Consider the following 229,191-nt stretch of genomic DNA (forward strand, 5'->3'; position numbering starts at 1 on the left):
CAGATTATTCACATGATAAGGGTCAAAGCACGAACAGCCAACCCTTTAACCCAATTTTGCCGTATAGCAACCACTGGCTTAGTGACCAGCAAATGAGTCAAAGGCAAGATGGTTTACGTGTTTTTACCAATTTAACGCTGTCACTTTCGTCCGCATGACGAAAATCCACAAAACTGTTGCAAGCATGCATCTTATAAGCTGAAGCGCATTCAACACCAAGCGGACATATCCACTTTCCAGCTCCCTACCCTTTGCTCATGCTTGCCGGATGCTTCAACGTTTCGAAAGCCTTGATTGCAATCGCCAATCGATCCGCGAGCCTCTTGCGCCATTCCGGGTTACTAATCAGCTTTTCATCCTCGACGTTGGACAGATACCCGATTTCGATCAGAACGGACGGCACATCCGGCGCGCGCAGGACCTGGAAACCGGCGAAACGATGCGGATTATTGATGAGGTTCACCTGCCCTTGCAGGGAATGTATCACCTTCTCGGCAAAACTCAGCGAGAATGTATGCGTTTCACGTCTTGTCAGATCGAGAAGGATATCGGTCACCTCGGGCTGCTCTTCTGGTGCGGCTCCGGCCAGACTATCCGACTTGTTTTCACGCTCAGCCATGGCGCGCGCAACAGAGTCCGATGCCTTATCGGAGATTGTGTAAACTGTTGCGCCGCGAATATCGTGCTGGTTGATCGTATCTGCATGGATGGAAATAAACAGATCCGCCTCATGTTGGCGGGCAATCCGCACCCGTTCGGAAAGGCGCAGAAAAGTATCATCAGAGCGGGTCATCAGAACTTTGATGTTGCTTTCCTGTGCCAGACGATCTCGCAGCTCCTGCCCGAAAGCGAGCGTCAGATCTTTTTCCTTGATACCACTGAGGCTTTCAGCTCCGCTATCGATACCGCCGTGACCAGGATCGATCATAACGGTAAACGGGCGCGCGGCAGACGCATTCCGCGATATAGCCTGAATGGGCTTTTCACCCCGGTCCGTCGAGCTCGTTATTTCCTCGCGGCCTTTCAATTGTTCCGCAAACTCCCGGTCCGAAGTGGCAACGACATCGGCCACCAAGCGGTAACCCGATTCACTTTCATTTTTCAGAATGCGAAGATCCTCGACCTTGAAGGGACCGCGCAATGTCAAGATCAGGCGTGAACGGCCCTTGCCGACGAGTCCATAGCGAACGCGAGATACGAGCCCTCGGGCTTCCAGACTTTTTTCATCGAAACCAAAGCGTGTTTCAGGCAAGTCGACGACAAGGCGATGCGGATTATCGAGAAGCAAGGTCGAAAGTTTTGGTTCCCGATCAAACATGACGACGATGCGCGTTCGCAGATCATCGCCGGCCATACGGAAGGTCAGCGCAGATAGTGGAGAAGTGATGCGATCGGCAGCAAAGACAGATGCGGTTTGGAACAGCGAAATCGACAAAAGAGCAAACAATGCCAGGAGGCACCTTGCACTCGGCAATCGTGTCATAGCGTTTTCAGCGCTTCGAAAATGCATCAGCCGCCACAATCAAGAACAACATCATTGAATGACTGGTATCAATAATCGCGATACCGGCACGCTTGCCCCTGCACCATCTCGCCCGAATACCCATTAAAACACTCGTACAGAACTACAGTTAATGAAGGATTTCCAGCCGTATTTCGACCTTGAATAGGTCCTATACTCAGCTTTCGGCGAAATTGCGATACGAATGTCAATTGATATTCGCACTTGTCATCGTTCAAACGACGCCATAAAAGCTATGAAAGGTTATGGGTGAACTATCAGAATCGTTTGCCGGTTCTCAAAACGAACCGCAAGTAATGATAGTGAAAACAGCGGCATATTCATTCGCCGCCCTCGATAACCGGCACAGAATTCAGCGGAGATGTGGCTCCCCCGCCCTCCGTTTCTATCGGCCGACTGCGCATCTTTACGCGCTGTCGCCAACGCTCGAAAAGAGCAAAGAGGTCGGCCCGGCTTTTCCGGGTCATATATGAGGTCGTTTCGTTCGGAACAGCTATGGGTCAAGCAAGACTGACCATTGCGAACCTGAAGACCGTGATCGCCACGAGGCCGTCGCGCGCGGAGGCAGCAGCTTTTATTCCGACGAACCCAGAATCATCCGGCAGATGCAACGCAGTGAGCACGGCGGCCCTCAGGGTTTTGCCCGGCGTACGCGTTTTGCGTCTTGGCGCCGGCAGGAAAGACAATAATGTCCAACAAAATGCTTATAGATGCCTCCCACCCGGAGGAGACCCGGGTTATCGTTACTCGGGGCAACAAGATTGAAGAATTCGACTTTGAGTCGGAACACAAGAAGCAGCTCAAAGGCAATATCTATCTCGCACGCGTCACCCGCGTCGAACCTTCGCTTCAGGCTGCGTTCGTGGAATATGGCGGCAATCGCCATGGTTTCCTCGCATTCTCGGAAATCCATCCTGACTACTACCAGATTCCGGTAGCAGATCGTCTCGCTCTGCTTGAAGCGGAAGCAAAAGCTGCACGCGCCGAAGACGATGAAGACGAACCACGCGCCAAGAGCGAACGCACCGAACGAAATGATCGTTCGCGTCGCAACCGTCGTCGCGGTCGTCGTGATGGCCAGAACGGTGAAGCGCAAGCCAATGCTTCCGACAAGGAATTCCCAGCGGCTGAGCCTGTTGGCCCGGACTTTGAAAATTACGTGCCGGGCACACCGGCTATTGCCCTCTCGCAGAAAAGCGACGTGATCTCCGAGGCTGTCGAAAACGGCGACGAAGACGAAGTCGAAAATGAAGAGGATATGGTCGAGTCGGTCGGCTCGGAAGATGCTCTTGAAGAGCTTCCAACGCATACTCGCACCAATCGTCGCCAGTACAACATTCAGGAGGTCATCAAGCGTCGCCAGATTATTCTGGTGCAGGTGGTCAAGGAAGAGCGCGGCAACAAGGGCGCAGCTCTCACGACCTATCTCTCGCTTGCCGGACGTTATTCGGTGCTGATGCCAAATACCGCGCGCGGTGGCGGCATTTCGCGCAAGATCACCAATCCGCAGGATCGCAAGCGTCTGAAGGAAATCGTCAAGGAACTCGAAGTGCCGCAGGGCATGGGAGTGATCCTGCGCACAGCCGGTGCAAACCGCACGAAGGCCGAAGTCAAGCGCGACTATGAATACCTGATGCGTCTTTGGGAAAATGTGCGCACGCTGACGCTGCAATCGACCGCTCCTGCCCTCGTATACGAGGAAGGTAGCTTGATCAAGCGGTCGATCCGTGACCTCTACAACAAGGACATCTCGGAAATCCTCGTTTCCGGCGAAAACGGTTACCGCGAGGCCAAAGACTTCATGCGCATGCTCATGCCGAGCCATGCAAAGGTTGTTCAACCGTACCGTGAACAGGTTCCCATCTTTACACGCAACGGGGTTGAAGCACAGCTCGACCGCATGCTGCTGCCGCAGGTCACGCTTAAATCGGGCGGTTATCTGATCATCAATCAGACGGAAGCGCTTGTCGCGATCGACGTCAACTCGGGCCGTTCGACGCGCGAACATTCGATTGAAGACACAGCGCTCCAGACCAATCTGGAAGCTGCCGAAGAGGTTGCGCGCCAGCTACGCCTGCGCGACCTTGCCGGCCTGATCGTCGTCGACTTCATCGACATGGAAGAAAAGCGCAACAATCGCGCCGTCGAAAAGAAGATGAAGGACTGCCTGAAAGATGACCGTGCCCGCATTCAGGTAGGCCGCATCTCGCATTTCGGCCTCCTGGAAATGTCGCGCCAGCGTATCCGTGCATCCGTGCTTGAAAGCACGATGCAGGTCTGCCAGCATTGCGGTGGCACTGGCCATATCCGCTCGGATTCCTCCATGGCGCTGCATATCATTCGTGGCATTGAGGATTATTTGCTGCGTCATTCCGGTTTCGACATTCACGTCCGCACACCGGCTGCATCGGCGCTTTATGTTCTCAATCACAAGCGCCAGCTTCTTGCCGATCTGGAAGGACGCTTCGGTGCAGCGATCAGCATTGACGCCGATGAAAGCGTCGGCCACCAGCATTTCGTCATCGACAAGGGCGCGCCGTCCACGCGGCCTATAACCCAGCCTCCGGTGCAGCCGATGGCCTATATCGAAGACGACATCGAAGATCCGGAAGTCCCGGTTGATGAGGATGAAGCCGAAGAGGAAACGACGGCTGAGGTTCAGGTTCGTGAAGATCGTGGTGATGAAGCTGACCGCAAGCGTCGTCGTCGTCGTCGTCGTCGCGGTGGACGCGATCGCGAAAACCAGGAACAGCCAGCAACGACCGATTCCGAGTCGGACGAAGTTTCCGACGAAGACGATGACGCCGATGAATCTCAGGAAACATCTTCGAATGCTTCATTGAGCGAAGAAGATCGCCGCAAGAAGCGCCGCCGCGGTCGCCGTGGTGGGCGGAAGAATCGTCGTGATGACGAACCCCGTGCGCGTAAGGTTCCCGATCCTGAGTTCGTCGGATATACGCCGGTTCTGCCTGTAAAGGTCGAAGAAGCTGTTGCTGAAGAAGTTGCAGCCGATGTCACTGAAGCGGCTGTTCCCGTCGCCGAAACGGCAGTTGAAGAAAAGCCCGCCAAGCCCGCTCGCAAGACGCGTGCTCGCAAGTCTGCAAAGACTGAAGAAGTGGCTGAGGAAGTGGTTGCCGTTGAGGTAGAGGAAAAGCCTGCCAAACCGGCCCGTAAGACCCGTGCTCGCAAGAAGGTGACTGAAGAGGCACCTGTTGAACCAGTAGCGGTCGCCGATGAGCCGGAAGCGGAAACGGAAAAGCCGAAGCGGCGTACCCGTAGAGCTGCCGCCAAACCGATGGTTGAAGTCGAAGAAGTGGCGGTGGCCGACGCAGAGGTAGCAACTGTTGTCGAACCGCAGAAAAGCGCTGAGCCTGTTGTGACCTCGAGCGAGAGCGAAGAGCAAAAGCCCAAGCGCGCAGGCTGGTGGCAGAAAAAGGGCTTCTTCTAAGCACCGCGTCATGCTTGAAATGAAAAAAACCGGCGGAAACGCCGGTTTTTTGTCTTTTAGAGCGCATCCCGAAAAGTGTGAAACGGTTTTCGGAAAAGATGCGCGTTAAAACAAGTATTTAGAGCGCTGATCTGATTCAATCGGATCGAAACGCGCTCTAACGGAGATCGATGTTTCAGAAGCCGAACAGATTCAGGCTTTCTGTTGTGGCAGCCAGTTTTCCAGCCTGCGGACAGCCTCTTCCATTTCCTCAATCTTTCCAGCATAAGAAAAGCGCATTGTGCGGTGTCCATCCAGCGGGTCGAAATCGCGCCCAGGCGTCGCCGCGATGTTGATTTCAGCAATCATACGGCGAGCAAATTCCATGCTGTCATTGGTGAAACGCGAGACGTCACAATAGGCGTAGAACGCACCGTCCATCGGTGCGGCCAAGCTAAGACCCACGCGCGGAAGGTGATCAAGCAGGATAAGCCGGTTCTGACGATAGCGATCTTTCACCCGCTCCAGTTCCATCGTTGCATGAAAAGCTTCGATGGCAGCACGCTGTGAAAGCTCCGGCGCGGAGATGTAAAGGCTTTGGCTCAGTCGCTCGATGGCACGAATATCGCTCTCGGGCAGCACCATCCAGCCGATACGCCAGCCGGTCATGCAGTAATATTTGGAGAATGAGTTGATGACTGTCACATCGTGGGAAATCTCCAATGCAGTGACATCATCCGTTTCATAGGAAAGCCTGTGATAGATTTCATCCGAAATAACCCGGATGCCCAGATCGCGGGCTGTATTTATAATCGCTTTCAGTTCCGGTTTGTCTATGACCGCGCCGGTGGGATTGGCGGGGCTCGCAAACAATACGCCCTTCAAAGGCTTTTCAGCATGTGCCGCTGCAAGCGCTTCAGCAGTCAGCGATGCCGACGTTCCGTTGCCGGTCGGTATTTCCACGACTTCAAGGCCAAGCGCCGTCAATATATTGCGATAGGCAGGATAGCCTGGACGTGTAATGGCAACCCTGTCGCCCGGATCGAAATAGACCAAGAATGCCAGATTGAAGGCGGCGGATGAACCAGTGGTAACAGCAATTCGCTCTGGCGAGACCGAAACACCGTAGTGGTCGGCATAATGGGAAGCAATCGCCTCTCTCAATTCAATCAGCCCGAGAGCGTCGGTATAACCGATGCGACCGTCTTTCAAAGCACGCTCTGCCGCTTGTCGAACGATCTCGGGCGCCGGGTCGGCAGGCTGTCCCACCGCCATGGAAATGATTGGATGCCCGGCTGCGCGGCGACGGTTAGCCTCCGCCAAAACGTCCATGGCATGGAAGGGCTCGACCGCGCTGCGGCTGGAAAGAGTGACCAACTTTACCTCCAGAAAATTGCGAGTGTCGCTTTCTACACCCGCCGTATAATCGCCGGATTGCTAAAGCAACAGCACCTATCGAGAAAATACGACCAAATCCCGATCTGGAGATTATGCCGCCGCTCCGTCTATCGGTGACTGAATGCAAAGGTTATAAGATTCGCGCCGGTTTCAAGAAGGAAGAACAGCACGATGGGGACGATGACTGCACCTTTCCCAGCCAGAAGATTTTCTTTCCAAGGTTTAGTTCGCCGCTCAGTCGCTACAGTGGCCGCACTGTCCATAGCTGTTACCAGTGCCCTGCCCGCATTCGCTCAATCGCGCGGCGGTGGTGTGCCTATCGTTCGGGATGCGGAGATCGAGGCACTTGTTGCCGATTATGCCGCGCCGATCCTCAAGGTGGCTGGCCTGGGCGGTCGTGGCGTTCGAGTCATTCTGGTCAATTCACAAAGCTTCAACGCCTTCGTCGATGGACGCCGTATTTTCATCAATACAGGCGCGATCATGCAGGCCGAAACACCCAATGAAATCATCGGCGTGATTGCGCACGAATCGGGACATCTTGCGGGCGGACACCAGGAACGCTTGCGTCAACAGCTAAGCCGCGCCCGCAATATGGCGATCATCGGCATGCTGCTTGGTGTAGGAGCTGGCGTTGCAGGTGCTGCAAGCGGCAGCGGCAATGCGGCAGGCGCCGGAGCGGGCATTGCCATGGGCTCAAGCGAAATCGCCATGCGCAGCGTACTCAACTATCAGCGCACTGAAGAAATGACTGCCGATCGCCTTGCCGTGAACTATCTCAATGCCACAGGACAATCGACCAAGGGCATGCTTGATACTTTCGAGCGCTTCGCGTCCGCTCTGTCGCTTACAGGCACTCAGATCGATCAATATCGCATCAGCCACCCGCTTCCGCGCGAGCGAATTTCGAACCTTGAGGAGCTTGCGAGAAAGAGCCCTTATTTCAACAAGACCGATTCTCCAGCCCTGCAGATGCGCCACGACATGGCTCGGGCGAAGATTGCGGCCTATTCCGGCAATATGGGTGCATTGCAGCGCATGTTCCGCAGCAATCCCGGCGGGCTTCCGGCGCGTTATGGCAATGCAATCACGACGTTCCTGAACGGCTCGGCCCGTGCCGCATTGCCGAAATTCGATGCATTGATCAAGGAACAGCCGAAGAACCCGTATTTCCAGGAAATGCGCGGTGAAGTCTTGCTGAAAGCCAACGATGCAGCAGGGGCGGCAAAGGCCTTTCAGAAGGCCGCTTCGCTCGACCCGCGCAAGTCACCGCTGCTGCGTATGAGCTATGGGCGCGCGATGATGTTGACAGGAGCCAAGGCAAACATGCCGACGGCAATCAAGGAAATCAAGGCAGGCATTGCTTCCGATCCAGAGTTTCCCGGCGGCTACGGCTATCTGGCACAGGCTTATGGACAACAAGGCGACATGGCCCTCGCAGACCTCGCCACTGCCGACATGAACTATTATTCGGGCAAGCTTCAACAAGCCCAGATCTTTGCCATTCGTGCACAAAAGCAGATGAAACCCCGTTCACCTGAATGGCTTCGTGCGCAAGACATAATCAATGCCAAGAAAAGCAAGTAGGACAGTCGTTCGCACCTGCTGCCGGCATTCAAGACAGATAGGATTTTTGGAATGAAGAACATAGTTTCCATAACAGTTGCCAGCGGCATCGTGGGTATCGCTGCACTTGCAGTGGGTTACTATGCAGGTACCGCCCGGCAAGTTTCGACTGCTGTAGAAAGCCCTGCTGCTCCCGCGGCAATGAACCAGCAAGCTATTGAGAATGTCGTGCGCAACTATCTCATCCAGAATCCCGAATTGATGCTGGAGGTACAAAGCGCGCTGGAAACCAAGCAGGCGCATGCGGCGCAGGAACAGATCAAGCAGGTACTGGCTGCCAATCGCAGCTCCCTTTTCGATCCCAAGCATGATGCCGTCTTTGGCAATCCCGACGGTGATGTGACAGTCTACGAGTTCTTCGACTACAACTGTGGCTATTGCAAACGGGCCCTGCCCGACATGGAAGCGATCCTGAAAACCGACAAGAACGTGCGGTTTGTCTTGAAGGAATTTCCGATTCTCGGACCAGATTCCGCCAAGGCGCATATTGTGGCGCAGGCTTTCAAAGCGCTGATGCCGGAAAAATATGCTGAATTCCATGAAGTGCTGCTGGGTGCGCAGGAACGTGCGACGGAAGATTCTGCCATCGCCGATGCCGTAAAACTGGGCGCCGATGAAGCGCAGCTACGTGAAAAGATGAAGGACCCGGCAATTACGGGCGCATTCCAACAGACCTATCAGTTGGCACAGCAGCTCAACATTACCGGCACGCCATCCTACATCATCGGAGATGAACTGGTGCCCGGCGCAATCGGCGCTGATGGTTTGGTCGAGAGAATCGCGGCGGCACGCACTGCGGCAAAAAAATAAGCAGTTCCGCGATGGCTTGACTGTTCGCTTTTGTGAAACAGTTTAAGCCATGGCCTCCAATGTTTGTGTTGCGAGCAAAGAAATTGCCGTACTGCCCGCCTATTTTGCAAAGAATAGCGGGAAAAACCGGTTCGGCAAAACATCTGCAATGATTTAGAGGGTTTCGACTTGCGTCCAAGCCCTCTATATGAAATGCGAAGTGTACCGAAATTTCGTGGTAAATGCGTTATCAGTCGCGGACGGATATGGCAAAAACAGTTTTTGTTTTGAACGGCCCCAATCTCAACCTTCTCGGTAAACGAGAACCGGGGATATACGGTGTTGCAACGCTCGAAAATATCGAGGCGGACTGCAAGCGTGAGGCCGAACAACTTGGACTTGATGTCGATTTCCGTCAGTCCAATTACGAAGGTGATCTGGTGACCTGGATTCAGGAGGCTGGCGACAAAAACGCCTATGTCCTCATCAATCCTGCCGCCTACAGCCACACTTCGGTTGCTATTCATGATGCGATCCGCTCGGCCAAGGTAACGGTCGTGGAAGTGCATCTTTCGAACATTCATGCGCGTGAGGCTTTCCGGCATCACTCCTATGTATCCGCAGTCGCCAAAGGCGTTATTTGCGGCTTTGGCGCGGAAGGATATCTGCTCGGTCTGCGCGCGCTTGCGGCAATTGCCAAAGAAGAAGAAAACAACGGGCAAAGCGTTAAAGGGGCCTAATATGTCCAGCAAAAATTCCGTCATCGACAAGGAAACGATCCGCGACTTGGCGGACATTCTCAATGAAACCGACCTGACCGATATCGAAGTGGAACACGGTGATCTGCGTATCCGCGTTTCGCGCAAGGTTACGGTTCAGGCAGCAGCAACCGTTATGCCGGCACCGGTCGTCGCCGCAGCCGCCGCACCAGTTGCTGCTGCTGAACCAACAAAAGCTGAGCTGTCCAAGAACGCCGTTCCGTCGCCAATGGTTGGTACGGCCTATCTTGCTCCGGCTCCAGGCGCTCGCAACTTTATCGAGGTTGGTGCGCAGGTGAAGGAAGGTCAGACCCTTCTCATCATCGAAGCCATGAAGACCATGAACCAGATTCCGGCTCCACGTGCCGGTACGGTCAAGGCCATTCTCATCGAAGACGCTCAGCCGGTTGAATTCGGTGAGCCGCTCGTCATAATCGAATAAGACAGAAGATTACGGCTTATTCAATGAACGGGCAGCAAAGCGCAATGTTTCAAAAGATACTCATAGCCAATCGTGGCGAAATCGCTCTTCGCGTGCTCAGGGCTTGTAAGGAACTGGGCATCAAGACCGTCGCCGTTCACTCCACGGCAGACGCCGACGCGATGCATGTACGGCTGGCGGACGAAAGCGTCTGCATCGGCCCACCGCCATCGCGCGACAGCTATCTGAATATTCATCAGATCGTTGCTGCTTGCGAAATCACCGGTGCCGACGCAATCCATCCGGGTTACGGCTTCCTGTCGGAAAACGCCAAGTTCGCGGAAATTCTTGAAGCGCACGGCATCACCTTCATCGGCCCCACCGCTTCGCATATCCGCATCATGGGCGACAAGATCGAAGCCAAGCGCACTGCAAAGCGCCTCGGCATTCCAGTCGTCCCTGGTTCTGATGGTGGCGTGACGGACGACGTGGAAGCGGCACGCATCGCGAAGGAAATCGGCTACCCGGTCATCATCAAGGCTTCGTCCGGTGGTGGTGGACGCGGTATGAAGGTCGCCCGCAGCGAGGAAGAACTCTCCATCGCTCTTGCAACGGCTCGCTCCGAAGCCGCAGCGGCGTTCGGTGATGACGCAGTCTATATCGAGAAATATCTCGAAAAGCCGCGCCATATCGAAGTTCAGGTCATGGGCGACGGTGCTGGCAACGCCATTCATCTGGGTGAACGTGACTGCTCGTTGCAGCGTCGTCACCAGAAAGTATGGGAAGAAGCCAATTCACCGGCTCTCAATGCTGAGGCACGCGATAAGATCGGCATGGTCTGCGCCAATGCCTGTGCCGAGCTGGGCTATCGCGGTGCGGGAACGATCGAATTCCTTTATGAGGACGGCGAGTTCTATTTCATCGAAATGAACACACGTCTTCAGGTGGAACATCCGATCACGGAAGCCATCACGGGCATCGATCTCGTTCACGAACAGATTCGCGTTGCCGCCGGTCTCGGCCTGTCGGTAAAGCAGAAGGATATCCGGTTCTCCGGCCATGCCATCGAATGCCGTATCAACGCCGAAGACCCGCTGACCTTTGCGCCTTCGCCGGGCCTGATCACGCATTATCATACGCCGGGTGGCCTTGGTATCCGCGTGGATTCGGGCGTCTATTCCGGCTATCGCATTCCGCCTTACTACGACAGCCTCATCGGCAAGCTCATCGTGCATGGTCGCAATCGCGTCGAATGCATGATGCGCCTGCGCCGCGCACTGGACGAGTTCGTGGTCGATGGTGTGAAAACCACCCTTCCGCTTTTCCAGGACCTGATCGCCAATCAGGACATTGCGAACGGCGAATATGACATTCATTGGCTGGAAAAATATCTGGCCAAGAAAACCAAGAGCGAAAGCGCCTGACGAAAGTGACCGCAGGAGTATCCCCGGACGACTATTCAATCGAACCGGAGCTGCTCCTGCGGGCCTATGCCACGGGAGTATTTCCCATGGCCGAAGAAGCCGACGATCCCGAGGTCTTCTGGGTTCGTCCTGAGAAGCGCGGCATTATCCCGCTTGATGGCTTCCACCTGCCGAAAAGCCTCCAGAAGACCATCCGCCAGGGTATTTTTGACATAAGACTTGATAGCGATTTCGACGGCGTGATCGAAGGTTGCGCCAGCGGAACTGGAGAACGCGCGCGCACATGGATCAATGGCCCCATCCGCGAATCCTATAAGAAATTGTTCGAGATTGGACATTGCCACACGGTTGAAGCCTGGAACGACGGCCAACTCGTCGGCGGGCTTTACGGTGTAACACTGGGACGCGCCTTTTTCGGCGAAAGCATGTTCACGCGCAAACGGGATGCGTCGAAGGTTTGCCTCGCCTATTTGGTCCAGCATCTGGTCAGGCAAGGTTTCGTGCTTCTCGATACGCAGTTCACAACGCCGCATCTTGAAAGATTCGGCGCTGTGGAAGTTACACGGAAAAAATATGAGAAACTGCTGGAAAACGCGCTCGAGGGTATCGCACGTTTCTAACCGGATACAACCTAGAGCGGTTCCGGTTTAAATGGAATCGTCGGAACCGCTCTATCTATTTTTTTTCACGCATTATCCGACGCAAAACCGCTTCGCACTTTTGCTGGAAATGCTCTAGTTACGCTGATCTGGCGGTGGTACTTCCGACTTCTGTTTGCAGTCCTTCAGCCAAACGTCATAGATCGGATGTTCGACAGCATTGAGTCCGGGACTATCGGCGAACATCCAGCCGGTGAAAATACGGCGTATCTTGCGATCCAGCGTGATCTCATCGACTTCCACAAAACCATCCGTGCGCGGCGCTTCGTTCTCGGTGCGCGAGTAGCAAACTTTCGGCGTTACCTGAAGGGCACCGAACTGGACAGTTTCATTGATATAGACGTCGAATGTCGTGATGCGTCCGGTGACTTTATCGAGACCTGAGAACTCAGCAACCGGATTGGTGATGCGTTCGGCCATGGCTGCCTGAAAAGTGCTGGTGGTCGCCATGAACGAAATCAGGGCAATTTGAACTGCTCTTTTGATCGAGTTTTTTCCGTTGCCAGCCGCGCCGTGAGATTGCTTCGTCAAAACGGAGATCCGCATCCAAAGGGTTTAAATTAAGCCGGAACAATTCCTAAGCATGAAATGTGACGATTCGTTGCCCTGTCGCAAGCCGCAATGCAGTCGTTGCTGCGAAGCAAGCCGTCTATCCTCAAACCTTTTCCGCTATCGCGTAAAAAGGGCGGGCATATAAGAAATCCGGCGCGAATTAACGCGCCGGACAAAAATCAAAACCGATTATCAATTGCCGGGCGTCCAGGCATCGTACTCGCCAGTCACGCGCGGACGTTCCTCAGGTTCCGTGCCCGGACGAGCGATAGCGCCCTTCGGACGATAAGCCAGCGGAGAACCAGTCAGATTCTGCAGATGCGGTTTCTGCCAGTCACGTGGCTTGTAATCTTCCTTGGAAGGCGGCGTGTCGACGCGATGATGCATCCAGCCATGCCAACCGGGAGGAATAGCGCTTGCTTCCGCATAGCCATTGAAGATTACCCAGCGGCGCGTGCGACCTTCGGAGTCCTTGCCACCCTGGTAATAGATATTGCCGAACTCATCCTCACCGACGCGCTCACCCTTGCGCCACGTATGAAACCGTGTGCCGAGCGTCTGGCCGTTCCACCAGGTGAAAACTTGCGTAATAAATTTCTTCATGACCTATTCCAGATCCATCATTGCCACAGGTGATCGAAATCACCGGGTTTTCTTGCTTATGGCCCTATCGCTCGGCCATGGCAAGGGTCAAGTTGCCGCTGTCACAAGAGTATGAAGAGCCTAAAGCGCTACGCGCTTCAGGCCTTTATATTCTCGCATGTCTTGATCCCCAAACCGGTTCCCACTTTGGGGAGACATGCTTTACATATTCCAGCTTTCCAGCGACTTTTCCATTACCAGCACAGGTTCCTTGCAATTGGGATCGCCCCAATCCTCGTTACGACCGACTTTGGTATAGCCTTTGCGCTCGTAGAAATTTACCGCCTTGGTGTTTCTCTCGATCACTTCAAGCTTCATCGTTCGAACGTCAGGAAAAGCCATCTCGACTTCAGCGAGAAGCATCGTTCCAATACCTTGAACCTGCGTATCAGGACGGACATAAAGCTGATGTAGCAAAGCCTTGCCTTCTTCGGCTTGGCTGGCAAAAGCCATTCCGTCGATGCCGCCCTTACCGTTATCTGCGACAATGAATTCCGAATAAGGCTTTTTCAGATTGGCCTTCAGCACAGCAATGCTGTGCCACTGGGCGGTAACGGCATCCACCATTTCTCGCCCTAGGATGTCATCAAAGGTCGCGTGCCAGGTCGCTATAAGCAGCTCGTTCACTGCCTTAAGATCAGCCTCTGTCGCGCTTCTGACCCACATCACTCTTCGATCCCGAGCTTGGCCTTGACCAGTTCATTGACAGACTGCGGGTTGGCCTTGCCGCCCGTTGCCTTCATGACCTGGCCGACGAACCAGCCAGCCAATGTCGGCTTGGCCTTCGCCTGCTCGACCTTTTCCGGGTTGGCAGCGATGATGTCATCGACAGCCTTTTCGATGGCGCCAGTGTCGGTGACCTGTTTCATGCCACGTTCTTCAACGAGCTTCTTCGGGTCTCCGCCTTCATTCCAGACAATCTCGAAAAGATCCTTGGCGATCTTGCCGGAAATCGTACCATCCTTGATCAGATCGATAACCGCGCCGAGCTGTTCCGGGTTAACCGGCGAATCCTCGATATCCTTACCTGCCTTGTTCAGCGCGCCAAGAAGATCGTTGATGACCCAGTTCGCAGCCGCCTTTCCGTCACGACCGGCAGCAACTGCTTCGTAATAATCAGCAATGGCCTTCTCAGTCACGAGAATCGATGCATCGTAAATCGAGATGCCCTGCTTCTCGACGAGACGCTGCTTCTTGACGTCCGGCAGTTCCGGCAGATCTGCTGCCAGCGCATCCACGAATGCCTGATCGAACTCGAGCGGCAGAAGGTCTGGGTCCGGGAAATAACGATAATCATGCGCTTCTTCCTTGGAGCGCATGGATCGGGTTTCACCCTTTATAGGATCAAACAGGCGCGTTTCCTGATCGATGGAACCACCGTCCTCAAGAATGGCAATCTGGCGACGGGCTTCATACTCTATCGCCTGACCGACAAAGCGGATCGAGTTGACGTTCTTGATTTCGCAACGCGTGCCGAACTCACCGCCCGGACGGCGGACGGAGACGTTTACGTCGGCGCGCATGGAGCCCTCGTCCATGTTGCCGTCGCAAGTGCCGAGATAACGAACAATCGTACGCAGTTTGGTCAGATAGGCGCGGGCTTCATCCGACGAACGCAGATCCGGCTTGGAAACGATTTCCATCAGCGCCACGCCAGAACGGTTCAGGTCGACATAGGACATGGTTGGATGCTGGTCGTGCAGAGACTTGCCCGCGTCCTGTTCCAGATGCAGGCGCTCGATGCCGATCTCCACGTCTTCGAACTGGCCCTTGTTGTCGGGGCCGACCGAAATCATAATCTTGCCTTCGCCAACGATCGGCTGCTTGAACTGCGAAATCTGATAACCCTGTGGCAGATCAGGATAGAAATAGTTCTTGCGGTCGAAAACCGACTTCAGATTGATTTGAGCATTGAGTCCGATACCCGTGCGAACCGCCTGCTTGACGCATTCCAGATTGATCACCGGCAGCATGCCCGGCATAGCCGCATCCACCAGAGAGACATTGGAATTAGGCTCCGCGCCGAACGAAGTGGAGGCACCGGAAAACAGCTTCGATTCTGACGTGACCTGCGCATGGACTTCCATGCCGATGACGACTTCCCAGTCTCCGGTGGCACCGGAGATAAAGCTTTTCGGTTCAGGCGTGCGCGTATCGATAAGTGACATTACTGGCTCGACAATACTGTGATTGGGCTGAAACTGATTGCTTACTGGCTAGAGCAAAGCCCCACCAGATGCAAGCTTTTCAGCCATCCGTTTCCATGATCGCAAAACGAAAAGGCCGCGCGATGCGCGGCCTTTCCGAATTCATGCTTGAAGCGAAGATCAAGCCTCTTCGGACTTATCTTCATCGGCCTTCTTCTTGGGAGCGGCCTTCTTCTTCGCAGCAGCCTTCTTGGCAGGCTTTGCTTCCGAAGCAGCATCTTCGTCTTCAGCCGTCAGCTCTTCCTTCGAGACCTTCTTGTCGGTCACGTTGATATTGGCGAGCAGATGGTCAACGACCTTTTCTTCGAAGATCGGAGCGCGAAGGTTGGCAACAGCATCCGGCGTCTTGCGCAGGAAGTCGTAGATTTCCTTTTCCTGGCCTGGGTAGCGACGGACCTGGTCGTAGACGGCGCGCTGCAGTTCTTCTTCAGAAACTTCAACGCCAGCCTTTTCACCGATTTCGGAGAGAACCAAACCGAGGCGCACGCGGCGCTCAGCAAGCTTGCGATATTCCTCGCGGGCAGCTTCTTCCGTGGTTTCTTCATCTTCGAAGGTACGGCCAGCCTGCTGCAGGTCGAAGTTGATCTGCTGCCAAATGTTGTTGAACTCGGCGTCAACAAGCTTCTGCGGCGTTTCGAACTGGTAATCGCCGTCCAGAGCGTCGAGAATCTGACGCTTTACCTTCTGACGGGTGATCTGGCCGTATTGGCTTTCGATCTGTTCGCGAACGACCTGACGCAGGCGCTCAAGCGATTCGATGCCGAGCTTCTTGGCAGTTTCGTCATCGAGAACGAGTTCGTTCGGCTTGGCAACTTCCTTGACCTTGATATCGAAGGTAGCTTCCTTGCCAGCCAGATGAGCGGCGCCGTATTCAGCAGGGAACGTTACGTTGATAACCTTCTCGTCGCCAGCCTTGACGCCGACGAGCTGCTCTTCGAAGCCCGGAATGAACTGGCCCGAACCAAGAACGAGCTGTGCATCATTATCCGCACCGCCTTCGAAAGGCTCACCGTCGAGCTTGCCCAGATAATCGATCGTGACGCGATCTTCGTTTTCGGCCTTGCCCTTCTTGGTTTCGAAGGTGCGGGTCGACGAAGCGATGCGCTTGACCTGATCGTCAACTTCCTCATCGGAAATATCAACGACTTCACGGGTAACGGCGATCTTCGAGAAATCCTTGACTTCAATTGCCGGCAGAACTTCGTAGTTCAGCGAGAAAACGAAATCAGCCTTACCATCGAGAACCTGTTCGGCCTCTTTTTCGTCTTCCGACAAGATGACTTCAGGCTGCGTAGCAGACTTTTCGTTGCGCTCAGCGAGAATCGAGCGCGACGAATCGCTCAGGATTTCGTTCACGATCTCAGCCATGAAGGACTTGCCATAGGTCTTGCGCAGATGTGCTGTTGGCACTTTGCCTGGACGGAAGCCGTTGATCTTGGCGCGACCGCGCGCGGTATCGAGCCGCTCAGCGAGCTTGGCTTCGAGATCTCCGGCCGGAACCACGACTTTAATCTCGCGCTTCAGCCCTTCATTGAGCGTTTCGGTAACCTGCATGTTCAAACCTTCACTTCTTGTCATTGTCCCGCCGTCACCGGCTTATTTGCCTTGTCGCGGGAGAGAAATTCTTTTGCCTTATGGCAGTTGGTGCGGATAGAGAGCAGCCGCACCAAACCCCACCCATTGATTTCCTTGCACAATATCCACCCGAAAGGCAGTCTTGTGTCCCAGTTTGTGTCACAGTACGTATCGCAAAATTGCGGCGTAAAATCACACGTTGGCGCACCTACTACAATCAGCGCCCAAAAAACACAAGATCGGATTGCCGACTGCTCAACAAACCCTTTACATTATTAGTTCCGGGCGATGGCAATTTTGGGACAAGAAAGCTCCCTATCGAGATGACTATGCGACTTACCGGAATCACGGTACGGTTGCACTCGATTACCTCATGGGGGAGGAATTCGAGGGCATGACATCTGAAGTTTGTATGATGAATAGGCTGGCTGTTGTTCTGGCTGCTGACAGCGCGACTACCGTCTCACGATGGGTCGACGGCAATCGAGAAGAACGGTACTTCAAAGGCGCAAATAAAATCTTTCAGTTGTCGAATAAGCATCCGGTTGGCGTGATGATTTTCGATTCCGCTGACATACTCAATGTGCCATGGGAAACGATTATCAAATCGTTCCGAAGCGAAGCCGCTGGCAAATCCTTCAACACCGTAGAAGATTACGCAAAAGAGCTGTTTAACTACCTCAACGAAAATCAACGTTTCTTTCCTGAAAACAAACAAACCGAGCAAATCATTCGAAGCGCGCAAGGCGTTGCCTGGGGCACGATATCGTCAGTTATTGAAGACGTCGGTCCAGATGATCGGTTTCAGGCGATTGTAGCTGCCTTCACTGAGTCTGATCGCCAATTGGCCAATATTGCCGTTCCAAACGGTCTCGACGATGAAAATATTGATAAGGCGCTTGGCGATACCCGGCATGCAGTTTCCGAGTTCATTGAGGGATATCTAGGTCACTTAGGGATTGCAATTGAAGGTGGCATCGAGGGATTGGCCGACACTTCGATCCGAGAAGTAATAAAGCGACCTCAACAACACCTCAGCTCAACGGGCCTGGTTTTCGCCGGATATGGCGATCACGAATATTTCCCAGCGATGGTCGAGTACAGGCATTACGGAATTGTAAATGGACGACACATTTACGAACGAAATACCTCGGAGAAAATTGATCATGATAAGCCTGCATGGATATCTGCATTCGCTCAGACGTCCATGACCGATACATTCTCCTTGGGCCTGAGTGCCGACGTGTACGAATCGTTGATGGTGGCAGTTGTCGACACGATAACGAATTTTGCTGAGGATGTTGCAGGCCAGAGCGGTGGCCAAATCGCCGCAATTGACGATCTCGCGGGGCTAGTGCAGGCTGCACGTAATCGAATTAGTCAAGCTGTACTTGACAAAGCTAGCAAAGACCATTCTTTGCCACTGCGTAGCGTACTTAGTGTTTTGCCGGTCGATGAGATGGCAGAACTCGCGGAAACGTTAATTACTCTTCAATCGTTAAAGGAGAAGGTTACAAAGCCTTCTGAGACGGTTGGAGGACCAGTTGACGTGGCAATCATTACGAAACACGAAGGCCTAGTCTGGGTTAAGAGGAAACATTTCTTTAATTCAGACATTAATTCGAGATACCAGTTGCGCCAAGCAGCGCTTCATTCGCAATAACCCGTGGAGCAAACAATATGACTTCTCAACCTAATTCACTCCGAAAGGCAGTCGACAGGTCGGAGCAAGCTCAGGAGAAGCTTCCTCCTCGCCGCACTGTGATTGATAAAGAGACTGTGATTTCAGAAAGCCGCCAGCAGTATCGCGGTTTCATTGAAGCGATTAACCGCGCCAGTGATAAAGAAATAGAGCGCGCCCTCAAGATGGCAGCGTTCTGATCTACAACCCCGCTCCGGCGGGGTTTTTTATTGCCCAAGCATGGGAGTCCCGGAGGTTCTACGGATTTCATGCCTTTTCAATGGCTTGCAAAAAAGTGGGGCAGAAAAGCATGCGTTCAAAACATTATGTTTTTTCATACGTCTGCCCCACATTTCGGCAGCCAAGCAACCCAGTTTATGCACCGAATTTCCACAACCGGAAAATGCAGATTGACTAACTTTCAAAATGAGAACATTTTAGGAACATATCCACATTGAGCGGAATATGTTCCTGAGCGCATAGGTGCATGGGGCGGGTTTCGCTTGCCCTGATTTTGGAGTGTGCCTTGCGCCTTCCTGAGACTATAGAGCGTCTTTATTTGGACTTTGACGGCTTTTTTGCGAGCGTCGAACAGCAATGCGACCGGCGTTTACGTGGTCGCCCCATCGGAGTCGTGCCCTTCGAAGGCACCGACCGCACTGCCGTCATTGCCTGTTCGAAAGAGGCGAAGAACTTCGGCGTTAAAAACGTCATGCCGATCAAAGAAGCGAAGCGGTTATGCCCCGACCTTATCCTGGTCCCGCAAAAGCCAGATCTTTACCGGCGCGCTCACAATGCCCTGCTCTGCGAGATCGAGACTGTCATCGCAATCGACACAGCCAAAAGCATTGATGAGCTGACATGCGTTCTCGACGACAGCGGCAAGCGAGACCCGGAGCTATTGGCAGCGCGCATTAAATCGGCGATCTCTGACAACATCGGCCCGTTCATCACCTGCTCAATCGGATTCGCCGCAAACCGCCAGCTTGCAAAGATCGCCTGCAAGGCCGGGAAAGAAGAAACAAAGCGTCGAGGATCCTACGGCAATGGACTGGCCATTTGGTGGCCTGCGATCATGCCGGACCCGCTTTTGCGCGTCGAGCTGGAGGATATACCCGGGGTCGGATCGAATATGGCAAAGCGGCTTTATCGCAATGGCGTGTTTACAACCACCCAGCTCTACGCCTTACAACCGAAACACATGCGGAAGATCTGGAACAGCGTCAACGGTGAGCGACTTTGGTATGCCCTTCACGGCTACGATATCCAGGCGCCAGCACAGCAGCGCGGAATGTTTGGCCATGGTCGCGTTTTGCCACCTGAAGCCCGCTCAATAACGGGCGCTTATGAGATATCCCGGCTACTGCTGACCAAAGCCGCCCGCCGTCTTCGTCGTGAAAATTTCTATGCAGCAGGGTTGTGGCTATGGCTTTCAGTGCGTGACGGAACATGGTTCGGCAAACATTACTTGCCGGTAGTGAATGACGATCAAGCTATTCTGTCGGCGCTGCGCCTGCTCTGGCAACGCGTGCGAGACGACCATCCGCGAGGCATAACCATCTTTCGGGTCGGCGTGACGTTGTATGATCTGTCACCAGCAGGCGAGCGTCAGATGGATATGCTGAATAATGACGATGCCGTGCGCCAGAAATGGGAAAAGGCAAACAACGCCGTCGATACGCTCAACACGAAATATTCCGGAACCATCGTAAGCATGGGCGAATGGAAACCGCCTGCAGGCGGGCACGTGGGCGGCAAGATCAGTTACACCCGCATCCCGTCCGCAGAGGATTTCTGGTAATGGGCAATTGGAAATCCACAATCAAGGTCCGAGATCTGGATGATGAACAGCGACTTGAATTGACCTGCAAAAAGTGCGGTCGCGTGACTTACACAACCAGGCAGATGCTTTGCACGGGCGCTGATCGTTCTCAAAAGTATCTTGATGAGATCGAGGCGAAGGCCAGGTGCAAAGGGCGCGGCTGTCGCGGTCATATGCGTATGGCAATGGTACGCCTGCAGGAAATGAGCGGATTTGTAGGGGGACTTGCATGAGCGAAACAACGAAGACCCTTTGGCTGGACAGCGAAAATTAATGCCCTACCTAAATCCAGACCATCGAAGGAGGATCGAATGTTCGGACCAAAACAGCCCGGCGATTATCCCGACCGTGAAATTGATTGTCAGGAAGCGATTTCGCAGGGCCTCGCTGACCTTGTTGAGCAACAGGTAGCGGCTGGCGCGACGGAAGCTGAAGCCACTGCGGCGCTTTCGGGCGCAAACGTCGTGGGTGTCCGAGAGCTTATTCAGGATGCGGTCGATGCTGGCTGGTCAGAAGAAGAAGCGGCAACAGCCATCCGTGTTGTATCCGAAGGATTACACCACGGAGCAACCGGCACAGATCCGAACGAATAAGCGACGACGAAGGCAAGACACCATCCCGACCGGTAGAAAAGAAAAAGCCCGCCGCGTCGGGTGACGGGCGGGCGCTTGGTCATTCATATTATAGCGGATCGCTGCCGTTTTACCGCGTTAGGGACGCCGCTGCCCAGCCTCCAGACGCTGCAGGATCTCCATCACAACACGGACATCCCCACGCACTGTCGTTAATGTTTCCTGTATTTCCTTCGAATTATCAGCTGCGCTTTTGATCGCCTGGGAGTTTGAGGCTATCTGATAGCTCATGCTTTCCTGGTTACTGGATAGCTTGCGGATATCGGCCTCTATAGTTTGGAACCGCTGATCGTTTTTTCCCTTATCCTCGCGCACTTCGGCTAAGCGCTCTTTATGATAAGCCTCGTGCGAGAGCTTCCACTTTGCGAGATCCTCGATATCGCGGGATCTGTTGACCCAGATCGTTACACCGCCGAGGATGAGGACGGCGATCTGCCCGAGCTGCAGCAGCGTGTTGAAGTTCCACTCAAACTTTCCTTTGCTTGGTAACCGCATCGCACCTTCCCTCACCGTAGCCCCCTTGCCCAGCCGTCATAAAATTCCGCGCATCGATCCGTTCGCGCATTCTGCCTGTCCAGCGCCGCTCGCTCCCTTTTAAGGATGGAGCGGACTTCCGCCCCCTCGATCAACGGCGCATGCGGCTCTTTCTTGCGACAGTCATCGGGATATTCAGGCGGGACAATGCGCGCCTGCGCCTTACCCTGCTGTTCAGCAGCCTCCTGCAGCAGTCGATCACTGGCGCAGGAACTGCAAATCATCGCGATCAAGCAGACAGGCACGGCCCGCCGCTGCCAGCTTTTTCTCATAGTCCGCTATCTCCTGTTCAGATTTTTCGATCTGTGCGGCCTCAGCTGCGCGAGCGTTCCGCAACTGCACCTGGTAGGCTTCAATCACAATCGCGTTGGCTCTGCCCTGCCGTAGCAGCTCGTCGCGTTCCGCCCGCAGCGCCGCCGCCTGAAATTCGGGAACAAGGCCTTTCTTTGCCTGCCCCTCGAAAACAACGCCGAGATAGGGAAGATCTTTGAGAACCGGCACGCCGTTAAAATAGATCGCAGACAGCACGATCCCGACGGCGCAGCCAGCGCCAAACTTGAGATAGTCCAGCAAGCCGAACATCACAGACCCGCCAGACAAAGTTCCAGCTCACCGATGCGCTGAGCGTCACCCAGCTCGCGGCGTTTTTTCAGACCGTCCACGACCTTTCCCCCGGCGCGATTGAAAGCAGTCATCGCGTTGCAAGCGGCACGCCATTGCCGTTCACTCATACGGCGGGCGGCAGTTGATTTGCAGGCCGCACCTGTCCCGATGTTGTAGGAGAGATCCAGCATAGACGCCTGCACGCTGATGGGTGCCTGGTCGAAAGTGCGGATACACTTGCGGAGCGGTTGCCGGAAATCGTTCTCCAGTCGGGTGATGAGCTTTTCGCGGCACTGCCTGTCAGTATAATAGTCGCCTTTCTGCACGCCTTTGGTTTCACCCAGGCACACAGTCCAGACCCTGCCGAGCTTGTCATAATAGGCATGGTTTTCCATACCTTCCCACGGCGCGGTCAGATAAGTCGCCGTCAAAGCAACTAGCCCCAACCCAGACGCCAGAGCCGCCTTTGCGCGTTTACTCGCCATTTCGAAATACCTTCTGAGAAACAAGGCGCATCACAAAGGCTGCGACCACCACAACAAAGGTCAGCAACGCGAACACGCCGGAGGGGATGGGAAAAGTGTCACCAAGGAGCGGCAACACCGCTTCAATGCCGGTCAGAACACCGGCAAGCAGGATCAGGCGGACAGACCACGCCTTTCGCAAGACGTGCCGCCAATCGGGCACAAGCTGCATGACAGCCTCTATTTGACGATGGATATGAGAGAGATCTTCAGCTGCAGGCTGATATTGTCGTAGGCGACATAGCTCCAGCCGATCCAGCAACCACAGATCCTGCCGAAGATATTGAAGCGAGCGCGATACGAGAAAAACAATCGGCCATTCGCGTCTCGATACACACCCTCATAGAATGTGCCGGGTTTCGACCAGTCAAAGCCGCCGCTATCGATCTGATAAACAGTGGTAACGCCTTCGAACCTGAAACCGAAAACATTGGCCGCAAATCCGTAGGCTGGGTTTCGCATGATCCATCGTGTTCGCTGCCACCACAATTTGAAGCCCTTGGCTTGCGGCCAACCTAGCTGATGTTGCGCGCCGTCCAGGTCGTCATCATGCGTGTGAAAAAGCGAGAATGGGTATGGCAGAACCGAAATCCCTGCCAACACCGACCAGAGCGCCAATATCGGTGCGATCAGGATCGCTACCAGCTTGGCAATAAGCAGCAAGATCCCGTAGATCGCCCACTTGATGAAGACGACCGGATAATTCCGGATAATGTATTTCATGATTGCCCCGTTGGAAATTCGAGCGGCGCTAGGCGCGACCTATACCCATGCCCATAGGTGACCCGCCCGTCGTCGAGGTTGCGGGCGCTTGCGGTTTAGGATCAGGCACCGCAGGCGTTTTAGGACTGTTCTCGTTTGTTTTCGACGTGCTGGCAGCAGTCGACTTTTTCTTATCTTTGGATGCCTTGCTGGCGACCGGCTTTAGCTTCGCTTCGATATCGGTCATATATCCCGACTTGCTGATGCGGTGGGTTGCTGTCTCGATAATGAATTCTATGCCGTCAATTTCCGGCCGCACATTCTGGTAGGAAAACGGCGCGCCTGCCCGAATGGTCGGATCGCCAAACACTGTGACAAAGGTTTTGACAGTTTCCGCCTTGAGGCTTTCAGCCTTGGACTTCGCAGCTTTTTTCGCTTCGGCTTCCGTGCTGAAATTTTCCTTCACCGTAAATTCGGCAGTGCCTTCCTCGTCGCTGTCTTCCTCGACCTCGACCGTCTCAGCCTTGGCGCGGTCGCGAACCTTTGCGCGCACTGTTTTGACTTTCTTGCGATAGGCGAAGTTGATGCGACATGTGCCCTGCACAATCTCGAATGGCCCTACAATGATAGGCGTCAAATCCTTTCCGCTCGCAGACTTCCCGCTACCACGCTTCGCAAATATCAGCTTGCCATCCTTGACCGAGAACAAAGCACCGTGAATGCGTGCCAGACGCTCGCAGACATGCATGTCGCTCTCATCCTGCTGTCCGAACCAGTCGTACTTGTGCGAAGCAACTTCATCGTCGATGACGGGCTGTAAACCGTTTTCGGAGGCGATTTGCTGCAGGATCTCCGCGACAGTCTTTTCATCCCAGTGGCGGGAGCGGCTCTGCTTGAACTTGTCGCGGATATTCGCCCCTCGCCCGCGAATATTCATGCCGTAGGGAAGGCAACGGATCTCCGGGTCATCTACCGTGAACGCCCCGAAAGGGAGTATGCCGGTTTCTGCATAGCCAAGCGACACCTCGATCTTGTCACCTTTTTTAGGGATGGCGGCGAACGGGTTGCCATCATTCAGGTCGACATCAATCGAGTCCGAGCCGACACCCTCTTTGTCAGTGACAGTCAGCGAGATAAGCCGTTCATTCACAATGGACGCGACGGCTTTGCCGTTGACTTTTATTTCAAAGGCTGGAGTCTTCATGAAGCACCTAGTGCTGGACTTTGATTAAAAGGGGGAAAAATGAGGAAGCTTTTCGTTTCTACTGCGCTGCTGAGTAGCATCGTTCAAATCGGCGCTGCGACGGCAGATAATAATAGGCCGACACCTCAAGCAGTGACGGCTGCGATGGCAATGGTCAAAATTGTAAGCCAAGACATCAAGAGGGATCCAGAGAATCCAAGGGTTTTGGTGCAAATCAAAAATGACAGCGACCTTGCGTTCAGCTGGATCACTGTATCTTGTCGCATCATGAAAGGTGACAAGTTCCTCGACGTAGCGGAGGCATACATTACAAATGTTCAGCCAGGGGAAACCGCCGGAGAACAGGCAACCTATTCCGCAACACCAGAGAACAATGAAGCTGATCGCGCTATTTGCAGACCAGCGATTGGCTTGTAGGCTAGTCCCATAGTGCAATTAGCGGTTGGTTTTGATCTGTTCGCAAAGCATCGGGAAGATGAATTTTTGTACCAATTGGCAACCGATGCGGCAGCGCCGCCAGCCCTGGGTTAGCTTCCAAAACCCGCTCGACATAGCCGCTTTCGTCGCCATAGACCTTACGGCAGATAGCATCAATCATTTCGCCTTGTATCGTTGTATAAACACGCCCCATGGCATCACCCGAATAGTGACTGAATAACTGAAATCGGCGAAAAGCTGCCACCGCTGTAGCGCTTGAGCTGGATGCGAAAAACATCCATTCGCGGCTGTCCTAGCGCAGTATGATACGATTGGTCTTCACTAATACCTTCGATCACATGCATACCGTAGACATTCCCGGCTAGTGTAATAAGCGGCAATACAGTTCCGGCAACTGCCGCCCCGCGAAGGCCTTCAAGAACAGCCAATCCGCCGAACTCATGTGGGAACAACACTCCTTCAATTGTCGTGCGATCATCGTCGCCGCCTGTCCATTGGAGGCGGTTCAACCCGCCTACAGTGTTGATGTCGGCCCAACGGGTGGAAAGGTCACGCTTCAATCCCCGGTAACCGAACCGAAGGGAATGAAACATGAAAGGCCCTAAGCACATCGGAATTGCCATTACATTCCCCCGTCGGAATATGCTCCGCCAGACGCCGCACGGAATTGAGCCGCGACTGCTTGTGCTGTCTGAGATGCGATCTGCTCCGGAGAAGCACCGGTCTGCACGTTCATATGAACCGTCACCACAGGAGCAGGCTGCGGATTGGTAACCCGCACATCTTGCGTTCCACTCGGCATGGTCTGTACCGGCGTAGCAACTGAAACAGATGGCGTCCCAACCAACGAAACATCAGCCGGCCCCTTTGCACCTGCAATGCCAGCAGTAGGAGATGGCGCGGTCAATGCGTTCCACAGCGCACCGAAACTAAACGGCTGCGACGCATTTTGCGCGGGCTGATTTGGCAGAGGCGCGGCTGGTAACACTTGCCCCGTACCAGTACCTGCTTTGGCCCTTTGTTCGTTGGACTTCTGTACGAAAAATTCCGGGTTTATGTAGCGAGGATCGGACGGACCTTTTGCTTCAAGCCCCTTGTAGAGACCATAGGCCATAAGCCCCCATATGCCACCACGGGCGACCATACCCCCGGTGCCACCGCCAGCACCAAGAATTCGGCTTAACCATCCAGCACCAGCACCACCAGCAGCTGCAGCGCCACCGCCAACCGCTGTAGAAGCGGCACCAGCCGCCGCCGTTCCTGCGATCAGGTTTCGCAGGTTTAGGAGCGGACCGGAAACCGCCAACAAACCACCAGCAATCATAGCCCAGTCAACCATTGAAAGTTTGGCCAGATTATCCGCGAACTCACCAATGCTGTTAGCACCCTTGACGGCATCAATCAGCGTGATAGCAGCGGAAGATACAAGGGCGATCTTCCCAAATGGGGACATAGCTAAACGGGTGATACCGCGCCCCAAAGTCAGCATCGCTGCGCCGGTAGCGGCAATGCCGAGTGCACTTATCACGGTCGCAGAACCAGACATCTTGCTGAGAGCTTCCGAGATATTCCCGGCAGCGCCTAACAGATCCCCTTCCCCAATATCTTTGGCGAAGGCTTTCAGATCTAGACCGATCTTGCGGAAATTGTTCGAGAGCTTAGCCAGATCAATCATGCGCTGATCGACCTGAGTGCCGTCGCCTTCAAAGGCCTTGCCAAACAGAAGATCACCGAGATCATTGATTAGCTGGCGTGTTCCGCCCTCGCCCCCATAACCAAAACCGCTCATCAAGCCCTTGACGGCCATTTCGATCTTATCGATGACGCCCACTCGCTTATCCAGCGTGTCCAGCACATCGCCGATGCCAAGGCTCATATCCTTGATCGTCGGCAACCAGCTGTCACCAACGCCGATGCCATAAGCTTTGATCTTGTTTCCGAGCAACTGCAAGGCGTTCGCGGTCGTTTCAGCGCGAACCATATATTCCTGAAACGCGGATCCGCTGTAATTCGACTCAGTGCCGACCATCGCAAGCTCGCGGCGCAGTTCTTTTGTATCGGCAATGATCGGCATGAGTGCCCGCGCCTCATCACCGAACAAGGCAGAAGCGATGCTGATATGCTGATCTTTCGGTAGCTGCTGGATCCGCTCGATTACGTTCAATGTGGTCTTGAGCGCATCTTTCTGCATGTTCTTCGATACCTTGACGGAATCGAGGCCGAGCTTTGCAAATGCCAAACGCTGCGACTTTGTCGCCTGCTCGCCTTTCGTCAGCGCTCGCCCCATATTGCGGAACGAGGTCGCGGCAACTTCCGCCTCAGCACCTGCCGAAATCATCGACGCACCGAATGCGAGTGTCTGAGTATCGGAAAAGCCGAACATCTTGCCGGTCGCAGCAACCCGCTTGTCAAACTCGACGAGGTCGCGAGCAGCCGAAGCGGTATTGTTCGCAAGGTGATTGATGGCGTCAGCGTGCAAACCGATCTGGTCGACGTTGAAACCAAGCTGGGTCTTGATCTTTGCCAATGCGTCGCCAGTTTCGCCCTGCGACGTATCCCACGCCACGCTGACCTTTGCCGCCATTTCCGAGAACTTTGTCAGTTCCTGCAAGGCAACGCCGGACTGACCGGCAGCAGCATAGATCGAGGCAAGCCCATCGGCAGTTACCGGGAGTTCCTTCGATAGTCCGAGGATCTCGGATCGAACGACGGACAATTGCGCAGGCGTGCCGTCGACGACCTTGCGGACATCGGCGAACGCTTCCTCGAATTTCATGGCAGCACCGACGGTGCCGCCGATGCCTTCACGAACGCCGACATAGCCTGCACCAATGGCGACAAGATTGCGAGCCAGCGCCCCGACGGAAAAGCCGCCGCCCGCCCCCATGATCGCGGACGTGGTTCTGCTGGCGCGACGGTTGAGACCGTCGAGCGCAGCAGCAACACCGCGAGCGGGCCCGGTGATCTGATCGACAAGCGAAACAACAAGCTTGGAACTCAGGACAGCCATTATTTTCTCTTTGCTTTCATCAGATCGACGGCCTCATCACGCCACAGCAAGACTTCCTGCGGCGTCATTTCCATGAATGTCGATATCGGTGTGTAAAGGTTCTGGCTAAGCCAGATGGTCAGGCGTCGCCATCCGAGCTTTCCTCGATCAAGAAAGGGGTGACGATCTTGCTGCACCTCTTATAATCGCCGAGGGAGAATTGCGCGATTTCTGGCTGAGTTGCCCCAGAGAGTTGCGCAATCATCAGTGTCAGCACGGCATTATTGCCGCCGCCATTTGCAACACTTTCAACCGTGATGAGATCCGCGACCTTCGGCTCGCGAATGGTGATTTCATCTGTCTCGACACCAGCAATCTTGTATGTCGTCGAGAGCTTCACTTTTACGGGTTCAGGCATTTTCGATCCTTGTCGAACTGGCGAGCGTTACGCGAGAAGCGCGCTGCGGATGGATTGCGTGCGAGACGTGCCGCCGATGGACACATCAAACGGCGTCATTTCGATCAGGATCGCCCCTTCGACTTCCAGCTTGTAATAGCGAAGCGTGATCGAGAAATCGTTTTCGGCCATGTCACCCGGCTTCCAGGCACCATGATCGTTCTTGATGAGGCGACCGCGAATATAAGCAGTTGCGTTGACGACGGTGCCATCCTCGTGCACGAGCGCACCGGTCACCATGAACTCGCGTTCGGAACCGACCTCTAGGCCGAACAGCGTGATAACCTGCGGATCAAAGCCGGAGAGCTTGAAACTAGCCTCCATCTTTTCATAACCCATCGGGACATCAATCGGCAGCACCATACCGGCGTTGCGCAGTTCCTCGACCTTTTCCGTCGGCACCGGCAGCGTGATTTCGCTTGCCTGCCCGATCTTCGAAACGCGGTCTGCAAAAATGGTGCAGTTCCGCAGGATATAACGCGGCATGTCAGACATGAGCCTAACCCCTTAATAACGTTGAAATGGGAAAATTGGAGCGGGATGGGCTGGCAGTTAGCCAGCCGATCCGGAAGTGATTTCCTGCGCAACCTGGTTGAGCAGCAGCGTATAACTGGCGATGTTGCGATATGCCGTGATACGGATATCAACCATCGGTGCAGGCGGTTCGAACTTCACACCAAGCTTGATGATGCCTTGCGCCATATCGTTGTCGGTGTTCGTGTCCAGCAACCAGCAATCATGACCAGGCAGGATTGCGCCTTCGGCTTCCATCTGCCGGAGGAAAGCGCGCCCACCTTCGACCATGAATTTCAGATTGGCGCGGGAGAACGGCTTGTCGACAAATTCGAGATATGCCTTTTCCAGCGCTTCATTGATCGCGTCAGCAGTACGCCGCACAGAAATGAACTGCCAAAGAAGTTCTGCAGAACAGGTCCAGACACCCCAGAGCCGGAAGCCGGTATTATCGATATTGACGATAGTGTTGACCCGGTTTTCGTTGAGGTAGTTCGACTGGTCGCCATATTCGATGGGGCGATTGACGCCGACAATACCGGAGATCCCAACATTCGAACCGGACCACCAGAAGCCTTGCTCCAGATCCATTTTCGCCTGCTTGGCGGCGAAGATCGGCGAGGATGGGGCCGGAACATTGGCATCAAGTTCCGTGTCGTATTTCAAGACTTTCGGATCGCAAATCGCGATGCGCCCTGAATTGATCAGCCCACGGTACTGCACTGCAGCCTGATCGGTCGTGTCCGGCCCGTCGACATAAGCCACGGCTTTCAGCTTTTCCGCCACACCCATCAGTTCGGCAACAACCGGGTTCATAACAGAACCGATATTGGCGGTTGCGGTTGCGTCCTTGGATCCAGCCTTGCCAGTGATCGTAACCGTCGGTGTGCCAGTAAAACCGTAGCCAGCCTTGCGAACGATGATCGCGGTGATCGCACCTTCAGCAACAACAGCCTCGGCGACTGCACCGGATCCGGTGCCCATGATCGCGACAGCAGTCGTATCGGCATCATAGCCGGTACCGCCTGCTGTCACATTGATAGAAGCGATGCCGTCGGCTGGCGAGGTCTGGGTAAAACCGGGGGCAATGAGCAGTTTAGGCTTATACAAGCCGTCGGAGGATGCGCGCCGGAAGGCATGGACGCCGGTAAAAGCAGTCTGGTCGCCGATCAGGTTCGACCAGGTTTCCGCCGTCGTCTCACCCTCATCAACCCGAACCACAATGATCGGACAGCCGACCTGGTCGAAAATGCTGTCGATGGCGTTTTTCAGCGTACCGGCATTGCCGAGAGTTGCTGCATCCTGCGGGCGCAGGATCTGCACCGGCTTATTCAATGGGAACGCGAGCACGTCCGCATTCGGCGCAGTGCCGATAAGACCGATGACTGCAGTGCGCGCAATACGCACCAGAAGCGGGGTTTCGGCACTTTCGAATACACGCGTGCCATGGTGAAAGGACACAGATGCCATAGCGGCACTCCTTGGATTGAGACCTCAGCGGGTCAGGTTTTCTGGAATTAAATGTTCAGATGAACTCAGAGCGCCGGCTGCGGCCACTCGATAGCATCTAGAACAGCACGGGCAGCGACTTCATCATCCGCCGCATCAATGTCGCGCTTGGCACCGAGGCGGATGCTTTCGATCATAGCCCCGATTTGCTGCCATTGAGCGAAGGCAGCAAGGACGATGTTTGCAACCTCATCAAGTGTTTCAGCCGTAATTCCGACCTCCGATGACAGCATTGTATAATGAGAAGCCTGTGGATTGACCGCCGCTTTGAATGCCTGCGCCTCAGTAACTTTCTGCTGATATGTCATCGCCTGACCCGTGCCGGGTGTGATGTATCGGAGCCGCTCTTGCTCTGCCGCCTGATCAATCGTGGCCCGCAACTCCGTCTTTAAATCATCTAGGTGCGTAGATGACGGCTCGCTTACTATCAACACCCCGTCTACCCATTTTAGATTAGGGTTTGACAACAACTGTTCTCGCTGCTCGACACTCACTTCGAATGCATGGCCGGGGATATTGAAGTTGATGTCCTCTTCGAAAAAACCCGTATGCTTGCCTTGCGCATCACAAGAAGCAAAAATTTTCATGCCGGATCTCCTAAACAATCAAAATCAATTCTCACAGGTGAGCTGGATCCAATTGAACGCACTTGAAATGAAGACGTACTCCTAGATTGGATACCAAGAGATGTCTGCGATGAGAAGGTATCGCCATTGGTTAGAACAACCCGATAATCGGCATTGGAAAAGCTAACCGGCAAATTGATAGTCGTCAGTTCGCTGGAAGGCGTTCTGACGACAGAACCCCATATATGGAGTTTTCCGTTGTCGAGGACCTCCCTGTAGATGCCCGAGCTAAGGGTTAAACCGAGGCCCGCATCGAACATCGGATGCGCACTGAAAACCAGCCAATTGTTGCCATCACATAATAGAATCAACCAAGCTTTTTGCTTGTTTAGAACCACCGTCGATGTCGTTGGCTCGTTTGAAAACTGTATCCGTCCGCCATCTTCGCTTGCGACATTGACCGTGATCGAAGGAGCAACGTTCCGAAGAAACCCGATATAATTGACACCGAACTCTGATGGCTTCGGAAGATTGTAAACAACCGGTCCTTCGGGGCGTGAGAAAAACATACCTCCAGCATCTGCCGGTGTCAGATTTATTGATGCACTGGGGGGGGTGATGATGCGATTGAGCGGGGACAAGCTGTAGTTCGCATCTATTAACTGAAATCGCTCACCATCATAGACGATGTTCAAAATTGCTCCGGCCCGCCAGTCATCTTTTATCGGAGCAACAAAATCCGAGCTGCGGACAATTTGCTTTGCAGCCATGCCATTAACTGAAAGCGTCGTCGCGCCTTGGCACGCATGTGGAACACGCATATTAATCTGCATGCCCACCCTGTAGTCCGTCGGTACCGGATCGAGTGCGACGGTCAAAGCAGTCGCGGACCCTGCTGCGACTGCGTAACGCCACTTGCCGGACTGTACATCCAGCGCGATTTTCTCAACGTATACGCCGCCAATTTTCTCGAATATTCGACCGTCTGGCAGACTAACACCGTGGCCATTGGCTGGAGTAATTATTGCCCAACCGGCAGATGTATATTCTGCAATTTTGCCAGACTGCCCTACCCACGCTCCTGTAGCGCCAACCGGAACTACATATGCGTCACCCAATGCCGGGGAAGCTGGCGGAGCTGCAGTTGTCATAGATACAATCGGCAACCATGGCAGGCGATTGATCCGCTGCAATGCAACCTTGAACGATGGATCGACGACGATAGTTATCGCTGCGATGTTCGAGAAGGCTATTTCTAGCCGGATGGTGCCTTCCACCGTTTGTCCGCTTGAGGGAATAGGTTTGCTGATCGGGGGGTCATAGCGCGCAATGGCAATGAGATCTCCATCCTGATCGATAAGGCCCGCCTCGCGGATTGTGTACGGGCCCTCAGCAGCTTCCAGGAAAATATCGAAATAAGCGACATTCGAAGCTCCAACAACGGTACCGTGACCTGAGATAGCCTTGCGTGCGATCTCATTATACAGGGCAGTTTCACCGCCCGACGGCACAGTCACCCCATCGCCGATTGCAATATGCGTAACGACGACAGCAGTACCGTTGGCAATCGCTGCTGCCTCTTTTGCGCGGCCAAGGTTCGTCATCAATGCGAACGTGTTTTGAGCCATAATCTTAAACCTTGTAGTGAGCAGTCGCCGACAGGAACGCGCAAGGCGCTCCGGCGACATAACTGGTCGCCCTTAGAACGGGCGGTTCAAATGCAAATGGATGGGCGATAGCTGCCAGCCTGGTTCTCGCAAACGCTCCCACATAAAGCGGACCGCGAGCCTGCACGACGGCGCGGGTGGCAAAAACACGAGATTTGGGTTTTGCCGCATCAACTGACGCGATTGCCGATGCCTGTGTTTCCAGATCGAAAACCGGACTGCCGTTGCGATAAAGGATCTCGACACGGAACGTCCCGCGCCTTGAACCATCTTCCCACCATTCAATAATTCGGGTTTCCAGCTCGAATGCCGCAAGCGCCCGCTCGACAGCGCCACGTGTGCCCTTGAGCCGATGGACCATTGGCGAGGCGGCAATGACCCTGCGCTGTTGCTCTTCGGTCCAATCAGCAGACCAGACATCCACCGACACACCCATAGCAAGATATGGCAGCAGAGCTTTCGGGCACGTCGCCGGATTCCAGATCGTCGCAATGACGGTGGGATCAACCGTCGCAATCCGTGCCAGTTCAGCAGCGAGCAATGCGACAGTGAGTGGCGAAGAACGCGCAGGAAGAATGGAACGTGCGAGGTCTGCAACAGCGTCAATTGCTTCAGCTGGCGTCATTGCCACGATCCTTGCGTTTGAACCGTATTGACCGTGATTGTGCCAACTTGTCCGACACCTTTCGAACCCGGTTCGATATCAGCAGCAGGCGAAACAACTTCGACAGTGACATTGTCATCAACAGCCGCGCGACCGCCGATAACCTCACGCTGCACAGCCAACCCGATGCGACGGCGGGAGACTGCATATGCGGTCAGTCGCCTTTTCGCTTCCGCTGCCATAGCCGACACATCGACACCCGGCGCATAGTAAAGAGTGACCTCGATATCGTAGGCCGTGACTGTGGCAGGCTCGATACGAACATTGTCGCCGATAGGCCGCACATCCTTCGGCGTCACCGCCTCGAATGCCCGATCCAACAACGATTGATCGGTAGGGCCGTAGGTGACGGTCGGCAGGATCACCACGAGAATTTCAGGCGCAAGCACCGGATCGCCGGTAGCCCGACCGGAGAACGGGTTTGGGATCAGGCCCATTGAATAGGCGTCTGCATAAAGCCCATTCGTATAGGTCGCCGCATCTTCCTCGGAATAGACCGCGACATCGGCGATATCCCGCTTTCCATCCAGCTCCAGAGCATGAAAGGCATATGCCCCTTCCGGGCCAGCGGTCGAAAACGCTTCAAAGGCGAGCAGGATACGGGCACGGAAAATGTCGTCGAGTTCGACCCACCTCCCCAGAACCGGATCCCATTGCGAATTTTCCGGCTGATCGTTTTCGGCATTGTCGTATACAAGACGTGAGATACCAGCATAGGTCGCTGCGATATGGTCAAGGTCGCCGCCGATGGCGGTTGCCAGAGACAAGGCGCGGATAGCTTCATTGACCCGCTGGCGAAACTTCATTTCCTGATAGCCGCCGCCTTCCGAAAAGGCGATCACCATGGGATCGGTTTCCAGCTTGTCAACATCGTAAGAAACGCCGAACCGCTCCAGCGCTGCAATCAGGTATTCATCGCGTGAGCTTTTGATTTCCTCAAAATCCACCGCGACGACACTTGGAACATCGCCAAGGTCAGCCAGGTTCGGCGCAACAAAGCGGCTCATGACATAGTCCTTGCTATAGTGATGCTCGTGGAAGTCTCGCCTTCGGTCACTGAAAAATCGCCCTTGTGACCGTTCGGGTAATAGACACCCCGTATCTGGAGATCGATGACGCCCTGTTCGTTCAGATCGCCAATGTCTATGCCGGTCACCGCAAAGCGCGGCTCCCATTTCGCAATTGCCATGGCGCAGGCTGAATAGATGCCGAGAATGACGCGGTCATTCATCGGTCTATCGATCAGGCCCATCAGCTCGGAACCAAAATCTCGACGCATCACGCGAGATCCAACTGGTGTTGTCAGGATGACCTCAATCGACTGCCGAACATGGTCAAAGCCCGCCAGCAGTGAACCATCCACGTTCGAAAAGCCGAGCGACGACATGGTCTATTCCTTCACTGGGCGCACGGCCTTTTGCCGGTCGGATGGCTTTTCCAGCTGATGACCGTAGGGAGCCATAAATTGTTTGGCGACCGCATCCGGCATTTCCTGCTCTGCGGTTTTGGCTATGTAGTAGGTTCCGCCGTAAAAGCCGCTTTCCTTCACGATGACTTTCATCGCCTGTTCTCCTTTGGTCAGTCGCACGACCACTTGGTCGCGCCAGAAATGAGACTTGCGCCACAACCCGTCGTGTCGCCGGTTCGCGCCACGGGATCGCCTTCGCAGATGAATTTCGAAGATCCCGACACAATCGGCGTGACGCCGTGACCGGGAATGGGGCAGGAATGTAGATCGCCTTTTCTGGCGATGAGCTTTCCCTCGCAGCTCCACTTGTCGGCTGACGAAATTACGGTGCCGCCATGACTGGAAGTATCACCGAGACGAACGATCAGTGGCATCAGGCGAGATTTCCGTTGGAGGCAGTAAAAGTGATGTTTGCCGCATCAATCGTGACAGTATCATCGCTGATGAAAAAGCGAACACCGCCCTTGACGATCACCGCGTCCGGCCCGTCGTGCGGGCGCGGATTTGCATTCGAGTGCGTCGAGAAATCGATGACAGCGTCAGTCAGGTCACCGCTTTCCGACATAACATCGACCTGCTGTCCGACCGTTGGCGGGATATGGGTCGATATCCCGCCCGCTGCGATTTCCTTCCACGGGATCCAGCCAGTTCGGAAAGGTTGCTCGCCGCCCTCTATTTTGACGCGGGCGACGCCCTTGCCATGGTCGATTTCATCAATCACGCCGGTTCGACGATGATTGGCCAAACGGCGCTCGACCTCGAACAGTCGGCGCTGCAGCTCGACGAGGATATCAGCGAGATTGTCAGCCATCACATTTTCTCGAAATCGATCCGCGCAATGTCTGGTTCTGTCGCCTCCGCTGCCAGCGGAGGCACATCGCAAAGCGCCCTCGCCTCATCCAGCGTGAAACCAAACCGCCGACGTTGCTCTATGGAGTTAAGCTGGGTGACGGCCAAGCCCATCAGTTCTTGCAGTTTCTGCAAATATGGATGCTGTACCGCTTCCATCTGATCGAGCAGTTTCTGCCATACAGAGGTCGCCGCAACAGGCTCGCCGAAAACCGGATCCGGCAACAAATCACAGGTGATGCTTTGCTGATGCGCCGCCATACGGGTGCCGGTTTCGGCATCAGCCGTTCGCCTGCGCTCGACTTTCACGATATCGCGAACAAGCGTCCGCCAAATCTCTGCCCATGGATTGCCGGGATCCATCAAGGCGGCGATTGATTGCCTATCGACAACATCAAGAAACAATTCGAAGGCAGAGTCCGTTGCGGGTATTCCCGGAATGATCGTGCTTTCGCCTGTCTCCTGATTGGTTTCGACCATCGACGCTGCGACGCCGGTTTCAATCAAAAGTTCAGTAAGTCCGTTCTGCCAGAGGCGTCGCGCACCGCTCAGATCTTCCGCCTTCGATCCGTCGGTATAGACCGAAATAAAAGGCTTCTCCTGATCGGTGCGAAGGCTACCGTCCGCGCCGACATCAATAGATCCAATTTCACTGTCGAGAACATTGGAACCGACCGAGGTCGAACCGTTAAGTGCCCCGATTGTCGCGATACGCAGTGCAATTCGACCTATAGACATCAGATCTGCCCCAGCTTCACGACGATGAGATTGCTATATCGATCCGATACTGCGGCTACTTCAAACCAGGGCTTTCCCGCCCTATCATTCGCGCGGACCTTGTCGCCAACCTTCGGATCAGGACCGGAATAGATTGAACGATCCAGAAACAGTTCAGCCTCACCAAGCGACAGGCGAGATCGATACGTCCCGGTAGGACCGGGAGCGCGCGAGTCATCCCCACCGACATGCAGGAGTGCGATAATATCGACCGTTGGCCGATCAGGATCGACCACCTGCTTTTTCATGAAAGACAGGCGAACCGACTCGCCATAGCTACGCGTCATCTTTTGATCGACCATAGCTTCCAGTTTTCGCCAGTTCGCCATGTCGCTTATACCGAAAGACGCACCGCGCCGAAGTCGGAAGGGTTCGCTGCCGCTTCGGTAGCGTGACCGATGAAGGTATTACCGGTCGCTGTCGTCGAGATATTCTTGTCGGCGGCGACGTAATAGACCTTGGCACCCACAGACCAAGCCTGCGCGGAAACCTTCGGCAACCCGAATACACCCCTTGTTGAGATTTCGACTGGATCGCCGGAAGCTGCTGAGAACTGCGCAACGCCAAAGAGATCGCCGACAACAACAAGATCGCCAGACTTCACGTCAGCCGGAGCCGGAACGGTGATGGTATCACCGGGCTGGATATAGTTTTTCATGGGAGTTCTTCCTTATGAAGGATCAGAGCGGAAAGGATGGCGGATCCAATGACCCGCCCTATTTCGATCAGGCCCCGGCGTTCTTGTAGCCAAAGCGATAGTCGGTCGCGCCACAGCCGAAGTCGTGTTCAACCGACATGCTGAAACCTTGACGCCCGAACGGCTCATCCATGCGCACGCGCGGTGCCTCGTAGCCTTCCAGATAACCCCAGCGATAGTTCGAGCCTGCGGAAGGTTCGCCGAACAGATGCCAGGCATTGTCTTTGATCTGGCTCGTTTCAATCAGCTCGAACTTGCCGGAGAAGATATTGACGGTCGAAACCGTTGCGGGAGTGATGGAGGCAAGAAGCTTTTCCGCTTCTGTCAACTTGTCTGGACCGACCAGCATGATACGAGCAGCATTCGACAGCAACGGATTGCCATCCAGGCTCTTTTGCTTGCTCATCGCCTTTCGACCATCACCGACACTGTCGACGGTAATTGCGGAGGGCGTACCGGCAAGGTTCTTGTGATCCGCGTGGAATACCGGCTTTCCGTCAGCGAGGTTTCCATTAAAGGCGCTCGCATAGAAAGTCACTTCCTCAAACAGCGCGACAGATGCACCATAGCTGGTAAGAAGATCAGAGATTGCACCGAGATCATCATTAATCAGCATCTGCCGACTGACATTCAGTGCGATAGCGTAGCTGAACGCCTGCACCTGTTCCTTGCCTTCACCAAACGAGCCGTACTTGATCTCGCCGTTTTCCAGCACCTTTTTCAGGAGTGGGAAATCGCCGACCTTCACTGTGGTGTCGGGACGGAAGTCACGGAAGTTTCGCTGGCGCGCAAATCGGCGGAACGTCGGCTGGGCAAGCGCATAACGCTGTTCCAGAGTCCGGTTGACGGCACCTTCGAAGATTGCCGGGAAATCCGAGGTCGAATGCGAAGCGCGCGTAAACACATCGTCGATGTCACGGGCATTCATCATGCGGCGACCGCGATAATTGACGCTCTCTGCGGCCAGATCCACAAGGCCCATTCCCATATACTGGCGAGCGGCAGCGGACGGACCAGCCTGCGGCGTCGGGGCACCGAGGCCGTATGCCAGCGCCTCGATCTGAGCTGAGCGACGAGTGACCGCCTCATCGTGAACCACATCGACACGCACACGGCTGTCGGTTGGACTCTGGCGCTCATTCGAGACCATGTGATCAAGAAGCAGGCTGCGGAACTGCTCAACCGGCGTGCCAGAGCGAACATGTTCGCGACCGAGATCAGGAAAACCGGAACGGGTAGCCAGATCCTCAATAGTACTGGACCGCTCACGTTCGGCGCGGACGCCTTCATCGACAGCAGCTCGGACCGAAGGATCAACCGTCGGTGCGTTGCGCTGCTCGCTTTCCATGCGGGTTATATCCGCACGGACCTGGTCGGCCTCGGCTAGAATACCCGCATGTTCCTGTTCGATTGCCCGAACCGCATCTTCATCGAGATCATCGGTAATTCGGGCGCGGGCAGCTTCCGCACGGTCAGTGATTTCTTTCAGCTTCGAACGCAGACCCAGCAAGGCAACGTTGGCACCGATCAGGTGCATTCCGTCAGGCTGTACGAAAGCACGATAATCGAGGGATGCTGCATGCGATGGATCTGCGGCGAACAACGCCATAGCCAGACCGACGCAGACAAATGCGGCGACGGTCGCGAAAATGTAAGCACCCTTTTTCATGGTGTGCGTTTCCTTCTATGTACCGGGCAAAACAAGCGCCGTCGCCCTGCAACCCCGGAGAATTGCAGGCGGCAAACTGGAATTTGTTGATTGCTGGATTAAGCGAGGCGGCGGACGGCTTCCGCCATTCTCATCCGGGCCGAGGCCGCAAACGTCGAGACCGGCTTACGGTCGATCATAAGCGGGAACGTATCTGCGTGATTACGCACCTGTGCGCCGGGATCTGCCGGAACCGTCACGAATGAAATTTCGTTCGGCGTCCAGCGCTCGACGAACACCTTTTCGACTTCGCCCTTTTTCTGGGCTTCCTCAATCCGGATCTTGTCGATGGAATAGCCGACCGACACATTTTTGATGATGCCATCGGAGACAAGGCCGAACATGCGGTCGGCGCGCTCGTCGATACCGGCTTTTGGAAACCGGATCTTGGCTTTACCCTCACCGCCGTCAACCCACGCCCGCTCGACAACCGCGACCTGCGAAAAGGTCGACCAGACAGAATGACTATCCAGAACCGGCGCACCTGCATTCATCCGCGACAAGTCGATTGCTTTATCGCTGACAAGCAGGATCTCGTCGAACGGGACAACCGTATCCCAGCCGACATACCGGCGACGGCGAACAGTTGCGCCGGTAGTCCATACCAGATCCAGCGTGCGCGTTTCAGCATCGACACCGGAAGGCAACAGCCGGACTTCCTGCATCTGCATCGGCAGACTGTCCGGCATTTTGCGCAGGTTAAGTTTCGTCATCGTTTTCGTCCTTCTCAGGAGGATCATCAGTATCAACGGGTTGTTGAACCTGACCGGCCTGCGATATGCGGCGCGGGTCGCTGTCGAGGATAATGCCGCGCTTGTCGAGCTTGGCATTGTCCGAATGGATTTCGTCCAGAACGTCATCCGTGTTCTCGCCAGTCTCGGCAATTGCCGATGAGAGCGAGCGGAAACCGGCCCGAACTTCCTTGATCCTGGCGTTCACATCCTTCAGTGGGTCCGCCGAGTAGAAACGCGGCGGCGACCAGTCGACCGCCACTGTCGGTGTGCTGATCTTCCCGGCGAGATAGGCGGCTTCACAGAACCAGTCCCACATCGGCTGCAACAGCATAGGTATGATGATATGCCATTGCAGCATTGAAATCATGCGCCGGAAGCCTTCCAGACCGATCTTGCTCGACGAGTAATTGACCTTGTCGAGCCGCCCCGTCATCAGTGCATAGGGAACGCGCCAGCCAGCTGAGATCGTATGCAGCATCGAAACTTTATAAGGATCGTAGCTGTCGGTGACGGCAGGCTGTGAGAATTTCATATCTCGACCGCCGACCGCATTGTAGAACATACCCGGCGTGAACTTTTCGACACGCTGTCCGTGCACATTGTAAATGCCCGGTGTCGTCGCCTCGCCATCCTTGCCGGTCAGCGGCAACCCTATCGTGTCGTCAATGTCACCGCCTGTCATCACCCCGACAATACAGGATTCAAGGCGCTTTCTGACAAGCTCCGACTGCTCATACTCGGCAAGGTCGAATGTATCGTCCATCGCTGGCGTCCCCCATGGAACGCCCCTGACCTGTGTGCGCTGTTTTTCGAAGACATGCGCAATATCAGCTGCCGGAACCGGCTTCGAAACGATGGTCGATTGCGGATCAAAGAAGCTGTTTCCGGGGTGAGATCCGAACATCCAGTAGGCACGCTTGCGGCCTATCGCATCAAACTCGATACCCTGAATTGCCTTGCCGCCGCCCGACAACACCCCTTCCTTGGTACTATCGAGCAGATCCGATTCAATCACCTGCAACTGGAGCGGGACCGGCAATCCGTCTTCCAGCCTGCGACGGCGGCGACGTACCATGCCGTCACCACTTTCAAACATCTCTCGAACCGTCAGGGCAACAATACCGTTGAAGTCGAGATCACCGTCAGCGTCGCAAACCTTGCTCCATTCCTGGAACAGCTTGATTGCTTCCTTGTTTTTCGAGCGCGGAATGATGCCGTCGCCGATGGCGTGACTGACCAGCTCGGAAACAGCTTTCGCCGCATAGGGATTGTTGCGGACCAGATCCCGCATACGGTCGCGAAGCTTGCGACCGGCGCGAGCGATCTCGGCATCTGCCGATGTCGATTTCGCGCGACGACCTGATTTCAGGCGATTGGTTTCCGCTCCGGAATAGCTGCGCTGGACAATCTCCATTGCAGCCCGGTGACGAACACGGCGCAAGCCCGCCTCCGGCGACACATAGCCGATGGCCTTATCAAGAATGTTCCCGATACCCATTAGTCTAACGCCGCCAGAATGGTACGAGGACCACGCGATTTACGGGCCCGAAGATCCGCAAGCGCCTCCCGCATATCTTTCAAGGAATGATATTCCACCTCACGGCGGGTTCCGCCTGAGTGGAAGATGACTTTCTTCGCGCCGGTAAGAATGGCTTCCTCAAGCGCTGCAATCTGATCGTCTATAGAGGCCACGATTATAACCACTCCGAAGGTGCGATTTGTGGAAGGGATGAAACAGGTTTGATCTCCGGTGGCGTTGACAACTCGCCCTCACGGTGCGCCCAGTTGGCATTCACCATCTGGCGAGCGGCAAAAGCATAAACCGTGCAGTCGAGAGCTTCGTGCCGTCGCCCCGGAACCGGCACAAACTGCCGGACAGTTTGTCCGCGCGAATATTTGACAACCATCTGCTCACCCACGAGTTGCTCAAACCAGACATCTGGCAGAGATTTCGAAAAGCGCATCGAACTGGCACGCGCCAGCCGACCGAAAATGTGGCTCTTGATGCCATCGACACCGACGATGAACAGCTTGCCACCCTTCACGGTCGATTTGGATTTCTCAATCCATGGCCGGTTGCCACCCACGCCCTTGATTGCAAACACGCGCCTGCGGAACCGTGGGAATGCATAACGATAGACAGTTTCCATCGTTTCGCCATCCGAGCTATCGATGCAGGTGGCATCGACCTTGATCTTGCCGCCGAGCGGATGATCCCATTGCGTGCCAAGCGCGACATCCAATTCCGACCAGGTCGTGTGATCCTCGTATCGGCCCCAAATCACCTCATGTCCCAAGGCGTAAGGAATCCCCTCTTTGTCCCAGCCAATGAAGGTGATTTCCAATCGATCATCCTGCACGTCAACGCCAGCGGTGATGATGAGAACCTGAACCGGGATTCCGGTCGTGGCCGTCGCATCGTCATCGTCTGGAGTTTCCGCAACCAGGCTGAAATCTTCGGCGCGGCTTGCAAGCTCGATATCGTCCAGCTCGTCGGTGTTTTCCTTCCAGCCTTGCGCGAGGATCGTGTTGATGAAGGTCTGAAGCTTCGACGGATCATTCTTCGCGCCGACAAACTCTTTCGCCAAACGCCCCCAAGACGCATTCGGTAGCAGCGAAATCAGGGCATTCATCCGAAACCCTGCATGATCTTTGACTTCAGGCTTCAGCGCCCGCCAGCGACCATTCGCAACCATGCCGGGCTTGTGGCGCTCATCGACAACCGAGCCGCACTCCCGGCAAACATAATACGCTTTTTCCGGCTCACCTTCCGGCCATTGAATGTCGGACCACTGGATCTCATGGAAGTGTCCGCACTCAGGGCAAGGCACCTCATAAATTCGCTTGTCAGACTGTTCATAGGATTGCAGTACATGGCTGGTTTCCTCATAAACCGGCGTCGACCCCATAACGATCTTGCGATCCGCAAACGACAGGGTGCGGCGCTCAGCGAGCAGGATCGGCGACCCTTCCTTGGTCGCCGACATGCCGTCTGCCTCATCGATAAACAGGATGCGCACATTATGGCGGCGCAGGTTGCGCGGTGCCTTTGCCGCAATAACTTTCAGAAACCCACCCGGAAAGCGCCGGGAAAGCAGAGTGTTTCTGCCGCCTTCATCAACATCGCCGGTCAACAATCCGTTGAGCGCTGGCGAGGCATCAAAGATCGGCTCGACATCCGAAACCATATAGTCGCGGCAGTCAGCCTCAGTCGGCAGGAGCGAAAGGATCGGCGACGGATCGTTCGAACAGAAACTGGCCATCGCGCTTGTCAGAAGCGTAGTGAAGCCGACACGCACCGGCTTCACCAGTGTCACACGCTCAAGCGCGCTATCGCCGATAGCGTCTGCAATTTCGCGCTGCGGTGGCCAGAGCCTCACCCGACCCGTGAGGGATGAAACTCCCTCCGGCAGATAAACTGTTTGCTCAATCCACTCCGAGAGCTTCAGTTTCGGTGGCGGCGTCAGGGCTTCCCAAACTGCCCGCCGCGTGATCGCCAGAGCCGTCGTCATCGTCCTTTTCACCAAGCTCTGTAAGTGCTGTGCGAATTTCCTCGTCGATCAGGTCGACATCGAAAGTGGTAAGGTGTGGCAGCATCTGGCGGCATCTGGATGGAACCGCCATCATCACGTTTCGCACGCGTCGGGCTATCGAAACCCATTCGTTGCGAACCTCGGCAATTGGGACCAGTTCCTTCCGCATCGCCGCGTTGCGCATTGCTGCCTGGTCGGCTTGCTCGCGTGCCAGTCGGGCACGTTCTGTTGCGAGCGCGTCGACATTGTCACCGCCTCGACCTGCCGCGATCCCGCGCAGATGCTCGCAGTAGAGCTGGACGGACTTCCGCAGGTCGAAGCGATTCCGACCTGTCTTCACGATGATTCCACGCTCGACGTAATCGGATATTGCCCGCTTCGAAACGCCCAGGATCTCTGCGAGATCCGCCGCTGTTATCTCGGCAGCGTTTTCAGGCTGTTCGTCATCCTCAACCGGATCTTGCTCTGGCAAAAGCGGCTGCGCGGCCTGATCGACATGCTTCTTGTGCGATTTGGCAGCAAAGCTGGGGCTGACATTGAACTTTTCTGCTGCCTGCCGGACGGTATGGCCTTCCTCAATGAAGGCTATGACCTGCTGGCGCAGCTCGTCTGAATACCCTTTGGCCATGTGATTCCGATTCCATTCAAAGGGCGGAGGAATCCCCCTGTAAGAATTCGCAGAGACCGAAATCCCGCAGTCGCGCTCACCCGCTCCGGTGATAGGCCCGGAAAAGGACCCAATGGAGGGGGCGGGTCGGGGGCCGGTCGGTCAGGTGCGCCCAACCCTCGATCCGCTCACCGGTCGAGGTGCTCACTCGCACGATCTCATTATGGCAGGAGCTTTTTGAGAGCAGCATCGACGCGCTGCTGCAGCAATGGTGCCGCTGTTCTCTCAAATGCCGATCTCGTCGCGCCCTTGGTCATTTCCACCGGGATGAAAACACCTGACCGGGTATAGGTGATTTTGGTTCCAGACTTGTTCAGCCTATGGAAAGCATGGCCGTAAAACTTTGGAACGTTGACGCGACCGGGGAAGCGTCCGCCTTTCAGAAACGATCCCGCGAATAACTTCCGCTGCCCAAATGGCTTTGCGGAAACGCCTGCACGCAATTCGCGAGGCGAAAGATATTTCAGACGAATATCGCCGCCTCGCGTCACCATTTCGTAAGACAGCTTACTATGACGGGCGTGCCCCGGATCTCCGATAGCCTTGATTATGGTCTTGCGGGCGAGCCCCGTTTGCTTGGTCAGGTTTCGAATAACCTGTGTCTTTGCCCGGTTGCCGACCTGATTGATGATGCGAGGGAGAACGTTCGGAAAGCGCGAATGGAGAACCGCGATCCTCGATCCGAACAGCGAGAGGTGCTTATCGGCCCACTTTGCAGAAATCGTTGCCATGATCGCAATTCCACGTCACTTGCAGGCGCTGCTGCTGAAATAGTCATCCATCGTGCAGAAATGCTTTGCGCATCCACTAAGCGCGAAAGCGACCAGCAGCAGTGCAATCAGGACAAACAGTCGATTGTCGATGGTTCTGATCATTGGACCGGCCTTTCAACAAAACCGTTTATCCTTAGTACAAACGAAAAGAGCGCCAACTGGCGCTCATCGTTCGGAGAAGTCTGGACATAGCTTACGCACTGGCCCTGAATCGATTGCTGCCGTTTTGGCAGTCAGGGCGGGGTCCGAGCGCGACCACCTCAGGAACTAGTCCCCACGTTTTACCGTGTATCGAGGTTCACTATTCATACCGGATCATCCCGTGAGCAGATTACGCTCACAAAGGTTCGAGAATTGCAATAGGCACAGTCATTGCCACTGGCCTGCCCATAATCGAAACCTCAATCACAACGAGACCGTTGCCCTTTGTTCCACCCGAAACCAGTTCTGCACGGCAACCGGCAAAAGGACCATCGGCAACACGCGCCCATTTCACCCCGATAAACTTCCGGTGAAAATGCTCGTAATCATATTTACCATCTTCGGCTTTCGCTTTGAAAAGATATACCTTTTCGGCACTGACCAGAAATGGCGCTTCATATCCACCAAGGATCGAAACGACGTGATCGAAACTCAACAGACCGGCAAGGCATTCGTTCAAAACTGCACAGCGTACCAGCACGTAACCATTCATGACGGGCTGCTGTTTTGCCGGAAGGACTCGATGCTGTCGACGAACCACAGGCCCCATTTTCATGGGGACAAGTACTTCGATATTTTCTTTTTCGAGCGCTTCCCGCACCGAAAGTTCGCGTCCTGACATCACCTGAAGGACCAGCCAAGGAGAATCATCGCCCGCGCGATTCGCTGCCGCTGCCCTCATCCGAGCTACCCTGCCACGCTCTGCAAGCACCTTGTCGATTGCGCAAGCCTGCTCGAATGTCGGCTGTCTCGTGATAGCATCTGCAATCTGCTTTGCGTCAATTGCCATCATTTTCACCCAATCCCCTCAGTGCGATTTCGAAACCGTTCAAACCCTCCGGCCCACCAGCCGGGAAATATACCCACTCGGCATTGCCGGGGTCCGGGAACCATGGCCAGCCCTGCTGACTGTGGAAATCGGCCCATGCCTTCCACTCGTCGCTGCCAATGCGAACCTGTACGAGCAAATCCTTGATCGCCTGCAGGCGCGCTGGAACAAGCGCGCCACGTCCACCAGATGCACGCTCGAAAAGCTCATTCACTGCTGGAAAGCCCTGCTTGGCCTGCTTATCGTGCAGCAGATATTTCTCGGTATAGCGCCCGCTATCGACCAAGCCCTTCTCGATCTGGGTCAGGCCAACAACACGAGTGGGACCGTTCAGCAACAGCTCATAGACCCTTGCACCCCACATTTTGCCCAAAGGCGCTGCCTGCGCAGATCCGGTCTGCTCGACCGCCGCTTTGGCTGGCAGCTTTTCCCAGCGTCTTTCGCGGAGATAAACCGCATAGGAGCAAACCAGCTTCCGACCCGACGCCTTCGCAGCCTCGACGTAGCGCGCAGCCTCGTCGACTGCCGCTTGCCTTTCCTCCGGCGTCAGAGACAGCCACACACGGAAAGCCTCAGGCTCGCTGTCGGATATCGCTGTAGGCCAACCATGGAAACCACGCTTGAACGAACGTTCGACGGATTTCCGGCTTTCCCTTCCATCGTCCTCGCTCTCGCGCGCTCTCTCACCTAATGGTTTATCTAATGGTTCTATTACGGTTTGGGTGACACCGTGACACCCGTCGGCGTCGTCAATGTCACCCGTCGGTGCTTCCGTTGTCACGGGTGACACCGTGACACCCGTGACACCATGACACCCGTCGGCGGCAGGTTTTCCCGCCTGCAAGCTGTCCAATGCACGCATATCGAAATCGTATCGCGTGGCCTGCCCCGGTCGTCCGCCGCCCTCGGCCACGACAATCAGCAACCCTTCATCGACGAAGTCGCGTAGAAGACGCTGCACGGTACGCTCGGAAAGCTCTGTTTCAAGCGCAAGCCGTCCAACTGTAGGCCAGATCCCGCGCCCGTCATCGTCCGCGAAATCTGCCAGACGGATCGCGAGCATCTTGCGGCTCGGAGATCCAAGTTGCGCCTTGAACAGGCGTGACATGACAGCAATGCTCATTGCGCTGCCTCCAGATACTCAGCGGCAGGCAAACGCACCCACTGGTCAGCCATCGCGGCTGCAATGCCCGTGAAAAACCGGCTGCGCTCGCGCCAACGGTCAGGACCTGGCGGAATACGATGCACGCGCGCCTCCCTGCCCTCGACAATGTCGGTAGCGGTCAGCGGTGGAAGGTTGCGCAACCAGAAGCAGGTACGCTTGACCTCACCATGGCCAAATTGCCAAGGCTGTACGCTCTGGGCGGGCGGCGCATAGTTTGTGATGCGCGCCTTGGCATGCTTGTGCATGACAGGGTTTTCGACGCACACGCGGTGAATGGGAGCGTTCCAGAACGTTGAAAACAGTTCCGCCGCTTCATCCAGTTCGCGCCAGATCTGTTCGACCGTCTTGCCGCGCGGGGGCACCGTCAGCCAGCGAACACCGGAGTTGCAAAGCCGCGTGCATGGCGGATGTGCGACAATCAACAGATCCCAGCCATCATGCAGTAGATCCCGCGCATCGCCGACAACATGACGGTTTGTCTTGTCCTCGGCTGGCAGCAGATCGCACGACCACGCATCATGCCCAGCGTCGAGGAATGCATTTCGCACCGTGCCGGAAAACTCACAGGCTACGAGAACGCGCAACGGTTTTATCGTGTCGGAATGTGTCGTCATTGCCCCACCCTCAGCCACACCTCAAAATCGGCGCGCAAATCGCTCCACCGGTCTGCTGCAGCGGCATCGCTATTCAGTTCTTTTCTTGATTTGATCCGAAGGATGGCGCGCAATGCGTCTGCGGCAGTATCAGCCGTCAGTGGCCCCTCGGCGCCGTGCCTTTCTTCCAGATAGATCCGGAATGAAGCCTGATCGCATTTCATGGCAGCTTCCGCCGCGAAGCCCTTCGAAATACGCCGCTTTTGCTGAACCGGCGCGGCCTTACGTGATGCCGCGATTGCGCGGTCGACAAGCCCCAGCAAAAACCCGACCATATCCGGCGCGTTGACCAGAAAATCGACCTCATCCGGCGTTGCACCGGGATGAAAATTCGCGATTTCGATCAATTCGCCATTACGTGTTTTTGCTTCGACAAACGTGGCTTTCTCAGCGCAGCAAAGCTGCCAGCGCGCGCCGTCGAGTGCCCGATATCTATCTTTGATCTTCCGCAGACGGTCGGCATCAGAGGTCATAGCGCCTCCAGCCATTCGATAATGTCGATGCCGCAATTGAGCGCCAGCTGTCGTTCGGCACCCGCCCCCTTGGACGCCCGCCAACCCGGCAGCAAAACTAACGTGTCGGCCTCAAGACAAATGAAGTTACAATATGATGCGAACGCTTGCCGTATCGGAAAAAGCTCCGGTGGTCCCTTATGGGGATATTCGGCAGGGTTATAGACCCGATGCCCCGCCAAGCGGAGAGCGGCGGCAGCGCTGCGAAAAGCCGGATAATTGAAATCCGGCAATCCCGTCATTGGCCCGGAAAGATAGATGATGCGCGGGCTTCCCAATGTGGCGATAAAACAATTGGAGCACATTACGCGGCCTCCACGTCAGCGGCAGGCGCTTCATATCCCCATACATCCCAGCCTGGACGCTTGCGGCGCGCATTCAGTTCCAGCTTTGGGAGATCCGGATAAAATTTCTCAATCTGCTCAGCGAAATACTCAGGCTTGGCGGAATGCTCGCCCTTCTTTTCGGCGTAGACCGTCGGCGGGAGCATTTCCGGCAGCGGGCACGCCACCTCGCCGCGCCTGCCGATGAGCAGAAGCTCATGCCGGTCCCTGCCCCAATAGCCGGTGCCGATATCGACCTTGTCCCAAACCCAGTGATGCACATAGGTGAAGCCGCAAGCCTCCATGACCCGCAGCGAATCCAGCAACATCGGATTTGTCGCCCAAAGGAACAGTACAGCAGGATGACTACCACCGATCAGCTCGACCATCAGGGCGACGATTTCGTCGGTAGGCATCGTCGGATAGTGGTTCTCAGCGCTCTTTTCGCGCCCCGTCACTTCCGAATGAACCTGATATTTCCACGCCGGATCTGCATAATAGACCGGATAGAGCCGATCCAGCTTTGCCGGTGCCGTCGCCTTGCCGCGCTCGGCGGTCAGCGCCATTTCCGTAAGTCTGACAGCGTGGCGCACCTTCTGTTGCTGGGCACGAATGCTCTTGCTTTCGACCTTGATGCGCTTTTCTTCTGCCAGAGCGCCCTCGACCCACGCAATTTGCGCAACATCCGACGGCAGAGCCTTGAGGCGATCAAGCGCCACACCATTGTCAAGCCGGGTGCCCCGCAGCTTGTCGAGCGCCGCCTTGCAAATCTTTTCCCCACGCTCGGCATCGCGTCGGATGCTTCGCTCTGGTTTTCCGGTCAGTTCAGCCGTGGCGGCAACAAAACTCTTACGCTCTGCCCGGTCGACCAAGTGGCCAACTTGTCCGCTTGATTTGCGGTCGCCGCCATGGCCGGTTTCCGGGTATTTTAGGAGATACAATTCCTTGCGCCGGAAAACGAACATGGCGCGATCTGCTGGCGTCAGTTCGGCACGGGCAAGATTCTCGTCGATCTCCCAAAGCTCGGCATCGAGCGCACTTTCCTTTCGCACAAATGCCGGGATTTCCTGCCAGCCAATGGCGAGCGCAGCCGCCAACCGGTGGGCACCAGCCGACAGAATGTAGGGCGAAGCGCCCTTGCGCTTGCTGTCATTTGCCCGAACTGTTATCGGCGTCCGCAAGCCCAGTTCCGTAAAGGACGGCTTCAACGCCTCGACTTTCGCCGGATCCACTTCGCGCAGGCGCTTGCCCGTGTCGATATCGGATATCCGGATCATTTCAGGTAGTAGCGCGTCCATGTCACCGCCCCGCAAGAAACAGAAAGAAGATGAGAAAAGCCGCGACTGGTGACTCAGCAACCAACGCGGCACAAACGATCAGCGCGACCTCGCGCGGCTGGAAACGGGCGATCATGGGCCGATCCGGCGAAGCGGCTCCCTGCCGTGCAACTGGCGAAAATCGTCGCGCAGCTCGGCCAGCTTTTCCCAGCCCATGACCTGCCAGCGTCCATCGACCCGCTTGACGGCAAAACGATTGCCCTTGCGCCGAACCTCAACGCCAAACCCAAGCAGTTCATATTGCGTGGCATCAAAACCGGATCTGACACCGCATTCGAAGCGACGAGGCCCACCGTGCGACGCAATCCATTGTTCGACGAGCGCGGAAACAGCAGTCATTTTCCCGCCTCCAGACGACGCAACACGTCCTCCAGCGCCCGGATCGCCTCCCGCACTTCCTTGGTGATTTCCCGCTTCTCACCGGCGTCAATGCGTCCATCTTCCAGCGCCGTAACGATGGATTTTGAAACATCCATCGTCTCGGACATGACGCGGTGCGCATCCATTTCCGTGAGAGGCGCATTGTCGAGCGCTTTCATTGCCCCTGATGCTGCCGGAACAAGCTCATATCCGAGCAATCCGGCTGCAGCCTTTATGATCGTCGGCGTTTGCGCTCGCCGGTCGACCTCGACCGCGACATCAATCGGCATGAAGCTGTCGGCATGTTCCACGCCGAACGATGCGTACTTGGAAAGCGTCGACACGCCGACACGGGTAAAGGGCACGATGCAGGAAATGCCGCCCGACAGCATGTATGCGCCATCGGTAGCAGACTTGAGGGAACGCTGTTCTTGCTCGGAAATTGTGCGCACGGAAACACCCCTGAAAATTTCAAGGAAAAAAGTTCGTCAAAGGATTCGATGAAGTTGGTCAGCCCAGCCGGTACGACTGAGAAATCAGATTAACCAGGCGGCCCACAGGCTGAGGAAACGACCGATGAAGTCATTACACCGCACTCCCCAGAACAGAGGATGCCGGGGCGCGTCCGGCGTCGTCCTTACGGCGCGCCCCGGCTGTTACGCCCGATGGGAGGTTATCAGGCGATTTCGAAACGTCGGGGAGCACAGCAGAAGTATGAAATGCTGCACCCCCCTCATCACCCGAGCCGGAGAAGTCGGGCGATTGGAAACTGGTTGCAGGAGCGGGATTCGAACCCGCGACCTGTTGGGTATGAACCAACTGAGCTACCGCTGCTCTATCCTGCGACAAAGAAGCTGGAGCGTCCGAGGGCGGCAAGGACGCTCCAGCACCACCCGCAGAGGAACATGCGGGCGATTCGAGAGGCGGGCCAAAAACATCAGGGCGTAGAAAGTGACGGGAGATACCCGTCAGGCGCTCTACTTCCAAAACGCGCTCCGGCGGCACGACAAACCACTGGTTTACCGCTTGAGGCGTAATGCGAAGCGCACGTGCCAATGAGCTGGCACCTTCTGCCCGTTCTTTAGCGGCCTCTAGGGCCTGATGCATTTCGTTTTTGTCAGCCATGCTGATTTTTAAAGCATAGCTTTCATTTAAATGCAAGGAATTCTTAAATGGACGAAATTATCCACATTGAGTCACATCCCATTATGGATGAGACACAACTCGCTCTGAAAATCGGAACGGCTTTGCGGACTGCTAGAAAGCAGCGCGGCCTTGTCATGCGCGACATCGCACAGGCTGCGGGCGTGAGCACAGGTGCCGTGGGCAACTGGGAACGCGGCGCAAATGTTATGTCGATGGAAAACTTGCAGGCCGTGGCGAGCTATCTTGAGATTGACCCCATCGCCCTTAGCAAAGGCGATGTGAAATTCTTATCCGAGACGCAGCCGGTGTCCGATGCTGAAATAATCTCGGATGCTGGCCACATTGACACCGGCCCACTTGATGTCGAGATCCTTGGCGTCGCAGTCGGCGGCGACGACGGTGACTTCACTCTTAATGGAGAAGTCTCTGGATACGCACGTCGCCCAGCGGGGATCGCGCACCTTAGAAAAGTATTTGCACTTCATGTTCTTAGCGACAGCATGGTTCCCCGGTATGAACCTGGAGAACTGCTATATTGCGGCGGACGTGACGCCGTTTCTGGAGACGATGTAGTCATCGAAATGTTTCCAGAGCAAGGCGAAACCGTCGGCAAAGCATACATCAAAAGACTAGTGAAACGCTCGAAAACCGAAATTGTCTGTAAGCAGTACAACCCTGCAAAAGAACTTGTCTTCGATCCATACGCCATCAAGAATATGTGGCGCGTGATACCTACGCGCGAGCTTCTCGGCTATTGATTGCATAAGCTTCTGCATAAATTCGAGCATTTGAACTGACGTAAGTTGGGTTCAGACTAATGTTGCGCCCAGGCAACCCTTCATCCCGGCAACCAGCACAAAATAACTTTAGTCCCAACTGACGAATCGTCGTTTTGGGACCTATGCCAACACGATACAAATCGTGAGGCTTACGCCATCTGATACGCCCGCAATCTGCACACTCGATCTCAATTACCGACGTAGATCCTACGGTTGGCTCCTGCACACAAGACATTCCACAAACCACCCTGTTCTAATTTTGTTCTCACTATTGATTCTTTTTTCCGCCTTGTCGAATCGATTCTAACTTTCATATTTTTAAAGTATTGCTTGCATTTAGTTGAAAGCGGTGCTTTATTTTTGCCATCCGATCTGAACCAGCTCAGACGTCGAAAGGATGGAAACCATGATCCAGTACCAAACCGCACCAATTGCCAAGCCAGCACCTCTCTACACCCAAAGCATCATCGGCAAGCTTGCCGACACAATGCTGGAAATGGCCTTTTCCGGCCAGAACGTCACCCCAGAAACATTGGAAAGCTACGGATTTAGCAAGGACGTTGTCGAGCGTTATGGCGCACGCGCTACCGCCCTCGCCCGTCGCCGCTCAATCCGAAGGATCGAACGCTACATCTAAGTAGCGCCGATCCTTCCAGATCGCGGAGGGTGGCATGGCAGCGCATTTCAGTATCAGCCCACATTTGACGGCAGCGGATTTCGATTGCCCCATTCGGAATACATATCTCGGACAGGCGCATATCGCCGGAACGGGACCGGAAGGGACAACCTGCCGCCAGTGCAAGCACTGGGGAAAGACGAAATCGGTCAAGGACGAACACGGCAACTATGTCGAAAAGTTTGCCCCCCCCCCCAAGCGGAATGGCAAGAAACACATGCTGTTTCCGGGCGAACCGAAAGACGCCTACTGCCTCAAGCCCATCCTCAACAAAGCAAAGCGAGCCATCCCGCATCGCGCGTTGTCGTGCCGATTTTTCGAGCCGAGCGAGAACCCGATGCCCATTCTCACCGGTAAGGATGCGTAACCATGCAGGATAATCACGAGTTTAAAACCGAGACAGGCGGCTTTCACTTGCCGACGGCATACCAGACCGAAGACAGCGACCTGAATTACATGATCGTTCTGTCTACTCTGATTGCGTGCGTCGCCTGCGCAGGCATTCTGGCATCGCGAATTTTCGGCTGATCGACCGAATTTTATGGCCCGTTGGTCAGATCAGGAAGAACGGCAGGCCATAGCGGACGAAACCCGTGATGCCGTTCTCGATACGATCTTCAACCAGTGGCGCGAGATCCGCACCTCCGGAGCGTCTGCCGAGGACGCCTTGGACGGCTTGACCGAGGGCCTGCTGGCAGCGGTCGCATCGCTCATAACCACAGTAACCGTGCCGGAGAGGCGCGAGGCAATGCCGCGATTAGCGGCAAACCGATTGATTCATCAATTCAAAATCACCCGCGAGAGGGGCTTGGATCCGCATGACTAAGATTGTTGCATACAAAGGCTTTGACGCCGAGCTGCGCTGCCGAGGATACCAGTTTGAGCTGAGTAAGAGCTTCCAGCATCAAGGCGGCGTTGTCGCTTGTGAAAGCGGCTTTCATGCCTGCGAATACCCTCTTGATGTCTTTGGATATCATCCTCCAGCGAGCAGCCGTTATGGAGAGGTCGAGCTTTCCGGCGACACTAGCAAGGAAGGTAAAGACACCAAAATCGCAGCAGCCGAAATCACCATCAAAGCCGAGTTGAAAATCCCGGAATTGATCGCAGCCGCAGTGCGCTACATCGTCGACCGGGCCAAACGCATTGATGGTCATCACGCATCTGGCGAACGCGAGCTAATAGAAGTTCAAGGCGACCGAGCGATTGCAACTGTATCAGGACACTGGAGCGCTGCCACCGCATCGGGAGACCGGAGCGCTGCCACCGCAACGGGACGCTGGAGCGCTGCCACTGCAACAGGATACTGGAGCGCTGCCACCGCATCGGGAGACCAGAGCGCTGCCACCGCATCGGGAGACTGGAGCGCTGCCACCGCAACAGGATACCAGAGCGCTGCCACCGCAACGGGAGACCGGAGCGCTGCCACCGCATCGGGAGACCGGAGCGCTGCCACTGCAACAGGATACCGGAGCGCTGCCACTGCAACAGGATACTGGAGCGCTGCCACCGCATCGGGACGCTGGAGCGCTGCCACCGCAACGGGGAGCTGGAGCGCTGCCACCGCATCGGGGATCCAGAGCGCTGCCACCGCATCGGGAGACTGGAGCGCTGCCACCGCATCGGGACGCTGGAGCGCTGCCACCGCAACGGGTTATCAGGGCAAGGTACGCGGCAAGGAAGGCTGTGCGCTGTTCCTCGTCGAACGTAACGACCAGATGGAAATCATCGCGGTATGGGCAGGCGTCGCCGGTCAGAACGATATTAAGCCAGATACGTTTTACATCCTCCAGAACGGCCAACCAGTCGAGACCGAGTAATGGCCCGATCTCGCAAAAAACCTCCAATGACTGCCGAGCGCGTAGAAAATGCGCTCGACATCCTCGCGCGGATCATGGCCGGGGCACCGAAGGGCGAAGCCGTCCTTATGGTCCCACTGTGGAAGCGCCTGGAATCCGAGCTGGAGAAATTGCGAGACGCTGAGGACGTAGTAGCCAAGGCAATCAACCGCTTACAGACCAGAACTCAAGTTTCTCCTTAATGGGATAGCAGCGATGACAGAGAAAAATTGGAAATGGTACGCAGGATCTAATGACGAATATTATGCCGTAGGGCCGTGCGACACGCGTGGGAACGCTATCGATGAGGCTCACGATAATTTCGGCGATGATGTCGGCATTCACGTTATCGAGGCTGTCAAGGGTGAGGTTCGCCTGAGAGACTACATCGGCGCGAACTGTGCAATCGAGGAAGCGGAGGAACGAGCGTATGATTTGCGCAACCCAGACAGCGACGACAACATTTTCGATGTATCAGCAGAGGAAGAAAAAGATCTCGTCGTAATGCTGAAAGCTGCCTGCGATGCATGGCAGATCAAGCATAACCTCCATTTTGAGCCGTGGTGTTTCACCAGCACACGAAACGCCGAGTATATCGCGCCGGAAGTCCAGCCATGACCGACGACAGCAAACACCTTTATGCACACTTTCGCGCAGAGATTCTCTGGATGATACAGCCGATACTGGCGAGCCAGCAAAACGATGAAAGCTATTTCGGGTGCAACCTCATCATTGAGCCGTGCGATCTGGGTGGATGTATCATCGTCGCCATATCGCGCACTGCAATGGCCGTTTTTCGTGATCCAAGCGGATACTGCACAACGGCAATGAGCGCACTTGTTCCAGAGGCCGCTTTTGAACACTGCAAGCCTCATGCCGCAATCCCGATGAGTTATTGCGGGCAGCAATACTCGCCCAGACTTCCAGAGTGGTCGCAAGCTGGCGATGTCGTCATGCACTCGGCAGGCATGTTTGTTGGCACAAAAATGCGCCATCCGGACTGGATGGCTGAGGACGATGAATTCTATCCTTGCCTATACCAAAGAACCGGGGCTGTCGGCTCGCTCGAAGTCGGCATTGACTACAAGGCAGAACCGGGCCGTAGCGTAAGCTGGCGTGCGCCGCTGACCCAAGCAATGGAATTGCCCGCTCGCGAAGAAGACATCATCGGCATTAATCCCGGAGTGATCGGGCTGTTTGAGCGCATGCACAACACGGTTACCGAGAACCGCCAGAACGGCATCCATTTCTACGCGCTGCAAACAACCAACAGCACAACCGGGCACGGACCTATAATCCTCCGGATGCATGACTACCCCGATTTCGTAGGCGTGATGATGCCAATGAGCCTTCCGAAAGACCCACAGCGCGATTTGCCAGAATGGCTGACGACGACATTCCCGGAAACGCAGGGAGGGGTACAATAATGGATCGCCCTATCCTTTTCAGCGCGCCGATGGTTCGCGCCAATCTTGACGAGCGCAAAACGCAGACACGCCGCGTGCTGGACGCATGGTGCGATGAACCGCCAGCGTTTGTCGAAAACGGAATTGTCAGCGCCTACGACGAGAATGATCATCCTTATCGCTGGCCAAAAACTAATGCTATTGGCGACCGCCTCTGGGTACGCGAGGCTTGGTGGATTGCGACACGTTACAGCTATGGGACGACGCCGGGTGGCGACGAAGTACCGCCTGCACCGCTCGCCTACCGCCATTCGGATCCGATCCATTACGCCGCAGACGGCAACCCGCCCAATTGCGCTAACAAGCATTATGGACCTAACGGCTTACGCCCCGGTTCCGGAGCATTTGCCGCCCCTGATCCCTATGCCGTCTGGATTAAAAAGCCGTCCATCCACATGCCGCGTTGGGCTTCGCGCCTGACCCTAATCGTCACCGACGTTCGGGTCCAACGCTTGCAATATATCAGCGAAGCTGACGCGGTTGCGGAAGGTGTTGAACCGCTACACGGCGGCTGGTTTCCCTACGGAATATCCACATCCATGACCACGATTCAAGATGGTCGGGAGGTTCCTGCTCAACATTGCACTTCTGCGCGCGATAGCTTCCGGATGCTCTGGGAGCACATAAACGGAAAGCGTTCATGGGACGCGAACCCGTGGATAATCGCTTATACCTACCACGCCATCAATCGCAATATCGATCAGATTGAGGTGCAGCCATGAGCGTCTATGTCGATGATATGGCCGCAGCGTTCGGCAACATGCTCATGTGCCATATGTGGGCTGACACGGATGAAGAGTTGCTCACGATGGCAGACAAGATCGGCGTGCAACGGAAATGGATACAAGGCCATCCAACACTTTCGTTCGGCAAACATCGGAACGCATCGTGGGTTCACTTTGACATAGCGAAATCCAAGCGCGCGCTAGCAATAAAGCTCGGAGCCCTCGAAACCGACCGCTTCGGGCCACTCGAATATACTGCGAAGCTCCTAATCGCGACCGGCGACCCAAAGCGAGTGGAGATCGGTAACAGGAAGTTGGCAATGGTTGCAGTGTGCCGGGAACGCCGTCAGAAAAATGGAGGGGCACTGTTATGAACAAGCCAAGTGATGTCGACATTCGCAACGCTATCGATTATGCGCTGCGCCGCTGCCCTATTGAAGATACAACCGAGGGCGATGAAGGTGACTTTGTGATGGAAATCACGGATCCAGCAACAGTAACACCGTTCGTCATGTGCCTACTGGAAGAGCTGGGCGTCATTTAAACGATAGTCGGACTAAACGGCAGGGCGATTTTCTTGAGCTCACTCTGCCGCCATTCTAACGATCCGCCCATGCCATACCGGGGACGCTCGATTGTGTGCCCCATCAACAACCGTCGCAGTTCATCATCCAGGTTCGCCTCTTTCATTCGATCCTCAAAAGAATGACGAAAGGAGTAGATCTTATGCTGAGGCGTCGGGAAGAGGCTATTTTCCTTAAAATATTTGTTTAGCGTAGCGGACAGATCATTCTCGCGGTTTCGGTAACGCGGGAATCCTTGCTTGTGCTTGCGGAACACAGCGAGTGCTACGCCGACCAACGGCACAATGCGCTCAGATGAAGTTGTTTTGATCTCGCGCGGATCATCAGGATCGTCACGCGGCTCGATGGCAATATGCGGCACCTTATGCGAAAGCCGGATCGATGACGCAGTCAGGTTTGCCAACTCACTTGGTCGCGCGCCTGTTTCGATTAGCGCCAGCACGATCCCCCGCGCTTCCTCATTCAAGGTCGCCAGATTTCCCGGTTTCATAATCGTTCCGGTAAGCCACTCACGAGGGAACGGCGGGCGGGAACGCTTTTTTCTTGTAGAGAAGTTGAGACGTGCGAACGGGTTCGCCCTGCCTTCCTCGCCGATATAGGTGAAATAGGCGTCGTAAAGCACCCGCATGTTGCCGATGTCGCGATTGCCAGACGAAGCCGAGTGAGTGGATTTCCCCTCTTTGGGCGCGATCCTGGACAACCAGTGACGATATAACTTCATAGCGTCATCACGCGTTATGTCGGTCATCGCCTTATCGCCCTCGACGAGAGCGATAAAATTGTTCACGGCCCGCAGCTTCACCTTTTTCCATTGCGCCTTTTGAACAGCACTCTTGTTCACCAACTCATCCGGCACGATCTCATCGCAATAGATCTCGAATGCATTGCTGACAGTCACATCAGGAACGGGAATACCACCGGCAACGCCTTGCGCCAGCTCTTGCGGCAACCGCTCACTGGCAACGCGTTCCAGGCGCGTGACGATTTCATCAAGTGATGATTGTGCGCTCATCGTTTGAGCAGATCGGTAGGTAAGTCCGAGAGCCTCGACGCGCTTCATCGACGCTTCATATCGAGAGCGAGCCGGATCACGGGGTTCATCGAGCACCATGGAGGCCCAAAGGATATTGTCCGCCTCTTCCATCAAATCCCGCTTGGCGCGGGCGAGAGCGAGATCATCTGTTTTCAGACTGACACGAATCGTTGGCGCACGCTCATCGCGGGGGGCGAGATTGTCCGGCACACGACGGCGGTAATAGTATTTTCCGGACCTCAGAAACAGGAACCTGTCGGCATCTCTTTTGGATGAATTACGCCCCATCAACCCACCATATCGCACCAAAAAAATGAGCTTAAAAACCCAGTTTGTAGCACAATATGTATCACAGTTTGGCGCAAAAATGTAAACCGCCAAATTGCACTTTGGCTGTTTTTCGTTTTATTTCAATTGGTTAGTGATTTGAAAGAGGGTAAATTGTGGTGCGGATAGAGGGACTCGAACCCCCACGGTCTCCCGCCAGAACCTAAATCTGGTGCGTCTACCAATTTCGCCATATCCGCTTCTGAACCGAAGCGCATTCTTTAGAACGCACCGAATTCGTCTCAGATCTTGAACTGCCCTCGAAAGCGCGCGTCTCTATATCATCCAATTTTCCCGGTTCAAAGGAAAAAAGCCGCCTTCCCGGCAGAGAATTACCACGCTCGCTCCGACTACCCTTCCCGTCTCTATATAGCGATCCTGCCGCATCAGCCAACCCCTTTGAAACAGTGCGTGATTGTAGGATCAATAAAGCGGCTCCTGATAGAGCTGCCGTCCGTCTTCCTGCAGCGCTTTGATGACGGGGCCTCCGTTCGGATCAACAGCGACCACGGCGGTGATCCGCCGCTCCCGCTGACTGTCTTCTATCGCGCGTCCCTGCCCCTCGGGCACATAATATCGCTCAATACCGAAATTGAGACGGATATTCGATTGCGGATCATCCGAGATGGAATAGACGGCTTCGCCGCGAATCTGCACCTCACCAGACGCAAGCTCCGAAAACGAGTGGAATGAGGCGCGAGAAAAGCGTGCTATTCCGTTCGAATCGGGTTTCACCGCCACATAAACAGTCCTCGAAGCGGCAGGACGCACGCCCTGAATGTCTTTTCGTGACAGGCTGGAAATCTCGTAACCCAGAACAACATAATCGCCGCGCATCAGGTCGCGCGGATCGAACGGTTCCGTCTGAAGCGTCACTTCCGTGCCTGAACGCAAGACAGAGGCGCGTTTTTCGATACCTGCATAAAGAATACCTGTTTGCAGCAATGCAGTGATGGTTGCCCCGACATAAAGCCATTTGAACCGAATGGTCATGGGTGAACCTCCACGCTGCTTTTCCGTCCGAAACGGTTCTCCATACGTCGCACAAAAGCAGCCAGCAGCAGCACGAGGATGCCCGCAGTCAGGAAGAATCCTGACGTTCCGATCATCGTACCGACCGTCTGAAAGGCCAGATAGAGGACTTCGATCGAGAAAGCGGCATAGGCTATCGAACGCAATCCGCCGTTGTTCCGACCACCAATCGCAATGGCTCCGACCGAAAGCGCCAATATGAAGATGCTATATACTATGTCCCGATCCAGACTTGCGGTAACGCCGGAATAGGAGAACATCTGGTTGAGCTGAAGTGTAACGAGTGACAGCAGCGCGAGAGCCAGGCCGTATGCCGCGAGCGGATGAGCGAAGCGGGTCAGTCTCTCCAGCGTCGCATGGGCAAAACCGTCAGCCAGTATCAGGCCGATTCCCGCAAGCAGCATAAGCACCAATACCGTATTGCTCTCATGCTCGGCATAGACGAGCAAAGCCCAGCCGATGGAGAACATGGCCCATAGATGAGCCGCATGCCGCGAGCGCGTGAAAAGGGCTGCCATAGCGCCAAAGAGCAGAAGCAGCGGGCCGACCCAGCGATAGGTCATATCATCGTAGGACGAGCCATCGAATACATAGGTCGAAAGATAGAAACAGGCGACGCCCGCACCGAAAGCCGCCAATACCGGCGCCCGCAAAAGAAAGGCTGAAATCAGGACGCCGACAGACCAGTAGATTGCGGCGGAATGGATCTCGCCGGACAAATGATACATTTGCCCCACGAGCGCCAGCCCTGCCCCGAACGATGCGGCCCCTACAATATAGAGTACAGCGGGGAACATCTTGTCACCACGAGACTGCCGCCAGGCGCCGCCAAGATAGCTCGCCCATATAAGAACGAATATGAGGCCGATACGCATAAGGCGCGGCATTTCCTGCCAGTTGGCAGCAACCAGCATGATAACGGCTGCACCAAGAAGCAACCCGCCAAGCGTGGCCAGAACGGAACCGAGGCTGAAGACCGAAGCACGTTTTTCAAGATCGGCATTCAGCTTCGATGCTGTTTCTACATCGATCAGACCGTCTCGCTGCCATCTCTCGATCAGGCGTTCAACAGAAATGGAAAGTGACAAATTAGCTCCTGGTCAGTCTGTCAGTTGTGCTGTCGCAACTGTAAGCGGTTGAGAACATATAGGAAACCACGCTGTCGGCAAAGGGTTGGATCAAATCGCTTTGCGGCAATTTTGTGCCCTGCCAGTCTAATCGATTTAACGTGTCGTGCAGAACCCGCAGAGCAGCTATGCAAACTCGGGTCTGCAACCTGCGAAAACAATAGCTTATATCATGGACAACAAACGAGATGAATTGAACAGAACTCCAGTTCCTCAACGATGAAGGAATAGCACGATGAACCTTATCCGCTCTTACAACAACTGGCGCCGTTACCGCGACACCGTCAATGAACTCAGCCAGCTCTCCACCCGTGAGCTGAATGATCTTGGCATCTCCCGCGCGGACATTCCGTTCGTGGCTCGCCAGACCAAGACCCGTTAAAGACCAGGGCTCGCTAATTTAACGAGCCTCGCAGTTTCTCCCGATAGGGGTTTCTCCAAGTCTGGATCCTCCTCCCACCAGACTTGGTTCATCGCAGAGCCATCCTCCTCCCAGGCTTTGCGATAACAAGGCCGGTTCTCCTCCTCCCGATACCGGTCTTACCATAATGGCATCCGTCGCTCCTCCTCCCGCGACGGATGCCATTTCTTTTTGCGGCACGATTCCCGTCCTTAGCGAGCCTTCTCCATTGAAGGCGTTCAACAAAGGCGATAAGGGAATGGCCCATGTCAAACACATCCGATCTTTCTCCCGTTCACGTCGTCGGCGGCGGCCTTGCCGGTTCTGAAGCTGCATGGCAGCTCGCGCAGGCTGGTGTGCCCGTCATATTGCACGAGATGCGCCCTGTGCGCGGCACCGATGCCCATAAGACGGAGAATCTGGCCGAACTTGTCTGCTCCAACTCTTTCCGCTCGGACGACGCCGAGACCAATGCCGTCGGCGTTCTTCATGCCGAGATGCGCCTTGCCGGTTCTCTCATCATGGCTTGCGCCGACGCCCATCAGGTTCCTGCTGGCGGCGCACTGGCTGTCGACCGCGAAGGCTTTTCACAGGCTGTGACCGCAAAGCTCGAAGCCCATCCGCTGATAACCATCGTTCGGGAAGAAGTCACCGGCCTGCCGCCGGAGGAATGGGGAACGAGCATCGTTGCCACCGGGCCTCTGACCGCGCCTTCACTGGCGGAGGCCATTCAAGCGCAAACCGGTGCAGATGCTCTGGCCTTCTTTGATGCCATCGCACCGATCATCCATTTTGATTCGATCAATATGGATGTTTGCTGGTTCCAGTCGCGCTATGACAAGGTTGGTCCGGGCGGCACTGGGAAAGACTATATCAACTGCCCTATGGACAAGGAGCAGTATGAAGCCTTTGTGGCCGCATTGGTCGAAGGCGACAAGACCGACTTCAAGGAATGGGAAGGCACACCCTATTTCGACGGCTGCCTGCCGATCGAGGTGATGGCCGAACGCGGACCGGAAACCTTGCGTCACGGACCGATGAAGCCGATGGGTCTCACCAATGCTCACAATCCGACCGTGAAGGCATATGCCGTTGTGCAGCTCCGTCAGGATAATGCTCTCGGCACGCTTTACAACATGGTTGGCTTCCAGACAAAGCTGAAATACGGCTCCCAGACCGGCATCTTCAAGATGATTCCAGGTCTGGAAAATGCGGAATTCGCCCGTCTCGGTGGCCTTCATCGCAATACCTATCTGAATTCGCCAGTGCTGCTTGATGCTACCCTTCGCTTGAAATCACGCGAAACATTGCGCTTTGCCGGTCAGGTGACAGGCTGTGAAGGCTATGTTGAATCGTCTGCAATCGGATTGCTGGCAGGTCGTTTCACCGCAGCAGAAAAGCTGGGGCAAACACTGACGCCACCTCCGGGAACAACCGCATTCGGCGCCCTGCTTGGCCATATTACGGGTGGACACATTGTTGCCGACGACGAGCCGGGCAAACGTTCGTTCCAGCCGATGAATGTGAATTTCGGTCTGTTCCCGCCCGTCGATGTTCCAAAGCCGGAAGGCAAGCGTCTGCGTGGCAAGGAAAAGACTGTTGCCAAGAAACAGGCGCTTTCCGCACGTGCTCTGGCTGATTGTCGTCAGTGGCTAGGGTTGGGGCTAGGACTAGCTGAGTGATATCGCTATAGGCTTCGTTCGATTGAATTGAAGCCCATCGGCTCTGGCTGCTCAGAAGTTGGCTCTGAACATGAGCCATTGCTTTCGGATGGCAGAAATGTCCGCCACCTTTTCCGCAACCTGCGCGCCCAGGCGCTCGATTGCTCGCAGATAGGCTGGAGCAAGCGCCAAAGGCAGAAACGCCGGAGCGAGGCTCTTCGGCAACTGCGACATGTTCTTCTCGAAAATCGCCAGATGTTCACGCGCGAAAGCCAGCATGATGCTGACGACGCGCTCAACAGCCGCCTTGTCTTCGCCAGCAATCAAGGTCTCGCGAGTCACGCCGACGGCCTGCAACATATCAGCGGGAACATAAAGCTGCCCGCGTCGCCGATGAATGGGCATAAGACGGAGTAAACCGGTCACTGCCTGCGCCACACCGGCATGACCGGTAATTTCTGTCTGTGCCTGAGCAGCATCTCTATCAAGTACAAAGCCAGCTAACTGGATGATAGCCGATGCGGTTTCACCGCAATAGCCCTCCAGATCATTGCGGCTGGGCATGGGATCGTCATAGAGATCGAAAATGCGCGCTTCGCAGTAATTATCGAAGGCGGCTCGCGGCAGCTCATATTTTTCAATGGTGCTGATCAGCGCTGCGGCAACGGGATGCGCTTCGGCACTGCCCCTCGCCTCGCCGTTAATGAGATCGCGCCACCATTGCAGCCGAACTTCTCCGGGTAGCGGTTCGTGAACCAGATCACGGATACGCGCAATCTCTGCATTGAATGCGTATAATGCAGCCAGACCGCCGCGACATTCTTCCGGTGCATAAAGCACTGAAAGATAGCGATCCCGGTCAGCTTCGCGAAGCAATGCCAGGCAATGTGCCTCATTCTCGTTCATAGTGTCAGTCTACAGCAATCAGAGCCGCCGCAACCGCGCGATCTTCGGCCAGAAGCACATTATACGTTCGGACGGCTGCACCCGTGCTCATGGGATCGGAAGAAATACGGTGTTCGCGCAGGATGGCGCGCACATCTTCAGGGATACGGCGCAAATCCATGCCTGTCCCCACCAGCAGAATTTCAATGTCAGATGCCTGCTCTAGGATCATTTCCAGATCAGCTTTGGCCAGGACTGGCGGTGTTGCGGGTTTCCAGCCGTGAATTCCAGAAGGTAGGCAAAGTATGGACCCGCGATGCGACATCTCGGCAAAGCGGAAGCCTCCATCGCCATAGGCATCGATAGGAGCACGGCCCGGAAAATGGGCCTCGCGTATCTCTATCCCTTTAGCCATTCTCAGCTTTCCAAATTCAGCGATTGCGCCAGTTCATCATCCATGGAATCGCCTGCTTGTTCTGATCCGCGCGGCTTGAGTCCGAACTGAACCAGCAATGGAGCGGCGATGAAGATCGACGAATAACTCGCAACGATAATACCGACGCTCAGCGCCAACGCGAAACTGCGGATATCTGCGCCCCCGAAAGCATAAAGCGGGATATGCGCGAGAAAGGTCACAAAGGACGTCAGCAAGGTACGCGACAGTGTCTGGTTGATAGACGCATCAATGATGGCTGGCAGCGGCGCGCTTTTGTAAACTCGAAGATTTTCGCGCACACGGTCGTAAATCACGACCGTGTCGTTGAGTGAATAGCCGATGATCGTCAGGATTGCCGCAACGCTCCACAGATTGAACTCCATGCGAAATACAATGAACATGCCCGCAAGGATGATAACGTCGTGCAAGGTCGAAAGCACCGCACCAAGCGCGAGCTGCCAGCGGAACCGGACCCATACGTAGACGAAGATACCAATCAGCGACAGAATGACTGCCAGAACACCGGCGCGCGAAAGCTGTTCCGAAACCGTCGGTCCAACCACTTCGACCCGCTGGAATGAGTAATCCTGCTCGAATTCACCGCGCAGCTTCACGGCGACGGTTTGTTCGGCATCGTCGCCGACTTCCTGACTGCCGATAATGACAAGAGCGGAGCGTGGTGACTTTGCCGGCAAAACACGCGCGCTATCGATATTGAGCTCGGCAAGCCGCTCGGTAATGTCTTCAAGATTGGCGTCGCCACTGCGGGCCTGCAATTCGACCATTGAGCCGCCACGGAAATCAATGCCGTAATTGAAGCCAATATTGACGAACAGTGCGACTACGATGGCGCAGGCCAGCACAGAGATGCCCAGTGTCACGAACTGCAGACGCATGAACGGGATGTGCGTCACAGTCGGAACCAGCTTCAAACGGCGCTTCGGCACTTCCTTTGGCTTCGCTGTGCGCACCCATTGCGCGATCACCAAGCGGGTGAAGGTGAGCGTCGTGAAGAGCGTCGTACCGATACCCACCGCCACCGTCAGCGCGAAGCCGTGAACCGTTCCCGAACCGAGCAGGAATAGAACGAGCGCTGCAATAAGTGTGGTGAGGTTCGCGTCGATAATGGTCGAGAGAGCGCGATAGAAGCCGGATTCCATAGCCTGAACCACGGAATAGCCTTTGCGACGATCTTCGCGCACACGTTCGTAAATCAGGATGTGAGCGTCAACTGCCAGACCTATGGTCAGCACCAGACCGGCAATACTGGCGAGACTGATCGAAGCGCCGATCAGCGACAGTATCGCCGTCAGGATGATGATATTGACGGCCAGTGCGATCATGGCGATCACACCGAGGATACCGTAGGACAAGACCATGAACAGGCCGACCAGCAGTGCAGCAAGCAGCGCTGCCAGTGCGGCGGCGCTGGCATAGTCTTCGCCCAATGCAGATGCGATCGTGCGCTCTTCCAGGACCGTAACATTCTGCGGCAGCGCGCCGGAACGCAGCACAACCGCCATATTGTTGGCCGCCTGAAGATCGAAGGCGCCTGAAATCTGCAGCTCATTCGTATCGAGCTTCTCATCGACGGCAGGTGCGGAAACGATCTGGTTATCGACGACGATAGCAAAGCTTCCACCGACCAGATGCGATGTTGCTTCGGCAAGGTTCTTGCGACCTGCATCGTCCAAAGTCAGCGTAATGACAGGTTCGGTATCATCGTCCGCAAGTGTCGCCTTGGCATCCGTCACATTGGTGCCAGTCAGGATCGGCTGCTTTTTGACGAGATAGCCAACGGGCGGATCGTCATAGGAATAGATGATTTCACTGTCTGCCGGTGGCGTGCCACGAATGGCATCATCCGGTGACATGGTGCCATCGACAGCACGGAAAGAGAAATCGCCGCGGACGCTCAGAATGTCTTTCAGAAGCTGCGCGTCATAAACACCGGGAACTTCGACCCGAATCTGATTGCGGTTTTCCTCTTCCACAACTGGCTTGCCATAACCAAGCTCTTCGAGACGCTGCCGCATGATATTGGCAGTGCGTTCGAGTTCCCCGCGTCCGGCATTCTGCACTTGCAGGACCAGTCGCGAGCCCCCGGAGAGATCAAGCCCAAGGGCGATCTGCTGCTTCGGCAGAAAATTTGGTAGCTTTGCCAGCGTTTCACGCGAGAAAAAGTTAGGGGATGCGATGACAAAACTCACGAGAACCGCAAGCCAGATCAGGGCAGATTTCCAGCGTGAAAAATAGAGCATAGAGCAGCAATTCCGTATCAGCTTGGATAGAGCATACCGGAGTTCACTTATTGCGAACCGCTCTCCGGCGTCGTAGCACGCAAAACTTATGTAGCGCTTACCGAATAATGCGCAGGCCCCGGTTATTGAAATCTTACCGGGACCTGAAGTGTCGTGAAAAGAATTACTTGTTCTTGTTGTCGGCGACAGGCTCGCCCTTGACGCGAACATCCATCAGCGTGCTGCGCATGACGCGGATGCGAACGCCTTCAGCGATTTCGACTTCAAGTTCGTTGTCATCAACAACCTTCTGAACCTTGCCAACAATGCCGCCGCCAGTGACGACGGTATCGCCGCGACGAACCTGTGTCAGCATTTCCTGGCGCTTCTTCATCTGAGTCCGCTGCGGGCGGATGATAAGGAAGTACATGATCACGAAAATCAGGATGAACGGCAGAATGCTCATCAGCATGTCTGGGCCAAAAGCGCCGCCGCCAGGTGCTTGAGCGAAAGCCGGTGTTACGAACATTAGGAACTCCTCTGAAGTCTCAAAGACAAATTATTAAGGGCATTACAATGGTTGGCGCGCCAAATGCAACCGGCGATGACGCCACCTGCGCCAAGGTCGCACACTTTTCGCCTCCGCTGTGACATGTTAAGCCGTTACCCCTATCATCAGGGGCATGAAATGACGACCGAAGACATACTCAGCCAGAAACTGGACCGTTTGATCGCCGCTCTGGAACGCATCGCGCCGCCGGAAGCTAAAACACCCGATCTTGATGCCACAGACTGTTTCGTCTGGGCTCCCGAACGCCTGACTCTAGATCCGGTCAGCCGCGTGAACCGCGTGGATATCGCACTGATCCGTGGCGTAGATTTGGTACGTGACCAGCTCGTGGACAATACCCGGCGTTTCGCAAAAGGATTTCCAGCAAACAATGTGCTGCTCTGGGGAGCGCGCGGCATGGGAAAATCCTCGCTCGTCAAGGCTACACAGGCAAGCGTGAACGCAGAAATGCCGGATCGCAACCCGCTCAAGCTGATCGAGATTCACCGAGAGGATATCGATAGTCTTCCGACATTGATGAATCTCATCAAGGATACGGACTATCGGTTCATTCTGTTCTGTGACGATCTTTCCTTCGATCACGACGATACGTCCTATAAATCGCTCAAGGCCGCACTTGAAGGCGGCGTTGAAGGCCGACCGGGCAATGTGATCTTCTATGCGACCTCGAACCGCCGCCATCTGATGCCGCGCGACATGATCGACAACGAGCGTTCGACAGCGATCAATCCCTCGGAAGCCATCGAGGAAAAAGTATCGCTTTCGGACCGTTTCGGCCTCTGGCTCGGTTTCCACAAATGCAGCCAGGACGATTATCTTGCCATGGTCGACGGCTACGCGGCCTATTTTAAGCTGGCTTACGATCCAGCTAAAATGCATGCGGAAGCATTGGAGTGGTCCACAACACGCGGAAACCGTTCAGGGCGCGTTGCATGGCAATATATCCAGGATCTCGCAGGTCGCCTCGGGATTGCAATGTAAAAAGACGAAAGCAACCATAAAAGGAAAGGCGGGCTTTGGGCCCGCCTTTTTTCTTTATCGGATCGCTTTTCGATCAGGATTCCAGATACTTGTTAGGATTGACCGGAGCCGAATTCTTGCGCACTTCGAAATGCAGCTTCGGAGATTTCGCGTTGCCGCTCATGCCTGATTTTGCAACTTCTTCGCCGCGACGAACCTTCTGTCCACGCTGAACCAGTATCTGGCTGTTGTGGCCGTAAACGGTGACGAGGCCATTGTCGTGGCGGATCAGAACCGTCTGGCCGAATTCCTTCAGACCATCACCGGCATAGATGACGACGCCATTTTCAGCAGCCTTAACCGATGTTCCTTCTGGAACCATAATGTCGATACCGTCGCTGACCGATGTACCTTCACGCTGGCCGAAGCTTGCGAGAATACGGCCACGCACCGGCCAACGCATCTGCGAAATGCCGGTTGAAGAAGGCGCAGCCGCCTGATCCTTTTCGGCATCTTCGATCACCTTGTTGCTCGCTTGCGGCGGCGTATAAGGCTTCACATCGGCATTGGCGGTCGGCGCAGCCGCTGCCTTGGCCGGGTTTTCCGGTGGCTGCGAAACCGCTGCAACCTGCGTTGCATTGCCTGCCGCGGCAGAAGGAATGACGAGCGCCTGTCCGACACGGATAGCACCATTCGACAGCCCGTTTGCCTTCTTCAACTGTTCGACAGGAACGTTATGCTTCTGCGCGATAGAGAACAGCGAATCGCCGCTCTTCACCGTGTATGTACCGTTCGGCGCTGGCGGCGTCGTTGCATTTGCGCCCGCAGCAGCCATATCGTTTGCCGAAGGCTTCTTGCCGTTGACGGCAGGTGCCTGCGGTACGACTGCGATATTGTTGTCCGTTGGTCGTGGCATGGTTGGGTTCGCCGGAAGCTGTCCGAGAACCTTTTCCTGCGCACCATTCACGGTGTTACGCGTAGATGTTGCCGCGCTGGCGACTTTGGTTTCAGCAGCGTTGACCGTGTTGTTCACACGGTTTGCTGCCATGTCCTGCACCTGCCCAACCTGATTCTGAATGGATGCCGCTGCGACCGGGGCCTGTACCGACTGCCGTGCTGCTGCGACAGGCGCTGCCATCGGCGCCGAAGTCACCGGCGGCAATGAATTGCGCTGAACGGAACCGCTTGAAGCGGGGGCTACGGGAGCCGCGGATGCATAAAGATCGCCTGTCGGCTGCTGTGCGACACGCTGACTGGACGTCGACCCCGTACTGATACCATCAGTGAAGCGCATCGTATCCGCACTGCACCCGGCACCAAAACCGGCAATCAGAACGATCGCGACATTCCGCAGGAGACGTTCAGACGTGTGCTGCAAAATTTGTAAACGCATGTTCAACTCGCCCATACTCGAAACTCAGTAAGGTGATTAAAACGCGTTAATGTTACTCTCTGGTTAAGAACGGCAAATCTTCGAAAAAAGATTCACCAATTAAATACCATAAGCGCACAAAGCAGCCAGTCCGCCCCCGCCGACTATGCTGGAGCGAGCCCGATAACCTTCATTTCGACGAATCGATACGCATGTCGGTCACAGAACGGACGAGACACCTTCGACAAATGGCTGATAGCGGACCGACATCACGTCCTCTTGCTCGAATCGGCTGCCAACCTTGGCTATGCGGGTCATGACCTGCTGGCCATCTCCTGGTCCGATTGGAGCTATCAGCACACCATGCGTTGCCAGAAGATCGACGAAATGCCGTGGCACGTCCTCGAATGCGAGCCAGATCAGAATACGGTCAAAGGGGCCGCCCGGCATTCCATGGCGACCATCGGCATGTTTGACCATGATGTTTTCGCGCTTCAGCGAAACGAATTGCTGGAGGGCGTGATCGCATAGCTTGCGATAGCGCTCGACGGTCGTGACACGTCCGACGAGCGAAGACATTACCGCCGCTGTAAATCCGGAGCCGGTTCCAATCTCTAGCACACGATGACCGGGCTCCAGCTTGAGTGCAGCGATGGCCCGAATCTGGTCGTCGATGCCTTCCATATACTCGCCGCAGTCAAGCGGCGCAGTCCGTGAACTATAGGCAAGATGCGACCATGATGATGCGAGGAAGCTCTGGCGTGGCGTCGCTTCAACGGCTGCAAAAAGACGCGGATCGTCAATTCCATATCCGCGCATTCGCATAACGAAGGATGCAAATCCTTCTCTGTCCGAAAGCCGTGGGCGCTCAGACGTCGCCTGCCTCATGCTTCAACCCCAAGTGCTACGCTCAGTTCCGCCCGAACCTTATGCGCGGTCAGATCGAGGTGCAATGGTGTCACTGAAATGCAATCGGAACGAATGGCCGCAATGTCACTGTCGTCTGCTACCGGAGCCTTGCCGCGTCCGAAATGAAGCCAGAAATACGGGAAGCCGCGTCCGTCGCGGCGCTCATCGAGGCGGGCGTCATGGCTGAGTTTACCCTGAGCCGTGACGCGTGTTCCCTTGACTTCATCCGCGCCGCAATTCGGGAAATTGAGGTTCAGCAGGACGCCTTCCGGCCATCCCGCATCCATCAGCTTGCGGATAAGATCAGGCGCATGCGTTTCCGCTGTTTCCCACGGCACGATGCGGCGGTCGCCTTCATAGTCATATTCCTGCGACAATGCGATGGATCGCACACCGAGCAGCGTGCCTTCCATAGCGCCGGCAACCGTCCCTGAATAGGTGACGTCATCGGCAATATTCGCGCCGGAGTTTACGCCGGACAGTATGAGATCGGGCGCGCCCGGCAAAACGTGGCGAACTCCCATAATGACGCAATCGGTCGGCGTACCGCGCAATGCGAAATGGCGATCATCGATCTGGCGAAGACGGAGCGGTTCCGACAGCGTCAGCGAATGCGCGAGGCCACTCTGATCGGTTTCCGGAGCGACGACCCAGACATCGTCGGAAAGCTTGCGTGCGATCCGCTCCAGAACTGCGAGGCCTTCAGCGTGGATACCATCATCGTTCGTCAGCAGAATTCGCACGTCATCACTCCTTCATTGTGGCTATCGGTAGTTTTGATTCACGCAGCTTTCTCAATCCGCGTGAGGCCGCCCATGTATGGCTGCAATGCTTCAGGAATATGAATGCTGCCATCCTCTTCCTGATAATTTTCCATGACGGCAATCAGGGCGCGACCGACCGCGACCCCCGAGCCGTTCAGCGTATGGACGAAACGGGTCGATTTCTCGCCTTCCGGACGATAACGGGCATTCATGCGACGGCCCTGGAAATCACCACAGACCGAGCAGCTTGAAATTTCGCGATAGGTGTTCTGGCCCGGCAGCCACACTTCAATATCGTAAGTCTTCTGCGCACCGAAACCCATATCGCCGGTGCAAAGCACGACCGTACGGAACGGCAGACCGAGGCGCTTCAGCACTTCTTCGGCACAGGCAGTCATGCGTTCATGCTCTTCGATCGAGCTGTCGGCATCGGTGATCGACACCATTTCCACTTTCAGGAACTGGTGCTGACGCAGCATCCCGCGTGTGTCGCGACCGGCAGAGCCTGCTTCCGAACGGAAACATGGGGTCAGTGCCGTATAGCGCTGGGGAAGCGATTTGGTATCGACGATTTCATCGGCAACCAGATTGGTCAGCGGAACTTCGGCGGTTGGAATCAGCCAGCGGCCGTCCGTGGTGCGGAAGAGGTCTTCCGAGAATTTCGGTAGCTGGCCGGTGCCGTAGACAGCTTCGTCGCGCACCATCAGCGGCGGCATCGTTTCGGTAAAACCGTGCTCCATGGTGTGGAGGTCGAGCATAAACTGACCGAGCGCCCGTTCCAGACGCGCAAGCGGTCCCTTCAAAACCGTAAAACGCGAACCCGCAAGCTTTGCGGCACGCTCGAAATCCATATAGCCGAGCGCTTCGCCCAGCTCGAAATGTTCCTTCGGCTGAAAGGAAAAATTGCGCTGGTTGCCGATGCGACGAACTTCTACATTGTCGCTTTCGTCCTTGCCGAGCGGTACGTCTTCCAGCGGAATATTGGGGATGGTCGACAGCGCGTCGTTCAGTTCCTTGGTCAGGCGACGTTCTTCGTCCTCGGCCCGCGCAAGAAAATCCTTCAACTCGGCAACTTCCGCCTTCAGCTTGTCCGCCGTCGCCGCATCCTTTGCAGCCATAGCCTTGCCGATTTCCTTCGAAGCGGCGTTGCGACGCTCCTGGGCAGCCTGAACCTTGCCGACATACTCGCGGCGTTTTTCATCCAGCGCCATCAATTCGGACGACAGCGACTGAGCCCCGCGCTTGGCGAGCGCTTTGTCGAGGGTTTCAGGGTTTTCGCGAATCCATTTGATGTCGAGCATGGGAAAAGCCGTTTCTTGAAATTGGACAGAAGCGAGGCCGCATAGGATTGCGACCTCATACAATCAGAGTGACAAATCAGGACGATGAAGCGTCGTTCTCGGCGTCAGCGGATTCCTGCGCCTCATCCCGTTTCTTCTCGATCATGCGAGCCACGATGATTGAAATCTCGTAGAGAAGGATCGTCGGCAAGGCAAGGCCGATCTGGCTCGCCGGGTCGGGCGGCGTCAGGACTGCCGCCACGATGAAGGCGATGACGATTGCATATTTGCGCTTGTCCTTCAGGCCAGCCGACGTCACCAGACCGACACGGGCCATCAGGCTCGTGACCACCGGTAGCTGGAAGACCAGACCAAAAGCAAAGATGAGCGTCATGATGAGGCTCAGATATTCCGACACCTTCGGCAGAAGCGATATCTGCACTTCGCCGCCGCCGCCGGTCTGCTGCATTGCGAGGAAAAACCACATCACCATCGGCGTGAAGAAGAAATAGACGAGCGCGCCCCCGGTCAAAAACAGGATCGGCGATGCGATCAGGAATGGCAGGAAGGCCATGCGCTCATGCTTGTAGAGGCCGGGTGCCACAAATTTGTAGATCTGCGCGGCAATGATCGGAAATGCCAGCACAATACCGCCGAACATTGCGACCTTCACCTGTGTGAAGAAGAATTCCTGCGGTGCCGTATAGATCAGTTCTGCTTTCGAACGATCCATGCCTGCCCAGTCGAGCGCCCATTGGTAGGGCACGACGAGCAGGTTGAAGAGCTGTTTGGCGAAAGCGAAACAGAAGATAAATGCCACGAAAAATGCCAGAATTGCCCAAATCAGGCGTCTGCGCAGTTCGATCAGGTGCTCAAGCAGAGGCGCTGCGCTCTGTTCGATTTCGTCCTCGTCGCGTTTCACGCTTTGGTTCCTGTCTTTTTCGTGGTCTTTTTGGCAGGTGCGGCAGCGGTTCTGGCCGTTTCGGCCTTTACCGTTTCCGATTTCGCTGCAACGGGCTTCTTGGGAGCAGGTTTTGCGACAGAAGCTGCCTTTGGCGCGGCCTTCGTTTTAGCTGCGGGGGCTTCGGTCGCTTTGCTCTGTGCCTTGGCTGCCGTCTTGCGCGCCGCCTTTTGGGGTGCTTCGGCTTTTTCCGCCAGCGGCTCCACAGCAGGCGGCACCAGTTTGCCACCAGCATCGACGGGTGTCGTCACTTCAGCGGCCTTTTCAGGAGTCGCCGGAGACATGGAAGACGTGGACTGAAGGCCAGAGCGTAAATCCTCGCCTGCGCTTCGAATCGGATCGAATACCTGCGTAATCTTTGAACGCGGGTCGAGCTTGCGGGTTTCATCAATGATATTCTTGACATCCTCAAGCTCTGCCTCTTTCAAGGCCTCGTCGAACTGCTGCTTGAACTCGTTGGCGGTAGCGCGCATACGCGCGGTTGCCTTGCCGAATGCCCTCAGCATTTTCGGCAAATCCTTGGGACCGACCACTACGATCATCACGATCGCAATAATCAGAAGTTCAGACCAACCGATATCGAACATATTCTTGATACCCCGCGCAATTCGCGCGCGCGTCCCGTCTTTCGGCGGAAAACCGCACTTGTAAATGGCAAAATATGCTGCGCGCGTTTCCGTGCACGCAGCATGCTTTATCCGTTAGATCAGGACTTGGTGGTTTTCTTGACGTCGTTGACAGTTTCGTCAGCCTTGGCGTCGATCGTACGGCCCGAATCCTTGGCTTCATCCTTAGCGTCTTCGTCGGACATGCCCTGCTTGAAGTTCTTGATGCCCTTGGCAACATCACCCATCAGCTCGGGAATCTTGCCGCGGCCAAACAGAAGAAGGACAACCGCCAGAACGATCAGCCAGTGCCAGATGGAAAAGCTACCCATTTCATTCCTCTCATTGCCGCGAATGCGCGGCATGTTCCTGCAATGCCAATTACGATTTAAGCGCTTTCAACAAATCTTTCAAACAGAAGTATGACGGTGAACGGCTTTGCTACAAATAAAATTGGCTCCAAAGACCGGGGTGAGACTATTCACCACGTGGGGCGAGCAAGCCGAGGCTTTCCAGATCTATGTCTTCGAGCGGCTCTTCATCTTCGGTCAGCTCATCCGGGTCTAAATTCGGCGCCGGAACTGCAAAACTTGATGGCATGCGTGCGGATAGAAGCCCTGCCCCACGCAGCTCTTCCAGTCCGGGCAAATCTCGGATTTCCGGAAGGCCGAAATGGTCAAGAAAAGACTCCGTTGTTCCGTAAGTGACCGGACGACCCGGTGTACGGCGGCGGCCGCGCAGCTTGATCCAGCCCGTCTCCATAAGGACGTCAAGTGTGCCCTTTGAGGTTTCGACACCGCGAATGTCTTCCAGCTCGGCGCGCGTGACCGGCTGGTGATAGGCAATGACGGCCAGCACTTCCATCGCGGCGCGAGACAGTTTGCGCTGCTGGACAGCTTCGCGGCTCATGAGAAAGGCGAGATCGGGCGCGGTGCGAAACGCCCATGCACCGCCAACCTGTACAAGATGCACACCGCGCGTTTCATATATTTTCTGCAAATGTTTCAAAACAGGCGCAACCTCCACATTGGCAGGCAGACGTTCCGCCAATGCGCGCTCGGAAACGGGTTCGGAAGATGCGAAAACGATGGCTTCCACAATACGTGCGAGTTCAGCGAGCCCCTGCGTCGAGACGGAAGCTTCTTCATCCATCAGATAATCATCGCTATCAATTTCAGCCAGATTTTGACGTTCCGCTTCAGACATCCTCGTCCTCATCCAATTCGCTGATATCTACCGTCGCCCTGATATAGATCGGCTCGAAAGGAGCGTTTTGCCTGACTTCCAGCTTACCTTCGCGCACCAGCTCGAGACTGGCGGCAAAGGAACTCGCAAGTGCCGAGGCCCTCTCGCGCGGTGAAAGCGCATAGTCGATCAAGAACCGGTCGAGAGAAACCCAGTCTCCAACCGTTCCCATCAAACGCACAAGCGCCACCCGTGCTTCTTTCAGCGACCAGACTGCCCGCCTGGCGATTTGCACCTGCGACACGGCCTGCCGCTGCCGCTGTGAAGCATAGGCGGTGAGAAGGTCGTACAATGTCGCGGAAAACTGGCTGGTCCTGTCCACCATGACCATTTCCGGCATGCCGCGCGCAAAGACATCCCGCCCCAGCCGATTGCGATTGACGAGCTTCGCCGCCGCATCGCGCATGGCTTCAAGCCTCTTCAAACGATAGTGCAGCGAAGCTGCCAATTCTTCGCCTGTTGCTCCGTCGTCACCCTGTTGCTTCGGAATCAGGAGCTTCGACTTGAGATAGGCGAGCCAGGCAGCCATGACGAGATAGTCGGCTGCAAGTTCAAGGCTCAACACGCGTGCCTTTTCCACGAATTCCAGATATTGCTCCGCGAGCGCCAGAACGGAGATACGGGCAAGATCAACGCGCTGGCTCCGTGCAAGATGGAGCAGCAGATCCAGAGGACCTTCAAATCCCTGAACATCGATGAGAAGAGACGGTTCGCTTTCGCTGCGCTCGGGATCACCTTGCCACAGCGCATCCATCGGCACGAGCGTGCCGTCTTTGCCGTCTGCGTCTGCTCCCGATGCCGCCAAACCCGTTTCCCTGCTGATAAGATCGTCGGCGGATCAGCCCGCCGACCGTCTCAGTTTACCAAGTTTTGACGATTACGCTATCAGTTCGAACATGGCGTTGAATTCTGCACGCAGTTCGTCCTCGTCGGAAAGATCGGGATCGCCTGCATAGACTTCGGCCAGATCGGCACGGCGCTTCGCCTTGCCCTCAAGAACCGGCACACGCGCTGCAACCTGCTTCAGTTCGTCCATTACGCCAGCGCAATAAAGAACCATATCGCAACCGGCACCGATGATGCCGTCTGCAATGTCGCCAAGTCCGCCCGAGAGCGCCTTCATGGAAATGTCGTCGCTCATGACGAGACCGTCGAACTGGATGACGTCGCGAATGATCGTGTTGATGACAGTCGGCGACAATGTCGATGGACGCTGCGGGTCGATGCAATCGAACACGACATGCGCCGTCATCGCCATCGGCAGATCGTTGAGCGCCTTGAATGGCACGAAATCATGCGCGACCAGTCCATTCAGTGGAACAGTTACGCGGGCCAATTCCTTGTGCGTGTCGGCAAACGCGCGGCCATGCCCTGGCATATGCTTGACTACGGGCAACAAACCACCAGCAAGCAAGCCCTCCGCAGCAGCTCGCCCCATTTCCGCAACCGCATGCGGGTTCTTGGAATATGCTCGCGCACCAATGACATCATGTGCACCTTCGACTGGCACGTCGAGGACCGGCAGGCAGTCTACATTGACGCCAACCTTCAGCAGATCGAATGCATGCAGGCGAGCATGAAGCCATGCAGCGCGCAGACCAGCTTCGCGATCACGCGCATAGATCGCACCGATTTCCGAGGCCGAAGGATAGTTTGGAACGAGCGGCGGGCGAAGGCGCTGTACGCGGCCACCTTCCTGGTCGATGAAAACAGGTGTCTGGTCCCTGCCCGTCAGGTCGCGCATATGCGCCGTCAGCTCCGAAACCTGTTCCAGACTTTCAACATTGCGCGCAAAAAGAATGAAGCCCCAGGGTCTTTCATCACGAAAGAACGCAATTTCATCCTGAGTAAGTTTCGTTCCCGACACACCTGCAATCCATGCCTTGCACTCTTTCATGCGCTCGTCCTTCAAATCGTCTGGAAATGCTGTACTCAAGTATCCCTGTTTCGGTTTAGCTGAAAAAATCAGGGCTAGTGGTCTGATTCCGACATTTGCATCCCTCGGATATGAGCGCTGAGCAAATGTCGGAATCAAAAAGACCACTAGTAACTTTATGAATCTAGTGGATTTTTCGAATTTGACGTTTGAAACATGATTTATATCGAACAGGTATCAAACGTCAAATTCAATCCACTAGATAGTGGACCATGAAAAAGGGCGACCGAAGCCGCCCTTTCAATATTCAGTGTCTGATAAATCACTGCGTCACGAAGCAGCTACCGCCCGCAGACTTGAGGCGTCCGCAAAGTGCGGATGCATCTTCCTTGGAACCGCCCTGAACGCGGACACGATAGTAGGTGCCCTTGCCCGGAATGTCGGCGCGCTTGATGTCGACGCTACGGCCACCGATCACGCTGCCATACTTCTGCGCCATATTGGCATAAGATTTCTGTGCCAGCTCGGCAGATGGCTGCGAAGCGATCTGGATGAAGTAACCGCCTGCCCCTGCTGCCGATGCAACCTGCGGCGCAGCCGTGGCAGCGGCTGAACTCGCTGCTGCAGGTGCCTGCGTACGCTGCGGAACATTGCCGACGATGTTGACTGGCTGTTCAGCAGGCCGTGACGGCACCACCGGAGCGCGGGCCGGAAGACGGGGAGCTTCCGCAGCAGGCTGAGGCTGTTGTGCCTGAGGAGCCGGTTCAGGTGCTTGCGCGACCGGTTCTGCAGGTGTGTTGCCAGCCGCCAGTGCGCCGATTTCATCACCGCCAGCAGGCGCGGCCGGCTGCGGGGTGTTTGCAGGAGGCAGTTGCGAAGCCGTTTCCTGCGGAGCAGGAGATGGGTGGACGATAGAGCCATCCGGACGAACAATCATGGTTTCCACTTCGCGCGGCTGAACCAACGGCGCATTGTGGTTCGTATTTTGATTCTCGACCGGAGCATTATTCGCCACTGGCTGTTCGTCCGGCGTATTGTCCGCCATGTTCTCGCTGTCATCCGTACCTGAAATGTCCACCGGCTCTTCACCGGAAGTAATCAGGGACTTTTGTTCCGGATTATTCGGCAGGGTACCAGCAACGCGATCATAAACTGCCTTGTCCTGGTTCGGCACCGTTGCGCCGCCCGGATTTTCCGGCTGCATCTTGATCGGCTGATTGTCAGCGCGAATCACAACTGGCTCGCCGGAACCGCTTCCTCCGATGAAATGATAGCCGATCCCGCCAAGAAGCACTGCCACGCCGGCTACACTGGCCAGGATAAGGCCACGGCGGCCACGGACGGGACGATTGCGATAGGCTTCGGCAGCACTGCCAAGATCATCTTCCGGCTGCATCGCAGCACGTTCACCGTAGTCGCCACCCTCAAAGGTCTGCGCACCCTGGGCCGCCCAATGGTTGTAGAAATCGTCTTCATTACCCAATGGGTTGGAGGCTTTTGGCTGCGCTGGTGCCTGTGGCGTTGCCAGCGAGCGACCATATACTCCCGCAGATGCGGCAGCACCAACGCCCATTGCAGCAGCGCCGACAGCGGCACCAAGGCTGGCACCGGAGTTTGGCAGATAGCTTGAAGCGCTTTCACGGAATATATCCTCAAAAGCCCTGTCAGCCTCGCTCTGCGCGTCGGATTTCGCTGAATCATCCGCACCGACCGTGTTGAAGACCTCCGCGAATTCCGCTTCAAGATCAGTCAGACCAGCATTGGGCTCTTCTTCGCCGTAGCTTACTTCAGGCAGATCGAGGGAATGCGTCTGCTCGACCTTCTCTTCGGCCACACTCAATGTTTCGACTTCGGGTGCCGGAGCACTGACGGCAGTCGTATGGGTACTTCCGAACTGCGAGAACGAAGCCGGTGATGATCGGTAATCATCGTCCGAACGCACCGCATGCGCGTAGGCAGCAGTTTCCTCTTCAGTTTCCGTGCTCAGATCGAGATCGTCTTCCGTAAAGAAATCATCTTCGCCGAAGGCATTCTCATCCTGAATTTTGGAAACATCGCCCGACGGTTCAAAACCAAAATCGTCTTCCGAAAGGCTGATCTCAGCCATTTCGGGAAGATCGTCCTCTGTTCCTTCGGCAGCAACTGCAGTGTCTTCAATGTCGAACGAAAAGTCGTCATCGAACGAGAAATCGTCATCATCGTCATGAGAGGACGCTAAGCCTGCAACAGGCGCATAATCAGCCTGCGGTGTTGTCGCGACCGTATCTTGTCCTGAAGCTTCCGAGGAGAAATTGCTCCGCGTGTAATACGGGTACCCCGCAGGAACCGTCTGGGGCGCGTAAGCTTCGACTGGCGCAACTGATGCGGCAGACTGAGGTCCATTGTCATAAGCCTGCTCATCGAGCTGCAAATCGTCGAAATGCAGGTCTGCCAGCTCAGGCTCATCCTGATAAACATGATTCCGCACCGACGCCGCATCATGCTGGACATTTGCCGCTGCTGCAGGCGCAACATGTGAGAAGTACGTCGCGTCGTGAGATACTGGCTGTGGCTCGTCTCCGAAAAGGAGATTCTCCAGCTCGTCCTCAAGCGAAACGGGTGCCGTGACAGCGGCATAGGATTGCTCAGCGGGTTCTACGGCCTGAACATTCCAATCGTGCTCGCGTGCAGGCTGGTAAGCCTCTTCATGCGGCTCTATGGCTGGCTGATAGATCGTCGGATCGTAGTCAGTTTGATCGATATGTACCGGCTCAACGGTTTCCCGGCGGCTGTAGATCGACGATGCAGCGTAACCCTCGTCGTTCGAATCGCGTGCAGCCGAATAATCGTTGTAATCGAATTGCGGTACAGGCTCGCTGCGGTCCGCCTCTTCGAACTCCAATGTTTCGAACGAAGGCGTTGCCAAAGCTGGCGCCTGCTCATCCTCGCTCATCTGAAGATCAAGTTCGTCTTCCAGAGCGGACGCAAGTTCTTCCTCATGTATCAGCGTTTCGCCCGCCGGGTAGGAATCATCGCGCGTGGGCGTTGCTTCGAACTGCGACTGGTCCGTAGGCTGAGAATAATCATTGAAGTCACCGAGCAGCTCGCGCTCCAGATCCAGCGCGGGATCGAAGCCGGGATCTGTCCGGTTATCCTCGAAGTGAGTGGGGCGGCGCTCATTCCAAGCGACGTTATCATCAGCAGGCGTGCCGAAGTCCATGATCCGTGACAATTCCATCAGCGGATCGTCTTCGTGCAACGGACGCTCGCCGTAATTACGGGGATTTGCACTGCTGTCCGTCATAACGTGTTCCTAACTCAAACCCTGGACGTCGCAAGACGTCTCCATACATTGCTTTTTAGCGAGGCAATGTGGGCAAAAGTTGACGGAAGTTTCCTGCGCCAGAAGGAAGACCAATGACTTGCGTTCATTATGGCCTCCCACCTGTTCGACTTGCCAACTTTTGCCTTCAATCAGTCTTTCGACCTGAACAGCTTCGTGACAGCCGAGTGGTCACCGAAAACATCTCGACCCGCATTTCGCGGTCCGCTCACTGCGGTGACCAATCTTCGAGTATAATCCGTCTCAAAGGCTCTCACCTTCAAACTATACTCTAGCGCATTTCCGTTGGAGCGTCCGCACCGATTATCGTCAATCCGGAACGCAGTACATCGGAAACAACCTGTACCAGCCCTAGCCTGGCTAGCGACAAGTCTGGATCGTTAACCTTAATAAAACGTAAGTCCGGGTTCTCTGTGCCTCTATTCCACTGCGAATGGAACGCGCTGGCGAGGTCATAAAGATAGAATGCAAGCCGATGCGGCTCCTGATGAACAGCCGCAGCCTCGATCAGACGCGGATATTCTGCAAGCTTGCGAACGAGTGCAATTTCGCTTTCATCGGTCAGCTTGTTGAAATGCGCAGCCATGCCGACTCGGTCCAGATCGGCAAGCCCAAGTTGATCGGCAGCCTGCCGGAAAACCGAGTGACAACGCGCCGAAGCATATTGCACGTAGAAGATCGGGTTGTCCTTCGACTGCTCGGTCACCTTGGCAAAATCGAAATCCAGCGGCGCGTCGTTCTTCCGGTAAAGCATCATGAAACGAACCGGGTCGCGGCCGACCTCATCCACGACCTCGCGCAGCGTTATGAACTCGCCCGACCGCTTCGACATGCGCACAGGTTCGCCATCACGGAACAGCTTGACGAGCTGGCAGAGCAGCACTGTCAACTTGGCCTTACCGTCGGAAACGGCTCTCGCGACCGCTTCCAGACGCTTGACATAGCCACCGTGGTCGGCGCCCAGCACATAGATCATCTCGTTGAAGCCACGGTCGTATTTGTCCTTGAAATACGCGACGTCGCCAGCAAAATAAGTGAAAGCGCCATCGGACTTCATCAGCGGACGGTCAATATCGTCGCCCACTTCCGTCGAACGGAACAATGTCTGCTCCCGGTCTTCCCAATCTTCCGGAAGCTGGCCCTTTGGAGGCGGAAGCTTGCCCTTATAAACATGGCCCTTGAGCGTCAGATCGTTGATTGCATTGCGAATCGCCCGTGCGTGATCCACATGCAGCTTCCGCTCGGAGAAGAACACATCATGATGCACATTGAGCGCATCGAGATCAGCACGGATCATCGCCATCATGGCGTCGATCGTGCGATCCTTTACGAGAGCGAGCGCTTCGGCTTCCGGTATTTCCAGAAGCTTCTTCCCGAATTCCTTGGCAAGCTCCTGCCCGACCGGAACGAGATAGTCGCCGGGGTAAAGACCAGCCGGAATCTCGCCGATATTCTCGCCTAGCGCTTCGCGATAACGCAGCATCGCGGAACGCGCCAGCACATCAATCTGCGCCCCGGCGTCGTTGATATAGTATTCCTTGACTACCTCGTAGCCTGAGAATTTCAGCAGATTAGCCAGAACATCGCCCACAACCGCACCGCGGCAATGGCCCACATGCATGGGACCGGTCGGGTTTGCCGAAACATACTCGACATTCACCTTCAATCCGGAACCAAGCTTGGAACGACCAAAATCAGTACCCTCATTCAGCATCGCCGAGAGTTCACGCTGCCAATAAGCGGCCTTGAGACGCAGATTGATGAAGCCCGGACCCGCAACATCGACAGTTTCGACATCTTCATCCGAGGCAAGAGCTTCAGCTATCCGAACCGCGAGTTCGCGCGGGTTTTCACCAACAGCCTTGGAGAGCACCATTGCAGCATTGGTTGCGATATCGCCATGGGAAGCATCTCGCGGTGGCTCGACACCGATGCGCGAAAGATCGAGTTCGCCACCGTCTTTCGGTTTCAGATCAATATCTTGCAACGTCTTTTTGATACGTGCGTCGAAATCTGCAAAGATATTCATGGTCTGTCCTGTCAGGCTTACGCCGGGCTTTTAGTCCTGCTTTTCCGGTGTCGGCTCGTTCCAATAAAGTGCGGGATCAGGTCAATTTACCGATAGATGCCGCTTCGTTTGGCCCCGATTAAGCTAAATCGGGTGTGTGGTCAAACAATCGTCGGTGTTCTCGCACGGCATAATTGTCAGTCATCCCGGCGAGATAATCAGCTATCCGCCGTGCTCGCGATGCTTCATCCAGCGTCTCGCAGCCTGATTGCCATTCTGGTGGCATGATCATTGGGTCGGCAAAACAGGCGTCAAAAAGGTCTTGAAGAATCTTGTCGGCGGCGTGCCTGCGCACCACGACGCTGTCGTGGAAATAGAGGTTCTTGAAGAGAAACCGCTTCAGCACTTTTTCGTCGGTGCGCATGGAATCAGAAAACGCCACCAGTGCATGCGACTGACCGTGCACATCTTCCACGCTGTGCGGCTTTGCCGCTGCCAGACGACGTTGGGCCTCTTCGATCACGTCTTCCACCATGATCGTGATCTGCCTGCGCACCAGTTCGTGTCCGGTTCGCACGGGATCAAGGTCGGGATAACGCGTCCGCACGAGATCGAGCAGGCGTTTCGTCAACGGCACCTCGTCAAGCGCATCAAGGCTCAAAAGCCCTGCCCGCAGACCGTCATCGATATCATGGGCGTTATATGCAATATCGTCGGCAATGGCCGCGCACTGCGCTTCCAGACTAGCGAACCGCGTGAGCTCCAGATCATAGCGTTCATTGAAATCGAGAATCGGCAATGGAACAACAACATCGGGATGCGTCGCAAATGCGCCCAACAAAGGCCCGTTGTGCTTGACCAGCCCCTCCAGCGTTTCCCACGAGAGATTAAGCCCGTCGAAATCTGCATATCGATGTTCGAGCTTGGTCACGATCCTGAGCGACTGCGCATTGTGATCGAAGCCACCGAATGGCTTCATACGCTCATTGAGCGCTTCCTCACCGGTATGGCCGAAGGGCGTGTGCCCGAAATCATGGACAAGCGCCACAGCTTCGGCAAGATCTTCATCGAGCCGTAATGCGCGCGCCAGAGCACGGGCAATCTGGGCGACCTCTATCGTATGCGTGAGCCGCGTTCGATAATGATCGCCCTCGTGCGCGATAAAAACCTGCGTCTTATGCTTCAGACGGCGGAAAGCCGTGGAATGGATGATGCGGTCCCTGTCGCGCTGGAATGGCGTGCGTGTCGGGCTCTCCGACTCAGGCACCAGACGGCCGCGACTCTGTGCAGGATCACAGGCATAGGGCGCGCGTTCGCGATAACCAAAGCCTATTCCTTCCAGCGACATTGCGATGCATCCTTCACTGTAATATGATTACGCCAAATTGGTGCGGACCCAGTACAGACATTGACTTCCGCAGTTCGCGTTCATAGCTATCAGCTAACCATGAAGGCAAGTATGCGGCTATCGGAAATCTGGAGAAATCACCCGGTTCATATTCGCAATTGCAAACGGAACAAAGCAGATGACAGGCATTACCGTTTCAGATTCCGCAGCAAAGCGGATCGCCAAGATTCTCGGATCGGAACCGGGAAAGACTGCCCTTCGCGTTTCTGTCGAAGGCGGCGGGTGTTCCGGTTTCTCCTATAAATACGACCTGGTCGATGAGCAGGCCGACGACGATATCATCATCGAGAAGCTTGGTGCCAAGGTTTTGATCGATTCCATCTCCGTTCCTTATCTGGACGGCTCGGAAATCGATTTCGTCGATGATCTGATGGGGCAATCGTTCCAGATCCGGAATCCGAACGCCACTTCGTCCTGCGGCTGCGGAACCAGCTTCGCTATCTGATTGGTGCGCAGAAGTACCAAATTCAAAACCGGCTGCCACACGGCGGCCGGTTTTTTTTAAAGGTTCGGGAGAATAACCAGCCTCAAACCTTTACCGAAGCAACCGTGGCTTCGATGTGATCCACCAAGGCATCCGGCAGGCCGAGACGACCGGCCAGCATATCCAGATACCCGCGCTCAGCCCGGTTATCGGGATCTATCGCAAGGCGCGAAGCGGTATAAAGTTCGACCTTCTGCTCTTCAGTCAGTGCAGCGGAAACCAGACCGTCGATATCGACGGGATCGGCGAGCTCTTTCTCAAGAAAGGCTTCCGCCTCATCGTCAAGACCGGAAATTTTCACTTTCTCCATGATGCGTGCACGCTCGGCATCGTCGATATGGCCGTCGGCTTTTGCAGCGGCAATCATCGCCTGCACGAGCGTCAGCGCAAAACTGTTGCTCATTGCCGGAGATTGCGGGTGGAACGGAGAATCGGCCGGGGGCGGCGGAAGAAGTTCAGGCTCCTTCGCGACCGGCTGTTCTGCCGTCTGCGGTGCCTGACCGGATTTGTAGTTCTTGTAGGCGAGATATCCCAATCCGGCGACTGCAGCGATCCCACCAACGGTCGCCACATTGCCAGCGAGCTTACGCCCGGTCTTCGTGCCGAGAATGGCGGCGGCAATGGCGCCCGTCGCAAGCGGGTTCTTCTTTGCCAGGTCTGTAACCTGCCCGGCCTTATCGCGGACGCTTCCCGACGTACCGGGTACTTGCGATCCCAGAAACTGTTCGAGAAGTTTCTTGGCGTCGAACATTCGAATATCTCCTGTTTGGCTCCTGTTCATGAGCAAATAGGAACGTAAAACGGCCAATACAAACAGTTCAGCATCAAAATATTCGCGAATATTGAAAATACTGGGGTTGAAAAGCTGTGACGCAAGATAGCGTCCTGCTTGCCCTCACCTCCCCGAGCGCATAATCATAGCGATATGAAAATCGCTACGTGGAACATTAACGGCGTCAAGGCCCGCATCGACAACCTCCAGCATTGGCTGAAGGAATCTTCGCCCGATATCGCCTGCCTGCAGGAAATCAAATCGGTCGACGATCAGTTTCCACGTCTGGAGATCGAGGCGCTCGGCTACCACGTGGAAACACACGGTCAAAAGGGCTTCAACGGCGTCGCACTTCTGTCCAAGAAATCGCCGGATGAGGTCAACCGTGGCCTTCCGGGTGATGATAGCGATGAGCAGGCGCGCTTCATCGAAGGCGTCTACTCCACGGACAAGGGCGTTGTCCGCGTCGTTTCGCTTTACCTGCCGAACGGCAATCCCGTGGACACGGAGAAGTTTCCCTACAAGCTTTCGTGGATGCAGCGGCTTGAACTATGGGCAAAAGACCGTCTTGCCTTTGAGGAGCCCCTTGTCCTTGCTGGCGACTATAACGTCATTCCTGAACCCGAGGACGCCAAAAACCCCGGCCAGTGGGTCGGTGACGCGCTCTTCCTGCCGCAATCACGCCAGGCATTCCGCAGACTTGAAAATCTGGGCTTTACCGAGGCTATCCGTGCGTCGACCGACGATAGTGGGATTTATTCGTTCTGGGATTACCAGGCTGGCGCCTGGCAGAAGAACAATGGCATCCGCATCGATCACCTGATGCTATCACCCGAGGCGGCCAATTGTTTCATATCGAGTGATGTGGAAAAGCACGTTCGTGCCTGGGAAAAGCCATCCGATCATGTACCGGTGACGATAACGCTTTCGGTCTGAGGCTAGTTCAAGACGAAGATCAGAAATCGCCTTTGGTGGCATAGTCACTGGAGAGTGCGATCGCATTACGACGATCTGCTTCACCGGCAATCGAGAATGCCTGTTCCTGCATATCGCGTATCCATGGGCAATCCTCGGTCGGGCAGCGTTCGAAAGCCGCCGTCATCATCGCGAGGCCGCGAACGGTCTTGCCTGCCTGAAACAACATATTGCCAAGCATGGCCTGTGCACCGGCATTACCCTTCTTGGCAGCAAGCTGGAACCACCGTGCGGCCTGCACGGAATTGCGTTCTCCGCCGTCGCCGTCGAGCAGCATCTTGCCAAGCTCGAACTGGGCTGCGGAATCACCGAAATTCGAGGCGGCCTGCACATAGAGATTGCGCGCCATGCCCGGATTTGCATTGACCGGCGAACCTGGAATGCCGCGCTTCACATAGCCCGCAAGCGCCACGAGAGCATCGGCCACATAGGAGTCGTTTTCCGATCCCGGCTCCGAGCCTTCGCGAACGATCTTTTCGAAAATCTTGTAGGCTTCGTAATCGTTTTCCGGCACGCCATCGCCATCGGCATACATGCGGGCCAGTTTCCACTTTGCGCCCTGATGGCCACGATCCGCAGCATAGCGCAACGCCTTGATCGCCTCGTCCTTGTGACCGTTCTTGTAGGCAGAGAAGCCGAACTTGAAGAGTTCGAACGGGCTTCTCGACTTTTCAGAATCGTCATTAAGGTCGAAAGCAAAGGCGCTGTTACAGGCAATGGCCAAGCCAAGAGCCATAGCAAGGGCGCTATATGAAAAACTGCGGATACGCATCACAACGCTGGTCTTTCACACTCAGTGGAGGAAACATTCATCACGGACAGAATGCACGCTGTTTTCGTCAAGACTGAGACCCGATCTTGACCGAAAAAAGCCTTACCATCATTGGAACGAAGAAAGGGCGAGCGAACAGGGTTCATCCTGTTCCCAATCCGTTTGCTGTGCAACAACGCGCCCTTCGTCATTCCTGCCTATCCTGTTGGAGTTTACCGGCTCCAGATTTTTTGATGGCTTCTGCCTTTCCATGATCGGTGACGCCTGTTTGTGGCGGGAAATGGGCAAAAAGTACCTTAGCTCTTTTTAGCCTAAAGCAACGGTAAAGACTGTTGCCAATTGACAACAAACTGAAGGTTGTTCTGAACAACAATCTGCTCGTGTTGACGTGAGCGATACGAGCTCGCAGTCTGACATAAAATCTAAGATGCCGGGGGAGTCGGGAAGCCACCTATGAGCAAATACCGTCGCCCTTATAGGCGCCCTTATCGCCCGGCCCGCAAAAGCAATGGCATAAGCTTTCGCAGCATCTTATTGACTATATTACTTTTTTCTTTTCTTGCCGTATTGATCGCTTATCTGCCAATCCAATCGGCTCCTAAAGAATCATTGAACGGACCCGTCTATGTGATTGACGGCGACACTCTGGTCCTCGGCAAGAAACATATACGCCTCAAGGGTATCGACGCGCCGGAGATGCAACAGCAATGCGCCCGCACAGGTCTCCCTTACGATTGCGGCAAGGAAGCTCGCAACATATTGCGGTCCAGAATCGGCAAGTCGTCGATTCGGTGTGAGAACGAAGGGCGAGATCAGTACAATCGCGATCTGGCGCGCTGCTATCTTGGAGAAACCGACCTCAACCGCTGGATGGTCGAGCAGGGCTGGGCCGTCTCCTACGGCGACTATCGGCGCGAGGAAAGAGACGCCCGCAGCAACCGACGCGGCATCTGGGCCGGACAGTTCGAGCAACCGTCTCTATGGCGCAAGGAACATCGCAATGAGGAAACTGCACAACAATCCGACCGCAAACCTCTGCTGGCTGTAATCGGCGATACCTTTACCTATATAAGAGACCGTATTCAGAACTTGATCGAAATGATCCTGCCCCGAAGCTGATAGTATTCATGGAAAAACTAGACGCGCTCAGTCGCTCAATCCGGGCCTGCCGTATCTGTCGCGACACACCTCAGTTTCTGCCGCCCTTGCCCCACGAGCCCAATCCCGTCTGCATTGTCTCGGATACAGCGAAAATTGCCATTTGCGGTCAAGCTCCCGGCATTCGCGTGCACAACACTTCCCTGCCGTTCAACGACCCGTCGGGAGACCGCCTGCGGCAATGGCTCGGCGTGTCACGCGAGGAGTTTTATGATCCGTCGCGTTTTGCCATCGTACCGATGGGTTTTTGCTTTCCCGGCTATGACAAGCATGGCGGCGATCTTCCGCCGCGCCGCGAATGCCGCCAGACCTGGCATGCCCGCGTTTTCGCCACGATGCCGCAGCTAGAATTCATTCTGGTCGTCGGACAATACGCGCTTGCCTATCACCTGCCCGACTATCGGGGACGCAATCTGACTGAAACCGTCAAGAACTGGCAGCATTTCATGGAGACACCCAATCCGGCAGGACGAATCGCACTGCCCTTGCCGCATCCATCCTGGCGCAACAGCGGCTGGCTCAAGCGAAATCCATGGTTCGACGCTGACGTTGTGCCTGTTCTTCAGGCAAAAGTCCGCCACCTGCTCGGCGACGATAAATAATTTTTACTCCTTTCGTTTTCATCAGAAAATTTTTCCTGTAACTTCGGTTCATTGCGAACCATAAGGTATGACGTTTCACCTATTCGCAAAGTTCGGGAAACGATTTCTAAAACCGGGAACGGAAACGCATGGACAGGCTCGACAGGAAAATACTGCGCTTATTGCAGGAAGACGCGACACTTGCGGTGGCAGACGTTGCCAAGAAAGTTGGCCTTTCCACGACGCCTTGCTGGCGCCGCATCCAGAAGCTCGAAGAAGACGGCGTCATCAAGCGCCGTGTCGCCATTCTTGACCCCATTCGCGTCAATGCGCGGGTAACGGTGTTCGTATCGGTGCGCACAAGCTCCCACAGCCACGAATGGTTGAAGCGCTTTTCCGAAGTGGTTCAGGAATTCCCTGAAGTCATCGAATTCTACCGCATGAGCGGTGATGTGGACTATCTGCTTCGCGTGGCTGTGCCGGACATCGGCGCCTATGATGCGTTCTATAAGCGGCTCATCAGCAAGATCGAAATTCGCGACGTGTCTTCTTCTTTTGCCATGGAGCAAATCAAGTACACCACCGAATTGCCACTCGATTACATGGTGCTCGACAAAGATAACAACTGACGCTTTCAAGCTGTTGATTTAAAAGAAAAGCCCGCTATAGAGCGGGCTTTTTTGATTGTGCTGACGACCGTCATTTCGAGCCGGATATTCCAGCCTGTTCGAAGGTGGCCATGCCGCTATGGCACAGCGCCGCCGCCTTGACGATACCGGCTGCGAGCGCTGCACCTGTTCCTTCACCAAGGCGCATTCCCATATCGAGAAGCGGTTGCTTGCCCATCTTCTCCAGAAGCTTGCGATGGCCGGGCTCGGCAGAAACATGGCCGAACAGGCAATGGTCTATGGCTTCCGGATTGGCGGCAAAAAGAACCGCTGCGGCAGCGCTTGCCACAAAGCCATCGACGATGACCGGAATTTTCTCCATGCGTGCTGCCAGAATTGCACCGGCCATGGCCGCAATTTCACGACCGCCGAGACGGCTCAACACTTCCAGCGGGTCCTGCAGATGTGCCTGATGGAAGGCAACAGCCTGGCGCACGGCCGCAAGCTTGCGCTCGAGCAATTCGCCCGTCGAGCCCGTGCCCGGCCCGACCCAGTCTTCCGCCGTGCCACCGAAGAGCGCCAGCGCGATTGCCGCTGCAATCGTGGTATTGCCGATACCCATTTCACCGATGCACAAAAGATCGGTTCCACCGGCAATCGCTTCCATGCCGAAGGCCATGGTCGCAGCGCATGTGCGCTCATCCATTGCTGGCTCTTCCGTAATGTCCCCAGTTGGGTGCTCCAGCGCCAGATCGAAAACCTTCAGCCCAAGATCGTTGGCGATACAGATCTGGTTGATTGCTGCGCCACCGGCGGCGAAATTCTCAACCATCTGTGCCGTCACGCTTGGCGGAAACGGGGTGATATTCTTGGCCGTAACGCCATGATTGCCGGCAAATACCGCGACCAGCGGGCGATTGATCTGCGGCGTGCGCTTGCCGGTCCATGCGGCAAGCCATGCCACGATCTCTTCCATGCGTCCGAGCGAACCGGCAGGCTTGGTCAGTGTGGCCTCACGCTCGCGAACAGCCCTTTCGGCTCCCAGATCGGGACCCGGCAGATTTCGGATCAATTCTCGGAAATCGTCAAAAGGCAGGCCGCTAGCGCTCATAGGTTCAGTCCAATCAATGATGGGAGGTGTAAATTCGTTGGGCTCGTCCTATAAGCACTGACGCGAATTTTCAAATCACCTCTTTGAGTTGAAGCAACATTGAGGCGAATTATCGCGGAATTTCGTTTTGAGAAACAAAGTGGAACAGTCACTTGCAGCGAAATAGTCTCATTGGCGATACAATACGGAGCCTGGGCTTTTTGAGCCGTCTGCCGCTTCCGCAGAGCTGGTTCGAGAATGGCGATGATTCGCTGCCCCGCAATGCCCGTGCATTTCCGCTCGCCGGAGCAGTTTTGGGCCTGCTGGCAGGCGCTGTGCTTTTCATGGCCTATAAAATGAACCTGCCGCCCCTTGCCTGCGCGCTGCTTGCAATTGGCGCCCTGGCGGCGATGACCGGCGCGCTCCATGAAGACGGCTTGGGCGATACCGCCGATGGTTTTTTCGGAGCTTCTTCGCCCGACCGCCGACTGGGCATCATGAAAGATTCCCGTATCGGGACTTTCGCCGCGCTGACGCTGATTGTCTTCGTCGGTTTGAAAGCGGCTCTCCTGATGGCGATCATCGACCGTGCGGGTGCAGGATATGCGGCAATTGCGCTGATAGGCTGCGAAGCGGCAAGCCGCGCTGGCATGCTGGCATTCTGGCACGCCCTGCCCTCTGCACGTCCCGGCGGGCTTTCCGACAGTGTTGGCCGACCGCAATGGGAAACCGTTGTGTGCGGTTTCGGGATCGGGCTGGTCTTTCTTGTCTTTACACTCATACCAGCGGGCGGATTTCTCTCGCTCATCAATGCGCTTGTGCTGGCGACAGTTCTGCTATTCGGCTTTGCCAGACTTTGCATGGCAAAAATCGGCGGACAGACCGGCGATACACTGGGCGCGGCGCAGCAGATCGGTTCGGTTGCCATCCTCGCCGGGCTTGTCATGGCGCTTTGATGCAACCACATTGCATCCATGGACACGACAAGCATCGAATCCCCGTGCATATTGGTTTGCACAATCGATACCGAAACCGGCTTCTGCCTCGGCTGTGCCCGGACGCTGGATGAGATCGCACGCTGGTCCAGCATGAGCGCTGACGAGCGATTGGCCATCTGGGCACTTCTCGCAGACAGGCACGAGATTATTGTAGAAAAGAGAATTGGCTGATGGGGCGCTTTTTCTGGCTCATTATTGCGGCGGTCGCGATTGTTGTCCTGCTGCTGATGTCCAACAATGACAGCGGCTCAACGCTTGGCATGGACAATGACGTGTTCGCCCGCGCAGCCTATCTCGGCATATGGGGTGTCGTGCTTGCTGCCGGTCTGCTCGGCTCCGGCATCAAGTTAACCGACTTTGCGCGTAACATGGCCATGTGGGCCGTGATTATTCTCGGCCTCGTTGCAGGCTACCAGTATCGTTATGAGCTACAGGACGTCGCGAGCCGGGTCACGGCTGGGCTGATCCCCGGAAGCCCTATTTCCGGTCGCAATGCCGATGGCACCCTGACCGTCACGCTTGCAAAGGCTGCGAATGGCCATTTCGAGGTCAACGGACGCGTGAATGGCGAACGCGTTCACTTTCTGGTCGACACCGGCGCGTCCTCGGTCGTCCTGTCCCAGCAGGATGCAGAGCGCGCAGGCATAGACACCGCCTCGCTCAACTATTCCGTTCCGATCATGACCGCCAATGGCACGGCAAGTGCAGCAGTCATCACCATTGCCACCTTGCAGATCGGCGATATTGAACGCCAGAATGTGCGAGCAATGGTGACCAAGGAAGGTCTGATGACCGGGAGCCTGCTCGGCATGAATTTTCTACAAACGCTCGGCGGATTCACTGTTCGCGGCGACCAGCTTATTCTTATAGATTAAGCAGCTTCTGCCGCCGCTTCTGTCACAACGGCATAAGCCTGACGCAGAACGTCACTCGTCGCGCCCAGCTTGGTGGCATCCGTCGAAAGGATCTGTCGCCAGCGCCGTGCACCCGGCTGCCCGGTAAAAAGCCCGACCATATGGCGGCTCACATGCGAAAGCCTGCCGCCTGACGCAATATGGCGATCAGTATAAGCGCACATTTCATCAATAATATCTGCTATCGAGGTATCAGCCTGTTCACCGCCATAAAGGCGCGCATCCACCTCCGCCAGAAGCTCCGGATTATGATAAGCGGCGCGACCGAGCATCACCGCATCGACCTTCCGCAAATGCGTTTCGGCTTCATCAAGCGTGTTGATCCCGCCGTTGATGCCGACGAAAACGTCGCCAAGCCGCTCCTTGAGGCGATAGACGCGATCATAGTCGAGCGGCGGAATCTCGCGGTTTTCCTTGGGCGACAGTCCTTTCAGCCACGCCTTGCGGGCGTGTACCCAAAGCGCATCCGCACCAGCGTCAAGTGTCAGATCGGCCAAAGTATCGAGCGCAGCTTCCACATCCTGATCGTCAACGCCAATACGGCATTTGACGGTAACGGGCACGGAAACGGCTTCCTTCATCGCTGAAACGCAACGCGCCACCACATCCGGGGTCTGCATGAGACAGGCTCCGAATGTACCGGACTGAACGCGATCCGACGGGCAACCGACATTGAGATTGATTTCATCATAGCCGTAATCGGCGCCGATCTTCGCGGCCTCTTTCAGCTTCACCGGATCGGAACCGCCGAGCTGCAGCGCCACAGGATATTCGGCAGCATCGAAACCCAGCAACCGGTCACGCGGGCCGTGGATGATAGCATCCGCAACAACCATTTCGGTGTAGAGCAATGCGTGCCTGGAAAAGAGCCTGTGAAAATACCGGCAATGTCTGTCCGACCAGTCGATCATAGGCGCAACGGCAAAGCGAACATCCGGATAGTTGCGTTTTTTTGATTTTATTTCAGTCATTTATACAACAATCCTGAGAATGCGATTCAATCGCAATCAGCGCCTTCAGTTTCCATTCGAGGTCGGAACTATCCCAAAAGCCACAATTGATCGAAATGATCAAGTTTCGCCACTCTTGCGGTCACCAGCGCCCAATATAGTGACCCAGGAAGAATTTTCATACCCGACACGAAAACTCTGGCCGCTCCAGAGAGTAGAATGCCCTGTCTTCTCCTCAGTTACGCACTATGATTGAGTACGCAAACATTCTCCCGATTCTCATCTGCGCAATTCAAGGAAATTCGGCGTGACCTCCTTTTCCCCTTTCGGCAAATCATTCGATGCGTTTCTTTTCGACATGGACGGCACGATATTGAGCTCCATCGAAGCGACCGAACGCGTGTGGAGTGAATGGGCGATACGCCACGGCATCGATCCGGTCACATTCCTGCCGACCATCCACGGTGTCCGGGCAGTCGAAACCGTCCGCCGCCTTGCTCTGCCGGGCGTGGACCCGATCCGCGAGGCGGAGATTTTGTTTCAGGCCGAAATGGCGGATTTAGACGGTATTGCACCTATCGACGGCGCATATGACTTCCTCAGTTCATTGCCGCAAGACCGTTGGGCAATCGTGACCTCGGCGCCGCTTGAACTTGCTACCCGTCGCGTCGCTGCCGCAGGACTTCCGATGCCGAAGACCATCGTTTCTGCCGAAGATGTAGAGCGCGGCAAACCGAGCCCTGAATGTTTCCAACTCGGCGCAAAGAGGCTTGGTTTCGATCCGCGCAACTGTCTTGTGTTCGAGGATGCGCCAGCCGGTATTGTTGCCGGGGAAACTGCGGGAGCGAACGTAGTCGTGGTGACCGCAACGCACCCGCACTCCCCGAAAACATCGCACCTCAGCATTGAAAGCTATCGCTATCTGCAGCTCGACATTCTGGATGATGGCAAGCTGGCTCTGGAACCGGCCACGCCAATCTCCGTGGGTTAAATAACCCGCCGCCCTTCCCGCCAGACGGTGCGGATGATCGGAACATGATCGGCGATCTGCACCCGAACCAGATCAGCTCGCTTGCCTGCGAGGATCTCGCCGCGATCCTCCAGCCCTACCGCCTGGGCAGGGTTGGCAGAAACCAGTCGAATAGCTTGAGGCAGCGAGATGTTCTCCGCGACATCTGCGAGAAAAAACGCCGATTGCATCATGCTGGCTGGGATATAGTCCGACGATATGATGTCGAGATTCCCGGATTCGGCCAGTTCGCGCGCGGAGACATTTCCAGAATGCGAACCACCGCGCACCACATTCGGCGCTCCCATGAGAACCGACATTCCGGAATCTTTTGAGGCCTTCGCCGCAGTGTGTGTCGTGGGAAATTCGGCAACGCGGATTCCCTGCGCCTTTGCTTCAGCGACATGCTCAGTCGTCGCGTCATCGTGGCTCGCCAGAATAACCCCGCGCTGGTGGCACAATTCGGCAATCGCCTTGCGCGTTGGAGCGGAATATTGCTGGGACTGCCCGATACGCCGCTCGCAATAGAGCCGGAACTCTTCTTCCGAGAATTTGAGCTTGCGGATGAAATAGGTTTTGTAGGTTTCGATATCCGTGAACTGGCGCTGCCCCGGCGCGTGATCCATCAGGGATACCAGCCTGACCAGCGCCTGATTACCGAACTGTTCAAAGGCCGGAAGACAGTCGGGCGCCGAAACCTCGCAGCGCAAATGCAAGAAATGGTCGGCCCGCAACCGGCCCGCATCGCGTCCCTCCGCAATTGCCGACGAAAGCTTGCGCATATCGTCGATACCCGTCTCGGCGTCATCATCAAAGCCTATGCGCAATGCGTCGAAAACGGTGGTGATCCCGGAGGCAGCAATCTGGGCGTCATGCGCCTGGACGGCAGCAATCGGGTTCCAGCGCACCTTCGGGCGCGGAGCATAATGCCCTTCGAGATGATCCGTGTGCAGTTCCACCAGTCCGGGCGTTAGGAAGTCGCCTTCCATGTCGTCGCCGATACTGGACGCACCGGTGGAAATATCGGTGATCTTGCCGTCTACGAGTTTCAGAGATCCGAGAACGACATCGTCGGAGAGTACGATGCGGGCATTGCGCAGAATTGTTTCATTTCCCATTGCCTACGGCCTCCCAACTGCTCGTGAGGCCCGAGCAGACGCCACCTTGCCACCGGTCAGAGGATGCAGCGAATGAATCTCGAAAGGAGCCCCTTTCTCAGGTTCTACGAACAAAGCGAGATTCGCAACCTCTACGGCGTCGTCCAGCAGCGGCGTGAAGAACTCATCTAGCGTCCGCTCCACGCGAGCGCGGTCTTTCTCTTCCACAGGGCCGGTCAAGGTCATGTGAAAGCGGAACTCCTCGAAAACATAAGGATAACCCCAGCGCTCGATGTTGTGCCGCTGTGTCTCGCTAAGACGCTCCGGCCGCCGCTTTGCAATTTCCGCCTCATTGAGCGGCGCGCGAAAGCGGTCGAAGGCAACGACAACATCATTTGCAAGCTGGTTCAACTCGGCAACAGGTTCTTCTGGTACAAGAGCAAAGAACGGTCCTATTGCGTGAAGTTTCAGACGAGGAATGGTAACAGGTGCCGCCGATGAGGCGAAATGCATCAATGCGGAAAGCAGATCATTTTCGGTCTGTTTTTCGTCCAGACGGAACGGAGCCTTCATTGTCGCATGAAAACCATAGCGGCGCGGCTCTTCGGTCAGCTTGGCGATTTCATCGGTTGCAAGCGAGCGAATCGCAGGCATCTTGACCGGCTCGCCACTGAACGCGCTTCGTCCGAGCCAGTTTGCGGCAACCTTCAAAAGCGCATCGTTGGATGGCGGCGTGAAATAAATCGCATAACGCATGTCAAATCCTTAGGCGAGGTTCGCTACACGACGTCAGCGGAACTCCAAGATATCAGGTAATGCATCGCGCTTCTGAAAAGCTATCCCGATTTTGAGGTCGATGCGGTCCGGCGGATGCTTACACAATGAATGTGGCAAGTCGATAAAGACCAGATGACAGTCATCACCAATTACCGACAAACCAATTTTACACGAGCGAAAATTAGTATAGGCGTTAGCCCCATTGGAAGTGAGGAGACTGACATGGGCGGATTTGCGTCTATCGGCGAATGCATGATTGAGCTTTCAGGTAATGAAGGCGATCAATGGCGCATGGGTTTTGCGGGCGATACGCTGAACACTGCGTGGTACATGCGGGCGCTGACGGACAAATCCTTTTCCGTCGAATATGTGACCGCTTTCGGCGAAGACAGCTTCTCCCAGAAGCAACGCGTGTTTCTGACATCGAACGGTATCGGCATTGCTCACAGCCCCGTTATCGACGGGCTTCACCCCGGCCTTTATGCAATCACCCTCAACGGTGCCGAGCGCTCCTTCACCTATTGGCGCAACGACGCCGCCGCCCGGCGTCTCGCCAGTGATCGCGCAGCGCTGGAAAAAAGCCTGAACGGTCGCGACATCATCTATTTTTCGGGCATTTCAATTGCCATTATCCTGCCGGAGCATCGCGACACGTTTTTCGACGTCTTGCGAGAATGCCGCGCCGCCGGTTCGCGAATCGCATTCGATCCGAATTTCCGTCACCAGCTCTGGCCCGACCGGAAAGTTGCGCAGAACATCATCAGCGAAGCGATGCGCATTGCGGATATTGCGCTGCCCACATTCCCCGATGAACAGGCGCTTTTTGGCGACAAGGACGCCGGCGCCTGCGCAGATCGCCTCGCCGCGCTTGGCGTGAAAGAGATCGTCGTGAAGGATGGCACGGAACCTGCACTGGTCGTCACGGGCAATGAAAGCGTATCGGTGCCGTCCGTTGTGGCACAAGCCGTGGACACCACCGGCGCTGGCGACAGCTTCAACGGCGCATATCTTGCCGCGCGATTGAAGGGGCTTGCTCCGGTGGAAGCAGCCCGGAAAGCCCATCTGGTGGCTGCACGTGTCGTTGAGATACGCGGCGCGCTCGCTCCGATGGAAACCGCACGCGCCGCCTTTTCCGACTAAAGCGTGTCGCGCTTTATCATATTCAAACGACACGCTTTAAGCTTTTGTTTTTACGCATGTCTTTATCCCAAAACCGGTTCCCACTTTTGGGAGACATGCTCTAATTATTCTCGCGTAAAGCTGAAATGGCTGGTCTGGGCATAAACCTCGCCTGGACGTAATATTGCCTGCGGGAAATACGGGTACTCCAACGATCCCGGCCAAATCTGCGGCTCCAGGCAGAAGCCTGCGTGTTTTCCGTAGGGCTTGCCCATCAGGCCGATACAATCATTGGCCATGGTGTTGCCTGCATAGAACTGGACGCCCGGCTCTGTCGTCGAAACGTCGAGGCGAATACCGGAACGAGCACCCACGACCGACGCACATGGGCGCAATGGTCCGCGCGCAGCGGTCAGGCAGAAATTGCTGTCATACTGGACCTGACTGCCGTTCTCCTCGAAGCGAATCGGACGAAAATCCCTGAAATCGTAAGGCGTTTCTTTGACCGGCAGAACACGACCGTCCGGAATGAGAGCATCATCGACGGGCATATAGGCGTCGGCCTCGATCTTCAGTTGGTGATCTAGAATATCGCCCTCGCCGCCATCATCGAGATTGAAGTAACTGTGATGAAGCAAATTGCATATGGTCGGCTTATCGGTCACCGCTTCCAGACGGACAATCAGCGTTCCGTCCCCATTGAGCATATATGTGCAGCTCACATTCAGATTACCGGGGAAACCCATCTCGCCGTCCGAAGCGACAGTCGCAAGCGTCACGAAATCCGGACCGTTTCCGGTTATCTTCCAGACGCGGTTGCCCAACCCCTTGCTGCCGCCATGCAGGTTATGACGGCCCTGAAAGTTCGGTTCCACCTCATAGGTTGTTCCATCCAGGTCGAACCGGGCATTGCGAATACGATTGGCCGAACGACCGGCAATAGCGCCCAGATGCGGTGAGTGAGCGGGATAATCGGCAAAGTCGCGATAGCCGATCACAAGAGGAGCCGTATGACCCTCCATCCGCAAATCCTGAATGGCAGCGCCCCAGCTTATGATCTTGGCCGTCAAAGGGCCGTTGGAGATAGTGAGCCGGTGAACCGCCTGCCCGTCCGGTGCATGTCCGAAGATTTCCGAATTCACGTTTGCCCGCCTGTCAATGATGCAACGATGAGATGCGCATGAAGCCGCATCAATGCGCAGGACGCAAGACACATCATGACCAAATGACGATTTTGAACCAATCTTGATTGAACCTGCAAACAAGTATTTTTCACACTATTTTCTTATTCAAGACAGATGTTATCCTCATCTATAAACTACAGAATATTATCGATAAATACTAAATTAGAGGATTTTAAATGAAATCTAACTTTCAGAAAGTCATGCCCTATATTTTTATTGAAGAAGGTGGCTATGTAGACAACCCTTCTGATCCGGGCGGCGCAACCAACATGGGTATCACCATCGCAACCTTGTCTGCATGGGAGGGACGCCAAGTATCTCCCGACGATGTAAAGGAAATGACGCAGGCGACCGCCACTCAAATCTATCATTCGCAATTCTGGAACAAGATCGACGGAGACAATCTGCCTTCCGGGATCGACTACGCCGTATTCGATTTTTCAGTCAATTCAGGACCAGGGCGCGCGGCAAAAATGCTACAAAGCGTTCTGGGTATGCCCGAAGATGGTGTCATTGCAGCGCAGACGGTCGCGGCTGCAAATATGCGATCCGCTGACGAGGTCATCAACGCGTTGTGCGACGCGCGCGCGTCCTGGCTGGAAGGTTTGTCTACAGCATCAACCTTCGGAAAAGGCTGGCTCGCTCGTGTCGAACGGGTGCGTTCCCGTGCCCTGGCGCTCGCCGCCAATCCGCCGGTTACCCAGCCTGCAGAGCCCGTGAGCGAAATTTCGCCCAAGGCCCGACAGAGTGACATGGCCTTCACATCGGCTTTGAAGCACCCGGAAGCTTTGGGGACAATGGGGAGCGTGGCCTCTGGAATCGCGGCAATTGCATCAGGGAATGGCCCGGTGCAGTACGCCTTGGCAATCGTCATGATAGCTTGTGCTGCCGTAGGTCTCTGGTACTTTGTCAGGCGCGTCAGAAACGAGCCATAGGCGCAGTCGCGATAACTCGGTTTTGAGAATATTTCCAAAGTTCGAGTTTGTCTTTATGTTGCGCTTCGCATGTTGCGCGCCTTATATGCGCTTTTGAAAGCTTGGTGGTTATGAAAGTAATATGACTTTCCCTGTCACCGGAAAAACGCTAGACACGCGCAAACAGTCAGATGTGTGCCAACTGTGGCACCGCCATGAATAAAGGAATCGAAACTTGTCCTCTACTTTTGACAAAGTCGCCGACATCATCGCCGAAACTAGTGAAATCGACCGTGATACCATCACGCCAGATAGCCACACCATCGACGATCTGGGTATCGACAGCCTCGACTTCCTCGACATCGTCTTCGCTATCGACAAAGCTTTCGGCATCAAGATTCCGCTTGAGCAGTGGACCCAGGAAGTGAACGAAGGCAAGGCTCCGACCGAAGAATACTTTGTCCTCAAGAACCTCTGCGCAAAAATCGACGAGCTGGTTGCAGCCAAAAAGGGCTGATCCGGCACATAATATGGCGGTATTGAGGGGTGAACAGAAATGTTCGCCCTGATTCCGTTTCTGATAGTGCGAAATTTTCGCTTGTCAGAGCAGTCGCAGTGTCTGAATCAAATAATCGTCAGACCGTGGCGAAAATGATGATTTTCGAGGACGGGAGCGGAGTGTACTTTTGAGCACAATCCCGAAAAATTGTAGACTTTTCGGGTTAGATTATGCGTCTAGGCAAAGTACACGAGCACCGGAAGCGCAGAAAAGAACCATTGCTATTGCTAGTGCTCTTTTTGATTCCGGCATTTGTCCCGCGCCAGTAACCGAGGGATGCAAATATTGGAATCAGACCACTAGCCAAGGCATTGCGACTTTTGGATCGGACACTCAGTATCGACGGACGAACGGGACTCATGCAGAACAATAAAGTCGTCATCACCGGTATCGGCATCATCTCCTCGCTTGGCGAAGGAGTCGATGTGCATTGGAACGCTTTTTCGAAAGCTGCGGGCGAACCGCGCCTCGAGAAGGAAGCCTTTGCGCCCTACACTGTTCATCCACTGGGCGAAGTGGACTGGAGCTTGCAGATTCCAAAGCGCGGCGATCAGCGCCAGATGGAAACCTGGCAGCGTCTTGGTACTTATGCTGCAGGGCTTGCACTTCAGGATGCAGGCATGAAGGATGACGAGGCGCTTTGTGCAACCATGGACATGGTCGTGGGCGCTGGTGGCGGCGAACGTGACATCACGGTCGACATGCAAATTCTGGATGAAGGCCGCACCCGTAACGATCGCGGTGTCATGTTGAACGAGAAGCTCTCGACCGAGCTTCGTCCGACCCTGTTTTTGGCCCAGCTTTCCAACCTGCTCGCAGGCAATATTTCGATCGTGCACAAGGTGACCGGTTCTTCCCGCACCTTCATGGGCGAAGAAGGTTCCGGCCTTTCAGCCGTTGAAACCGCCGCCGCACGCATCCGCACCGGACAGAGCACGCATGCGCTCGTCGGCGGTTCCTATAACTCAGAACATTTCGATATGATTCTCGGTCACGAGCTTGGCGGACTGCTCAAGCACGATGGCTGGGCGCCGCTCTGGCAGCGTGAAGGTTCGGCAGGCGGCGGGATGATTTCCGGCTCCGGTGGCGTGTTCCTTGTTCTGGAAAGTGCTGACCACGCGGCCAAGCGCGGCGCGCGCGCCTATGCGGAAGTGACCGGCATCGAAAGCGCACAGATCCGGCGGGACAGTGCCGATCTCAAGAACACCATCCGCGAACTCATCCTTGCTGCCAATGGCGGCGAAGACCCGTCCTATGTTGTTTCGGGCGCTTCCGGTGCCCATGAAGCGACCAGCGCGGAGAAAGCCACACTGGACGCTCTGTCAACCGCTTATCGCGGCATTTCAGGCCTGACCGGCCATATGCGCGAAGCACAGTTTCCGCTGGCATTGGCACTTGCAGCCATATCCGTCTGGAAAGGCGAGGCTTTCGCGCCGCTGGATGCATCCGAAAAGGACGCCGGTGGCCCAATCAGCGAAGCAATTGTCACCGTAGTTGGCGCTACTCGTGGCGAAGGTGCCGCAAAGCTGGTGAGAGTATAAGATGACGAAATATACAGACCATCTCGGCCGTCCCATTGTTGCCATCACCGGTGCTGGCGTGGTTTCCTCGCTCGGTCAGGGCAAGGAAGACAACTGGGCTGCATTGACCAGCGGGAAATCGGGCATCCATGCCATCACCCGCTTTCCAACCGACAATCTCAATACGCGTTTCTCTGGAACAGTCGATTTCCTACCCGAAAGCGATGTAGGTGCATCGGCGCTATCTGAAGCACTGGCCCGGCTTGCCGGCGAAGAAGCCCTCGCCCAGTCCGGCCTTTCCTCGACCGATTTCGGAGGCCCGCTTTTTCTGGCGGCTCCTCCGGTTGAACTGGACTGGAAAAGCCGGTTTGCACTTGATGCGACTGTGAAGAATGAAGGCCCGGCGAGCTATCAGCTTCTGCTCGAAGCCTGCCGTCGCGCGCGTCAGGACGCCCTCTTCAACACGACCCAGTTCGGCTATATCGCCGAACGCCTGTCGGAAGCTTTCGGCACGCGCGGCCTGCCGATCACGCTGTCGACCGCGTGCGCCTCGGGTGCGACTGCGATCCAGCTCGGTGTCGAAGCCATACGTCGCGGCGAAAGCGATCGGGTTCTTTCCATCGGAACTGACGGGTCCGTGTCTGCTGAAGCGCTGATCCGCTTCTCGCTGCTGTCCGCCCTTTCCACCCAGAATGAAAAGCCCGAAAAGGCGTCAAAGCCTTTCTCCAAGGACCGCGACGGCTTTGCCATGTCGGAAGGGTCCGGTGCGCTGGTGATGGAATCGCTCGAAAGCGCCATTGCACGTGGCGCAAAGGTTCTGGGCATCCTGGCCGGTTGTGGCGAGAAGGCCGATGATTTCCATCGCACGCGTTCGAAGCCCGACGCCTCGCCTGCCATCGGCACAGTGCGCGCCGCGCTTGCCGATGCAGGACTGACCGAAGATCAGATTTCCTATATCAACGCGCACGGCACCTCGACCCCGGAAAACGACAAGATGGAATATCTGGCGCTTTCGTCCGTATTCGGCGAGCGCATCGAATCCATTCCGGTTTCGTCCAACAAATCGATGATCGGTCATACGCTGACCGCTGCGGGCGCTATCGAGGCCGTGTTCTCGCTTCTGACAATCCAGACGGGCACGCTGCCGCCGACCATCAATTACGACATTCCGGACCCGGCTATTCCGCTGGACGTTGTGCCGAATGTGAAACGCCAGGCGGAGGTTTCCGCAGTCCTTTCGAACTCATTCGGCTTCGGCGGACAGAATACGAGCCTTGTTTTGGCGGCAAATCCGAATTAATCGGTCCGGCAAATACGAATTTTCCCATAATCCCGGACGGTTCACCGTTTCCGGGATTATGTCTTGAAAAGGATTACCTCATGCGCGCTTTGCAGCTTCTCGACGATCGTCGCCTTGAAATCACCGATATCGCACCGCCGCCTGCCCCCGGCATTGGCGAGGTAACGGTGAAGATCAAGGCCGTTGCGCTCAACCACATCGACGTTTGGGGTTGGCGAGGCATGGCCTTTGCCAAGCGCAAGATGCCATTGGTGATCGGTGCGGAAGCTTCGGGCGTCGTCGATGCCGTTGGACCCGGTGTTTCCAACCTGCTGCCCGGCCAGCTCGTCTCGATTTACGGTGCGCGCACATGCGGGCTTTGCCGCGCCTGCCGCGAAGGCCGCGACAATCTGTGCGAACATGTCGGCGGCGTGCATGGTTTCCATCTCGATGGTTTTGCCTGCGAGGCGGTCAACCTTCCAGCGCGCCTGCTCGTTCCAGCACCTCCCGGCGTGGACGCCATTGGCGCAGCCGTTGCGCCTGTAACCTTCGGTACCGTCGAACACATGCTGTTCGACAATGCCAAGCTGGAACCGGGCGAAACCGTTCTCGTACAGGCTGGCGGTTCGGGCATCGGCTCGGCTGCAATCCAGCTTGCCAAGAAAATGGGCTGCACCGTCATCACCACAGTCGGTTCTGACGACAAGATCGAGAAGGCCAAGGCCCTTGGTGCCGATCATGTCATCAATTACCGTGAAGACCGCTTCGAGGGCGTGGTGCGCAAGCTCACCAAGAAGAAGGGTGTGGACGTGGTGTTCGAGCATGTTGGCGCGGATACCTGGGCGGGTTCGATGCTCTGCATGAAGCGCGGCGCACGTCTCGTCACCTGTGGTTCGACCTCCGGCGTCTCCACCAACATGAACCTGATGCAGCTCTTCCAGCAACAGCTCAAGATTCTGGGTTCCTTCGGCTGCCGCATGGAAAACATGGCCGATGCGATGCAGAAAATGGCGCGCGGTATCGTGCATCCGGTCATCGATACGGTGGTCGGGTTCAACGATATCGATACCGCGCTGAAGCGCATGGAAGGCCGCGACGTCTTCGGCAAGATCATTCTAGAGATCGATTGAGCCCGTCCCGTCCATGATGTTCAAGCTGAAACTCCTGCTCTTCCGCTGGTCGCGCAAGCTGAAGCAGTTCAACTACTGGCTCTGGGCTCAGGCCGTATTTCTGCTGCTTGGCCTGTTGCGTTTGTTTCCGGCGAAGGCTGCCATCAGCTTTTCGGCTAAGGTGGCCCGTCTCATTGGGCCACTGACGCCACGCCACAAGGTCGCGACCAGCAATCTGCGCAAAGCCTATCCTGAGAAGAGCGACGCCGAGATCGAAGAGATCGCGCGCGACATGTGGGATTCCATGGCGCGTCTTCTGGCAGAATACATTTTCCTCGATGCCATCTTTGACTTCGATCCCCATGCCACAAAGCCGGGGCTCGTCGAAGTGGAAGGCATTCCGATCTTTGAACGCCTACGCGACGAGAAGAAGCCGCATATCTTCTTCACCGCCCATACCGGCAATTTCGAGCTTCTGCCGATTTGCGCCGCCACGTTCGGCCTGAATGTCACCGCCCTGTTTCGTCCGCCGAACAATCCCTATGTCGCCAAAAAGGTTCTGAAGGCCCGCCATACCAATATGGGCCATCTCGTGCCTTCGAAGGCAGGAGCAGCGTGGGCATTGGCAGGTATTCTGGGCGATGGCGGCAATGTCGGCATGCTTGTCGACCAGAAATTCTCGCGTGGCGTACCGTCGACATTCTTCAATCGCCCGGTGAAAACCAATCCGCTGCTGGCCAAACTTGCACGGCAATATGATTGCGATGTCTATCCGGCGCGCTGTATCCGCCTGCCCGGAGGGCGCTACCGTCTCGAACTCCATGAGCGCATGGAACTGCCGCGCGACGATAAGGGCCAGATTGACATCGACGCCACTGCACAATTGCTCAACGATACCGTCGAGACATGGGTCCGCGAATATCCCGGCCAGTGGATGTGGTTCCACAAGCGCTGGGGATAGGATTTTTGCTGCTCATATGATACGGGCAAGCCACGCTGCTCAATCTTTTATTTCTACGCATTATCCGACGCAAAACCGCTTCGCACTTTTGCTGGAAATGCTCTGGGAGACCATCATGCGCCCTATCGCCATCGCCCCGTCCATTCTGTCCGCCGATTTCGCCCGTCTTGGTGAAGAAGTCGACGCCGTGCTGGAAGCCGGCGCCGATTGGGTGCATATCGACGTCATGGACGGGCATTTTGTGCCGAACATCACTTTCGGTCCGCAGGTGGTGAAGGCGATACGCCCGCGCACGAAGGCTTTCTTCGATGCGCATCTGATGATTGCGCCCTGCGACCCATATCTGGAACCGTTTGCCGAAGCTGGCTGCGATCTCATCACAATTCACGCCGAAGCTGGTCCGCACACACATCGTTCGCTGCAATCGATCCGCGCTCTGGGCAAGAAGGCCGGTCTGGCGCTTAACCCGGCAACACCTGCCGAAGCACTGACGAATGTTATCGAAGATGTCGATCTCGTCCTCGTCATGACGGTCAATCCGGGCTTTGGCGGCCAGAAATTCATTGCGCCGATGCTCGACAAAATCAAACGTGTGCGCGAAATGGTCGGCAACCGCCCTATCGACATTGAAGTCGATGGCGGCATTACGCCGGAAACTGCAGGCTCGGTCGTTGCCGCTGGCGCCAACATTCTTGTGGCCGGTTCAGCGGTTTACAAAGGCAATTCTGTCGAATCCTATCGCGCCAATATCGACGCCATTCGAGCAGCGGCTGAAGCCGCCCGCAAAAATTAGACACCCCTCTTTCTACAGGATGCACCCATGATCCCGCGCTATTCCCGGCCTGAAATGGTCGCCATCTGGTCGCCCGAAACGAAGTTTCGCATCTGGTTCGAAATCGAAGCCTATGCCTGCGAAGCGCTTGCGCAACTCGGCGTCATTCCAAAGGAAGCGGCAAAGACCATCTGGGAAAAGGGTAGCGTGGCGAAATTCGACGTCGCCCGTATCGACGAAATCGAGGCCGTCACCAAGCACGACGTCATTGCCTTCCTGACGCATCTGGCCGAGTTCATTGGTCCTGACAGCCGTTTTGTGCATCAAGGCATGACATCCTCGGATGTGCTCGACACCACACTCAACGTCCAGCTTGTCCGCGCTGCTGATCTGTTGCTTACCGATATGGACCGCGTACTGGCAGCGCTCAAGACCCGTGCTTTCGAACACAAGGACACGGTGCGCATCGGCCGCAGCCATGGCATCCACGCCGAACCGACCACGATGGGCCTGACCTTCGCACGCTTCTATGCTGAAATGCAGCGCAACCGCGCCCGCCTTGTCGCAGCACGCGCGGAGATTGCGACGGGCGCCATATCGGGCGCTGTTGGCACCTTCGCCAATATCGACCCGCGCGTCGAGGAATATGTCTGCGCCAAGCTCGGTCTGGAAGCGGAACCGGTTTCCACGCAAGTCATTCCTCGCGACCGTCATGCGATGTTCTTCGCGACGCTCGGCGTCATTGCGTCGTCCATAGAGAATGTCGCGATCGAAATCCGCCACATGCAGCGGACGGAAGTTCTGGAAGCCGAAGAGTTTTTCTCTCCGGGCCAGAAGGGTTCGTCGGCCATGCCGCACAAGCGCAATCCGGTTCTGACCGAAAACCTGACCGGCCTCGCCCGTCTTGTGCGCATGTCTGTCACGCCAGCCATGGAGAATGTCGCTCTCTGGCATGAACGCGATATTTCGCATTCGAGCGTCGAGCGTGCCATTGGCCCGGACACCACCATCACCCTCGATTTCGCGCTCAACCGTCTGGCTGGCGTCGTCGAAAAGCTGGTGATCTACCCGGACAATATGCTCAAGAACATGAACAAGTTCCGCGGTCTCGTGCACTCCCAGCGCGTGCTTCTGGCACTGACGCAGGCAGGTGTATCGCGCGAAGACGCCTACCGTCTCGTGCAGCGCAATGCCATGAAAGTCTGGGAACACGGCGCGGACTTCCTTGAGGAACTGCTGGCAGATCAGGAAGTGCGCGCGGCTCTCTCCGAAGAACAGATCCGCGAGAAATTCGATCTCGGCTACCACACCAAGCATGTAGATACGATTTTCAAGCGCGTCTTTGGTTGAAGTGCGCTGACCACCCCTCCCTCAGCCCTTCGATCCTTCGACAGGCTCAGGATGATACGCCGTTTTCAACGGCTCCTCAGGGTGAGGGAGGAAGCACGGAAACAGGAAAAAGCCCCATGCTTATGAAAACATGGGGCTTTTTTACATTCTGAAAATCGGCTGTTACGCCTTGGTCTTGATCGTGTTGACCACGTTGCCCCACGGGTCAACAAACGTGCTGTTGTTGCCCCCACGCGTGTCTTCCAACTCAACCCAGCCGAGGCCAGTCCGATCCTCGTCACGCTTGCCCGCACCGGCACTCTGCCAGGCATTGGCAGCGATATGGTGGTGGTAACGCCCGGTGGACATGAACACTGCCCGATCACCATAGGTTTGAACAGTTTCGAGACCGAGTTCATTATGCCAGAAGGTTTCGGCTTCATGGGCATTGCCGACGCGCAGATGAACGTGACCAACCACAGTGTTCTGCGGTGCGCCGTCCCATTCCCCACCCTCGCGCTTGATGACATCGAGCAGATTTCCAACATCGAGCGGATCGGTGGTCATGGCGACGCGGTCGCCATTCCATTGCCACTCATTGTTCGGACGGTCTGAATAGATTTCAATGCCATTGCCCTCGGGATCGGTCAGATAGATCGCTTCGCTCACCTTGTGGTCCGATGCGCCGCTGACCGGCAATTGCTTGTCGATGGCGCGGCGCGACCAGCGCGCGAGGTCTCCTCGCGTCGGCAGCAGGAACGCAGTGTGATAAAGGCCGGCGCTGCGCGGATCGTCCGGCCTGGCGGCCGAAAACTGTTCGATTTCCATCAGTTCGCGATCGCCCGCGCCCAATACAATTGATGCGCCGCGACGGGCCATTTCGCGCAAGCCCACGACATCGCGATAGTATTCGGCCAATGTCTCGGCATCGCGTGCCTTGAGGCCAACGCGGGCCACACGCATCGGCGTTGTCATTGCGAATGGAAGCGGAGCAACCGGACGTTCGGTTTCAACTGCCGTTGCTCTCAAATGCTGTGTCATATCGCCCTCCTTCGACGGCATTTCTGCGCGAGCGGCAAGAATATTAGCCATGACAGCAGTCCCGGCAGCGCCGAGGATCTTACGTCTGCTGATTGTCATGTCATCATCTCCGTCGCATTTCAAATCTTGCCCAAACATCGCCATTTGGGGCGTGTTTCACAAGATCGCGATCAGCGAACAGGCTGTTCATCATTCGCATGCCCTCTATGCAATGCTGACACAACAGGACCGCTTGAAGAAGTCACAAAGCCTCTCTAAATGGGAAGTCATGAAAGTCAAAGACGCAGATATCCTCATCATTCCCGGCTATACCAATTCCGGCCCGGACCACTGGCAGACTCGTTGGGAAAGTAAACTCTCGACCGCGCGGCGCGTCCAGCAGGCGGAATGGACCAAGCCTGTTCGCGAAGATTGGATTGGCGAAGTCGTCAAGGCTGCAAATGCTGCGACGAAGCCTATCGTGCTCGTCGCGCATTCGCTCGGCGTCGCAACTGCCGTTCATGCCATGCCGCATATCCAGCATAAGATTGCAGGCGCATTCTTTGTCGCCCCGCCAGATGTCTCGAACAAAGCTATCCGTCCCAAGCACCTGATGACCTTCGGTCCCTATCCGCGTGAACGGCTGCCCTTCCCGACCATCACGGTGGTCAGTCGCAACGATCCCTTCTCCAGCTTCGAAGCTGCGGAAGATGTGGTCAAGGATTGGGGCGCAATGCTGATTGATGCTGGTGAATCCGGGCATATCAACTCGGAATCCGGACATGGACCGTGGCCGGAAGGCTCGATGGTATTCGCAGAATTCATGACGCAGCTACAGGCGCCGAAGCATCATTGATGCTTATTCAGACTGAATGAAAAAGGCGGGTCACAAGCCCGCCTTTTCTTATTCGTATCTTGCGATGGACTTAGAGCGGTTCCGGTTTAAATGGAATCGTCGGAACCGCTCTATCTATTTGTTTTCACGCATTATCCGACGCATCGAAGCGGGATAAGAAATCAGTCCAGTGGACTGATTTCCCCGCGAAGGCGCTTCGCACTTTTGCTGGAAATGCTCTAGTCACGAACCGCTTTCGTCAGTGTTTCCGCTGCAAGCCGGATATAGCCGCCATCATTGCTGAGCGTCAGGAAGCGGAAGCCGAGCGGAATATAACGGCGCGCAAATTCCGGCGAAGGCGAATAGATGCCTGCGATCTTTCCTGCTGCGGCGGCCTTGCGCGCAATATTGCCGATCGGCTCCACAATCGCATCAGAATTGGGATTGGCCTCTCGCCCGTTGCTCCATGCAATGGAGAAATCAGCCGGTCCCACAAAAACACCGTCAATGCCGCGAACATCCAGAATGGCATCCAGCGCATCATAGGCATCGCGCGTTTCGATCATCGCGAAAGCAAGCGTGTCATGATTTGCGGTCGTCAGATAGTCATTGGAGCCAGGCGCCCCATAATCTGCATTTGCCCTGAATACTCCCCATGAGCGCTCGCCCACCGGCGGATACTTCATGGCGGCTGCAAACCTGCGGGCATCCTCGACAGAATTGATCATCGGAGCGATGACGGCCTGCGCGCCGAAATCAAGGGCGCGGCTCGCCATGTCGAAACGGCCGACAGGAATGCGCACAACTGGCGGCTTGCCAGCATTCAGGATCAGGCCAAGCGAGCGCAGAATGCTCGATTCATCATGTCCGCCGTGCTGCATGTCCAGCGTGACGGCGTCGAAGGCGCTGTGTGCGAGAATTTCAACCGTCAGGGGTTCAGGCAGCGACGACCATGCGGAAAGCACAGTTTCACCGGCGCGAAGGCGCGAAGACAACGACATCCGAATTTCCTTCATTTCATAAGTTCAGGGCGGACATACCACCGGTACCTCCGCCCTGATTCATTCATCAATCCTGCTTCACCTGACGAACGGCTTCCTCAAGGAAAGCGAACATCTTTTCGCGGATTGCTTCATCGTTTACGCTAACGCTCGCCGCGTCGAAATCAGCGCGAATTTTGCGGAAAACATCCTCATCACCAGCTTCCTCAAAGTCAGCGGCAACGACTTCCTTGGCATAGGCTTCGGCGTCCGCATCCTTCTTGCCAAGCTGGTCAGCGGCCCAGAGTCCCAGAAGCTTGTTGCGGCGTGCCTCCGCCTTGAAGCGCAGTTCCGCATCAAGCGCGAATTTCTTTTCAAAAGCGTCGCGGCGATCATCCATGCCAGTGGTCATTCATTAAGCTCCCAGACTTCCAAGTTAGAAGAGATCGTCATCCGTTCTCTTGCCTAAAGCTGGCAAGGGGCGCAAGATTATACAAGAGCTAAAGACTACTTTCTTGCGACTCATGCATAAACTTCGATCAGAAACATCGAAAACGGGGGAACGGGCACAAAGCAGGATTGTTAAAAGCCCACAATTGCTATAGGTAGCCCGCGAGAATAGCGGCTTCGAGCCGATCACCATAAATATGGAAATCCGAGAAAAGCCATGAACCGTCGCCGCCGTATTTACGAGGGCAAGGCCAAGATTCTTTATGAAGGCCCTGAACCCGGTACGCTCGTCCAATTTTTCAAAGATGACGCAACCGCTTTCAATGCAAAGAAGCATGAAGTCATCGACGGAAAAGGCGTGCTGAACAACCGCATTTCTGAACATATTTTTACCCAGCTCAACCGCATTGGCATCCCAACGCACTTCATCCGCCGCCTCAACATGCGTGAGCAGTTGATCAAGGAAGTGGAAATCATTCCGCTTGAAGTGGTTGTGCGCAACGTCGCAGCCGGTTCGCTTGCCAAGCGCCTTGGCCTTGAAGAAGGCACCGTCCTGCCGCGCTCGATCATCGAGTTCTACTACAAGGCCGACGCGCTCGACGACCCGATGGTCACCGAAGAGCATATCACGGCCTTCGGTTGGGCAAGCCCGCCGGAAATCGACGATATCATGGCGCTCGCCATCCGCGTCAACGACTTCCTCACCGGCCTGTTCCTCGGCATCGGCATCCAGCTTGTCGACTTCAAGATGGAATGCGGACGTTTGTGGGAAGGCGACATGATGCGCATCGTCGTCGCCGACGAGATCTCGCCGGACTCGGCACGTCTTTGGGACATCACCACCAATGACAAGCTCGACAAGGACCGTTTCCGCCGCGATATGGGCGGACTGGTCGAGGCCTATCAGGAAGTGGCACGCCGTCTCGGCATCATGAACGAGAACGACACGCCTCGCCCAGCCGGCCCCACGCTTGTAAAGTAAAATGATCCGCCCAGCCCGAAAGGGCATGATCCCGAAAAGTGGACACGGTTTTCGGATAGGATCATGCCAGAATAAGCCTTTCGGGCTGTTTCATTCGTTCTAAAATTGCAGGAACTATAGAGTGATCAAGGCACGCGTCACCGTTACACTGAAAAACGGCGTTCTCGACCCGCAGGGCAAGGCCATTGTCGGCGCGCTCGGCAGCCTCGGTTTCGACGGCGTCAACTCGGCCCGTCAGGGCAAGGTTTTCGATCTCGAACTGAATGGCTCCGACAAGAGCAAGGCCGAAGCCGACCTGAAGGCCATGTGCGAAAAGCTGCTCGCCAACACAGTGATCGAAGACTATTCCATCGCCATCGCCTGAGCCCAGTAAAGGAAGCAGACGCCATGAAATCCGCAGTCATTCTCCTTCCCGGTCTCAATCGTGATCGCGACATGATCGCGGCGCTCACCAAGATTACCGGGCAGGCTCCGGTAACCGTCTGGCAGACCGACACCAGCATTCCCGACGATGTGGACCTGATCCTGATTCCGGGCGGCTTCTCCTATGGTGACTATCTGCGTTGCGGCGCAATTGCAGCCCGTATGCCGGTGATGCAGGCCGTTCGCGAGAAGGCCGATAAGGGCGTCATGGTCATGGGCGTTTGCAACGGTTTCCAGATCCTCGTCGAAGCCGGGCTCCTGCCGGGTGCATTGATGCGCAACGCTTCGCTGAAGTTCGTCTGCCGCGAAGTGAAGCTTGAAGTAACCAACGCCAACACGTCGTTCACGCGCGGCTACAAGCCGGGCCAGATCATTCGCTGCCCGGTCGCGCATCATGACGGCAATTATTTCGCCGACGCCGAAACGCTGAAGCGCATCGAAGGTGAAGGCCAGGTTGTGTTCCGCTACGCCGAGGGCACCAATCCGAACGGATCGGTCAACGACATTGCCGGTATCGTCAATGCACGCGGCAATGTGCTGGGCATGATGCCGCATCCGGAAAACCTGATCGAAGCAGCCCACGGCGGTGACGACGGTCGGGCGCTTTTCGCAGGTGCGCTCGGCATCGCGGCGTAAGCTAGCAAATTGATAAACGGAAAAGGCGGCTCCAATCGAGCCGCCTTTTTTGTTGCGCTTGTTTCGCCGCAAAACTGCACTGGCAAAGCAACAGATTTCGTGGCAGCTTGGCTTCGGGAGGGTCCCAACGGCAGAGGAAGCGTCGGGATCGCCCCATATTTGTTTCATGCGCTATCCAAGCAAGAGAGTTCACATTTTTGCTGGAAATGCCTCGCACATTTTAGCGATAACGAATCAGGGGAACTTCATTCATGCAGCTTTATTCACGCCCTCTTTCCCCTTACTCGGCCTTTGTCCGTGGGGTTCTTTACCTGAAGGACCTGCCATTCAAGCCGATGAACCTGCCCTACCCGTTTCCGGCCGATTTCGGCAATGTCACGCCACTCCGCCGCGTACCGGTACTGATTACCAGCTCCGGCGAGACGCTGTTCGAGGGAGCGGTGATCGCCGAATATCTTGAAGACCATTTTCCGGAAGTATCCGTACTGCCCGGCACGCCGCGCGAACGCGCACTCGCACGCCTGTTGGCCCGCGTGACAGAACTGGAAGTGCTTGGACCGGCGATGAAGCTGTTCGTCCTGCTGAGCAAACCAGAACGCGACAATGCCAGCATCGAGCGTCTGTTCGACAAGATGCATACCGGCCTGAAAGTGGTCGAAAGCCGTCTCTCGGACAAGGCCTATGCGGCTGGAGACGAACCAACCCTTGCAGATTGCTGGCTCTTGCCGGTGCGCTTTCTGATGGAGCCGTTGAAGAAGCTCTCGGGCAGAGCAGATTTGCTGGACGAATTCCCGAAATTCGATGCATATGCAGTAAAGGCAAAACAGCACCCGGTTTTTGAGCGCATCTGGAACGAGATGAGCGACGGACTGAAGGCTTTCATGCCGCAACTTGCCTGACATATTCCTCCCGCCCACCTCTCATGCGTGCCTTTTTGAAGGCGCGCACTATCGGAGCCCCCCCTTGAAGACCAAGACTTTCGCTCTTCTGGCCCTCCCGGCCATTGCATTGCTTGCAGCCTGCACTTCCAGCAAGCCCACGGGGCCCATCGCCGTCGACGCCAGCAAGGCGGCACTGCCAACCATGGAGCGCATCGCGCTGGCAGCAAATAGCTGCTGGTTCAAATCCAAGGACAAGGATTTCCGTGGCTATACGCTTGCGCCGGAACTGAATTCCTTTACCGGACGTCCGCGCATTCTGGTCGTTCCTGCCCGTAATCCGGCATCACGTCCGCTGCTCGTCGTGCACGCTCAGGGCAATCCGGCACGCGTCGAGGCCTTCGGACCCATGATGCAGGAAAGCCATGGCGGCCGGATCGCCGCCGACGTCAACCGCTGGGCTTCGGGCCAGAGCGGCTGCCAGTAAAACCAGAGCATGTCGCGGAAAAGTGGAGGCCAGTTTTCCGCGACATGGTTTAACGCAGATGAAATCGCACTTTGCGCGCTTCGCGCTCTGCCTCTTCGCGCTGCAGTCCGATATCGCGCAACTGATCGTCTGTCAGTTCACTCAAGGCGATCCGGCTGCGTCGTAGCATCATTCGATAAGACACCCAGTCTAAAAAGCGGCTTATATATCCGACTTGTGGCCGGGAGGCCGTTGTCAGATTGACCTGCAATCCTTTTGGCAAGTCTGTGATGCTATCTGCCACCGGAACGGGGAGAATTGTATCTATTGTCTCGGTCTGCGGTCTGAAGTAGAACATTGGCTCGGTCCATTTCATTGCCAGTTGGGCCAGTTGGGAGCTGGGAAGCAGTCGAGGCAAACCGTATGTTTGGCTCGATGTCTGCATTGTCACCAAGTAGCGACGAATTGACTCTATAATTGACTTGGCAATAGGTACAATTTATAAGTTGTCACCATGACAAATTGGATTCCAGACCTTGCCGGTAAATCCGGTCCGTTTTACCTGCAGCTTGCCGATGCCATCGAAGAGGCAATCGGGAATGGCGGATTGCCAACGGGCACCAAGTTGCCACCGCAACGCAATCTGGCATTTGACTTGAAGGTAACAATCGGTACAATCGGTCGTGCCTATGCCCTGGCCCATGAGCGTGGCCTTGTGACAGGCGAAGTCGGTCGCGGAACCTATGTCCTGGGCGAAGAACCTGCAGACAACGCGCTCACCGCCTCCGGTATCGCTGGTACAAAGCCCGCCGATGTTCCCTCGGGGAAAATACGTTTCGACACGACTGCTGCTCCGGATGTCGGCCAGCACGAAGTTCTGGCCAAAATCAACGCCGACGTTCACCGGGATTTTCCGCAGGATATTGCGAGCTATTCGCGTTATTTTCCGCAACACTGGCTGGAAGCCGGGCAAAAATGGCTTTCGCGAGCGGACTGGCGGCCGGATCTCGACAACATTGTCGTCACCAATGGTGCACAGGCTGCAAGCATTGCCATCATCACGGCTTTTACGAATCCAGGTGATCGCATCCTGTTCGAAAATCTCACTTATGCGCAGATCAGCCGCTCCGTGCGCCTTCTCGGGCGCCGTACCATTCAGGCAAGTCTCGATGAATATGGTCTGATCCCGGAAGAATTCGAACGCGCCTGTCGCCAGCAGCATCCGACACTCGCCTTTCTGATGCCCACACTGCACAATCCGACACTATCTGTCATGCCGGAAGAACGGCGTCGCGCAATCGCCGACATAGCAAGGCGTTACAATGTCTGGCTGATCGAAGACGATATCTATGGTGTCATGTGCGACAGCCAGATTCCACCCTTGGCAAGTTTTGCGCCTGAACGCACATTCGTCGTCTCTGGCCTGTCGAAAGCCGTTGCGGCTGGGATACGCAGCGGCTGGGTCGCCTGCCCTGCGCATTGTGCTCAACGTGTGAAGGTCACGCACAAGATGGTCACAGGCGGAGCAGCATTCCTGCTCGCCGAAACCGGTGCCCAGCTTGTGTTGTCCGGCGAGGCCGACGCCATTCATGGCAAATGCCGTGCAGAAACCGTTATGCGTGAGGAAATGGCCCGCACAATCTTCAGCGGTTTCGATTTCGTTTCCAAACCCACCATTCCATTTCTCTGGATGGGTTTGCCGGAACCATGGCTTTCGGGAACCTTCAAGGCCGCGGCCTATGAAAGCGGCATTCTGATCGATGACGAGGACGAGTTCAAAGCGGGCCGTGTCGAGCAGGTCTATCACCGGGTTCGCGTTGCCTTTTCCTCGCCCGCCGATCGCGAAGTGGTCGAGAACGGCTTTTTGACCCTGCGGCGACTGCTCGAAAACGAACAAGCGGGATATGAAGGCAGTGTATGACGGACTTGGTTTCGTTTTATCGTAATTGATATACGATTGAGGCTGGGAAAGCGGTATTTTCCTGTCGCGCTTCCAACAGAGTTAGGTTAAAGAGGCCCCTTGAAACCTTAGATGCCCAGCCTTCGGCGGAAGGTTTTTGGGTGCCACAGCCTGCGACGGGGTTGCCCATTTCCATGACTATTTCCAATAAGCGCGACATCACGCCGGAACTCATCGAATCCCACGGCCTCAAGCCGGACGAGTATCAGCGCATTCTTGAACTGATCGGACGCGAGCCCACCTTCACAGAGCTTGGGATTTTCTCGGCCATGTGGAACGAGCACTGCTCCTACAAGTCTTCCAAGAAATGGCTTCGCACGCTTCCGACAACCGGACCACGTGTTATTCAGGGTCCCGGCGAAAATGCAGGCGTGGTGGACATCGGTGATGGCGATTGCGTCGTCTTCAAAATGGAAAGCCACAACCACCCGTCCTATATCGAGCCCTATCAGGGTGCGGCAACCGGCGTCGGCGGCATTTTGCGCGACGTTTTCACCATGGGCGCGCGTCCGGTTGCGGCGATGAACGCGCTGCGCTTTGGCGAACCTGACCATCCGAAGACCCGTCACCTGGTATCCGGCGTCGTGTCCGGTGTCGGCGGTTACGGCAATGCCTTTGGTGTACCGACCGTTGGCGGCGAAGTGAACTTCGACAAGCGTTATAACGGCAACATTCTGGTCAATGCCTTCGCTGCCGGTCTTGCCAAACATGATGGCATCTTCCTGTCAGAAGCCAAGGGCGTCGGCCTGCCGGTCGTCTATCTGGGTGCCAAGACGGGCCGCGACGGTGTCGGCGGCGCAACCATGGCATCAGCTGAATTCGACGAGTCGATCGAAGAAAAGCGCCCCACCGTTCAAGTCGGCGATCCCTTTACCGAAAAGTGCCTGCTCGAAGCTTGTCTTGAGCTGATGGCCTCCGGTGCGGTCATCGCCATTCAGGATATGGGTGCAGCCGGTCTCACCTGCTCGGCTGTCGAAATGGGCGCCAAGGGCGACCTCGGCATTGAACTCATTCTCGACCATGTTCCCGTCCGCGAAGTGAACATGACGGCCTATGAAATGATGCTTTCGGAAAGCCAGGAGCGTATGCTCATGGTTCTGAAGCCGGAGAAGGAAGCTGAAGCGCAGGCGATCTTCCGCAAGTGGGGTCTCGACTTCGCCATTGTCGGCAAGACCACCGACGATCTGCGTTTCCGTGTCATTCATCAGGGTGAAGAAGTCGCCAACCTGCCGATCAAGGATCTGGGTGACGAAGCGCCGGAATATGATCGTCCGTGGATGGAGCCGGGCAAGCACGCACCGCTTCCCGCAAGCAACGTGCCGCAGGTGGAAGACTATTCGGCAGCACTTCTCAAGCTGATCGGTTCGCCGGATCTTTCGTCCCGTCGCTGGGTCTATGAACAGTATGACACGCTCATTCAGGGCAACTCGCTACAGGTTCCCGGCGGCGATGCCGGTGTGATCCGCGTTGAAGGCCATGAAACCAAGGCGCTCGCCTTCTCGTCGGATGTGACGCCGCGCTATTGCGAAGCCGATCCGTTCGAAGGCGGCAAGCAGGCTGTGGCCGAATGCTGGCGCAACATCACCGCGACCGGCGCAGAGCCGCTGGCTTCGACCGATAACCTGAACTTCGGCAATCCCGAAAAGCCGGAAATCATGGGCCAGCTCGTCAAGGCCATCGAAGGCATTGGCGAAGCCTGCCGCGCACTCGATTTCCCGATCGTTTCGGGCAATGTCTCGCTCTATAACGAGACCAACGGTCAGGCCATCCTGCCAACGCCGACCATTGCCGGTGTCGGCCTCATTCCAGATTGGTCGCAAACAGCCAAGATTGGCGGCATGCAGGACGGTGATACGCTGGTTCTGCTTGGCGGCGACGGCACGCATCTCGGCCAGTCGGTTTACCTGCGCGATCTGTTCGACCGTGCCGATGGCCCTGCCCCTACTGTCGACCTTGCGCTTGAAAAGCGTAACGGCGAGTTCGTCCGTTCGGCTATCCGCAACGGTCAGGTTACGGCCTGTCATGACCTCTCCGATGGCGGTCTGGCGATTGCCGTTGCCGAAATGGCGATCAAATCCGGCAAGGGTGCAGAACTCGATGCGGGCGACGGCCTGCCGCACGCAGTCCTTTTCGGTGAAGATCAGGCGCGCTATGTCGTCGCGGCCACGGCGGAAATGGCAAAGCTCATTGCCCTCAATGCCGAAGGCGCAGGCATCCCGTTCCGTGTACTCGGCACCGTTGGTGGTGACCGCTTGAAGATAGGCAGCATTGTTGATGTCAGCGTTGCCGATCTGACTGACGCCTTTGAAGGCTGGTTCCCCGGCTTTATGAGTGGCGAACCGGTTAGCGATAACTGATCGTATTTCTTGCACCTGAACTCTTTGTTTTACGCATTATCCGACGCATCGAAGCGGGATAAGAAATCAGTCCAGTGGACTGATTTCCCCGCGAAGGCGCTTCGCACTTTTGCTGGAAATGCTCTAATTGCCGCCCGGATGGAAACCCCGTCCGGGCGGTTTGCTTGTCGGCTATTTAAGCGTTAGACAGATGTTTGTTGACGTTCCACGATGGTGCGTTACGATTCGATAAAATGATAAGAAGATGCCGGAAACGGCGGGAGATTTTACATGGCTATGGACGCACATGAGATCGAAAAACTGATACGCGAAGGAATTCCCGACGCAAAGGTGACGATCCGCGACCTTGCCGGAGACGGAGATCATTATGCCGCCGAGGTGGTCGCGGAAAGTTTCCGTGGCAAGTCCCGTGTGCAGCAGCACCAGATGGTCTATGATGCGCTGAAGGGCAATATGGGCGGCGTGCTTCACGCACTCGCCTTGCAGACCGGCGTACCGGAATAACGGAAGGCCGTTTGGGGGAGCCCCATTTCGACGAGCAAATCCTGCTGCGGCAAGATGCTGCTCCCCTGAATACGGATTTCTTAAGCATTTAACTTGCTTTCGCCCGAACAGGGTGGTTACCAGCATACAAATGACTATATTGGGGAAGACCTCCCAGTTTACGCCGAAATTTGCCTCGGCGTATTTGTTTAGCGCATAATCCTGTCCGAAAAGTCAGGCAACTTTTCGGGATTGTGCTTGGAAAGGACCGCAAATGACCGGCATCAACGATTTCATCGACAATGAAGTAAAGACCAACGACGTCGTGCTTTTCTTGAAGGGCACGCCAGGTTTCCCGCAGTGTGGTTTCTCCGGTCAGGTGGTCCAGATCCTCGACTATCTCGGCGTGGATTACAAAGGCGTCAACGTCCTGTCCTCTGATGAACTCCGTCAGGGCATCAAGGAATACTCCAACTGGCCAACCATTCCTCAGCTCTATGTGAAGGGCGAATTTGTCGGCGGCTGCGATATTGTGCGCGAAATGTTCCAATCGAACGAATTACAGGCGCTTTTTACCGATAAGGGTATTGCCACCAAGGCTGCTTGAGGATTAATTGCCGGTTATACGGTTTTATTAGCCTCACCTTTTTTCCAAAGGCGCCGTTCTACGGCGCCTTTTGCGTTTGCTAGATGCTTCAACGACAGACTTCCATCTGTCGGCTTCTGCTTTCTAAATTTTGTCGTTCGCATCGTGTCTTTCAGACGCGATGCGTCACTTTGCCAAGGAATGCCAGTCATGCCGCTCGACATCAAGAACGGTTCCCCGGACCAGAAGGCCTCCATGCGTGGGCGTGGAGAATTCATCGCGCTCATTGCAGCGATCATGGCCATCAATGCGCTGGCAGTCGATATCATGCTGCCCGGCTTGCCGCAGATCGGTGCAAGCCTTGGCATCCAGTCCGAAAATCATGTCCAGTTCGTCATCACCGCCTATCTGCTCGGCTTTGGTGTTTCGCAACTGTTCTATGGACCGCTGAGCGACCGCTTCGGTCGCAGGCTGCCGCTGTTCGGCGGGCTCGTCATTTACATTCTGGCAGCTCTGGGAGCGGCCATCGTTACCGATTTCACGACGCTTATCATCCTGCGCGTACTCCAAGGGCTTGGCGCTGCCGCCACCCGCGTGATTGCGGTATCCGTGGTCCGCGACAAGTTCGCCGGCCGTCAGATGGCTGAGGTCATGTCGCTCGTCATGATGGTTTTCATGATCCTGCCTGTCGTTGCACCTGCAACTGGCCAGCTCATCATGCTTTTCGGCGAATGGCACCTGATCTTCCTGTCTATGGCCGTCATGGCGCTTGCCGTCGGTATCTGGGCCTTTTTTCGGTTGCCAGAAACGCTGCCGGCGTCCAATCGTCGTCCATTGACCGTAAAGAGTGTGATCGGTGGATTCGGGATCGTTCTTTCGAACCGCGTCGCCCTGTTCTACATGCTGGGCACATCGTTCATCCTCGGCGCGCTGTTTGGCTACATCAATTCGGCGCAGCAGATCTTCGTCGATATTTACAAGCTCGGCGCCTTGTTCCCATTGGCTTTCGCCGCTGTTGCCATGACACTGGCGCTTGCCTCATTCATGAACTCGCGTCTGGTCGGCCGCTACGGCATGCGACGCATTTCCCAAACCATGCTGCTGGTCTTCACCGGGTTCAGCCTTTTGTGGATGGTTCTCTCAGCCACGATGGAGGGCCCGGTTCCCTTCCCGATCCTGATGGCGATCTATATGACCATCATGTTCTCGTTCAGCCTTGTGACCGCCAACTTCAATGCGCTGGCAATGGAGCCGCTCGGTGAGGTTGCAGGGACGGCCTCCTCCGTTCTGGGCTTTGCCCAAACCGTGATCGGCGCGGCATTGGGCGCTATCATCGGCCAGGCCTTCGACGGCACAACCACGCCGGTCGCAACCGGCTATTGCGTGCTCGGATTTGTCGCCCTCGGCTGTGTGCTGATAGCCGAACGCGGCCGGTTGTTCAGGGTGCAGAACCCGCCCGCCGAACACGTAATCTAATTATACATCAGGAATAAACAATCAAAGCCCGCTCATAGTTAGCGGGCTTTTCTTATGCCATACACATGCTATCAGTTGGTGTTTCGGGAGCAAAAGCAGAACGCGCCGGCCAGCAGGCGCATCGGGGAGGATAAGCCACCCCGACTTTGGCAAGAGCTTTGCTCTCGAACCGGAGTGACACAAATGGGTTTCATACCCGTGAGTATCACGCTGACGATAAAGAAAACCCGCACGGGCTGGCAATGCTACGTGCGGGTCAGACTCTTTATCTAAGCGAAACGGGTTGGGAGTTCGCGCTTCCAACCCACTCCGCCAATATAGTGCCCAGATGCCAAAAACACAAGCTGGCCCGAGGCGCTGCTAATCCTCCCAGAGTGCAGCCTGAATGGACTGCCAGCTATCCTTGCTCGGTGCCACCAAAAGCCCACCACCCGTGTGAGAGGGCAAATATGCGCTTCCGTCCCACCGTGCGAGATAACCGCCAGCTTCTTGGTGGATCAACGCTCCTGGAAGATGGTCCCAAGGCATGAGCTTGTTGTAGACGGCAAAATGCGCCCCACCGGTCGCGATGATGCGATACTCGTGCGCTGCGCAGCGATAGCCGACCTGCGACAGAAATTTCGTATGATTGCGCGCCAGACGCGACCGCATCGGTTCGTCCGTATATTGCCAGGAAACCGAGCCAGTCATCTGGTTGATCGAGGCGGGTTCGGCAACGCTGACCTTGCTTACATCCCCATTGGCGTGACGGATGTAGCTTCCGCCACCCTTTGAAGCCATGATCCAGTCATTTCCGACAGGATCATGAATGATACCGGCAACCGTTTCGCCTTTCGACACAACCGCAAGCATCACGCCGAAGAGCGGAACGCCGGATGCAAAGTTGAAGGTGCCATCGACCGGGTCGATCGTGAAAGCAAGCTCCGCATCATCGAGACCAGCAAGCAGGGCCGGATTGTCCGAGCAGGCCTCCTCGCCGACGATCACTGCATCGGCGAAACGCTCTTTGAGCTTGGCTGTGATCAGCCGTTCTGCATTCACATCCGCCTCTGTTACCAGATCGGCGGGTGAAGTCTTCTGTCGGATATCGCCAGCATCCAACCGACGAAACCGGGGCATGATTTCCTGGCGAGCCGCATCTGCAAGCAAATCCGCCAACCAGTCCATCTGTCCTTCATCAAACCGCATGATCACCCTCTCCCACATTATTCGCCATCAGCCCTGCAAAGTCGAACAGCTTGCGATCCAGCAGATGGCTTGGACGCACATTCGTCATCGCGCGGATCATCGTGTCCTTGCGGCCCGGCATACGCTTCTCGATATCGGTCAGCATGGCCTTCATCGCATTGCGCTGAAGCCCTTCCTGACTGCCGCACAGATCGCACGGAATAATCGGAAACTGCATTGCGGTCGCAAACTTTTCGAGATCGTCTTCCGCCGCATAAGCCAGCGGCCGGAATACCATCAGATCCCCTTCGTCGTTCAAAAGCTTTGGCGGCATCGCAGCCAGGCGCCCGCCATGGAACAGGTTCATGAAGAAGGTTTCGAGAATATCCTCCCGGTGATGGCCAAGAACGATGGCCGAACAGCCCTCTTCACGAGCGATGCGATAGAGGTTCCCCCGACGCAGACGCGAGCACAGCGAGCAATAGGTGCTGGTTTCAGGCAGCTTGTTGGTCACGATCGAATAAGTGTCCTGATATTCGATACGGTGTTCGATTTCATACCGTTTCAGGAAGTCCGGCAGAATGTGCTTGGGAAAATTCGGTTGCCCCTGATCCAGATTGACGGCCAGCAACTCGACCGGCAGCAGACCGCGCCATTTGAGATCGAGCAGCAGCGCCAGCAGGCCATAGGAATCCTTTCCGCCTGAAAGGCATATCATCCAACGCTCGCCGGGCTTCACCATCGCAAAATCGTCGATAGCTTGCCGCGTGAGACGCAAAAGTCGTTTGCGTAGCTTGTTGAACTCGACCGTGGTCGGGACATCGCGAAACAGCGGGTGACAGCCGTCACCGCCTGCGTCTTCCACAGTATCCGGCGCAATATCTGGATCGAAAGCGTTCATGGTGCTTCCCGAAAAATTGAGGATCTTGCAGGCTTCATACCCAAAAGCAAGCGCGGGGAAAACCAGCAAACTGTAATTCTTTGCAGGCAAAAAAGCGCAAGTGCCTGATGTCGCCTTTTACTTTACGACTGCAATCATCCACTCAGGGATTAAATTTGAATGCTTGATATTGCAAATTCGAGGCGGATCATCCGCCGCAGATTGTTTCTGTCCGTCATTCTTCTGGCGTGCAGCACGCCACTTTCCGCATGTGCGACCTATCATTCAGATCGGCAGATCGATGATACGCTTGGGCCCCCTGGCCCTATCGCCAAAGTACCGGGATAAAGACAAGAAAACCCGCGCTGCAAGCAACAGCGCGGGTTTTCGATTTCGGCATAGATCCAGCGCGCCTGAGCGCACTTGATATTAACGCGAGTAGAATTCGACGACCAGGTTCGGTTCCATCTGGACGGCGTAAGGCACATCCGTAAGGGTCGGAACGCGGGAATAGGTTGCAACCAGCTTGTTGTGGTCAACTTCGAGGTAGTCAGGAACATCGCGTTCTGCGAGCTGAATAGCTTCGAGAACGATAACCAACTGCTTCGACTTTTCGCGGACTTCAACGATGTCACCGGCCTTCAGGCGGTAGGACTGGACGTTGACGCGACGACCGTTCACATTCACGTGGCCGTGGTTGATGAACTGGCGGGCAGCAAAGATCGTCGGAACGAACTTGGCGCGATATACGATTGCGTCGAGACGCGATTCCAGCAGACCGATCAGGTTTTCACCGGTGTCGCCCTTGCGGCGAGCGGCTTCTTCGTAGGTCTTGCGGAACTGCTTTTCGGAGATGTCGCCGTAGAAACCCTTGAGCTTCTGCTTTGCGCGGAGCTGTACACCGAAGTCCGACAGCTTGCCCTTGCGGCGCTGGCCGTGCTGGCCCGGGCCATATTCACGACGGTTGACCGGGGACTTCGGACGACCCCAGATGTTTTCGCCAAGACGGCGATCAATTTTGTACTTAGCGGATTCGCGCTTGCTCATCGCATTTCCTTCAAAAGGTTAAAGCGCCCGGAGGCGCTGGAGGAAACGCGCCCTCCTCTGCCCTCGGTTTCGAGGACTGACAGGATGAAGCGCGCAGCAGCGATCCTCATCCACGGGACACGTCAAATGAACCGCCGGCACGAAAACGCGCCAGCGATGGGCGGCTTTTAGTCGTGCAGCTATTATGTTGTCAAGCTCAACGAGCCGAAAAAGCCTGAAAAACCGGCCTGCAGGGTGTCTTTTCTACCATTTGCTACGTCCTGCCATCAAGCGTGAAGGAACGCACTTGGCTGTTTCATCATTAGACATGAGGATCCGCTACTCATGAGGCGTCAATGGCTTTGTCTTTTTTCCTGCCCGGCAAGGGTGCATTCACCACGCTGATTGCGCTGGGCCTTGTTGCGGTGCCCTGTTTTTCGGGCATCGGTTCCGATGAGGCGCAGGCGCAAACTTTCATCGAACGCATCCTGAAGCAGGACGCCCAAAAGGCAAAGCAGCATCGCAAACGCCCGGCGGTAAAACGCACGCAGAACAAATCGGCGCCAAAACAGCGAACGGCAAAGCAGGCGGAAAGCGCCCCGGCAAAGGCGGAAACAAAACCCGTGCCCGGTCTCACGATACCTGTTCCGACGCCAGCCCCTCGCCGGGAGGAAACAGCAACCAAAACTTCCGAACCGGACACCCCGCCCGTTCCAACGGAAAAGCCGGAGGAAGAACCCAGGCAGGTACCGCAACCGGCGCCTGCTCCAGCTACGGATACGCAAATCGCACCCGGTCCGACTGAGCCGCCAAAATCGGCTGAGAACCCGAAACAGACGGACGAGAAACCACAAGAACCGAAACCTGATCGTGCTCAGCAGCCGCAGCCGGAAAAGGATGAACGTGTCTATCAGGTGTCCTGCCCGGCACTGATTTCCGGCGAAGTCGACGGCAAACTGCTACCCCCGATCGAGGACGGTGAGAAATGTGGAGCCCACTCTCCTCTGTCTCTAACCGCCGTCGGCAAGGGTGAACCTTTGAAATTCGCCAATGCCGTCACCACAAATTGCGCGATGGCCGTCACGCTGGCGCAATGGAGCATTGAGGTAACCAAGGCCGCCAAAGACGTGTACGGGCCGGATTCAAAGATCTCGGAAATCGGCACCGGATCGGACTATCAGTGCCGGAAGGTAAACGGCGCTACGTCGGGACGGGTTTCCGAACACGCCTTTGCAAACGCGCTCGATATCATGTCGTTCAAGTTCTCGGACGGTCGCAAGACAGAGTTGGAAAGCGGCTGGAACGGTTCCGATAAGGACAAGGCTTTCTGGCGTGCTGTGCATAGCGCAAGCTGCAAGCTTTTCATGACTGTCATCGGCCCCGACGGTGATGCCGCACATCGTACCAACATGCATCTCGATCAAGGATGTCACGGCAAATCTTGCCTTGCACGTATCTGCCAGTAAGATATCGTCGTAAGCGTTGGAAATTCATAAAAAAATCAGAATTGCGTCCGTAATCTCTCTTCTATTATCGGTTCAATCCTGCCGCTCGCTTGTGAACGACGGGTTTCCAAAAGGACATGGGGCATGAAATCGACCAAATTCATAATTTCCGCAATTTTCGCACTTGGCTTCTCCGCCGCTGCCCATGCTGATGCTGTCCCGAAAAGATCGAAGGATTTTACGGGAAACTATCAAACGTTGGTGAAGGATCAGCAAGCGGCTCCACAAGTCGCGGACTGCATCGCCAGCGCTTATGATTATGTCAAGAAAAGCAAGAAGTATGATCGTCTCGGCTTCACCAAGGATGACATCTCTTCGGCAGAAACCAATGATAAATCTTCGAAATTCAGCACTAGCGACCCACGCAAGGTTTCTGCTGTAATTTCGGTTCCCGGCGAAGCGCGCAACAAGAATGCATCCACGAAATGGGACGGCATCACGCTGCGCTGCGGTATCACCGGTGGCAAGTTGAAAGCAATCGAACTGACGACCAACAAAGTCGGCAAGTAGCCATAGCGGCGAGTGCCTGATGGCGCTCGCCAATCATATTCAGTGTTTCTTCCTGTCGTCTACATGTTGCGGCAGGCCTTTCCGCTTGGTTTCAGCAAACTCTTCAAGTTCCTTTTCGGTCATCGATTCATACATTTCTTTCGATGCGCCGAAGAGTTCGCTTTTCTTGATTTCACCGCGTTTGGCAGCAAGCGCTGCACCAGCCGCTTTTTGCTGAGCCTGGGATTTTGCGGGCATTGGACTTCTCCCTGTTACGACAAGATGAACGCATACAGAGGGTGGTCGGTTCCTGACTAATCGGTGTTTCCATCGAAACGCGAGCGGGCATTGCGAAGCAAAGCGCGGTTTTCGACTGCCCACTGCCCGAGCACATCAATGGGCACGGCCAGAGAATGTCCAAGGTCAGTCAGTGCATATTCCACTTCTGGCGGTGATGTCGGGCGGACGTGTCTGGACACAAGGCCGTCACGCTCCAGCGACCGCAAAGTGACTGTCAGCATGCGCTGCGAGATGCCTTCAATGCTGCGTCGCAAAGCATTGAAGCGCATTGAGCCGCCTTGAAGATTGAAAATGACGAGAATACTCCAAGTATCGCCAACCCGGTCCAGCACTTCGCGGATCGGACATGCTCCATCCTCGTCCGTTTCGAAGGCTGGCGTTGATGAAAGCAAAGGGGTCTTGCCATCTGGACGTGTCGGTATCGTCATACTGTTTCTCCACGAAAACCGGTGGCAGACTGGCGTTCTTCTGCATCATTGAATCTGGAGATTTTCCAGAAAAAGTGCGAAGCGCCTACGCTGGAAAACCAGTTCGCCGCCGACTCCTTATCTTTCTTCAATACGCCAGATAATGCGTAAAAACCGTTGGTTAGGCGATCTCACGATCCCATTTTAGAGCATAATCCGACCGAAGTGAAACGAGGATCGATAAGATTATGCTTGAAATATAAGAAGTTAGAGCGCCGATCTGATCCAATCAGATCGAAACGCGCTCTAACTGGAGCAGGTCCATAAGCTTGCCTTCACGGTGGTTACTTCCATGTATCCTGCTCATGTAAAAGTGCGTTCTTCACAAGTTCGGCAGCATCACATATGTGGTTATCAGAAATAACCTGATTATGAAACATACCTTAATTCGTTCGATACGAGAAGATCGGAAAGGAAAATGCCATGACCAAGATCGCACTGATCGGCGCAACGGGTTTCGTGGGCGCTGCAATCCTCAAGGAAGCTACGGCACGCGGCGACCAGGTCACAGCACTTGTTCGCCACCCTGAGAAAGTCGAAAAACTTCCCAACGTTACGGCAGTAAAGGCAGACGTGTTCGATACCGATGCGCTTGCAAAACAACTTGCGGGGCACGACATCGTGATTTCAGCTTACAATCCGGGCTGGAGCGACAAGAATATCCGCGAAAACCACATCAATGGTAGCCGCTCCATCACGGAAGCGACCAAAAAGGCAGGCGTCAAGCGGCTCATTGCCATTGGCGGTGCAGGCAGCCTTTCCATCAATGGCAATCAGTTGGTCGACTCGCCTGAATTCCCCGCCGAATGGAAAGAAGGCGCGCTCGGTGCCCGTCAGGCGCTCGAAGACCTGCGTGGCGAGAATGAGCTGGAATGGTCATTCGTGTCGCCAGCGATCATTCTTCAGCCGGGCGAACGCGCCGGAAAATATCGTCTTGGCGGCGACGAACCGGTTTTCGACGACAAGGGTGAAAGCAAGATTTCAGTTGCTGATCTGGCAGTCGCAATTCTGGATGAGGCAGAAAAAGGCCAGCATATTCGCGAGCGTTTCACAGCCGCCTATTGATACCAATCACAAAAACGCCATGTTTTTGACAGGCGTTCGCCGCAAAACCGGTGGTGAAATACGCGCATCACCACCGGCTTTTCGCACAAAAAGACCGCAAAACAGGCCAGCCCCCGCTTTGCCTTAATTAGAACGCGCATCTTTTCCGAAAACCGTTTCACACTTTTCGGGACGCGCTCTCACTCAAACCAGTTCCACGTCCACGACGCCCTGAATGGCTTTCATGGCGCTGGCGATCTGCGGACTGACGCGATAGCGGTGTGGTAGCTCAATCTCCACTTCCCGCTGGCCGTTGTCCTTGATGACGATCAGGCTCACCTGCCCGTCGCCACGCGTGTTGAAATGCGGCACGATATGACGGACCGCGTCAGCCGAGCGCAGATAAAGTCGCAGCGCCTTCTGCATGCGGCAGGCCTCGTCTTCCAATGACTGCACCGTCTGGATACGCAAGCCTATTCCTTCGGGGCGATCCTCCGCCTGAACCGTAATAACGACCGACTTGCCGCTTTCCAGAAGATCGCGATATTGCGCAAGCCCTTCGGAAAACAGGACCGCTTCGAACTGGCCGCTGGCGTCGGACAGTTGCACGATACCCATCTTGTTGCCGGTGCGTGTTTTACGCTCCTGCCGGGCTGTCACGGTTCCCGCCAGACGACCGGCATTGGCACCGCGTTTCACGGCTGCGGAAAAATCCGCCCAGCTTTGAACACGCATACGATCCAGCACATCGCGATATTCATCAAGCGGATGGGCTGAAAGATAGAAGCCGACGGCCTGAAACTCGCGGTGCAGCATTTCCGATGGCAGCCACGGAGCGGCCTGCGGCAGAATAAGCGTTTCCTTCGGCGCGCCCGACAGGCCGAAAATATCGGACTGGCCACTGGCGGCATTCTCCTGCGTACGCTGGGCAAAGCCCATGATGCGGTCCATGCCTGCGCTCATCGCCGGGCGTTCACGACCAAAACAATCCATTGCGCCGGCATTGATGAGGCTTTCCAGCACGCGCCGATTGACGACACGCGGGTCGACGCGCTCGCAGAAATCCTCAAGGCTTTCAAAAGGCTTCTCGGCACGCACATCGACAATATGATCGACGGCCGCCTCGCCCACTCCTTTGATGGCGGCAAGCGAGTAAAAGATCTGCTTCTCGCCGACTTCAAACGGGCGGAAGGACGTCATTACCGACGGCGGAACCACTTCAATACCCAGGCGATTGGCCTCCCGCCGGAAATCGTTGAGCTTGTCGGTATTCGACATATCGTAGGTCATCGACGCGGCGAGGAACTCGACCGGATAATGCGCCTTCATATAGGCCGTCTGGTAGGAGACGATGGCATAGGCTGCGGCGTGCGACTTGTTGAAGCCGTAGTCAGCAAACTTGGCCAGCAGATCGAAGATCATGTTGGCCTGCGCCTTGTCGACGCCGCCTTCAATCGCGCCATCCACAAAACGGACGCGCTGCTTGTCCATTTCCTCGCGGATCTTCTTACCCATGGCGCGGCGCAGAAGGTCAGCTTCGCCGAGCGAATAGCCGGAAAGCACCTGCGCGATCTGCATCACCTGTTCCTGATAGACGATAACGCCCTGCGTTTCCTTGATCAGGTGATCGATCTTCGGGTGAATGGAGGCGATCTCCTCCTCACCATTCTTGCGCGCATTATAGGTCGGGATGTTCTCCATCGGACCAGGACGATAAAGCGCCACGAGCGCAATAATATCTTCGATCCGGTCCGGGCGCATGCCGAGCAGCGCCTTGCGCATACCCGCACTTTCAACCTGGAACACGCCGACCGTTTCACCGCGCGACAGCATCTCATAGGTCAGCGCATCATCGAGCGGTATATGAGACAGATCGATGGCGATCCCCTTGCGCGCCACCAGTTCGACCGCCGTTTCGAGAACGGTCAATGTCTTGAGACCGAGAAAGTCGAATTTGACCAGCCCCGCCTGCTCGACCCATTTCATGTTGAACTGGGTAACGGGCATGTCGGAACGCGGATCGCGATACATGGGCACGAGTTCGGACAGTGGACGATCACCGATCACAATACCGGCGGCATGGGTCGAGGCATGGCGGTAAAGCCCCTCGAGTTTGAGCGCCATATCGAGAAGGCGACCGACAACCGGCTCCTTCTCGCGCTCCTCATTGATCTTCGGTTCGGTCTCGATAGCCTGCGCCAGTGACACCGGATTAGCCGGGTTCTGCGGCACCAGCTTGCACAGACGGTCAACCTGCCCGTAAGGCATTTCCAGAACACGCCCGACGTCGCGCAGCACGGCGCGAGCTTGCAGGGTTCCGAAAGTGATGATCTGTGCGACCTGATCGCGCCCGTACTTTCCTTGCACATAGCGGATCACCTCTTCACGGCGGTCCTGACAGAAATCGATATCGAAGTCGGGCATCGAAACGCGATCCGGATTGAGGAAACGTTCGAAAAGCAAGGAAAAGCGCAATGGATCGACGTCGGTAATCGTAAGTGCATATGCGACGAGCGAACCGGCACCCGAACCACGGCCGGGCCCTACCGGAATGCCTTGGGCTTTCGCCCATTTGATAAAGTCGGCAACGATCAGGAAGTAACCGGGGAACTTCATGCGGGTAATGATGCCGATCTCATATTCGAGGCGATCGGTATATTGTTCCGTCGTATAACCTTCTGCGAGACCTGCGGTCTCCAGACGCATCTTCAGGCCTTCACGCGCCTGTCGGGCAAGCTCATCAGCCTCCTCCTGAACGGCGGCCTCTGCATCATCGGACTCGCCCGTGAACCGCGGCAGGATCGGTTGGCGGGTCTGTGTGTACCAGCTACAACGCTCCGCAATCTCGACAGTGTTGTCGAGTGCTTCAGGCAGATCGGCAAAAAGTGCCGCCATTGCCGCGCGGCTTTTCAGATGATGATCAGGCGTCAAGCGCCGGCGATCATCGTTTGAGAGAATCTGGCCTTCCGCGATGGCAAGGAGCGCATCGTGTGCTTCAAAGTCTTCCGCCTTGAGAAAGAACGCCTCATTGGTGGCCACCAGAGGCAGATCCATCTCATAGGCAAGCGCCACCGTCTTTGCTTCCAGCGCACGATCGTAGCCAGCCTGACGCTGCAATTCGACATAAAGCCGATCACCAAAGGCTTCCCGCAGGAAAGCAAGTCGCGCCTCCGCCCTGTCGGGGCGGTCGGCGGCAAAAGAACGACCGATTGGCCCCAATGCGCCACCGGAAAGCACAATGATGTCTTTCGACAATGGCGGCAGCCAGCTTGCTTCAACATGCACCGGATCACCCGCCTGGGTTTCCAGAAACGCGCGACTGACAAGCCGCACGATATTCGCATAGCCTTCTTCCGTTGCCGCAAGGAGCACGATTGGAGCAAGGTCCAGCGCGATCCTGCGATTGACGCTGCGTCCATTGTCATTGTGATCGCCGAACGCAATATCGACCTGACAGCCGATAATGGGCTGCAGCCCGTCTTTCGACGCCTTCTGTGCAAACTCAAGCGCGCCGAACAGATTATTGGTATCGGTGACTGCGATAGCCGGCGCCTCGTCGGCAATCGCCTGTTTGATGATCTTTCCGAGCGGCAATGCGCCTTCCAGCAAGGAATAAGCCGAGTGTACCCGCAGATGCACAAAACGTGGCGTCAAGGCACCGTTATTTGCTGCATTACCTGCTGCCGCATCACTCATTCCATCGACCCCGATCATCTGCTGAGCCGCCCGGATGGACATACATCCGGCGCTCTAAATCTCCGCATCGTACTTTCCGAAAATCGATTTCGATTTTCGAGCCGAAGCTGTAGCCGCCTGATAGCACATTACTTCAGTGACGGACCATATTTATGACCCATCGCGGCTGGCGACTCTGTCGCCTGATAGCATCAGTTTCGGGGAATGATATGGCGATGTCCAGTAAGACTATCGCCACCATGTCGCAGGTTCACAGGAACCAGCCAAAGCATTTCCAGTTTTTCCGGAAACACCGGAAACGCCCTATCTTTTGCACGCATGTCTTTGCCCCTAAAACCGGTTCCCACTTTTGGGAGACATGCTCTATTTCCTTCAGATCACACTCACCCAGATGGCGAAAGTTGCGATGAACAGGCTTACCGAAATGAAAGACAGAACGTCGTGGACGAGATCGGTCATGTTGGAAACTCCTCTGTGTTCACGTATGTTTATTTTTTGTTCTATTTTTGTTCCAAAGTCAACACCTGTTCTGGAGCGGCGTTCATTTTAGGGTTTACGAATAGTGAATATACAACCGCAGGCATGAGCCCTGGGAAGCCAACAGCAGGAGGGCGTGTCCGTACCCCGTCCTTCGAGACACCGCCTGCGGCGGCTCCTCAGGATGAGGTGCGTGGAGCGCCTGTCATTATGTCCAGAGTGCATACAGAAAAATTGAAAGGCCGAAGCGAGAAGGTGGTCAAACGAGCCGTTGTCCTATCCCGCATTGATCAGCCTTTGGTGCACGTCAACACGAATGGTTGGAGCGCCAGGTTCGATCAGATCAAGACGGAACCCACCTTGCCCTTCGAGACGCCGCCTGCGGCGGCTCCTCAGGATGAGGTCTGCTGCAATGAAAACAGGTGTTAAAGATCGACGACCTTGCCATCCTGCAACGTCACGCGCCGGTCCATGCGGCGGGCAAGTTCATGATTGTGGGTGGCGATCAGGGCCGCAAGACCTGACTGACGCACGAGGGCTTCCAGAGCGCCGAAGACGTAAGACGATGTCGTCGGGTCGAGGTTGCCGGTCGGCTCATCTGCCAGAAGAACAAGCGGCGCATTGGCAACGGCACGGGCAATGGCGACGCGCTGTTGTTCACCGCCCGAAAGTTCAGAAGGACGATGAGAGGCCCGCTTGCCGATCTTCATATATTCAAGGAGTTGTTGCGCACGCTCTGCGGCAGCTTTTTTGGACAGCCCGCGGATCATTTGCGGCATCATCACATTCTCCAGCGCGGAAAACTCCGGCAGGAGATGATGGAACTGATAGACAAAACCAACGTCGTTGCGGCGCACGGCTGTGCGCTCGTCGTCGGACAATTTGCTGCAGGACCGCCCGTCGAGAAAGACCTCGCCTGTGTCGGGGCGTTCCAGAAGACCTGCCGTGTGCAGCAATGTCGACTTGCCTGCGCCCGATGGCGCGACGAGCGCTACCATTTCTCCACGACGAAGCGTGAAGTCGGCATCCTTCAGAATGACCAGTTCACGGTCGACTTCCTTGTAGGCGCGGCCGACACGCTCCAGCCGCATGATGATTTCAGCCGCCATTTATTCGTACCTCAATGCTTCAACCGGATCGAGCTTGGCAGCGCGCCAGGCCGGGAAAATGGTGGCAATGAACGAAAGCACCAGAGCCATGACGATGACAGAAATCGTCTCGCCGGGATCCATCTTGGCCGGAAGCTGGCTCAGGAAGTAAAGTTCCGGATTGAACAGCGTCGTACCCGAAAGCCACGAGAAGAACTCCCGCAGACGCTCGACATTGAGGCAGACGACAACGCCCAGAACAACGCCGGCCACAGTGCCGGTGACACCGATGGCGGCACCCGTCATCAGGAATATGCGCATCACCGCGCCACGGGGTGCCCCCATGGTTCGCAGGATCGCAATATCGTGTCCCTTGTCCTTCACCAGCATGATGAGACCGGAAATGATGTTCAGCGCCGCAACGAGGACGATGAGCGTCAGGATCATGAACATCACGTTGCGCTCGACTTCCAGCGCCGAGAAGAAAGTCTGATTGCGCTGGCGCCAGTCGACAAGCGAGAGCTGGCGTCCCGCGGCCTCTTCCACCGGCGCGCGCATCGCATCCACCTTGTCGGGATTATCGACAAAGATTTCAAGCGATTGCACCTTGCCTTCCTGATTGAAGAAAAGCTGTGCTTCGGAAAGCGGCATCATGACAATCGACGAGTCGTATTCCGACATGCCGATCTCGAAGATCGCGACAATCGGATAGGCTTTCACACGCGGATTGACGCCAAACGGGGTCACATCGCCATCCGGAGAAATCACCCGCAGCGTATCGCCGATGGAAAGACCTAGATTTTCCGCCATGCGGGTTCCGATGGCGACACCGCCGCCCTGATCGAAACCTTTCAGCGTACCCTGACGAATATTGCCGGAAACAAGCTTGAGCTTGTCGAGGTCCTCTTCACGCAGACCGCGCACCAGGGCGCCGGTTCCAGCACCGATATTACCCTGAACAAGCGCCTGCCCTTCCACAACGGGAATGGCGAACTTGATGCCGGAAATACCGTCGATCCGCTTGATAAGGTCGGCATAATCATCCAGCGGACGATCGATCGGCTGCATGATGAGATGGCCGTTGATGCCCAGAATTCTTGTCAGAAGCTCGGCACGAAAGCCGTTCATCACCGCCATGACGATGATGAGGGTCGCCACGCCCAGCATGATGCCGGTGAACGAAAACCCGGCAATGACCGAGATGAAAGTCTCGCGGCGGCGCGCACGCAGATATCGCCATGCGATCATCCGTTCGAAAGCCGAGAATGGACCAGACTTCGGAGCCTTCTGTGCTACCTTTGCCTGATCTCCGGATTTTGCTGCCGCCGCGTTACTCATGCTTCTGCCGTCAACAGGTTGATTGCGGCTTCAACGCTCAGAATCTGGCGTTCGCCGGTCTTGCGATCCTTGATTTCGACTTCACCGGCAGCGACGCCACGCGGGCCGACGATCACCTGCGTCGGCAAGCCGATCAGGTCCATCGCGGCAAACTTGGCACCCGGACGATCATCCGTATCGTCGAGCAGCGGATCGATGCCTGCATTGGTCAGCGCTTCATAAATCTTCTCGCTGACGCTGTCGCAACCTTCGTCGCCGGGTTTCATGTTGACGATACCGGCGCCGAACGGCGCGATAGCCTTCGGCCAGATGATGCCTGCCTCGTCATGGAAGGCTTCGATGGCTGCTGCGACAAGGCGCGACGGGCCGATGCCATAGGAACCCATGGAAACCAGATGTTCCTTGCCGTCCGGCCCCTGCACCTTCGCACCCATCGGCTCAGAATATTTGGTGCCGAAATGGAAGATGTGACCAACTTCGATACCGCGCGCCGAAACCTGATCCTCCGGCTTGACCTTGGCCCAGTCGGCCTCATCATGCATTTCGTCGGTCGCCGCATAAGGCGTCGTCCAGCGCGTGACGATGTCAGAGAGCTGCGCATCGTTGCGGAAATCTGTGTCCGCCCCCGGCACGGCGAGATCAAGATAGGCCTTGTCGCAGAAAACCTGGCTTTCGCCGGTTTCCGCCAGAATGATGAATTCGTGGCTGAGGTCGCCGCCAATCGGTCCCGTATCGGCGCGCATCGGGATCGCCTGCAGGCCAACGCGCGCAAAAGTGCGCAGATAAGACACGAACATGCGATAGTAAGCCATTTTCGCGCCCTCATAGTCGAGGTCGAACGAATAGGCATCCTTCATCAGGAATTCGCGCGAACGCATCACGCCGAAACGCGGGCGCACTTCGTCACGAAACTTCCACTGGATGTGATAGAGATTGAGCGGCAGGTCCTTATAGGAGCGCACATAGGAGCGGAAAATGTCGGTGACCATTTCCTCGTTAGTCGGGCCGAAGAGCATATCGCGCTCCTGACGGTCCTGAATGCGCAGCATTTCCTTGCCGTAAGCATCGTAGCGACCGCTTTCGCGCCACAGGTCGGCGGACTGGATGGTCGGCATCAGGATTTCATTGGCGCCCGCACGGTTCTGCTCTTCGCGAATGATAGCGCAAACCTTGTTGAGAACCTTCAGACCGATCGGCAGCCAGGAGTAGATGCCGGCCGACTGTTGGCGGATCATGCCCGAACGCAGCATCAGCCTGTGGGAGACGATTTCCGCCTCCTTGGGGTTTTCCTTCAGAATAGGCAAAAAATACCGCGACAGACGCATCGTAACCACCAATCAAGAGGGACTGCCTGAGTGCTTCAAGAATCAGGCAAAAATTAAGCATATTCGTCGGTTTCTTACCGGGTTATACACCGGTTGGAAACCCGCCTGAAAAAGCTTTCGCGATAGCGGATTTCCCCATCCACAGCCGCCGTCGTCAGCCGAATGAACCAACGATGCGAAATACGGCCTCCAGATTCACATTCAATTTCAATATATTACAGATATATCACCTTCATTGAGGAAAATTTGCGAAAGAAATATGACGTCACAGAAGATTTTTCGTGACAAAAGCTGTGCAGTTCGCTATTTTTTTCAGCATAAGAGCAACAACGGAATAAAACCGTTGGTTTCACGCGGTCAAAGTCTTGGGAGGATGGATCCAGGCGCGATTTTCGCAGCCGCCAGTCAAATGGAAACGGATCGAACGCGTATTTGATTAGCAAGGCGAAAGCCTTGCTTTTTTTTTGCACTTATAGCGCACTCATACTTTCCGCGATTTCACTGTTTTATAGCTCGCAATAACACATTGATTTTGTGGGATTTATCCGGATGCCTTTCAGGCGCTCAAGTATTAAATTTCACTTAAGTATAAATCGATTTATTTGAAGAACATTACATGCGGCTTGGCATCAATGTCACAAATGACGCCGGGTTGTGCCCCGTCGGAAATTCAATACGTTACGCTGACAGGCTCAATATCCGGCACAACCCCTGATAGGTATGTCCACTTTTCTTTATACAAAAGAAAGGCTGCCTATTTTTTAGGCAGCCTTCTAAACTTAAGTTAGAGCATTCATGAAACTCAAGTCAGATCCGGGAAGAAATGCGGAATGTCATCGAGACCGAAACCGCTGATCTGGGTCATGTAATAATAGAGCAGGAAGATAAGCGTTGCGACGATGGTTGTCCGCAGAAACGCACGACCGATGCGCGGCTTCGCCGGGGCGCTGGCCACCGTGCCCAAAGTCACGTCGTTCTCTTCGGCCTGCGTGCGCAACCCAACCGGCAACAATGCAAAGAGCGTCGTCCACCAGATGACGAAATAAATTGCGATGCCTGAAACCAGAGACATGATTAAACCTCTTCCAGTTCGATCAGCGTACCGTTGAAATCCTTGGGATGCAGGAACAGAACCCGTTTGCCATGGGCGCCGATTTTCGGCTCACCGTCGCCAAGGATACGTGCGCCTTCCGCCTTGAGGCGGTCGCGAGCGGCGATTATGTCCGCGACCTCATAGCAGAGATGGTGCATCCCGCCGGAAGGGTTCTTTTCCAGAAAGGCCGCAATGGGTGACCCCTCGCCCAAAGGTTCCAGCAATTCGATCTTAGTGTTGCCGACGTCGATGAAAACCACGGTCACGCCATGTTCGGGCAGTGCTTGCGGATCGGTGACTTTTGCACCGAGCTTGCCACGATACAGCGCTGCTGCGGCATCAATATCCGGAACGGCAATCGCCACGTGGTTCAAGCGTTCGAGCATCAGCACCTCCCATGCCGGTCATTCTGCAACTCTTAAAGCGTGTTGCATTTTATTGCATTCATGGAACACGCTTTAAGTTTTTTGCGCATGTCTTTATCCCAAAACCGGTTCCCACTTTTGGGAGACATGCTTTGATAATTACCGTATCCTATTCACGAATACGGTCACCACCGGCTTTTTGCCCCATGCTTCATTTGCCGCAGCGCGGACTGCACGACGCACGGATTCCCGAACAAGCTCGATATCCTTGCGGCGAACGCGCGGTATGCTGTCAATTGCCTCGACGGCTGCATCCAGCAGGATGTCTTCCATCAGGTCACCCAGAGCATTTTCTTCCGGCACGCCGAAAGTCACGAGATCGGGCTCATCGATGATCTTGTGTTCACGGTCCAGCAATACCGAAACGGCGACATGACCGACATAGGCGAGCTTGCGACGCTCGACCATGCCGATTTCTTCCTCGTCGCCGATCAGCTTGCCGTCCTTGTAGATCCGGCCAACCGGTGCTTCATCGATAATCTCGGCCTTGCCGGGCGCCAGACGCAGCATGTCGCCATCACGCACCTGCGCGATCTGCTCGATGCCCTCCGTCGCGCCAAGCGAACCTTGGGCAACCAGATGAGCGGCTTCGCCATGCACAGGCACCAGAATTTGCGGACGCACCCAAGAATACATGCGACGCAATTCGTTGCGCCGTGGATGACCCGACACGTGAACCAGTGCGTCCTCATCACCAATGATCTTGATACCGCGATCTATCAGCCGGTTCTTGATATCGAGGATGGCTTTTTCGTTGCCGGGAATCGCGCGCGATGAATAGATGACCGTATCGCCAGCCGACAAGGCAAGGCTGCGCATTTCATCACGCGCGAGCTTCGCGAGCGCTGCACGCGGCTCGCCCTGACTGCCGGTCAGGATCATCACCACATTTTCGCGCGGAACATAGCCGTAATCCTCTTCGCTAAGATATTCCGGCAAGCCTTCCATATAGCCAAGCTCGGTAGCAACCGAGATAGCGCGTTTCATCGAACGCCCGACCACCAGTACCTGTCGGCCCGCGTCGCGCGCTGCTTCGGCGATCGACCGGATACGACCGACATTCGAAGAGAAGGTCGTGACGGCCACGCGACCGCGCGCGTTTTCAATCAGTTCACGCAGGCTCTCGCCCACCTGGCGCTCCGAAGGGGACTCGCCCTCGCGTAGCGCATTGGTGGAGTCGCAGATCAGCGCCAGCACACCCGCCTCACCGATGGCACGGAAACGCGCCTCGTCGATAACCGGCCCCAGCGACGGTTCCGGGTCCATCTTCCAGTCACCCGTATGAACGACGGTGCCAAGCGGCGTCGTGATCGCAAGTGAAACCGGTTCGGGAATTGAGTGGGTTACCGCAACAGCCTCGATCTTGAAGGGGCCAACCTCGAATTTCTCGCCTGCCTTGTAGATCGTGATCGGAATTTCAGGCGCGCCATGTTCTGACTGTCGCTTCGCTTCGAGCAGACCGGCAGTGAATGGCGTCGCATAGACCGGAACCTTCAGGCGCGGCCACAGATCGAGCAATGCGCCGAAATGGTCTTCATGCGCATGCGTGATAACGATGCCGCGCAGATTATGTTTTTCGGCCTCGAGATAGCGTATATCCGGCAGGATGAGATCAGCCCCCGGCTGTTCCGGCCCCGCGAAACTCACGCCCATATCCACGACCAGCCATTCACGATTATCCGCAGGACCGAAGCCGTACATGGCCAAATTCATGCCGATTTCGCCCACGCCGCCGAGCGGCAGAAAGACGAATTCCGTAGTATTGGATCGGGCCATGAAATTTCCTCTTTGATTAGAGCGCATTTCCATCTGATTGAATCAGATCGCGCTCCAAATATTTATTCTAACGCGCATCTTTTCCGAAAACCGTTTCACACTTTTCGGGATGCGCTCTAATTCTGCACTATTGTGGCATCAACTGGACCTAAAGCTGTCCTGTTGCAACCCCGATAAGACGCGATAAAGCAATTATTTGCGTATTGTAGCAGCAGTTCCGAAATAGACATCGCCAGCCGTTACCGCAACCCGCGAACCTTCATCTTCGCGAATAACAAAACGACACGCCTCATCGATTGTCTCAAAACGACCTTCGATGATGCGACCTTCAACCTGCATGGTTACATTCTGACCGAGGCCATGCGCACGCTGTAGCCAGCGCTTGCGAATATCGTCGAGGCCCCGCCCCTCGTTCCAGACACGATAATTGACCGACCATGCGTCCGACAGGGCTGCGAACAAGGTCTCGGCATCGCATTTGCTGCCAAGAGCCCGCAATGAGGTTGCCGCATAAGGCAGATCATCCGGAAAGGCGACGACATTGGTCCCGATGCCGATAGCAACAGCGAACAAATTCTTCGCCAGTATGGAGGATTCAAGCAGGATTCCGGTGAGTTTAGCGCCATTGACCAGAACGTCATTCGGCCATTTGAGGCCAATTGTCGGCGCAACGGCAGGCCCGGTTGCCGCGAACACCGCATCAAGCGCATCGGCAAGCGACAGGCCGGCAACGAAACCAAGCGTTGCCGCTGTCTTCATTTCATAGGATTCAACGAGCAGCAGCGTGGAGGCAAGATTGCCCTCAGGCGTAGACCAGGCACGGCCTCGTCTTCCTCGGCCACTTTCCTGTCTCTTCGAAACAAGCCAGAGCTTGCCCGGATCACCGCTAGCTGCCCGCTCCAGAGCAACCGCATTGGTGGAACCTACCGTCTCGAAACTTTCGAGACGGTAGCCCTCATTTGCCGCAACAGGCGAAAGCGCAAAACTCATCTATGCTTCCGCCTTTTGCATTAATCAGAAGAACGTCTTGGCGGCGGCTTCAGCAAATCCGCCGATCGGGCCCGCAAGGAAGACGTAGAAGAGCACGAAGGCACCCGTTACGCCGAGAACGAGGCGAAGCTCGCCTGCGACCGGAACGAAGCCACCCGTCGGCTCATCGAACCACATGATCTTGATCATGCGCAGGTAGTAGAACGCGCCCACGACCGAAGCCACGATACCGATGATGGCGAGCGGATAGAGGCCCGCTTCGACGGCGGCAAGGAAGGTGTACCACTTGCCGAAGAAACCAGCGAGCGGCGGAATGCCAGCGAGCGAGAACAGGAAGATGGTCATGATCGTTGCCAGCACCGGATTGGTGCGGGACAGACCAGCCAGATCCTCAATGCTCTCCACATTGCCGTCCTTGGTGCGCATTGCGAGAATGAACGCAAAGGTGCCGAGCGTCATGGCAAGGTAGATCGCCATGTAGATCATCACGCCCTTCACGCCAATCACCGTACCGGCGGCCAGACCAACGAGCGCATAACCCATATGGCTGATCGAGGAATAAGCCATCAGGCGCTTGATATTGCGCTGGCCGATGGCGGCAAAGGCACCGAGGACCATCGAGGCAAGCGCGATGAAGATCACGACCTGCTGCCAGTCATGGGTGACCGGAGCAAAGGCTTCCGAGACGACGCGGATGATGAGCGCCATGGCGGCCATCTTCGGGGCGGCTGCAAAGAAAGCTGTCACCGGGGTCGGCGCGCCTTCATAGACGTCCGGCGTCCACATGTGGAACGGAACGGCAGAAATCTTGAATGCCAGACCGGCCAGAATGAAGACGAGACCGAACACCAGACCGAGTTCACGCTGACCGCCGGAGACGGCCTGAGCGATTTCGGTAAAGCCGATATGGCCGGTGTAACCGTAAACGAGCGAAATGCCATAAAGCAGCATGCCCGAGGAAAGCGAACCGAGAACGAAGTATTTCAAGCCAGCTTCCGTCGAACGGACGCTATCGCGGTTGAATGCTGCCAGAACGTAAAGCGCCAGCGACTGCAATTCGAGACCGAGATAGAGCGACAGCATGTTGGATGCTGAAACCATCAGCAGCATGCCGAGCGTGGAAATCACGATCAGGACCGGGAACTCGAACTTGTCGAACTTCTCAGCCTTGGCAAAGCCGACCGACATGATCAACGTCACGATGGAGCCGATCAATGTCAGCACCTTCATGAAGCGGCCAAAGCTATCATTGACGATGGCACCGCCGAAAGCAGCACCGTTCGTCGGGAAAAGGACCACTAATGCCAGCGCCGCAATAAGCACTGCGACGGATAATCCGTTGACGAGCGTGGTCGCCCGTTCGCCAGAGAACACGCCAATCATGAGCAGTGCCAAGGCGCCTACAGCAAGGAGAACCTCCGGTGCTGCAAGGGTCAGATGAGCTATGAGATCAGTCTGCATGACCTACGCCTTTATTTCTTACTGTGCCAGCACGGCGCTCGCGGTGCCCGCGAGTGCTGCGTCGTAATGTTGGACCAGGGCGTTCACGGCACCGGCGGTCACATTGAAAACCGGGGTCGGATACACACCGAAGAAGATGGTGAGCGCCACAAGCGGGTAGAGAATGAGCTTCTCGCGCGGGCTGAGATCCAGGAGCGCCTTCAGGCTTTCCTTGGTCAATGCGCCGAAGACCACCTGACGGTAGAGCCAGAGCGCATAAGCCGCCGAGAGAATGACGCCCGTAGTCGCGAACAGCGCTACCCAGGTATTGACCCGGAACACACCGAACAGCGTCAGGAACTCACCGATGAAGCCCGAAGTACCCGGTAGACCGACATTCGCCATCGTGAAGATGAGGAAGGCCACCGCATATTTCGGCATATTGTTTACCAGACCGCCGAACGCCGCGATCTCGCGGGTATGCATACGGTCATAGATCACGCCGACGCAGAGGAAGAGCGCGCCCGACACGATACCGTGCGACAGCATCTGGAAGATAGCGCCCTGCAGGCCCTGCTCATTGGCTGCAAAAATACCCATGGTCACATAGGCCATGTGGGCAACCGACGAATAGGCGATCAGCTTCTTCATATCTTCCTGCACCATCGCGACGAGCGAGGTGTAGATGATTGCGATGATCGACAGCGCGAAGATGAAGGGGGCGAAATCAGCAGAAGCCAGCGGGAACATCGGCAGCGAGAAACGGATGAAACCGTAGCCGCCGAGTTTCAGGAGGATACCGGCCAGAATGACCGAGCCTGCCGTCGGCGCTTCAACGTGCGCGTCCGGCAACCAGGTATGAACCGGCCACATCGGCATCTTCACGGCAAACGATGCGAAGAAAGCGAGCCATAGCCATGTCTGCATACTTGCCGGGAAGTCGTACTTCAGCAGCTCAACGATATTCATTGTGCCAGCCTGCCAGTACATGGCCATGATGGCGATGAGCATCAACACGGAGCCGAGAAGCGTGTAGAGGAAGAACTTCAAGCTTGCATAGACGCGACGTTTGCCGCCCCACACGCCGATGATGATGAACATCGGGATAAGGCTTGCTTCGAAGAACACGTAGAACAGGAACAGGTCGAGCGCGCAGAACACGCCGATCATCAGCGTTTCCAGAATGAGGAACGCGATCATGTATTCCTTGACGCGCTTTTCCACCGATACCCAGCTTGCGAGAATGCAGAAGGGCATGAGGAAAGCGGAAAGCACCACGAACAGGACGGAAATACCGTCCACGCCCATATGATAGGTGATACCGCCGCCCATCCAGCCGGTCTGTTCGACCATCTGGAAACCAGGGTTCGAATTATCGAACCCGGCCCAGACGACGAGCGACAGGATGAAGACGAACACCGTCGTCAGCAAAGCGACGTTGCGGATGTTGCGACGCGAAGCCTCGCTGTCGTCCTTGATCAGAAGGATCAGTAACGCGCCGACGAGCGGCAGAAACGTGACCGTTGAGAGAATTGGCCAGTCGGTCATCAGAAAGAGCTCCCGAGCATCATCCAAGTGACGAGCGCGGCGACGCCGATCAGCATCGCGAATGCGTAGTGATAAAGGTATCCGGACTGCATCTTGACGACGCGGTTGGTGACATCGAGCACGCGAGCCGAGATGCCATCCGGGCCGAAGCCGTCAATAAGCCAGCCGTCGCCCCCCTTCCAGAACAGGCGGCCAAGCCAACGAGCCGGGCGTACGAAAAGGAAATCGTACAGCTCGTCGAAGTACCACTTGTTGAGAAGGAACTGGTACAGGCCACGATGACGTGCAGCCAGTGCCTTCGGCGTTTCCGGCGAGCGGATGTAGAAGATCCAGGCGACGATGAAGCCGACGATCATCGCTGTGAACGGCGACAGCTTAACCCACAGAGGAACATGGTGATATTCCTCAAGGATCTGGTTGGCAGCCGAGGTGAACAGCGCACCCTTCCAGAATTCGGCATATTCGTGACCGAAGAAGAGCTCCTTGAACACGACACCGGCAAAGAGCGCACCGACGCCGAGGATCAACAGCGGAACGAACATGACGGCCGGCGATTCATGGACGTGATGCATGACTTCGGCCGAAGCGCGCGGCTTGCCGTGGAAGGTCATGAAAATCAGACGCCATGAATAGAAGCTCGTGAAGAGCGCCGCGACGATCAGGAGTGTCGAAGCGTAGCCGCTGGCAGCACTGTGCGAAGCGAAGACGGATTCGATGATCGCATCCTTGGAGAAGAAACCGGCGGTGCCGATGATCGTGCCAGGAATGCCCAGACCCGTAATGGCAACTGTACCGATGACCATCATCCAGTAGGTGATCGGGATCAGCTTGCGCAGGCCACCCATGCGGCGCATGTCCTGCTCTTCCGAAACGGCATGGATAACCGAACCGGCGCAAAGGAACAGAAGCGCCTTGAAGAAAGCGTGCGTGAACAGGTGGAACACGGCGGCGCCATAGGCACCCACGCCGAGCGCTGCGAACATATAGCCGAGCTGCGAACAGGTCGAATAGGCGATCACGCGCTTGATGTCGTTCTGCACCAGGGCGACCGTTGCCGCGAAGAAGGCAGTCGTGGCGCCGATGATCGTGACGACCAGAAGTGCGGTCTGCGACAGTTCAAACATCGGCGACATGCGGGCGACCATGAACACGCCCGCGGTAACCATGGTAGCGGCGTGAATAAGCGCCGAAACCGGGGTCGGGCCCTCCATAGCGTCCGGAAGCCAGGTGTGCAGCAGGAACTGCGCCGACTTGCCCATCGCGCCCATGAAGAGCAGCAGACAGGTGATCGTGATCGCGCCTTGCTTGTCGAGCTGATAGCCGAGGAAGTTCAGAACAACCTGATTGGCATCGGCAGCGCCTTCAGCCGGAAGATAATTGGCCGCAGCAGCGAAGATCGTATTGTAGTCGACCGACTGGAACAGCGCGAACACACCGAAGATGCCGAGCAGGAAGCCGAAGTCGCCGACGCGGTTGACAACGAACGCCTTCATCGCGGCGGCATTGGCCGAAGGCTTCTGGAACCAGAAACCGATCAGGAGGTACGAAGCCAGACCCACGCCTTCCCAGCCGAAGAACATCTGGAGCAGATTGTCCGACGTGACCAGCATAAGCATGGCGAAAGTGAAGAGCGACAAATAGGCGAAGAAGCGCGGACGATGCGGGTCGTGGTGCATATATCCAATGGAATAGATGTGCACGAGAGCCGACACCGAATTCACCACGACCAGCATGACGCCAGTGAGCGTATCGATGCGCAGCGACCAGTCGAAAGAAAGCGCGCCCGACGTTACCCAGTGAAGAACCGGGATACGGACGGTTTCCGCGTCGTGGCCGAGCGGAATCTGGAAGAACACGACCCAGGACAGGATCGCGACGACGACCATGAAACCGGAAGTGATGTATTCGCTCGCCTTGGCTCCGATCTGATTACCGAAAAGACCGGCAATCAGGAAGCCGAGAAGCGGAAGGAAGACGATCGCGTAATAGAGCATTTGCCCGTCAACCTTTCATAACATTGACGTCTTCCACCGCGATGGAACCGCGATTACGGAAGAAAACAACGAGAATTGCCAGACCGATGGCCGCTTCAGCAGCCGCAACAGTCAGAACGAAAAGGGCGAAGACCTGCCCGACCATATCGCCGAGCTGACTGGAGAACGCCACGAAATTGAGATTGACCGAAAGAAGGATCAATTCGATCGACATCAGGATAACGATGACATTCTTGCGGTTCAAAAAGATGCCGAAGACGCCAAGCGTAAACAGGATGGCCGAAACGGTGAGATAGTGGGCGATACCGATTTCCATATGCTTATCCTCAGATGCCTTTGCCCGTTTCGACCTTCTTGATCTCGATCGCCGTTTCGGGCGTGCGAGCAACCTGGGTCGGAATGGACTGGCGCTTGACATTCGGCTTGTGCCGCAGCGTCAGAACGATGGCGCCGATCATCGCGACCAGAAGGACGAGACCAGCAACCTGGAAATAGAAGACGAAGTCGGTGTAGAGAATGTCGCCCAGAGCAGCGGTATTGCTCCGCTCGGCGATATTCGGGATCGGCACAGCACCCTGCCCCAGCTTCGGCGCAAACATGTTGCTTGCGAACACGAAGATCAGTTCGCCGAGCAAGATGAGGCCAACCAAAGCGCCGACCGGCGCATATTGCAGCGCACCGCGTTTCAGTTCCGAGAAATCCACATCCAGCATCATGACGACGAAGAGGAAGAGCACCGCCACTGCGCCGACGTAAACGACGAGCAGGATCATGGCGAGGAACTCGGCCCCCGTCAGCAAGAACAGAGCTGCCGCATTGAAGAATGTGAGGATCAGAAACAGCACCGAATGCACGGGGTTGCGTGCCGCAATCACCATGAACGCGCTGGCGATCATGATGAAAGCGAACAGATAGAAAAACGCTGCCGCAATACCTGTCAGCATGGGGATCCCCCAACACCTTTCCGTGAGCAAAGCCCTATTGCTTTGCCCGCTTTATTCATAAACTCTTGTCCAAGCATCACCGTGATCGAAAACCGAAGCCGATTTTCGATCCGATGCTCGAACTGATCGAAAAAACGATCAGCGATAGGGCGCATCCATCGCGATATTACGCGCGATTTCGCGTTCCCAACGGTCACCGTTGGCGAGGAGCTTGTCCTTGTCGTAGTAAAGCTCTTCGCGTGTCTCGGTCGCGAACTCGAAGTTCGGACCTTCGACGATGGCATCCACCGGACATGCTTCCTGGCAGAAGCCGCAATAAATGCACTTCACCATATCGATGTCGTAGCGCACCGTGCGGCGGGTGCCGTCGTTGCGGCGCGGACCGGCCTCGATGGTGATAGCCTGTGCCGGGCAGATCGCTTCGCAAAGCTTGCAGGCGATGCAGCGTTCTTCACCGTTCGGATAACGGCGCAGCGCGTGCTCACCACGAAAGCGGGGCGAAACCGGGCCTTTTTCATGCGGGTAGTTCAACGTCGCCTTGGGCGCGAAGAACTGCCGCATGGAAAGGAAGAATGCGCCAACGAATTCCTTCAGAAGGAGCGATTTGGCTGCTTGAGCAAATGTTGCCATTGTTATTACTCCTTACGCCAGACCGAAGACTTTGAGGAAGGTCGCGGTTGCGACAACCATGAAGAGCGAGATCGGCAGGAACACTTTCCAGCCAAGGCGCATCAGTTGGTCGTAGCGATAACGCGGGACGAAAGCCTTCACCATTGCGAAGAGGAAGAAGCAGAAGCAGAGCTTCAGCATGAACCAGATGATGCCCGGAACCCAGTTGAGGAACCAAACGTCGACCGGAGGCAGCCAGCCGCCAAGGAAGAGCGTGGTCATCAGGGCGCACATCAGCGTGATCGCCACATATTCGCCGAGGAAGAACAGAAGGAACGGCGTGGACGAGTATTCGATCATATGACCGGCCACGAGTTCGGATTCAGCTTCCACAAGGTCGAAAGGAGGACGGTTCGTTTCAGCAAGGGCCGAAATGAAGAAGATCACGAACATCGGGAACAAGCAGAGCCAGTTCCAGTCGAGGAACGATGCCGGCAGGCCAAGCATGGTGCCGAGACCGGTATTCTGCGAAAGCACGATGTCGGTCAGGTTGAGCGAGCCAACCGTCAGCAGAACCGTAACGATCACGAAGCCGATGGAAACTTCGTACGAAACCATCTGTGCAGCGGAGCGAAGCGCGCCGAGGAACGGATACTTCGAGTTCGATGCCCAGCCACCCATGATCACGCCGTAAACTTCAAGCGAAGAAATGGCGAAGATATAGAGAATGCCGACATTGATGTTGGCGATGGCCCAGCCTTCACTGACCGGGATGACCGCCCAGGTTGCCATTGCAAGAACGGCGGAAACGAAAGGCGCAAGGAGGAAGACCCCCTTGTTTGCGCCAGACGGAATGATCGGTTCCTTGAAGACGAACTTCAACAAGTCGGCAAAAGCCTGGAACAGACCCCAGGGACCGACAACGTTCGGACCGCGACGAAGCTGCACTGCTGCCCAGATCTTGCGATCTGCGTAAAGCAGGTAAGCGACGACGATCAACAATACGACGAGCAGAACGACCGACTTCAGCGCTATGATGAGCGCGGGCAAGACGTAAGCTGCAAAAATTCCTTCCATTGTTCCGTCTCTCTCTCGCTTACTCGGCAGCCTGCTGGAAGCCACCAGCCGCGAGCGCCGAGCATTCGGCCATGACGGCGGAAGCGCGCGCTATTGGGTTCGTCAGGTAGAAGTCCTTGACCGGGGAGACAAATGCATCTTTGCCCAGGTTGGAAGCCCCATTTGGAGCCTTGCCTGCCAGCGCGACAAGATCGTCAGCGGAAGCAGGTGTGATGGTGTCGATGACCAGCATATGCGGATAGTCCGTATAGAGCCTGGCGCGAAGCTGCTGCAGCGAATCGAACGGCAGGCGCTTGGCCAAAGCGTCGGAAAGAGCGCGCAGGATTGCCCAGTCTTCCTTCGCTTCGCCCGGTGCGAAACCGGCGCGGCTGCCAAGCTGCACGCGACCTTCGGTGTTGAGCCAGGTGCCCGACTTTTCCGTGTAGGCTGCGCCCGGCAGGATCACGTCGGCGGCATGTGCACCGGCATCGCCGTGCGTGCCGATGTAAACGACGAAGCTCGAACCCTTTTTGGTCATGTCGAGTTCGTCTGCACCGAGCAGGAACACGACGTCCAGATTGCCCAGCATGTCGCGAGCCACCTTGCCGCCCTCACCCGGCACAAAGCCGAGGTCCAGAGCGCCAACGCGCGAAGCGGCAGTGTGCAGAACGGAGAAGCCGTTCCACTTGTCCTTGATCGCACCGACGTCCTGAGCGAGCTTGGCGGCGGTCGACAGAACAGCACGGCCGTTTTCGCCGGTGAGCGCGCCCTGACCGATGATGATCAGCGGACGTTCAGCCTTGGTCAGCACGTCGCGGAAAGCGTTCTTGCCAGCAGCAACTGCAGCCAGCGTTTCAGCGCCAGCACCCAGATATTCATAGTCGTAACGCAGTTCAGCCTGTTCGCCGATCAGGGCGACCGGGAAATGACCCATGCGCTGACGCTTGCGGATGCGTGCGTTCAGAACAGCAGCTTCAACGCGAGGATTGGAACCGATGATGAGCAAAGCATCAGCGTTTTCAATGCCTTCAATCGTTGAGTTGAAGAGATAGGTTGCGCGGCCCAGAGCAGGGTCGAGAGCGGCGCCATCCTGGCGGCTGTCGATATTGGCAGTGCCGAGCGAAGCCATCAGGCCCTTCAGCGCATAGATTTCTTCAACCGAAGCCAGATCGCCTGCAACAGCGCCGATCTTTTCAGCCGACGTTGCGGAGACCTTGGCAGCAATAGCAGCGAAAGCTTCCGGCCAGGTTGCGGCGACCAGACGGCCATCCTTGCGAACATATGGGCGGTCGAGGCGCTGGGTGCGCAGGCCATCCCAGATGAAGCGGGTCTTGTCGGAAATCCACTCTTCGTTCACCGCTTCGTTGACGCGCGGCATGACGCGCATCACTTCGCGGCCACGGGTGTCAACGCGGATGTTCGAACCGACCGCATCCATCACGTCGATGGTTTCAGTCTTGTTCAATTCCCACGGACGCGCCTGGAAGGCATAAGGACGCGAGGTCAGAGCACCAACCGGGCAAAGATCGATGACATTGCCCTGCAGTTCCGACGTCATGGCGCGTTCGAGATAGGTGGTGATCTCGGCGTCTTCGCCACGGCCAATGAGGCCGAGTTCCGAAATACCTGCAACTTCCGTCGTGAAGCGGACGCAACGCGTGCAGTGAATGCAGCGCGTCATCACAGTCTTCACGAGAGGTCCGATATATTTGTTTTCAACCGCACGCTTGTTCTCGCGATAGCGCGAACCGTCGGTGCCAAAAGCCATTGCCTGATCCTGCAGATCGCACTCGCCGCCCTGATCGCAGATCGGGCAATCCAGCGGGTGGTTGATGAGCAGGAATTCCATCACGCCTTCACGGGCCTTCTTGACCATCGGCGTGTTGGTGAAGATTTCAGGCGCTTCGCCATTCGGGCCGGGACGCAGATCGCGCACGCCCATAGCGCAGGATGCCGCCGGCTTCGGCGGTCCGCCCTTTACTTCAACCAGACACATACGGCAGTTTCCGGCGATGGAAAGCCGCTCGTGGAAACAGAAACGCGGCACTTCCGCGCCCGCGGCTTCGGCAGCCTGAAGGAGCGTATAGTGATCGGGTACTTCGATCTCTGTGCCGTCAACCTTGATCTTTGCCATCGTTTATCCAAACCTGCGGCTTAAGCCGCATTTTCCAGATCTCAAACTCTTGCGCCTGCCCTTGTATTGGCATGGCCTTTTCCGAAAACCGCTAGGCACTTTTCGGGGCCATGCCCTGTCGGGCAGGCTCACACAACTCGTTAAGCCTTATTCCGCTGCTTCCAGACGGATATTGCGGCTCTGAACGGCGTTGCGGGTATAATCGTCAATGCGCTTTTCAATTTCCGGACGGAAATTGCGGATCAGGCCCTGAATTGGCCATGCAGCAGCATCACCCAGAGCGCAGATCGTGTGACCTTCAATCTGCTTGGTCACATCGAACAGCATGTCGATTTCACGCTTCTGCGCATTGCCCTTGACCATGCGTTCCATCACGCGCCACATCCAGCCGGTGCCTTCGCGGCACGGCGTGCACTGGCCGCAGCTCTCATGCTTGAAGAACGCTGCCAGACGGGCAATCGCCTTGATGATGTCGGTGGACTTGTCCATGACGATCAGGCCGCCGGTGCCGAACGACGATTTCTTGTCGCGCATGCCATCAAAGTCCATGATGGCATCCATCATGTCCTCGCCCTTGATGACCGGGCACGATGCGCCGCCGGGGATAACGGCCAGCAGATTGTCCCAGCCGCCGCGAATGCCGCCTGCGTGCTTTTCGATCAGTTCGCGGAACGGAATGCCGAGCCCTTCTTCCACAACGCATGGCGTGTTCACATGGCCTGAAACCTGGAACAGCTTGGTGCCGACATTGTTCGGGCGTCCGATGGACGAAAACCATGCTGCGCCACGACGCAGGATCGTCGGTGCAACCGCAATCGATTCCACATTGTTCACGGTCGTCGGGCAACCATAAAGGCCCATATTTGCAGGGAATGGAGGCTTAAGACGCGGCTGGCCCTTCTTGCCTTCAAGGCTTTCAAGCAGAGCCGTTTCTTCACCGCAGATGTAAGCACCGGCTCCGTGGGATACGAGAACATCCATATCCCAGCCGCATTTGTTGCCCTTGCCCAGCAGACCGGCTTCGTAGCACTCGTCGATTGCTGCCTGCAGGGCTTCACGCTCACGCATGAACTCGCCGCGAATATAAATATAGGCGGTGTGTGCGCCCATGGCGCAACCGGCGATCACGCAGCCTTCGATCAGCGTATGCGGATCGTGGCGCAGAATTTCGCGGTCCTTGCAGGTGCCCGGTTCGGATTCGTCGGCGTTGACGACCAGATAATGCGGGCGACCGTCGCTCTGCTTGGGCATGAACGACCACTTGAGACCCGTCGGGAAGCCAGCGCCGCCACGGCCACGCAGGCCCGACGCCTTCATCTCGTCGATGATCCAGTCACGGCCCTTTTCGATCAGGCCCTTGGTGTTGTCCCAATGGCCGCGCGCCATGGCACCCTTCAGGGACTGATCCTTGAAGCCGTAAATATTGGTGAAGATGCGATCTTTATCAGCCAGCATGTCTCACCTGTTTCCGTTCGTGTTTGCCAATATCGAAGTCATCATACCGGCTTCTTTCCGAATACCTTGACGTATTCCTCGACGCCGCCCTTGGCCAAAGCCTTAGCCTGCTTTACCCAGTCTTCGCGATCAATGCGACCGTGGAAGCTCAGATAACCGTCGACCCATTCGCGCTCGGCCTTCTTCCAGGAAGCCACCTGCTTGAAGGTGAAGATACCCAGCTCATGCAGGGTTTCCTCGATCTTCGGACCGACGCCCGAAATCAGCTTCAAATCGTCAACAGCTTCCGGGCGCTCCACGGCAACCGGACGGTTCTTGTCGTCAAGCTTGAAGTTCTGCTTGGCATCGACAGATGCTGCTTTTTCGGCTGCGGCCGATACCTTGACGTCCGAAGGCGTCTTGAGCGCCGGATCGGTTTCAGGTGCGTTGGTCACCGGTTTTGCAGCATTGGACGGAGCGACGTTCTTCGCTTCCTCGGCAGCTTTCGCAGCGGCTTCCGCCTTTGCCTTCTCCTCGGCTTCGGCCTTCGCCTTGGCTGCGGCGGCATCGGATGCCTTGCGGGTTTCAAGACCGACTTTCTTGTAGTCGAGATCTTCGGTCAGAGCGGTCAGGCCGTTCAGCGGCTCAGACGTCACGCGGTCGATCTGCGGGCCCGGCTTGATGGTATCGCCCTTGCCAGCTTCGAAAGCGTCGATGATCTCGGCAAGACGTTCCGGCGACAGGTCTTCATAGGCGTCCTTGAAGATCATGACCATCGGTGCGTTGGCGCAAGCGCCCTGGCATTCCACTTCTTCCCACGACAACGTTCCGTCGGCATTGAGCTCGAACGGATCGTGGTTGATCTTGTGACGGCAGACATCCATCAGCGCTTCCGAGCCACGCAGCATGCATGGCGTGGTGCCGCAAACCTGGATATGAGCGCGCGTGCCGACTGGCTTGAGCTGGAACTGCGTATAGAAAGTCGCGACTTCCAGAACGCGGATCAGCGGCATGTCGAGCATGGCTGCAACATGTTCAATGGCAGCTTTCGTGACCCAACCATCCTGCTCCTGCGCACGCATGAGCAACGGAATAACAGCCGACTGCTGACGGCCTTCGGGGAATTTTGCGATCGTCTTGTGCGCCCAAGCCTGATTTTCCGCGCTGAACGCGAAAGCGGCTGGCTGGACGGCATCATCTGCGAGACGGCGAACGGACATCAGCGGTCAACCTCACCAAACACGATATCGAGCGAGCCAAGAATTGCCGACACGTCGGCCAGCATATGGCCGCGGCACAGGAAATCCATGGCTTGAAGATGGGCAAAGCCCGGAGCGCGCAGCTTGCAGCGATAAGGCTTGTTGGAGCCGTCCGAAACGAGGAAGACGCCAAATTCGCCCTTCGGCGCTTCGACTGCTGCGTAAACCTCACCGGCAGGCACATGGTAGCCTTCCGTGTAAAGCTTGAAGTGATGGATAAGCGCTTCCATCGAGCGCTTCATCTCGCCGCGCTTCGGCGGCACGATTTTGTTGTCGGTATTGGAGACCGGACCGACGCGTTCCTTCCCGAGCAGAAGATCAACGCACTGGCGCATGATGCGCGCCGACTGGCGCATTTCTTCCATGCGGATCAGGTAGCGGTCATAGCAGTCGCCGTTCTTGCCGATCGGAATGTCGAATTCCATCTCGTTGTAGCACTCGTAAGGCTGCGACTTGCGCAGATCCCATGCGGCGCCCGAACCGCGAACCATGACGCCCGAGAAGCCCCACGCCCAAGCATCTTCGAGCGACACGACGCCGATATCGACGTTACGCTGCTTGAAAATACGGTTCGGCGTAATGAGGTCATCAAGGTTGTTGAGCGTCGTGAAGAACGGATCGATCCATTTGCCGATGTCTTCAACGAGCTGATCCGGCAGGTCCTGATGGACGCCGCCCGGACGGAAATAAGCTGCGTGCATACGCGCGCCACAAGCGCGTTCGTAGAACACCATCAGCTTTTCGCGCTCTTCGAAGCCCCAGAGCGGCGGCGTCAGCGCGCCAACGTCCATGGCTTGCGTGGTCACGTTGAGAAGATGGTTCAGGATACGACCGATTTCCGAATAAAGAACGCGGATGAGCTGGCCGCGCTTCGGCACATCGATGCCCAGAAGGCGTTCGACGGCGAGCGCATAGGCGTGCTCCTGATTCATCGGCGCCACATAGTCGAGGCGATCAAGATAAGGCAGAGCCTGAAGATAGGTCTTGGCTTCCATCAGCTTTTCGGTGCCGCGATGCAGCAGACCGATATGCGGATCGACGCGTTCGACGACTTCACCGTCGAGCTCCAGCACCAGACGCAGCACGCCGTGCGCGGCAGGGTGCTGCGGACCGAAGTTGATATTAAAATTGCGGACCTGAGTCTCAGCCATGTTCAGCTTCCTGTTTGGCTGCAAGAGCCGCCAAGAACTCCTCGCCGGTCATCCGGTGGGTGTCATTGGCAAAATCGTAATTCGCAGGCTTGTTATCGATGAAGATTTCTTCGGCGAAATGGAACCGCTCCGGCTCGGCGAAAGCCTGCATCGAAACGACTGTCATTCCATAGTGGACACCGCGCCAAAACAGCGACGAACCGCACTTCGAACAAAAGCGGCGCTCACCCCACTCCGAGGAAGAAAAGGTCGCCAGAGCTGCTTCGTTTTCGATCTCGACGGAGTTGCCGCAATTGACTGCCATGAAAGCACCACCGGACCAACGCCGACACATGCTGCAATGGCAGACATCCATTTCCATCTTCACCGGAGAAGCGGTGAATTTCACCTCTCCGCAAAGACATTGACCGTTCAATCTTTCGCCTGCGCCCATGAGTCTGTCCTCAGTTCGCCTTGGCTTTCTCATCGCCCGGCAGAACGTAGTCCGTTCCTTCCCACGGCGAGAGGAAGTCGAAGTTGCGGAATTCCTGACGGAGCTGCACAGGCTCGTAAACGACACGCTTCAGCTCGTCGTTGTAACGAACCTCGACGAAACCGGTAAGCGGGAAGTCCTTGCGCAGCGGATGGCCTTCGAAACCGTAGTCGGTCAGGATGCGGCGCAAGTCCGGATGACCTGAGAACAGAATGCCATACATGTCGTAGGCCTCGCGCTCATACCATTCGGCGCCGACGAAAACTGAAACAGCAGAAGGCACCAGCGTGTCTTCATCAGCCTGAACCTTGATGCGGATGCGCTGGTTCTGACGTGGAGACATGAGCTGGTAGACAACATCGAAGCGCTCGGCGCGCTGCGGATAGTCGACGCCCGAAATATCCGTCAGGTTGACGAACTGGCACTGCACATCGTCACGTAGGAAAGTCAGAACACTGATAATGCTCGCAGCCGGAACCGAAAGCGTCAGCTCGCCATAGGCAAGCTTCGCCTCTTCGATCGCGTCGCCGAGGCGTTCCTTGATGTAGCCGGAAAGTTCACCGAGAGCTTCTTCGCTCATTTGCCTAACTTCCTTCTTTAGAGCGCGTTTCGATCTGATTGAATCAGATCGGCACTCTAACTGTTTGTTTTTACGCATGTCTTTATCCCGAAACCGGTTCCCACTTTCGGGAGACATGCTCTAGAACCCACACTACGCTTGCCCTTGGGAGCCCCTTGCGGGGATGGCAGGCAGTCGAACCCTAACAAAACTGTTTTGCACGAACCGGTCGATGACCGGATCAGCGCTCAATCGTACCCGTGCGACGGATTTTCTTTTGCAGCATAAGAATGCCGTAAAGCAGGGCTTCAGCGGTTGGCGGGCAACCCGGAACATAGATGTCGACCGGGACCACGCGATCGCAGCCACGCACCACCGAATAGGAATAGTGGTAGTAGCCGCCACCATTGGCGCAGGAACCCATCGAGATAACGTAACGCGGCTCAGGCATCTGGTCGTAGACCTTGCGCAGAGCGGGTGCCATCTTGTTGGTCAGCGTGCCTGCAACGATCATCACGTCGGACTGACGCGGTGATGCACGCGGAGCAATACCGAAACGCTCAGCGTCGTAGCGCGGCATGGAAATATGCATCATTTCCACGGCGCAGCATGCGAGACCGAAGGTCATCCACATCAGCGAACCGGTGCGCGCCCAGGTGATCAGAGCGTCAGCGGACGTGACGATGAATCCCTTGTCGGAAAGCTCGCTGTTCAGATCATTGAAGAATACATCGTCGGAACCGACAGGCTTGCCCGTGCGCGGGTCAAGAATGCCCTTCGGCTGCGGAGCCACGAGCGTTGTGTTGGCTGTGGTCAATCCCATTCCAGCGCTCCCTTCTTCCACTCATAAATGAAGCCGATGGTCAGAACGCCAAGGAACACCATCATCGACGCAAAGCCGAACCAGCCGATTTCACCAAAGGACACAGCCCATGGGAAAAGGAAGGCGACTTCCAGGTCAAAGATGATGAAGAGAATCGACACCAGATAGAAACGGATGTCGAACTTCATACGGGCGTCATCGAAGGCATTGAAGCCGCACTCGTAAGCTGAAAGCTTTTCGGGGTCGGGCTGTCTGTAGGCGACAAGAAACGGCGCAACCAGAAGGGCTACACCAATTACCATCGCAATGCCGAGAAAGATGACGATCGGCAGGTAGGAACTTAAAAGCTCGTTCATGGTCCTTTATCCGGCTTGAATACGAGGCTGCGCCGCCTGTCATAAGCTTTTTGGAGCTGACGACCATGCGACACATTGCATCTGTTGCAACCTCGTCGCCCCAAGCAGCTTCAAAAGGCATGCCGTGCGAACTAAGCGCTTTTCGCCGGGACGGTTATCGCAGCGCGTACGCAAGCGCAACCCCTCCGACACGATCTATTGGGCAAAGACGAGCCAAGATGCTTAACAAGCCATGGCATGAAGCCCGCTTATCCCACTGAAAACCCGTATAACATGAAAAGATCATAATTTCGTGAGGAAAAGTCGCACGGTCTTCCTCGCTTGGCAATCGCCGGGAGAATCAATTGGCTGCAACACCACAATGAAAGTTGGGGGTTTCAGCACTTACTTAAAAATGAACTCATGGAGCAGCTGAAGCCGTAGCTCCGACCAGCCTGCCCGGCAGATACAACACAAGCGATGCAGCCCCCTTGATCGCAGACGCGCCATCTGCGAGCACAGCCTGGCCGGTCGTCTGGCTTTCCCGCCCGTTCAAGGCTCCCAGCGAAAGACTGCCATCGCTGACCAGAGCCATAAGCGACGGCGATGAGGCAAAGACATTATGTGCACCACCATCCAAATCAGTCGCGTCGATCACCGTGATCCCATATTTCTGGAGTGTCGGAATACTGGTTCCGTCCCCTACCCGCGCATGACCGCCGGTGATGAAGGATGACACACCAAGCGCACGATCACTGCGCGATGTCATAACCGCCGTTGGACGCGGCATTGGATCAATATCCCTGACCTGCTTTTCAAAGACGTCGAGATCGATGTCCGGCGCCGCAAGCAACAGCGCACTGATGCGGTGCAGAACATTCTTTTCGCCGCGCAGGGACAAGGTTCTCAAGGCTTCCATGGTAACGAAGCTGCCCATGGAGTGCCCTAATAGGACGATACGTTCGGCATTGCTGCGGGCCACAAGCTCCAGCAAGCGCGCCAGACCGTCCCGTGCGAAGTCCGCGCTATCGCGATCATAAACATAAAGACCCAGATCGCCGCCCGACGGCCAGGCATATTCGATCGCGACCGACTTCATCTTGTAATCATGGACGAATTGCGCCAGACGAAATGTGCTGTCGGCAAAATTATTGTTGTAGCCATGCACGAAGATCAGGATTTCCTTGTCCTTCGGTCCCTGCTTCGCCAGCGCGGCATTCAATTGTGCGAGAAACTGCTCTGCATTGTCGTAAGGCTGGAATGCCGTGGCAGCGAAATTTTTGGCGGGATCAGGCTTGTAGCCGGTCGACTCGACCTGTCCTTTGACATGCGCAGCCGGAATACCGACATCGACTTGGGCAAAATTCAACGCTTCCGAGCGTTTTGAATTGTAAGGCTGCGAGAAATTATCCGAACGCTGGCGGCTTGTCGCAACATAGATGGGAACCACCGCCGCCGGTTTCCCCGGCTTGACGATGGCCGCTTCGGCTGCGGCCACCGATTGCGGGCTGGAATGCGGCCCGTGCCACAGCAAGGCGCGGGGCGAGCCACATCCGGCAAGAATCAAAAACGTTGCAAGCACACCAAGAAAAGCGTGTCGGGTCATCGTGGCAGCGATCCGTTCCTGTCATCCGATTCCACGAGATTGAAAGCAGGAAATTCGCTCCATGGCAATGCATCGGCCAAACCGCCGACTTAATCTGCTCCGATGAGCCGACGGCCCTGACACTGAAAATTCCGTTCGCATTTGCGGGTAAAGTTGGAATGGAACCGGTCCAAATGCTGAAAGCTTTGCGAAGCCATGCCTTCAGATCGCAATCGCCCCGGTTATCATGGGAGGCATAATCGACCGAAGCAGCGCAAGGAGGTCACGCATGAGCCATTATCTGCTCGCCAGCGGCGATCTTCTCGTCATTGCCGCAATCATTCTATCGGTCGCCTATCTGTCCTGGAAGCAGTTTTCCAAATAACAGGCGTGTCGCTTGACAATGCAGCAGCGACCCAACAATTCCATAACGATTCTTTGTTAATGAGGCGGTCCGGGAAGATAACGCGGTGGGCGCCACTTTCGTGTCAACGTTCAATCTATTGATTTGTTGAGAGGAAAGTGGCGCGAGTGACGGGGCTCGAACCCGCGACCTCCGGCGTGACAGGCCGGCACTCTAACCAACTGAGCTACACCCGCGCATTTCTCGGCAACCTTGCGGCTGCGTCGCACCGGCGTTTCCGTCCGGTGTGAGCGGTCGTTTAAGGGGTTCTCGAACAAGTGTCAAGCGCGTGTTTGGGGAAGAATTACGATATTGCAAAATTCATTCACAGGACGTCTCAACGCCCGTTCATGAACAGCAATTCTGGCTTGAAAAGAAACGAAAACGCGGTGGGCGCCACTTTCGTGTCAACGTTCAATCTATTGATTTGTTGAGAGGAAAGTGGCGCGAGTGACGGGGCTCGAACCCGCGACCTCCGGCGTGACAGGCCGGCACTCTAACCAACTGAGCTACACCCGCGCATTTCTCAGCAACCTTGCGGCTGCGTCGCACCGGCGTTTCCGTCCGGTGTGAGCGGTCGTTTAAGGGGTTCTCGAACAAGTGTCAAGCAAGGGCCACGAAGAAAGAATAAGAATTTTCGATTTTGCTGCATAACACCCGATTTCCGGGCTTTTTCAATGACATCAAACTTATCCACAAACTCATTCAAACCCTCGAATCCAAACCTGTTTTAAGAATCATCCACATCGCATCTGGCGACAGCCTCCTTCGTATAGCTATCAGCAACTGCAATTGCTTCTTGATTTAATACCAACTGGTTGGTATTGTTTTACGGGAGTAAGATTATGGCACGTAAACAAAACCCGCTGACCCGGACCAATCTGCTTGATGCGGCCTTGAGCGTTATTCGAACCAAAGGCTATGCCGCCACGACGGTCGATGACATCTGCACCAAGGCATCCTTGTCGAAAGGCGCTTTTTTTCATCATTTTTCCAGTAAGGAAGATCTGGCGGTTGCTGCGGCGAATTACTGGTCGGAAATGACGGGCACTTTCTTTGCGGATGCCGCCTATCACGCTCCAGAAGACCCGCTTGAGCGCATCAAGGCCTATGTCGCGTTGCGACGGCAACTGATTCAAGGCGCCCTGCCCGATTTTACTTGTCTCGTCGGCACCATGGCGCAGGAAGTCTACGAAACCAACTCCGTGATCCGGGACGCATGTTGGGACAGCATATCGGGCCATGCGGACACGCTGGTTCCAGACATTTCAGCCGCCATGGAGCGCTATCAGGTTGCGGGTGAGTTTACTGCTGAAAGCCTTGCCGTTCATACCCAGGCGGTTATTCAGGGCGCCTTTATCATCGCCAAGGCAAGCGGTGATCCGCTTCGCGCGGTCGAAAGTATCGACCATCTTCAGCGGTATATAAGCCTGCTCTTCAAACAGCCTATCCAAACCCAATGAACTTAAAACGGACAAAGGGAGGAAACCATGTCCAGCACTATTCGCCTGCACCGTGTCTTCGCCGCCAAACCGGAGAAGGTTTACCGGGCATTCGTCGAACCGGACGCGGTAGCAAGCTGGCTGCCGCCATATGGCTTCACCTGCACCGTCCACGAACTGGATGCAAAGGTGGGCGGCAAGCACAGAATGTCGTTCCGGAATTTCACGACCGGCCACAGCCATTCTTTCGGCGGCAAATATGTTGAACTCGTGCCGGGAGAACGTCTGGTTTATACGGATAGTTTCGACGATCCGAACCTGCCGGGCGAGATGAAAGTCACGATAACCCTGAAAACGGTTTCGGTCGGAACGGAAATCAACATCGAGCAGCAGGGCGTGCCCGATATAATTCCAACCGAGGCTTGCTATCTCGGCTGGCAAGAATGTCTGGAAAAGCTGAAGAAGCTGGTCGAACCCGAAATCAATCAGTAATGCTGTTTCGACAATGACCCACGGCTTGTAACCAACCGTGGGTCATTGATCCGGCAACCTCTATGCGATCTGGGGCTGTCTCACCGAAGAGACATGACGGGCCAGAACCGGCACCAGTAACAGCAGCCCCACGATCGATGAATAAATCTCTGGAGCCACCAGAAGGATCGCTGCAACAATCATCAGGACATTTTCCCAGACCTTGGTTCTGACCAGGAGGAACCCTGACAACGCAGCCCCCAGAGCGGTGATGCCTATGGCGCAGCCAAGAAACGCCACGAAGAAATCCGGCCAGTTGAAGTCAGATGTAACCAGCAGGAGCGACGGGGAGAACACGAAAACGAATGGCACGAGCACCTTGCCGAGACCAAGCCGGAACGCGGTGTTGCCTGTTTTGAACGGATCGGCGCCTGCCATGCCTGCCGCCGCATAGGCGGCAAGCGCGACGGGCGGCGTGATATCTGCCAGCACCCCGTAATAGAAGACGAAGAAGTGAGCCACGATCGGCTCGACGCCCAACAATCCCAGCGCAGGCGCGGCAATTGTCGCCATGATGATATAATTGGCCGTCGTCGGAATTCCGCAACCCATCAGAATGCAGACGATGCCCGTCATGATGAGCGTGAAAAGCAGCGTCAGTGTCTGCGGGCCAAACCAGGCTGCAGGCACAATGGTTCCGAAATAGGTGGCGAGCTGCCCCGCAGTCGACGTCACGATATAGGAAATCTTGAAGCCGACGCCGGTCAGCGTCACCACGCCGACAATAATGCCGACAGTCGCCGCCGCCGCGCCAACGGCAAGCGCGTATTTTGCACCGTCACGGAGCCCGTCAAAAATCTCACCCACTGACATGCGCTTGCGCGGATTGAGCAACCCAACCGCAATACAGAGCGTAATGCCCCAGAAAGCAGCCATATACGGTGTATAGCCTGACAGCAGGACACCGATCAGCACGACCAGCGGAATGACGGTTGGCCAGTCACGCTTGAAGGCTTCCTTCAGGTCGGGCAGCTCTTCCTTCGTCATGCCGCGCAGTCCGTTGCGCTTGGCTTCGAAATGCACCTGCATCAAAACGCCGAAGAAATGCATGAAGGCTGGTACGATGGCGGCCAGAATGATCGTTGTATAAGGCAGGTTCAGGAATTCGATCATCAGGAATGCGGCGGCGCCCATGATCGGCGGCGTGATCTGCCCGCCCGTCGACGATGCCGATTCCACGGCAGCGGCGAAGTGGCGTTTATAACCGAGACGGATCATCGCCGGGATCGTCAGCGAACCGACGGTCACGGTATTGGCCACAGAAGAGCCCGAAATCATGCCGAACAGCGCGGAGCCGAAAATGGAGACTTTTGCCGGACCGCCTGCAAAGCGGCCTGCTACCCAGGCCGCACAATCCAGAAACAGTTGTCCGAGGCCGATACGGGTCGCAAAAACCCCGAACAGCACGAAATGGAAGACGTAGGTCGCAACCACGCCAAGCGCGATACCGTAGATGCCCTGCGTCGTCAGATAAAGATGGTCTACGAGCTGACTGACTGTCGCACCGGGATGCACGAGAATGCCCGGCATATGCTGCCCGTAAATTGCGTAGAGCATGAACAGGATGGATATGATCGGCAGCGGCCAGCCGACTGAACGTCTTGTTGCTTCCAGAAGCACGAGAATGAGAAGACCGCCAAGAACGACATCAGTGGTTGTGGGATTCCCGACGCGGAAAGCCAGATCGTCGAGCGGTATCATGGGAACATGCGCGACGGCCACAACTGCAATGATTGCCAAGGCCCAGTCAATGACGGAAATACCAAGCGGCCTCAGCCATGACGATGTGGAGGGTTGACCGTACCCCTTGCGGGAAAACGGGAAGACAAGAAAGACCAGACCGAGCACGAAGGAAAGGTGAATGCCGCGATGCACCATTTCCGACAGAAGGCCAAAGCCCGCCGTGTAATAGTGGAAGAGGGAAAGTATGATCAGCAGCGCACCGACAATACGAGCCGCGAGTGGTGCCAGCGGGCGAAACCGAATCTCGGAATCGAACTTCTCTTCCAGCTCGCGCGCCTTGGCTTCATCCAGTTCCATGGGCGACAGTTTCGCCTCTTGCTCGCTCATACTGGCCTCTCCATTCAAAGCGCAGTTGATCCAGTTGAATCAAAAAATCGCTCTAACCACTTGTTTTTTGTTAGTATGACTCTGAAAAATGCTTTCGCACCAGACTGGAAGCAAATGCACGGAGTTCTGACGAAGCTCCGTGCATTTTGTTCACCCAAACAGGAATGGGCAACTTACTTCAGAGCGCCTGCTTCCTTGTAGAAGCGTTCTGCACCGGGGTGCAGCGGAATGCCAAGGCTGGTCGTTGCTGTATCCAGCTTGATGAGTTTGCCTTTCGCGTGCCCGGCATCAAGCGCTTTTCGGCTGTCGTCGTTAAACAAGGTCTTGGTGATGTTGTAGACAAGTTCATCCGGCTGCTTGGCGCTCGTGACCCACTGCGCAGCGACGGCCAGCGTCTCCGTTTGACCGACGTCCTTGTAGGTATCAGCCGGTACTGCGTCCTTAGAGAAGAACGAGTATTTTTCCAGAATTTTCTGCGCTTCCGGGCCGGAAATCGGAACCAGCGAAATGCCATTCGATGTGGCCAGTTCCGAGATTGCACCGGTCGGATATCCGCCAACGAAGAAATAAGCATCGAGAGCACCGTCTTTCAGACGCTCTCCCGCCGGACCGGGCTTCAAATGCTCAGCTTTGATGTCGCTTTCGCTCAATCCATATGCTTCCAGAACGATACGGGCATCGACGATCGTGCCTGATCCCGGTTCATCGATGGAAACACGTTTTCCCTTGAGATCGGCAACGGATTTGATTCCCGCATCCTTGCGGGCAACAAGATGGATGGTTTCAGGATAAAGCGTAGCAATCAGGCGCAGATCCTCGACCTTGCCCTTGCCTTCATAAAGGCCGGTGCCCGTATGTGCCCAGTAAGCTACGTCTGACTGAGTGAAACCTGATTCCAGCGATCCAGACTGAATAGCGTTGATATTGGCGACAGAACCGTTCGATGAAACCGCAGTCGCCACCAGACCCGGAACGCCTTTATCGCCTGCTCCGGAAATCGCGTTCGCGATCAACCCGCCTATCGGATAGTAGGTCCCCGCCGTTCCACCGGTGCCGATGCGGAAGAAAGCCGGAGCTTGCGCCAAAGCAATACTGGCTCCCACCGCCACAATCCCTGCAAATGCAGCAACCACACCACGCCGGGTGAACTTTCCCATTGTCATAACCGCTCTCCGTTCCCTGATTGATTTTGTTTAAATTGTGTCGTGGAGCATGGAAAGGCGCACGCGGCTTGTCAAGCGCCTCTCCCAACATTGTTTATATCCGCTGCCAAACAGTAACTATATTCAATTATCTGAAATAAATACAGGATATTAAAAATAATATTAAATATAACTCGAAAGGAAAAGCCAACATAAATCAAAACCATAACCACATTTACTAAGTATAATAAAATCCCCGCTAAGAATCGAATTATATCTCCATAAAGTGACTTGAAACCGCGGAATTTGTCGCTATCTTGGTTTTATGGCGTGTGCTGCGTGCGCCCAGGGACGCCCCTGAATACGGAGACTGTTTTTAACCGTTTCTGTCAGGGAGCTGCCATGGCTGGTCGCATTCAAAATACTATACGCAATTTTCTTGATAGTGAGTCGTCTGGCGGCCTGTTGCTCATAGCTTCGGCGATAGCGGCATTGGTGGTGGCCAACTCACAACTTTCCGAAACCTATTTCAGCGCTCTTCATGCTTATCTCGGACCACTGTCCGTCCAGCATTGGGTCAATGATGCGCTGATGGCGATATTCTTCCTGATGGTGGGGCTGGAGATCAAGCGCGAGATGGTTGATGGCCATCTTTCGTCGTGGCCGCGCCGTATTCTGCCTGGCGTAGCGGCTGCGGCAGGCATGGCGGTCCCCGCCCTGGTCTATCTGTCCTTCAATCTCAATAACGGTGCGTCCCATGGCTGGGCTATCCCGGCTGCAACCGATATCGCGTTTGCACTCGGCGTCATTTCCTTGCTGGGGCCGCGGGTTCCGACATCGCTGAAGGTGTTTCTTGCAGCTCTTGCCATCATCGACGACCTCGGCGCGGTGATCATCATCGGGCTATTCTACACAAGCGGCGTTTCACTGATGGACTTGGGTCTGGCTGCGGCCGTCTTTGCGGCCCTGTTGATTTTGAATCTCACCGGCGTGAAGCGGCTGACACCCTATCTGCTATTGGGCCTCGCACTGTGGTTTTTCACGTATCGCTCGGGCGTTCACGCGACGATCGCAGGCGTTCTGCTGGCGCTTACAATTCCGATCAAACGCACGCCCGCGAAGCCAGAGGCAACCATCTCAGAAAGCCCGCTGCATCTGCTTGAGCATAGCCTGATCAAGCCGGTTTCCTTCATCATTGTGCCGATATTCGGCTTTGCCAATGCGGGCGTCAGCTTTTCCGGCCTTGGTATGGATGCTCTCTTTGCGCCTGTGACCATGGGTGTTGCCGCCGGTTTGGCCCTCGGCAAGCTCGTCGGAATTTTCGGTGCGGTATTGTTGCTTGTAAAAACCGGGATCGTTGATTTGCCTGCCGGGGCAAGCTGGACACAGATGCTGGGAACGACACTTCTGTGTGGCATCGGGTTCACTATGAGCCTGTTTATCTCGCTCCTCGCTTTCGACGATGTTCTGCTGCAGAACGAAGCGAAAATCGGGATACTGATCGGCTCGCTGATCGCCGGACTTGCCGGTTTCATCGTCCTGCGCTTTGCCAAACGAGCGGATGGGCGAAACTTCAGCCAATAAGCCGGATACGTACCGCGCCCGAATGTTCGACACTCGGGCGCTATACACACAACTACGAGGCCAGCAACATTCGCTCGCCTGAGCGTTTTTCCGCAATCACGGACATTTCCGACTGGCCGCGGATAGTTGCCTTTATCTGAGTTTCATCCATCAGACTGAATGCCGTAGCCCAGGCATCCGCTCTCGCTGCATCGCGGGCCACGACAGTCAAGCGGTGATAAAGTGCCGCCGAAAACCCTGTCTTTGGATTGAGCAAATGGTTGAAGCGTCCGGATTCCTCGAACTGGAAACCGGTGAAGCTGGATGTTGCGAGTGCCTGATCACGGATATCGATATGTTCTTCGGCAGTAGCGCCCGCTTCCAGATCGGCAATGCCTATGCGCCATGCCGTACCGTCCGGCCTTGAACCAAGCGCGCGATATTCCCCCAAATCGACCAGCGCATGTTTCACCCCCTCCCTTTGCAACAATACCGTCACGCGGTCGGTAACGTAGCCTTGCGCAATACCGTTTAATGTCAGAGCCATTGACGGCTTGGAGAACGCAACGCGGTTCTCATCAAATAAAACGTGGTCGAACCCTACCTTTGCAAGCGCCTCGTCCCAAAGCAGCCGCGACGGTCCGTCGGGAGAAGGATTCTCTTGCGAAAAGTGCTTCTTCAGGCAGTTCCAAAGAGGCTGAACCGTCGGATCGAAAAGGCCGCCACTTGCTTTCCAGCATTCATGGCAGATGCGCAGGACCTCGACCAGATCAGGCGAAGGCGATGCCAGCGCCCCGTCACGATTAAGTTTGGCCAGCTCTGAATCTGCGCGATAAAGGCTGAAGATGTTCTCCAGCCTTTCTGCCTCTTGAGCAGCTTCACGTAGCAACCGTTCGGCAATCGAACGATCAGGATGATAAAGTATGATCTTGGCAGGTGCTCCCATCGCCTGACCGCGCCAGAAGGTCGGTTCGGGAAGGCCGAGCGAAGCTGCCTGTTTCGGAATAGCGCAGAGCATTACGCCAGCCGCACCTCCTGCGAGCACAAGCCTGCGACTGACACGCTGTCTGCCGTCAATGGGCATGGCTTTCGGCTCCAAGATCGGTGGTCCGTACGGACTGGTCGCCGAGAATGTAATCCTCCGGCATTTCAACGAAAGTACTGATACGCCCGCCCTTTTCCGCAACGAACTTCTCCGCTGCTTCCCGTGTCGAAAACGGTACGGCCTCCTGTGCCCCCATTCCGCCAACTGCAGCGCTTTCGATCACGAAAAAAGCCTTGCGCGCATCGACCCAGTTTTCAGCTCCCGGCTCTTCCCAACTTGGCGCTTTCGCCATGTCCGAAACGTAGATCGCTGCGATCCCCTTCGGCTCCTCGGGCAGCATCGTGAAAGCGAGCGTATCGCGAGCGGAAGAGAACCATACCGCCTCGTTTGCCGGTTCGAGAATGATCTGGCCCTTGGGGCCTGGGTGTTCCAGAACATTCATCCCGCAATAGCGGCCCATGGCGCTTTCCGTCAGCGCGAAAGGCGCCATGACCGCATCTTTCTTTTCGTCCGGAGAACATCCGGCAAGCAGAACCAGAAACAGGGGAGTAAGAAACAGAGCGCGTTTCATAATTCTTTCCTCGAGAAAACCAGCATCGCAAGGGACAGCGGCAGCATGACCCAGAGACCGAGCGCCAGTGTCAGGGCTGGAGCAGACAGCGTGGCATTACCAGCTATGCCGCCCATGCCGGTCAGAGTACCGGCCTGCCCCAGACCGAAATTGAGAAGCCGGTAGGAATCGGCAGGGTTGAGAAGAAGCAGGCCGTTGAGCATGCCACCGCCCACGATGCGGCCCTGATCGAAAACCAGCAGGGCAAGAAGCGCTGCGTCATAGATCAGCACGAAGAACAGCCAGACGCCGATGGCGATACCTGCTGCCGTGCTCCGTTCCCGCACCAGCGTGCTTGCTAGGAAACCGATGGCGATAAACACCGCTCCCAGCAGGATCGACGAGACAATGAGTTTCGATAACGACAACCAGCTTCCCGCATCCACGCCAGAGCCGGTCACGATCAGCGCCACAGCCGCCGCGCCGTATCCGAACAATGTCGCGAAGGCGAGAATGGCAAGCTGACCGATAAACTTCCCGAAAACCAACTGGACCCGGCTTATCGGGTAACTCAGAAGCAGAAGCATCGTGCCGCGTTCCATTTCACCGACGACAGCGTCATGCGAAATGAGAAGTGCAATGAGAGGAATGAGGAAGATGGTCAGGCTGGAGAGGCTGACAATCACAACGTCCAGCTTGCTTGCGGCAACCGAACTGCCCGTGGGTGCGCTGCCGAGAAAAGTCATGCTTAAAGCCAGTGCCGCAAGCAGCAATGTGGTTGCCAGAACCCAGCGATTGCGCAAGCCTTCCTGTATTTCCTTGGAAGCGATGATGAGAATATTGTTCATTCCGCTGCCTCCGCGCGAGCCGCTTCTCCGGCATTGAGAAAATGGGCGTAAAGCTCGTCAAGCGTCGGCGGAACGAGATCAAGCTCCGTGAGATTGTCGTTCATGGCCACAATATCGCGGACAAGCGCCATCTTGCCTTCCACCGGAGCTTCCGTTTCGAAGATATCCGGGCCGAGACGATGCCAGCACAACGCAGCATTCGCGGTTGTCGAAGGCAGCCGGGAGACGTCTGGCGTCTGCACGCGTATACGAAGTGGTAGTTGTGAAATCTGGCGCAACGCATCAATGGAGCCATCGGCAATGATCTTGCCCTTGTTCGCGATGATGACGCGCCCGACTTTGGTTTCCAGCTCGGTCAAGGCATGGGACGACATGAGGATTGTCGTGCCTTTGCTCCGCAACTCTTCAAGAACTTCATAGAAGCTCTGACGCAAGGCGGGGTCGAGACCGGTCGTCGGTTCATCGAGCAGTAGAACTGATGGTTGCCCGAGCAATGCCTGAGCAAGCCCCAGTCGTTGGCGCATCCCTTTCGAATAAGTGCCAACCCGCCTGTTCGCGGCATGGGCAAGGCCGACGCGCTCCAGTAGTTCTGCATTTTGGGCAACCGGCATTCTCTTGAGCCGCGCATAGAAGCCGAGCGTTTCCGCTCCCGTCAGTGCCAGATTGAAGGAGACGTGTTCAGGCAGATAGCCAAGCCGCAATCTGGCGGCAAAAGCACCCGTCGCCGGGTCCTCGCCCAGCACGCGAACTGCGCCCTTGGTCGGACGGATCAGCCCGAGCATGAGCTTTATCATCGTGGTTTTGCCGGCACCGTTATGGCCGACCAGCGCAATGCTTTCTCCGGCGTGAAGGCTGAAACTTGCCTCGCTGATGGCGTTGAAACCGCCATAGGACTTTGTGACCTGATCAAGAATGACAGTCTCAGTCATTTGGTTTTCCTTTCGCCGCATCGGCCGGATACGGCGGCTTCATAAGGGGATGGCTGTCGACAACACCGCCCGGCAGAAGTGCCGGGAACTGGGTCTGTGCCCAGCGGATTGTCTCGATTGCCGGACTGTTGATGAGAATTTTTGCCTGTGGCGCGGTCCACAAAACCTTGTCGATCAAATCATTGGGCCGATAAGGGCTGTCTGCGATACCGTCGCCGTTCAGATCGAAGGCCGGATTGTCGCTCCAGTAATTGCCGCGTCCATTGACCGACCAGTCGAGGTTGCGCGTGCCGACATATTTCACCTGATTGCGGTTGTGGATGAAGGCGTTGCCGCTCATGGCGTTGCCCTCGGAACCGGCAGTGAAGTGAATACCTATGCTGCAGTTCTCGAAACTGTTCCCGGTGAACTTGTTCTTGTTGGCGTTATAGATGAAGACGCATTTTTCGGGACCGAGCCGCGCGGTCTCGCCCGCCAGCGCCTCGGTTTTGTCTTCTGTTGGCAGACCGTGCTCAGCCTTCTGGACACCGGCATCCAGCCAGCGATCTATCGGCTGCATACGTCCGATCACGCGATTGCCGGAAATGACCGAGCTGTTTGCATAATTGAGCAACAAGCCATGATCCCGGTCGCCGTCGGACACATTATCCAGCACCTTGAGACGGTTGGTGTACATAATCGCGAAACCGACTGAATTGTTGCGCGAAACATTGCCGATGACCTGGCTGTCATCCGTGTACATGTAATGGACGGCGAACCGGACATCCTCCATAACATTGTTGCGGAAGATGTTCTTGCGGCTGGCATTGGTATAAATGCCGTCGCGCCCGTAGCGAATGACGTTGCCGACAACCTGCGCGCCAGGCGCATTCCAGACGGAAACGCCACTGCCGGTCTGTGCCATACGCACGCCTCGACGGCCAATGATCTCATTACCGCTTGCGATGGAATTTGCAGCACCGTGCAGATAAATTCCATAGAGATTATCGATAAGGCGATTGTCCTCGACGCGTGCGCCCGTAGCGGTTTTGGCTACGAAAATGCCGGAATTGAGGTCCGGCATGTTATCGCCCGAACCGCGCACTTCCAGTCCGCGCACGATAGCATCCGGCGCGTTGACCGTTATGGCATTGCCTGAGCCCAATCCGTCCAGAACAGCACCGGACTCTCCAATCAGTTCAATGGCGCGATCGATCGTAACCGCGCCATTGTGTTTGCCTTTCAGAAGCCGGACGACATCGCCCGGCTCCGCTTTGTCGATAGCCGCCTGTACGCCTTCGCCTGCCACGACATCAATCTGCCGTGCCTGCAAACCGTCGCAAAAAACGACGGTAAGCAGCATTGCGGCGCTCAAGGACTGAAACCGGCGGGGGAACATCATGGCAGTCAGGCCTTCTTCGGTTCCACGAGCATCCGACCCTTCATTTCCATGTGCATGGCGTGGCAGAACCACGAGCAGTAATACCACCACACACCTGGCTTGCTGGCCGTGAAGGTGACGGACGCCGTTGCCTGCGGCGCAATCTCCATGTTGACGCCGTAGTTGATGATGGCGAAGCCGTGAGTAAGGTCTTCGATTTCATCGATATTGGTGACATACACCGTCACCTCATCGCCCTGCTGGACGGTGAACTCGGTGAGACCGAAGGCTGGCGCGGCGGACGTCATGTAAACGCGTACCTTGTTGCCATCCCGGATCACCTCATTGGCGTCCATCAGGTCGAGGCCATCGGCTTTCGCCTGAGTGACAGCATCCGCAAAGAATGGGTCCTCGCGGCTCCAGAAATTGACGGGATTGATCTTCGAGCGATGAACGATCGTTGCATCGTGCGGTTCGGCAAAACTTGGCCCGTCATGGACAATCGCCATCTTCTCACCGGAAATGTCGATGAGCTGGTCATTTTCGGGTTTGAGCGGCCCGACATTGAGATAGCGGTCCTTGGAGAACTTGTTGAGCGAGATCAGCCACTGACCATCGGCGTCCTTGGTCTGACCCATGGACGTGTGATTGTGGCCAGGCTGATAATGTACATCGAGTTTCTGCCGGATCGGATCGACTTTCTCGCCCTTGAAGGCGCGCTTGGCATCCTCAATGTTCCATTTGCAGATTTGGCTGTCGATGAAGAGCGTCGTATAGGCGTTGCCCTTGCCGTCGTAAGCCGTATGCAATGGCCCAAGTCCGAGTTCCGGTTCCGCAACCACCGCATCGCGGGGCTGGATCTTGTCGTCGAAAAGCTCGTCGAACTTGCGGACGTCGAACACCGTAACGGTCGGCGACAATTTGCCGTTGGCGACCACATGGATACCGTCTGGCGCGGTGTTGATGCCATGCGGGCTGTTCGGCACAGGAATGTAACGGGTATATTTGGAACCATGGCGTCCATCGATAACCGGAACGCCGTTGATTTCCTTGAAATCACCCTTGGCAACGGCCTCTTCGATACGCTTCAGATTGAAGATGACGATCCAATCCTGCTCACTCGACATCATTTCGGCGAGGGTCGTGCCTTCCTCCGAATTGTAGCAGGTGGCAAAAGCATATTTGCCCTGATAATCGCAATCCACGTTGTCGAGATTGCCGTCGACCATGATCTGCCAGGCAACCTTCATGGTCTCGCCGTCAACGGCCGTGAAGATTGCATGATATTGTTTGGTATCGTTAAGATTGCTGCCGTCATTCGGGATCGGCGCGCGATCTTCACCATTGCAGAAAACATATCCGGTTTTCGGATATTTCTGGACACGCAAACCGTGCACCGTGTGCTGGTTTGGCAACTGAATGATTTTGTCGCATTTCATCACATCAAGACGAATGCGGCAGACACGCGTATTGGCCTTGTCGTTGGCATAGAGATAACGCCCGTCATAGGTACCATCCGTGAAGGACGGATGCGGATGGTGCAAGTCGCCGTTGAGGAATATGCCGCCACGATCTTTCAGGAACTCTTGATCCTGCGGCAGAAGGCCTTCGGTCAGCACCTTCAGGCTTTCGTTTGTCTGGCCCCAGCCGGTCGCGCTATCGCGATTGAACACGGGAATGCGCATCAGTTCGCGCATCGACGGCAGGCCGACAATACGGACTTCACCGCACTGCCCGCTGGAAAAGAAGACGTAATATTCGTCCAGTTCTCCGGGCTTCACCTCTGCACTATGGCCAGTCCCACCGGCAGCAGCCATTGCTGGTTCGGTTGAACCTGCAAACAGCGCCCCACCAAGACCGCTTGCACCGGCGGCGGCCACAAAGGCCGACGTACCGAGCAGTTGTCTTCGACTGAGCTGCGTTTTCTTGGTTTCTTCAGACATGCTTCTCTCCTTTAGAAAAGTCAGGCAGCGGGACCGGTATCGGCAGCGCCTTCAACCGGTTTTCCTTTGACTGAGATGACGGGTCTGGCCGGTCCACCGCCACGTTCGGCAGCCGCAGCAAGGGGGGCATTGCGGGCTGCGAATTTTTCGCGCTTCACACGCACCTGGATCATGTGCGGGCAGCGTTGGTCGTCGTGATAGAGTTCCTGACAATGCATGCAGTAGATGCATTCATTGACATTGATCTGGCCCTCGGGATGGATCGCCTCAACCGGGCACTCCTTGGCGCATCGATGGCAAGGCGAGCCACATTCCGGCCAACGCTTCAGCCATTCGAACATGCGGATGCGTCCGGGAATGGCGAGTGCAGCACCGAGCGGGCACAGATAGCGGCAATAGAAGCGCTCTATGAACAGGCCGATGCTCAAAAGTGTCAGGGCATAGATAACGAACGGCCACTCACGAGCGAATTTGAGAATGATCGAAGTCTTGAACGGTTCGACCTCGGCGAAAACTTCAGCCAGCGCCACCGAGTAGAGCGACAAACCAAACAGGCCGAGGAAGATTATATATTTGAGCGGCCAGAGGCGTTCGTGCAGTCCCCATGGCAACTTGACTTGCGGTACCTTCAGCCATTGGGCAAGATTGTTGGTAAGCTCCTGCAAGGCGCCAAACGGGCACAACCAGCCGCAGAACGGTCCGCGGCCCCAGAACAACAGTCCTGCTGCCACCGACGCCCACAAAATGAAGATCAGCGGAGATGTCAGGAAGAACTCCCAGTTGAAGCCGGTGATCAGGGAGTTGATGAAGGTCAGGACGTTGACGACCGACAATTGCGCATTGTTGTAGAAGCCTAGCCAGACGAGAATGAACAGAAGATAGCTACGCCGCAGCCATGTGAAGAAGCGCGGATGCCTGACCAGACTGTTCTGGAAGAAGAAGATGCCGACGAGAACCGTGATGGCGAAAGCAGTGATGATCACATTGACACGATTCATCTCCCACATCCGGACCCAGAGCGGATTGCCCTCACCCAGAATATCGGCGGCATTTGCTTCGCCGACCGGTTGCGGCTGACGCGGCGCATCGGCAGTCGGTGCGGATTGCGCTGGAGCAGGTTCCGGCAGCTTCGCCAGATATTTTTCCGGCAAATTGTAACCAAGATCATAGCTGATATTGGCTTTGTCCCGCGCCCCGAAGCCACGCTGCACCAAAAGCTGCAGATCCCACGGTTCCGTCACATCGAAGGCAAACCCGTCCGGCACCTGGAACAGGGCAATCTCGCGCAGGCGCGGCGCACCGTCAGCCATGATGTCGCCGATACGGGTATGGTTCTTGTCGCGGAAGCGTACGCCCTGCCCGTCCTGCATCAATTCGATGCGGTCAAAGATGCCACCGCGCACATAACCGGACCCCTTGAAGGAATAGGCTCCGTCGCCCGCGACCAGGATCGCCTGATGCCCCGGCTTCAGCCGCTTTTGCAGGCGCTCGAAGCCATCCTTGCCAAGCAGACTGATGCCGATCGTCGGCACGGAAACCGGCGCAACGTAAAGCTCGATGAACTCATCTTCGGGATTGGCTGTTTCGGGATTTTCGGCGGCGCGATCATGCTTCGCGTCACGGAATGCCTGTGTGACATCGCCAACCGACAGTTTCAGGCTGCGAACCGAGCCGTCGCCGATCAGCGTCTGCCAGTCCTGTTCATCACGGAGCTGTAAATCGACGGCGCGCTGCACATTGGCTGCGACAGCCTGCACAGGACTATTACCCAGACGCCCGCTGCGGATAAGTCCAACGGCCGAGCGAACGACGCTATCTCCCATGACGAGCACCGTGACAGTGGCGCCGCTGACAATTTCCACCTGCGGAGGCTTGCTCTGGCCAGCGGCAACAGCGCTCATGTCGCTGTCGACCAGCGAGTTCAGCGCTGCCACAACCTTGGCTTCGGGAATGCCGATCAATACGATCGGCTCTTTGTGGTCGACCAGTTTTATGCCGCGTATGACACCTTTGGTATCAATGCCGACGACGATATGGATCGGCTTGCCGGAATAACCGATGGAACTGGTGAAATCTGAATTCAGATAAGCATAACCGACCACTTCGCCACGCTTCATGAGTGGCGCGATTGGCGGCTCACCTTGTGGCGCGCCTATAGCGTCGGCGTCTTTGAAAAGCGCACTTGCCTCAACCTTGGGAAGGTATTTTTCCAGATCAGCGGCGGATGCCGTGGTCTGCCAGCAAAGACCCAGAACCATCGCTGCCAGTGCGATGGTTCTGATAATTTCGAACAAAAAGGAGAATGGCTGGCTGACGCTTGGAAAACTCTGCTCCTGAAATCGATAACTCGGAGCAACCACACGGCTCAATAATGCTATTTTCACGTCCAACCTGCGCCTGCTCAGCGAATAATTGCGAGCATATCTTTCGGTTGGAAATTAGCGGATCAGACACAGAGTTCATTGATTTGAAACAAATACAAGAAGAAATCATCCCAAATTATCAACGCCCATCAATCAAGCGCCGCAGCTTTCTATCCGCGCTGCGCATTGTGCGTTTCGTCAGACGGCCTCCAGATTCTATAACGGATTTCGAGGCCATCTTTCGCATAGATGACAATCGGAAGCCGACTGTTGTAGCGGAGCATGAAATTCTCGCCCCGAACCGGCACGAATGCAGTCCGCTTGCTATCCGGTGGACAAGCCATCAACGTGCCTGACATACGGTCGCTGGCCGTGAGAGTGAAATAATCGAACCCCCAGCCCTCAATGGTGCTCGGGGTTAAACTTCCGCCGAACCAACTGATATTGCAGTCCACGGTGGTGTTGCGGCCTGCAATAATTTCAACTTTGGCATCCTGTTCTTTCTCAAGCGGCGGTAGATGGATGACATAACGATAGGAGCCGGCAGGCGCTGCCGGGAAAGCAGCGAGATTCTTTTCCGATTCGGTCTTGTCCTGAGCGCTCGCGCCATAGGGAATGCCGAAGCTCGCGGCGACCAGCGCCATCTGTAAGAAATGCCTGACTTTCATGTTCATACTTTCATCTGTTGCAGGTTTGGTAGCGCCTATTCGGCCAGACCGCCGGTTCCGGTCGCAGTTGCGCTATCAAATAAGAGGAAGACGATTGGCATGCCCGGCTCGCATGTGGCATCCGTTCGCCTCGCACCAACCCTCCCTCCCACGGGCGCAGAATATTCGGCTACGACCTCGCCGAATGTATTTCTCTGAGTAGCCACTTTCTGCCCGGCCTGCACCTCTTCATTCAGTTCAACGTGAAGTTCTACGAAGCCGCCATGCGTCGTAATAACCGGGGCAGCTCCATCGGCAATGAAGACACCGGAGTCCTTACCGGTTCTTCCTAATTCGCCCTCTATGATCTTGTGATGCTTGAGAACGTTCATCGTGCCTTCGACGAAGAGAGCAATCTTCGCGTAATCAAAAATGCGCGGCTGGCCTATTTCCGGCGTAAAGGCCGGGATACCAGCGTCGATCAGCGCGTTTGGGAGAAGGCCGTGTTCGCCGAAATTGTCGAAAATCTGATCGATGGGATAAAGTTCAGCCATCGCCCGCACTTCCGGCTGATCCATTCGTGCCAGATGGAATGCAGTCATATCCATACCGGTAGCCGCAGTATGAAAATCGATCGCGTAATCGAGATTGGGGCGCAACAAGCGATTGAACACCAGCCCGGCATGTCGCGCTGCCGCTTCCGGCGCGTTCTCGTTCCCCGGAAACAGCCGGTTGATATCAACGAGGTCTACCCCTCGTCCTGAACTGGGCCATCGCCTTGCCATCGCCTCAAGCGCAGGGCGCGACACATCAAAAACGGCCATCACAGAACCGGACATTTTTTGCGGGTCGAGCTGGTTCACGATTGTCTGCAATGTGTGCACCGGGCTCATTTCGTCACCGTGCACACCACTGATCAATCCAAGCCGTTTGCCTGGGGATTTGCCTTTCATCACCGTGACCGAGACATGCCAATACTGGCCCGTCGGCATCCGCACGCCCCGGAAATAAAAATTGTGCCTCTTGCCCGCTTCCAGATCGGAAATATCGAGGGAGGAGATCACCGGCTTACCGTCGATGACATCGCCGGTATACACCGTCCCCGAGACTTTGTTGCCGGGCTCTGGTTTTGAATCGGCTGTTTGAGCCTGCGCCGGCCCTGTTGCAAGCGCTGCGGAACCGGCCGTAGCAATCGACGCAAGCATGAAATCGCGCCGGTCAATGCTCTGTGATTTTGTCTCGGTCATTACGGTTCCCAGCATCAGATAATGGATCGAAGGCCAAGTGGCCCTTACTCCTGCACAGTTTCAGAAGCTGCGTCCTTTTTCTCCTCTGCTCGTCTGCCCAGACGTTCGGTCATGCGCTGAATGACGAAATAGAGACCAGGTGTGAGAAGCAACCCAATCGTAGTGGCGGCAACCATCCCGCCGAAAATCGTCACACCGACGGCTTGACGAGCACCGGCACCCGCACCGGAAGACAGAATAAGAGGAAGGATGCCAAGGATGAAGGAAACAGCCGTCATCATGACCGCCCGGAAACGCTGCTCGGCTCCGGTTCGGGCCGCCTCTGCAGCCGTCAGACCGCTCTCGCGTTTTTCCTTGGCGAACTCAACGATAAGGATGGCATTTTTTGCCGCCAGCCCGATCAGCAACACCATCGCGATCTGAACGTAGAGGCTGTTCTGCAGTCCAAAGAATGTGAGAGCAGCAACTGCCCCCAGCAGCGCGGCACCAAGCGACAGGATAACGACCGCCGGCAAGGCCCAGCTCTCATATTGGGCAACAAGGAAGAGATAGGCAAAGAGGAAAGCAAGCGCAAAGACGATTGCCTCCTGACCGCTGCTTCTGCTTTCCTGGAAAGACAGTCCCGACCATTCATACCCATAGCCATCCGGGAGAGCTTCCGAAGCGACCTGCTCCATGGCCGCCATGCCCTGGCCACTACTGGCGCCCGGAGCCGGAACCGCATTGACCTGCGCCGAAACCGAGAGATTGTACCGGGTTATCACAAACGGTGCCAATACCGTTGTTAGAGAGACCACGCTACGCAATGGGACCATGGTTCCATTGCGGTTCCTGACGTGGAGTTTGAGGATATCTTCGCTATGCGCACGGAAATCGGAATCGGCCTGAAGATTGACCTGAAACACGCGACCGTTCAGCGTGAAATCATTGACATAACGCGAACCGAAATTCGCGCCGATAGCCGCATAAACATCCGAAACACTGAGGCCAAGGGCTTCGGCACGGGAACGGTCGACGTCGACATAGATCTGCGGCACATTCGCATTGAACGTCGTCGCAGCTCCGCCGATCTCCGGTCGCCGATTGAAGTAACCGAGCATGGCGCTCGTCACCTGCGCTATTTCCTGCGGGGGCTGTCCCTGCAAGGCTTGCAACCGGAAATCAAGACCGCCGACCGCACCGATGCCAGCAATTGCGGGTGGAGCGAAAACCGAGACATTTGCGCCCGGCACCTGCGAGAACTGCGCGCGCAAGGTGCTGATGATATTATTGAGTTGCAGCGCCTCCGTCTCGCGATCTTCCCAAGGTGTAAGTGCAGCAACAGCCATGGCGCCGTTGGGCGTACTGGTTGACTGCAGGATGCTGAACCCGGCAACAGTTATGACGTCCTGAACGCCCTTGGTCTCACTAAGCACCTTCCGCACATTCTCAACGATCAGGTTCGTACGGTCGAGCGACGCGGCGCTTGGCAGTTGTATATCGACAAAGAGCGCTCCCTGATCCTCGTCGGGCAGGAAAGTCGCAGGAAGATTGACGAAGACAAGATAGGCCGCCGCAAAACAAGCGATGATGCCAGCAACCGGTACTATCCAGTACTTCACAAGAAATCCGACGATCTTGCCGTAGCCTTCGCGGGTTTTCTCCATGAAACTTGAAAACCAGGCCAGAGGGCCGCGCCGGTAGCCACCCTGGCCGCGCTTCAGCAAAAGCGCTGCAAGTGCGGGACTGAGCGTCAGAGCGACGAATGAAGAGAGGATTAGAGCCGACGAAATCGTGACTGCGAATTGTCGATAGAGCTGCCCGGCGATGCCTTCCAGAAAAGCCGTGGGCGTGACCACCGCCAGCAGAACGAGAGTTGTTGAAATGATTGGCCCGGTGATCTGTTGCATCGCCTTGCGCGTGGCTTCAACGACCGTGATATCAGGCGTGTCATCAAGCACATGCTTGACGTTTTCCACGACCAGAATTGCGTCGTCCACGACAAGTCCGATGGCGAGCACCAGAGCCAGCAGGGAAATCATGTTCAGCGAGTAGCCAACAGCCAGCAGCACCGCCACCGCGCCCAGCATCGAGGCTGGAATGGCGAGCGCTGAAATAAGCGTTGCCCGCCAGTCCTGGAGAAAGATGAATGTGACGGCAAGCACGATGACGAAAGCTTCGAACAATGTTCGCGCCGTCAGTTGAAGACTGGCCTCCACGAACCGTGTCGCATCATAGACGACGTGATATTGTAGTCCCGCAGGAAATCTGGACGACAGGCGCTCAAGTTCAGCCTGCACTGCAGTTGCGGTCTGGATCGCATTGGCATCGGGCGACTGGTTGATCTGCAGCATCGCCGATTCATGACCGGCAAAACTTGCTCTCGATGCATAGTTGCGCGCGCCAAGTTCCAGACGAGCGATGTCGCGCAGAAACACTTTTGCACCGTCTGTTCCGGTGCGGATGACGATGCCTCCAAATTCATCGGTGTCACGAAGCCGCCCCTGAGCCACCAGCGTATATTGAAGTTCAGTGCCTACCCGCATGGGAGGCGCGCCTGCCTGGCCAAGCGTCGCCTGGATATTCTGACGCTGGATCGCGGCCGAAACCTCGTCGACGGTTATGCCCAGCGCATCCATTCTTTGCGGATTGAGCCAGACACGCATCGAATATTCAGATGCACCAACAACGCTCGCCTCGCCGACGCCAGGTACGCGCGAAATTGCATCGACAATCGTCGTGGTCGTAAAATTGGTAATCTCAAGCGCGTTCAGGCTGTCGTCCGGCGAATAGAATGCAATTCCCAACACAAAATCGGGCGAACGGGAACGGACCGACACACCCTGCTGCGCCACAGCGGCGGGCAACCGGGAAATCGCCAGTTGCGCCCGATTCTGGACGTTGACCTGCGCAAGTTCAGGATCGGTGCCAACTTCGAAGGTGACGGATAGCGAATACTGCCCGGCATTGGAACTCGTGGATGACATATACATCATGCCATCGACGCCGTTGATTGCAGTTTCCAGCGGACCGCCGACAACGTCGGCAATCACCTCAGCACTCGCACCGGGATAGAACGCCGATACATTTACTGTTGGCGGTGTAATCTGCGGATATTGCTGGATTGGCAATGAAAAGATCGCAATCGCACCGGCGATGGAGATAATGATCGAGATGACGATGGCGAGACGAGTTCGCCGTATAAAGATTTCAGATATCATTGCCCCACCCCTGCACTGCCGGGGATCGGATCGCGCGGAGATACGGCCTGGCCGTCGGCGATTCTCTGCAAGCCCTCGATGACGATTGTTTCGCCAGCCTTGAGGCCATCGGTCACCGGCCAGTCATTGCCGACACGCGAACCCGTCGTGATTGGACGCCGGGAGACCGTATTGCCTTCGTTGAGAACATAGACATATTTTCCCTGACGGTCCTGCAGCACTGAGGACATGGGAATGACCGGCAACTCGCCGACCGTTTCATCAAGCAGATTGACGGCAACGATCTGGCCCGGAACCAGAATATGGTTGGGATTGGGGAAGAGCGCGCGCACCGCCACAGTGCCGGTCTGCGCACTTACTTCATTGTCGATGAACTGGATGTTCCCGCGTTCGCCATATTGTGTGCCATTGGCCAGCATCAGGGTCAGCTTGAAGCTCTCGGGATTGACAGTCCCCCCTCCGGCCTCCTTCTGACGAATACCAATCAGAGCGCGGTCAGTGATAGAGAATACCACCCGTACAGGATCGAGCTGGACGATCCGCGCAAGCGGTCCCGCACTCGGACCGACGAGATTGCCGACTGTGAAAAGCGAGCGACCTATCGTCCCGTTAATCGGCGATCTGACCTGCGTATAGGAGAGATTGAGCCTGGCATTGTTGAGCGCGGCCTCCGCATTCTGGACGTCTGCCGTGGCGATATCGAAAGCAGCCTGCGCTTCGTCAAGAGAAGCTTGCGAAGCAGTATTGCGATTGGCGAGAGTCCGCGTCCGCGACAGTGATTGCCGTGCTGCGTTCTGGGCGGCTTCGGCGCGTGCCACCTGTGCTTCGGCGGACATGACCGCCGCCCGCATCTGATCCGGTTCGATTTCAAAGAGGAGATCGCCTGCCTTGACCGCAGCTCCCTGTTCGAAGGTCTTTTCCTTCAGGAAGCCTGTAATCCGTGCCTGAATATCGACGGCTTCAATCGCCTCGACCTGCCCGTTAAAACGTGTAGGTGCAGTCGACGGCGCCATTTCCACTTTCCGCACGATCACAGGGGGTGCCGCGCCGGCTGGAGCCTGCTGGGCCAAGCCTGGCTGCAAAAGCAAGGACGAAAGCATCAATACAAGAGCAGCATTCACAAAACCACGAACGAGAGTCTTCTTCAATTGCGCGTCCTCCCTCCGGTCGGGCATCGACCGATCACTCACGCATTTCGGGTACTCAGGGCTATTCCGATATAGGCGACACCAGCGATCAGCAGCGCGATTCCTGCGATTGATCCTGATGGCAAGTCATAGGTAAAAAGGGGCCATTTCAACACCAGAGCCAAGCTGGCGGTCCAGGCGATCAGGCCGGAAAGAGTAAACCACCACCAGCCGCTTGCCGGTCTGATTTTCCAGGACAGCGCGAGCTGAAGAAAACCATGGACAAACACCACGATGGCAATCAATAGAGTGATGGCGAGCGCACCTTTCAACGGGTTCAGATAGATCATGATCCCGCCAACAAGCTCCACGGCCCCGGATAATTCCTGCCAGACGAAGCCTGCCCAACTCTTGACCCAAAGCGACTGAATTATCTTGACGACCCCAATAGCCACGAGCACAAGGCCAAACATCGTGCTGGCTGCAAACTCTGAGAATACCGGCAAGAACAGGCAGAGTACTCCGCCCGCTATCAGAAAAACGCCGAGCCCGAGAAAACCTTTCCATTTCCTCTCTTCGACAGTCTTGCGTTCCAGTCGCTGCAGTTGCTGAACGTCCATTGTGGACCCTTCAATGTTAAAAGGGCTGCGTTACTGCGATTAAGCAAGATGAGCATGTTTCGATATAATAGTACAGCCTGCAGGCTATAAAATTAGTGGGCTATCGACCAATCACCATCTTCAAGTTTCAACCAACTCGTAGAAGTGATCCCAGAGCGCAGACTCAGTTGCGCCACCAACCCTTCGACCATTCGATCATCTTCCTTGCCGGCGAAGAGCGTCGCCTCGATCTCGACTTCGTCGCTTCCTTCTATGTGATGGCTTCGGATCGCCTGGAAGCGGAGTTTCTTCAAATCGAGCGTCTGGATCAGCACCGCTCTCACAGAAATTTCGCTTTCCGCAAGACATCGGAACTTCACGAGATAGAACTGCTCGGTTTCGGGTTCGACAAAGGAGTAACGGTTCACAAGCACCGCAATTCTTGGTAGGGAAATGTTCAGACAGACTATGAAAAACGCCGTTTCAACAGCGAGAATCCACAATCCGTAACCAGTCAGGACGCCTACCGCTCCAGTACTCCAGACTGTGGCAGCGGTACTCAGTCCCTTTATACTCGCGCCATCTTTGATAATCAGCCCGGCGCCGAGAAAACCTATCCCCGTAACGACCTGCGAGCCCATTCTAAGATCGCCTTCAAGGCCAAGAGCGTGGGGCAGCGAAGCGTAAGCTGCGGCACCCAGCGCCACAAGGCCATGCGTAGCAAGGCCGGAATGACGTTGTTTTATCTGACGTTCAAGACCGATTGTGGAACCAAGCAGAAGAGCCAGGCCGAGATTGACCATGATGGATTGCATTGCAACGATCTCCGGCATGCTGGTCCTTTTTACTTATCAAACGGCCCAGAAAACAATTGCCGGGATAACAAAATGATGAAAAAGCCGAGTGGATTTTTACCCCGCGTTACATAAGGATAACGACAGGTCAAACCGCTGAATTGAACAGATTGCAGTATAGACACCCTTTCTGGGACTTAGGAAGTCTTCTCATCTAAACGACGTCATATTTTATTATAGTGCTTGAAATGTTTCATCTAAAGTAGTTTCATCGACAAATTCCGGACGCATTCTTTCCAACATCGACTGAGGGGTCAGATAGCATGGGGTTGCTTGGAATACTGCTCGGACTAGCTCTGCTCATGTGGTTTGCCTATCGCGGCTGGAGTGTGCTTCTGCTTTCTCCTGTCGCCGCATTGCTCGCTGCGCTTATTTCCGGCGAGCCTCTTCTGGCAAACTGGACATCAACTTTCATGGGCGGAACGGCAAGTTTCGTCGCCCGATGGTTTCCACTTTTTCTACTCGGTGGCATTTTTGGCAAGTTGATGGATGACAGTGGTTCCATCACCGCTATTGCGCGATACCTGACCGAGAGACTGGGCGTAAAACGCACAATGCTTTCCGTCGTGTTGGCATCGGCAGTCGTCACCTATGGTGGGGTCAGCGTATTTGTTGCCTTCTTCGTTCTTGTGCCGATGGCACGTGAGATGTTCAAGGCGGCCAACATACCTGCGCGACTGATGCCGGCTGCGATCGGGCTCGGTGCCTTCACCTTCACTATGTCTGCAATGCCGGGCACACCCTCAACGAACAATGCCATTCCGATGCCCTATTTCGAAACCACCACCTTTGCAGCGCCGGGACTGGGGATCATCGCATCCATCATTACGCTGGCTTTCGGCATGTGGTGGCTGCAGCGGGCCGAAGCCAAGGCGCGTGCTGCCGGAGAAAACTATGTGGACGATACTGACGATCTCGAGATTACTGAGAAAGTCAGAGAACAATCCACGCTATCGGGCGACTTCGATCCGGCCGAATTCGAACACGGCGCACGCGCCGAAAATCAGCCGCCGTTCTTCTTTGCCGTTCTGCCTCTGCTTGTCGTCATCGTCGTCAACTTCCTGATGGCGCTCATCATCCTGCCCCGTATCGATTTCTCGTTTCTGGAACAGGAGCCCTGGGGGATCGATGTCGGCTCATCCATTGGCTTGTGGGCGGTTCTCATTGCGCTGGCGACGGCCATTCTGACATTGATAGCGGTGAATTTCGGGCGACTGCGGGCAATTCGAGAAAGCCTCGACGCCGGGGCAAACTCCTCGGTCCTGCCGATCCTCACCATAGCAAGCCTTGTCGGTTTTGGTGCTGTCGTGGCCGCCATGCCTGCCTTTGCGGTGGTTCGTGATGCGGTGCTTGAAGTGCCGGGCGGGCCGCTTGTTTCGCTGGTTGTCGCCATGAACGCGCTGGCAGCCCTCACCGGAACTGCATCCGGCGGCATGGCCATCGCGCTCAATGCGCTTGGCGAGGAATATATGCGGCTGGCGATCCAGTACGGGATCAATCCCGAACTGATGCACCGTTTGACAGTCATTAGTGCCGGAACGCTGGATGCTCTGCCGCACAACGGTACGGTGCTTCTACTCCTCCAGATCAGCAAGCAGACCCATGCATCGAGCTATTTTGACATGGTCATGACCGTAATCGTCGGTGTGATCATATCGCTCGTGGCGGTTTTCGTGCTGGGATCAATGTTTGGCTCCTTCTGAGTGTAACCATTATTGTTGAAAGGAAGCGAAAATGAAAAGGACACTTATTCTTGCCGCCGCCCTGTTTTCAGTGATGGCAAGCCCTGCATTCGCGCATCTCAACCCCGCAGAACATGGTTCGTTTGCTGCAGGGTTCTCCCATCCCCTGTCTGGTGCCGACCACATCCTTGCTATGGTTGCTGTTGGCCTTTGGGCGTCGATGCTTGGCGGGCGTGCGCTCGTCGCCGTTCCGGTTAGCTTTGTGGGCGTGATGCTCCTCGGATTCGTGGCAGCACTCAGCGGGGTGTCACTTCCCTATGTCGAACCGGTCATCCTCGCATCCGTGATTGTGCTTGGCCTCTTCGTCGCCATGGCGTTCCACGCATCGACCCTGACCGCCGCGCTTATCGTCGGCTTCTTCGCCTTCTTCCATGGCTATGCTCATGGTGGTGAGATCGGTAGCGCCGCGTTTCTTTCCTACGGTGCCGGTTTTGCGCTTGCGACGGCATTGCTCCACACTGCTGGCATCGGTGTAGGCCTTGCCGCAGGCCATATGCTGAAGGGGCGTACCGGGCAAATCGTGATGCGGATGGCTGGTGGCTTTGCTGCCCTCAGCGGTCTCTATCTCATGGCTGGGTGATGTGAGCATCATTTTGCTGGATCATTCAACGAGACATCCCCAGGCTGATACTGAAAATAATGGGTCGGAACCGGAGTTGCATATGCAATCTCCGGCACTGCCCATGTTGCATCTCATGCGGCTTGTCAGCCCCAGCCAACCCGTTGGCGCATTTTCCTATTCGCGCGGACTGGAATGGGCCGTCCACGCGAGTATCGTTACAAACGAGGAAAGCTGCGCCGATTGGGTACTCGGCCTTCTGGAACACAGTTACGCTGCACTTGACGGAGCAATTTTCTGGCGGATGATTTCGGCGCTGATGCGAAACGATCAAGCTGAATTCTACCGCCTGAACGACTGGCTTGCAGCAAGTCGCGAAAGTAGTGAGCTCGAACTGGAAGATCGCCGCATGGGCGAATCCTTGCTCACATTGCTGTCGGAGCTTGGTGTTGAGCGAGCACGAAACTTCGCATCGGAACAACGTGCCACCTATCCGGCAGCCTTTGCGATCGCAGCACGTAACTGGGATGTCGCGCCCGTTGATGCACTGCGCGGCCTCATGTGGAGCGTGGTTGAAAGTCAGATCATGGCAGCAATCCGTCTCGTCCCGCTCGGGCATACGGCAGGACAGAGGATACTCATCGCCGGAGCAGCGAAGATTGAACGGGCTGTCGAAAAGGCTCGTACGCTGAATGACGACGAAATCGGCAACACCGCTCCCGCAATGGCCATGGCGAGCGCCTGGCACGAGACACAATACAGCCGACTATTCCGGTCGTGAGTGAAGCGTTTCCTGATATCGCCTGAGATTTTCTTCCGCAGACGTCGCTTCGGCCGGAGCCACGGGCACCAGCGCCTTGAAAGCATATTGTCCGATCAGCATGACCCAGGTGACCAGCACGAATGTCGAGGTCAGAACCGGCATACCAATCGGTTTCAGGAATATGGCGACCGAAGCCCATAGCCATGTGGCCACGACGGCACCAAAGATGGCGTAAAGGAAACTGCTCCAGCTAAAAACAAGGAAGAAGCCGCCAAGGGCAATTGCAGTTAATGCCGCGTTATAACCGAACAGTCCGTCGCGAATGGCCCCTTCCGGACCTCCGAATACGGCGGCAACCACGGCCCCCGTTACCGCTCCCAGGAGTCCCATCAGTGCGCTTATCCGGGAATGGATCGCGATACCGGCAAGGATGATGTAACCGGTGATCCAGTTATCCTGAAAGAATATCTGACCGATGGCCGTGCCGATCCCCATATACCAGGTCGGAAGAACATAAGGGACCGCATAGGAAAACTGTTCTGGCGAAACCGGTTTTGCCATCGGACCGGCATCTATGGCGTCGAACTTGAGAATTGCGAACAGAAAGAGCCAGCCGACCAGCACGAATGGCATTGTCAAAGGCGCAACCTTGTTTGGCCCCAGAAGCGCAGCGATACTGGCGAAGGCCATGGTTGAAAAAGCTGCGCCGAAAATGAGATAGACCGTCATAGCCGGCGACGGCACGGCACCGCTGCGAAAATCTGCACTGGTGAATGCGATCAGCGCAAGGGCGACCAAGGCCCCATTGAACCCGAACAAACCATCCCGGATAAGCCCCCTGTCAGCCTTGAGGATGATTGCCGTCAGCGTGCTGGCGACAACGCCAAGCACGCAGATGACGGCATAAATCCAGGAATTGACCAAAATGGCGAACAAAATGACCAGCCCCGACAGAGGGTTGTTCTGGAACACCACCTGCCCGATACCGCGCAGCGTCCAGTCGACAAACCCCAGAGAAGGATGATCCTGCAAGGCATTGAGCTGCATGGATTTATTCCCCTTCTTTCGCAATCCTGACTAGAACAGAAAATAGCGCTGTGCCATCGGCAGAATGTCGGCCGGCTCGCAGGTGATCAGTTCGCCATCTACCCGCACCTGATAGCTCTGCGGATCGACCTCCAGCTTGGGTGTAAGCCCGTTATGGATCATGTCCTTCTTGCGGATCGTCCGGATGCCCTTCACGGCAACCAGTTGCTTGCTGAGTTTCAGCTTCTCGCCGATGCCGTCATCCAGTGCTGCTTTCGAAACGAAGGTGACGCCAGTGGAACCAAGCGCCCGCCCCAATACTCCATACATTGGCCGGTAATGAACCGGCTGGGGCGTCGAGATCGAAGCGTTCGGGTCGCCCATTGGTGCAATCGCAATCATGCCGCCGATCATCACGAGGCTCGGCTTCACGCCGAAAAATTCCGGCTTCCACAACACCAGATCGGCCCGTTTTCCGACTTCGATTGAGCCGATCTCATGGGCAAACCCGTGGGTGATGGCGGGATTGATCGTGTATTTGGCAACATAACGCTTGGCGCGGAAATTGTCGTTCCGGCTGCTATCCTGGCTCAGCGGACCGCGCTGTACCTTCATCTTATGGGCAGTTTGCCAGCAGCGTAGCGTCGTCTCACCGATGCGGCCCATCGCCTGAGAATCCGACGACATCATCGAAAACACGCCGAGATCGTGGAGAATGTCTTCGGCGGCAATGGTTTCGCGCCGGATACGGGATTCCGCGAATGCCACATCTTCGGGGATTTTCGGGCTGAGATGGTGACAGACCATCAGCATATCGAGATGTTCATCGACTGTGTTGATGGTGTATGGACGGGTCGGATTGGTTGAGGACGGCAGGATATTTTCTTCGCCTGCCGCCGTAATGATATCGGGCGCATGACCGCCGCCAGCACCTTCCGTATGGAAACTGTGGATGGTCCTGCCCTTCATGGCAGCGAATGTATCTTTGACGAACCCGCTTTCGTTCAGCGTATCCGTATGGATGGCCACCTGAATATCTTCTTCGTCGGCGACGTTCAGACAATTGTCGATGGCCGCTGGTGTGGTACCCCAGTCCTCGTGCAGCTTCAGACCGACAGCGCCAGCTCTGATCTGCTCACGAAGGGGTTCGGGCATGCTTGCATTGCCTTTGCCCAACAATCCCACATTGATCGGAAGCGCTTCCACAGCCTCCAGCATACGATGGATCGCCCATGGCCCCGGCGTCACCGTGGTTGCGAGCGTGCCAACCGTTGGTCCCGTTCCGCCGCCGACCAAAGTTGTTGTGCCGCTGGCGAGAGCTTCTTCGGCCTGCTGAGGCGCAATGAAGTGAATATGCGTATCGATGCCGCCGGCAGTGAGAATTTTGCCCTCACCGGCGATTACATCAGTCGCAGGTCCAACGACAATATTGACGCCGGGCTGAATATCGGGATTACCAGCCTTGCCGATCCCCGAGATACGGCCATCCTTGATGCCGACATCGGCTTTGATGATACCCCAATAGTCAAGAATGATGACATTGGTGATGACCAGATCGGCTGTTTCGGCAGAGGGACGCTGTCCCTGCCCCATCCCGTCGCGGATGACCTTGCCACCGCCAAAGGTTACTTCCTCGCCGTAGATGCAGTGATCTTCCTCGACCTCGATGATGAGCTCTGTATCTGCCAGACGCAGACGGTCACCCTTTGTCGGGCCATAAAGATCAGCATATGCCTGACGCGTAATCGTCCCCATCTGTCCCTCCTAAAGCTTCCCGTTGATTTTTGCATTGAAGCCGTAGACTTCCCGGTCACCATCCAGTGCAACCAGTTCGACTTCGCGATCCTGCCCCGGCTCGAAACGCACCGCAGTCCCGGCCGGAATATTGAGCCGGAAACCACGCGTTTTTTCCCGATCGAAGACAAGCGCCTCATTCGTTTCATAGAAGTGATAATGCGACCCAACCTGGATCGGCCTGTCGCCCGTGTTCTCAACGGCGATGGTGCGGGTTTCGCGACCGTTATTGAGGTCGATCGACCCGTCTTCGATGAAATATTCACCCGGTATCATGATCGTCTCCTGAAGCGCATCCCGAAAGGTGTGAAACGGCTTTCGGAACAAGATGCGCGCAAAACAAAAAGCCAGAGTGTTTCCCCAGTGTGTCTCCAATGATTCAGGAAACGCCCTACGGAATGGGATTGTGGACGGTCACCAGTTTGGTGCCGTCCGGAAACGTGGCTTCCACCTGGATGTCGTGGATCATCTCAGGCACGCCCTCCATCACTTCATCACGCGTGAGAAGGGTCGCTCCGTAGGACATGAGTTCCGCAACAGTCTTACCGTCCCGGGCTCCCTCCAGAATTTCGGCAGAGATATAGGCCACAACTTCCGGGTAGTTGAGTTTCAGCCCCCGGGCCTTGCGTCGCTCTGCCACCAATGCTGCGGTGAAAATCAGAAGTTTGTCCTTCTCACGTGGCAATAGTTCCATTTGTAGACCCTCTCCAAAGTCGATTATGTTGCCCAGATGCGCGGTGCGGCCGCCGGTTTCCCTAGTCCGGCTTCGCGCAGAACTTCCCAGGCTTTGCGAAACAGCGTCTTGGCTTCAGACATCCGCCCGCCGAGATAGCGACAGACAATCACCCGTTCGAGCCGCGACACAGAGAACAGGTTGCTGGCTGATTCACCCAGCGTTTCGCGAATAAGGTGAACCGCGTTCTCGTCCGCCGGTCCGGCATAAACCATCGTCGCGACAATCGGTTTGGCGCGGAACGCAAAGGCGGCATTCATCGCCGGATCAGCACCATGAAGGCGAAACTGTTCAAACCAGATCGGCTTTCCGTCCCTGAATATTTCGATCCGTTGGCGGACTTCCCCCGTGTCGAAGTTTTCCTGACAGGCAGGCCGGCCAAGGCAAATAATGTCCCAACCCAGATAGACCGCATCTCCGCTCAGGGAGACATGGGTGCTAATGGAGGCCCTGGCGCCGTCAAAAACGATTGTTTCCTGCGGGAGATATTCGCATACGCCGCCCTCACCCACTTCTATCCTTGTCGTCTGCGTACTTTGGCCCCGCTGACTGCGATAGAATTTGGTCGCGCCCGGCGTTGTGAGAACGGCTCTGGCGCTGCGACCTAAAAAACAAGAAATATCAAGGACATCGTCGCCAGCGACACCGCCCGGCGGATGAAGAAGATAGACATGAGCGCTGCCATCCTTCTCAGGATAGAAGGGTTGTTGGACCGCAAGCGGCCCCACGTGACGCCGCCGCATGAGCCGCGTCGCTTCACGATTATGCTCGAACCGCAGTTCAAGCTCGGCATGCCAACCCGTGCTCATCAATGATTGCCACCTTTGAGTTGCCGAAAATTTCGATACGCTATCGATGTCGAACAATAAAACCAAGGCAGATCGTAATATTTCGGCAGAATAACCCGACAGATCAATAACGACAAGTTCAATTAGAGACTTGATTGATGCACTATCAACTTGCTTCAACGACGAGCCTTATAGAAGCGTGGTCCGGCTTATCATCAACCAGGATAAAACATTCACTCCTCGGACAATCGACGGACCGGAGCCCTTCGCAAAGGATGTTCTCTAGTGGTCTGATTCCAACATTTGCATCCCTCAGCTCAAGCGCTGAGCAAATGTTGGAATCAACAAGACCACTAGCAAGTATATGTATCTAGTGGATTTTTCGAATTTGACGTTTGAAACAGCATATGTGTCAGCCGTGATTCAAACGTCAAATTCAATCCACTAGCGAGCACCCAAGCGATCGATCACGCGCGCTGGCAGATGAAGAGCCAGGGAGGCCTGCTCAAATGTACCCTGACCGGCAGCGATGAAAGTGTCGTCCATGCCCGCATATTCGTCAGTAATAAGCCTGCGCAGCAGATAGCCTGAACCCAGGAACTTGATCAGCGTATCTGAGCTTGCGAACAGGGTATGACCACCGCTATCGACTTGGGAAATATCAAGAACCTGAATATTCTTGTTCTGCAGGAAAGCGATGTCAAAGCCGCTGCCAACCCGCGGCTCCCCGCCCGCCAGCCTGCGAGAAATATCGAGAGCCCGATCACGCCGCGATACGACAATCGTGAAAGGTTTGGGCAGATAATCAATGTCGTCAATCTGGCTGCGGAAGAGGTCAGGATCGAGATCAGGAGCTGCAAGCAGAACGCCCTTGATACGTTGCAATACATTGCGGCGTTTATTTCCAGATAGAGTTCTCAATGCTTCCATGACGACGACCGCGCCCATCGAATGCCCAACGATGACAATGCCATTGGCATTGGTCTGCGCCGCCAGTTCAAGTGTTTCTGCCAGTCCCCTGCGTGCGATGATCGCGCTGTCACGATCATAGAGATATCGCGTAAATGCCGCGGCAGACGCCCATGAAAAATGGATCGGCACCGAAGAGACATCATAATCGTGAACAATCTGGGCGTTGCGGAACAGTCCTTCGGCAAAGTTGTTGTTGTAGCCGTGGACGAAAATGAAGATTTCGCGCTGCGACGCCGGGCGGCTTGCCAGACGCCGGTTCAGCTCTGCGATCATTGCCTGTCGATCCGGCAACGGGGCATAGTTAGAGGCTATAAAATTCCTTCGGGGATCAGGCTTGACCGATGCAGTTTCAACAGTGCCCGGACGGTGCGTTTCAGGAATATGCACGTCGATGGTCGAGAAGTTCAATACTTCGGATCTGTTGCGGGAATAAGCGATACTCGGATCGCCTACTCTCTCCCGCACCGTTGCAACCGTGAACGGAACCACCGCTCTGGAATGCGCCCGGTCGACGACATCTGTTCCCAGACCGGTGACAGCCCTGTTACCAGCGCATCCTGCTACGATGAGCAGAACAAAAGCGAGGATGAAAACTTGCTTCAACTCATATCCTCGCTCGAAAATCGACGCAGCACGGCAGCCTGGTCGCGATGGTTTCGCATGCACAGTTTTCTGGCAACGCCATACTATGAGGTTGTCGGCAACGCTCCTTCGAGCGCTTTCTTGAGGCGCTGCTCCTGCTCGACAGACAAGGACGTTTTCAAGACCCTGCCGCGCAGGTCGGGGAAATCGGCCATAACCCTGTCCCATTGAATCTTGCGCAGAAGAACGAACAAGGCGGATGAATTTTCCGGGATCGTCTCGCCAAGCGACACGATGAACTTATCGTCGATACCATAATCGGTTAGCGAGCCCGACAAAGCTCCGGCACCAGCACCGACTGCGCCGCCAAGAGCCATACCGGCAAGTGGGTTGAGAAAAATAAGCCCCACCAGTCCGCCCCATATCGCTCCGGAAAGCAGCCCCGATCCGGCACCCACGGCTGGCAGATTGTATTTCTGCTTGAGATGAACCTTGCCCTGTTCATCCCGCACGACAATCACCGCATCCTCAAGATCGACAAGATATTCCTTTTGAAGCTGGTTGAGCTTCAGAAGAACGGCATCCGCCTCTCCCACGGTATCAAATCCAATTACAACAAGTTCCGACACTATTGTTTTCCTTTCCTCTAAGCCCGAAATGACGCTGTCACATAGATCAGCGGCGCCATCTTACGGTGCGAACATTCGTAATTCTTCCGTCTCTGGCCCGCACGGTCACATCATAGGTTCTGCGGGACCGATCAGCCCGGTAAAGAAAATGGCTGCCACGGCAATCCAACGCGCGAACATTACGAAAACCGCGCATTCTCAGCAGTCGAGCACCTTCGGCACATCGTATTCTGTGACCGTTATTGATCCGTGTTCCAACGACAACCGAATGGCTCTGACTGAAAGCAGGAACCGTCTCGGCAACAGTTCCAATGGTAAAGATGGCAGTGAATGCGAGAATAGCGGCGACCGAATGTAGCTTCATGCTTCCCTCCAAGTAACAAAGAACCACAACTCACCAGCCGAACCTGTTCGCCAATTTCGTGATTGGCGTCACAAGCGAACGCCTCCAGATAAAGGTAAAACGGTCGGAAAAACGCCAGTTAGAGCGCGTTTCGATCTGAATGGATCAGATCTGCGCTCTATTATTTTTTGTTTGGACGCACATCCCGAAAACCGTTTCACACTTTTCGGGATGTGTTCCAAACAAGCTTTTGGAACGCCCACAGATACAAGTTGATCGAGAGGCGCTCCAAATAACAAATGCAAAAATTGAGTGTAGACATACTGAAGCAGCATGTCTTTATCTCAAAACTGGTTCAGACTTGTGGGCGACGTGCCTCAGCGACAACGCGCTTCATAAACACGGCCGTGCTGATCGCGATAGCGGCAATACTGAACGCCGTTACGGGTTTGAGCCACGCCAACCAGCGTACCTGCCGCTGCACCGATAGCTGCGCCGGTTAGCGCGCCACGCGTGTCACCTCCAATGGCAGCTCCGGCAAGCCCGCCAATCGCGGCGCCGCCAACACCATAGCCGGCTGTTCTTCGTTCATCTGTCGTGCACCCGCTGGCGGTGGCGCCAATTACGGCCATCGTCAAGACGCTGTACAGGATCATCCTCATTGAAATATCCTTCCCATTTTGATTATGCCTTTATCCGATATTACATAGGCCGCATCTTGAAAGGTCAAGCTATCCGGTTTGCAGCCCGGTCACTGGTTCTTCGATCAAAGAACTTTCAGCGTTATTCACGGGAAAAGCCGAATATTTCGGCGAACCAGCTCGTAGAGGAATATTGCGCGCAGAAAGTCAAACTAACGATAGTGATTGGCACTCCGATAAAGGCTCCGAAGACGCCCCAAAGCGAGCCCCACGCGAACACGGAAAAGAGCGTTGCAAACGGCGACAGGGAAAGTGTCTTACCGGTCAACCGAGGCTCGATCACACTTCCGATGACAGATTGTATGACGTTCAACCCGACAAAGAGGGCAAGCACCCACTGCCAGTCGGCGAGGTGCGTGAACGCGAATGCGGTAATGAAAAGTGTAGCGACAAGGGGGCCAAGAAAAGGAATGAAGTTCAGGATGAACGCGACAAATCCCCATGTTTCGGAGAACGGCAATCCAATCAGACGGGTCAGAAGCCAGACAAGGGAACCCGTGGCAAGGCTCATCACCCCCCTGAGCAGCATGTAGAACCGAATTTTTGCGGCTGCTGACCGACTAGCCTGAAGAAACCTATTTGCGGCGGACTCGTTTTTCAACTGCTTGATCCGCGAGCGAAACTCCTCGGTTTCCGCAAGGCCCAGCAGAACATAGACCAGCGCCACGAGCCAGAAGCTGAACGTATTATTGAGGCGGCTACCTATCGATTGAAGTGTCCGCAGTGCCCAGCTCACGCTGAAATTTTCAGACCAAAGAACTGAAGTCGCTATGCCATGCGCATCAAGCCATATTTGAATCTGCTCATATAAGAGCTGATATCGAACCGCGTCGATCAATATGCGACGCCCCACCTGCCCGACGGTCCATGCGATCAACCATCCGAACCCGAGCAGAAGCAATACCACCAGAAGAAACGTGACGGCCAATGCGAGATAGCGTGACATGATTGTTGAAAGAGCACTTTGCGCCGGCCAAACGAGCATAATAATAAATAGCGCAAACGCGACCGGCGCGAACACTGCCCTGCCGTAATAGAGCAATGCAATCAAGACGCATCCTGTAATCAGGATCAGGGCTGCATTGCTGGCTTTCGGCATAAAACCTCCCCACCCCCAACAGGCGAAATCAAATTATGTTCTCCGGGTATTCTTGTGAATCCTGCCATCTTTCATGACGATCGCCAGCGTCTGCTCCGGCTTTTCAAGCACATGGATATCATCGAGCGGATTCTCATTCAGAACCAGAAGATCGGCAAATGCCCCAGGTTCGACGAGACCGAGCTTGCCGGGGTAAGGATTGCGCAAATTGGAAAGCTCCAGCAGCTCGGCATTGACCGATGTTGCTGCGCGGAGAACGTCCGCGTTCGAATACCACTGACTCAAATGGGTCAGCATGAAACTCTGGCGCGGGGTCAATGCAGGCGAGAACAGAACATCGGAGCCCCAGGCGGTCTTGATCCCGTATTTGCGAGCAAACTCATAAACCCTTGGCGTACCGGCAAAAAGCTGTTGAATGCGTTCGGCACCGGGGCCCGTTTGTGAGGCCGCATCGTCCATGGTCAGGAAAGGCTGCATGCTCAGCCAGACATTCTTCTCCGCGAACATACGCGCAGTTTCTTCATCCATCAGATGCGCATGTTCGACACACGCAGCACCCGCTCTGATAGACCTCTGAACCGTATTCGATGCATAGGCATGAACCGTGACATAGGTGTTCCAGTCCTTTGCCACATCGACCGCAGCGCGAATTTCATCCTCGCTGAATGTCGACATATCCAGCGGACTGCGTGGCGAAGATACACCACCGCCAGCTACGATCTTGATCTGCGATGCACCCTGCAACAACTGCTCGCGCACACGCATCTTCAGGTCGCCAGCATCATCGACGATTGCCGCAGCTCCAATCAGCTCGCCAGTGCTGAGTCTGCCGCCGTCGCGTGGAATTTCCGTTGGTAGTCTGAGATCACCATGTCCCCCAGTCGTCGTTATCATCGCGCCTGCGGGAAAAATGCGCGGGCCAGCGATAATCCCCGTGTCGATCGCACGCTTGAACGAAAAAGTCGGCCCTCCCAGATCACGCACCGTCGTAAAGCCGCGCAGAAGCGTGCGTTCCGCCTCTGCCGTGGACGCTGCGAAAATTATGCCCAGATCTCCCTCCAGAAGAACCGGCAGCGGAACCGCGGCGTAAACAGCATGCCAGTGCGCGTCGATCAGACCCGGCATCAGCACGCGGTCGCCGCAATCGATAACCGTTGCCCCATCTGGCGGAGCGCTGTTTGTCGTATCGACCGCTGCGATGCGGTTGCCATCGACCAGAACTTGCACACCGGACTTAAGTGAATCCGCTTTCCCGTCGAAGAGCCGCGCCCGCGTCAGAAGAATTTTGGGGGACTGCGCATAAGAACGATCCGCAACCATCGCCGCCGCTGCAGTCGCGGCTGCACCTGCAAGAAAATGTCGTCGTGACAATCGGTCCAGTCGTCGGGAAACCTGTTGTAATATCGGGCTGGAGCAACCACAGCCGTCACCGTGAATGAAATGCTGATATTTTCCACCCAGTCGAAACATAGCAACTCCCGATTGAATCAGTTATCCAAAAAGGCTACTTGAGTATCTTGAAGTAATATACGTCGATAAATCTGCCCCTGACATCGTTTTCGACACGCCCCCGAATTTCAATTTTGTTCTTGGTATTTATTTCTCTTCCGCGCCAGACTTCCCGCTCTATTCGAACTCGCGTTCTTCCGGTGTGATCCTGAAAAACATACTGGGCTCTTCTCGCATTGCTTTTGATCGAACCGGTAAGCACCACACGGGTTCCGACCGGCGTCCGGGTTATGGCATCCGTCGTGACTGTATTTCGGGCTTTAAAAGAATCCAGAAACTGGGCATGTGAAACATTCAGAGGGCCCAGGAAGAACAGGCCCAACATCAACGTAAATTGAATCATACGCTGCTTCACCGAGGTCATGAACTTTCACCTCCTTTTAGCAATGATCGATTTTCTTCTTCAGCGTCAAAGAAACTGCGGTCGATGATTAGCTTTATCGCGGGAAGAAAAAAGATATTTTCCCGAGAAAAATCCAAGTCTTAATTTCTGACTGGTTTTTCCTTCGGTTTTTCTCGCACGCACTTAACTTGAAAGTCCATAAGAAGGTTTGCATGCAGCTTCCGACTCGCTGGAATTGCTGCTCCACGCGCAGCTTCGTCAATTGATCAATGCCAGGCGTGTGGACGGATTTCACCAGAAACGAAGTCGCCGCTAATCCACGAGCGTCGTTTGTGCCTGACCGTCAAGCACTTCATCGGTCGCGGGTGCATGCAGCCGACAATATGACGGCAGATTTCGGCAAGGTGTCTGCCGAGCCGACATTTTACCGGGTGAAGTGAGCCAGGAGATATGACAGCTTCGATTGCAAGTCGGGAACAAAATGCGACGGGCAAGATCATCGAATAATGATGACGACAACAAATAGCGCGGGGGCGGAACTGAAAACGTTGGAACTGGCTCAGAACGAGCAGAATTATATGCGCGAACTGCGCAGGGAATTTCACAGACATCCGGAACTTTCCTTGAATGAAAAGCGCACGTCTGCGCGTATCAGGAAAGAGCTTGATGCGATCGGCGTCCCATATACTCAGGTTGGAGAGTTTGGGATCGTGGCAACTATAGTTGGTACACAAAGCGAGCGGGTTATCGCTTTGCGTGCCGATATGGATGCGTTGCCAATAGAAGAAGACAACCCTCATCTGGAATACAGATCTGACGTGCCTCGCGTGATGCATGCCTGCGGTCATGACGGGCATGTCGCCATGTTGCTGGGAGCGGCGCGCGTACTTGTCCAAGCGCGCGATCAGCTTCATGGAACAGTCAAGTTATGCTTCCAACAGGCTGAGGAAGTTGGCGAGGGAACGGAAGACATTCTGCGAGAACTCGCAGAATACAATGTTGAAAGCGTGCTGGGCATTCACCTCTGGTCTGAGTTGGAGACCGGCAAAATCTCCATTGAAGCAGGCCCTCGAATGGCGGCAGGGCAATCCATCGACCTGACGATCCATGGCATTGGAACACACGGCGCCTATCCGAACAGGGGCGTCGACCCCATCATCGCGACTGCAGCGATTATCATGAATTGTGCCGCACTCGTTAGTCGTGAATTTGACCCGACTGAACCTGTCGCATTAACTTTTGGAAGTATCTGCGGCGGCAATGCAGACAATGTTATTCCAGATAGTGTCAGGGTCTCAGGCACCATGCGTGCAACGCGACCCGAAACGATGAGCTATCTTGAAGAAGCGCTAAAGCGGACTGTAGCCAGTACGGCTGATGCGTTTCGGACACGCGCTGAAATCAGGTTCAGTGGTGGTGTTTCGGCAGTGACCAATGATCCAGCATGCAGCAATGTTGCGCGGCGCGCCATTCAAGCTCTTGGTCTGGAAAAGGACTGCATCAGCTTCAATACGATAATGGCGTCAGAGAACTTCGCCGACTTCCTGAACGTCTATCCAGGTGTCTTTGCTTTCATCGGTGTGCGCAATGAAAAGATCGGCGCCATCTATCCCCACCACCATCCAAGATTCAACATTGATGAAGATGTGCTCTTCAGAGGGGCAGCCCTGTATGCGCAGCATGCAATAGAATACTTCAGGCGAGAAAACTAACAACATTATAAACATATAAATTTCTTCAGAAACTTTATTTTACTTTCAAATTTCAACAACACGGGAGGAAATTATGAAATACTTGAAAATCGCAACAATAACACCATCAGTAATCGCGATGGCGCTATCTTTAGGAGCAGGCATTGCTCACAGCGATGGGCCAATGAAACTAATCATTGGTACAGAGGGCGCCAATCCACCAATGAACTACCAATTGGCGGATGGCACGGTTGCCGGATTTGAGGTTGAGATCGCCAAGGCGCTCTGCGACCAGATGAAAGCGCAATGTGAATTTGTCGCCCAGGACTGGGATGGTGCTATTCCCGCCATACAATCGGGGAAGTTCGATGCGTTTCTGGCTTCGATGTCGATCACCGAGGAGCGAAAGAAGCAAGTCGATTTCTCCGATAAATACTTCAACCCGCCTCCGGGAATGGTGGCATTGAAGGATGCGAAAATCAACGGCGTCTCCAAGGACGATCTTGCTGGCAAGACCATCGGCGTGCAGGGATCGACGACCCACGCAAATTATGCTGAGGCTTACTTTACCGACAGCACGGTAAAGGCTTATCCAACCTCTCAGGAATTCAAACTGGATCTCGTGAACGGACGTCTTGACGCCATTAATGATGACAGTGTGTCTCTTGCGGAATGGCTTAAGACACCGGAAGGGGCCTGCTGCAAAATGGTCGGCACATATCCGCCCGTTTCAGAATATCACGGAGCAGGCGTTGGAGCTGCCATCAAGAAGGGACGCCCGGAACTGATCGCTAAGTTCAACGAAGCGATCAAAGCGATCCGCGTCAACGGAAAGTATAAGGAAATCAACGATAAATACTTTGATTTCGACGCTTTCGGAGCTGACAACTAAACAACCTTGATGAAGGAGAAAACACTACCGGGCTTCATTTGAATCCTGGTAGGCCCCTTCAGATTGTAATCCCTGCGCTCTAACAATCCATAGTGCAGGGATTTACATTACTGCTCGTTCAACCGGCGTCCGACAGTGGATTCAGGCGTTACTGCCTCAATTTCTGCAGCCAGCCAGTGCTTGAGGATGGGGCGATGCGCTCCAATCACATTGACAACAGGCACCCCACTTTCGCTGGCAATTTCCGTAACACCACTTTTCTTCCGAACAGGGAGCCAGAAAATTCCGGTCTTCTTTGAGATACAACAAATCCGCTTTGTGCCTGTCGTTCTAGAATGGCTCGAATGATGATGCGGCTGTCGTCATCATGCTTCGAAGCCTGACAGCCACGGAACAATATGATGTCGGCAGAACCTGTCTCACTATCCCCAGTAATCGATGTTCGCACCATACCGCCCATTTCGCGACATGCGACGATCTTCTCAATGATCGATTCGCTCGAACCCGGTGAAGTGTTGGAAATCATCAATGATCACGATCCAGTGCCGCTGCGCCATCAGCTTGAAACCCGCAATCCGGGCACATTTTCGTGGGTTTACAAGGAAACAGGTCCGCTGTGGCGGGTCGAGATCGGTCGCCGAAAAGGCCATCATGGCGCTGACCATGAATGCACCTGCGGCAATCACTGAAGTCTTATAGGCACAACGTCCGGGACGAATTGAGATGATCGGCGCGACGCTTTCCCGTTGGACCCTCTCCTACTTTGCCGCTTCGCTGGCTTTCCTCGTCTTTGGACTTGCCCTGATGGCAGGTGGTTTCGGCTTTCCGGGTCATGGAATTCGCGCGGCTGAAACACTCATAGTCGTGCATGCTATATGCATCGGTTGGCTCGCCCTGCTCATGAGCGGAGCGCTCCTGCAGTTCGTGCCGGTTCTGGTGAACAGATCTCTGTGGGGAAGCCGAGCAAGCCTCCCCGCCCTGCTTCTAGTCGTGACGGGCCTGTCCGGCCTGCTCGTTGCCTTTGCAGGTATGGCTGGGCTGACAAACAGCCCGGCATGGTTGCTCCCGGCCTCGGGCTTCCTGTTGACCTGCGGATTTTCCGCCATTTTCGCCATATTGGGCACGACGCTCTGGCTCGCTCGTCCAATCACCCTGCCCGCCCGGTTCGTTGCGGCAGGCATATGCTGCCTTCTGATAACGGCTTTGCTTGGCAGCATTTTTACCTTTGCGCTTTCCGGTTTCACCGAGCAACTCGCTCTGCTCCAGATTGCCGGAGCGGCATTGCCAGTTCACGCCGCGCTTGGCCTTGGTGGCTGGATGACCTTTACCGCGATGGGCGTCAGCTACAGACTGCTGACAATGTTCATGTTGTCGCCAGATGCTGTGCGGCAGACCACCAGAATCATATGGTGGGAAGGCGCTGCGGCTCTGACCATCCTCGCTGCCGGAATAATCGTTGTCGCGTTAGGAGTGGGATCGGTCGAAATCGCCGTCACGGCGGCGCTTGTTCCCGGCATCGCCTGCATCGCACTCTATATCATTGATATTCATGCGATCTACCGGCAACGCAAACGCAAGACGATCGAGCTGAACAGCGCCGCCAGTATTCCCGCCTTCATCGCGCTCGGGTTCTCGCTCCTTCTGGCAATTGCCCTGTTCTGGACGGGCACCTCTGATGCGATGACTGCTGCCCTCGTCTATCTGTTCACCTTTGGATGGCTAACGGGCCTCAGCCTTGCCCAGCTCTACAAGATCGTACCGTTTCTGACCTGGCTCGAATGTTATGGCCCCGTCATGGGACGTGCACCGACACCGCGCGTGCAGGATATGGTCAGCGAACGCCGCGCACGACAATGGTTCGCTCTTTATTATACCGGCGTTGCAGTGGCGACGCTGGCTTTGATTACTGATTACCCGGTCGCGTTTCGTTTGGCCACGACCTTGAATCTCGTAGCGATCCTTGCATTGATCGTGCACTTCTTCCGCGCCCGACGGCTTCTCGATGTACCGGACGGCTTACGTCTGCCAAAAGGGGCGACCCTGCCGCATCTTATCTATGCCGGCGAACCAATTCTCAGGAGATCGAAATGACAGTCTCAGCTCAGGACATCTCGCACCACGTACTGGACGTACGCCCGCTGATCAAGGGCGGCGTGGAACCATTCAATGCGATCATGGAAGCAATCGACAACCTTTCGCCGGGACAAAGTCTTCTGCTGGTCGCGCCGTTCAAGCCAGCGCCGCTTTTCAGCGTCATGGAGCGGAAGGGCTTTTCCGCAAAGCCCGAACCGCTGGAGAATGGTGACTGGCAGGTGCTTTTTACTCCGGTGATCGATGCCGCTCCTGAACTGCGGTTCTCGGACAATGTTGTTTCGCCGGATGTCTGGCCAGAGCCATCGCGCTATCTCGATTGCACGGACATGCAGCCGCCTGAGCCGATGGTGCGCATACTTGCCGAGGTGGAAGACATGCCTGCCGGTGCGGTTCTGTTCGCCCTGCTGCACCGCGAGCCTCTGTTCCTCTTCCCCGAACTCGAAAATCGCGGTCACGAATGGGTAGGCAACTTCGACGAGACCGGCGCCGCCTATCGTATCATGATCCGCGTTGGAGACGCGAGGTAGTTGTCATGCAACACGAAACATATGCCCATATGGAAAAGCAGATCATCGAAAGCCTCCGTCTTGTGCTTGATCCTGAACTCGGATTCAATCTTGTTGATCTCGGCATGATCTACAGCATCGACATTGGTGATGGCGGGAATGTCGATATCAGCATGACGACGACGACACCCGGCTGCCCGGCAGCGGGTTTTCTCACCGATGCCGTTCGTGCCAGCGCCGAAACTGTTGAAGGTGTCCGTGCGGTGAATGTCAAACTGACCTACGAACCGGAGTGGATTCCGGAAATGGCAATGCCTGAAGTGCAAGCGCGGTTCGCACTCTAAGCGCCCTATACGCCAATCACCAAAGCCAGCGAACGGAACTGATCTGTTCGCTGGCTTCACTTTTGATCGAACCTCTTCGTTTCAGCCTTTGTTCCAGCGCAAATAAAGCAGAACATATGTCAAGCAACCAATTTAACTCATTGATATTTAACAATTAATATTACTGAACTTTCCGCATCACCTTGATCGCAGTCAAGGACCATCGAAACATCTCTTTCTATGATCGGCATGACAGAGCAGGAAATGCTCGGTCCTATCGTAAAGGAGAGTATCGATGGTCGACCAGATGCAAATCAGCCGCCGCAGCATATTGGCAGGAGCCGCCCTCGCCGGAGCGCTTGCGCCGGTTCTGGCAACCACATCCGCCTGGGGACAAGGCGCGGTGAGGAAGGCAAGTGTAGCAGAAATAGCGGCACTCCCGCGCCAGAAAGTGGAGTTGGTAGACCCTCCCTTCGTGCATGCCCATAGTCAGGTTGCAGAAGGCGGACCCAAAGTGATCGAATTCACCATGGTGATTGAGGAAAAGAAGATCGTCATCGATGATGCGGGGACCGAAGTTCACGCCATGGCATTTAATGGCACCGTTCCGGGACCGCTCATGGTCGTGCATCAGGATGATTATCTTGAACTGACCCTCATCAACCCCGAAACCAACACGCTGATGCACAATATCGACTTCCACGCGGCAACGGGTGCGTTGGGCGGCGGCGGGCTGACCGAAATCAATCCGGGTGAGAAGACCATTCTGCGCTTCAAGGCGACGAAACCTGGCGTCTTCGTCTACCACTGCGCACCTCCCGGAATGGTTCCATGGCACGTCGTATCGGGCATGAACGGTGCAATCATGGTGCTGCCGCGCGAGGGCCTGCATGATGGCAAAGGAAAAGCCCTGACCTATGACAAGATCTATTATGTCGGCGAACAGGATTTCTATGTGCCGCGTGACGAGGACGGGAAGTTCAAGAAATATGATGCGCCCGGTGACGCATATGAAGACACGGTCAAGGTCATGCGCACCCTCACCCCAACCCATGTCGTGTTCAACGGCGCTGTTGGTGCACTGACCGGCGACAAGGCCATGACGGCAGCGGTCGGCGAGAAAGTCCTGATCGTCCATTCGCAGGCCAACCGCGATACGAGACCGCATCTGATCGGAGGCCACGGGGATTATGTCTGGGCGACCGGCAAGTTCAACACGCCGCCGGATGTCGATCAGGAAACCTGGTTCATTCCGGGCGGCGCGGCCGGAGCAGCTTTCTATACGTTCCAGCAGCCCGGCATCTATGCCTATGTGAACCATAATCTGATCGAGGCCTTTGAACTCGGCGCTGCGGCCCATTTCAAGGTCACGGGTGAATGGAACGACGATCTGATGACATCGATTCTCGCGCCATCCGGCACGTAAAGCGAATGCATGGAGGCGCCTCAACTCCCAGGGCGCTTTCCGCAAACCTTCCCTGAATCGTGCTTTACGAAGAAAGGCTTGGGCTGCATCCATCTGCCTCCCGGATGGATGCACTCCCTCGATATCCGATGAACGAAGGCAGAGGAAAAAAATGCCTGCGTGATCTTGCCGTAGCCGTTCCGGCGGTTGTGCTGGCAGTCGTCGCGGGGTTGTTTGTCGTTGACGCCGTCGGGCGACCAGACCACGCAATTCCCGGCGCATCACCTGTCGGTCCCGAGACGATTGTCATCGCGCCGCGCACCATGACTTATCGGGCGGATGGCGATTTTCAGAAGAACAATTATCCTGTCGATGCCCCGTTGATCACCAGCAAACTGCAGCGGGCATTCGAGATCATGAAGTATCAGGTTAGCACGACCGATTACGAACGTTGCGTCGCTGATGGCGGCTGCCAGCCTGCCGAGACCTTGCCACACAATCACGATGCATCCGCTGCAGATGCTCCCATAGTTGGCGTCAGCTATGATGATGCACAAAATTATGCGGACTGGCTTTCGCGAAAAACCGGCGAAATCTGGCACTTGCCCACGGACGAGCAATGGGCTTTCGCCGCTGGCTCGCGCTTTCCCGACGATGCGCTCGGCGTCGAGGACGATGCTGCAACCAATCCGGCACTGCGCTGGCTGAGGGATTATGAAAAACAAAGCGCCCGCAAACTGGACAGGAACCCTGCCAGACGTCCTGCCGGTGCATTCGGTGTCAACGAACTGGGCGTGGCCGACATCGCGGGCAATGTGTGGGAATGGACCCAGACCTGTCACCGCCGCGTCAATATCGATGCCTATGGCAAGCAGATTGCAGAAATGCCTTCATGCGGCGTTTATGTCGTCAATGGCAAACACCGCGCGGCGATGAGCTCTTTCATTCGCAACCCGAAAACCGGAGGATGCAGCGTCGGAGTCCCACCTGATAATCTTGGTTTCAGACTGGTTCGCGACAATCGCTGGCATGTTGTGATGTGGAAGCGCATCCAGAATATCGGCGCATGAGGGATTAACTGTGAATGCCCGATCCCCGGCCCCGAAAACAATTCCAAGCCCGCTTTGCTGTGCTAAAGTGAATGCGTGGTCCTGGAGTGTGAGAAACGCAATGTCCATGATAGATCGCGGACTGGTCAGGAAACTGTCGCTGTTCGCAAAAATGAGCGATAGCGAACTCGATAAACTTGTTTCGTACGCCTCTATAAAACGCGTCCCTCCAGGAGAGGCAATTTTCGAACAGGGCGACGATGCGGTTCTTTTCTATCTCCTCCTGCATGGGCGATTGAAGGTCAATCAGGTGACGCCGGACGGACAGCAGATCATTGTCCGCATGGTGCATCCCGGAGATCTTTTCGGGTTCGCCAGAGCCTTGCAGAGAAGCGATTATCCCGGCACTGCGATCGCCGTCGCTGAAAGCATTGTACTGGCCTGGCCCACGGAGCTTTGGGATTACTTTGTCGAGCAGAATCCCGGTCTGGCAATGAATGCAATCCAGACAATCGGCAAAAGGCTGGAAGAAGCCCACACGCGTATTCGTGAAATGTCGACGGAAGAAGTAGAGCGGCGTGTCGCACACACCGTTCTGCGCCTTGCACGTCACGCAGGCCGGAAAGAAGAAGACGGCATCCGAATCGATTTTCCGATTACGAAGCAGGATATTGCCGAAATGACCGGAACAACGCTGCATACAGTGTCACGCATTCTCACCGGCTGGGAAGCGCAAGGGTTTGTTCGCGGCGGACGCCAGAAACTGACCGTCCTCAATATGTCGGGTGTGAGACGGCTTGCCGACGGCGAGCAATAAAGCAGCAGGGAAGTATAAAATACGATAAAAACAATTAGTTGAAAAACACTCTTCTCAAAGAGATTCGCGGCACGCTCTTCGTGTCATCCGAAAACTTCCCGTTCCTCGGATTTCGCTGCGAGCAGCGCCTCTATCATCAGCTTTTCCGACAGGATATGGCGGCGCACGCTCTCCAGAAAACCACGAAGCATATATGAAATGGTGTCGGAAGCGAGGCTGGAACGGCGCTCTGCAATCGCCGTCAGGGTCTGCGACAATTCCTCGGCGGCCAGTCGGTCATAACGATGTTCTGCCTTCAGGCGTTCAATGATAGCGGTAGCAAAATGGGACTGAGCCTGCCGGCTGAAATCGGGAAACAGAACTTCTTCTTCGAGCGCATGGGTTTCGCCGACAAGGCGCGGTATAAGCATGGCTATACGCCGATACTCCTCCATTGAAGCGTCAGTTTCGAGATCACCAGCGATTTCTTCCAACTGCAGACACAGCTCCAGCAAGTCGTGATGGTGGGTTTCAAGACGACTGACATCGACCGCGTGCAAAACTGACGATGCTTCCATGGCTTTGTCTCCCCCGACCTACTGACCGAGGAAAAGAACGGCTGCAATCACGATGGAAGCGGCAACTGCGGATAGCGTCCCCGCGCCCTGCAATGCCCCCATACGATAGAGAACCAGCGAGAAACCGATGATCGCGGGCGTGGCGACCATGAGTCCGATCTGTGCATCCGTCATTGAAACGTCCTTTGCTGTTGCCACGATACAATGTCGTCGCCAGCACATTTCTTCTTTGCCAAAACGCAAAGAAGGTCCGAACTGCGGGCGCTAGGCATGTTCCATGTCTGGAACCGAAGAAATAGCCATAGCTGCAATAAGTTCAGAGGATCGCGCGGAAGACGATCTTCTGCTCTGGATTCTCGTGTGGAGCGAACTCATCGCCTTCGCAATCCTGCTGATTGCGTTCATTGTGATGTCGATCATCAATGTGGAAGGGGTTGCACAGTTGCGCGCGCATCTGAGCCCAGGGCTCGCTGCAACCAACACCGTTGTGCTGCTGATGAGCGGCTGGCAGGCGGCGGTCGCCGTGCGCAGGCGTAACGATATAAGTCAGGCTCGCCGGCCACTTTTATATGCCGCCTTTTTCGGCCTGATTTTTGTGGCAATCAAACTGGTCGAGTATTCGCATGAAATCCGGTTTGCAGGCGAGGAAGCGACGGGGTCGTTCTTCGAGCTTTATTTTCTCCTGACCGGTTTTCACCTTTTGCATGTGTTGTTCGGTTCGGTCGTACTGGCCCTTGTCGCGTGGCGACCGACACGCTCGAATGTCCTCCTCATTACGACACTCTGGCATGCCATCGACCTCGTATGGCTGGTGATGTTTCCCGTTCTTTATCTCGCTTGAGGCCCGCTGTGTCCGATCGCAACCACCCTTCGCTGACCCGCACATTTGTCATTCTGATTCTTCTCGCTCTAAGCGGTGCATTCATCGCAGGCACCAGCGCCGGAATGCTTGTAGGCATCGTCATCGTGTTGATCCTCGCATTTGCAAAAGGCTGGTTCGTCATTCTCGATTTCATGGAAATGCGAGGGACCAACGGCATATTGAAGCCTGCCCTGCTGGCCTGGCCTGCTGTTTTGCTCACGCTTGCTTTTGCGCGTTCCATCATTGTGCGAGCCCTCTTCTGAACAACAGTGTCGGTATTTGCCAAATCGCAAAGAAGGCTTTCCTCCGACCGATAGAACAGTCCTGTCCCGTGATGCTGGCGAGGGGATTGACCAGCCACATTATCGACGGGGGATTTGTTGCCGGGGCTTTGTCCCTCGGCCGATGAAAGGACGAAGGGATGGCAGAACGCCTAACCAAGACCGGCGCTCGAAACGTCTTCTACGGCGGGTCTATTTTCTTTTTCGCGATCTTCGTGGGGCTGACAGCGCACAGCCACTACTACATGAAAACGACTTCCACGGATGAATCCACGCTGACGGAAGCGGTCGCGCGCGGCAAGCACATCTGGGAGAAAAACTCCTGCATCAATTGCCACACGCTGCTTGGCGAAGGCGCTTATTTTGCACCCGAGCTTGGCAATGTCTGGAAGCGCTGGGGCGGCGAAGAAGACCCCGAAGGCGCACGCGAGACGATGAAAGCCTGGATGCAGGCACAACCTACCGGGATCGAAGGGCGTCGCCAGATGCCTCAGTTCAACCTGAGCGAACAGGAACTCAACGATCTGGCTGATTTCCTCGAATGGACCAGCCGCATCAAGACGCAGGACTGGCCGCCCAACGAGGCAGGCTGAGCGCGGGATGAACGGAGTTACACGATATGAAATATGAAAGCCAAAAGGTCGCGATGCTCTATTTCTATGGAGCACTCGTCCTGTTCATTGCGCAGGTCGCATTCGGCGTTCTCGCCGGTACGATCTATGTTCTGCCCAATACGCTCTCCGAGCTGCTGCCCTTCAACATCGTCCGCATGATCCATACCAATGCGCTGGTCGTCTGGCTGCTGATGGGCTTCATGGGCTCGACCTATTATCTGCTGCCGGAAGAAACGGAAACCGAGCTCTACAGCACCAAACTCGCCGTCATCCAGTTCTGGCTGTTCTTCGTGGCGGCCGGTGTCGCTGTTGTCGGCTATCTGTTCCATATTCACGAGGGGCGTGAATTTCTCGAACAGCCATTCATCATCAAGGTCGGCATCGTCGTCGTCTGCCTGATCTTCCTGTTCAATATCACGTTGACGGCGCTCAAGGGCCGCAAGACGACCGTGACCAACATCCTTTTGTTCGGTCTGTGGGGGCTGGCGCTGTTCTTCCTGTTCGCCTTCTACAATCCGATCAATCTCGCGCTCGACAAGCTCTACTGGTGGTATGTCATCCATCTGTGGGTTGAAGGCGTGTGGGAACTCATCATGGCGTCGATCCTCGCCTTCCTGATGATCAAGCTCAACGGCATCGACCGCGAAGTCGTCGAAAAATGGCTTTATGTCATCGTTGGCCTGGCCCTGTTCTCCGGCATTCTTGGAACAGGTCACCATTATTACTGGATCGGTGCACCGGGCTACTGGCAGTGGATCGGTTCGCTGTTCTCGACACTGGAAGTCGCTCCGTTCTTCACCATGGTCATCTTTACCTTCGTGATGACATGGAAGGCCGGTCGCAAACATCCAAACCGTGCTGCCCTTCTCTGGTCTATCGGTTGTTCGGTGATGGCTTTCTTCGGTGCGGGCGTATGGGGCTTCCTGCATACCCTGTCGTCGGTCAACTATTATACCCACGGCACGCAGCTTACCGCCGCCCACGGGCACCTCGCCTTCTTCGGCGCCTATGTCATGCTCAATCTCGCAGTCATGGCCTATGCGATCCCCGAATTGCGTGGACGAGCGCCATACAACCAGATGCTCTCCATGGTGAGCTTCTGGGCCATGTGCACGGCCATGTCCGTGATGACCTTTGCGCTCACCTTCGCAGGTGTTGTCCAGACCCATCTGCAGCGTGTTCTGGGGGAAAGCTTCATGGTCGTGCAGGACCAGTTGGCGCTGTTCTACTGGATACGCCTTGGCTCCGGCGTCGTGGTGGTGATTTCGGCCTTCATGTTCATCTGGGCCGTCTTGGTTCCGGGCAAGGAACGCCGCAAAAACACCTCCGGCTTCGTACAACCCGCCGAATGATCGACACCAGGCCCCGCCTCATGGCGGGGCTTCATTGCCTGATACAAAGGAAAACGGCCATGAACCCCATTCTCAGAAATGTAGAAAATGCCGATGTCTCGATCCCACCATACAGCCCGTCCGGTAATGAATGCGCGCTCTTTGAAATGGCCTGGACGCGTAAGCTGCCATTGCTTCTCAAGGGACCGACCGGTTGCGGCAAGACGCGCTTTGTAAGCCATATGGCCGCAAAACTCGGCCTGCCGCTTTCTACGGTTTCCTGCCATGACGATCTGGCGGCTGCTGATCTGACCGGGCGCCATCTGCTGAAAGGTGGCGATACCATATGGGTCGACGGTCCGCTGACCCGCGCAGTGCGCGAAGGCGGCATCTGCTATCTCGACGAGATTGTCGAGGCGCGCAAGGATGTGGCCGTGGTTCTGCATCCGCTGACCGACGACCGCCGCCTTCTGCCATTGGAACGCACCGGCGAACTGCTTGAAGCGCCTGACGGCTTCATGCTCGTCGTTTCTTATAATCCGGGTTACCAGAACCTGCTGAAATCCCTGAAGCCAAGCACGCGACAGCGCTTTGTCGCCATCGAGTTTGATTTCCTGCCCAAAGAACAGGAAATCACGGTGGTGAGCGAAGAAAGCGGCCTCGCTGCCCAAAACGTTGCGCCCCTGGTGGCACTGGCTCACCGGCTGCGAGGGCTGAAAGGTCATGATCTGGAAGAAGGCGTTTCAACACGTCTGCTGGTCTACTGCGCCACGTTGATCGATGCTGGCATGTCGCAGCGCGAAGCCGCACGCGCCGCGATGATCGAGCCGCTGACCGATGAGCCGGATGTGAAAGCCGCTTTGATCGAAGTTGCTGATGCAATGCTGAAATAGGCAGACATACAATGCTGGATTTTCTGGAACTGGAGGAAACCGTTGGCCGGGCCTGGCACCGCCTGATCGGCAAGACCGGATCGTGGCCACATTATCCCCAGCACGCTGTACAACTTGGCGATATTCGCCAGAAACTCGCCATCTGCTTTCGTGGCTTTGGTGGCGATGTGGCCGTGCAGATCGCCCCGGCCCGCGCCCGAACCTCCGGGCACAGGCTGGGTTTGCGGCAGCGCATGGCTTTGGGCGAAGAGAAACTTAGCCACCCGTTGCGGGATGAAGCGACATTGATGCTACCGCAGGAGATTGCGCTCTTCCCCGATCGCACGCTCAATTACGACCTCTATGTCTGGCTTGCGGGTTACATGGCAGTTATGCCGACCGAAGTGGACGAGCTTCCCCATGACCCTTTGCGCCGCAACCTTGCAGCGCTTGCCGTGGCATCGGATACCGTTGCGAAGACTTGCCGGATATTTCCGGGCCTGCAGCAACGTTATGCGCGCCTGTGCGAAGCGGTGCTGGCCGTGCGTCCCAAGCGTTCGCTCTATGGTCTCGAGCAACAGGTGGAGGAGCGCATTCTGTCACTTCTGAAACAGGGTGCAGGACTGACGGACGATAGTCTCGCTACAATCTTCCCGCATTGTGCGCCCGCAGGATACCTGCCCGCCCTGCCCGTACCGCTTTGGCCGGAGCTGATAAGACGCGAGGAAACCGCACCTCGCGACAGTGACGACCAGCCGGTACTCGATAGTAGGGCGGAAGGTGTCGAAACCGAACGGCAGATTGCAAACCGCGAGCAGCAGGACTCGAGGCTGGCCGACAGGAGCCCATTCATTCTCAATCGCTTTGAGAAAATCCTTGCCATGGCAGAGATGGTAAGCGTCGACCGGCCAACGGACGATAGCGACGAACAGAATGCAAAGTCTGCCGATGAACTTGACGATCTGACATTGGGCGAGCGCAAAGGCAGACCTGCAGCCCGTTTCCGTTTCGATCTCGATCTGCCCCCGGAAGCTGTCGACCGAACAGCTCTTACCGCGAAACTGACCTATCCCGAATGGGACTATCGGAAAGGCGTTTATCTTCAGGATCATTGCAGCGTTCTGGCAGCACCGGCGCAAGCCCGAGATGTGCGCATGGAACTGGACGATGAAGCGACGAGCCTTGTGCGCCGGGTGCGTCGTCAGTTCGAGATCCTGCGGCCCGGCCGCGAATTGATGCGGGCGCAGCTCGATGGCAACGATCTCGATCTTGATGCCGTGGTGCGTTCAAGATGCGATTTCGCCGCCGGAGGTCAGGGCAGCGACCATGTGCATCTGATGAGCCGACCCAAGGCAAACGACCTCGCCGTCACAATTCTGGTCGATGTCTCGCTATCCACCGATGCGTGGATCGATAATCGGCGTGTGCTGGATGTGGAAAAGGAGGCGCTTCTGGTTCTGGCCAACGGCATTGCTGCCTGTGGCGACCGATGTTCCATCCAGACCTTTACCTCGCGCCGACGTTCATGGGTGCGGGTCGAAACAGTGAAGGACTTCGACGAAACCTTTGGTCCTGCCGTTGAACACCGCATTGCCGCGTTGAAGCCTGGCTTCTACACACGCATGGGAGCGGCCATCCGTCATGCAACGGCAAAGCTTGCGGAACAGCCCAACCGAAAGAAGCTTCTGCTGGTCCTGACGGACGGGAAACCGAACGATGTCGATCATTATGAGGGCCGGTTCGCACTGGAGGACAGTCGCAGGGCGGTCAGTGAAGCACGCACAACAGGTGTCAATGTCTTTGCCGTAACGGTCGACCGGGAGGCGAGCGCCTATCTCCCGGCGCTTTTCGGCCGGAGAAACTATGCGCTGGTCGCCAAACTGGCGAAACTGCCTGTCGCCCTACCGGCAATCTATCGAATGATGACCGGCTGATCTGTGCCAACCCATCTTCATCTCACAGTCGCTCGTAATCTCAATACATCAGACGCTTCGTCCTTCCTGGAAGCGTAGTCAGACCGCCGGGTCTTCACCCGGCGGGACGGTCATCACATCAGCCCATTCCGGATGCCTGCGATATTGCGCGCGTACATAGGGGCAGAGCGGTATAATTTTCATTCCATTCTGGCGCGCATCCTCAATCATGAAGGTTACGAGCGCTGCGGCCGAACCCGTGCCCTTCATACTGTCCGGCGCTCCGGTGTGGTCTGCGCTGATCAGGTTGGCACCACGCTTGGTGAAGGTGATTTCAGTTTCACCTTCAATTCCCTCGATACGGGCCACATAACGTCCGCTGCGGGCATCTTCGTCTTCCTTGCCCATCCTCATATCGACCATTTTAGTCTCTCCCACTTTCTGATCTTCTAGTGGTCTGATTCCAACATTTGCATCCCTCGGTTACTGGCGCGGGACAAATGCGGGAACCAAAAGACCATTAGCAAGTTTATGAATCGAGTGGATTTTTCGAGTTTAACGTTTGAAACATCGTTTCAGTTGGTCGGAATTCAAACGTCAAATTCAATCCACTAGAACGTTTCGCAGTTTTGCCGGAAACGCTCTATCCTACGCGTTGCATTTGAAGAGCGCGCTCCATATCCACCCGATTGACCATCGCGCCGAACAACGACGTTCCCGTATCGAACAAACGGCTGAAAGCCAGCGGTCCAGCATCGACAGGATCGAACCCGATCCGGTCGATAAAGGCAGCCACCTCCCGGCGCGCATCCGCATCGTTCCCGGCAATGGCCAGCGCACGGCGTTCCGGATCGCCCGCCAAACGAGCTTCCTCATCTATTTCATGATAGCCCATATGGTTAAAGCTCCGCACCAGCCGCGCACCCGGCAGAAAATCCTGCACAATTTCACTGCTTGAACGCTCACCTTCAAACTCGGCGATCGTTCCGTCTGTCGGTGCCCAGTAGTTCATCGCATCGATAACGATCTTGCCCTTCAGCAGTTCCGGCGAAAGATTGCGATACTTGGACAGCGGCAATGCGAGAACGACAATATCAGCAACTGCAATCACATTTTCTGCCGTATCGGCCTGTGCGCCCGGCACCATGATTTCCAGCACAAGTGCAATATCTGCCGGCATTTTGGAGGTTGCCATTCGCACCGCATAGCCCGCCGCAAGTGCACGACGAGCTATGGCGGTGCCGACGCGGCCCGCACCCAATATGCCGATTGTCTTTACCTGAGATGTTGGCATATTCAGTTTGCTCCTGTTTATTTTCCAGAACCCAGTTCCGCATCGACAAGCGGCTTTACCTTGGTACCCAGCAGTTCTATCGAACGCAGGAATGCCCTGTGCGACATTTGTCCGACATCCATCTGCAAGAACTGCCGCATATGACCGATGTGCTTGTGCAACTCGACGATACGTTCGGCTATTTCCTCCGGGCTACCGGCAAAAAGCGCGCCCGCACCACTTGCCTCACGGTCATAATGCGAACGTGGCGGCGGCGCGAAACCCCGGATTTTGCCAAGCTGTTCCATGACGGCATGCCAATGGGTCCAGAAGAACTCCTTTGCTTCTGCAGCATTCTCGCCGACAAAGCCCGGTGTTGCGACCGAGACCTTCACTCTTTCCGGGGCGATTTCCGCTTGGGCGGCTGCGCGGCGGTAAAGATCGGCCAGCGGTGCAAAACGCGACGCCTGCCCACCGATGATTGCATAGGAAATTGGCAGACCGAGCAGGCCCGCACGAACCGATGAATGCGGATTGCCACCCGTTGCGAGCCAGACCGGCAGCGAACCACTATCTGGACGTGGCACGACAAGCGCGTCGTTCAATGCCGCGCGAAATTTACCCTGCCAGGTGACGTTCTCGCTTTCATTGATCTTCAAAAGCAGATCAAGCTTTTCGGCGTAAAGCTCGTCATAGTCGTTGAGATCATGCCCGAAAAGCGGAAAGGATTCAGTTGAAGAACCTCGACCCGCCGTGATTTCAGCACGACCGTGGGACAGCGCGTCCACCGTGGCAAACTGCTGATAGACGCGTACCGGATCATCAGTACTCAGCACAGTTACCGCGCTACCAAGCTTAATGTTCTTTGTGGTCGAAGCCGCCGCACCCAGAATGACCGTCGCAGCCGAAGCTGGCATCTCACGTGTATGATGCTCGCCAATACCGAAATAATCGAGCCCGACCTCATCGGCGAGCTGGATGGCTTCAAGCAAGTTGCGTGTTGCATCTGCGGTAGAGCCGAGCTCGCCGGTAGCGGTATTCTTCTGCACATCCCCGAAACTATATACGCCCAGTTCCATATCGTTCTCTCCTTGAGGCGTAGTGAATATCTTACGCCTAGCGGTATATATTAGTAACTGAGTGCAATATCGGTACTGCTTGTCGGCATACAAGGAGGCACATTTTCGAAACCCGGTATCCTGCAAGTGCCTTTTGCACGGGATAGTTCTACGGGCACATACGCGCTCAAATCAGAAAAACACTATCACCGCCGACCATGTAGACTGCGGGATCGTCGGTCGTTTACCTTAGCTATGAAGAGTATGGAGCAATTCCGTTTTTGCCTGAATTGTTGAAAATGCCTTAACCGGAGACGAAGCCTTAATGATTAAGGGTATAGCGCTTCTATTATTGTTCCAGCTATTTGGCGAAAGCATCATCTTCATGAGTGGGTTCCCCATACCGGGACCTGTTGTGGGACTCGTGCTTCTGTTCGTCGCCATGCAACTGTGCAAGATGTTCAACTGGAATATCTTTGCCGAAGCCGAAACGGCCGCGGATGGGTTTCTCAGCAATCTCGGTCTACTCTTCGTGCCGGCCGGCGTTGGAGTGGTGGCCATGTGGCACCAGATTCAGGGACAAGCCACCGCAATTCTGGCAATTGTGGTTGTCTCGGCAGTTCTCACATTGGCGGTAACGGTTTGGACCTTCGTTCTCGTGCAGCGCCTCATGGAGCGGAGATAATGCTATGAAACATCCGCTTGAACTATGGGTTTATCTTTCAGCCTCGCCGTTGCTATGGCTGACACTCACATTATGCGCCTGGATCGTGGCAACGCACATTTCAGTCCGGCTAAGACGCCATCCGCTGGCCAATCCTGTTCTGATTTCCATCGTGCTGCTTTCCAGCCTGCTCGTGATCTTCGATGTTCCCTATGCGAGTTTTTTTGAGGGAGCCCAGTTTATCCACTTCCTGCTTGGTCCGGCCACCGTTGCCATCGCGGTGCCTCTATTCCGCCAATGGCATCAGGTGCGCAAAACGCTCATTCCAATGGGAGCAGCGTTGGTTGTCGGCTCCTTCTTCGCAGTTCTTTCAATCGTCGTGATGGGCAAATGGGCCAATCTCTCCAATGACGTGCTGATTTCGTTCCTGCCAAAATCTGCGACGGCAGGCGTGGCCATGGCGATCTCTTCGACACTGGGTGGCACGCCATCACTAACCGCAGTACTGGTCATACTGACCGGTATCATCGGAGCACTGGTCGTCACCCCTTTCATGAATGCGATGCGGATAACGGATTATGCCGCGCGGGGATTTGCAGTTGGGCTGACGTCACACGGCATCGGAACTGCGCGCGCTTTCGATGTTGATGAAACGGCGGGGCTTTTTGCCGGGATTGCCATGGCCCTGAATGCGATTGCAACGTCGCTTGTGGTTCCCCTGCTCGTGAAACTTATTTTTTGAGCGGATCATCCCACCAGAAAAAGGACGTATTAATATAAAGGGCGGCACTTTGAACGCCGCTGTTCATTTTCACTGAGAACTGGCTCTGACTCAAACTAGCTGCTGTCGAATGGTGAACTTTCGCTGCTTCATGGGAGGATCGGCGAACCCAACGGCTAGAGACAATCGTCCACCACCTCGGTTTGGCGCTCGGAGGCAGACCAGCAGCAGCCTTAGCCAATCATCTTATGATGCCGGTAGGTAACGATACCCTGTTGCGGGCGGTCTGTCGGCATGCCGCTGATCAGAGCGATGATCTGACTGTCATCGACATCGATGGTTTTGCCTTCCGACGCGGCCAGACTTATGGAACAATTGTTTGCGATCAGGAACGACGGAGACCTGTCACTCTTCTGCCTTCGGGCGTCGGATACGTCTCGCTTATGGCTCGCCCAGCATCAGACGATCTCAATCGTCGCTCGTGACCGAGGGGCGGATATGGCGAGGCCATCGCAAAGGCTTTACCGGATGCTGACCAGGTGGCTGTAGCTGGCGCGGCAGAGGCCAACGCCGATAAAGAATGCCCGCACACGACCTGAGCAAATAGGTTGGATTAAGCAAGCCAATGTTCCCTTCGAATGGCTCACTGACCGTATCCTAAATATAAGACTTTGATTTTAAAGGTAATGGTGGGCGATGAGAGACTCGAACTCCCGACATCTTCGGTGTAAACGAAGCGCTCTACCAACTGAGCTAATCGCCCGACTGTCCCGCCAAATGTCTGGCCAGCCGCTGTGAGAGCCGTTTAGGCAATTCGCGCGACAAGCGCAAGTGCAAAAATCAGCATTCAGCTTCTTTCTTGTATTTTTCTACAGTCTCCATCATTGCTTCTGCCGATAGAGCAGCCACAGGAAGAAAGGTCCCCCAAAAAGCGCTGCCAGAAGGCCTGGCGACATCGGCCACGGATAAGCCAGATTGCGCCCCGCCCAATCGGCGAAGACCAGTAGCGAAGCGCCGACAATCGCCGAAGAAGCTATTCGCATCAATGCGTTACGAAACCCTAGCATTGTCACGAAATGCGGCACCATGAGCCCTATGAAGCTGATCGGGCCGATGGTCAGGGTCGCTGCGGTTGTAGCCACCCCAGCAATAGCAAGAAGCACGGCACGGCTGGCTGAAACCTTGATGCCGATGGAGCGTGCCGTCATGTCGCCCAGCGGAAAAATATCGAGTGGGCGTCTAGCAAGGATAGCCGCGACAAGAACAGCCAAGGCGCAGGAGCAGACAAGCGCCGTATCATTCCAGCCGATATTGCCCATTGACCCTGAAAACCAGTTCAAAAGCCCAGCGACGCGGGGATTTCCGCTGGCAAGCAACAGAATCATCAGGGCATGGAATATGCTTCCAAGCCCAACCCCGACCAGCAGAACGCGCTCCGGCTGGAAGGCCATGCGCCAGCCGATCAGGGAGATTGCGGTCAGGACGACGAATGCACCGATGGAAGCGGCGACGAGTTTCGACATGCCGCCGGCATCGGGCAAAAACAGCACCGCAATGGCGAGACCAAAGCCCGCGCCATAGCCGATTCCAAGCAGATCGGGGCTTGCAATCGGGTTGCGCAGCGTGCCCTGGAGGATCAATCCGGCGACCGCCAGGCATATGCCGGCACCCGCCGCCGCAAAAATGCGCGGAAATCGCCATGTCGTCGCCACAAAGTCCGGGGCGTTTAGCGACATGAAAGGGGTGTTTTTTGCCACTAAAACCGACAACACCACGCAAATCACGAAAATGCCTAAAAGTTTGCAGAGCGCCAGACCCGGTTTTTTGATGCTTCTCGTTTCAGGCGTCGGTTCGTGAGCCGAAGGGGTGCTCGGCAGCCGTACCCGGCTCGCCAGAATGACGAGAATCGGACCGGTGAAAAGTCCGGCGGCGGCACCGGATGGAATATTGCCGATGAATGGGATGACGGCCCGCAGGATCTGATCGATGCCGACAAGAAGCAACGCCCCGAGGACAGTTGACCAGACCAGACGGCGCCCATCCTGTCCCGGTGCAAACGTGCGGGCGAGATTTGGCGCAGCCAATCCGATCATGCCGATCAGCCCGAGACTGCTGGTGATGACTGCGGCCATGGCAGCGCCGGCGGCAAGAAGCACCAGCCGCATGAAGGCGGGAGAAACACCGAGCCCCCTCGCCTGATTGTCGCCCAGCGACAGGAGATTGAGCGGTCGTTGCAGAAGGAAGATGAGGAGTGCCAGCGGCAACAGGCGCGGCAGGAGATAGAGGAAAACCTCCCACCCGCCCTGCTGAAGCGAACCGGCCTGCCAGGTCAGAAGATTGATGAGATAGTCATGGTTGAAAAGAACCAGCAGGCTGAAGATCGCGTTGCAATATAGGCCGACCATCAGACCGGCCAGCACAACTGTCGTCGATGAGAACCGCCCGGCAGAGGCGATCAGCAGCGAAAGCCCGAGCGCAAGGGCAGCACCAGCAAGCGCGATGACTTCGCTGCCGCCAGTCCACAGGCCCGGCGCGAAGATCAAAGCCAGAGCGAGCGCAATCTGCGCGCCGGAGGCAACGCCGAGCAGGCCCGGTTCCGCCAGCGGATTGCGCAGCACGGTCTGGAACACAGCACCGCCCAGACCGAGCGCGCCGCCGACCAGCACGGCAACGGCGAGACGCGGCAGAAAACTGAAATAACCGATGACATGACGCGGATCGGTCGGATCGGGCGCCGTGACGATCCGGAGCCACTCACCCGGCGCGGCAATGGTCAGGAAGCCCTGAACCACCAGCAACAGGACCAGCGCCATTGAGACGCCAAGCACAAGCCAGCGCAGTGAAAAGCGACGGCCCCCACGCTCTTTTCCGGATGAAACCGAACCGATGCTCATCGGATTTCCCTCACCACCATGGCGCTTAGTGCCGACGCGATCAGATCAGCCAGATGCGCCGCAGAAGGCACACCACCAAAAGGATGGAACTGGCTCAGCCATGCGACCCGCCCGTTACGGACGGGACCGAGAAGCTTCCACATGGTATTCTGCTGCAGGGAGCGCTCCGTCTGGAGCTTTTGCGACGGTATCTCCACCACCAGAAAAGCAGCATCGGGGTTGGCCATCAACTGGTCGAGCCCGGCGCGCGCCATGCCGGTTCCGTTCACCGGCCCGGTCCACACATTGTCGAGACCGAGCTTGCGCAAAACAGCATCGGGAAGTGTCCCCTTCCCGTACATGGTCATTTCCCGCCCGCCAATATCGGGCAGCATGATGCCGACGGGGTATCGATGCCCTTCTATGGCTGACCTTGCCGCGGCAAATCTCTGTTCAGCCGCTTCGGCAACCGATGCCGCCAACGCGCGTGGCTGATCGCACAGATCCGCCACCCGGTTCAGGATATCGACCGCCAGTTGATAGCGCTCGACATTGGGCGTCGTGATGCTGGGAACAAGTTCGACACGCGCCACATCCGCGATTCGCGGTGTCATCACCAGATTGTAATCGGTTGCGATGACGAAATCGGGCTTCAGCGCCGCAAGCGCCTCCAGATTGATTTCCCAGAACGGCCCGACATCGGCAACGCCGTCCGGCAAAACGGGTGAAGCCATGCGCTGGCGGTAAAAGCCCGTATCCGAAAGACCAACCGGAACGATGCCGAAGGATAGCATTGCCTCGGCAGCCGCCCAGTCGATCGCGACGATACGCGGTGCGGATGCGGCCCGCGCCGGAAAACCGGAAAGCCCCGCGCAAAGCGCGAGGCCCGGACCGGCTGACAAGCCAAGCAATATCTGGCGACGTGTCAGCAAACCTGTTCGCCCATCAGAAACTGACCTTCACGCGGCCAATGACCGACCGGCGGTCGCCCTCATAACAGCTAAAGGTGTCTTCGCAGGTCGTGAAATACTTCTTGTCGAAGAGATTGGTCGCATTGAGCTGGAAGGTCATGTCCTTGTATTTGTAGCTCATGCCGGCATCGACCAGCGTGCGGCCATCGACCTTGACCGTATTGGCCTTGTCGCCATAGCTGGAACCGACATAACGCACGCCGCTGCCCAGGCTGAGCCCTTCGAGAACGCCGCTGCTGACGGTGTAGTTGAGCCATGCCGAAGCCTGATGTTCCGGCACCATGGTCGACTGGTTGCCGATGAACTGCGGCGCATCCTCGGTCACTTCCGTTTTGGTATAGGTGTAGGAACCGATGAAGTCCCAGCCATAGGTGAGATTGACCTTGCCTTCGAGTTCCAGACCGCGCGAGCGCACCTCGCCTGTCGCCTGTGGCCCATCGACATAGCTGTAGGAAACCACATTCGATTTCACGATGTCGAACCAGGCGAGCGTGAACAGACCGTCGAAATCCTTCGGCTGATATTTTACGCCAACTTCCCACTGGCGTCCTTCGGACGGATCGAAAGTGTTGCCGCTATTGTCGGTGCCCAGATTGGGCACGAAGGATTCCGAATAGCTGACATAGGGCGCAATGCCCCATGGCGTGACATAGGTAAGGCCGGCGCGGCCGCTGAACTTGCCGATATCCTGATCGGTGTCGCTATTATCCAGCCGATTGTGACTATCGAGGCTCAGCCAGTCATAACGACCGCCGAGCGTCACGATCCAGCTCTCATTCAGCTTGATCTGGTCCTGCGCGTAAACACCCGTCTGGTTGTATTTCTGACGATAGCTCTGCGTCATCGTGGTCGGCACCGCGATCGGAATGCCATAGGACGGATTGAAAGGATTGAGGCTTGGAGCCGGATCACGATACTGCGTCACGTCGGAATCCGAATAAGAATAATCGAGGCCAAACAGCGCCTGATGCGCAATATTTCCGGTTTCGAATTCCGCAATCGCCTGATTGTCAACGACGAGGCCGCTCATGTTTTCATCGAAACGGCGCGCCTGACGGGTGATGCCCGTCGGTCCAAGGCCAAGCGCAAGCACATTATCCAGCAGGAAACTGACCTGACCGTAGCGCAGGTTCTGCTTCAGCGTCCACGTGTCGTTGACGTGATGTTCGAACTCATAGCCGATGCTGCCCTGTTTCTGGACGCTGCGGTTGAAATCCGGGTCGCCCACCAGAATATCCGGCAGTCCCGGATAGAGATTGCTGATGGTGGCGGGCAGCACGCTGCCGCCGCTGTCGTCACGCAAAAGCTGGCCGGAAACCGTCAATGTCGTATCGGCATCGGGTGCCCAGGTCAGCGACGGGGCGATCATGTAGCGATCGTCCTTCACCTTGTCGCCATTGGAATATTCGAACTGCGTATCGCTCTTCCGCACCACACCGATCAGGCGATAAAGCAGGGTCTTGTCTTCATTGACGGGACCGGTCAGATCGACCCCGAACTGCTTGCGGTTGAAGCTGCCATATTCAACGGAGGCTTCGTGGAATGCCTCGGCCTGCGGTTTCTTGGTGATGCGATTGACGAGGCCGCCGGCATCGCTCTGGCCATAAAGCGACGAAACGGGACCACGCAGGACCTCGACCGAATCCAGTTCATAGGGATCGTTGCGGAAGAAGGTGTAGCTGTTGGAGAGCTGGCGCAGCCCGTCCTGATAGGAACTGGTAGACTGCGCATTGAAGCCGCGCATGAGAATCCAGTCATAGCCCTTCGGGTCGGGGCCATAGGTTTCGATGGTGACGCCCGGCACATAGCGCAGCATTTCCGTCACGCTCTGGGCATTCTGGGTTTCAATCTGCTTGCGGCTGACCACCGATACCGACTGCGGCACCTCGATCAGGGGTGTGTCGGTCTTGGTGCCACCGCTGGACCTGTCGACCACGACACTGGCAGACGTATCCCCGCTATTGTTGCCCTGAAATGTGATCGTATCCAGCAGCAGCGAACCGTCGGCGGCGACCGCGCCGCCTTCGCCAGCCTGCTGCGCCGCGATGGTGACGGTGTTGCCGCGAATGCGATAGGACAGGCCCGAGCCGGACAGGATGCGGCCCAGCGCTTCCGACCGCGTCAGGCTGCCCTGCGCACCGTCCGAATTCTTGCCGCGTACAATGTTCGCGTCGTAGAAAAGCTGAACGCCGGTCTTGCTGGAATATTGCACCAGAGCTTTTGAAAGCGGCTGCGCCGCAATATCGAATGAAATGCGCTGGACCTGCGCGGCCCCTGCCGTCTGGGCCAGAACCGGGTTTGGCGCAAGTGCTGCCACGGCGATGAGCGCACTGGCGGCGAGCAATTTTACGGGCAATCCGGATTTGAGAAGAGCTACACGTTTCTGGTTGTTTCCGGTCTGAATTTCGCTCTTCTTATCGACGCGCATGCTCTAATCCCCGATGTCTGACGCCCCTGCCATAAGCAGGATTTTCCCGTTCTATGCTGGCTGCAAAACAGCCCTTCAGAGAGTTAGACACCTCGGAAACGCAAACTAATGATCGGTCAGAAAAAATTTTTGACCTTTTTTATCCACTTATGGTCTACACATGGAAAAGCTCCAACTATTGGAGCTTATCTGCGCGTCACGACCGTCACCCAGCCGGAAGCGTTCAGAACTTTCACCGGAAGGGTTTCGGCGATGGTGGTGAGTGCGGCTTCCGCATCGCGCGTGTCGAAGATTGCCGTCACCGGCATGTTGCCGATCTCGGCATCGGTCAGGAAAATACGGCCCCGGCGATACCGCTCGAGTTCGCTCAGGACACGGCGCAGCGGGACATCCTCAAAGATGACGCGGTCATTGCGCCACGCTTCCACGATCTGGGTGTCGGCGCGATGCGGCACGGCGATCTCGTCCCCGCCATAGGTAACCTGCCATCCTTCATCCAGGCGGATTGGATCGGCAACACCGAAAGCCACAGAAACGGCATGTTCGACCACCGAGACCGTCACGGCATCGTCCGCCAGCTTGATGTCAAACGCCGTTCCAAGTGCGGTAATCGTGCCGCCGCCGGCATTGACGACAAAGGGGCGCGCCGGATCGGCTGCGACCTGAAAGAAGCCCTGCCCTTGATGAAGCACGAGATTGCGCCGACTGTCCGAAAAATCGACCGAAAGCGCTGAATAGCTGCCAAGTTCCACCGTGCTGCCGTCGGCAAGAGTGAAACTGCGACGCTCGCCGACATCGGTTCGGTATGTGGCGAACAATCCCGGACGCGACAGCATGTAGGCGCCGGGCGCAAGGATCGCGGCGGCAAGCGCTCCCAGCACAACGCCCCGACGATTGACACGACCGGACCGGCGGTAACGATCATATTCCGGCTTCACCGCATCGAAACGCTGCCAGAGCGTCTGCGCGCGTTCATAAGCCACACGATGCGCCGGATCAGAGGCCATCCAGACCGAAAAGGCGCGCCGGTCCTCGGCGCTGGCAGTTTTGTCCTGCAAGAGAACAAACCACTCCAGCGCTTTCATGAAAACCGGATCGGTCTCGAAATCCTTCATGCGCGTTCGAACGTTCCCGTTATCGGCTTCGGTTAGAGCGCGTTTCGATCCGGTTGAATCAGATCAGCGCTCCAAGTATTTGTTTCTTTTGCATTATCCTACGCAAAACCGCTTCGCACTTTTCGGGATGCGCTCTATTCCGCAAGCCGTCTGTCCAGTTCGGCAAGTGCAGCCACGATCTGCGTTATAACCGTATTGCGGGAAATTCCCATACGCTGCGCGATCTCGTCATAGGTCAGCCCTTCGATCCTGTTGAGGACGAAGGCCTCACGACGGCGCGGCGGCAGAAGCGCAATGGCCTGCAGAAGCCGACGCAGTTCGCTGCGATAAAGCGCCGTCATTTCCGGCGACGGACGGCTATCGGCAAAACGCTCCGGCGCATCGTCCTGAACTTCGACATCGCCACGGCGGCGCGTATCGCGCAGATGATTGAGCGCAAGATTGCGCGCGGCACGCTTCACATAGGCAGGTCCCGGCGCTTGCGTCCCGTCGTCGGGTCTGGCCAGCAGGTTGAGAAAGGCCTGCTGGACGACATCTTCCGCCGTGGCCGAATTTCCGACGATGCGCCGCACGAAAGCGCGCAGGCTCGAGCGCTCGCTTTCATAGAGTTCCGTCAGATCCCACAACCGGGAATTCATTCGTGCCCGCTCTCCAGACTTGCATATGTATAGGCCTGCGTAAACCGAGCGAGCCTTTCAACATGCCATAACCGCCTGAAAAATATCGCGCAATCACAGTGATTTAGAAGGATTCCAAGTGCTGTATATAAACATGCATATTACACTCATGTTTTATCCAGTCAAAACATGAGCTTCGGTGTATTCTTATCGGAAAACCCAGTGATACTGTGCGGGCAATTTCTGCACAACATATTGCAAAAATACAACAAGCTTGTGGAGGGGCGACGAATGCCGCCCCATAATCCTTATCCAGCCAGTCGCTCGGGCGAACGCAGGATGGATGCGCCACCTGCCGCCTGTACGGCAAGGCTTCCATATTCAATCCCTGCGGCAAGTGCCCGGTGCGCGTCGCGGCCTTCGAGCCATGCATCGATAAAGCCCGCATTGAAAGCGTCACCCGCTCCGGTCGTATCGATGACCGGTACATCCTTTGCCGCCATGTGAAGGTCCGCTTCGGCTGTACGCAACCATGCGCCGTCGCCGCCGCCCTTGAGAGCCACGACCGGGAAGTGCCCGGCAAGTGCGTCGAGCGCCGCAGCCGGATCGTCATGGCCGGTTATGGCCTGCGCTTCCTCGCGATTGGGAAGGAAGATGTCGACGCCTTCGCAGGCAGCCAGCAGGCCGGGGTCGTAGATCAGGGTTTCATCCCAGCTCGGATCGAGCGAGACGGAAAGACCTGCCGCCTTTGCCTGTTGCACGAGATCGGAGATTTCGTGCAGCGTGGCGAACTCGGCGATATGCAGATGCCCCGCATCCTTCCATTGCAGCGCGGTTTCGAGCGTCGACGGAAGTGCAGAACCAGCGCGGCGCGAGAGGAATGCGCGGTCATTGCCGATCACGCTTGCCACCGTCACCTGCGGTCCGGCATCGTCGGCCCGCTCCAGAAAGCGCAGATCGACACCATCGATCTTCAGGTCCGGCTCCAGCCCGCGCGACAGGCCGTCGAAGCCGAGCCGTGCGACCAGCGCGACCGCCCTTCCCGCATGGGCAAGATGCGCCGCCGAAATGAAGGCGCCACCACCTGCCGCCATCTTCATGCTTTCGGCAAAGACCTCGCGGCCGGGCTGCGGCAGCGATTGCAGCCCGGTGAAGATGAGATCGCAGTAAATCCGCCCGATACTGAGGACAGCCGGACGCCTGAATTGTTGCGGCATCATAGGCGGCCCAGACTTTTCTCGGTCTTGGCATCGAAGTGATAGAGGCTTCCGGCAGGTGCGGACACGGAAAGCGTGCCGCCCGTTGCGGGAATGACCTTGCCCGGAGCCGTTGCAATCACCGAAACGCCGTTGACGTCGAGATGCACCAGCGTCTCCGCGCCAAGCGGCTCTACGGCCGTCACAGTGCCGGTGAGTGATAAGCCGCTGGCTGTCCCGTCCTCGACTTTCAGGTCATGCGGGCGAACGCCGACCAGAATGTCGCCATCCGGCGCAAGTTCCACGCCCGATCCGTTGCGACGGCCCGCAATGAGGTTCATCGACGGGCTGCCGATGAAGCGCGCCGTGAACACGTCGGTCGGATTTTCATAAAGCTCGGTCGGCGTACCGGTCTGGAGAATGCGGCCGTCTCGCATGACAACGATGCGGTCGGCCATGGTCATGGCTTCAACCTGGTCATGGGTCACGTAAACGGTCGTCGTCTTGAGACGCTGATGCAAGCGCTTGATTTCGATACGCATCTGCGCGCGAAGCTGGGCGTCGAGGTTCGACAGCGGCTCATCGAAAAGGAAGGCTGACGGATTGCGCACCATGGCGCGACCGATGGCGACGCGCTGGCGCTGGCCACCGGACAGTGCCGCCGGGCGACGGTCGAGATAGGGTTCCAGCCCGAGCGCCTTGCCGGTTTCCTCGATGCGCTTGTCCTTCTCGGCCTTGGACAGTTTCGACGTATAAAGCCCGAAGCCGATATTCTGGCGCACTGTCATATGCGGATAGATCGCATAATTCTGGAACACCATGGCGATGTTGCGCTGCTTCGGATCGCTTTCGTTGACAACTTCGCCGCCGATCTTCAGATGACCGCCGGAAATGTCTTCAAGCCCGGCGATCATGCGCAAGGTCGTGGACTTGCCACAGCCCGAAGGGCCGACAAAAACGACGAATTCGCCGTCCTTGATCTGGAGATCGATTGCCCGGACCGCCTCGACCTTGCCATAACGCTTGACCAGCTTTTCAAGTTCGATGGTTGCCATCAGCGTGCCTCCACAAGTGCACTGAATTTTTCATTGAGTTCGCGGGCAGCCTTTGCTTCGGCAGCCGCATGGTCGAAGGCTGCGGCCTTGAAGCGGTCCGCTTCCGCCTTGTGCCGCGCGAGTGCCGCGTTCATCGCGGTTGGTGCCGGACCGCCAAGACGGTCGCGCACGGCTACGAAATGCTGCGGCGAAACCAGTTCCTCAAACTTCTCGCGCCCGAAGGATGGCTCGCGCCCGGCAGACTCGCGGAAAGCATCGAGGAAAGGCTCAAAACCGTCCTTCTCCAGACCGCCGCCCATCGCGACGACAGCGCGCGCGACCCTGGCTGCGATTTCATGCGCCTGCCGGAACGAAAGCCCTTCGATGCGCACCAGCGAATCCGCCAGTTCGGTGATCGTGATGCAGGAGCGGCGGATATTTTCCGCCACGCGGGCCGGGTCGATCCGGATCGCGCCGATGAACGCGGCCAGAAGATCGAGCACGCGACCAGCGGAGGCGAATGCCTCATAGCCCATCGCTTGGGTCTCGCCCTCACTGTCATTCATGTCGGTGAAAGGTGTGTTGTGCATCACGTCGAGGACGGTGCGGGCGCGGCCCATGGTCTGGCTTGCCAGGTGGCGCATATGTTCGATTGGAACGGGATTGCGCTTCTGCGGCATGATCGACGAAATCTGCACGAAGGCGTTCGGCACGTAAATCTGGCCGACCTCGAAACTGGTCCAGAACTGGAAGTCCTGAATGAGGCGCCCCAGATGCACAAACATCAGTTCCAAAGCCGAATAGGTGGAGGTTATGTAATCTACCGCCGCAATGCAGCTATAGGAATTGGATAAGGGGGCAGCAAAGCCCAACAGGCTCGCCACTCGTGCGCGATCGATCGGGAAGCCCGAGGTGGTGATGGCCGCCGCCCCCATGGGTGACAGGTTGACGATGGCGCGCGCGGCTTCCATCCGTTCCATATCCCGGATGAGAACCTCGATTGCCGCCGAAAGATAGTGACCGAAGGTCGATGGCTGTGCAGGCTGGCCATGCGTATAGGCGACGATCAGCGTCTCCTTTTCACGCTCGGCGGCTGCAATCATGCTATCCAGCAGATTGCGCGCCTGCGTCATCAGCGTATCGATACGATCCTTGAGGCCAAGCTTGAACAGCGTGTGGTCAATATCGTTGCGCGAGCGTGCCGTGTGAAGGCGACCGGCAGTATCGGCCCCGATACGTGCTTTCAGCTCCTTCTCGATGAGGAAGAAGAAGTCTTCCACCTCGCCGGTATAGGTCAGCTTCGCAGGGTCGATTTCCTTGTCGATGGCTTCCAGTGCACCCGCAATGGCTGCGGCCTGTTCGCGGTCGAGAATGCCGGTTTCGGTCAGCATGACGAGATGGGCGCGGTCGATGCGGCGAAAGCCGTCGACATGATGGGTCTTGGCGCCATCAAAAAGCGGGCGAAGCACGGTTTCCTTGTAAACCGGATCGGGGAAGACGCTTTTATCGGACAGCCGTGGATCGAGATCGGACATGGTTCAACCCTTGAGGCCAGCAAGCATGACACCGCGCACGATGTAACGCTGGAGAAGAAGAAAGACGACGAGCGTGGGAAGCGTGGCGATTGCCGCGCCGGTCATGATCATTTCCCACTGGATGGACTGCTCGACGGCGAAGCTCGAAAGCCCGACCGGCAGCGTATAAAGCTCCGGGCTGGTTGCAACGATCAGCGGCCAGAAGAAGGCGGTCCAGTTGCCGAGGAAGGTGAAGATCGCAAGCGCCGAGAGCGCAGGCGTCACCAGCGGCATGGCAACTTTCCACCAGATCTGGAATTCGTTGAGGCCGTCGACGCGGGCAGCTTCCAGAAAGTCGTTGGGAACACCTTCGAAGAACTGCTTCATGAGGAACGTACCGAAGGCCGTCATCATGCCGGGGAACATGATGCCCCAGTAGCTGTCCAGCCAGCCGAGCTTGCTCGACATCAGATACCACGGGATCACCAGCATTTCGGTGGGGATCATCAGTGTGGACAGGATGGCGAGGAAGATGAAATAGCGCCCGCGGAACTGGAATTTCGCCAGCGTATAACCGACGAGGCTGTCGAAGAAGACATTTGACAGCGTAACCACGACCGCGACGATCATGGAATTCAGGAACCAGCGCAGGAAGCGGCCATCGGCAAGAATGGTGACATAGTTCTGCAGTGTCGGCTCTGCCGGGATCAGGCGCAGGTCGTAGACCTGTCCTGCCGTCTTGAGCGAGGTGGAGAACATGAAAGCCAGCGGCGTGACCATGATGAGGCCACCGATGAGCAGCAATGTCCATGTCACGATGCGACCGGGCCGCAGATTCTGGAAAGGGAGCGGTTTGTTTTGAACGGACGCTGTCATTTCTTTTCCCTCAGGATCCAGAGCTGCAACAGCGAGACGCAAAGCAGGATGGTGAACAGAACGACGGTTTGCGCAGCCGCATAACCCATCGCATAGGAGGAGAAGGCCGTCTGATAGATCATCAGCACCAGCGGCTTCGTGGAGCCGAGCGGTCCGCCGGGATCGTTCGTGGTCATGTTGTAGACCTGATCGAAGATGCGCAGGAAACCGATGGACGAGAAGACGACGAGGAACACCGTGGTGGGCTTCAGAAGCGGGATCGTGATCTTGCGCAGGATCGCCCATTCACCGAGGCCGTCGATGCGTGCGGCTTCATAGAAAGTGTTGGGAACAGCGCGCAGGCCTGCCATGAAGATGATGATCTGGAAGCCGAGACCGGCCCAGATGGACGTCGCCATGATCGCATAGAGACCCTGATCGACCGAGCGCAGAAAGCCCTGCTGCGGCAGCCCGACCGAACTCAGGATATTATTGATGAAGCCGATCGGCGCGGGCTGATAGAACCAGCGCCAAACCCATGCCATGGCGGCTGCCGTGGTGAGATAAGGCAGGAAATAGAGCGCGCGGATAAAGCCGTGCATGATCCGCACGCGATCCAGAAAATAGGCGATTGTAAACGCCACCACGAGGCTGATCGGCGTGCCGACAAGCAGATAGGTGAAAGTGTTCTTGAACACTTTCCAGAATTCCGGATCGGCGAAAAGCTTCTGGTAATTGGCGAAGCCGATGAACTTTGGCGGGTTCATCAGGTCCCAGTCTGTGAGAGACAGCCAGAAGGCCTCTATCGTCGGGTAAAAGCGGATGACCGAATAGAACAGGATCGGGAGAGCGAGGAAGCTCCACACCCAGATCAACCGTCTTGTGCGCATGGAAAGGCGATCCGTCAGGCGATTGCCCGAAGGCCCGTTCGCTCTGCCGCCTGTTTCTGCAGTCATTGTCATGTTTCAAGATCCTTCGGCTACGGATGAGCCGTGCCGCGAGAAGAGCGGCGAGGCCCTGCCCCGCCGCATTTCAAGCCTGTTACTTGGCCGCGTCGAGCACATCCTGCTCGGCCTTGGCCGCCTGGTCGAGAGATTCCTTGACCGGCTGCTTTTCGAGAATGACGCGGTTGGCCATATCGACAGCGATCTGGCGCTGCTTCAGCTCATCCACGAACATGGTCGTATGCGCATATTCCAGACCTTTGAGGAACGGGCCGTAGATCGGATCGGCAAGGTTCGCTTCCGTCAGGGCTGCCGAACGGCGCGCAGGCAGTTCACCCACATCCTTCAGCCAGATTTCCATGGCTTCCGGCGAGGAGATGTAGTTCAGGAACTTCTTGGCGGCTTCGAGTTTCTCGCCGCTTGCCTTGGCGCTGATGCCGTTGGCGAAGTAGCTCGCATAGTTGGAGCGCACGCCTTCCGCATTGGCCGGAAGCTCTGTCACGCCCCATTCGAAGTCCTTGATGGTGCGGAACGAACCGAGGCGGAAGGTGCCGTCGATGGTCATGGCTGCCATGCCAGCGCGGAAAGCGGCCTGACCTTCATCCATGAACTTGACTTCGCCGACCTTATGTTCGGTCTGGAGACCGGTATAGAAGGCCAGTGCCTTTTCACCGGCAGCGTCGTTATAGGCGACCTTGCGGTCATTGTCGGTATAGGGCTGACCGCCGAACTGGCGCACCAGAACCTCACGCCACCAATGCTGGTCCTGCCCCGGCATATCGAGCGTGATGCCTTCGGCCAGAAGATTGCCGGAAGCGTCGCGCTTCGTCGTCTTCTTGGCCGCTTCGACCATTTCATCCAGCGTCTTGGGCGGATTGTTCGGATCGAGGCCAGCGTCGGTGAACAGCTTCTTGTTGTAGAACAGGGCCAGCGAACGCACAGCGGTCGGCAGACCGTAATATTCATCGCCGCGCTTCATCGCCGAAACGATCGGGAAGAACTCGCTCTCGATCTTGTCATGCGGGAACGTGTCCTGCGGCAATGGCTGCAGAATGCCTCCAGCCACGAACTTGTCGAGCCAGCCATAGAAAAGCTGCATCACGTCCGGGCTCTTGCCCGCCATCTTCGCTGCGATCACGCGCGTCTGATAGTCGTCGTAAGGGAACGTGACCTGCTTGACCTTGATGTCCGGGTTGGCCTTCTCGAAATTCTCGATCAGTTTGTCCATCGCCTTGACACGTGTCTCGAAGACATATTGCCAATATTCGATTTCGACAGCCTGAGCAGCATTGATCGCAAAGGTGCTGAGCCCTGCAACCAGACCTGCCAATAACAGCTTACGCATTTAAACCTCCCTAATGCCCCGCCCACCGGTTCGAATGCGGTCGCCAGGCACGGCTGCGGCAGTGCCTCGCACAATCCGCATATTCCACCACATGCCGCGCAGATCGTGCGCGGCGCCCATTTTCACTCATGCGGAAACCCACTTCCCCGACATGAGGCCGGACGGTCTTCACCACCCTGCCTTTACGGTTCAACGTTGCGGGCACTTTGTCAATAAGATAATTTAGTTGAATTAATATATTGCTGTTAAAAGCGCCTCGCGTTATCTCTTTTGACGGGAGACAGGAGGGACCATGACATCGAAATCAGATGGACACTCTGAAGACGGATCGCTCATCGCGCCTGCTGGCGCACAGGGCGGGTCGCTTGCGGTCACCCTTGGCAAGAATCCCGAGCGAATTCGCGATCATAACCGGCGCGTGGTGCTTGATGTCGTTCGCCGCCACGGTCCCCTGGGCCGGATGCATATCGCCCGCCTCACCCATCTGACCGCGCAGGCCATCGCCAACATCGTCGATGAGCTGGTTTCAGAGAATCTGCTCATGCAGCTTGGGCGGCTGAAAACGGGACGCGGCCAGCCGCCGATCCAGTTTGCCGTCAATCCCGAAGGTGCGATGACCATCGGTGTCGAAATGGGTTCGACGCATATGGTGACGACAGTACTTGATCTGTCCGGCAAGCCGCGCACGCAGCATGTGCGCCCCATTCAGGATGTCAGCCCCGACAGGCTCTCCGCACAATTGCGAAAAGAAGTCGATGCCGTGAAGGCTTCATTTCCCGCGCGCCTGCTTGGCATAGGTGTCGTGATGCCGGGCCCGTTCGACATTGAAGGCATGAGTTCGGTCGGCCCGACCACCCTGCCCGGCTGGTCCGGGATCGATGCGGCAGCGGTCCTGAGTGAAGCCTGCGGCGAATCCGTTCTGGTCGAAAACGACGCCAACGCCGCCGCCGTCGGCGAACGCCTGTTTGGTGCAGGACATGCGATTTCCAATTTCGCCATGATCTATTTCGGTGCCGGTATCGGGCTTGGCATGATTCAGGACGGCGCGCCGTTTCGCGGCGCTTTCGGCAATGCCGGTGAAATCGGCCATATCGTCATCACGCCCAATGGACGCAGTTGCGCCTGCGGACAGAGGGGCTGTCTTGAAACCTATGCCTCCCTTCATATCTTGCGCGAGAAGCTTCACGCCGCGGGGATCGAGGACACCGATTTCGATGCGCTGGAAAAGCTGCATGAAGATCGCAACCCGGTTCTGATGGGCTGGGTGCAGGAAGCCGCCGAACATCTGGCGCCAATGATTGCCATGATCGAAAA

The 229,191-nt window shown here is 55.9% G+C and carries 232 protein-coding genes, 5 tRNA genes and 2 pseudogenes (1 of these 239 running past the window's edge); 84 read left to right on the forward strand and 155 right to left on the reverse strand.

Annotated elements, in window-relative coordinates; translation table 11 throughout:
• Positions 1-244 precede the first annotated feature (244 nt).
• Complete coding sequence (locus FIB18_RS04025; RefSeq protein WP_140019547.1) at positions 245-1,483, reverse strand: N-acetylmuramoyl-L-alanine amidase; 1,239 nt, start codon at positions 1,481-1,483, stop codon at positions 245-247.
• 539 nt (positions 1,484-2,022) lie between these two features.
• Positions 2,023-2,208 carry a hypothetical protein gene (locus FIB18_RS04030; RefSeq protein ID WP_140019548.1) on the reverse strand — a complete coding sequence of 62 codons (186 nt, stop codon included), beginning with the start codon at positions 2,206-2,208 and terminating at the stop codon, positions 2,023-2,025.
• 2 nt (positions 2,209-2,210) lie between these two features.
• Here FIB18_RS04030 and FIB18_RS04035 point away from each other — a divergent pair, with 2 nt between their 5' ends.
• On the forward strand, positions 2,211-4,970 hold the full coding sequence (locus tag FIB18_RS04035; RefSeq protein WP_140019549.1) for a ribonuclease E/G: 2,760 nt from the start codon (positions 2,211-2,213) through the stop codon (positions 4,968-4,970).
• A gap of 192 nt (positions 4,971-5,162) precedes the next feature.
• On the opposite strand, the gene FIB18_RS04040 is transcribed toward FIB18_RS04035, so the two are convergent.
• Positions 5,163-6,326, reverse strand: coding sequence for a pyridoxal phosphate-dependent aminotransferase (locus FIB18_RS04040; protein WP_140019550.1), 1,164 nt, complete (start codon positions 6,324-6,326; stop codon positions 5,163-5,165).
• A gap of 192 nt (positions 6,327-6,518) precedes the next feature.
• Between FIB18_RS04040 and FIB18_RS04045 the strand changes: the two genes are divergently transcribed.
• The 6 genes from FIB18_RS04045 (at position 6,519) to aat (ending at position 11,985) form a co-directional block, all read left to right on the forward strand.
• On the forward strand, positions 6,519-7,934 hold the full coding sequence (locus FIB18_RS04045) for a M48 family metalloprotease (RefSeq protein WP_140019551.1): 1,416 nt from the start codon (positions 6,519-6,521) through the stop codon (positions 7,932-7,934).
• Between the two features lie 51 nt (positions 7,935-7,985).
• Positions 7,986-8,783 carry a DsbA family protein gene (locus FIB18_RS04050; RefSeq protein ID WP_140019552.1) on the forward strand — a complete coding sequence of 266 codons (798 nt, stop codon included), beginning with the start codon at positions 7,986-7,988 and terminating at the stop codon, positions 8,781-8,783.
• Between the two features lie 245 nt (positions 8,784-9,028).
• Complete coding sequence (gene aroQ, locus FIB18_RS04060; RefSeq protein WP_010661265.1) at positions 9,029-9,502, forward strand: type II 3-dehydroquinate dehydratase; 474 nt, start codon at positions 9,029-9,031, stop codon at positions 9,500-9,502.
• A gap of 1 nt (position 9,503) precedes the next feature.
• Positions 9,504-9,962, forward strand: coding sequence for an acetyl-CoA carboxylase biotin carboxyl carrier protein (accB, locus tag FIB18_RS04065; RefSeq protein ID WP_140019554.1), 459 nt, complete (start codon positions 9,504-9,506; stop codon positions 9,960-9,962).
• Positions 9,963-10,006: 44 nt separating this feature from the next.
• Entirely contained in the window at positions 10,007-11,365 is a 1,359-nt protein-coding gene (accC, locus tag FIB18_RS04070; RefSeq protein WP_140019555.1) for an acetyl-CoA carboxylase biotin carboxylase subunit, read from the forward strand.
• A 50-nt stretch (positions 11,366-11,415) separates the two neighbouring features.
• Positions 11,416-11,985 (forward strand): leucyl/phenylalanyl-tRNA--protein transferase, encoded by a 570-nt coding sequence (aat, locus tag FIB18_RS04075; RefSeq protein ID WP_140019934.1) that lies wholly within the window; start codon positions 11,416-11,418, stop codon positions 11,983-11,985.
• Positions 11,986-12,099: 114 nt separating this feature from the next.
• Here aat and FIB18_RS04080 read toward each other — a convergent pair whose 3' ends face one another.
• From FIB18_RS04080 to tig, 5 genes are all read right to left on the reverse strand, one after another.
• Positions 12,100-12,570 (reverse strand): DUF2155 domain-containing protein, encoded by a 471-nt coding sequence (locus FIB18_RS04080; RefSeq protein ID WP_140019556.1) that lies wholly within the window; start codon positions 12,568-12,570, stop codon positions 12,100-12,102.
• Positions 12,571-12,768: 198 nt separating this feature from the next.
• Complete coding sequence (locus tag FIB18_RS04085; protein WP_140019557.1) at positions 12,769-13,179, reverse strand: NADH:ubiquinone oxidoreductase subunit NDUFA12; 411 nt, start codon at positions 13,177-13,179, stop codon at positions 12,769-12,771.
• A gap of 201 nt (positions 13,180-13,380) precedes the next feature.
• Complete coding sequence (locus tag FIB18_RS04090; protein ID WP_140019558.1) at positions 13,381-13,884, reverse strand: GNAT family N-acetyltransferase; 504 nt, start codon at positions 13,882-13,884, stop codon at positions 13,381-13,383.
• Positions 13,884-15,386, reverse strand: coding sequence for an Asp-tRNA(Asn)/Glu-tRNA(Gln) amidotransferase subunit GatB (gene gatB / locus FIB18_RS04095; protein ID WP_140019559.1), 1,503 nt, complete (start codon positions 15,384-15,386; stop codon positions 13,884-13,886). Before gatB ends, FIB18_RS04090 begins: the two co-directional genes overlap by 1 nt.
• Before the next feature lie 159 nt (positions 15,387-15,545).
• The gene (gene tig / locus FIB18_RS04100) at positions 15,546-16,979 is read right to left on the reverse strand and encodes a trigger factor (protein WP_268898982.1); all 1,434 of its coding nucleotides are present in this window, start codon (positions 16,977-16,979) and stop codon (positions 15,546-15,548) included.
• 415 nt (positions 16,980-17,394) lie between these two features.
• Here tig and FIB18_RS04105 point away from each other — a divergent pair, with 415 nt between their 5' ends.
• From FIB18_RS04105 to FIB18_RS04125, 4 genes are all read left to right on the forward strand, one after another.
• Positions 17,395-18,663 (forward strand): enolase-like domain-containing protein, encoded by a 1,269-nt coding sequence (locus tag FIB18_RS04105; protein WP_140019561.1) that lies wholly within the window; start codon positions 17,395-17,397, stop codon positions 18,661-18,663.
• 17 nt (positions 18,664-18,680) lie between these two features.
• A complete protein-coding gene (locus tag FIB18_RS04110) occupies positions 18,681-18,881 on the forward strand; it encodes a hypothetical protein (protein ID WP_140019562.1) in 201 nt (66 codons plus the stop codon).
• A 326-nt stretch (positions 18,882-19,207) separates the two neighbouring features.
• Positions 19,208-20,482, forward strand: a complete 1,275-nt coding sequence (locus FIB18_RS04115; protein WP_140019563.1) for a Y-family DNA polymerase — start codon at positions 19,208-19,210, stop codon at positions 20,480-20,482.
• A 332-nt stretch (positions 20,483-20,814) separates the two neighbouring features.
• Positions 20,815-21,096, forward strand: coding sequence for a hypothetical protein (locus FIB18_RS04125; RefSeq protein WP_140019565.1), 282 nt, complete (start codon positions 20,815-20,817; stop codon positions 21,094-21,096).
• A 117-nt stretch (positions 21,097-21,213) separates the two neighbouring features.
• Here the strand turns inward: FIB18_RS04125 and FIB18_RS04130 are convergent, their stop codons facing one another.
• The 6 genes from FIB18_RS04130 to FIB18_RS04160 all read right to left on the reverse strand — a co-directional run bounded on the left by FIB18_RS04130 (position 21,214) and on the right by FIB18_RS04160 (position 24,702).
• Positions 21,214-21,630, reverse strand: coding sequence for a hypothetical protein (locus tag FIB18_RS04130; protein ID WP_140019566.1), 417 nt, complete (start codon positions 21,628-21,630; stop codon positions 21,214-21,216).
• A 237-nt stretch (positions 21,631-21,867) separates the two neighbouring features.
• Positions 21,868-22,251, reverse strand: coding sequence for a hypothetical protein (locus tag FIB18_RS04140; RefSeq protein WP_140019567.1), 384 nt, complete (start codon positions 22,249-22,251; stop codon positions 21,868-21,870).
• Positions 22,251-22,757 carry a lysozyme gene (locus FIB18_RS04145; protein WP_140019568.1) on the reverse strand — a complete coding sequence of 169 codons (507 nt, stop codon included), beginning with the start codon at positions 22,755-22,757 and terminating at the stop codon, positions 22,251-22,253. The genes FIB18_RS04140 and FIB18_RS04145 overlap by 1 nt, the downstream gene beginning before the upstream one ends.
• Positions 22,747-22,968, reverse strand: coding sequence for a DUF7940 domain-containing protein (locus FIB18_RS04150; protein ID WP_114215474.1), 222 nt, complete (start codon positions 22,966-22,968; stop codon positions 22,747-22,749). Before FIB18_RS04150 ends, FIB18_RS04145 begins: the two co-directional genes overlap by 11 nt.
• An 8-nt stretch (positions 22,969-22,976) precedes the next feature.
• Positions 22,977-23,519 carry a DUF7338 family protein gene (locus FIB18_RS04155; RefSeq protein ID WP_140019569.1) on the reverse strand — a complete coding sequence of 181 codons (543 nt, stop codon included), beginning with the start codon at positions 23,517-23,519 and terminating at the stop codon, positions 22,977-22,979.
• A gap of 28 nt (positions 23,520-23,547) precedes the next feature.
• Complete coding sequence (locus tag FIB18_RS04160) at positions 23,548-24,702, reverse strand: phage late control D family protein (RefSeq protein WP_140019570.1); 1,155 nt, start codon at positions 24,700-24,702, stop codon at positions 23,548-23,550.
• Between the two features lie 39 nt (positions 24,703-24,741).
• Here FIB18_RS04160 and FIB18_RS04165 point away from each other — a divergent pair, with 39 nt between their 5' ends.
• Positions 24,742-25,119: a hypothetical protein gene (locus FIB18_RS04165; protein WP_114215477.1), complete on the forward strand. Its 378-nt coding sequence runs from the start codon at positions 24,742-24,744 to the stop codon at positions 25,117-25,119.
• 1 nt (position 25,120) lies between these two features.
• Here the strand turns inward: FIB18_RS04165 and FIB18_RS04170 are convergent, their stop codons facing one another.
• From FIB18_RS04170 to FIB18_RS04335, 35 genes and pseudogenes are all read right to left on the reverse strand, one after another.
• A complete protein-coding gene (locus FIB18_RS04170; protein WP_140019571.1) occupies positions 25,121-25,333 on the reverse strand; it encodes a tail protein X in 213 nt (70 codons plus the stop codon).
• Between the two features lie 4 nt (positions 25,334-25,337).
• Complete coding sequence (locus FIB18_RS04175; RefSeq protein WP_140019572.1) at positions 25,338-25,763, reverse strand: phage tail protein; 426 nt, start codon at positions 25,761-25,763, stop codon at positions 25,338-25,340.
• Positions 25,763-28,150 carry a phage tail tape measure protein gene (locus FIB18_RS04180; RefSeq protein ID WP_140019573.1) on the reverse strand — a complete coding sequence of 796 codons (2,388 nt, stop codon included), beginning with the start codon at positions 28,148-28,150 and terminating at the stop codon, positions 25,763-25,765. The genes FIB18_RS04175 and FIB18_RS04180 overlap by 1 nt, the downstream gene beginning before the upstream one ends.
• Before the next feature lie 118 nt (positions 28,151-28,268).
• A complete protein-coding gene (locus tag FIB18_RS04185; RefSeq protein ID WP_140019574.1) occupies positions 28,269-28,547 on the reverse strand; it encodes a phage tail assembly protein in 279 nt (92 codons plus the stop codon).
• Between the two features lie 27 nt (positions 28,548-28,574).
• Positions 28,575-29,081, reverse strand: coding sequence for a phage major tail tube protein (locus FIB18_RS04190; protein ID WP_140019575.1), 507 nt, complete (start codon positions 29,079-29,081; stop codon positions 28,575-28,577).
• A 57-nt stretch (positions 29,082-29,138) separates the two neighbouring features.
• Positions 29,139-30,569 (reverse strand): phage tail sheath subtilisin-like domain-containing protein, encoded by a 1,431-nt coding sequence (locus FIB18_RS04195; protein ID WP_140019576.1) that lies wholly within the window; start codon positions 30,567-30,569, stop codon positions 29,139-29,141.
• A gap of 65 nt (positions 30,570-30,634) precedes the next feature.
• Complete coding sequence (locus FIB18_RS04200; protein WP_140019577.1) at positions 30,635-31,195, reverse strand: hypothetical protein; 561 nt, start codon at positions 31,193-31,195, stop codon at positions 30,635-30,637.
• Positions 31,192-32,802 (reverse strand): phage tail-collar fiber domain-containing protein, encoded by a 1,611-nt coding sequence (locus FIB18_RS04205; protein WP_158295690.1) that lies wholly within the window; start codon positions 32,800-32,802, stop codon positions 31,192-31,194. Before FIB18_RS04205 ends, FIB18_RS04200 begins: the two co-directional genes overlap by 4 nt.
• A gap of 4 nt (positions 32,803-32,806) precedes the next feature.
• A complete protein-coding gene (locus FIB18_RS04210) occupies positions 32,807-33,466 on the reverse strand; it encodes a phage tail protein I (RefSeq protein WP_140019579.1) in 660 nt (219 codons plus the stop codon).
• Complete coding sequence (locus FIB18_RS04215) at positions 33,463-34,512, reverse strand: baseplate assembly protein (RefSeq protein ID WP_140019580.1); 1,050 nt, start codon at positions 34,510-34,512, stop codon at positions 33,463-33,465. Before FIB18_RS04215 ends, FIB18_RS04210 begins: the two co-directional genes overlap by 4 nt.
• Positions 34,509-34,892: a GPW/gp25 family protein gene (locus FIB18_RS04220; RefSeq protein ID WP_140019581.1), complete on the reverse strand. Its 384-nt coding sequence runs from the start codon at positions 34,890-34,892 to the stop codon at positions 34,509-34,511. Before FIB18_RS04220 ends, FIB18_RS04215 begins: the two co-directional genes overlap by 4 nt.
• 3 nt (positions 34,893-34,895) lie before the next feature.
• On the reverse strand, positions 34,896-35,066 hold the full coding sequence (locus FIB18_RS24760; RefSeq protein WP_158295691.1) for a hypothetical protein: 171 nt from the start codon (positions 35,064-35,066) through the stop codon (positions 34,896-34,898).
• 17 nt (positions 35,067-35,083) lie between these two features.
• Positions 35,084-35,347 (reverse strand): PAAR domain-containing protein, encoded by a 264-nt coding sequence (locus FIB18_RS04225; protein WP_012092174.1) that lies wholly within the window; start codon positions 35,345-35,347, stop codon positions 35,084-35,086.
• A complete protein-coding gene (locus FIB18_RS04230; RefSeq protein WP_140019582.1) occupies positions 35,347-35,784 on the reverse strand; it encodes a phage baseplate assembly protein V in 438 nt (145 codons plus the stop codon). The genes FIB18_RS04225 and FIB18_RS04230 overlap by 1 nt, the downstream gene beginning before the upstream one ends.
• Complete coding sequence (locus tag FIB18_RS04235) at positions 35,784-36,560, reverse strand: hypothetical protein (RefSeq protein ID WP_140019583.1); 777 nt, start codon at positions 36,558-36,560, stop codon at positions 35,784-35,786. Before FIB18_RS04235 ends, FIB18_RS04230 begins: the two co-directional genes overlap by 1 nt.
• Entirely contained in the window at positions 36,560-36,928 is a 369-nt protein-coding gene (locus FIB18_RS04240; RefSeq protein WP_140019584.1) for a hypothetical protein, read from the reverse strand. Before FIB18_RS04240 ends, FIB18_RS04235 begins: the two co-directional genes overlap by 1 nt.
• 5 nt (positions 36,929-36,933) lie before the next feature.
• Entirely contained in the window at positions 36,934-37,257 is a 324-nt protein-coding gene (locus tag FIB18_RS04245) for a DUF2190 family protein (protein WP_140019585.1), read from the reverse strand.
• A 67-nt stretch (positions 37,258-37,324) separates the two neighbouring features.
• Positions 37,325-38,965 carry a phage major capsid protein gene (locus FIB18_RS04250; RefSeq protein WP_140019586.1) on the reverse strand — a complete coding sequence of 547 codons (1,641 nt, stop codon included), beginning with the start codon at positions 38,963-38,965 and terminating at the stop codon, positions 37,325-37,327.
• Positions 38,966-39,063: 98 nt separating this feature from the next.
• Positions 39,064-39,717, reverse strand: coding sequence for an HK97 family phage prohead protease (locus FIB18_RS04255; RefSeq protein WP_140019587.1), 654 nt, complete (start codon positions 39,715-39,717; stop codon positions 39,064-39,066).
• Positions 39,704-41,236: a phage portal protein gene (locus FIB18_RS04260; RefSeq protein WP_140019588.1), complete on the reverse strand. Its 1,533-nt coding sequence runs from the start codon at positions 41,234-41,236 to the stop codon at positions 39,704-39,706. Before FIB18_RS04260 ends, FIB18_RS04255 begins: the two co-directional genes overlap by 14 nt.
• Entirely contained in the window at positions 41,236-41,430 is a 195-nt protein-coding gene (locus FIB18_RS04265; protein WP_041545160.1) for a phage head-tail joining protein, read from the reverse strand. Before FIB18_RS04265 ends, FIB18_RS04260 begins: the two co-directional genes overlap by 1 nt.
• A 2-nt stretch (positions 41,431-41,432) precedes the next feature.
• Positions 41,433-43,250: a phage terminase large subunit family protein gene (locus FIB18_RS04270; RefSeq protein ID WP_140019589.1), complete on the reverse strand. Its 1,818-nt coding sequence runs from the start codon at positions 43,248-43,250 to the stop codon at positions 41,433-41,435.
• A complete protein-coding gene (locus FIB18_RS04275) occupies positions 43,165-43,899 on the reverse strand; it encodes a MerR family transcriptional regulator (RefSeq protein WP_168436518.1) in 735 nt (244 codons plus the stop codon). Before FIB18_RS04275 ends, FIB18_RS04270 begins: the two co-directional genes overlap by 86 nt.
• Before the next feature lie 200 nt (positions 43,900-44,099).
• The gene (locus FIB18_RS24765; protein ID WP_158295692.1) at positions 44,100-44,669 is read right to left on the reverse strand and encodes a hypothetical protein; all 570 of its coding nucleotides are present in this window, start codon (positions 44,667-44,669) and stop codon (positions 44,100-44,102) included.
• A 15-nt stretch (positions 44,670-44,684) separates the two neighbouring features.
• Positions 44,685-44,813, reverse strand: coding sequence for a hypothetical protein (locus FIB18_RS25325; RefSeq protein WP_255482242.1), 129 nt, complete (start codon positions 44,811-44,813; stop codon positions 44,685-44,687).
• Positions 44,814-45,048: 235 nt separating this feature from the next.
• Entirely contained in the window at positions 45,049-45,705 is a 657-nt protein-coding gene (gene nusG / locus FIB18_RS04290) for a transcription termination/antitermination protein NusG (protein ID WP_140019593.1), read from the reverse strand.
• Positions 45,692-46,864 (reverse strand): helix-turn-helix domain-containing protein, encoded by a 1,173-nt coding sequence (locus FIB18_RS04295; RefSeq protein ID WP_140019594.1) that lies wholly within the window; start codon positions 46,862-46,864, stop codon positions 45,692-45,694. Before FIB18_RS04295 ends, nusG begins: the two co-directional genes overlap by 14 nt.
• Positions 46,861-47,520, reverse strand: a complete 660-nt coding sequence (locus FIB18_RS04300) for a hypothetical protein (RefSeq protein ID WP_140019595.1) — start codon at positions 47,518-47,520, stop codon at positions 46,861-46,863. The genes FIB18_RS04295 and FIB18_RS04300 overlap by 4 nt, the downstream gene beginning before the upstream one ends.
• Positions 47,517-48,032 (reverse strand): hypothetical protein, encoded by a 516-nt coding sequence (locus FIB18_RS04305; protein ID WP_140019596.1) that lies wholly within the window; start codon positions 48,030-48,032, stop codon positions 47,517-47,519. The genes FIB18_RS04300 and FIB18_RS04305 overlap by 4 nt, the downstream gene beginning before the upstream one ends.
• A complete protein-coding gene (locus FIB18_RS04310) occupies positions 48,029-48,376 on the reverse strand; it encodes a DUF4406 domain-containing protein (RefSeq protein ID WP_140019597.1) in 348 nt (115 codons plus the stop codon). Before FIB18_RS04310 ends, FIB18_RS04305 begins: the two co-directional genes overlap by 4 nt.
• Entirely contained in the window at positions 48,376-49,692 is a 1,317-nt protein-coding gene (locus FIB18_RS04315; RefSeq protein ID WP_140019598.1) for an MT-A70 family methyltransferase, read from the reverse strand. Before FIB18_RS04315 ends, FIB18_RS04310 begins: the two co-directional genes overlap by 1 nt.
• Positions 49,693-49,803: 111 nt before the next feature.
• The gene (locus FIB18_RS04320) at positions 49,804-50,070 is read right to left on the reverse strand and encodes a hypothetical protein (protein ID WP_140019599.1); all 267 of its coding nucleotides are present in this window, start codon (positions 50,068-50,070) and stop codon (positions 49,804-49,806) included.
• Entirely contained in the window at positions 50,067-50,543 is a 477-nt protein-coding gene (locus tag FIB18_RS04325; protein ID WP_140019600.1) for a phage regulatory CII family protein, read from the reverse strand. Before FIB18_RS04325 ends, FIB18_RS04320 begins: the two co-directional genes overlap by 4 nt.
• A gap of 318 nt (positions 50,544-50,861) precedes the next feature.
• A tRNA-Met gene (locus FIB18_RS04330) sits at positions 50,862-50,936 on the reverse strand.
• 91 nt (positions 50,937-51,027) lie between these two features.
• Positions 51,028-51,216 (reverse strand): annotated as a pseudogene (locus FIB18_RS04335) (Cro/CI family transcriptional regulator); the annotation flags it as partial.
• Positions 51,217-51,299: 83 nt separating this feature from the next.
• Between FIB18_RS04335 and FIB18_RS04340 the strand changes: the two are divergent.
• From FIB18_RS04340 to FIB18_RS24780, 11 genes are all read left to right on the forward strand, one after another.
• Entirely contained in the window at positions 51,300-51,995 is a 696-nt protein-coding gene (locus FIB18_RS04340; protein ID WP_168436611.1) for an XRE family transcriptional regulator, read from the forward strand.
• A gap of 427 nt (positions 51,996-52,422) precedes the next feature.
• Positions 52,423-52,653: a hypothetical protein gene (locus FIB18_RS04345; protein WP_140019602.1), complete on the forward strand. Its 231-nt coding sequence runs from the start codon at positions 52,423-52,425 to the stop codon at positions 52,651-52,653.
• Between the two features lie 34 nt (positions 52,654-52,687).
• A complete protein-coding gene (locus FIB18_RS04350; RefSeq protein ID WP_140019603.1) occupies positions 52,688-53,059 on the forward strand; it encodes a hypothetical protein in 372 nt (123 codons plus the stop codon).
• Positions 53,060-53,061: 2 nt separating this feature from the next.
• Entirely contained in the window at positions 53,062-53,220 is a 159-nt protein-coding gene (locus FIB18_RS24775; RefSeq protein ID WP_158295694.1) for a hypothetical protein, read from the forward strand.
• A gap of 13 nt (positions 53,221-53,233) precedes the next feature.
• Positions 53,234-53,518, forward strand: a complete 285-nt coding sequence (locus FIB18_RS04355; RefSeq protein WP_140019604.1) for a hypothetical protein — start codon at positions 53,234-53,236, stop codon at positions 53,516-53,518.
• Positions 53,511-54,509 (forward strand): DUF7666 domain-containing protein, encoded by a 999-nt coding sequence (locus FIB18_RS04360; RefSeq protein WP_140019605.1) that lies wholly within the window; start codon positions 53,511-53,513, stop codon positions 54,507-54,509. Before FIB18_RS04355 ends, FIB18_RS04360 begins: the two co-directional genes overlap by 8 nt.
• 234 nt (positions 54,510-54,743) lie before the next feature.
• On the forward strand, positions 54,744-55,145 hold the full coding sequence (locus FIB18_RS04370) for a hypothetical protein (RefSeq protein WP_140019607.1): 402 nt from the start codon (positions 54,744-54,746) through the stop codon (positions 55,143-55,145).
• Complete coding sequence (locus tag FIB18_RS04375) at positions 55,142-55,954, forward strand: hypothetical protein (RefSeq protein WP_140019608.1); 813 nt, start codon at positions 55,142-55,144, stop codon at positions 55,952-55,954. Before FIB18_RS04370 ends, FIB18_RS04375 begins: the two co-directional genes overlap by 4 nt.
• Entirely contained in the window at positions 55,954-56,715 is a 762-nt protein-coding gene (locus FIB18_RS04380) for a hypothetical protein (RefSeq protein ID WP_236013101.1), read from the forward strand. Before FIB18_RS04375 ends, FIB18_RS04380 begins: the two co-directional genes overlap by 1 nt.
• Positions 56,712-57,092, forward strand: coding sequence for a DUF4031 domain-containing protein (locus FIB18_RS04385; RefSeq protein WP_140019610.1), 381 nt, complete (start codon positions 56,712-56,714; stop codon positions 57,090-57,092). The genes FIB18_RS04380 and FIB18_RS04385 overlap by 4 nt, the downstream gene beginning before the upstream one ends.
• Positions 57,089-57,262 (forward strand): hypothetical protein, encoded by a 174-nt coding sequence (locus FIB18_RS24780; RefSeq protein ID WP_158295695.1) that lies wholly within the window; start codon positions 57,089-57,091, stop codon positions 57,260-57,262. Before FIB18_RS04385 ends, FIB18_RS24780 begins: the two co-directional genes overlap by 4 nt.
• Here the strand turns inward: FIB18_RS24780 and FIB18_RS04390 are convergent.
• The 4 genes from FIB18_RS04390 to FIB18_RS04410 form a co-directional block, all read right to left on the reverse strand.
• Complete coding sequence (locus FIB18_RS04390) at positions 57,259-58,623, reverse strand: DUF6538 domain-containing protein (RefSeq protein WP_140019936.1); 1,365 nt, start codon at positions 58,621-58,623, stop codon at positions 57,259-57,261. The two genes, FIB18_RS24780 and FIB18_RS04390, sit on opposite strands and share 4 nt — an antisense overlap.
• A gap of 156 nt (positions 58,624-58,779) precedes the next feature.
• Positions 58,780-58,862: transfer RNA gene (locus FIB18_RS04395), tRNA-Leu, on the reverse strand.
• Positions 58,863-59,085: 223 nt separating this feature from the next.
• Entirely contained in the window at positions 59,086-59,655 is a 570-nt protein-coding gene (locus tag FIB18_RS04405; protein ID WP_140019612.1) for a GDYXXLXY domain-containing protein, read from the reverse strand.
• Entirely contained in the window at positions 59,652-60,782 is a 1,131-nt protein-coding gene (locus tag FIB18_RS04410; protein ID WP_140019613.1) for a DUF2157 domain-containing protein, read from the reverse strand. The genes FIB18_RS04405 and FIB18_RS04410 overlap by 4 nt, the downstream gene beginning before the upstream one ends.
• A gap of 274 nt (positions 60,783-61,056) precedes the next feature.
• Between FIB18_RS04410 and FIB18_RS04415 the strand changes: the two genes are divergently transcribed.
• Entirely contained in the window at positions 61,057-61,203 is a 147-nt protein-coding gene (locus FIB18_RS04415) for a DUF1127 domain-containing protein (protein ID WP_104757279.1), read from the forward strand.
• 284 nt (positions 61,204-61,487) lie between these two features.
• Positions 61,488-62,903 carry a methylenetetrahydrofolate--tRNA-(uracil(54)-C(5))-methyltransferase (FADH(2)-oxidizing) TrmFO gene (gene trmFO, locus FIB18_RS04425; RefSeq protein ID WP_140019614.1) on the forward strand — a complete coding sequence of 472 codons (1,416 nt, stop codon included), beginning with the start codon at positions 61,488-61,490 and terminating at the stop codon, positions 62,901-62,903.
• Between the two features lie 51 nt (positions 62,904-62,954).
• On the opposite strand, the gene FIB18_RS04430 is transcribed toward trmFO, so the two are convergent.
• The 4 genes from FIB18_RS04430 to yajC all read right to left on the reverse strand — a co-directional run bounded on the left by FIB18_RS04430 (position 62,955) and on the right by yajC (position 66,972).
• Positions 62,955-63,788: a phytoene/squalene synthase family protein gene (locus tag FIB18_RS04430; protein WP_140019615.1), complete on the reverse strand. Its 834-nt coding sequence runs from the start codon at positions 63,786-63,788 to the stop codon at positions 62,955-62,957.
• A 4-nt stretch (positions 63,789-63,792) separates the two neighbouring features.
• Positions 63,793-64,182, reverse strand: coding sequence for an Mth938-like domain-containing protein (locus FIB18_RS04435; RefSeq protein ID WP_105541709.1), 390 nt, complete (start codon positions 64,180-64,182; stop codon positions 63,793-63,795).
• 2 nt (positions 64,183-64,184) lie between these two features.
• Positions 64,185-66,464: a protein translocase subunit SecDF gene (gene secDF / locus FIB18_RS04440; RefSeq protein WP_235894832.1), complete on the reverse strand. Its 2,280-nt coding sequence runs from the start codon at positions 66,462-66,464 to the stop codon at positions 64,185-64,187.
• 163 nt (positions 66,465-66,627) lie between these two features.
• Positions 66,628-66,972: a preprotein translocase subunit YajC gene (gene yajC, locus FIB18_RS04445; RefSeq protein WP_105541707.1), complete on the reverse strand. Its 345-nt coding sequence runs from the start codon at positions 66,970-66,972 to the stop codon at positions 66,628-66,630.
• Positions 66,973-67,131: 159 nt separating this feature from the next.
• On the opposite strand from yajC, the gene FIB18_RS04450 reads away from it, so the two are divergent.
• Complete coding sequence (locus tag FIB18_RS04450) at positions 67,132-67,995, forward strand: ATP-binding protein (RefSeq protein ID WP_140019616.1); 864 nt, start codon at positions 67,132-67,134, stop codon at positions 67,993-67,995.
• A gap of 73 nt (positions 67,996-68,068) precedes the next feature.
• On the opposite strand, the gene FIB18_RS04455 is transcribed toward FIB18_RS04450, so the two are convergent.
• The 13 genes from FIB18_RS04455 to FIB18_RS04515 all read right to left on the reverse strand — a co-directional run bounded on the left by FIB18_RS04455 (position 68,069) and on the right by FIB18_RS04515 (position 83,664).
• The gene (locus tag FIB18_RS04455; RefSeq protein WP_140019617.1) at positions 68,069-69,382 is read right to left on the reverse strand and encodes a M23 family metallopeptidase; all 1,314 of its coding nucleotides are present in this window, start codon (positions 69,380-69,382) and stop codon (positions 68,069-68,071) included.
• Positions 69,383-69,565: 183 nt separating this feature from the next.
• Positions 69,566-70,234 (reverse strand): protein-L-isoaspartate(D-aspartate) O-methyltransferase, encoded by a 669-nt coding sequence (locus FIB18_RS04460; protein WP_140019618.1) that lies wholly within the window; start codon positions 70,232-70,234, stop codon positions 69,566-69,568.
• Complete coding sequence (gene surE / locus FIB18_RS04465; protein WP_140019619.1) at positions 70,231-70,998, reverse strand: 5'/3'-nucleotidase SurE; 768 nt, start codon at positions 70,996-70,998, stop codon at positions 70,231-70,233. Before surE ends, FIB18_RS04460 begins: the two co-directional genes overlap by 4 nt.
• A gap of 38 nt (positions 70,999-71,036) precedes the next feature.
• On the reverse strand, positions 71,037-72,320 hold the full coding sequence (gene serS, locus FIB18_RS04470) for a serine--tRNA ligase (protein ID WP_140019620.1): 1,284 nt from the start codon (positions 72,318-72,320) through the stop codon (positions 71,037-71,039).
• Positions 72,321-72,396: 76 nt separating this feature from the next.
• Positions 72,397-73,221 (reverse strand): twin-arginine translocase subunit TatC, encoded by an 825-nt coding sequence (gene tatC, locus FIB18_RS04475; RefSeq protein WP_140019621.1) that lies wholly within the window; start codon positions 73,219-73,221, stop codon positions 72,397-72,399.
• Positions 73,218-73,847, reverse strand: a complete 630-nt coding sequence (gene tatB, locus FIB18_RS04480; RefSeq protein WP_140019622.1) for a Sec-independent protein translocase protein TatB — start codon at positions 73,845-73,847, stop codon at positions 73,218-73,220. The genes tatC and tatB overlap by 4 nt, the downstream gene beginning before the upstream one ends.
• 119 nt (positions 73,848-73,966) lie before the next feature.
• Entirely contained in the window at positions 73,967-74,197 is a 231-nt protein-coding gene (locus FIB18_RS04485) for a twin-arginine translocase TatA/TatE family subunit (protein ID WP_140019623.1), read from the reverse strand.
• Positions 74,198-74,342: 145 nt separating this feature from the next.
• Entirely contained in the window at positions 74,343-75,071 is a 729-nt protein-coding gene (gene scpB, locus FIB18_RS04490; RefSeq protein ID WP_140019624.1) for an SMC-Scp complex subunit ScpB, read from the reverse strand.
• Complete coding sequence (locus FIB18_RS04495; RefSeq protein WP_140019625.1) at positions 75,064-75,915, reverse strand: segregation and condensation protein A; 852 nt, start codon at positions 75,913-75,915, stop codon at positions 75,064-75,066. Before FIB18_RS04495 ends, scpB begins: the two co-directional genes overlap by 8 nt.
• A gap of 72 nt (positions 75,916-75,987) precedes the next feature.
• Positions 75,988-77,007 carry a beta-N-acetylhexosaminidase gene (gene nagZ / locus FIB18_RS04500; protein WP_140019938.1) on the reverse strand — a complete coding sequence of 340 codons (1,020 nt, stop codon included), beginning with the start codon at positions 77,005-77,007 and terminating at the stop codon, positions 75,988-75,990.
• Between the two features lie 301 nt (positions 77,008-77,308).
• Positions 77,309-80,269, reverse strand: a complete 2,961-nt coding sequence (locus FIB18_RS04505; RefSeq protein WP_140019626.1) for an SPOR domain-containing protein — start codon at positions 80,267-80,269, stop codon at positions 77,309-77,311.
• A gap of 310 nt (positions 80,270-80,579) precedes the next feature.
• A complete protein-coding gene (gene argS, locus FIB18_RS04510; protein WP_140019627.1) occupies positions 80,580-82,337 on the reverse strand; it encodes an arginine--tRNA ligase in 1,758 nt (585 codons plus the stop codon).
• A 118-nt stretch (positions 82,338-82,455) separates the two neighbouring features.
• Entirely contained in the window at positions 82,456-83,664 is a 1,209-nt protein-coding gene (locus FIB18_RS04515) for a deoxyguanosinetriphosphate triphosphohydrolase (RefSeq protein ID WP_140019628.1), read from the reverse strand.
• Between the two features lie 178 nt (positions 83,665-83,842).
• Between FIB18_RS04515 and erpA the strand changes: the two genes are divergently transcribed.
• Positions 83,843-84,169 (forward strand): iron-sulfur cluster insertion protein ErpA, encoded by a 327-nt coding sequence (gene erpA, locus FIB18_RS04520; RefSeq protein WP_140019629.1) that lies wholly within the window; start codon positions 83,843-83,845, stop codon positions 84,167-84,169.
• An 82-nt stretch (positions 84,170-84,251) separates the two neighbouring features.
• Here the strand turns inward: erpA and FIB18_RS04525 are convergent, their stop codons facing one another.
• Positions 84,252-84,959: a tellurite resistance TerB family protein gene (locus FIB18_RS04525; protein ID WP_140019630.1), complete on the reverse strand. Its 708-nt coding sequence runs from the start codon at positions 84,957-84,959 to the stop codon at positions 84,252-84,254.
• A 174-nt stretch (positions 84,960-85,133) separates the two neighbouring features.
• Here FIB18_RS04525 and xth point away from each other — a divergent pair, with 174 nt between their 5' ends.
• The gene (gene xth / locus FIB18_RS04530) at positions 85,134-85,916 is read left to right on the forward strand and encodes an exodeoxyribonuclease III (RefSeq protein WP_140019631.1); all 783 of its coding nucleotides are present in this window, start codon (positions 85,134-85,136) and stop codon (positions 85,914-85,916) included.
• A 19-nt stretch (positions 85,917-85,935) separates the two neighbouring features.
• On the opposite strand, the gene FIB18_RS04535 is transcribed toward xth, so the two are convergent.
• Positions 85,936-86,727 carry a tetratricopeptide repeat protein gene (locus FIB18_RS04535; RefSeq protein WP_061346430.1) on the reverse strand — a complete coding sequence of 264 codons (792 nt, stop codon included), beginning with the start codon at positions 86,725-86,727 and terminating at the stop codon, positions 85,936-85,938.
• A gap of 453 nt (positions 86,728-87,180) precedes the next feature.
• Here FIB18_RS04535 and FIB18_RS04540 point away from each other — a divergent pair, with 453 nt between their 5' ends.
• The 3 genes from FIB18_RS04540 (at position 87,181) to FIB18_RS04550 (ending at position 89,095) form a co-directional block, all read left to right on the forward strand.
• The gene (locus FIB18_RS04540) at positions 87,181-87,846 is read left to right on the forward strand and encodes a thermonuclease family protein (RefSeq protein WP_140019632.1); all 666 of its coding nucleotides are present in this window, start codon (positions 87,181-87,183) and stop codon (positions 87,844-87,846) included.
• Positions 87,846-88,487, forward strand: a complete 642-nt coding sequence (locus tag FIB18_RS04545) for a uracil-DNA glycosylase family protein (RefSeq protein WP_140019633.1) — start codon at positions 87,846-87,848, stop codon at positions 88,485-88,487. The genes FIB18_RS04540 and FIB18_RS04545 overlap by 1 nt, the downstream gene beginning before the upstream one ends.
• A gap of 128 nt (positions 88,488-88,615) precedes the next feature.
• Positions 88,616-89,095 carry an Lrp/AsnC family transcriptional regulator gene (locus FIB18_RS04550; RefSeq protein WP_010661230.1) on the forward strand — a complete coding sequence of 160 codons (480 nt, stop codon included), beginning with the start codon at positions 88,616-88,618 and terminating at the stop codon, positions 89,093-89,095.
• Between the two features lie 70 nt (positions 89,096-89,165).
• Here FIB18_RS04550 and cobT read toward each other — a convergent pair whose 3' ends face one another.
• Complete coding sequence (gene cobT / locus FIB18_RS04555; protein WP_140019634.1) at positions 89,166-90,185, reverse strand: nicotinate-nucleotide--dimethylbenzimidazole phosphoribosyltransferase; 1,020 nt, start codon at positions 90,183-90,185, stop codon at positions 89,166-89,168.
• Positions 90,186-90,337: 152 nt separating this feature from the next.
• Between cobT and FIB18_RS04560 the strand changes: the two genes are divergently transcribed.
• From FIB18_RS04560 to FIB18_RS04570, 3 genes are read left to right on the forward strand one after another with little or no spacing between them, the layout of a single operon-like run.
• Positions 90,338-91,120 carry an adenosylcobinamide-GDP ribazoletransferase gene (locus FIB18_RS04560; RefSeq protein ID WP_140019635.1) on the forward strand — a complete coding sequence of 261 codons (783 nt, stop codon included), beginning with the start codon at positions 90,338-90,340 and terminating at the stop codon, positions 91,118-91,120.
• 18 nt (positions 91,121-91,138) lie between these two features.
• A complete protein-coding gene (locus tag FIB18_RS04565; protein WP_140019636.1) occupies positions 91,139-91,333 on the forward strand; it encodes a DUF1289 domain-containing protein in 195 nt (64 codons plus the stop codon).
• The gene (locus tag FIB18_RS04570) at positions 91,333-92,037 is read left to right on the forward strand and encodes a TIGR02281 family clan AA aspartic protease (protein ID WP_140019637.1); all 705 of its coding nucleotides are present in this window, start codon (positions 91,333-91,335) and stop codon (positions 92,035-92,037) included. The genes FIB18_RS04565 and FIB18_RS04570 overlap by 1 nt, the downstream gene beginning before the upstream one ends.
• On the opposite strand, the gene dusA is transcribed toward FIB18_RS04570, so the two are convergent.
• Positions 92,034-93,047 (reverse strand): tRNA dihydrouridine(20/20a) synthase DusA, encoded by a 1,014-nt coding sequence (dusA, locus tag FIB18_RS04575; protein ID WP_140019638.1) that lies wholly within the window; start codon positions 93,045-93,047, stop codon positions 92,034-92,036. The genes FIB18_RS04570 and dusA overlap by 4 nt on opposite strands.
• Positions 93,048-93,333: 286 nt before the next feature.
• Between dusA and FIB18_RS04580 the strand changes: the two genes are divergently transcribed.
• The gene (locus FIB18_RS04580) at positions 93,334-94,017 is read left to right on the forward strand and encodes an HAD family hydrolase (protein ID WP_140019639.1); all 684 of its coding nucleotides are present in this window, start codon (positions 93,334-93,336) and stop codon (positions 94,015-94,017) included.
• Here FIB18_RS04580 and FIB18_RS04585 read toward each other — a convergent pair.
• Both FIB18_RS04585 and FIB18_RS04590 read right to left on the reverse strand, forming a co-directional pair.
• The gene (locus FIB18_RS04585; protein WP_140019640.1) at positions 94,014-95,153 is read right to left on the reverse strand and encodes an alpha-D-ribose 1-methylphosphonate 5-triphosphate diphosphatase; all 1,140 of its coding nucleotides are present in this window, start codon (positions 95,151-95,153) and stop codon (positions 94,014-94,016) included. The two genes, FIB18_RS04580 and FIB18_RS04585, sit on opposite strands and share 4 nt — an antisense overlap.
• Positions 95,154-95,156: 3 nt before the next feature.
• Complete coding sequence (locus FIB18_RS04590) at positions 95,157-95,888, reverse strand: DUF1045 domain-containing protein (RefSeq protein WP_140019641.1); 732 nt, start codon at positions 95,886-95,888, stop codon at positions 95,157-95,159.
• Between the two features lie 243 nt (positions 95,889-96,131).
• Between FIB18_RS04590 and FIB18_RS04595 the strand changes: the two genes are divergently transcribed.
• Entirely contained in the window at positions 96,132-97,049 is a 918-nt protein-coding gene (locus FIB18_RS04595) for a sugar kinase (protein ID WP_140019642.1), read from the forward strand.
• A gap of 104 nt (positions 97,050-97,153) precedes the next feature.
• Here the strand turns inward: FIB18_RS04595 and FIB18_RS04600 are convergent, their stop codons facing one another.
• Complete coding sequence (locus FIB18_RS04600) at positions 97,154-98,170, reverse strand: aldose epimerase family protein (RefSeq protein ID WP_140019643.1); 1,017 nt, start codon at positions 98,168-98,170, stop codon at positions 97,154-97,156.
• A 218-nt stretch (positions 98,171-98,388) separates the two neighbouring features.
• Here FIB18_RS04600 and FIB18_RS04605 point away from each other — a divergent pair, with 218 nt between their 5' ends.
• From FIB18_RS04605 to purB, 8 genes are all read left to right on the forward strand, one after another.
• The gene (locus FIB18_RS04605; RefSeq protein WP_140019644.1) at positions 98,389-99,147 is read left to right on the forward strand and encodes a glycoside hydrolase family 108 protein; all 759 of its coding nucleotides are present in this window, start codon (positions 98,389-98,391) and stop codon (positions 99,145-99,147) included.
• A gap of 214 nt (positions 99,148-99,361) precedes the next feature.
• Positions 99,362-99,643, forward strand: coding sequence for an acyl carrier protein (locus tag FIB18_RS04610; RefSeq protein WP_007874646.1), 282 nt, complete (start codon positions 99,362-99,364; stop codon positions 99,641-99,643).
• Positions 99,644-100,044: 401 nt separating this feature from the next.
• Positions 100,045-101,226 (forward strand): beta-ketoacyl-ACP synthase, encoded by a 1,182-nt coding sequence (locus FIB18_RS04615; protein ID WP_140019645.1) that lies wholly within the window; start codon positions 100,045-100,047, stop codon positions 101,224-101,226.
• Between the two features lies 1 nt (position 101,227).
• Entirely contained in the window at positions 101,228-102,505 is a 1,278-nt protein-coding gene (locus tag FIB18_RS04620; RefSeq protein WP_140019646.1) for a beta-ketoacyl-ACP synthase, read from the forward strand.
• Positions 102,506-102,585: 80 nt separating this feature from the next.
• A complete protein-coding gene (locus tag FIB18_RS04625; protein WP_010661217.1) occupies positions 102,586-103,614 on the forward strand; it encodes a zinc-binding dehydrogenase in 1,029 nt (342 codons plus the stop codon).
• Between the two features lie 13 nt (positions 103,615-103,627).
• Positions 103,628-104,554, forward strand: a complete 927-nt coding sequence (locus FIB18_RS04630; RefSeq protein WP_140019647.1) for a lipid A biosynthesis lauroyl acyltransferase — start codon at positions 103,628-103,630, stop codon at positions 104,552-104,554.
• A 115-nt stretch (positions 104,555-104,669) separates the two neighbouring features.
• Positions 104,670-105,347: a ribulose-phosphate 3-epimerase gene (gene rpe, locus FIB18_RS04635; protein WP_140019648.1), complete on the forward strand. Its 678-nt coding sequence runs from the start codon at positions 104,670-104,672 to the stop codon at positions 105,345-105,347.
• Positions 105,348-105,374: 27 nt separating this feature from the next.
• On the forward strand, positions 105,375-106,676 hold the full coding sequence (gene purB / locus FIB18_RS04640; protein ID WP_140019649.1) for an adenylosuccinate lyase: 1,302 nt from the start codon (positions 105,375-105,377) through the stop codon (positions 106,674-106,676).
• A gap of 162 nt (positions 106,677-106,838) precedes the next feature.
• On the opposite strand, the gene FIB18_RS04645 is transcribed toward purB, so the two are convergent.
• The gene (locus FIB18_RS04645; RefSeq protein WP_407921841.1) at positions 106,839-107,795 is read right to left on the reverse strand and encodes a VOC family protein; all 957 of its coding nucleotides are present in this window, start codon (positions 107,793-107,795) and stop codon (positions 106,839-106,841) included.
• A gap of 169 nt (positions 107,796-107,964) precedes the next feature.
• Here FIB18_RS04645 and FIB18_RS04650 point away from each other — a divergent pair, with 169 nt between their 5' ends.
• Positions 107,965-108,531, forward strand: coding sequence for an alpha/beta hydrolase (locus tag FIB18_RS04650; RefSeq protein ID WP_140019650.1), 567 nt, complete (start codon positions 107,965-107,967; stop codon positions 108,529-108,531).
• Positions 108,532-108,749: 218 nt separating this feature from the next.
• On the opposite strand, the gene FIB18_RS04655 is transcribed toward FIB18_RS04650, so the two are convergent.
• Positions 108,750-109,517, reverse strand: coding sequence for an HpcH/HpaI aldolase family protein (locus FIB18_RS04655; protein ID WP_174977396.1), 768 nt, complete (start codon positions 109,515-109,517; stop codon positions 108,750-108,752).
• 61 nt (positions 109,518-109,578) lie between these two features.
• Positions 109,579-109,902 carry a DUF1476 domain-containing protein gene (locus FIB18_RS04660; protein ID WP_140019652.1) on the reverse strand — a complete coding sequence of 108 codons (324 nt, stop codon included), beginning with the start codon at positions 109,900-109,902 and terminating at the stop codon, positions 109,579-109,581.
• 255 nt (positions 109,903-110,157) lie between these two features.
• On the opposite strand from FIB18_RS04660, the gene purC reads away from it, so the two are divergent.
• The 5 genes from purC (at position 110,158) to FIB18_RS04690 (ending at position 113,346) form a co-directional block, all read left to right on the forward strand.
• On the forward strand, positions 110,158-110,922 hold the full coding sequence (gene purC / locus FIB18_RS04670; RefSeq protein ID WP_010661209.1) for a phosphoribosylaminoimidazolesuccinocarboxamide synthase: 765 nt from the start codon (positions 110,158-110,160) through the stop codon (positions 110,920-110,922).
• Positions 110,923-111,043: 121 nt separating this feature from the next.
• Positions 111,044-111,286 (forward strand): phosphoribosylformylglycinamidine synthase subunit PurS, encoded by a 243-nt coding sequence (purS, locus tag FIB18_RS04675; RefSeq protein ID WP_061345423.1) that lies wholly within the window; start codon positions 111,044-111,046, stop codon positions 111,284-111,286.
• Positions 111,287-111,309: 23 nt separating this feature from the next.
• Complete coding sequence (purQ, locus tag FIB18_RS04680; protein ID WP_140019653.1) at positions 111,310-111,981, forward strand: phosphoribosylformylglycinamidine synthase subunit PurQ; 672 nt, start codon at positions 111,310-111,312, stop codon at positions 111,979-111,981.
• A gap of 251 nt (positions 111,982-112,232) precedes the next feature.
• On the forward strand, positions 112,233-112,880 hold the full coding sequence (locus tag FIB18_RS04685) for a glutathione S-transferase family protein (RefSeq protein WP_140019654.1): 648 nt from the start codon (positions 112,233-112,235) through the stop codon (positions 112,878-112,880).
• A gap of 64 nt (positions 112,881-112,944) precedes the next feature.
• A complete protein-coding gene (locus tag FIB18_RS04690) occupies positions 112,945-113,346 on the forward strand; it encodes a hypothetical protein (RefSeq protein ID WP_140019655.1) in 402 nt (133 codons plus the stop codon).
• A 49-nt stretch (positions 113,347-113,395) separates the two neighbouring features.
• On the opposite strand, the gene FIB18_RS25330 is transcribed toward FIB18_RS04690, so the two are convergent.
• Positions 113,396-113,770, reverse strand: a complete 375-nt coding sequence (locus tag FIB18_RS25330) for a DUF1127 domain-containing protein (RefSeq protein WP_328596135.1) — start codon at positions 113,768-113,770, stop codon at positions 113,396-113,398.
• A 69-nt stretch (positions 113,771-113,839) separates the two neighbouring features.
• On the opposite strand from FIB18_RS25330, the gene FIB18_RS04700 reads away from it, so the two are divergent.
• The 5 genes from FIB18_RS04700 to FIB18_RS04720 all read left to right on the forward strand — a co-directional run bounded on the left by FIB18_RS04700 (position 113,840) and on the right by FIB18_RS04720 (position 120,187).
• Complete coding sequence (locus FIB18_RS04700) at positions 113,840-115,246, forward strand: aminotransferase-like domain-containing protein (RefSeq protein WP_140019656.1); 1,407 nt, start codon at positions 113,840-113,842, stop codon at positions 115,244-115,246.
• Positions 115,247-115,419: 173 nt separating this feature from the next.
• A complete protein-coding gene (purL, locus tag FIB18_RS04705) occupies positions 115,420-117,642 on the forward strand; it encodes a phosphoribosylformylglycinamidine synthase subunit PurL (protein ID WP_140019657.1) in 2,223 nt (740 codons plus the stop codon).
• Positions 117,643-117,912: 270 nt separating this feature from the next.
• Entirely contained in the window at positions 117,913-118,146 is a 234-nt protein-coding gene (locus tag FIB18_RS04710) for a BolA/IbaG family iron-sulfur metabolism protein (RefSeq protein WP_140019658.1), read from the forward strand.
• A gap of 253 nt (positions 118,147-118,399) precedes the next feature.
• On the forward strand, positions 118,400-118,732 hold the full coding sequence (gene grxD, locus FIB18_RS04715) for a Grx4 family monothiol glutaredoxin (protein WP_140019659.1): 333 nt from the start codon (positions 118,400-118,402) through the stop codon (positions 118,730-118,732).
• Positions 118,733-118,921: 189 nt separating this feature from the next.
• Complete coding sequence (locus tag FIB18_RS04720; RefSeq protein WP_140019660.1) at positions 118,922-120,187, forward strand: multidrug effflux MFS transporter; 1,266 nt, start codon at positions 118,922-118,924, stop codon at positions 120,185-120,187.
• A gap of 360 nt (positions 120,188-120,547) precedes the next feature.
• On the opposite strand, the gene FIB18_RS04725 is transcribed toward FIB18_RS04720, so the two are convergent.
• From FIB18_RS04725 to rpsD, 3 genes are all read right to left on the reverse strand, one after another.
• On the reverse strand, positions 120,548-121,375 hold the full coding sequence (locus tag FIB18_RS04725) for an inositol monophosphatase family protein (RefSeq protein WP_140019661.1): 828 nt from the start codon (positions 121,373-121,375) through the stop codon (positions 120,548-120,550).
• Positions 121,365-122,255, reverse strand: a complete 891-nt coding sequence (gene ttcA / locus FIB18_RS04730) for a tRNA 2-thiocytidine(32) synthetase TtcA (protein WP_140019662.1) — start codon at positions 122,253-122,255, stop codon at positions 121,365-121,367. Before ttcA ends, FIB18_RS04725 begins: the two co-directional genes overlap by 11 nt.
• A gap of 408 nt (positions 122,256-122,663) precedes the next feature.
• Positions 122,664-123,281 (reverse strand): 30S ribosomal protein S4, encoded by a 618-nt coding sequence (gene rpsD, locus FIB18_RS04735; protein WP_105541652.1) that lies wholly within the window; start codon positions 123,279-123,281, stop codon positions 122,664-122,666.
• A gap of 335 nt (positions 123,282-123,616) precedes the next feature.
• Here rpsD and FIB18_RS04740 point away from each other — a divergent pair, with 335 nt between their 5' ends.
• Both FIB18_RS04740 and bspC read left to right on the forward strand, forming a co-directional pair.
• Entirely contained in the window at positions 123,617-124,726 is a 1,110-nt protein-coding gene (locus FIB18_RS04740) for an extensin family protein (protein ID WP_140019663.1), read from the forward strand.
• 123 nt (positions 124,727-124,849) lie between these two features.
• On the forward strand, positions 124,850-125,275 hold the full coding sequence (gene bspC, locus FIB18_RS04745) for a type IV secretion system effector BspC (RefSeq protein ID WP_140019664.1): 426 nt from the start codon (positions 124,850-124,852) through the stop codon (positions 125,273-125,275).
• Positions 125,276-125,314: 39 nt separating this feature from the next.
• Here the strand turns inward: bspC and FIB18_RS04750 are convergent, their stop codons facing one another.
• Both FIB18_RS04750 and FIB18_RS04755 read right to left on the reverse strand, forming a co-directional pair.
• Positions 125,315-125,512 (reverse strand): DUF3008 family protein, encoded by a 198-nt coding sequence (locus FIB18_RS04750; protein ID WP_105543187.1) that lies wholly within the window; start codon positions 125,510-125,512, stop codon positions 125,315-125,317.
• 56 nt (positions 125,513-125,568) lie between these two features.
• Complete coding sequence (locus tag FIB18_RS04755) at positions 125,569-125,982, reverse strand: winged helix-turn-helix transcriptional regulator (protein ID WP_140019665.1); 414 nt, start codon at positions 125,980-125,982, stop codon at positions 125,569-125,571.
• Between the two features lie 462 nt (positions 125,983-126,444).
• Between FIB18_RS04755 and FIB18_RS04760 the strand changes: the two genes are divergently transcribed.
• Complete coding sequence (locus FIB18_RS04760) at positions 126,445-127,086, forward strand: NAD(P)-dependent oxidoreductase (RefSeq protein WP_140019666.1); 642 nt, start codon at positions 126,445-126,447, stop codon at positions 127,084-127,086.
• A 183-nt stretch (positions 127,087-127,269) separates the two neighbouring features.
• Here the strand turns inward: FIB18_RS04760 and dnaE are convergent, their stop codons facing one another.
• Positions 127,270-130,761 carry a DNA polymerase III subunit alpha gene (dnaE, locus tag FIB18_RS04765; RefSeq protein WP_140019941.1) on the reverse strand — a complete coding sequence of 1,164 codons (3,492 nt, stop codon included), beginning with the start codon at positions 130,759-130,761 and terminating at the stop codon, positions 127,270-127,272.
• Positions 130,762-131,202: 441 nt separating this feature from the next.
• Here dnaE and FIB18_RS04770 point away from each other — a divergent pair, with 441 nt between their 5' ends.
• On the forward strand, positions 131,203-131,667 hold the full coding sequence (locus FIB18_RS04770; protein WP_140019667.1) for a hypothetical protein: 465 nt from the start codon (positions 131,203-131,205) through the stop codon (positions 131,665-131,667).
• On the opposite strand, the gene FIB18_RS04775 is transcribed toward FIB18_RS04770, so the two are convergent.
• The 25 genes from FIB18_RS04775 to FIB18_RS04895 all read right to left on the reverse strand — a co-directional run bounded on the left by FIB18_RS04775 (position 131,664) and on the right by FIB18_RS04895 (position 157,538).
• Positions 131,664-132,347 carry an ABC transporter ATP-binding protein gene (locus FIB18_RS04775; RefSeq protein WP_105541647.1) on the reverse strand — a complete coding sequence of 228 codons (684 nt, stop codon included), beginning with the start codon at positions 132,345-132,347 and terminating at the stop codon, positions 131,664-131,666. The genes FIB18_RS04770 and FIB18_RS04775 overlap by 4 nt on opposite strands.
• Positions 132,348-133,664, reverse strand: a complete 1,317-nt coding sequence (locus FIB18_RS04780; RefSeq protein WP_140019668.1) for a lipoprotein-releasing ABC transporter permease subunit — start codon at positions 133,662-133,664, stop codon at positions 132,348-132,350. It abuts the gene before it with no gap.
• Entirely contained in the window at positions 133,661-134,989 is a 1,329-nt protein-coding gene (gene proS / locus FIB18_RS04785) for a proline--tRNA ligase (RefSeq protein ID WP_140019669.1), read from the reverse strand. The genes FIB18_RS04780 and proS overlap by 4 nt, the downstream gene beginning before the upstream one ends.
• Before the next feature lie 802 nt (positions 134,990-135,791).
• Positions 135,792-136,061, reverse strand: coding sequence for a DUF1467 family protein (locus FIB18_RS04790; RefSeq protein ID WP_140019670.1), 270 nt, complete (start codon positions 136,059-136,061; stop codon positions 135,792-135,794).
• Positions 136,062-136,063: 2 nt separating this feature from the next.
• Positions 136,064-136,468, reverse strand: coding sequence for a methylmalonyl-CoA epimerase (mce, locus tag FIB18_RS04795; protein ID WP_140019671.1), 405 nt, complete (start codon positions 136,466-136,468; stop codon positions 136,064-136,066).
• Positions 136,469-136,606: 138 nt separating this feature from the next.
• Positions 136,607-138,283, reverse strand: a complete 1,677-nt coding sequence (locus tag FIB18_RS04800; protein ID WP_140019672.1) for a ribonuclease J — start codon at positions 138,281-138,283, stop codon at positions 136,607-136,609.
• A gap of 192 nt (positions 138,284-138,475) precedes the next feature.
• Positions 138,476-139,273: a biotin--[acetyl-CoA-carboxylase] ligase gene (locus tag FIB18_RS04805; protein WP_140019673.1), complete on the reverse strand. Its 798-nt coding sequence runs from the start codon at positions 139,271-139,273 to the stop codon at positions 138,476-138,478.
• Positions 139,274-139,297: 24 nt separating this feature from the next.
• On the reverse strand, positions 139,298-140,734 hold the full coding sequence (gene nuoN, locus FIB18_RS04810) for an NADH-quinone oxidoreductase subunit NuoN (RefSeq protein WP_140019674.1): 1,437 nt from the start codon (positions 140,732-140,734) through the stop codon (positions 139,298-139,300).
• A gap of 18 nt (positions 140,735-140,752) precedes the next feature.
• On the reverse strand, positions 140,753-142,261 hold the full coding sequence (locus tag FIB18_RS04815; protein WP_140019675.1) for an NADH-quinone oxidoreductase subunit M: 1,509 nt from the start codon (positions 142,259-142,261) through the stop codon (positions 140,753-140,755).
• Positions 142,261-144,255: an NADH-quinone oxidoreductase subunit L gene (gene nuoL / locus FIB18_RS04820; RefSeq protein ID WP_140019676.1), complete on the reverse strand. Its 1,995-nt coding sequence runs from the start codon at positions 144,253-144,255 to the stop codon at positions 142,261-142,263. The genes FIB18_RS04815 and nuoL overlap by 1 nt, the downstream gene beginning before the upstream one ends.
• A 7-nt stretch (positions 144,256-144,262) precedes the next feature.
• Entirely contained in the window at positions 144,263-144,571 is a 309-nt protein-coding gene (gene nuoK, locus FIB18_RS04825) for an NADH-quinone oxidoreductase subunit NuoK (protein WP_006466598.1), read from the reverse strand.
• A gap of 10 nt (positions 144,572-144,581) precedes the next feature.
• On the reverse strand, positions 144,582-145,199 hold the full coding sequence (locus tag FIB18_RS04830; RefSeq protein ID WP_012092259.1) for an NADH-quinone oxidoreductase subunit J: 618 nt from the start codon (positions 145,197-145,199) through the stop codon (positions 144,582-144,584).
• A 138-nt stretch (positions 145,200-145,337) separates the two neighbouring features.
• Complete coding sequence (gene nuoI / locus FIB18_RS04835; RefSeq protein WP_140019677.1) at positions 145,338-145,829, reverse strand: NADH-quinone oxidoreductase subunit NuoI; 492 nt, start codon at positions 145,827-145,829, stop codon at positions 145,338-145,340.
• Between the two features lie 12 nt (positions 145,830-145,841).
• Positions 145,842-146,885, reverse strand: a complete 1,044-nt coding sequence (gene nuoH / locus FIB18_RS04840) for an NADH-quinone oxidoreductase subunit NuoH (RefSeq protein ID WP_140019678.1) — start codon at positions 146,883-146,885, stop codon at positions 145,842-145,844.
• Positions 146,886-146,904: 19 nt separating this feature from the next.
• A complete protein-coding gene (nuoG, locus tag FIB18_RS04845; RefSeq protein WP_140019679.1) occupies positions 146,905-148,998 on the reverse strand; it encodes an NADH-quinone oxidoreductase subunit NuoG in 2,094 nt (697 codons plus the stop codon).
• A gap of 147 nt (positions 148,999-149,145) precedes the next feature.
• Complete coding sequence (nuoF, locus tag FIB18_RS04850) at positions 149,146-150,453, reverse strand: NADH-quinone oxidoreductase subunit NuoF (RefSeq protein WP_140019680.1); 1,308 nt, start codon at positions 150,451-150,453, stop codon at positions 149,146-149,148.
• A 41-nt stretch (positions 150,454-150,494) separates the two neighbouring features.
• Positions 150,495-151,652: an NADH-quinone oxidoreductase subunit E gene (locus FIB18_RS04855; protein WP_140019681.1), complete on the reverse strand. Its 1,158-nt coding sequence runs from the start codon at positions 151,650-151,652 to the stop codon at positions 150,495-150,497.
• Positions 151,652-152,842, reverse strand: a complete 1,191-nt coding sequence (locus FIB18_RS04860; protein WP_140019682.1) for an NADH-quinone oxidoreductase subunit D — start codon at positions 152,840-152,842, stop codon at positions 151,652-151,654. Before FIB18_RS04860 ends, FIB18_RS04855 begins: the two co-directional genes overlap by 1 nt.
• Positions 152,835-153,275, reverse strand: a complete 441-nt coding sequence (locus FIB18_RS04865; protein ID WP_140019683.1) for a GFA family protein — start codon at positions 153,273-153,275, stop codon at positions 152,835-152,837. The genes FIB18_RS04860 and FIB18_RS04865 overlap by 8 nt, the downstream gene beginning before the upstream one ends.
• A gap of 10 nt (positions 153,276-153,285) precedes the next feature.
• The gene (locus FIB18_RS04870; protein ID WP_140019684.1) at positions 153,286-153,894 is read right to left on the reverse strand and encodes an NADH-quinone oxidoreductase subunit C; all 609 of its coding nucleotides are present in this window, start codon (positions 153,892-153,894) and stop codon (positions 153,286-153,288) included.
• Positions 153,895-154,114: 220 nt separating this feature from the next.
• Positions 154,115-154,696: a NuoB/complex I 20 kDa subunit family protein gene (locus tag FIB18_RS04875; protein ID WP_140019685.1), complete on the reverse strand. Its 582-nt coding sequence runs from the start codon at positions 154,694-154,696 to the stop codon at positions 154,115-154,117.
• A complete protein-coding gene (locus tag FIB18_RS04880) occupies positions 154,687-155,052 on the reverse strand; it encodes an NADH-quinone oxidoreductase subunit A (protein ID WP_006466588.1) in 366 nt (121 codons plus the stop codon). Before FIB18_RS04880 ends, FIB18_RS04875 begins: the two co-directional genes overlap by 10 nt.
• Before the next feature lie 400 nt (positions 155,053-155,452).
• Positions 155,453-156,637, reverse strand: coding sequence for an alpha/beta hydrolase (locus FIB18_RS04885; RefSeq protein WP_140019686.1), 1,185 nt, complete (start codon positions 156,635-156,637; stop codon positions 155,453-155,455).
• A gap of 502 nt (positions 156,638-157,139) precedes the next feature.
• Positions 157,140-157,216: transfer RNA gene (locus tag FIB18_RS04890), tRNA-Asp, on the reverse strand.
• A 245-nt stretch (positions 157,217-157,461) separates the two neighbouring features.
• Positions 157,462-157,538, reverse strand: a tRNA-Asp gene (locus FIB18_RS04895).
• Between the two features lie 326 nt (positions 157,539-157,864).
• Between FIB18_RS04895 and FIB18_RS04900 the strand changes: the two genes are divergently transcribed.
• Positions 157,865-158,482: a TetR/AcrR family transcriptional regulator gene (locus tag FIB18_RS04900; RefSeq protein WP_140019687.1), complete on the forward strand. Its 618-nt coding sequence runs from the start codon at positions 157,865-157,867 to the stop codon at positions 158,480-158,482.
• 27 nt (positions 158,483-158,509) lie between these two features.
• Positions 158,510-158,953 carry an SRPBCC family protein gene (locus FIB18_RS04905; RefSeq protein ID WP_140019688.1) on the forward strand — a complete coding sequence of 148 codons (444 nt, stop codon included), beginning with the start codon at positions 158,510-158,512 and terminating at the stop codon, positions 158,951-158,953.
• A 60-nt stretch (positions 158,954-159,013) separates the two neighbouring features.
• On the opposite strand, the gene FIB18_RS04910 is transcribed toward FIB18_RS04905, so the two are convergent.
• Both FIB18_RS04910 and FIB18_RS04915 read right to left on the reverse strand, forming a co-directional pair.
• The gene (locus FIB18_RS04910; protein ID WP_140019689.1) at positions 159,014-161,062 is read right to left on the reverse strand and encodes a TRAP transporter permease; all 2,049 of its coding nucleotides are present in this window, start codon (positions 161,060-161,062) and stop codon (positions 159,014-159,016) included.
• A gap of 173 nt (positions 161,063-161,235) precedes the next feature.
• Entirely contained in the window at positions 161,236-162,225 is a 990-nt protein-coding gene (locus FIB18_RS04915) for a TAXI family TRAP transporter solute-binding subunit (protein ID WP_140019690.1), read from the reverse strand.
• A 381-nt stretch (positions 162,226-162,606) separates the two neighbouring features.
• Here FIB18_RS04915 and nhaA point away from each other — a divergent pair, with 381 nt between their 5' ends.
• Complete coding sequence (nhaA, locus tag FIB18_RS04920; protein ID WP_140019691.1) at positions 162,607-163,788, forward strand: Na+/H+ antiporter NhaA; 1,182 nt, start codon at positions 162,607-162,609, stop codon at positions 163,786-163,788.
• Between the two features lie 52 nt (positions 163,789-163,840).
• Here the strand turns inward: nhaA and FIB18_RS04925 are convergent, their stop codons facing one another.
• From FIB18_RS04925 to FIB18_RS04985, 13 genes are all read right to left on the reverse strand, one after another.
• Entirely contained in the window at positions 163,841-164,851 is a 1,011-nt protein-coding gene (locus tag FIB18_RS04925) for an FAD:protein FMN transferase (protein ID WP_140019692.1), read from the reverse strand.
• Positions 164,841-165,383, reverse strand: coding sequence for a nitrous oxide reductase accessory protein NosL (locus tag FIB18_RS04930; protein WP_140019693.1), 543 nt, complete (start codon positions 165,381-165,383; stop codon positions 164,841-164,843). Before FIB18_RS04930 ends, FIB18_RS04925 begins: the two co-directional genes overlap by 11 nt.
• Positions 165,380-166,210: an ABC transporter permease subunit gene (locus tag FIB18_RS04935; protein WP_140019694.1), complete on the reverse strand. Its 831-nt coding sequence runs from the start codon at positions 166,208-166,210 to the stop codon at positions 165,380-165,382. Before FIB18_RS04935 ends, FIB18_RS04930 begins: the two co-directional genes overlap by 4 nt.
• Positions 166,207-167,139 carry an ABC transporter ATP-binding protein gene (locus tag FIB18_RS04940; protein WP_140019695.1) on the reverse strand — a complete coding sequence of 311 codons (933 nt, stop codon included), beginning with the start codon at positions 167,137-167,139 and terminating at the stop codon, positions 166,207-166,209. The genes FIB18_RS04935 and FIB18_RS04940 overlap by 4 nt, the downstream gene beginning before the upstream one ends.
• Positions 167,132-168,520 (reverse strand): nitrous oxide reductase family maturation protein NosD, encoded by a 1,389-nt coding sequence (locus FIB18_RS04945; protein WP_140019942.1) that lies wholly within the window; start codon positions 168,518-168,520, stop codon positions 167,132-167,134. The genes FIB18_RS04940 and FIB18_RS04945 overlap by 8 nt, the downstream gene beginning before the upstream one ends.
• Positions 168,521-168,525: 5 nt before the next feature.
• Positions 168,526-170,442 (reverse strand): TAT-dependent nitrous-oxide reductase, encoded by a 1,917-nt coding sequence (gene nosZ, locus FIB18_RS04950; RefSeq protein WP_140019696.1) that lies wholly within the window; start codon positions 170,440-170,442, stop codon positions 168,526-168,528.
• A 20-nt stretch (positions 170,443-170,462) separates the two neighbouring features.
• A complete protein-coding gene (locus FIB18_RS04955; protein ID WP_140019943.1) occupies positions 170,463-172,700 on the reverse strand; it encodes a regulatory protein NosR in 2,238 nt (745 codons plus the stop codon).
• A gap of 275 nt (positions 172,701-172,975) precedes the next feature.
• On the reverse strand, positions 172,976-173,479 hold the full coding sequence (eco, locus tag FIB18_RS04960; RefSeq protein ID WP_140019697.1) for a serine protease inhibitor ecotin: 504 nt from the start codon (positions 173,477-173,479) through the stop codon (positions 172,976-172,978).
• A 29-nt stretch (positions 173,480-173,508) separates the two neighbouring features.
• Positions 173,509-174,699 (reverse strand): succinylglutamate desuccinylase/aspartoacylase family protein, encoded by a 1,191-nt coding sequence (locus FIB18_RS04965; protein WP_140019698.1) that lies wholly within the window; start codon positions 174,697-174,699, stop codon positions 173,509-173,511.
• Between the two features lie 44 nt (positions 174,700-174,743).
• A complete protein-coding gene (locus tag FIB18_RS04970; protein ID WP_140019699.1) occupies positions 174,744-177,899 on the reverse strand; it encodes an efflux RND transporter permease subunit in 3,156 nt (1,051 codons plus the stop codon).
• Positions 177,896-179,047 (reverse strand): efflux RND transporter periplasmic adaptor subunit, encoded by a 1,152-nt coding sequence (locus FIB18_RS04975; RefSeq protein WP_140019700.1) that lies wholly within the window; start codon positions 179,045-179,047, stop codon positions 177,896-177,898. Before FIB18_RS04975 ends, FIB18_RS04970 begins: the two co-directional genes overlap by 4 nt.
• Before the next feature lie 38 nt (positions 179,048-179,085).
• Positions 179,086-179,646, reverse strand: a complete 561-nt coding sequence (locus tag FIB18_RS04980) for an HdeD family acid-resistance protein (RefSeq protein WP_140019701.1) — start codon at positions 179,644-179,646, stop codon at positions 179,086-179,088.
• Between the two features lie 92 nt (positions 179,647-179,738).
• Positions 179,739-180,458 carry an MgtC/SapB family protein gene (locus FIB18_RS04985; protein WP_140019702.1) on the reverse strand — a complete coding sequence of 240 codons (720 nt, stop codon included), beginning with the start codon at positions 180,456-180,458 and terminating at the stop codon, positions 179,739-179,741.
• Positions 180,459-180,742: 284 nt separating this feature from the next.
• On the opposite strand from FIB18_RS04985, the gene FIB18_RS04990 reads away from it, so the two are divergent.
• The 3 genes from FIB18_RS04990 to FIB18_RS05000 all read left to right on the forward strand — a co-directional run bounded on the left by FIB18_RS04990 (position 180,743) and on the right by FIB18_RS05000 (position 183,561).
• Positions 180,743-182,182 (forward strand): GntP family permease, encoded by a 1,440-nt coding sequence (locus tag FIB18_RS04990; protein WP_140019703.1) that lies wholly within the window; start codon positions 180,743-180,745, stop codon positions 182,180-182,182.
• A gap of 31 nt (positions 182,183-182,213) precedes the next feature.
• Positions 182,214-182,801, forward strand: a complete 588-nt coding sequence (locus tag FIB18_RS04995) for a HupE/UreJ family protein (protein ID WP_140019704.1) — start codon at positions 182,214-182,216, stop codon at positions 182,799-182,801.
• Between the two features lie 82 nt (positions 182,802-182,883).
• A complete protein-coding gene (locus tag FIB18_RS05000) occupies positions 182,884-183,561 on the forward strand; it encodes an urease accessory protein UreF (RefSeq protein ID WP_210296024.1) in 678 nt (225 codons plus the stop codon).
• Here the strand turns inward: FIB18_RS05000 and FIB18_RS05005 are convergent.
• The 11 genes from FIB18_RS05005 to FIB18_RS05070 all read right to left on the reverse strand — a co-directional run bounded on the left by FIB18_RS05005 (position 183,547) and on the right by FIB18_RS05070 (position 194,083).
• Complete coding sequence (locus FIB18_RS05005) at positions 183,547-184,590, reverse strand: urea transporter (RefSeq protein WP_140019706.1); 1,044 nt, start codon at positions 184,588-184,590, stop codon at positions 183,547-183,549. The genes FIB18_RS05000 and FIB18_RS05005 overlap by 15 nt on opposite strands.
• 30 nt (positions 184,591-184,620) lie before the next feature.
• Positions 184,621-186,324 (reverse strand): urease subunit alpha, encoded by a 1,704-nt coding sequence (ureC, locus tag FIB18_RS05010; protein WP_140019707.1) that lies wholly within the window; start codon positions 186,322-186,324, stop codon positions 184,621-184,623.
• A 9-nt stretch (positions 186,325-186,333) separates the two neighbouring features.
• Positions 186,334-186,639: an urease subunit beta gene (locus FIB18_RS05015; protein ID WP_105541606.1), complete on the reverse strand. Its 306-nt coding sequence runs from the start codon at positions 186,637-186,639 to the stop codon at positions 186,334-186,336.
• Positions 186,640-186,754: 115 nt separating this feature from the next.
• Positions 186,755-187,057: an urease subunit gamma gene (gene ureA, locus FIB18_RS05020; RefSeq protein WP_021584970.1), complete on the reverse strand. Its 303-nt coding sequence runs from the start codon at positions 187,055-187,057 to the stop codon at positions 186,755-186,757.
• Positions 187,058-187,080: 23 nt separating this feature from the next.
• The gene (locus FIB18_RS05025) at positions 187,081-187,905 is read right to left on the reverse strand and encodes an urease accessory protein UreD (protein ID WP_140019944.1); all 825 of its coding nucleotides are present in this window, start codon (positions 187,903-187,905) and stop codon (positions 187,081-187,083) included.
• 423 nt (positions 187,906-188,328) lie between these two features.
• On the reverse strand, positions 188,329-189,459 hold the full coding sequence (locus FIB18_RS05035) for an alpha/beta hydrolase (RefSeq protein ID WP_168436526.1): 1,131 nt from the start codon (positions 189,457-189,459) through the stop codon (positions 188,329-188,331).
• 83 nt (positions 189,460-189,542) lie between these two features.
• A complete protein-coding gene (locus FIB18_RS05040) occupies positions 189,543-190,067 on the reverse strand; it encodes a DUF1269 domain-containing protein (protein WP_140019709.1) in 525 nt (174 codons plus the stop codon).
• 720 nt (positions 190,068-190,787) lie between these two features.
• Positions 190,788-191,072, reverse strand: coding sequence for a glycine zipper 2TM domain-containing protein (locus tag FIB18_RS05055; protein WP_140019712.1), 285 nt, complete (start codon positions 191,070-191,072; stop codon positions 190,788-190,790).
• 121 nt (positions 191,073-191,193) lie between these two features.
• On the reverse strand, positions 191,194-192,210 hold the full coding sequence (locus FIB18_RS05060; protein WP_140019713.1) for an AI-2E family transporter: 1,017 nt from the start codon (positions 192,208-192,210) through the stop codon (positions 191,194-191,196).
• Positions 192,211-192,243: 33 nt separating this feature from the next.
• Complete coding sequence (locus FIB18_RS05065; protein ID WP_140019714.1) at positions 192,244-193,680, reverse strand: metal-dependent hydrolase family protein; 1,437 nt, start codon at positions 193,678-193,680, stop codon at positions 192,244-192,246.
• Between the two features lie 34 nt (positions 193,681-193,714).
• Complete coding sequence (locus FIB18_RS05070) at positions 193,715-194,083, reverse strand: YgiW/YdeI family stress tolerance OB fold protein (RefSeq protein WP_140019715.1); 369 nt, start codon at positions 194,081-194,083, stop codon at positions 193,715-193,717.
• A gap of 485 nt (positions 194,084-194,568) precedes the next feature.
• On the opposite strand from FIB18_RS05070, the gene FIB18_RS05075 reads away from it, so the two are divergent.
• The 9 genes from FIB18_RS05075 (at position 194,569) to FIB18_RS05115 (ending at position 202,839) form a co-directional block, all read left to right on the forward strand.
• The gene (locus FIB18_RS05075) at positions 194,569-195,774 is read left to right on the forward strand and encodes a M20 metallopeptidase family protein (RefSeq protein ID WP_235894834.1); all 1,206 of its coding nucleotides are present in this window, start codon (positions 194,569-194,571) and stop codon (positions 195,772-195,774) included.
• A 73-nt stretch (positions 195,775-195,847) separates the two neighbouring features.
• Positions 195,848-196,645, forward strand: a complete 798-nt coding sequence (locus FIB18_RS05080; protein WP_140019716.1) for a transporter substrate-binding domain-containing protein — start codon at positions 195,848-195,850, stop codon at positions 196,643-196,645.
• A 401-nt stretch (positions 196,646-197,046) separates the two neighbouring features.
• Positions 197,047-197,334 carry a DUF2249 domain-containing protein gene (locus FIB18_RS05085; protein ID WP_140019717.1) on the forward strand — a complete coding sequence of 96 codons (288 nt, stop codon included), beginning with the start codon at positions 197,047-197,049 and terminating at the stop codon, positions 197,332-197,334.
• 34 nt (positions 197,335-197,368) lie between these two features.
• Entirely contained in the window at positions 197,369-198,736 is a 1,368-nt protein-coding gene (locus FIB18_RS05090; protein ID WP_140019718.1) for a hypothetical protein, read from the forward strand.
• Positions 198,733-199,266, forward strand: a complete 534-nt coding sequence (locus FIB18_RS05095; RefSeq protein WP_140019719.1) for a DUF2249 domain-containing protein — start codon at positions 198,733-198,735, stop codon at positions 199,264-199,266. Before FIB18_RS05090 ends, FIB18_RS05095 begins: the two co-directional genes overlap by 4 nt.
• A 5-nt stretch (positions 199,267-199,271) precedes the next feature.
• Positions 199,272-199,589, forward strand: a complete 318-nt coding sequence (locus FIB18_RS05100; RefSeq protein WP_140019720.1) for a metal-sulfur cluster assembly factor — start codon at positions 199,272-199,274, stop codon at positions 199,587-199,589.
• A 274-nt stretch (positions 199,590-199,863) separates the two neighbouring features.
• Positions 199,864-200,994 carry a copper-containing nitrite reductase gene (gene nirK / locus FIB18_RS05105; protein ID WP_140019721.1) on the forward strand — a complete coding sequence of 377 codons (1,131 nt, stop codon included), beginning with the start codon at positions 199,864-199,866 and terminating at the stop codon, positions 200,992-200,994.
• A gap of 128 nt (positions 200,995-201,122) precedes the next feature.
• Positions 201,123-202,043: an SUMF1/EgtB/PvdO family nonheme iron enzyme gene (locus FIB18_RS05110; protein ID WP_140019722.1), complete on the forward strand. Its 921-nt coding sequence runs from the start codon at positions 201,123-201,125 to the stop codon at positions 202,041-202,043.
• Positions 202,044-202,143: 100 nt separating this feature from the next.
• The gene (locus FIB18_RS05115) at positions 202,144-202,839 is read left to right on the forward strand and encodes a Crp/Fnr family transcriptional regulator (RefSeq protein WP_140019723.1); all 696 of its coding nucleotides are present in this window, start codon (positions 202,144-202,146) and stop codon (positions 202,837-202,839) included.
• 83 nt (positions 202,840-202,922) lie between these two features.
• Here the strand turns inward: FIB18_RS05115 and FIB18_RS05120 are convergent, their stop codons facing one another.
• Both FIB18_RS05120 and FIB18_RS24950 read right to left on the reverse strand, forming a co-directional pair.
• Entirely contained in the window at positions 202,923-203,396 is a 474-nt protein-coding gene (locus tag FIB18_RS05120; protein WP_140019724.1) for a hemerythrin domain-containing protein, read from the reverse strand.
• An 18-nt stretch (positions 203,397-203,414) separates the two neighbouring features.
• Positions 203,415-203,570, reverse strand: coding sequence for a hypothetical protein (locus tag FIB18_RS24950; protein ID WP_010660610.1), 156 nt, complete (start codon positions 203,568-203,570; stop codon positions 203,415-203,417).
• 103 nt (positions 203,571-203,673) lie between these two features.
• On the opposite strand from FIB18_RS24950, the gene FIB18_RS05125 reads away from it, so the two are divergent.
• The 6 genes from FIB18_RS05125 (at position 203,674) to FIB18_RS05150 (ending at position 209,290) form a co-directional block, all read left to right on the forward strand.
• Entirely contained in the window at positions 203,674-204,237 is a 564-nt protein-coding gene (locus tag FIB18_RS05125; protein ID WP_140019725.1) for a cytochrome c oxidase subunit 3 family protein, read from the forward strand.
• Positions 204,201-204,521 (forward strand): cytochrome C oxidase subunit IV family protein, encoded by a 321-nt coding sequence (locus FIB18_RS05130; protein ID WP_210296025.1) that lies wholly within the window; start codon positions 204,201-204,203, stop codon positions 204,519-204,521. The genes FIB18_RS05125 and FIB18_RS05130 overlap by 37 nt, the downstream gene beginning before the upstream one ends.
• A 158-nt stretch (positions 204,522-204,679) precedes the next feature.
• The gene (locus tag FIB18_RS05135; RefSeq protein ID WP_140019727.1) at positions 204,680-205,132 is read left to right on the forward strand and encodes a c-type cytochrome; all 453 of its coding nucleotides are present in this window, start codon (positions 204,680-204,682) and stop codon (positions 205,130-205,132) included.
• A gap of 26 nt (positions 205,133-205,158) precedes the next feature.
• A complete protein-coding gene (locus tag FIB18_RS05140) occupies positions 205,159-206,505 on the forward strand; it encodes a nitric-oxide reductase large subunit (RefSeq protein WP_140019728.1) in 1,347 nt (448 codons plus the stop codon).
• Positions 206,506-206,564: 59 nt separating this feature from the next.
• A complete protein-coding gene (locus FIB18_RS05145) occupies positions 206,565-207,377 on the forward strand; it encodes a CbbQ/NirQ/NorQ/GpvN family protein (protein WP_140019729.1) in 813 nt (270 codons plus the stop codon).
• Between the two features lie 11 nt (positions 207,378-207,388).
• Positions 207,389-209,290: a nitric oxide reductase activation protein NorD gene (locus FIB18_RS05150; RefSeq protein WP_140019730.1), complete on the forward strand. Its 1,902-nt coding sequence runs from the start codon at positions 207,389-207,391 to the stop codon at positions 209,288-209,290.
• Positions 209,291-209,368: 78 nt separating this feature from the next.
• Here FIB18_RS05150 and FIB18_RS05155 read toward each other — a convergent pair whose 3' ends face one another.
• The 3 genes from FIB18_RS05155 to FIB18_RS05165 all read right to left on the reverse strand — a co-directional run bounded on the left by FIB18_RS05155 (position 209,369) and on the right by FIB18_RS05165 (position 211,621).
• The gene (locus tag FIB18_RS05155; RefSeq protein ID WP_140019731.1) at positions 209,369-209,692 is read right to left on the reverse strand and encodes a GNAT family N-acetyltransferase; all 324 of its coding nucleotides are present in this window, start codon (positions 209,690-209,692) and stop codon (positions 209,369-209,371) included.
• Between the two features lie 220 nt (positions 209,693-209,912).
• Positions 209,913-210,563, reverse strand: a complete 651-nt coding sequence (locus tag FIB18_RS05160) for an NADPH-dependent F420 reductase (RefSeq protein ID WP_140019732.1) — start codon at positions 210,561-210,563, stop codon at positions 209,913-209,915.
• Between the two features lie 17 nt (positions 210,564-210,580).
• Positions 210,581-211,621: an LLM class flavin-dependent oxidoreductase gene (locus tag FIB18_RS05165; protein WP_140019733.1), complete on the reverse strand. Its 1,041-nt coding sequence runs from the start codon at positions 211,619-211,621 to the stop codon at positions 210,581-210,583.
• A gap of 304 nt (positions 211,622-211,925) precedes the next feature.
• Here FIB18_RS05165 and FIB18_RS05170 point away from each other — a divergent pair, with 304 nt between their 5' ends.
• The 3 genes and pseudogenes from FIB18_RS05170 to FIB18_RS25145 form a co-directional block, all read left to right on the forward strand.
• Positions 211,926-212,285, forward strand: coding sequence for a CidA/LrgA family protein (locus FIB18_RS05170; protein ID WP_140019734.1), 360 nt, complete (start codon positions 211,926-211,928; stop codon positions 212,283-212,285).
• Positions 212,286-212,289: 4 nt separating this feature from the next.
• Positions 212,290-213,006, forward strand: coding sequence for an LrgB family protein (locus FIB18_RS05175; RefSeq protein ID WP_140019735.1), 717 nt, complete (start codon positions 212,290-212,292; stop codon positions 213,004-213,006).
• Between the two features lie 140 nt (positions 213,007-213,146).
• Positions 213,147-213,530, forward strand: a pseudogene (locus FIB18_RS25145) (transposase); the annotation flags it as partial.
• Positions 213,531-213,672: 142 nt separating this feature from the next.
• Here FIB18_RS25145 and FIB18_RS05185 read toward each other — a convergent pair.
• The 12 genes from FIB18_RS05185 to FIB18_RS05240 all read right to left on the reverse strand — a co-directional run bounded on the left by FIB18_RS05185 (position 213,673) and on the right by FIB18_RS05240 (position 227,877).
• Positions 213,673-213,748: transfer RNA gene (locus FIB18_RS05185), tRNA-Val, on the reverse strand.
• Positions 213,749-213,866: 118 nt separating this feature from the next.
• On the reverse strand, positions 213,867-215,879 hold the full coding sequence (gene fhuB, locus FIB18_RS05190) for a Fe(3+)-hydroxamate ABC transporter permease FhuB (RefSeq protein WP_140019736.1): 2,013 nt from the start codon (positions 215,877-215,879) through the stop codon (positions 213,867-213,869).
• Complete coding sequence (locus FIB18_RS05195) at positions 215,876-216,790, reverse strand: ABC transporter substrate-binding protein (RefSeq protein WP_235894835.1); 915 nt, start codon at positions 216,788-216,790, stop codon at positions 215,876-215,878. Before FIB18_RS05195 ends, fhuB begins: the two co-directional genes overlap by 4 nt.
• Before the next feature lie 13 nt (positions 216,791-216,803).
• Positions 216,804-219,257: a TonB-dependent siderophore receptor gene (locus FIB18_RS05200; protein ID WP_140019737.1), complete on the reverse strand. Its 2,454-nt coding sequence runs from the start codon at positions 219,255-219,257 to the stop codon at positions 216,804-216,806.
• Positions 219,258-219,442: 185 nt separating this feature from the next.
• A complete protein-coding gene (locus tag FIB18_RS05205; RefSeq protein WP_140019738.1) occupies positions 219,443-220,372 on the reverse strand; it encodes a FecR family protein in 930 nt (309 codons plus the stop codon).
• 134 nt (positions 220,373-220,506) lie between these two features.
• Entirely contained in the window at positions 220,507-221,010 is a 504-nt protein-coding gene (locus FIB18_RS05210) for an RNA polymerase sigma factor (RefSeq protein ID WP_140019739.1), read from the reverse strand.
• A 287-nt stretch (positions 221,011-221,297) separates the two neighbouring features.
• Complete coding sequence (locus tag FIB18_RS05215) at positions 221,298-222,209, reverse strand: carbohydrate kinase family protein (protein WP_140019740.1); 912 nt, start codon at positions 222,207-222,209, stop codon at positions 221,298-221,300.
• Positions 222,206-223,240 carry an ABC transporter ATP-binding protein gene (locus FIB18_RS05220; RefSeq protein WP_140019741.1) on the reverse strand — a complete coding sequence of 345 codons (1,035 nt, stop codon included), beginning with the start codon at positions 223,238-223,240 and terminating at the stop codon, positions 222,206-222,208. The genes FIB18_RS05215 and FIB18_RS05220 overlap by 4 nt, the downstream gene beginning before the upstream one ends.
• On the reverse strand, positions 223,240-224,754 hold the full coding sequence (argH, locus tag FIB18_RS05225; RefSeq protein ID WP_140019742.1) for an argininosuccinate lyase: 1,515 nt from the start codon (positions 224,752-224,754) through the stop codon (positions 223,240-223,242). Before argH ends, FIB18_RS05220 begins: the two co-directional genes overlap by 1 nt.
• 3 nt (positions 224,755-224,757) lie before the next feature.
• Positions 224,758-225,609 (reverse strand): carbohydrate ABC transporter permease, encoded by an 852-nt coding sequence (locus FIB18_RS05230; RefSeq protein ID WP_140019743.1) that lies wholly within the window; start codon positions 225,607-225,609, stop codon positions 224,758-224,760.
• Entirely contained in the window at positions 225,606-226,550 is a 945-nt protein-coding gene (locus FIB18_RS05235; protein ID WP_407921842.1) for a carbohydrate ABC transporter permease, read from the reverse strand. Before FIB18_RS05235 ends, FIB18_RS05230 begins: the two co-directional genes overlap by 4 nt.
• Positions 226,551-226,629: 79 nt before the next feature.
• Complete coding sequence (locus FIB18_RS05240) at positions 226,630-227,877, reverse strand: extracellular solute-binding protein (protein ID WP_109987570.1); 1,248 nt, start codon at positions 227,875-227,877, stop codon at positions 226,630-226,632.
• A gap of 292 nt (positions 227,878-228,169) precedes the next feature.
• On the opposite strand from FIB18_RS05240, the gene FIB18_RS05245 reads away from it, so the two are divergent.
• Positions 228,170-229,191, forward strand: the 5' portion of a protein-coding gene (locus FIB18_RS05245) for an ROK family protein (protein ID WP_140019744.1). The gene runs 232 nt beyond the window's last position; the window shows 1,022 of its 1,254 coding nt (coding positions 1-1,022); it begins with the start codon at positions 228,170-228,172; the stop codon falls past the right edge of the window.

Origin of the sequence: Brucella pecoris (assembly GCF_006376675.1) — a bacterium.
In the GTDB taxonomy this organism is placed as follows: domain Bacteria; phylum Pseudomonadota; class Alphaproteobacteria; order Rhizobiales; family Rhizobiaceae; genus Brucella; species Brucella pecoris.

Coding starts and splice junctions, on each gene's coding strand:
- ureA (WP_021584970.1), bottom strand. CDS start 187,057: ATGGAACTATTGCCACGTGAGAAGGACAAACTTCTGATTTTCACCGCA.
- FIB18_RS04460 (WP_140019618.1), bottom strand. CDS start 70,234: ATGAGGCAGGCGACGTCTGAGCGCCCACGGCTTTCGGACAGAGAAGGA.
- FIB18_RS04195 (WP_140019576.1), bottom strand. CDS start 30,569: ATGGCATCTGTGTCCTTTCACCATGGCACGCGTGTATTCGAAAGTGCC.
- FIB18_RS04350 (WP_140019603.1), top strand. CDS start 52,688: ATGGCAGCGCATTTCAGTATCAGCCCACATTTGACGGCAGCGGATTTC.
- FIB18_RS04685 (WP_140019654.1), top strand. CDS start 112,233: ATGCAGCTTTATTCACGCCCTCTTTCCCCTTACTCGGCCTTTGTCCGT.
- FIB18_RS05140 (WP_140019728.1), top strand. CDS start 205,159: ATGAAATATGAAAGCCAAAAGGTCGCGATGCTCTATTTCTATGGAGCA.
- FIB18_RS04585 (WP_140019640.1), bottom strand. CDS start 95,153: ATGGGAAATGAAACAATTCTGCGCAATGCCCGCATCGTACTCTCCGAC.
- FIB18_RS04140 (WP_140019567.1), bottom strand. CDS start 22,251: ATGTTCGGCTTGCTGGACTATCTCAAGTTTGGCGCTGGCTGCGCCGTC.
- FIB18_RS04860 (WP_140019682.1), bottom strand. CDS start 152,842: ATGGCTGAGACTCAGGTCCGCAATTTTAATATCAACTTCGGTCCGCAG.
- scpB (WP_140019624.1), bottom strand. CDS start 75,071: ATGTCTGAAGCGGAACGTCAAAATCTGGCTGAAATTGATAGCGATGAT.
- FIB18_RS04525 (WP_140019630.1), bottom strand. CDS start 84,959: ATGTTCGACGCCAAGAAACTTCTCGAACAGTTTCTGGGATCGCAAGTA.
- nosZ (WP_140019696.1), bottom strand. CDS start 170,442: ATGTCTGAAGAAACCAAGAAAACGCAGCTCAGTCGAAGACAACTGCTC.
- FIB18_RS04805 (WP_140019673.1), bottom strand. CDS start 139,273: ATGAGTTTTGCGCTTTCGCCTGTTGCGGCAAATGAGGGCTACCGTCTC.
- nhaA (WP_140019691.1), top strand. CDS start 162,607: ATGGCTGGTCGCATTCAAAATACTATACGCAATTTTCTTGATAGTGAG.
- FIB18_RS04760 (WP_140019666.1), top strand. CDS start 126,445: ATGACCAAGATCGCACTGATCGGCGCAACGGGTTTCGTGGGCGCTGCA.
- FIB18_RS25325 (WP_255482242.1), bottom strand. CDS start 44,813: ATGATCAGAACCATCGACAATCGACTGTTTGTCCTGATTGCACTGCTG.
- FIB18_RS05125 (WP_140019725.1), top strand. CDS start 203,674: ATGTCTGGAACCGAAGAAATAGCCATAGCTGCAATAAGTTCAGAGGAT.
- xth (WP_140019631.1), top strand. CDS start 85,134: ATGAAAATCGCTACGTGGAACATTAACGGCGTCAAGGCCCGCATCGAC.
- FIB18_RS05000 (WP_210296024.1), top strand. CDS start 182,884: ATGCAATCTCCGGCACTGCCCATGTTGCATCTCATGCGGCTTGTCAGC.
- FIB18_RS04220 (WP_140019581.1), bottom strand. CDS start 34,892: ATGTCGTCGCTCGGCTTTTCGAACGTGGATGGTTCACTGCTGGCGGGC.
- argS (WP_140019627.1), bottom strand. CDS start 82,337: ATGAATATCTTTGCAGATTTCGACGCACGTATCAAAAAGACGTTGCAA.
- FIB18_RS24780 (WP_158295695.1), top strand. CDS start 57,089: ATGAACAAGCCAAGTGATGTCGACATTCGCAACGCTATCGATTATGCG.
- FIB18_RS04270 (WP_140019589.1), bottom strand. CDS start 43,250: ATGACGACGGCTCTGGCGATCACGCGGCGGGCAGTTTGGGAAGCCCTG.
- eco (WP_140019697.1), bottom strand. CDS start 173,479: ATGAACATGAAAGTCAGGCATTTCTTACAGATGGCGCTGGTCGCCGCG.
- gatB (WP_140019559.1), bottom strand. CDS start 15,386: ATGTCACTTATCGATACGCGCACGCCTGAACCGAAAAGCTTTATCTCC.
- nuoL (WP_140019676.1), bottom strand. CDS start 144,255: ATGCTCTATTACGCGATCGTCTTCCTTCCGCTTCTCGGCTTCCTGATT.
- FIB18_RS04035 (WP_140019549.1), top strand. CDS start 2,211: ATGTCCAACAAAATGCTTATAGATGCCTCCCACCCGGAGGAGACCCGG.
- FIB18_RS05060 (WP_140019713.1), bottom strand. CDS start 192,210: ATGCCGAAAGCCAGCAATGCAGCCCTGATCCTGATTACAGGATGCGTC.
- FIB18_RS04380 (WP_236013101.1), top strand. CDS start 55,954: ATGGATCGCCCTATCCTTTTCAGCGCGCCGATGGTTCGCGCCAATCTT.
- nuoF (WP_140019680.1), bottom strand. CDS start 150,453: ATGCTGGCTGATAAAGATCGCATCTTCACCAATATTTACGGCTTCAAG.
- FIB18_RS04370 (WP_140019607.1), top strand. CDS start 54,744: ATGACAGAGAAAAATTGGAAATGGTACGCAGGATCTAATGACGAATAT.
- FIB18_RS04535 (WP_061346430.1), bottom strand. CDS start 86,727: ATGCGTATCCGCAGTTTTTCATATAGCGCCCTTGCTATGGCTCTTGGC.
- FIB18_RS05085 (WP_140019717.1), top strand. CDS start 197,047: ATGTCGGCAGAACCTGTCTCACTATCCCCAGTAATCGATGTTCGCACC.
- FIB18_RS04300 (WP_140019595.1), bottom strand. CDS start 47,520: ATGACGACACATTCCGACACGATAAAACCGTTGCGCGTTCTCGTAGCC.
- FIB18_RS04740 (WP_140019663.1), top strand. CDS start 123,617: ATGGCTTTGTCTTTTTTCCTGCCCGGCAAGGGTGCATTCACCACGCTG.
- FIB18_RS04235 (WP_140019583.1), bottom strand. CDS start 36,560: ATGTCTATAGGTCGAATTGCACTGCGTATCGCGACAATCGGGGCACTT.
- FIB18_RS04985 (WP_140019702.1), bottom strand. CDS start 180,458: ATGCCGGAGATCGTTGCAATGCAATCCATCATGGTCAATCTCGGCCTG.
- FIB18_RS04240 (WP_140019584.1), bottom strand. CDS start 36,928: ATGGCGAACTGGCGAAAACTGGAAGCTATGGTCGATCAAAAGATGACG.
- FIB18_RS05095 (WP_140019719.1), top strand. CDS start 198,733: ATGACAGTCTCAGCTCAGGACATCTCGCACCACGTACTGGACGTACGC.
- FIB18_RS04360 (WP_140019605.1), top strand. CDS start 53,511: ATGACTAAGATTGTTGCATACAAAGGCTTTGACGCCGAGCTGCGCTGC.
- FIB18_RS04230 (WP_140019582.1), bottom strand. CDS start 35,784: ATGGCTGACAATCTCGCTGATATCCTCGTCGAGCTGCAGCGCCGACTG.
- FIB18_RS05075 (WP_235894834.1), top strand. CDS start 194,569: ATGATGACGACAACAAATAGCGCGGGGGCGGAACTGAAAACGTTGGAA.
- FIB18_RS04150 (WP_114215474.1), bottom strand. CDS start 22,968: ATGCAGCTTGTGCCCGATTGGCGGCACGTCTTGCGAAAGGCGTGGTCT.
- purB (WP_140019649.1), top strand. CDS start 105,375: ATGATCCCGCGCTATTCCCGGCCTGAAATGGTCGCCATCTGGTCGCCC.
- FIB18_RS04450 (WP_140019616.1), top strand. CDS start 67,132: ATGACGACCGAAGACATACTCAGCCAGAAACTGGACCGTTTGATCGCC.
- FIB18_RS04455 (WP_140019617.1), bottom strand. CDS start 69,382: ATGGGCGAGTTGAACATGCGTTTACAAATTTTGCAGCACACGTCTGAA.
- FIB18_RS04340 (WP_168436611.1), top strand. CDS start 51,300: ATGGATGAGACACAACTCGCTCTGAAAATCGGAACGGCTTTGCGGACT.
- proS (WP_140019669.1), bottom strand. CDS start 134,989: ATGCGTCTGTCGCGGTATTTTTTGCCTATTCTGAAGGAAAACCCCAAG.
- FIB18_RS05070 (WP_140019715.1), bottom strand. CDS start 194,083: ATGACCTCGGTGAAGCAGCGTATGATTCAATTTACGTTGATGTTGGGC.
- FIB18_RS04375 (WP_140019608.1), top strand. CDS start 55,142: ATGACCGACGACAGCAAACACCTTTATGCACACTTTCGCGCAGAGATT.
- FIB18_RS04855 (WP_140019681.1), bottom strand. CDS start 151,652: ATGTCCGTTCGCCGTCTCGCAGATGATGCCGTCCAGCCAGCCGCTTTC.
- FIB18_RS04565 (WP_140019636.1), top strand. CDS start 91,139: ATGGACACGACAAGCATCGAATCCCCGTGCATATTGGTTTGCACAATC.
- FIB18_RS05120 (WP_140019724.1), bottom strand. CDS start 203,396: ATGGAAGCATCGTCAGTTTTGCACGCGGTCGATGTCAGTCGTCTTGAA.
- dnaE (WP_140019941.1), bottom strand. CDS start 130,761: ATGAGTGATGCGGCAGCAGGTAATGCAGCAAATAACGGTGCCTTGACG.
- FIB18_RS04165 (WP_114215477.1), top strand. CDS start 24,742: ATGAGGAAGCTTTTCGTTTCTACTGCGCTGCTGAGTAGCATCGTTCAA.
- FIB18_RS05175 (WP_140019735.1), top strand. CDS start 212,290: ATGAAACATCCGCTTGAACTATGGGTTTATCTTTCAGCCTCGCCGTTG.
- FIB18_RS05155 (WP_140019731.1), bottom strand. CDS start 209,692: ATGGTCGATATGAGGATGGGCAAGGAAGACGAAGATGCCCGCAGCGGA.
- FIB18_RS04880 (WP_006466588.1), bottom strand. CDS start 155,052: ATGAACGAGCTTTTAAGTTCCTACCTGCCGATCGTCATCTTTCTCGGC.
- FIB18_RS04875 (WP_140019685.1), bottom strand. CDS start 154,696: ATGGGATTGACCACAGCCAACACAACGCTCGTGGCTCCGCAGCCGAAG.
- FIB18_RS04080 (WP_140019556.1), bottom strand. CDS start 12,570: ATGCGGATCTCCGTTTTGACGAAGCAATCTCACGGCGCGGCTGGCAAC.
- FIB18_RS04790 (WP_140019670.1), bottom strand. CDS start 136,061: ATGTCTCTGGTTTCAGGCATCGCAATTTATTTCGTCATCTGGTGGACG.
- FIB18_RS04945 (WP_140019942.1), bottom strand. CDS start 168,520: ATGATGTTCCCCCGCCGGTTTCAGTCCTTGAGCGCCGCAATGCTGCTT.
- FIB18_RS04515 (WP_140019628.1), bottom strand. CDS start 83,664: ATGTCGCTGGAAGGAATAGGCTTTGGTTATCGCGAACGCGCGCCCTAT.
- FIB18_RS04905 (WP_140019688.1), top strand. CDS start 158,510: ATGTCCAGCACTATTCGCCTGCACCGTGTCTTCGCCGCCAAACCGGAG.
- FIB18_RS04320 (WP_140019599.1), bottom strand. CDS start 50,070: ATGACTGCTGTTTCCGCGCTCGTCGAACAATGGATTGCGTCGCACGGT.
- FIB18_RS04415 (WP_104757279.1), top strand. CDS start 61,057: ATGAACCTTATCCGCTCTTACAACAACTGGCGCCGTTACCGCGACACC.
- FIB18_RS05200 (WP_140019737.1), bottom strand. CDS start 219,257: ATGCGCGTCGATAAGAAGAGCGAAATTCAGACCGGAAACAACCAGAAA.
- FIB18_RS04180 (WP_140019573.1), bottom strand. CDS start 28,150: ATGGCTGTCCTGAGTTCCAAGCTTGTTGTTTCGCTTGTCGATCAGATC.
- nuoG (WP_140019679.1), bottom strand. CDS start 148,998: ATGGCAAAGATCAAGGTTGACGGCACAGAGATCGAAGTACCCGATCAC.
- serS (WP_140019620.1), bottom strand. CDS start 72,320: ATGCTCGACATCAAATGGATTCGCGAAAACCCTGAAACCCTCGACAAA.
- FIB18_RS05230 (WP_140019743.1), bottom strand. CDS start 225,609: ATGACAGCGTCCGTTCAAAACAAACCGCTCCCTTTCCAGAATCTGCGG.
- FIB18_RS04780 (WP_140019668.1), bottom strand. CDS start 133,664: ATGAGTAACGCGGCGGCAGCAAAATCCGGAGATCAGGCAAAGGTAGCA.
- FIB18_RS04105 (WP_140019561.1), top strand. CDS start 17,395: ATGACATCTGAAGTTTGTATGATGAATAGGCTGGCTGTTGTTCTGGCT.
- FIB18_RS05025 (WP_140019944.1), bottom strand. CDS start 187,905: ATGAGCACGGGTTGGCATGCCGAGCTTGAACTGCGGTTCGAGCATAAT.
- FIB18_RS04885 (WP_140019686.1), bottom strand. CDS start 156,637: ATGACCCGACACGCTTTTCTTGGTGTGCTTGCAACGTTTTTGATTCTT.
- FIB18_RS04050 (WP_140019552.1), top strand. CDS start 7,986: ATGAAGAACATAGTTTCCATAACAGTTGCCAGCGGCATCGTGGGTATC.
- FIB18_RS24760 (WP_158295691.1), bottom strand. CDS start 35,066: ATGAAAGTCATCGTGAAGGAAAGCGGCTTTTACGGCGGAACCTACTAC.
- fhuB (WP_140019736.1), bottom strand. CDS start 215,879: ATGAGCATCGGTTCGGTTTCATCCGGAAAAGAGCGTGGGGGCCGTCGC.
- FIB18_RS04625 (WP_010661217.1), top strand. CDS start 102,586: ATGCGCGCTTTGCAGCTTCTCGACGATCGTCGCCTTGAAATCACCGAT.
- FIB18_RS05015 (WP_105541606.1), bottom strand. CDS start 186,639: ATGATACCGGGTGAATATTTCATCGAAGACGGGTCGATCGACCTCAAT.
- argH (WP_140019742.1), bottom strand. CDS start 224,754: ATGTCCGATCTCGATCCACGGCTGTCCGATAAAAGCGTCTTCCCCGAT.
- FIB18_RS04310 (WP_140019597.1), bottom strand. CDS start 48,376: ATGTGCTCCAATTGTTTTATCGCCACATTGGGAAGCCCGCGCATCATC.
- FIB18_RS05215 (WP_140019740.1), bottom strand. CDS start 222,209: ATGATGCCGCAACAATTCAGGCGTCCGGCTGTCCTCAGTATCGGGCGG.
- FIB18_RS05240 (WP_109987570.1), bottom strand. CDS start 227,877: ATGCGTAAGCTGTTATTGGCAGGTCTGGTTGCAGGGCTCAGCACCTTT.
- grxD (WP_140019659.1), top strand. CDS start 118,400: ATGACCGGCATCAACGATTTCATCGACAATGAAGTAAAGACCAACGAC.
- FIB18_RS04910 (WP_140019689.1), bottom strand. CDS start 161,062: ATGAGCGAGCAAGAGGCGAAACTGTCGCCCATGGAACTGGATGAAGCC.
- FIB18_RS05210 (WP_140019739.1), bottom strand. CDS start 221,010: ATGAATTCCCGGTTGTGGGATCTGACGGAACTCTATGAAAGCGAGCGC.
- nagZ (WP_140019938.1), bottom strand. CDS start 77,007: ATGAAAGAGTGCAAGGCATGGATTGCAGGTGTGTCGGGAACGAAACTT.
- FIB18_RS04660 (WP_140019652.1), bottom strand. CDS start 109,902: ATGACCACTGGCATGGATGATCGCCGCGACGCTTTTGAAAAGAAATTC.
- FIB18_RS04935 (WP_140019694.1), bottom strand. CDS start 166,210: ATGAACAATATTCTCATCATCGCTTCCAAGGAAATACAGGAAGGCTTG.
- FIB18_RS04590 (WP_140019641.1), bottom strand. CDS start 95,888: ATGCGTTATGCGATTTATTTCACGCCGCCATCCAACGATGCGCTTTTG.
- FIB18_RS04170 (WP_140019571.1), bottom strand. CDS start 25,333: ATGGGGCGTGTTTATACAACGATACAAGGCGAAATGATTGATGCTATC.
- FIB18_RS04345 (WP_140019602.1), top strand. CDS start 52,423: ATGATCCAGTACCAAACCGCACCAATTGCCAAGCCAGCACCTCTCTAC.
- FIB18_RS04775 (WP_105541647.1), bottom strand. CDS start 132,347: ATGGCGGCTGAAATCATCATGCGGCTGGAGCGTGTCGGCCGCGCCTAC.
- FIB18_RS04355 (WP_140019604.1), top strand. CDS start 53,234: ATGGCCCGTTGGTCAGATCAGGAAGAACGGCAGGCCATAGCGGACGAA.
- FIB18_RS24775 (WP_158295694.1), top strand. CDS start 53,062: ATGCAGGATAATCACGAGTTTAAAACCGAGACAGGCGGCTTTCACTTG.
- FIB18_RS04025 (WP_140019547.1), bottom strand. CDS start 1,483: ATGACACGATTGCCGAGTGCAAGGTGCCTCCTGGCATTGTTTGCTCTT.
- FIB18_RS04505 (WP_140019626.1), bottom strand. CDS start 80,269: ATGACGGACAGCAGTGCAAATCCCCGTAATTACGGCGAGCGTCCGTTG.
- FIB18_RS04720 (WP_140019660.1), top strand. CDS start 118,922: ATGCCGCTCGACATCAAGAACGGTTCCCCGGACCAGAAGGCCTCCATG.
- FIB18_RS24765 (WP_158295692.1), bottom strand. CDS start 44,669: ATGGCAACGATTTCTGCAAAGTGGGCCGATAAGCACCTCTCGCTGTTC.
- FIB18_RS04160 (WP_140019570.1), bottom strand. CDS start 24,702: ATGAAGACTCCAGCCTTTGAAATAAAAGTCAACGGCAAAGCCGTCGCG.
- FIB18_RS04225 (WP_012092174.1), bottom strand. CDS start 35,347: ATGCCACTGATCGTTCGTCTCGGTGATACTTCCAGTCATGGCGGCACC.
- FIB18_RS04295 (WP_140019594.1), bottom strand. CDS start 46,864: ATGAGCATTGCTGTCATGTCACGCCTGTTCAAGGCGCAACTTGGATCT.
- FIB18_RS04930 (WP_140019693.1), bottom strand. CDS start 165,383: ATGAAACGCGCTCTGTTTCTTACTCCCCTGTTTCTGGTTCTGCTTGCC.
- FIB18_RS04700 (WP_140019656.1), top strand. CDS start 113,840: ATGACAAATTGGATTCCAGACCTTGCCGGTAAATCCGGTCCGTTTTAC.
- aroQ (WP_010661265.1), top strand. CDS start 9,029: ATGGCAAAAACAGTTTTTGTTTTGAACGGCCCCAATCTCAACCTTCTC.
- FIB18_RS04390 (WP_140019936.1), bottom strand. CDS start 58,623: ATGGGGCGTAATTCATCCAAAAGAGATGCCGACAGGTTCCTGTTTCTG.
- FIB18_RS04190 (WP_140019575.1), bottom strand. CDS start 29,081: ATGTCTGACATGCCGCGTTATATCCTGCGGAACTGCACCATTTTTGCA.
- FIB18_RS04540 (WP_140019632.1), top strand. CDS start 87,181: ATGAGCAAATACCGTCGCCCTTATAGGCGCCCTTATCGCCCGGCCCGC.
- FIB18_RS04570 (WP_140019637.1), top strand. CDS start 91,333: ATGGGGCGCTTTTTCTGGCTCATTATTGCGGCGGTCGCGATTGTTGTC.
- tatB (WP_140019622.1), bottom strand. CDS start 73,847: ATGTTCGATATCGGTTGGTCTGAACTTCTGATTATTGCGATCGTGATG.
- cobT (WP_140019634.1), bottom strand. CDS start 90,185: ATGAGCGCTAGCGGCCTGCCTTTTGACGATTTCCGAGAATTGATCCGA.
- FIB18_RS04245 (WP_140019585.1), bottom strand. CDS start 37,257: ATGAAAAACTATATCCAGCCCGGTGATACCATCACCGTTCCGGCTCCG.
- FIB18_RS04995 (WP_140019704.1), top strand. CDS start 182,214: ATGAAAAGGACACTTATTCTTGCCGCCGCCCTGTTTTCAGTGATGGCA.
- FIB18_RS04155 (WP_140019569.1), bottom strand. CDS start 23,519: ATGAAATACATTATCCGGAATTATCCGGTCGTCTTCATCAAGTGGGCG.
- FIB18_RS04405 (WP_140019612.1), bottom strand. CDS start 59,655: ATGACCATTCGGTTCAAATGGCTTTATGTCGGGGCAACCATCACTGCA.
- FIB18_RS05160 (WP_140019732.1), bottom strand. CDS start 210,563: ATGCCAACATCTCAGGTAAAGACAATCGGCATATTGGGTGCGGGCCGC.
- FIB18_RS05135 (WP_140019727.1), top strand. CDS start 204,680: ATGGCAGAACGCCTAACCAAGACCGGCGCTCGAAACGTCTTCTACGGC.
- FIB18_RS04255 (WP_140019587.1), bottom strand. CDS start 39,717: ATGACGAAACTTAACCTGCGCAAAATGCCGGACAGTCTGCCGATGCAG.
- FIB18_RS04205 (WP_158295690.1), bottom strand. CDS start 32,802: ATGGCTCAAAACACGTTCGCATTGATGACGAACCTTGGCCGCGCAAAA.
- accC (WP_140019555.1), top strand. CDS start 10,007: ATGTTTCAAAAGATACTCATAGCCAATCGTGGCGAAATCGCTCTTCGC.
- FIB18_RS05055 (WP_140019712.1), bottom strand. CDS start 191,072: ATGAGGATGATCCTGTACAGCGTCTTGACGATGGCCGTAATTGGCGCC.
- FIB18_RS04755 (WP_140019665.1), bottom strand. CDS start 125,982: ATGACGATACCGACACGTCCAGATGGCAAGACCCCTTTGCTTTCATCA.
- mce (WP_140019671.1), bottom strand. CDS start 136,468: ATGCTCGAACGCTTGAACCACGTGGCGATTGCCGTTCCGGATATTGAT.
- FIB18_RS04830 (WP_012092259.1), bottom strand. CDS start 145,199: ATGCTGACAGGTATTGCGGCAGCGTTTTTCTATCTGTTCGCTTTCATC.
- FIB18_RS05115 (WP_140019723.1), top strand. CDS start 202,144: ATGTCCATGATAGATCGCGGACTGGTCAGGAAACTGTCGCTGTTCGCA.
- FIB18_RS05145 (WP_140019729.1), top strand. CDS start 206,565: ATGAACCCCATTCTCAGAAATGTAGAAAATGCCGATGTCTCGATCCCA.
- FIB18_RS04815 (WP_140019675.1), bottom strand. CDS start 142,261: ATGACCGACTGGCCAATTCTCTCAACGGTCACGTTTCTGCCGCTCGTC.
- nuoK (WP_006466598.1), bottom strand. CDS start 144,571: ATGGAAATCGGTATCGCCCACTATCTCACCGTTTCGGCCATCCTGTTT.
- rpsD (WP_105541652.1), bottom strand. CDS start 123,281: ATGAGCAAGCGCGAATCCGCTAAGTACAAAATTGATCGCCGTCTTGGC.
- ttcA (WP_140019662.1), bottom strand. CDS start 122,255: ATGAACGCTTTCGATCCAGATATTGCGCCGGATACTGTGGAAGACGCA.
- FIB18_RS04955 (WP_140019943.1), bottom strand. CDS start 172,700: ATGGTTCTGGGTCTTTGCTGGCAGACCACGGCATCCGCCGCTGATCTG.
- FIB18_RS04865 (WP_140019683.1), bottom strand. CDS start 153,275: ATGGGCGCAGGCGAAAGATTGAACGGTCAATGTCTTTGCGGAGAGGTG.
- FIB18_RS04605 (WP_140019644.1), top strand. CDS start 98,389: ATGAAATCTAACTTTCAGAAAGTCATGCCCTATATTTTTATTGAAGAA.
- ureC (WP_140019707.1), bottom strand. CDS start 186,324: ATGGGGACGATTACGCGTCAGGCATATGCTGATCTTTATGGCCCGACA.
- FIB18_RS04275 (WP_168436518.1), bottom strand. CDS start 43,899: ATGGCCAAAGGGTATTCAGACGAGCTGCGCCAGCAGGTCATAGCCTTC.
- accB (WP_140019554.1), top strand. CDS start 9,504: ATGTCCAGCAAAAATTCCGTCATCGACAAGGAAACGATCCGCGACTTG.
- FIB18_RS04615 (WP_140019645.1), top strand. CDS start 100,045: ATGCAGAACAATAAAGTCGTCATCACCGGTATCGGCATCATCTCCTCG.
- FIB18_RS04925 (WP_140019692.1), bottom strand. CDS start 164,851: ATGCCCATTGACGGCAGACAGCGTGTCAGTCGCAGGCTTGTGCTCGCA.
- FIB18_RS04595 (WP_140019642.1), top strand. CDS start 96,132: ATGGGCGGATTTGCGTCTATCGGCGAATGCATGATTGAGCTTTCAGGT.
- FIB18_RS05005 (WP_140019706.1), bottom strand. CDS start 184,590: ATGCAGCTCAATGCCTTGCAGGATCATCCTTCTCTGGGGTTTGTCGAC.
- FIB18_RS04185 (WP_140019574.1), bottom strand. CDS start 28,547: ATGCCTGAACCCGTAAAAGTGAAGCTCTCGACGACATACAAGATTGCT.
- FIB18_RS04940 (WP_140019695.1), bottom strand. CDS start 167,139: ATGACTGAGACTGTCATTCTTGATCAGGTCACAAAGTCCTATGGCGGT.
- FIB18_RS04710 (WP_140019658.1), top strand. CDS start 117,913: ATGGCTATGGACGCACATGAGATCGAAAAACTGATACGCGAAGGAATT.
- nuoN (WP_140019674.1), bottom strand. CDS start 140,734: ATGCAGACTGATCTCATAGCTCATCTGACCCTTGCAGCACCGGAGGTT.
- purQ (WP_140019653.1), top strand. CDS start 111,310: ATGAAATCCGCAGTCATTCTCCTTCCCGGTCTCAATCGTGATCGCGAC.
- FIB18_RS04130 (WP_140019566.1), bottom strand. CDS start 21,630: ATGCGGTTACCAAGCAAAGGAAAGTTTGAGTGGAACTTCAACACGCTG.
- FIB18_RS04260 (WP_140019588.1), bottom strand. CDS start 41,236: ATGGGTATCGGGAACATTCTTGATAAGGCCATCGGCTATGTGTCGCCG.
- purL (WP_140019657.1), top strand. CDS start 115,420: ATGACTATTTCCAATAAGCGCGACATCACGCCGGAACTCATCGAATCC.
- FIB18_RS04110 (WP_140019562.1), top strand. CDS start 18,681: ATGACTTCTCAACCTAATTCACTCCGAAAGGCAGTCGACAGGTCGGAG.
- FIB18_RS04430 (WP_140019615.1), bottom strand. CDS start 63,788: ATGAACGAGAATGAGGCACATTGCCTGGCATTGCTTCGCGAAGCTGAC.
- FIB18_RS04210 (WP_140019579.1), bottom strand. CDS start 33,466: ATGACGCCAGCTGAAGCAATTGACGCTGTTGCAGACCTCGCACGTTCC.
- rpe (WP_140019648.1), top strand. CDS start 104,670: ATGCGCCCTATCGCCATCGCCCCGTCCATTCTGTCCGCCGATTTCGCC.
- bspC (WP_140019664.1), top strand. CDS start 124,850: ATGAAATCGACCAAATTCATAATTTCCGCAATTTTCGCACTTGGCTTC.
- trmFO (WP_140019614.1), top strand. CDS start 61,488: ATGTCAAACACATCCGATCTTTCTCCCGTTCACGTCGTCGGCGGCGGC.
- FIB18_RS04085 (WP_140019557.1), bottom strand. CDS start 13,179: ATGAAGAAATTTATTACGCAAGTTTTCACCTGGTGGAACGGCCAGACG.
- nuoI (WP_140019677.1), bottom strand. CDS start 145,829: ATGGCAACATTTGCTCAAGCAGCCAAATCGCTCCTTCTGAAGGAATTC.
- erpA (WP_140019629.1), top strand. CDS start 83,843: ATGACAGGCATTACCGTTTCAGATTCCGCAGCAAAGCGGATCGCCAAG.
- FIB18_RS04385 (WP_140019610.1), top strand. CDS start 56,712: ATGAGCGTCTATGTCGATGATATGGCCGCAGCGTTCGGCAACATGCTC.
- FIB18_RS04045 (WP_140019551.1), top strand. CDS start 6,519: ATGGGGACGATGACTGCACCTTTCCCAGCCAGAAGATTTTCTTTCCAA.
- FIB18_RS04315 (WP_140019598.1), bottom strand. CDS start 49,692: ATGGACGCGCTACTACCTGAAATGATCCGGATATCCGATATCGACACG.
- FIB18_RS04725 (WP_140019661.1), bottom strand. CDS start 121,375: ATGCGGTTTGATGAAGGACAGATGGACTGGTTGGCGGATTTGCTTGCA.
- FIB18_RS05090 (WP_140019718.1), top strand. CDS start 197,369: ATGATCGGCGCGACGCTTTCCCGTTGGACCCTCTCCTACTTTGCCGCT.
- purC (WP_010661209.1), top strand. CDS start 110,158: ATGAACCGTCGCCGCCGTATTTACGAGGGCAAGGCCAAGATTCTTTAT.
- FIB18_RS04630 (WP_140019647.1), top strand. CDS start 103,628: ATGATGTTCAAGCTGAAACTCCTGCTCTTCCGCTGGTCGCGCAAGCTG.
- FIB18_RS05170 (WP_140019734.1), top strand. CDS start 211,926: ATGATTAAGGGTATAGCGCTTCTATTATTGTTCCAGCTATTTGGCGAA.
- FIB18_RS04900 (WP_140019687.1), top strand. CDS start 157,865: ATGGCACGTAAACAAAACCCGCTGACCCGGACCAATCTGCTTGATGCG.
- FIB18_RS04800 (WP_140019672.1), bottom strand. CDS start 138,283: ATGGCCCGATCCAATACTACGGAATTCGTCTTTCTGCCGCTCGGCGGC.
- FIB18_RS04980 (WP_140019701.1), bottom strand. CDS start 179,646: ATGGACGTTCAGCAACTGCAGCGACTGGAACGCAAGACTGTCGAAGAG.
- FIB18_RS05205 (WP_140019738.1), bottom strand. CDS start 220,372: ATGAAGGATTTCGAGACCGATCCGGTTTTCATGAAAGCGCTGGAGTGG.
- FIB18_RS04215 (WP_140019580.1), bottom strand. CDS start 34,512: ATGAGCCGCTTTGTTGCGCCGAACCTGGCTGACCTTGGCGATGTTCCA.
- FIB18_RS04990 (WP_140019703.1), top strand. CDS start 180,743: ATGGGGTTGCTTGGAATACTGCTCGGACTAGCTCTGCTCATGTGGTTT.
- tig (WP_268898982.1), bottom strand. CDS start 16,979: ATGCAGGTTACCGAAACGCTCAATGAAGGGCTGAAGCGCGAGATTAAA.
- FIB18_RS04175 (WP_140019572.1), bottom strand. CDS start 25,763: ATGGCAATTCCGATGTGCTTAGGGCCTTTCATGTTTCATTCCCTTCGG.
- FIB18_RS05110 (WP_140019722.1), top strand. CDS start 201,123: ATGAACGAAGGCAGAGGAAAAAAATGCCTGCGTGATCTTGCCGTAGCC.
- FIB18_RS04870 (WP_140019684.1), bottom strand. CDS start 153,894: ATGAGCGAAGAAGCTCTCGGTGAACTTTCCGGCTACATCAAGGAACGC.
- FIB18_RS04970 (WP_140019699.1), bottom strand. CDS start 177,899: ATGATATCTGAAATCTTTATACGGCGAACTCGTCTCGCCATCGTCATC.
- FIB18_RS05235 (WP_407921842.1), bottom strand. CDS start 226,550: ATGACAATGACTGCAGAAACAGGCGGCAGAGCGAACGGGCCTTCGGGC.
- FIB18_RS05150 (WP_140019730.1), top strand. CDS start 207,389: ATGCTGGATTTTCTGGAACTGGAGGAAACCGTTGGCCGGGCCTGGCAC.
- FIB18_RS04915 (WP_140019690.1), bottom strand. CDS start 162,225: ATGACAATGGGAAAGTTCACCCGGCGTGGTGTGGTTGCTGCATTTGCA.
- FIB18_RS05065 (WP_140019714.1), bottom strand. CDS start 193,680: ATGTTTCGACTGGGTGGAAAATATCAGCATTTCATTCACGGTGACGGC.
- FIB18_RS04200 (WP_140019577.1), bottom strand. CDS start 31,195: ATGAAAATTTTTGCTTCTTGTGATGCGCAAGGCAAGCATACGGGTTTT.
- FIB18_RS24950 (WP_010660610.1), bottom strand. CDS start 203,570: ATGACGGATGCACAGATCGGACTCATGGTCGCCACGCCCGCGATCATC.
- nirK (WP_140019721.1), top strand. CDS start 199,864: ATGGTCGACCAGATGCAAATCAGCCGCCGCAGCATATTGGCAGGAGCC.
- FIB18_RS04090 (WP_140019558.1), bottom strand. CDS start 13,884: ATGTGGGTCAGAAGCGCGACAGAGGCTGATCTTAAGGCAGTGAACGAG.
- FIB18_RS04620 (WP_140019646.1), top strand. CDS start 101,228: ATGACGAAATATACAGACCATCTCGGCCGTCCCATTGTTGCCATCACC.
- FIB18_RS04125 (WP_140019565.1), top strand. CDS start 20,815: ATGTTCGGACCAAAACAGCCCGGCGATTATCCCGACCGTGAAATTGAT.
- FIB18_RS04485 (WP_140019623.1), bottom strand. CDS start 74,197: ATGGGTAGCTTTTCCATCTGGCACTGGCTGATCGTTCTGGCGGTTGTC.
- FIB18_RS05130 (WP_210296025.1), top strand. CDS start 204,201: ATGGCTGGTGATGTTTCCCGTTCTTTATCTCGCTTGAGGCCCGCTGTG.
- secDF (WP_235894832.1), bottom strand. CDS start 66,464: ATGCTCTATTTTTCACGCTGGAAATCTGCCCTGATCTGGCTTGCGGTT.
- FIB18_RS04650 (WP_140019650.1), top strand. CDS start 107,965: ATGAAAGTCAAAGACGCAGATATCCTCATCATTCCCGGCTATACCAAT.
- FIB18_RS05100 (WP_140019720.1), top strand. CDS start 199,272: ATGCAACACGAAACATATGCCCATATGGAAAAGCAGATCATCGAAAGC.
- FIB18_RS25330 (WP_328596135.1), bottom strand. CDS start 113,770: ATGCAGACATCGAGCCAAACATACGGTTTGCCTCGACTGCTTCCCAGC.
- yajC (WP_105541707.1), bottom strand. CDS start 66,972: ATGTTCGTAACACCGGCTTTCGCTCAAGCACCTGGCGGCGGCGCTTTT.
- FIB18_RS05220 (WP_140019741.1), bottom strand. CDS start 223,240: ATGGCAACCATCGAACTTGAAAAGCTGGTCAAGCGTTATGGCAAGGTC.
- nuoH (WP_140019678.1), bottom strand. CDS start 146,885: ATGGAAGGAATTTTTGCAGCTTACGTCTTGCCCGCGCTCATCATAGCG.
- FIB18_RS04965 (WP_140019698.1), bottom strand. CDS start 174,699: ATGACCGAGACAAAATCACAGAGCATTGACCGGCGCGATTTCATGCTT.
- FIB18_RS04750 (WP_105543187.1), bottom strand. CDS start 125,512: ATGCCCGCAAAATCCCAGGCTCAGCAAAAAGCGGCTGGTGCAGCGCTT.
- dusA (WP_140019638.1), bottom strand. CDS start 93,047: ATGACTGAAATAAAATCAAAAAAACGCAACTATCCGGATGTTCGCTTT.
- FIB18_RS05080 (WP_140019716.1), top strand. CDS start 195,848: ATGAAATACTTGAAAATCGCAACAATAACACCATCAGTAATCGCGATG.
- FIB18_RS04550 (WP_010661230.1), top strand. CDS start 88,616: ATGGACAGGCTCGACAGGAAAATACTGCGCTTATTGCAGGAAGACGCG.
- FIB18_RS04305 (WP_140019596.1), bottom strand. CDS start 48,032: ATGACCTCTGATGCCGACCGTCTGCGGAAGATCAAAGATAGATATCGG.
- FIB18_RS04435 (WP_105541709.1), bottom strand. CDS start 64,182: ATGGCTAAAGGGATAGAGATACGCGAGGCCCATTTTCCGGGCCGTGCT.
- nusG (WP_140019593.1), bottom strand. CDS start 45,705: ATGATGGCAATTGACGCAAAGCAGATTGCAGATGCTATCACGAGACAG.
- FIB18_RS05165 (WP_140019733.1), bottom strand. CDS start 211,621: ATGGAACTGGGCGTATATAGTTTCGGGGATGTGCAGAAGAATACCGCT.
- FIB18_RS04645 (WP_407921841.1), bottom strand. CDS start 107,795: ATGACAATCAGCAGACGTAAGATCCTCGGCGCTGCCGGGACTGCTGTC.
- FIB18_RS04250 (WP_140019586.1), bottom strand. CDS start 38,965: ATGAAAAAGGGTGCTTACATTTTCGCGACCGTCGCCGCATTTGTCTGC.
- FIB18_RS04145 (WP_140019568.1), bottom strand. CDS start 22,757: ATGGCGAGTAAACGCGCAAAGGCGGCTCTGGCGTCTGGGTTGGGGCTA.